Genomic DNA, 230,686 nt, shown 5'->3' on the forward strand with positions numbered 1-230,686 from the left:
CGACCATCTCGCCGTTGAGGAGGCCGGCCAGGTTGATCGGTAATGGCTTGTCCCCGGGTTCGCCGGTGAAGACGCGGCAGCAGTCGGTGATGTCACAATAAAGGACGGATAGCGGCCGATCGCCGAACTGGTCGTTGATGATATGCTGATCGATGCCACGAAGGACGCCGAGTTGATAGGCCCGGGCCTTGCCTTGGAACTCGACGCCGATCACCTCGGCCCCATCACGCAAGGACGCCTGGGCCGCCGGGACCTTGGGCGGGGTGACGACGCCCGGGCTCTCGTGCGGCCACCACGAATAGCCCGGGCCGAACGACTTCACGACCTCCGAGCCATGCTCATTGGCCTTGAGCGTGATTCGTTCGGATAGGTAAAAATAGGCGATGACGACGATCTCGATGCCGACGACTATGGCGACGACTCGAGCGGCGGGCGACCGAAACTTTCGGCCCAACGGGAGCGGAAGGGATTTCGCCAAGCGGAGGAAGTTCGGCACGGATGATCTCCGAAAGCTCTTACTTCAACCCGGCCCGGATGTAATTGAACGATTGAAAAAGCTTGGCCTGGAAGATTGATTCGTTCTTGATCGGACCCATCGGGCCAAGGGCGTGGTTTGAATGAATGGTTCTTTGTGGATTATATGATTTGGCTTGCTGTAATTGTTGGCCAATAGTATCGGTCTATTGTAATCATTGCCGAAGTTGAAGCTGGCTGTCATTCCGATGCTGCAGCTCAATGAAAACGGGGATGGCGATGGTTCGCCATCCCCGATCGATTCGGGCCGTCGGCCGTCTCGGGCGATGAAATTGCGGAGGTCGTCGCGGTGCCGCGAGGCACGCGACGGCCCCAACGCGATCAATCAATAGGCATCGGAGGAGATCGTCTCGGCCCCTTCCCTCGTGCCTAGCGACCACCAGGTGACCGGGTTGATCGAGTCCTTGATGAAGTGGACGCTGCCGTCGGCGAAGGCAACGTTGACGCCGCCCGAGTGGGAGCTGGTGGCGACCTGGTAATCGCTGAAGTCGACGCCGCAACCCGTGCAGTCGGTGCGGCAGGCGGACCAGGGGTACTTGGTCGAATTCGGGGTCACGACGCAGTTGAAGAGCGACAGGCCGGGCGAGCTCGCACCCCAACGCCAGCCGCGATTCCAGGTGGTGGTGCCGGCCGTGTAAGCCGCGTTGCACGCCTGGAGGGCCGTCACGGCAGCGGGCTGCAGGGTCATCTGACCGTTGATCACGGTGATCGGGTTGAGGGCTCGGGCACCGTTCTGGCCGGTGATGCTGACGCCGCTACGACTCTTGATCGTGGCGGGCTGGTCGTAGCCTACGAGGGCTTCGGCGAAGGCGATGGTGTTGGACGTACCATCTTTGATGTTCGCCATTTCATAGGCGATCTTGTTGGCGAAGATGCCCGTCGAGCTGGCTGCCCAGGGATCGGTCGAGACGCCGAGGCTGCCGTGGTAGTTGTTCAGCATTGGCTCGCCCCAGGAGCTCTGCTTGGTGCCGTCCGAGGGGCAGATGAAGACGTTGAGCTTGGTGCTGAACGCCGTCGAATTGGCATATCCGCCGTAGGCCCAACCCGTCCAGCAGGTCAGGCTGAAGTTCATCGCGTTGAAGACGGCATTCTGCTCGAGGTACGGGGTCATCATGGCCTGGGCGCTCCAGGTGCCCCAACTCGTCTGGCCTTGCGAGGGCGTGTCGGCGTTGTAGGCCGTGGCGCTGCCGAGCGGGAATGAGCCGGTCGCGCTATGGTAGTTCTGCGCGGCCAGGCCGAGCTGCTTGAGGTTGTTGACGCACTGCGAGCGGCGGGCCGCCTCACGCGCGGCCTGGACGGCCGGCAGGAGTAGGGCGATCAACACGGCGATGATGGCGATGACCACCAGCAGCTCGATCAGGGTGAAACCCCGACGCGGGGTGGCGGGACGCGCCTGCGAATCCTCAGGCTGAAGATAAGCTGAATGAAGACGAATCATGCAAACACTCCTTGTCGTGTGAGTGACAGGAAAGAACACGATGAGGCGATGGGAATAACCGACGAACAATCACTGGGAGGGAATGATTTCATCACCCTCGCATCGGCCGACCTCGGTCAGGAGATCGCATCGGGGAAGCTCGAAATCGTTAGGTCGTATACCAGGAAAGGCCCGCATCGCTCGACCGAAGCCGCGCTTCTTTCCGGGAGAGCTCGGGAATAATGTCGGGCCAAACAACCTATCAATCGACCTGGGATACGATGCACTGCAAATGCAGGAGAAAAATTACTTGTGCACGATAGGTGTCGATGCATGTCGGGCCTGACCGGGGTAGTTGATCCCCCACCCCTTGCAATAAGGCCGACCTTCGCACGAAGCCGATCACGATAGTAGCGATATTGCGGGGCGGCCGGGCCGTCTTGAGGACGACCATCGCGAAGTCGTCGCGATTATCGTTTCTTAGACTTCTTCTGCATGGAATCCATCATACCTTTACGCATCTCGTCGAGTTTCTGTTGGGAGACTTCCTTCGAAGCCTCCGTCTGGGGCGCCTCCGACGAGCATCCGGTCAGGAATACCGTGGTGCTGAGGATGAATGCGCAAATCAACAAATGCAAGATCGACACGCTTTGACGCATGGAATGCAGGGCTCCCGAGGGAATTGTCATAACACTATGAATTGCCGGCGTACAACGATCGTCCGCCCGAGGCCAGGCGGCCTCGTCGGTTCGATCCTCGCTTGTTATTGCACGCCCGCCGCGACCCAGACTTACGGTTCCTCAGTGGTAATGACTTCCGACCAAGAAGTCCGACCCACCACTGCCCTGACACATCTGATCCCTTCAGGTAAACTCCCCAACCCGAGGGAATTCTCCCAGGATCATTCCGTCATCCGACTGATTTCGGACGTTGAGAAATACGATTTTAATATTGGTTGGAATACGTGATTTTTTAGGGTGACATGGGTTTGGTCGAATGTCAAGAGACCTCAAAAGTAATTGCTCTCAGATATGGCTTGGACATGGATGACTCCTAATTCGAACGGGGTCGATCTTCGGGAGATATTGCGATCCGTCAGAGCTTTAGTCATCCCGTATTCGTTCGGGGACGGAAGAGTTGAAGCTCGAATCGCTTCAGGTTCATCGAGCCAAATAAAGATCCGCCCGAGAACGCATTCGCTTGCAAATATTTGAAGGGTATTTTGAGAATCTCGATTGGACAAACAGGGATTGGTCCGAGATATGTCATTTTTCGGTTTACGAAGTAGGCGACGCGAAGTTGCAGCAGTATGGCTTGCCCCGAGCTCCTTCATTGCTCGGGCTCGCGAGGATGCCTCGAAGATGGGCCTGACTTGCTTTGAACCGAGAATCGGGTAGGCTTGGTGCGGGTCGAATCTGGTGAATGAATTGTGAACTCGGGGACGCGACGTGTGTCGTTACGTCGCATCGCCGGAGTATACCCACGCTTCGTCTCGCAATAAACGGGCTATTCGGCGTCGTGGAAGATGACGCCGAGCGTAAAGCGGCGTCCGGAGCGGATAGTGCTCACGCCGTGGCGGACGTTGTTGCGCGCCCAGCCTTTGATTCGGGCGACGGGGCGATGGTGGGTGGCGAAGATGATGGCCTCGCCTTGCTCGAGTGTGATGGCTTCGCCCCGGGACTGGGCCCGGGGACGCTGCTCGACGAGGAGGAACTCGCCCCCCTTGAAGTCCTGACCGGGTCGGCTCAGCAGGAAGACCACCTGGAGTGGGAATGCCACGGCGCCGTAGAGGTCCTGGTGGAGGCAGTTGAAGCCCCCTTCGTCGTAGCGAAGGATCAGGGGGGTCGGCTTCCCCTGCCCTTGCTCGTGGCAGCGTTCGAGGTAGCCGGCGTGGTCGGGCGGGTAGGTCGTCGCCTCGCCGAGCCGCTCGGCCCAGCGGTTGGCGACGTCGGCCAGCGGGGCATAGAGACTCGTGCGGAGGTCGGTGACGAGGTCCGGGAGCGGGTGGTCGAAGTACTTGTACTCCCCTTCCCCGTAGCCGTGTCGCCCCATGTCGACCTTCTTGCGGAAGCGCTCATGGTCGTAAAGCCCGGCCAGTGCCTCGCATTCCTCCGCCGAGAGGATCGGAGGGGTCTGCGACCATCCTCGGTCGTCGAGATCCCGGCCGAGGCGGTCCCAGTCGAGCCCTTGAATGCGTTGGGGGACGGTCATTGGGGATCCCTCGAGGGGTTCTTGGTGGAGGCTCTTTGAGCGTGCGGATCGGGGCGATCCGCACGCAAGATACCCTCGGGTCGTCAACGTGGCGAGCTGGCGAGCCTCACGTCGGGACGCTCGGCCCGATCGAAGGGGGATCTCGTTGACTCTGAGACGACGTCGGCCCGTTCCAGGGCCAGGAGCGTCCGTTTACGCTCGAGGCCCCCGGCGAAGCCGGTGAGGCTGCCGGTCGAGCCGATGACACGATGGCAGGGGACGATGATTGAGATCGGGTTCCGGCCCACGGCCGCGCCCACGGCGCGCACCGCCTTCTCGGAGCCGATCTCCTTGGCGAGCTTGCCGTAGGTCGTCGTGCAGCCGTAGGGTATCTCCAGGAGAGCCCGCCAGACCCGCCGCTGGAAGTCGGTGCCTTGCAGGAGCAAGGGGAGGTCGAAAGCTTGGCTGGAGCCGTCGAAGTAGGCCGCGAGCTGATCGCGGGCCCGGGCGAGGCCGGAGTCGTCGCGCCGCCAAGTCGAGGTCGGCGTGGGGCCTCGCTTGTGCGCCTCCATGTAGAGGCCGGTCAGCGAGGGGCCCTCCCAGGTGAGGAGGAGGTCGCCGATGGGGCTCGAGACGGTCGAATAATGCGTGGTCATGCCAGGGGACTCCTCGGCTGGGGTTGGGGCTTGGTTTGCTGCGGTTGCGGTTCGGCGGTCGCGTGGGCCGGGTGGGCGTTCCAGGCGTACATCGCCGCGTAGGATCGCCAGGGGCGCCAGGCTTCGGCCAGGGCGCGGAGCCTGGCCGGCGAGGCGACGCCGAGGCTCTGGAGCAGGCCGAGGTCGGCGTCGGGGAAGGCGTCGGGCCAGGCCAGGGATCGCATGGCGATCACCTGGGCGGTCCACTCGCCGATCCCCTGGAACTCCTTGAGCCGGGCCATCGTCGCGTCGGGGTCGGCGCCCGGCTCGAGTCGGAGCTTGCCGTCGGCGATGGCACGCGCCAGGGCCTGGATGCTCCGGGCGCGGAGCGGGCCCATGCCGGTCGAGGCGAGCTGGTCGAGGCCGGCGTCGGCGAGCTGCTCGGGGCTGGGAGAGAGTCGGTCGAGCTCGGGGAACGGGGTCTCGATCGGCTCCCCGAAGAGGGTCGTGAGCCGTCGGGCCACGGTCGTCGCCGCGCGGACCGAGATCCGCTGGCCGAGGATCGCCCGCCAGGCCTGGTCGAAGCCGCTGAACGAGCCGGGGACGCGGAGCCCCGGATTCTTGAGCAACGAAGGGCCGAGCACGGGGTCGGATCCCAGGTGCTCGGCGATGACGTCGGGCCTGGCGTTGAGGTCGAAGAGGTGCCGCACCTTCGCCAGCAAGGGGGCGAGGGCCGGGGTCAGCGACTCCGAGAATTCGACCTCGAGCGCGTCCTTGCCGGAGATGGGAGCGACGGCGAACCAGCCTCGATGCGGGCCGATGGCGACCGTCCTGGCGTAGGAGTCTCCCGAAACTCGCTCCACGCCGTCGAGCGACCGCCCGGCGAAGAAGCGCATGAGGTGGTCCCACGCCAGGGGGGCGCGATAGCCGAGGCGGAGTCGGAGCGGCTCCCCCTCGGAGACCGGCTCCGCCTCGCGCCTGAACCGGGTGGGGGGCATCCGGTAATGCTCGAGGAAAAGCGCGTTGAAGCGTCGGAGGCTCTCGAAGCCGCTGGCGAAGGCGACCTTGATGATCGGCAGCCGCGTCTCGGTGAGGAGCTGCTTGGCGAGGAGCAAGCGGTGCGTCTGGGCCAATCGCACGGGGGAGACGCCGAGCTCGCTCTGCACGACCCGGCGCAGTTGCCTCGACGAGAGGCCGAACTCCTCGGCGAGGTCCTCGAGGCTCCCGCCTTGATTCAAGGCCCCGGCCTCGATGCGGGCGGCGGCGGCTCGCGCCACGCGGCCGACGGAGTCGATCGGCGAGTGGCCGGGGGCGAGCTCGGGCCGGCAGCGCAGGCAGGGGCGGAAGCCGGCGTGCTCGGCGGCGGCGGCGCTCGCGTAGAACTGACAGCGATCGCTCCGGGGCGTCCGCGCCGAACAGACGGGACGGCAGTAGATCCCCGTCGTGGTCACGCCGACGAAGAAGAGTCCGTCGAAGCGTGCGTCACGCGTGGAGAGGGCCCGGTAGCAGCGTTCATGATCAAGTTCCATGCCCGAATTGTAGCGGCCCGCGCGGGGGCTTCTCGCCGTTTTCGGACACGGGAGCCGGGAATCTTTTCGAAGGGATGAGGGGCTCTTTTCAGACGCGGAACGAGACGTAGATCAGGGTGATCAACTGCGAGAAGATCATCAGGGCCGCGGCCTTCGGGGCCCAGGCGAAGGCCAGGATGGCCATGAAGAGGTAGAGCATCGCCAGCGCCATGAAGGCGGGCAGGAGCATCGCGCCGAGCTTCCAGCGGCCCCCCTGGATGGGGAGCCACCAGAGCAGACCGCCGAGCAGGACCAGGGTCGCCGAGAACCCGAAGGTGGGGAGTGCATCGGTCGGCTGGGAACCCGCGAGCGGGAGGGCGGCGATCGCCACGAGGACCATGAGGTCCCCGATCTTCGGCGACGATCGCCGGGTCGTCAGGTCGGGAAAGGCCATGCGTCCATCCCTCCGGCCGCGAAGTCGATCCGATATCAGCCTATCCTAATCACTTGCCGCTGTGTGCCTTCTTCTCGACAAGCTCGCGGAACTGTTTCCAGGTGATGACCTCGATGCCGAGATTCTTGATCTCGGCGACGACTTCGGGGTCGGTGAAGACGCGGCGGTCGCTGTCGCGACGCTCGGCGCTGTTGGTGACGGCGCGGAGCTCGTCGCCGTCGACGCCGCAGTGGATGATGAGCTGGCTCACGCCCACCGGCAGCTTGCGCAGGGTCTTGAGGTAGTTTTCCCGGCGCTCCTCATGCGTGCCGCCGCTGTAGAACTGGATCAGGTTGTCGAGGACCGGGAGCTTCCTGGCGTCGAGGGCCGCGAGCCATTCCTTGCCGCGGACCTTCAGGGCCGGGTATTCCTCCCCCACGGGCCCATCGATCTGTCGGAGGAAGAGGACGGGCAGGTTGTACTTGAGCCCGACGTTGACATAGGCCTGGATCAGGTCGGGCCGGGTCACCACCGCGCCCATGTGGGTGTCGAGGTGGGTGAGGGGGATGCCGAGGGCCTTGGCCTTCTCGACCTGGGCCGTCAGCTCGACCTCGACCTCATCGGCCTTGGCGAACTTGGCGACCTTGTCGACGCCCGAGTAGAGGTAGCCGTCCCCATCGACGAGGCTGGGCACCTTGTCCTTGCCGGCGACCGGGCCCCAGCGGTAGACGGACCACTCCGAGTTGAGTGTGAGGTGGACGCCGTAGTCGCGCGTCGGGTTCGCCTTGGCGTATTCGGCGAACTCCTTCACCCAGGGGCAAGGGACCATGATGCTGCACGAGGAGACGATCCCCTTCTCCATCGACTCGACGGTCCCCTGATTCGCCGAGTGGCACATCCCCGCGTCGTCGGCGTGGATGATCAGGTACTTCTTCCCGGTCTCCGGCTCGGCCGCCCCGAGGCCGGGGGTGGCGAAGAGGCAGGCGGCGGCCAGGGCGGAGAGGATCGTGGCGCGGTCCATTGGCATGAATGTCGAATCCCAAAGTGTGAGTGGCTGGAGAGTCTGGTTCCGGTTCTTGTGTCGATCTCACGATGAGGTGCGGGGGCCGGATTCGCAAGCCCGGACTTCGGCCCTCGCCGATCATTCGTTGATGGGACGATCACCGTGGTACGGTTGTACCGGATCTTGGTGAAGGTTTCATGGGTTGCCGCCGCGGACATAGACCGGATTGGCGTAGATCCAGGGGCGCTTCTCGCCGTCGATCTCGACCCAGGCCTCGACCCGGTAGACGCCGGGCTCCGAGATCTCCTGATCGAGTTGATCGCCCGATGTCTCGGCGACGACCTTGCCGCCGTTCAGGACCCGGATCTGGCAAGGGATCGGGAACTGCGCGACCAGGCGCTTCCCGGGCGAGAAGGGAGCCTCGTCACCCATGAGGATTCCGGGGCCGGAGCCGGCTACGAGCTCGACGCGGAAGTTGGTCGGGTCGCAGATCCAGTCGTGGCTGACGAAGGCGTGCCCCGCGCGGAGGGCGTCTCGGATCGCCGGCTCGGTCAGCTCGGGGGCGAGGACGTGGGTGCTCACGCTCTGGAAGGAGCGGTGATAAGGGTCGAGGTCCACGGTGGCGAGCACGTCGCCCGGCTGGTGCCCTTTGGTGAGCTGGCGGATGCCGGGGAGGAGCTTGGCCGATAGCGAACGCATCCCGTCGTCTTTATCCACATTCGTGCCGACCTTGATGGTCTCGGCGTCGACCATCTTCACGACGAGGATGTTGTTGTGGTGGCAGTCATTGGCGGCGACGCCCGTCAGGCGTCTGGTCTTGGTCTCGGCGTCCCATTTGGCCAGGTAGTCGTCCGGGTACGTCATGTGGAAGGCGAAGGTCTCCTGGGGATAGAGCCGGACGCTCTCCTGCAACTCGGCGATCGTCGAGGGGCTGGCGAGCTTGAGCATCAAGGCCGCCATGCCGGCCTTGTCCTTCTTGGCGTCGGCGTGCCGGTTGTAGATCTCCAGGCCGTCGAGCCCGACCATCGAGTGCTCGGGCCGCTCCTCGATGTGCGAGAGGAAGATCAGGCCGCCGTCTTTGCGTACGGTCTCGATGAAGGCGGGCGTCGGCTCCTTCATCCGGTCCAGGATCGAGTGCGTCGGGTAGAGCAGGAACCCGCGATCCTCGGAGCCGGGGATGAAGAGGACACCATCGTGCAGGCCTCGCCAGCTCTGGGTGATGAAGTCCTTGGGGGGGCGGTGGTGGTCGGTGAGCAGGATCGCGGAGATGCCCGCCTTCTTGGCGTCGGCCAGCATCTCGGGGCGAGTCCCGCCGGTGTGGGCCGAGTCCTCGGCGTGGGCATGCAGGATGGCCCGATAGTCGTTGAGCCCCGGCAAGGCCGGCAGAGCCTTGCGGGCCTTCTGGATGCGCAGCACGTCTTCGTGCGCGGCCTTCAGGCGCTCCGGCGAAAGTCGCTGGACCGTCGACCACTTGGTCGCGGGGGCCTGGGGCTCCGCGGCCTTCGAGGCCCCTGCCCCTACGGCGATGGCCCCGAGGATGAGGGGCAATCGGCAGGATTTGATCATCAATGAGAGGACAGGCCGCATATTCCCCTCGCGCGTCATTCGAACCATGGCGTCTCTCGTTCGTGGTCCCTGGTGCGGAAAGCCCCGACATCATGAGAGGTCGGCGGCGTTGGTGCAAGGACGCTCGCAGGGTGCTTGGGATGGAGCATGGTCCCGGGGGATTGCCAAAAATCGACACCGACGCATGTGTATGGCGGGTCTCCCTTTGGGGTAGCCGTTCACAGCCTGGGATTGTTGTTTCCGAATGGCGTGACTATCTTTCCAGCATGGCCCCAACGCCTCCGCTTCCAGAATCGTTGTGGGAAACGGCTTCGCCAGAGGTCCAAGCGGCGGTCCTCGCGCTCGCCGCGTTCTATGACGAACGCCTCGCCCAACTGGAAGCGCGCGTCAAGGATCTTGAAAATCGGCTGAAGCTCAACTCGACCAATTCGTCCAAACCTCCCTCCTCTGATCCGATCGGGATGAAGCGCAAGCCTCCCACTCCCTCCACGGGGAAGAAACGGGGCGGCCAATCGGGACATCGCAAGGCTCACCGCGCGTTGGCCCCGCCCGAGCTGATTCGCGCGACGACTGAGTGCAAGCCGACCGTCTGCCGCCGATGCGGTGAAGGGCTCTCGGGCGATGACCCCGAGCCCCTGATTCATCAAGTCGCGGAATTACCCAAGATCGAGCCGCTCGTCGACGAGTATCGGCTCCATCGCTTGATCTGCCTCGGTTGCGGCGAGACGACGTGTGGCACCTTGCCCGCGGGGGTCCCTGCCGGTTGCTTCGGCCCCTACCTCCAAGCCGTGCTGGCCGTACTCGCCGGGGCCTATCGCCTCAGCAAGCGACAGATCCAGCAGATGGTCAGGGATCTGTTCACCCTGTCGATCTCCACCGGCATGATCTCCAAGCTGGAACGGCAGTCGACCGTGGCCCTGGAGGCCCCATACAACGAACTGGCGACTTCGGTCCACGATGCCGACGTGGTGAACATCGACGAGACGTCGTGGCGTCAGGGTCGTGTCAAGGTCTGGTTGTGGGCGACGGTGACCTCGTCCTGCACCGCCTTCACCATCGCCAAGAACCGCAGCGGCGAGGTCGCCCGTGCCCTCTTGGGGAGCCAGGGCGACAAGGCGGTCGGGAGCGACCGCTACAGCGCGTATGAATGGATCAAGGCATTCGGGCGACAGGCCTGCTGGGCCCATCTGCGGCGCGACTTCCAGGCCATGATCGACCGAGGCGGCGATGATGAGCGGATCGGGAGGCCGTTGCTCTCGTTGTCGGACCGGTTGTTTCACCATTGGCACCGAGTGCGCGATGGGACCGTGCCTTGGGGGCAATTCCATGAGCGAATGCGACGGTTGCGGCGCGAGGTCAAGGAGGCCCTTGAGAAGGGATCGCGGTGCTCGTGCGCGAAGACCGCGGCGACCTGCTTCGAGATCCTGAAGGTGGAAGAAGGCCTGTGGACGTTCGCGCGAGTCAGGGGAGTCGAGCCGACGAACAACGTGGTCGAGCGGGCGTTGCGACACGCGGTGATCTGGCGACGGATCAGTGGCGGGACCGACAGCGTAGACGGGAGTCGGTTCGTGGAGCGGATGCTGACGGTCGTGGCGACCTGTCGTCAGCAGGGTCGCAACGTGCTGGATTACCTGACGACCTGCTTTGAAGCGGACCGTCGCGGCCAAGCGCCCCCCTCCCTCTTGCCGATCCACACGCCTGAATCGAACGTCCCCTGATTTCACCTATCCCACCCTGTGAACGGCTACCCTTTGGGGGAAAATCCGTTGGCGCTGGAGATTTCCTGACACGGGCGAGTGCCCCTTTGCGGATTAAGAGCGTAGGATAATAAGAGTAAGGAGTATTCGGAGGCGTGGCGCGACAGTGCGAGCTCGGCTCCCCGCTCTCAACCGTCCTGTCGGAGCTCGATTGCGTACAAGGGAGGTCACGATGACTCGGCACCTCGGATTGGCAGCGGCACTCCTGATGTTGGCGAGCCCCTCGCTCCGCGCGGGTGAGCTCGACTCGGAATTCGGCTCGAAGGGCCAGCCCTCGCCCAAGGCGGCGGCCACGGCCGCTTCGAAAGAAAAGAAGGCTGATCGGACGAGCGTCGCCATGGCGAGCGAGCTCGACGCCGAGAAGCCCACCCAGGCCTGGCACGGTGGCGGCTTTCATGGCGGTGGATTCCATGGCGGCGGCTTCCACGGCGGTGGGTGGGGCGGCGGATTCCATCATGGCGGTTGGGGTGGCTATGGCGGCGGTTGGGGCCGTGGCTACGGCTGGGGTGGCTATGGCGGCGGTTGGGGCCGGGGCTATGGTTATGGCCTCGGTTACGGCGGCTTCGGCTACGGCCTCGGCCTCGGTTATGGCCTGGGCTACGGGCTCAGCTATGCCAGCCTCGGCTACGGCGGCCTCGGCTATGGCTATGGCGGTTACGGCGGCTATGGCTATGGCGGCTACGGTGGCTACGGCTACAGCGGCCTCGGGTATGGCTACGGCGGGTATGGGCTCGGCTACGGCGGGATCAGCTACGTCTCGTACGTGCCCAGCTACGGATACGGATACGGCTGCTACCGGGGCTACTGGTGAGCATCGAGTCGAGAGTCTTCGAAAGGAGTCCCGGGGCGTCGCCAAGCGACGGCCTGGGGCTCCTTCTTTTGTTTGCGAAGCCGTCCCCCGCATGGGGTAGGCGCCTTTGGCGGGAGGGGCTCATGCGGCGGGGAATGGTTGCCTTCTTGATCGCGCAGCTCATCATCCTCTTGATCGCCAGGGTCGGCGAGGCCCAGACGCCGAAGGCCGACCCGTTGCGGTCGCTCGCCAACTTCGGCCTTTCCCCACGCACGGGGGGAGCCGCCCGCCTGGCCGACGCCCAGGCGGTGAGGACTCGCCTCGGGCTCGACCCCGAGTATCGCGACGTCCCCGGCCTGGCCTCGATCAAGGTGGCCGTGCTCGACTACGGCTTCGATGGGATGGGACAGGGGCGTCCCTACCTGCCGCAGAACGCGGTGATGGTCGAGCACTACGACCCCGAATTCATCAAACGCTATGGGCTCGGAGATCCTTCCTATCGGAAGGGGTTCGAGCCGGGGAATCGCCACGGCCGGATCATGGCGCAGATTGCCTGGGCGGTGACCGGCTCTCGCCCCGAGGGTCCCCGGTTCTACCTGCTCAACGCCAACGGCCCGACGATGCTCCGGCGTGCAGTCCGCTTCGCGATCGACCAGAAGGTGGACGTGATCCTCTTCAGCGGCTCGTTCGAAGGGGGCGGCAACGGCGATGGCCGGGGCCCGATCAATCGGATTGTGGGAGAGGCCCTGAGCGCGGGGATCCTCTGGGTCAACGCCTCGGGCAACTACGGGCGCTCTGTCTATAACGGGCCGGTGAAGGTCCTCAAGGATGGATATCTCCGGCTCCGCGACGGCAAGGACGTGGCCTCGCTGCGGTTCCGTAACCGGCTCGACGAGAACAGCGTCACGATCACGCTCACCTGGAACGACTACCGCGAGGACGAGGACGCGGGGACGGACAAGGACCTCGACCTCTACGTCGAGGACTGGGCGGGTCGGCAGATCGGCGCCGGGGACAAGAAGCAGGTCTCCGGCCAGCGCCAGGCCGGGTCCGACGAGAGCCGCAACCCTCGCGAGCGCATCGTGCTCGCCAACCTCGCCGCGAACCCGGACGTCCCTTCCGACCCCGACTACACGTACCGGATCCGGGTCAAGTCCAGGCGAGGCCAGTTCCGCCCGAGCGACCGCATCCGTATCCTCCTGACCGCGAGTCGCGACGTCTACATCCCCCCCAACGGCGGGAGCCCCGAGCCGGCCGTCGAGTTCCTCGACGCCAGCAGCGAGGAGGAGATCTATCCCCCGGCCGACCACCCGCTCGTCCTGACGGTGGGTGACTCGTCCCCTGCTTCCTCGATCGGCCCCACGGCCGACCGCCGCATCAAGCCGGACGTGATCCTCGAGGACTCGCGGGCCTTCTTCACCGACGGCCAGGTCTCGGGAGGCTCGTCCGATGCGGCGGCGTACGTCGCCGGGGTCGTGGCGGTCCTGAAGGCCGCACAGCCCTCTCTCAGGCCGCAGGATCTGATCCGCATCGCCCAGCAAGGGCAGCTCGTCTCCGAGGTCATGAAGGGGCGTTCGCAACCTGCCGCGACGAGCACCGCGACGCCGACGAGGACGGTGGTTGCCTCGAACGGCACGATCCGGATCCCGACCACTCGCAGCAACGCGGGCGTCCCACAGCCTCCCCTGCCTCGCTTCCCCGGCACGGGCTCCACGCCAATCCCGAGGACGAACTCCACGGCCTCGACGAAAAGTGCGGTCCCCTCCCCTCCCCCTCCGAGCACGTTGAGCTTGCAGAGCCTCCGGATCTGGAAGACGCCGACGCGAGCCAAGCTCGCCGAAATCCTCCGCTCCGGGCGATGAAAAGGATGTCCGCCCCGCGCCTCCTCCGGGCAGTACAGTAGGAGAGAGGCGTTGAGGAAGGACATGCGCATGAGAGACGTGGGGGCGAGGACGAGTCCCGGTCCCGATTCCTGGCGAACCTTGATCGGGGCGGGGACGGTGGCGGGACTTTCGGATGGGATGCTGCTCGAGCGCTTCGCGGCTCGCCGCGACGACGCCTCGGAGGCCGCATTCGCCGCGCTCGTGGCGCGGCACGGGCCGATGGTCCGCAAGGTCTGTCGCCGGCTGCTCGACGCGTCGCCCGACGCGGACGATGCTTTCCAGGCGACCTTCCTCATCCTGGCGAGGAAGGCCGGGGCCATCCGGAGCCCGGAACGATTGGCGAACTGGCTCTACGGCACGGCGTATCAGGCCTCGCGAAAGCTCAGGGTCCGATCGGCGCGCCGGCGGAAGCACGAGGCCTCGGCCGCGCTGGCGGTCTCGGATGCTGTGCTCGAGCCATCATATGATCGCGACGGCGAGGTCATCCTCGAGGAGGTCTCGCGCCTCCCGGAGATCTGCCGCCTCGTCGTCGTGCTCTGCGCCTTCGAGGGGCTCTCGCAGGAGGACGCCGCGCAAAGGCTCGGCTGCTCCGACCGCACGCTCCGGCGTCACTGGGCAAGGGCTCGCGACCTGCTCCGGGAGCGGCTGACCCGTCGAGGGCTGGCTCCCGCGGTCGTCGCGTTTGGCGCATCGCTCGCGCCCGAGGCCGCCCCGGCGGCCTTGCCCGAGGCCCTCGTTGCGGCGGTCGCCCGCGCCGCGTTGACGTTCGCAACCGGCGGCTCTCTCCCCAGGGCCGGGGCCGTGTCGGCCTCGGCGATCGCCTTGGCGGAAGGAGTCATTCAGGCCATGCTGTGGACGAAGATCAAAGGGCTGATGATCGCGGCGACGGTGCTACTGACCCTGAGTGTGGGCGCCGGCCTTGGCGTCGGCGGCGTGCTTGCCTCTTCTTCCAGTGGAGAGGCCCGGACAACAACGAGCGAGGACGAGGATAAGGTGAGCCCCGAGGAATTGCCGCCGGCTGAGCAGTATCGCGCGTTGGTCAAGCGGTACGACGACGCGATCAAGGTTTACCAGGAGGCTGCGAGCAAGGCCAAGTCTCCAGAGGAAGTCTCCAAGCTCTATGAGCGCCTCGGGCCATTTCCCAAAGACTATACGCCGCTGTTCGTCGCCTTGGCGGAGCGATACCCTCGAGATCCGGTGGCGGCCGATTCCTTGTTCTGGGTCCTCGACAAGAGCCTGGGCGCCTGGGACTCCGAGGAACACCCCTTCGGCGATACCGTCAACCGGGCGCTTCTGGCGGTCCGCCGCGATCACGGGGACGACCCGAGGCTCGGGCCATTGTGCCTCCAATTCGTGCTGAGCCCATCGCTCCGCCGTGAAGCCCTCCTGCGGGAACTGGCCGCGGAAGGTTCCAACCGTGTCGTCAGGGGACAGGCAACCCTGGCCCTCGCCGAGTCGCTCCGGATGAAGGCCCTGATGGCGACGATGATCCAGAAGCCGCATGTCCCCCTCGACCTGGATGAACTCCCGCTCATGCCCGAGCCCTTCCGCCGCGAGTTCGCCAAGGTCAATCATGATGACTCCGGGACCTTCCGCCGCGACGTGGAAAAGAACTACGCCAAACGCTCGCCGAAGTATCTCGAGGAACTGCGGACGGTCGACGTCGCGAAGCTCCGGCAGGAGTCGCGACAGCTCGGGGACCGGATCCTCGCCGAGTATGCCGACGTCCCCTATGTGCGGATCGACAAGCAGCCGACGCGCGAGACCCTCCGCGACATCGTCCTCCAGGGGCGACGGCCGGGGCCCTTGAAGTTCGGCGCCGAGGGGCGTTTCAAGGAACTCTCCGAGGGCTTCCGCGCCCAGCAGAAGAAGGCGGACGCCGCCATGAGCGCGGTCGGCACGAACGCCGAGGGGTTCAAGGCCTACGTCGCCGCCGCGCCGAAATGGGCCGATTACGGGCCGGGCATGTGGGAGATCGCGGAGTCGGCGCCCAACAGCCCGGCGGGGATGGACGCCCTCTTCTGGCTGCTCCGCAACCACATACCCTTCTTCGACGCCCGCGAGGAGCGCGCGGAGATGGTCGGGAAAGTGGTTGATGTCTTGATCCAAGATCACCTCGACTGGATCGGCGAGAACCTCGCGTCGAGGAGGGTCGCCGAGGGGTTCGGCTCCGGCGGATCGATGCCCTCGCCCCACATCGACCGGCTCTTGCGAACCCTCTACGAGCGGGCGCAATCAAGGGAGGCTCGGGGTCGCTCGGGGCTCGCGCTGGCGCGTCACCTCAAGGCCCAGGCCGACCTCGCCGAGGGGTTCGCCGCGAGCGGGGCGGACCCGGCGAAGCGGCCCGAGGTGCTGATGTGGGCCCCCTCGTTTCTTGCCTGGCTCGAGCGGAAAGGGCCGCGTGAACTCGATCGAGAGGCCGAGGCGATCCTCGAGAAGGTCAAGGCGGAGTACGGTGACGTGAAGCAACTCAACGGCATGGTCGTGAGCGACGAGACGATCGCCACCGTGGCCGATCGAGAGCTTGAGGACATCCGCAGCCTCGGAGTCGGCGAGGTCGCCCCAGAGATCGAGGGGGAGGACGTCGAGGGCCGGCGCATGACCCTCTCGGAGTTCCGGGGCAAGGTCGTGCTGCTCGACTTCGGCAGCCACGAGCATTGCGGCGGATGCCGGGTCCTCTACCCTCGCCTGCGCGAGATCGTCGACCAGTATCGGGGGAGGCCGTTCGTGGTCCTCGGCGTGAACACGAGCGACAAACGCGATGTGCTCAAGGACCTGCACGCCAAGAGAGAAATCACCTGGCGTTCCTGGTGGGATGGCGACGACCCCGACGACGCCGGCCCGATCACCCTGCGCTGGAATATCCCGGGATATCCCACGTTCGTGGTCCTCGACCATCGCGGCCGGATCCGCTTCAAGGACCTCCATCCCCAGGACGGGCCGAGGTTCGCCGAGGCGATCGAGGGGCTCCTGAAGGAAGCCGATGGCGAGGCCGCCCGCCCCTGACACAATACGGCTCAACGCCCGAGGATCTGCCTTCGAAACGCGACACGCTCCCCCCGAAGATCTCGGGAAGGAGCGTGTCGTTGTTTCGTGACCGGAGAAGTCGGCGGTGTTGAGGCTCAGGACCCGCTGGGGGTGCTGGCCTTGGCGGCCTCGGCGGCGCTGGCCGTCTCGAGGTGCTTCTTGCCGGCCGTTGAGATCAGGTGGTGATATGTGCCTTTTTCTTTGTTCTTCGACCCCTTCTTGACGAGCTTGCGCTCGAGCAGGGCGTCGATGGTCTTCTGCTCGGCCTTCTTCTCGGCGACGTAGCCGGGCTCCGTGGTGCCGCCGATCTTCTTGAGGAGTTCGGTCTGGCTGGCGGACAGCTTGATCGGCTTGGGTGCCGCCTTCTTCACGGTCGCCTTGGGTGCGGCGGCGGCCTTGGGTGCCGCGGGGGCCTTCGGGGTTGCAGCGGCCTTGGGTGCCGCCTTCGGGGCGGCTGCCTTCGGGGCGGCTGCCGTGGTCGACTTCTTGGGCGCCGTCTCCTTCTTCGCCGCGCTCTTCACCGCGCCGGCCTTCGCCTTGGTCGCCGGCGCCTCCTGTTTCTTGCTCCCACCCGCAGCTTTCTTCACGGCCATGGTGTCAGACCCTTTGCCAAAAAGGAAACCTCGACGATCGGTCCAGGACTACCGATCTTGCGCGGTGTCTCCAGTCAATATATCAAACAACACGTGGCGAAAAAGAGGTATGCGTGTGCGATTCCTCGATTCGTCCGGCAGGACCCGTCGAAGCGTTTCATCCTGACTCCCCACGGCATCGAAATCGACGCGCGACTCCGATTGAAGCACATGAAGAAACGTTTCCACCCTAGAGCTTACCATACGAATGGGTGGGCATGCGTGATTCGCGGAGGGTCTCGCACCCCTTATTTCGTCGGGAAAACCGAGGCATGAGGGGGGACATTGCTTTCGTCGCCATGAGTCCCCTTGCTTCGTTGAAGCCTCGAACCAGGGAAAACCAAGGGATTTGAGGGTTCGAAGGGCGTTGCCCTTCAGTCCTTGAGGCGCCTCAGCGCACGCTCGATGTCGAGGCCCACGAGCTCGAAATAAGCCCTCGCGAGCCTTTCGCGTCGAGCCTTATCGGTCTCCTTCTCGTAGGCCCGCGCGATCTCCAACGAGTAGGGTTTGGCGATGAGTCTCCAGCGCTTCAGCCTTGTCGCTGCGGCCTGGACCGAGGCATCCGTCGTGCCTACGAGCACCTCGCGAATCCCGGCTCGAGCGACGACGATGCCCTTAGCCTGGATGATGCCCAGCGGCACGACGATCAGGGTCACGGGCCCGAGCATCGCGAGCAGGAGCCTTGCCCTTCGCATCCGCCGGCTCGCCGCCTGCCCTGCCAATCGCGCGTTCCTCAGATAAATGGACGCCGTGATGAAAGGATACAGGGCAACCACGGCCAGTTCCTGCGCGATGAACCCGGCCGAGCTCGTCTCGTGGCTCGGTCCCTCTTCGGGCCGAGTGTCTGCCGCCCGGACGAAGGTCCTGTTGATGAGCTTGCCAATCCAGTGAGTCGGCAGGTAAACGAGCAGCAACGGGGATGCGAGCACCGCGACGAAGAGGAAGAAAACGAGGAAGACGGGGACGGTGACGAGCGAGATCATGAACGCGGTCAGGGCCCCCGCATACATCATGCCGGAAACCGCGGCGCACCAGACGCCGAGGCCCTCGCGCTTCCAGAACCAGAGCCCGTAACTGCCCATCGCAATCGCGATCACGAGGTCGGAGGACGCGGCGTAGTGCCCCAGCAAGCCGGGCTCTACCCCGGACAAGGACTTGAAGATGATGGGGTCGAGCAAGAGGAAAAGGATCGGCATCACCGTCGCCAGCATGACCTCTTCGCCGACCGGCATCGGGCGCTCGGACGAGCCGAAGAGCCGAACACGGAAGCGGCCGAGCCACTCCATCCATCGCCTCGGGCGCGGGGCTTCGAGCGTGTCGGGCATCGTCGTCGACATGAGCGCACCCTCGCTTGAGGCCGGAGATCATGGAACCGGATGCGAAGGCCTCCTCTGCAAGCTTATCGGATCGGCTTAGTCGCCGAAAAGCGCCCGCGCGAGTCCCACGAATCCTATTCGCCAGGAATTCAAGATGTGAAGAAGACTGAGTATGGCATCTGGTGGCGAGAGGTTCGAACTCTGCGCCGCAGGGGTCATCTCTACATGCTGGGGAGTTCGGGCCCGGCCTCGTGAAAGGGCGGCGCGGTTGCTCGACGCCGCCGAGGGGGATACACTCGGCCCTCGCGTGAGTCGGTCCCGGCACTGTGGGTCGCCCTGTAAGGGTTCGGTCGGGGGCCGGCGAACGTGCCGATGCCGGGCGGGTTCGAGGCCCGTCGAGGTCGGTCGGGTCGAGGGGACGAGGCATCGGCGCCGGGGTTGAAGCCGGGCGGTCGCCGACGGACTTCGTCGAGGCACCGTCGCGGAAGTCGCCAACGTTGAGGCGTGGCCAAGAGGCCTCAATCAAGGAGTAGGGTCGATGAACGAGTCTCAGGCGTCGCGGAATTTCCGCGTGGCTCTCACCGCGGATTTCTACGGGCCCGACGGGGCGCCGCGGTATGAGGATCTGGGGCTGGGCGTCTTTCAGGCCGAGGGCCGCATCACGCACTCCCCCTTCGCCGAGCACCTGCCGGCCATCGCGCCCGAGCAGATCCAGGGGACGCAGGGGGTGATCGTGCTGACCCCCGCCGTGACGACGAAGACCGTCTCGAACGCCGCCGACCTGCTGGCGATCGGCCGGTTCGGCGTCGGGTACGACGCCGTCGACGTCGCGGCCTGCACCGAGGCCGACGTCCTCGTTTTCATCACCGCCGGGGCCGTCGACTACTCGGTCGCCGAGGCGACGATCACCTGGATGCTCGCGCTCTCGCATCGCGTGCGGGCCAAGGACATCCTCGTCCGCGAAGGGCGCTGGAACGACCGCTCGCAGTTCATGGGGAGCGAGCTGCGCGACCGGACCCTCGGCGTGATCGGCCTGGGGGGGATCGGCAAGAAGCTCGTGGAGCTGGTGGCGAGCTTCGGCATGGCGCGCCCGCTGGCCTTCGACCCTTTCCTCGACCCGGCTGTCGCGCAGAGGCTGGGGATCGAGCTCGTCGGGCTCGACGAGTTGCTCACGCGCTCCGACTTCGTCTCGGTCAACTGCCCCCTGACCGAGAAGACTCGCAACCTGATCGGCATCCGGGAACTCTCGCTGATGAAACCCGGAGCCTACTTGATCAACACGGCCCGAGGGGGCATCGTGGACGAAGTTGCCCTGATGGACGTCTTGCGGAGCGAGAAGATCGCCGGGGCCGGGATCGACGTCTTCGCCGAGGAGCCGGTGATCCGCCCGCATCCACTCGGCGAGTTCGACAACGTCCTGCTCGCGCCCCACTGCATCGCCTGGACCCAGGAGCTCTTCCGGGACATCGGCCTGGCCGCCTGCAGGGGGATGCTCGACCTCGCCCAGGGGCGGCTGCCCCGTGGCGTGGTCAACCCGCAGGTGCTCGAGCGCCCCGGGTTCCGCAGCAAGTGGGAGCGGCTCCGCCTCCCCGACCCCTCCTGACCGCGACCGGTCCCACGACGCGTTGCACCCCTTTGGTCGATTCGGAGATCCGTGAACGATGAAGAGCCCATCGCATCGGCGAGACTTCGGCAAGTCGACTCTGAAGGCGGCACTGGCGGGGGGCGCTCTGACGGCCGCCTCCCGCGAGAGCCGGGTCCTCGGCGCCAACGAGCGCGTGAGGGTCGGGTGCATCGGCGTGGGGAACCGGGGCTGTCAGGTCCTGCAAGGGTTCCGCGAGCAGAAGGATGCCGAGATCGTGGCCCTCTGCGACGTGTATGAGCCCTACCTCAACAACAGGTATGACCAGGTCGACCCACGCTTCAAGGCGCTCGGCGGCAGGATCCCCGCCAAGCAGCCCGACTGGGAACGCCCCCCTGCCCTCCACAAGGATTTCCGCGAGCTGCTCGACCGCAAGGACCTCGACGCGGTCATCGTCGCGACCCCCGACCACTGGCATGCCATCCAGACGATCATGGCCTGCGACGCCGGTAAAGATGTTTATGTCGAGAAGCCCTTGTCGATCGCGATCGCCGAGGGGCGCAGGATGATCGAGGCCGCGAGGCGGAACAACCGCGTGGTGCAGGTCGGGCTCCATCGGCGATCGTCGCGGAACTTTGCGCAGATCGCCGAGGTGGTGCGGTCGGGCAAGATCGGCAAGGTCACGGCCGCCCGCGCGTATCGGACCGTGAACATGGATCCGGACGGGATCGGCCTCGCCCCCGACTCGGCCCCGCCCGAGGGGCTCGACTGGCAGATGTGGCTCGGGCCTCGCCCCGACCGCCCGTTCAACCCGAACATCATGCCGTACAAGTTCCGCTGGTGGCACCTCTACTCATCGCAGATCGCGAACTGGGGGGTCCACTACTTCGACGCCATGCGTTGGGCGACGGGGGACCAGGCCCCGACGAGCCTCTCGGCCCACGGCGGCGTCTACGCCGTGCGCGACTCGAGGACGATCCCGGATACGGCCGAGGTCATCTTCGAGATGCCCTCGGGGATGCTCATGACCTTCAGCATCTACGAGGCCAGCGGCGTCCCCGCGTTGCGCCGCGGTGAGATCGAATTGCGAGGCACGCTCGGCACCCTCTACGCCGACGAGAAGGGGTACGAGATCGTGGGCGACCGCGGCGGCGGATTCCAGGGGTCGGGCCGCACGCCGAAGATGAAGTCGGCGACGGTCGCCTCCGACGACGGCAGCCTCGACGCCCAGCACGCCAGGAACTTCCTCGACTGCGTCAAGTCGCGGGCCCTGCCCAACTGCGATATCGAGGAAGGCCACCGCTCGACCACCTTCGCCCTTCTCGCCAACATCTCGCTGGCCACGAAGTCGAGGCTCGACTGGGACGCCAAGTCGGAGCGGATCACCAACAACGAGCAGGCCAACGAGCTACTCGACTACACCTACCGGAAGCCCTGGGGCCACGCCTGAGCCCGAGAGATGTGGATGAGATGCTGAGGAAACGAAACGGCCGCGGCGGGAGATGTATCCCGCCGCGGCCGTGTTGTTGCACCGCGCCTTTGATCACTTCGAGGCGGGGGCGATCCCGCGCATCTTGAGGGCGGCCTCGGTGATCCGGGACTCGTCCAGCTTGATGAGCTTGCGGTCGTAGGTCATGAGGCCGTTGACCTCGACCTCGACGTCGGTCGTCTGGGTGTAGATCGCCGCCGAGAGGCCGGGCGAGTCGATCAGGGGGGTGACCTTGGACAGGAGGTCGACGTAGGCGTCGGTCAGCTCCTTCGAGTTGCCGAAGCTCCGGTAGCCCCAGTTCCCCTTCTCGAGCCAGGTGTGGCCTTCGAGCGGCAGGCCGAGGCCGCCGAACTCGCCGAGGACCGCCGCACGCGTGGGCTCGGGTTGGGGCGAGCGCGGCCCTGGGTAGACGTGGATGTCATGCACGTCTCCAACCGGGAAGTCGTTGCCGCCGCTGGAGCAGTTGACCAGCCGGGTCGGGTCGTACTCCTTGGTCCATTTGGTGACGGCGACGGTGTCGAACTGCCCCCAGCCTTCGTTGAACGGGACCCACATGACGATCGACGGGAAGTGGCGGAGCGCGTCGATGATCGACCGCCACTCGCGGCGATAGTTGTCGGCCGAGGCCTGGTCGCGGGTCCCCTCGGTGCCGTCGAACTTGCCATTCGGATCCCAGCGGGCATCGGCGCCGCCGCTCGGCATGTCCTGCCAGACGAGCAGGCCGAGGCGGTCGCACCAGGCGTACCAGCGCGCGGGCTCGACCTTCACGTGCTTCCGCACCATGTTGAAGCCGAGCTTCTTGGTGATCTCGAGGTCGTACTTGAGGGCCTCATCCGTGGGCGCCGTGTAGAGGCCGTCGGGCCAGAACCCCTGATCGAGCGGGCCGTACTGGAAGACGAACGTGTTGTTGAGCAGGATCCGCGTCACCCCCTTCGCGTCCTTGCCCAGCGAGATCTTGCGCAGGCCGAAGTACGACTCGACCTCGTCGGCCAGGGCGCCGTCATCCCCCTCGAGCTTGAGTTTCACCGAGTAGAGGGCGGGAGAGTCGGGCGACCAGAGCTTCGGCTCCTTGATCGCGATCTCGGCCCCCTGCTTGAGGTCGACCGTGTGCGAGACGGCCTGGTGCGACTCGGGGTCGGTGATGGTGACGATCGCTCGCGCGTTGCTGGTCACGTCGCCCGAGATGCGGACGAGGCTGCGGTCGACGTCGGGCTTGAAGCTGAGCGACGCCACGTGGGCTTTTGCCACAGGCTCGAGCCAGACGGTCTGCCAGATGCCGGTGGTGGGGGTGTAATAAATCCCCCCCGGCTTGACCACCTGCTTGCCGCGAGGCTGGGGGCCGTCACTGCTCGGATCCCAGGCCGAGACGACCAGCTCTTGTTCGCCTCGACCGCCATCCTTGAGCGCGTCGGTGACGTCGAACCCGAAGGGGTCGTAACCCCCCTTGTGGCTGCCGATTTCCTTACCATTCACGGCGACGGTCGACTCCCAATCGACGGCCCCGAAGTGGAGCAGGACGCGCTTGTCCTTCCAGGCCTCGGGGATCGTGAACGTGCGGCGATACCAGAGCTTGTCGCTCGCCCCGATCCGCTTGCCGACGCCGGAGAGCGACGACTCGACCGGGAACGGCACGAGGATCTGGCCATCCACCTTCTTGAACTCCGAGGAGGTCTCGCTCTTGGGGCGGATCGCATACTCCCAGAGCCCGTTGAGGCTCGACCAGTCCTTGCGGACGAGCTGGGGCCTCGGGTAGTCGGGCAGCACCTTCTCGGGCGAGACGTCCTTGGCCCATCGCGTCGACAGCGGCGCGTTCGCCGGCTTCCAGGGCTCGGCCCCCCGGGCGTTCGGGGCGATCCCCAAAGTCATGATGGCGAGCGCGAGGGACGCGGCCTCGCGGCGACGGCAGACCCATGAAGAGGGCATTTCTTGACGACTCCTTTGAAATTCGGGGGAGTACTTCGCGACGAGTCTTTACCGATTCAGGCGGGCCCCGAGGCCTTATCCGCGGCTCCGGCCTTTTTGCGTCGGCCGAGGGCGAACATTACGCCGCCGAAGGCGAGCATGGCCAGGCCCCACCAGAGGTTGACGTTGATGTTGAGCGAGCGTTTGTAGATCGCCGGGTCGCTTGCCAGGCCGTAGCCCGTGAGCAGCACGCCGAGCACGAGGAAGAGGAGGCCGATCGGCAGGCGGATATCCAGGCTCATGATTGTCTTGGCCTCTCAACGGAAGAGGAGGTTGAGGACGACCGCACCGATCAGGACCGCCGCGCCCAGGACCGGCGGCCGCTGATACCAGGGGAGGTCTTCCTTGGCCGAGTGCGGCGTGAGGGAGTAGACGAGCCCGACCAGCTCCGATTCGGGGTGGGGCTTCGTTACCAGGCTGACGGCCAACGTCGCCACGAAGCAGGTCGACCAGGCGAAGATCGCCGCCCAGAAGTTCTGGGCCATCTCGCTCGGGTAGGTGTGGACCAGCGTGATCCACCCCCCTTTGATGCCGGCGACCGACCCGGCGGGGATCGTCAGGCCGTGGTGGATCGCCGCGGCGCCGATGCCCGAGAGCAGGCCGAAGAAGGCGCCGTCCCCCGTCGCCCGCTTCCAGAACATGCCGAGGAGGAACGTCGCGAAGAGGGGGGCGTTGACGAAGGCGAAGACGAGCTGGAGCAGGTCCATGATGTTGTTGAAGTGGGTCGCCAGATACGCCGCGGCGATCGAGACCGCCGTGCCGAAGAGCGTGGCGAACTGCCCCATCCACATATAGTGCCGGTCGCTGGCCTCGGGCTTGATGTAGGCCTGGTAGATGTCGAAGGTCCAGACGGTGTTGAAGGCCGTGATGTTGCCGGCCATCCCCGACATGAAGCTCGCCAGCAGCGCGGTGAGGCCGAGGCCGAGCATGCCGCTGGGGAAGTAGTGCAGGAGCATGTTCGGGATCGCGAGGTCGTAGTCGAGCTCGGGCTTGCCGTTGTGGTCCAGGACCGGCTTGCCGGTCTCGACATCGAGCTTGACCGGGATCAGCCCCTTGCCCGAGGAGGCGGCCTCCGGGCCCCCCGGCGCGACGGCCGGCAGGGCGATCGCGATGAGGCCGGGAAGGATCACCAGGAACGGGAAGAACATCTTGGGGATCGCGGCGATCAGCGGGGTCTTCCTCGCGGCGTGCATCGAGTCGGCCGCCATCGCGCGCTGGATTACGAGGAAGTCGGTGCACCAGTAGCCGAACGAGAGGACGAAGCCGAGCCCCATCGTCAGGCCGAACCACTCGACCCCCAGCGGGCTCGTCGACGCGTGGCTCATCCCCGCCCAGGCGTGCGTGAACTTGGGGTCGATCTTCGAGGAGAGGCCGCTCCATCCCCCCACGTCCTTGAGGCCGAGCAGCACCAGCGGGGTGAACCCCGCGACGATGAAGAAGAACTGGAGCACCTCATTATAGATGGCGCTCGTGAGGCCCCCGAGGTAGACGTACCCCAGCACGATCAGGGCCGAGACGATGATGCTGACGTCGAAGATCCGGGTGAGCGGGATCCCCATGCGGACGAAGAGGGCGTCGAAGATGTGCAGGGTCTGGATCAGCTTGGCCATCGCGTACATCGAGATGCCCGACGACATGATCGTCATGACCGCGAACGTGATCGCGTTCAGCCCTCGCGTCTTCTCGTCGAACCTGAGGCGGAGGTACTCGGGGACGGATCGCGCCTTCGAACCATAGTAGAAGGGCATCATGAAGATGCCGACGAAGACCATCGCGGGGATGGCGCCGATCCAGTAGAAGTGGCTGGTGGCGATGCCATACTTGGCCCCCGACGCCGCCATGCCGATCACCTCCTGGGCCCCGAGGTTGGCCGAGATGAACGCCAGGCCGCAGACCCAGGCGGGGATCGATCGGCCCGAGAGGAAGAAGTCCGAGCTGGTCTTCATAAAGCGCTTGAGCGCGAAGCCGATCCCCAGCACGAAGGCGAAGTAGATCAGCATGATCAGGTAGTCGACCCAGGCGAGCGTCGGGTGCATCATCGATCCGCCTTCCGTCCTCTCCCTTTGGTGGTCCGCCACGGCCCTCGGCCGAGGCGCGCGACGGCCCTCGCCGACAGGCAGGCCGCCCCGGGTCGTGCGGGAGGAGGGGCGCGCCCTCCCCCTCATTTTGAATGGGTTTCGATCGCCCCGAAGCTCATCGACGGCGAGGGTTGCCTGCCCGCCGTCGCACTTCGAGGGTTCGACCCGCCCGCCCTTACCGGCCGTCCGGCGACCCACCGGCATTCGCCGAGGGCGGGGAGGTCGTCATCGCTTCAGCTTCGCGGCGCCCGAAAGGCCGCGGCTCAGCTCAGCGCGCCAGGAACCGATAGACCGTCGTCTGCGTGTAGGTTTCTCCGGGCTTGAGGACCGTCGAGGGGAAGTTCGGCTGATTGATCGAGTCGGGGAAGTGCTGGGCCTCGAGGCAGAAGGCCTGATGCTTCTTGTAGACGACCCCGCCCTTGCCCTTGAGCGTCCCGTCGAGGAAGTTGCCCGTGTAGAACTGGATGCCAGGCTCGGTGGTCAGGACCTCGAGGATCCGGCCGCTCTCGGGGTCGTGGACGCGGGCGGCCAGGGTCGGCTCCTTGCCGCCGGCCGGCAGGACGTAGTTGAGGTCGTAGCCGATCGGGTCGTCCTTGAGCTGCGAGAAGCGGGCCCCGATGGGGGTCGACGACGTGAAGTCGAATGGCGTACCCTGCACCGGCTTGATCTCGCCGGTCGGGATCAAGTTGGCGTCGGCCGGGGTGTACTTGTCGGCCGTCAGGAAGAGCTCGTGCCCGAGGATGTTGCCCGACGCCGGCCCGCCGAGGTTGAAGTAGCTGTGGTTCGTAAGGTTGATCGGCGTCGCCTTGTCGGTGGTCGCCGAGTAGTCGATCCGGAGGGCGTCGTCCTCCGTCACGGTGTAGGTGACGGTCGCGGTGAGGTTGCCGGGGTAGCCTTCCTCGCCGTCCTTGCTGACGTACGTGAGCTTGAGCGAAGGCCCGGCCGGGTTGGCGACTTCCTCGGCCTTCCAGACGACCTTGTCGAAGCCCTTCAGGCCGCCGTGCAGGGAGTTCGCGCCGTTGTTGACGGCCAGCGAGTATTCCTTGCCGTCGAGGGTGAACTTCCCCTTGGCGACCCGGTTGGCCACGCGGCCGACCGCCGCGCCGAAGTAGGGGTGCCCGGCCAGGTAGCCCTCGAGGTGGTCGAAGCCGAGCACGACGTCCGTCGTCTTGCCCTTGGCGTCCGGCACATGGAGCTCGGTGATGATGGCGCCATAGGTGATCACCTTGGCGGTCATCTTGCCGTTCTTCAGCACGTATAACTCGACGGGAGTCCCGTCCGCCGTCTTCCCGAAATCCATCTTATCGATCCTCCGCGGTCCCTTGGCGTCCCCGTCCGCACCCTCGCTGTATCCGGCCGAGGCCCAGAGTAAGGGAACCACCATGGCGATCAACGCGACACGCTTAGGCATGAAGATCCTCTTGTAAGTAAGTCGCACATCGATGCTGGGGCCATCCCCGGAGACCGAAGGGGGGAGAGGATCCCATCGGTCGAGAGGCGAGGCACCGCTCCCGGCCCTTGCCTGGTCTCATCAAGTCGTCGAAACCAGCATGTGCGGCACGAGGGCATTGCACGACCGCTTGTCGCGTCCGTCGAAGGTTCGCACCCCTCTTAAGCACCCCTCGTGCCAAGTCCCACGCAATCGCCCGGCCGGGCCCGGCGCGGTTCCGATCGCCGCCTGAACATTTCCCAAAACCTCGAGGTGCCCGAGCGGACGGGATGTCGCCAAGCATATCCGCTCCTCGCGACGAAAGCCCGGAAAACCCGGAGGTTCCCGGCCCTTTCCCCTCCAGATCGGGGCTCGAACTGATCGGCCCATCCCCGCCGGAGACCGGCGCTCCAAACCACCCCGCCGGACCGTCTCGGCCCTGCCTCGAATCCGACGAGTTGACGGAATATTCTGTGGGCGACTGTAACCTGTTTGTGTCGCCGAGGAAACAAACTTGTAACGAAGAACCGGGGCAATATCATGGACCTTGCGACGGGCGAGGTGCCGGCGTGTCGACCTTGATAAGGTCGTCAGCCCTCGACGAATGACATCCTCGGTTTGGTACTTCCTTTCATCGTCGTTCGCATGTTGAAATAGGCGAACCTGGCCCACTCCCGTCGGATGGTGCCGCGTCCCCTTGGAGCCTTGCCAGAGAACCGCATGATCGTCTTGCATGGGGCATTCAGGGATGGCGAGCTGATCGTCTGGGGAGAGTCGGGGGATGGAGGTCCCCTCAATCGTCGCGAGAAGCCGGCCGGGTTCGGCCCGGCCGCCAGGGAGCACCCGTTCGCGACCAATGGCGCCGAACTGATCCGCATATTATCAAGTGCGACCTCCTTCGCGTTCCGGCCGGGCGACGCCTCGGCCTGGGTCGCCTGGGTGCCGGCGACCGATGCCGGACCGGTCCCGTCGAACCCGCTCGTGGGGGAACTCCCGCGTGACGTCGCCCGCGCCCGGATCGCCCCCTGGAAGGTCGAAGGGGTCGGGCTCGGTGTGGATCGCGCCATCGACTTTCTCGTCGCCTGCGCCGGCAGGGCCACGCTGGCGCCCGGGGTTGTCGTGGGGAGGGACCTGGAATTCTGGGTCAAGGTGCTCCGGTTCGCCGGGGCGCTCGTGACCCGGCAGCAGTTCCTGCCCGGCCTGATCCGCCAGGGAGCCTCGTATCGGGCCCTCTGGGAGCCGGTCCTCACCGGCCCCGACCCCAGGCGTTCGAGCGAGCTGGCCAGAGCGATGCCCTCGGCCTGTCGAGCCCTGAGCAAGGAGGCCTTCGGCGGGGCCCCGACGTCGGCCGCGGCCGTCGTCCTCTCCGAGTTCCTGGGCGAGGTCGTCGACCACCTGGTCAGGACCTCGACCGACGCCGGCCTCCAGGTCTCGGGCGGTTCGAAGGCCGGGGGGAGGCCCAAGACCCGGCCGAGGAAGGCTTCGCAGTTCCAGAGCCTGCACGACTACTGGCTCTACGCGCTCAAGGCCCGGGACGGCCTGATGGACGGGAACGAGGCGGAGATCGAGCGCCTGCTCGAACAGATCCGCCAGTGGCGTCGGCCGATCGACGTGGCGGCGGAGTCCCCCTTCCGCCTCGGCTTCCGGCTCGAGGAGCCCGACGCCGATGGCCGGCCCATTGACGACAAGGGGACCTGGCACGTCAGCTACCTCCTCCAGGCCATCAACGACCCGAGCCTGCTCGTGCCGGTCGGCGACGCCTGGAACCCGCGGGGGAAGCAGGCGGCCCTGCTCCGGAGCGCCGGGTTCCGCCCTCGCGAGTCATTGCTGACGGCCCTCGGCGGCGCTTCGAAGTTGAGCCCCCGGATCGAGGAGAGCTTACGCGAGCAGGCCCCCGATGGCTTCGACCTGGACGGGACCGGGGCCCATACCTTCCTGACCGAGACGGCCTGGCAGCTCGAGCAGGCCGGTTTCGGGGTCTTCCTGCCGGCCTGGTGGAGCCGCAAGGGGACGAAGCTCCGGCTCTCGGCGAAGGCGATGGTCAAGTCCCCCAAGATGAAGAGCAAGTCGGGCCTTTCGCTCGAGGAGCTCCTCAAGTTCGAGTGGAAGATTGCGCTGGGGGATCAGACGCTCACGCTCAAGGAGCTGCAGGCCCTGGCCAAGCTGAAGTCGCCGCTGGTGCGCATCAGGGGCCAGTGGGTCCAGCTCAGCGCGGAGGAGATCCAGGCGGCGATCGCCTTCTGGAAGTCGAAGGGGGAGACGATGTCCGCGCGCCAGGCGGTCCGCATGGCGCTCGGCCAGGCGGCTCCTGCCGGCGGTCTCGCGTTCGAAGGGGTCGAGGCCGAGGGCTGGTTCGCCGACCTGTTGGAGCAACTCGAAGGACGCGAGGGGTTCGAGACGCTCGAGGTCGCCGAGGGGTTCCGGGGCACCTTGCGGCCCTACCAGCATCGCGGGTTCTCATGGCTCGGCTTCCTGAGGCGCTGGGGCTTCGGCGCCTGCTTGGCCGACGATATGGGCCTGGGCAAGACGGTGCAGACCCTGGCGATGATAGGGCGTGAGTGGGAGTCGGCCAAGCCCGCCGAGCGCCGGCCGACGCTCCTGGTCTGCCCGATGTCGGTCGTCGGCAACTGGCAGAAGGAGGCCTCGAAGTTCATGCCGGGCCTGCCGGTGATGGTCCACCACGGGCAGTCGCGGGTGAAGGGGGCGACCTTCAAGAAGGAGGCGAGCAAGCACGCCCTGGTGCTTTCCAGCTATGCCCTGCTCCATCGCGACTTCGCGATGCTCGAGGGCGTCCCCTGGGGCGGGATCGTCCTGGACGAGGCGCAGAATATCAAGAACCCGCAGACGAAGCAGTCGCAGGCCGCCCGTGCGCTCCGCGGCGAGTTCCGGATCGCCCTGACCGGCACGCCGGTGGAGAACCACGTCGGCGACCTCTGGTCGATCATGGAGTTCCTGAACCCCGGGTTCCTCGGCACTCAGGCCGAGTTCAAGCGCAGCTTCCACATCCCGATCCAGGTGAACCGCGACCCGGAGGCCTCGAAACAACTCCAGCGCCTGACCGGCCCCTTCATCCTCCGTCGGCTCAAGACCGACAAGTCGATCATCTCCGACCTGCCGGACAAGCTCGAGATGAAGGTGTACAGCACCCTGACCAAGGAGCAGGCCTCGCTTTATGAGGCGGTCGTCCGCGAGGCCGCCGAGGATATCGAGTCTTCCGAAGGCATCCGGCGCAAGGGGGTCGTGCTGGCGACCCTCTCGAAGCTCAAGCAGGTCTGCAACCACCCCGCGCAGTTCCTCGGCGACAACTCGGCGGTCGCCGGCCGATCGGCCAAGCTCACGAGGCTCACCGAGATGCTCGAGGAGGCCCTCGAGGCCGGCGACCGCGCCCTCATCTTCACGCAGTTCTTCGAGATGGGCGCGATCATCCGTCGCCACCTCCAGGAGACGTTCGGCCGCGAGGTCCTCTTCCTCCACGGGGCGACGACCAAGAAGCAGCGCGACCTCATGGTCGAGCGGTTCCAGCAGCAAGGGGACGGCCCGGAGATCCCCCGCCTGTTCATCCTCTCCTTGAAGGCCGGCGGCACCGGCCTGAATCTCACCGCGGCCAACCACGTCTTCCACTTCGACCGCTGGTGGAACCCGGCCGTCGAGAACCAGGCGACCGACCGCGCCTTCCGGATCGGCCAGACCCGCAAGGTGCAGGTCCACAAGTTCGTCTGCGTCGGGACGCTCGAGGAGAGGATCGACGAGATGATCGAGCAGAAGCAGGAGATCGCCGGCTCCGTCGTCGGCAGCGGCGAGGACTGGCTCACCAAGCTCTCGACCTCCGAGCTCAAGGCCATCTTCGCGCTCCGGAGCGACGCCTTGGAAGGCTCATGATGACGCCTCGGTATCAGTGTCTCGGCTTGCTTCAGACCCGTAGAATTGGGCGGACTTCGGAAGGAGGGTGCGGTCGATGTGGGAACCCTGGGATAACAAGCCGTCGAGGCCGAGGGAAGCGAAGGGCGGGATCAAGTCCAGGTCCAAGCGCGGGGAGTTCGCCGAGAGCTGGTGGGCCAAGCGCTGGATCGAGGTGCTCGAAGGGTTCGACATCGGCTCCAGGCTCGGCCGGGGTCGTTCCTACGCCCGCAAGGGGCAGGTGCTGACGATCGACGTCGACCCGGGTTGGGTCCGCGCGACCGTCCAGGGTTCGCGGCCCAAGCCCTATGAGCTCGCGATCCAGTGCAAGACACTCTCGGCCGCCGACTGGTCGAAGCTGGCGGACGTTCTCTCGAAGCAGGCGCTCCACGTCGCCAAGCTCCTGGCTGGCGAGATGCCGCAAGACATCGAGGACGTCTTCCAGGAGGCCGGGCTCTCCCTCTTCCCGAGCCGGCTCGGCGACCTCTCGACCAAGTGCACCTGCCCCGACTGGTCGAACCCCTGCAAGCACATCGCGGCCGTCTACTATCTTTTAGGCGAGGAGTTCGACCGCGACCCGTTCCTGATCTTCGAACTCCGGGGCATGAAGCGCGATGCCTTCTTCACGCTCCTCGACAGCGTCGGCGGGGTCGAGGTGCCGAGCCAGCCCCTTGGGCTTCCTTCTCACACTGTTGCTCTCGCGGAACCGCTGGTCACCGATCTCGCCACCTTCTGGGGAGGCCGGCCGATCCCGGCCGACGAGGCCTCGGCCGCCGTGGAGGTCCCGCCGATGACGGCCCCCCTGCTCCATCGCCTGAGCGGGTTCCCCTTCTGGCGAGGCGAGTCGCCGTTGCTCGAACTCGTCGAGCCGACATATGCCCTCGCCTCCACCCGAGGCCTGGAGCTGGTCGTCAACCAGGACTCGTCCTCATCCGCCGCCCCCGCAGCGACCTCCGCCAAACCCCCCGCCTCGAGTTGAGCCCCCTTCCGCCGCTTTTTGAAGCCGCCGGATGACCCGCCATCGCTTTTTCTTGAAGAAGCGCGGGCGGGCCGTCAGATAAATAGGAAAGGCGTTCCCCTCTCGTCCCGCTGCCGATCCGTCGAGGTCGGCCCTCCCCGCGCGGGCCAAGTATCACGGCAAACCTGCGTCTCGTCGAACCATGACGACGTCGGACTCCCTTCGCAGCAAGACACGCGGTCGCGGCCGGACCTGGCTCTTTCGCGCGATCGCGGTGCTCCTGGGCCTATCCCCCCTTCCTGGCGGCCGAGGTTCTCCTCCGCGCCATCGACGTAGGGCGCCTCGACCCTTGCGACCACCCCTTCGTCGGCTTCAGCGAGGTCTGGCCCCTCTTCGTCCTCGACCCGACGGGGGCGAATTATGAGATCCTCCCGTCCCACTTCAAGTTCTTCCGCCCCGCCCCGCCTCGTTCCCGGCGGTCAAGCCCCCCGGCGAGTTCCGGGTCTTCTGCCTCGGCGGCTCGACCGTCCAGGGCAGCCCCATCGCCGCCGAGACCGCGTTTTCGAAAAGGCTCGAGATCAGTCTCAAGGCCCACGCCCCGGGCCGGCCCTGGCGGGTGATCAATTGTGGGGGAATCTCCTATGCGAGTTATCGGCTCGCGTCGGTCCTCAAAGAGCTTTTACATTATCAACCCGATCTGTTGATCATCTGCGAGGGGCACAACGAGTTCCTGGAGGATCGCAGTTACGCCGCAGTCAAGCAGATCCCCGGTTTCGTCAAGATGCCGCTCGAAATCGCCTCCCGGCTCCGGACCTATCAGGTCCTCCAGTCGAGCCTCCTCGGCGCCATGGGAGCAGCCCGCAAGACCACTCCGCCCCGGACGACCCTCGGCCCCGAGGTCCAGGCCTTCCTCGACTTTCGTGGGGGCCTCGAGGCCTATCACCGCGATGCAGGTTGGCGAGGGTCGTTGATCTCCCACTTCGACTACAACCTGCGCCGGATGGTCGGTATGGCGAGCGAGGCTGGCGTCCACGTCATGCTGGTGAGCCCGGTGGTGAACCTCGACATCCCGCCGTTCAAGTCGCAGCACCGGGCCGACCTCACCCCTGAGCAACTCGACCGCTGGACCTCGCTCTACGACGGGGCTCGCTCCCATTACGCAGGGAACCTACCGGCGGCGATCGACCTCCTCGAGCAGGCCCTTTGCATCGACGACCAGCACGCCGGTATCCACTACGGCCTCGCCAAGTGCTACCAACGCCTCGGCCTCTGGAATGAGGCGAAGCTCGCGTTCCTCCGAGCCAAGGATGAAGACGTCTGCCCCCTTCGGATCCTCGAGCCGATGCGCGGGATCATCCGTGACGTCGCCCGGGAGTCGGGAACTCCCCCACTCGACGCCGACGCCCTCTTCGCCTCCCGAAGCCCCGGCAACATCGTCGGCTCCGACTGGCTCGTCGACCACGTCCACCCCTCGATCGTCGGGCATCAGTTATTAGCCAACGCCCTGACCGAGAGCATGGCCTCGCAAGGCGTCCTCAACCTCAACCCGCACGCCGCCCCTGATCGCGATCGCATGTACCGCGAGCATTTCTCAACCCTGGATGACGCCTACTTCTTGATGGGCCAGAAACGCCTTGGCAACCAGCGTCTCTGGTCCGAAGGCCGCGGCAATCAAGTCTGGAATCCCTCCCCCCAAGCCGTCGAAGGCCCCATGTACAGCGTCCCCACCCAGGCCGAAGCTACTCCCCTCGGCGTGCCCGACCAGACTTCTCTCTGAAGTCAAAGTCGCCCCCGACCTCTCGGCAGCAGCCTCGACCACAGCCCACTCCCGGGCCATCGGTTCAACCTCCTCGTCATGGTTGAATTCGTTCATTCTCCCGCGGAGACGACACGGGCGACACTCCTGCGACATGTGTCGTCGTTCTGCCCTCGCATAGGTGGAGGTGATTGGTGTAGTCAATGCATGTTCGCGGTTGCGAGATCTCTATGGGGATCGTATGAATATTTGAGGGATGGGGCTAGTTTGAGAATCTTTGCTGGTTATACTGAGTGGCTGAATCGTTTAGATAAACGGATACGAGATGTGCTGATCGAATTGCATCCGGGATGCGGGGCATAGGACATACTCTGGATTGAACCGCCGCGCCGATGATGGCTACAACTTTGGAGGTTTCCAGATATGGGACGGTCGTCGAGGTTAAGTTCGTTCGCATTCCTGCTGCCGGTCCTGGTGGCCGGGGCGCTGGCCACGCCGGCGCTCGCCGGGCCGGCCCATTACGATAAAGATTCCAAGTCGTTCCGGTTCACATACACATTCGCCGTATTGCCGGGAGGCGGCGGAGACCCCCAACTCGGCCAGGTCCAGAAGCCTACCGCGGATCAGGAGAAGGTCGTCAACGATTTGGTCGGTCGGGTCAGCCTTCTCCTATCCACCGTCACGAATGGTCGGGCCAAGATCGGCACCCTCGATTACGTCGACAACATCAAGAATGCGGACCTCGTGGTCTCGCTCACGGGGGCACCCGCCAGCGCCGGCTTCGCCAATCTCAGGGCCATCGAAGGGCAACCGGGACAGATCGTCCTCTATTATCAGACCCTCGTCCCGATGATCTCGCAAGACGTGGTCCTGACGGCGACCCATGAACTTTGCCACTATATCTTCGGCCTGACCGACGAATATACCTTCCCTCGTGGTTGCCCCGTGCGTGCCGGCTCCGCCTGCCTCATGGACAACTACTTCTCGTCGGTGCGCGGATTCATGGGCCGATTCTGCACCTCCGCGGACCATGATTCCGAGCCCGCCCAGCAAGCTTCCTGCCAGGATATTGTCGACCAGTTCTTCAACAAGCTGGGAGTCGAGGCGGGGACGCCCGATACCACGACGGATGCGACGGCGGCGGCATCGGCTGCGACGGACCCGCGAACCGCGATCGTCGCCTCGGCGATCGGCAAGGTCCGAGCCCAGCATCTGGAGAACGTCAGCAACGGCAAGAAGATATCGAACCTCAAGTCTTTCGCCGAGAAGACGCTCAAGGCGCTCATCGAGCAGTTCAATCAGGATAATTCGAATCCGCTGATCCTGTCGAAAACCGGATTGGGACAAATCCTGGACTCGGTCGTCAGCGCGGGGCAGTTGATTCCGGTCCTCCAGCCCGAGTTGCTCGGGGCGAAGGCCTTCGCCCTGATCATGCAGGAGGCCAAGCGTCTCGGCGAATCCGTGAAGGACGTGAAAACCGAGGGGTCGCGGCTCTCGAAGATCAAGTCAGGGTTGAATTCATACGTTCAGGAGCTCGTGAAGGCCAAGCGAATCGATCCCAAGGCTTTCGCGCCCGCCCAGCAGAAAGCCCTGATCGATCAGGTCGCCCGCAATGCCGCCCGCGACCCGAGCCTCCAGACGCTCGATCGCCTGGTCGGTATCAATGAGATCTCGGCCCAGCTCGATGTGGCGATGGCGCAGGACATCATCACTGCGCTCGACGAGCTCAACGTACCCGGCACCCGCCAAAGGCTCGACTTCGTCCAATCCCTCCGGAGCAAGCTCGAATCCGCCTATTCAATCCCGGGTCGGACCTTCAGCCGATTCGGCACCAGGCGCACACGGATCATCACCCCGGACGCTAAGCCGGAATACGAGTATGTGCTGACGCAGAGCGGCGTGTATCCCTACAGGTCCATCCGCGACCGCTCGGTCGTCCAGTTCTCTCGCCTCGTCAACCGGTCGGGAAACCTTCAGCTCGTCAGCCCAGCGGCCCAGACAGGGGGATTCCAGCCCTTGACGGCGCGGATTAGCCGCCCGTTCAAGGATATCCCGTCCGAGGATGCATCGTCGAGCACGGGCGGGGTGAACATCCAGGAAGTTATCAGTGATACGATCGATCAGTTGCAACGTAATCGCCTGGAGAACCTCGCCGTCCTCATCCCGCCCGGCGGCCTGCCGATCGACCTGGGGGCTCAGGTCCCCAAGATTCGCGACCAACTTCCCAAGGATGCGGATGTTCGACTCGACCTGGTCTTGGTCGGCCCGGCGAAACTGGACACCGAGGTTCGCGACCTCGCCCTCTCGACCCGCGGTTCGGTCCTGACGGTCACCGATATCGACGAGATCGGCGCCATCGCCCAACGCCTCAAGAATGAGCAGTCGTCAGGCAATTGGGTCATCATCCCCCAGCAGGCAACCCTGGGGAAGCAGACCAATGGCAACGACGCGCATGATGCGAATCCAGGTCTAGACGTATGCAATGCGAATGTGAAAGCCATTCGGTTCGCCCCGCAGACGGGCGATGCGGCGAAAGATGCCGAGGCCCTGAAAAACTGGAAGGGGCCCAAAACCGTTGGCGACATTTCGAAACGGCTCGGAAGCGCTTTGGATAGGCTCAACTCCCTCCTTGATAAGGATGAAAAGACGAACGCAACTCAGCTTGAGGAGGGGAATCGGAGGGCCGCCCAGGATGCGTCGCGAGCGTTGCGGTGGCTCAGGGATGCAACCGCTCCCCGGAGCGTGAAGAATGCCGCTGATAGCAAGAAGGAAGGGAATCTCGAGAGCTCTTGGACATTCGACCTCGCCTCCTCGCCAATGGAGGACAAGAAAAAGATCGACAATAAGGCCTTTTTCGAATTCCTCGGGCGAGCTCGCGAGCAATTGAGCCGCTTGCGAAGCTCGGTCAATCAGATGCGCACGCCGTCGAGTGGATTCGCCAACCCCGAACTGATGGCGTTCGCCAAGCAGCTTACGCAGGAGTCGGAAGATAAGCCGCTCGGTGCAACAACGTCAGCGACCGGCGAGCCTGAGTCGCAACCCGAGGGCGATACGGCCAAGGGTTCGGTTTCAACCCTTGGCGTGAACCTGCGATATCTGGACGCCATCATGCGGGCCTATGAGCACCTCTTCGAGGCTTCGCTGATCGACCAGCAAGGCGAAGTGCCGATCTATAAGCGCATCGATCGGATCAACATGGAAAAGACGCGGCGGGCTGTTGAAGAGGCGAGACGACAGCAGACGCTCGGGCTGGCCGGCAACCCGCCCTCGCTGGAAGGAGAGAATCGGGCCAGGCTCGCCCGATTCTATGCCGAGGGGCAGGCCGAGTTCGAGTTGATCGTTGGCCTTACGCAAGAATTGCCCAATCGGCCTAGCGTGGAAGGTGATAAGCGATTTCGCATGGAATTAGTCTCGGACCTCGGTGTCCGCACCGCCGACGATGCCAAGGTCAAGTTCGATTCCAACGCTTCCACGCCCTCGCTGCTCGTCTTCCGGGCTTCGACTCCTCAACCGCTGCGGCCGGGTTGGTATACCCCGGTGCTCGTCTTCAAGGACCCGAGCGACTTTGCATTCCTGGCGGGAGCCGAGACGAACTTCACTTTCTCCGTCGGCTCGGACCGTCCGAACATCCAACTCATCACCGGGTTGATTCAGGAGCCAGGGACGAAGAGTAAAGGCACAGTAAGGCGGGCTGAAGAGTACGCCGCGGTCGAGGTCCAGGTCTCGGCCCCGAATTCGGTCCTCAATGCGCGTGTCATGGGCTATTACCAGATGATCACCGAGGGATTCGAGTCGATCGATCCTCGAGAGGTGGAGTTCCGGGACGACGGGACGGATGCCAAGGGGCTCTCGCAGGGCCAGGTGGGCTTCGATCAGGCGAAGTGCGACAGGTCCGCGAACGATGGGATTTACACCGCATTCTTCCCCCTGACCGACGTCGAAAAATCCACGGAGTTTCGCATCTTCATCCAGGCCGACACGACCGACGGCCAGGCTCGGTACATCGGGCTGGATAACCCCCATAGTGGCGGTGCCTCGGACGACGATGATGATTCCCCCACTGCCGGGACCAAGTCCAAGGACAAGAGGACCCTGGTTCGTCAGGCCGAGGCGACCAAGGCCGCCGAGGGTAGTGTGCTGAAGTTCCAGCGTGCCACCACGTTCCATTTCCACGCCGACCTTTGATTTCCGAAGCCGCTAGCCTCTATCGGGAGCCCGCCAGGTGTGGGGGCTCCCCTTTCACTCGCGATCGGCAACGTTGCCGATCGCAGGCGATACGAAGTCGTGCGCTAGCCGATCCCCCTCTTGGTTAGGAGAACCTTGATGCTGCCCCTCCGCAATTCATTTGCCAGCGTCGTCGGGCTCGGCCTGGTCGGTCTGGCCGCCCATGGGACTTGCGTACAGGCGACGGAGTCTAAGAGCCATGGCAAGGTCGTGATTAATGACCTGAGCCCCGTTGCCCCGTCCGAACGATTCGTAGGGCGATCGCCGTTGCATGAAGTTTATCGGATAAAAATGCACGTACCAGATGCGACGGGTCACGATTGGCTGTTGCTCGAAGATTGGGAGGGGAACGAACGAGGCTATGTTCCTTCTGAGTATCTTAAAACTTATGATGAAGCCTTTGATTTTTATACCCAAAAGATTCGCACAAATCCCAATCAGGCCGAACCTTATTTGAGACGAGGGTATTTGTGGTTTGATCGGAACGAGTACTCGATTGCCTTGATGGATTTCGAGAAAGCCCTCGAACTTCAGCCTGGTTACCCCGAAGCATATCAGGCGCGAGGGTATCTCCATTATCAACAAGGCAGCCCCAGGATTGCCGACGACGACTACGCGATGGCACTTCGATTCGGGGGGTCGAATGCGCGACTCCATGCGGGGATCGGTGATGCGCGGCTCGCCATCGCCAAGACATCGAAGGTCGCGAGTGATTTGGACCTGGCGATACAGCAATTCACCATTGCTCTTCAACTCGACTCGAACTTGACTCGGGCCTACCTCGGTCGAGCTAAGGCCTATCTCGAAAGAGATCACGTCGACGATGTCATGAAGGCGAAGGAAGATCTCGACAAGGCCATTCGCAGTAACGACAAATGGGCGCCGGCTTATGCCGCACGTGGCCTCTACTTTCTTCGCCTCAAGGATTATGCCCATGCTGAGGTGGATGCCTTGAAGGCGAAGGAGCTAAACCCTAAGAATTCATTGGCTCTCCGCCTCCTGGGGGCCGTTCAGGCCAAGAAGGATCATGCGTGGGCGCTGAAAAGCCTCGACGAAGCCGTCAAGCTCGATCCGAAGGATGCCGAAGCCTATCTCGATCGAGGTCGGGTCCATGCATCGCAGGGCAAGTTGGATCTGGCGGTGAAGGACTTTGAGAAAGCGGCCTATTATGATCGGTTGAACCCCGCCCCACTCGTAGAACTCGGTTCGGCGCATTTCCTCAAGGCCATGAGTCAGCAGAAGCCGCCGAAAAAGGATCCCGGCAATAACGCGAAATCTGATCCGAAGCCCGACTTTTCGTCCGTCGAGCTCCATTTTGCTCAGGCGCTTCGACTCGATCCGCAATTCGCCCCGGCTTTCGTTGGTCGTGGCAAGCTCCGCGAGGCCCAGGACCGTCCTGAAGAAGCATTGAACGACCTGACCACGGCGGTCTGGCTCGATCCTAAACTAGGGGAGGCCTATCTCGCTCGCGCCTTGTTGCTGGCCAATTGCTCGGAGGAAAAATTCCGCAATCCGAAGCTTGCACTGGCGATGGCCCAACGCGGCGAGGAGCTCATCGGCAAGGACGACCCGAGGGTCATGCAGACGCTGGCCGAGGCCTATTTCTCAGTCGACGACTACGCCAATGCCGTGAATTATCAGAAGGAATATATTGCGACGTCGGTCGGTGCGAAGGACCCCGGTGCGCAGGACCGTCTCAAGGTATTTGAGGCGAAGTTGCCCAAGTCATAATTGGCGCTACTGTTCCCACTAAGACTTCGAATCCAGCCACACCCGATGGCTTCCGAACGCTTTCTAACCCTTCCGACGAACCAGCGGGATCGTACGAACACGGGGCGATGTTGCCCCGGGCGTCCGCTCCCCGGCCTCTCGGCCTTCCGCGCGAAGGCCGGGAGGATTGACTCGCGAGTGGTCGCGCCCTCCGAAGGAAGATTCCATGGCCCATCTCTCGGCAGCGGAAGTTATCCTAAAAGAGCTTGTTGAGGTGCGACTGCGGCGTGAGCAGTTCATCAACCCTAAGGAGCCGTCGAAACTATCCGGGGTTCAGGACTACGACAAACTCGACGTTAAAGTCGAAGCGCGTCGCAAGGATCTCGAGAAAGACCAGGAGGAGCGTCGTAAGGAGCGCGAGAAGGACCTGAAGAAGCGTCTCAAGGAATACGAGGACAGGAAGGCGGAGCAACTCAGACTTTCCAACCCGCCAGGAACGCCATCTAACGCCGAGTCACCAGGAACGCCGCTCAACGCCGAGTCACCGGGAACGCCGCTCAACGCCGATTTTCAGCTGACGATTTCCAGGCTCGAGGCGCTCGAGCTACACACCGTGGGGCTCTCCATCTCAGGGGGTGGGATCCGTAGCGGCACGTTCGCCGTCGGATTTCTCCAAGGATTGGCACAACTCCGCCTGTTGAGCCGCATCGACTATCTCTCGACGGTCTCGGGTGGCGGCTATGCCGGAGCCTGGTTGGCCGCCTGGTTGAAGCGCGAGGGGAACGTCCTCGACGTCGAGCGGCAGCTCGATCCGAGTCGAGTCCGGAACGCCAAGGCCGATCGAGTCCTGCTTCAAGGATCTCAGGTCGTCGACGAAGAACCCGAGCCGTTGCATCACCTGAGGGAGTATAGCAGTTATCTCACGCCCAGGCCCGGGATCATGACGACCGACACCTGGACGATCCTCTCGATCTGGCTCAGGAATGTCGCCATCAACATGCTTGTCTTGTTGCCGATGGCGCTGATGCTTGTTCTCCTCGCCAGGATCGTCGTCAAGCTCTACATTTTGTTCAATCCTCCCTCGCTCGATGCCGACCCCATCTCCAACTGGTTCTCCATGGGGATGGCAGGGTTCGGGCTTCTGCTCGTTATCTGGGCCTTTATCGGGAGTAGCCGCGCCCTCTCGGAATTCCGAGAGGGGGAGAAGAACGCCGTCGGCACCCCGGAGGGCCATGCTCGTGATCGTCCCTCTTCGATCAAGAAGAAGGCCGTTCGGTGGGTGTTGTGTCTGATGTTCGGCATGCTCCTGGTGACGATACCGCTGAGGCATGTCATGTGGAGCATAGGCTCGTACTTCGAAGGGGCAACCGGCGGGGAGCGCTGGACGACGAACTTCCTGGTCAACTCGATTACGGATTACATCTCCGCGAACCTGGGCCTCTTGAGCCTCCCGACCGTCTTGGCGCACAGCCTGGTGTTCGGCGTGCTCATGGCCACAGTGGCCTGCCTTCGATATCACAAATGGATCACTCTCCTCGTGCTCGTGGGGGCGGCAGCCGTGGCGACGAGCCTGGCCCTGGCCCGCCCCGATGGCCTCCCTCCTGGTCTTGCGATCGCGGCCGTCTTCGTCGGGCTCCTCCTCCTGGTCACGCTCGCTATTTTCTTCACGTGTGTCGTCCTGAAGCTGAATCGGCCGTTTGGCGCCTACGTCCATGCGGCCTTCTGGGCCGGCCTCACGGGGGGAGCCTTGATCTGCTGCCTCGCGTATCTGCTCAGGATACTGGAGTCTCAGGCTTATCACGGTTTGACGGCGACGATCGTCCCTCCCCTGGGCGTATTGATCTACGTCGTTTCCATCATGGTCGAAGTCGCGTTGCTGAGCCGTTATGTCAACGAGGCCGAACGGGAGTGGTGGGCGAGACTGAGCGCCATGCTGATGATCGGCTCATTCTCCTGGCTCGGGGTGATGGCCGCGATCCTCTACGTGCCGGCCTTGTTCCTCTGGGCGGGGCCCGTCGTCAAGGCCCTGCTCGCCTCGGGATGGGTCGTGACCACGATCATCGGGGTCATCTCCGGCCGCAGGGCCACGTTGCAAAAGCCCGACGATAAGGGAGGCGTTAGCCTGACCTTGATCGCGTTGGTCATGCCGCCAATCTTCCTCGCCGGCCTCCTCGGCTTGATCTCGCTGGTGGTGGCCTATGTGGTCAACATGCCGCCGCTGGCGATGCCCGCCGAGGGCGACAATTGGTCCGCCCTCGATCGTTACATGGTGGGGGTCGCGGGGTCGTCCCTCTTCCTCATGGTCAGTTATCTTGTGGCGTCGGCGATCTTCTATTTGATCGCTAACGCCACGATCGACGTCAATCTATTCTCGCTCCATGCGATGTACGCCAACCGCTTGGTCCGTTGCTACATCGGTGCCTCTCGCCCGAAATCGCGTTGGCAGGCGAGGTGGGGTGGGAACCACACACCGGAGATGGGCGGAGGGGCCCCCGCCCTCCGGAAGAGTGAGGGATCTGCCGCGAAGGGGGGTAATCCCGACCCCTTGCAGAAGGAAAGCGACCCGCCCCCTGGCGAGACCGGATCGCATCGGCGACGTCGTGTGAGGGGTGAGATCGCAGATCTCCATGCGCGGCAAGTTCGCTTGACGAAGTCGATCAGTTCATTGAGGAAGAAGATCGAGGATCTCAATGAACAAAGGACGGCCACGCCGAGCTTGGATGCCACGCTCGGCCGGCAGGTCGAGGAGTCGGCGAGGCAACTCTACTGGCAGACGACCAATTTGCTGGAAGTCCTTGATCGGCTTTCGGCGAGGTTGGAACCCGGCCCCGAGCAAGATCGGGTCGAGTTCGAACGACGCAAGAGAGAGGCCGACCTCATCTCCTCTCAAGTCCAACAGCCGCCGAGTAACCCGAACCCCGTCACGGGTTTCGACCCCAGGGACGACATCTCCCTCTATGACCTCAGGATCGGCAGGCGTAGCAAGAATGCGTCGGTTTACTGGGGGCCGCATCTCTTGATCAATGGGGCCATGAATCTCGTGGCCGGTCAGGAATTGGCCTGGCAGGATCGCAAGTCCGAGTCGTTCGTCATGACGCCGCTGCACTGCGGGTCGAAGGGCGTCGGTTATGCCGACGTGACCGAGGCGACCACGAGCAACCTGACGCTGGGCCGGGCCATCACGATCTCGGGCGCGGCGATCGACCCGAATATGAGCTTCTACCAGTCCTCGGGCCTGACCGCCCTACTGACGATCTTCAACGCCAGGCTCGGCTACTGGATGCAGAACCCTCGATTCGCCGGCTGGACCGCCGAGGGCCCTCGATTCGGCGACAGGCTCTCCGCCGAACTCCTCGGGCAGACGAGCGACAGAGACCAGTATGTGCATCTTTCCGACGGGGGCCACTTCGAGAATCTGGGGATCTACGAGCTGATCCGCCGCCGATGCCGGTACATCATCGCGGTCGACTCCGGCGAGGACGTCGACGCGGCGAGCGACAACCTGGCGAACCTCGTCCGCCTCTGTCGCATCGACTTCGGGATCAGGGTCGAGCTTGACACCGACCCGCTCAAGGCCCAGGGGCCCGACAGGCTGAGCCGGACCCACCTCGTGATCGGCCGGGTCCATTACGAGGACGTCGACAACGGCCAGGTCCCCGGGATCATCGTCTATATCAAGATCTCGCTCACGGGGGATGAGCCCTCCGACGTCGAGAAATACGCGAGCAAGGCCCCGCGATTCCCCCACCAGCCGACCGACTTCCGGCAGTCGTTCACCGAGGAGCAATTCGAGAGCTATCGCGCCTTGGGCGACCACATCGCCCGCGACGTCTTCTCGGACGCCGTGGCCCGGCTCCGCGAGTCGGATGAGCCGGATTTCAAGACGGAGTGGTTGAAGCCAGAAGACGAGAACATGTACATAAGGGGTAATCAGCGTTTCTTCTCGGCCCTCCGCGGCCGCTGGGCGTCGCCCCCGGCCGATCATGGCGAGCTCTACCTCACATCGACCAGCGAATGGTCTCGACTCCAGACCCAGCTCCGCACGGAGCCGGACCTCGCCGGCTTGAGCCGGGACCTCTACCCGGAGCTGAACCTGGAAGCGGCCGTGGTGCCTCGGCCGCAAGCCGGCGACGGCGACCGGCTGCGGGCCGAGCTGCATGCCGTCGCGCAGATGCTCCAGATCATGGAGAACGCCTGGGTGGGCCTAGGCCTGAAGGGGCATTATGACATGCCGATCGACCGGGGCTGGATGAACGTCTTCCGGCGCTGGAGCGCGACGAAGGCGTTCCTCCGCTCATGGCCGATCCTCCGTCCCGAATTCAACCCCGACTTTGTAATCTTCTGCGAGTCCCAACTCCACCTCAGCACTGGTCGGTGGCCCTGGCTCATTAGCCTCGACCGGGAAACCGACAAGGACGCGATGAGCTTCAACACGAGATCCGTCGCCTGGCTCTCGGAAGAGTTCAGGAGGGAGTGGCCCGATGAGGCCTGGAACCAAGTGCGGAATGCCAGGCGAGATCTCCCGGCCTTGATCGATCGGACCCGCGACTCGCATGACAATCCGGTCGAATCGTCGGCCGACTTCATCTCGAGTTCGTTGATCGTCCAGGGGCCCGCGGGCGAGAAGCCGGCAATAGCCTCGGACGACAGATTCGCCTGCGGGATCGTCGTGGTCTGTCACTCGCCGGAAATCATCCCGACGCAGCTTCGGGGGCTCAACCCATCCGACCTCCTCGAGCTCTTCGTCTGGATCCGGCGCGCCCATCGTTCGATCGGCCTCGGGTCGAGGTGCATTCGTCAGATCCTGGGCAAACTCGACAAACTCGGCTCGACCAAGACGTTGATGGTCCGATATCCGAAGCCCGACCGGAAGACGGACCGCGACCTCGAGATGGCGATGTGGAAGAGCTTCTATTCGCTCTACGACTTCAAGCCCCTATCTCCCGCCAAGGATGAGACGAAAGTTCCCCCGGAGGAGGAGAATCAGACCATCCTGTACCGCAAGATCGGTGGCAAATCCCAAGGGGGGACGAAATGATCCTGACGCGTTGGCGGAAGACACTCCTCGGAATGGCCATCGTGGCTGCGGTGCTCGGCCTGGGCCTCTTTGCCCTTGCCAAGCTGGATGTCCTGAGCGGCGTCTCGCCCCCTCGCCCTCCCAAGGTCGAAGAGGGCAACTTCGTCAGGCTGGCAGAAAAACAAGGTTGGAAGACCAGCCAGGCAGATTGGTACCACCACGCCAGCCAGGGGACGCGAATCCTTCCCCTGGATTGGTTCATGAACCTCGAGCAACCTGCTCTCCTCTGGCCCGCCGGCAAACTCAGCGATTCGGATTATCTCGAGCGTTTCGGCTTCTTGCCGAGTAAGAAGCTTTCCGAACTGAATCCGGGAACGCTGCCGATAGGATTTGCGATCGAAGAGAATTTCGACGCTCCTTATGCGGTCCCGCCATCGAACGGGAAGGAGAAGGTCGTCGGCCTGACCTGTGCCGCCTGTCACACGGGCCTGATCAGTTACCAACAGGGGAGCACGATCAAGTCCGTCTTGATCGAGGGCGGTTCGGCCATGATCAATCTGGCGGCATTTCAGGAGGCTGTCGGTCGGTCACTTGATCTGACCCTGAGATCGAGCTCACGCTTCGAGCGCTTCGCCCGTGCTGTTTTGAAAGATAAGGCAGATCAGAAAGGCAAGGACGAACTGAGGGATAGTCTCCAACAGTACCTGGTCGTCGGGATGAACAACAGGGAGTATGCGCGGGTTCATAAGCTCAACGGGACGGAGGGAGGATTCGGGCGGACCGATGCATTGGGTTTGATCGGGAACCGCGTCTTCGGTACCACGAAGGTCGACAATCAAGTCGTGCCCGATGCGCCGGTCAATATCCCGCACATCTGGACGGCCCCTTGGTTCGACTGGGTGCAATACAACGGGTCGATCCGCATGCCCCTGGTCCGCAACATCGGCGAGGCCCTCGGCGTCGGGGCGCCCGTGAAGCTGGAATCGTTGAACCCCAAAGATAAATCACCTTTATACCAATCCACGATCAATCTGAAGAACCTCGCCGCCTTGGAGGATCAGCTCGGGGGCGAGACCGCATCGTGCGGCCTGCAAGCGCCGAAGTGGGCGGATACAGGGCTGAAACCCATCGATGAACCTCAGAGGGTTCGGGGTGCTGGGCTTTACCATCAGTACTGCAAGAGTTGCCATCTCCGCCCCATCAAGGAGATTCTAAAGGACTATGCCGCGGAGGAGTGGTGCAGCGATTCCGGCAAATCTATCCTCAAGCTCAAGAAAAGCGACCTCTTCGTGATCGGCACCGATCCGAATCAGGCGATGAATCTTTACCGTCGAGTTGCCGTCCTCGACGGGAAGACGATATCTGCCGCGAAGGGGCTCTTCGTGGTGACCGAACTCGCCCGAAGGCGTAAGCTTCAAGATTTCGAAGCTGCCAATGAGGACGTCAGCGAGATTAATTTCAATCGAGACAGGTCTTCGGGCGTTTGCGATTTGGATGAGAATGAGTTGCTGTCAACTGATTTGATCAATCAGGTGATCCTGCCCAATTTGTATTACAAGGCCCGCCCATTGAATGGCATCTGGGCGACTCCTCCGTATCTGCATAATGGCTCGGTGCCGAATCTCTACCAGTTGCTTGTCCCTTGGGACCGTCGAGATAAGGTTTTCTACACCGGATCAACCATGTTCGACGAGAAATACGTCGGATATGAGAAGGATGCAACCTCGGGCTCTTTTCGTTTCGATACGTCCTTGCCCGGCAATGGGAATGGAGGGCATGAGTTCCGTAACCTGTCCATGCAGGAATTGGAACTCAGTCAGAAACGCCAGGGTGAGGTCGCTAAATATGATCCTCAGGAACGTGAGGCCAAGGCTCTCGAAGTCTCTGTCGACGAGTTCAGGACTTTTACGCCCCAGAAGATCAGGGAAAGCTATCGGAAGGCTACCGAGAAGGTGCTAGGTACAAGCGAAGCACCGAAGGCCCATCCGTTCAAGGGGATCATTGGTCCAGAGTTCACGGACGATGAGCGTTGGGCACTTGTCGAGTATCTGAAGAGCCTTTGATCCAGACTTTGGTTGCTGGAGGCGAATCGCCGTCGCCATCGTCATGAGATGGGCGGCGATTCGCTGGCGCGAGGCCCGTACCAGGAGGAAGGCGGCGAGGGCGTGGGCGGCGGTGGCGGTTAGCATGATGGATAGGACGATGAGGGCCTTTGGGTCGTGGTGGATGGCCGAGACGAACTGATGGAACCGCATCGGCGAGACGGAGATTTCTTCGACGATGAGGGGCGTGCAGGTGGTCAGCATGCCGGCCATGGTGAAGCTCCCGAGATATGGGGAGAGGAGCGCGGCCGGGATGAGGTTGATCGCAAGGAGCGTCGTGACGGTGTAGGCGATGGCTCGCCAGACGTCGCTCACGCGGACGGAGACGTAGAGACCGAGCGCGACCCCGAACCATTGGTATGAGGCGATGGCGGCCAGGCCGAGGACGAAGCCGACGGGGTGCATCATCGTCGAGATGAGGGCCGCTACATACAGGAAGACGATCATGGCGAGGGGAGCGCGGACTGCCCAGATCGCGCCTTGCATCTTGGCCCGGAGGATTTCGGTAGGTTCGAGCGGTGTGCTGATCAGGCTCAGCCAGGTGCCTCGTGAGCGCTCGCCGGCGACGCTCGAGGCGGCCATGATCGACGAGGCGGCCAGCGCGGCGACGTAGAGGATCGAGGCCTTTTCGCAGAGGCGGTATTTGATGCCATTCCGGAAGGCCCCGTGGGATCCCCAGGGGCCGGGGTCGAGGCCGTGGCGGAAGAGTTCGTCGAAGGCGTGGTAGGCCCCCGTCGAGTCGTACCGGAGTTCCACAGCCGTCGAGTAGGTCACCAGGACGACGGCGCACAGGATCAGGAGCCGGGCCAGTCGCCTGGACTCGGGAGAGTGCCGCTCCTTCCATCGCAGGGCGTTGTCGCCGCATGGGGGGAGATACCCGGCCTCTCTCAGCCCGAGCCAGCGCAATGGTACGGAGAATCGCGTGCTTGTGCGGCGATCAGCTTGCTGGAGGTAGAGCGGCTTCAGCCTCAGGGCCGCGAGCAGGATTAGCAGAGAGCCCAGGATGATCTGTCGGACGATCAGGCCGAAGAGGATGTCCTGGAATCCCAGCGGTCTTCGTGCGGTAGAGCGCCAGAATGTCGGCTCGGAGAAGGTCGACTGAGGGCTCGACCTCGCCAACTCGTCGAGGCATGCCTGGATCAGACTCCAGGCCAGCGTCGGGGTCTGAGACCTGACGTAATCCGAGAGCCAGATCGGGACGAAGAGCCAGGCCCAGACCGCGAGCAACGATGCGATCACGGCCGTCGGCATCGACCTGGCATGGACGGAGACGAGCGCGGCGATCGATGCCGCCGTCCACCCGGCGGTCAATGTCTCAAGATAGAGCCCGGTGACACGCTCCGGCTCGATGCCGCCGAAGAGGCTGATGATCGCCAGGATCGGGAGGCCGGCCAGCATCGTGGTGAGCAGGACGAGCATCCGCGAGGCGAGCTTGCCCAGGATGATCTCGGCCGGCGAGAGCCGGGTCGTCAGGAGCAGGCCGAGCGTGCCCCTGGCCTTCTCCTCGGCGACGATCCCGGCGGTCCACAGCGGGGCCAGCAAGAGCATCGCGGCGCCCTGGGTGATGACGAAGCTGCCGAATGCGACCTTCCCCATCGTGGACAGTTCGCCGAGGGAGAGCGTGGCACCTCGCCAGGCCTCCGTCGTGGCCCCGACGCTCAGGCCGAGCGAGAGAGCGATCACCGTCGCCGTCACGACCCGGACGAGGAAGAGCCTCGGGTTCCGCGAGGCGCCCCGCCACTCCTTGACGATGAGGGAGCCGATCGCCATGGAGGGTCGTCCTTCCCCTGGATCGATGCCGCAAGGCCGCAATAACATCGAAGAGAAGCATCAAGGTGCGAAGTGATGCGTTCTTACGAATGTCAGATCTTGACGAATGAAAAAGCCTCGAGCCGTGAGGATCGAGGCGGTGGGCCGAGGGAGATTTCCCTCGGTCCTTGAACCAGCGTCGTCGAGCTTTCGCTCAGGCGATCGACTTGGGGACGGTGAAGGGCTCGCGGTACTCGCGGGTGAGGAGCTTGTCGGCCTCGGGGGCGTTGACGAACGACTCGGTCTTGGCATTTACCTGGAGCTTGGGGCCGACGCGGTAGGTCAGCTCGTCGAGCTTGAGGCCGTTGTCCTTCGAGAGGTGCTCTTCCATCCGGCCGAGGGTCTCGTACGCTTCCTTGTTGTCGCCGAACGACTTGGAGGCGGAGTTGAACGGGACGTTCTCACCGAGGCGGTACGAGATGTTGGCCAGGTGGCAGAGGGCGCTGGAGTAGTGGCCTTCGAGGATGTCGGCGTGGAGCTCCGACGACTTGCGGCTGCGGACGGCGTCGATGAAGTTGGCGAAGTGGTTCGTCTGGCCCTTGTCGGCGTTCTCGGGCTTGGGCAACGGCTCGCGGTCGCCCCCCTTCTTGGGATAGAAGAAGTTGCCGGCGATGGTGCCCTCTTCGAGGTGGGCGATGTTGCCGACCGACTGGTCGAAGTAGCCCTTGGTCTCGAGGCCGCGGACCTCGAAGATGAGCTGGGTGTCGCCGTAGTCGAAGACGGCGATCTGGGTGTTCGCGGTCTCCCCCTGGTCCTGGTAGCCGAACCGGCCGCCCAGGCTGATGACGCTCTTGGGTAGAGTTGCACCCGGGATCAGCCAGCGGGCCTTGTCGATCTCGTGGACCCCCTGGTTGCCGATGTCGCCGTTGCCGAAGTCCCAGAACCAGTGCCAGTTGTAATGCACGAGGTTGGTGTTGAAGGCGTGCTCGGCGGCCGGGCCGGTCCAGAGGTTGAAGTCGAGGCCCTCGGGCGTGGCCGTGGTCGGCTGGGTCCCGATGCTCTTGCGCCTCTTGTAGCAGAGGCCCCTGGAGACGAGCAGCTTGCCGTACTTGCCCGACTTGACGAGCTCGGCGACATTGATCCAGTAGGGGTTCGAGCGGTTCTGGGTGCCGTGCTGGACGATGCGGTCGAACTTGCGTGCGGCCTCGACGGCAACGCGGCCCTCGTGGACGTTGTGGCTGCAGGGCTTCTCGACGTAGACGTCCTTGCCGGCCTGGCAGCCCCAGATCGTGAGCAGGGAGTGCCAGTGATTGGGCGTGGCGACCGAGATCGCGTCGAGTTCCTTGTCGTCGAGGGCCTGCCTGACGTCCTGCACCGTCTTGGGCTTGGCCCCCTTCCCGAGGGTCTCGAGCGCGTAGAGGGCGGTGGCGGGGGCGTAGGTCCTGGTGTCGGGGTCGATCAGGTAGGTGATCTCGACCCCCTTCATCCGGGCGAACTCATGGATGTGCTCACGACCTCGGCCGTGGATGCCGGCGACGCCGATGCGGATCGTGTCGTTAGCGCCGATGACCCGGCCCGACGACTTGGTCCCGCCGATGGCGAACCCCGCCGAGATGCCCGCGGCGGCCATCGAACGACTCAGGAACCGACGGCGACTCAGGTGAGACATCGGCTTTCTCCGGACGGTGGGGATGAGCTTTGGGCCGGTCTCGGCCCGGTTCATCCCGGGATTATGGCCGATCCGGCGCGCGATTCCCAAGGAAATTTCGGGCCTTTTGCCGCGTGGATCGCTTCATGATGTCTTTTGATGAGGCTTCGAAAATGCGAATCGCCCCCCGAGGCCATGCTCGAGGGGCGATGATGTGTCAGATCGGACTACTTGGCGGGAGTCGCTCTAACCTTCTGATCTTCAGGTTCGAGGCGTATGGCCCTCGGGGTGATGATGATCAGCCGCTGGATGTCTTTGGTATTGGCATCCGCGACGCCCGCCTTGTCCCCAGCTTGCGGTTCGACCTTGATGACGACGCTGGAGCCGTCGGGGACCTCGCAGGAGAGATGGCCTTTGCTCACGACAAAGGGCGGCTCGGGCTTCTTGAGCACGATGGTCGTCGGCTTGGAGGTGTCGAAGTGATCGAAGGCTGAATAAGGAGGCAGCGATACGTTATGGTACTTGGCCTTGAAGCTCACCCCCTCGGGAGTGAAGGACCCAGAAGCCAATACAGTCGCCTGGGTCACGGCCTGGAATTTCTCTTGATTGGGTGGAGAAAGTTGATCGGTTAAGCGAACGGATAAATGACGAGAAGTCGAAATAAGGGCTTGCATGCCTTCGAACATTGTTACTTTGGGGGCTTGCACGACGGTTCTCTCAGGTCCGCTCGCGAGGACGGTTCGGAGGAGTTGGGCAAGGTCCTTTTGATCGAGGAGCCAGGAGGTTGCCTGTTCTCCTCCCGAGGTATTGGCCTGTCGCCCATTCAGGAATTCTTTCCAGGCTTTGGCGTCGATGGATGCAAATCGGACTTCTTGACTGACCTGATTGTCACTCATCGGCTTGGGGAACTCTAGAGGAGTTGCGACCTGTCCCCGTCGACCTTCCTGGAAGGCTTTCATCTGAGCCTTATTCCACTCCGGTTGCATATCCATATCCGGATCAGGAGCCAAGAGGATGACATCTTCAATGCCGTGAGTGCCGGGGAAAACAGGGGTGCTCTTGATCGTCACGCCGGGGCTGTCTGCCTTGGTTTCGCCGCTTGACGAGGCCTCGGGCTTGTCCTGCGGCTCCTGGCTCGCGCCGGCCGAGGCGGCGGTGATGGCGAACAGGGCGGCGAGGGGCAACGCGGCGAAGGGCCAGAGCGGGCGTCGGGCCTGGGGATTCGAGGGCGTCATGCCGATGAGCTCCTGAATGCGAGGGAGGAGGGACGGGGTTTCGCCGGCCAGGACCGCCCCGAGCGGGAGCGGTGCCGAGGGCCTCTGTCGAAGTCGGGCGACCGATTCCAGGGCCCTGGCCAGGGCCATCGGGTTGCGGGTGATCCGGATGGCCAGAGCATCGGCGCAATACTCGCGCTGATGCCGCAACGAGCGCGAGAGCCAGTGGACGGCCGGGTGGAAGAAGAAGGCGAGCTCCAGCAGGCGCTGGGCCAGGTTGATGACGTGGTCGCCCCGGCGGGCATGGGCCAGCTCGTGGGCGAGGACGGCCTCGACCTGCTCGCCCGAACTCGCGACGAGCCAGCGGTCGGGCAGGAAGATCAGCGGGCGGACGAGGCCGCAGAGGCAAGGCTCGGAGACCCTCGGGTGGACCAGCAGCAGCGGCGCCTTCCTGAGGTTGAGCCGGCGAGAGAGTCGACGAATCCTCGCCTGTTCATGTCCCGGTGCCGGGATCGACTCGCGCCGGAGCCGACGCAGCTCGCTCGCCCCGATCGCCGGGATGACGCCGAGCCCGATGATCCCCAGGATCCAGGCCACGAGGCCGATCGGCCGGACGGCTCGCAAGAGATTCACCGCATCGTTGATGTAGTTGCGGTTGATGGCATTCCACCATGAGGCGGCAGTTGGCGGCGTGGGCATCGGAGCCTTCAAAGGCTCCTCGAGCTTTCGCGTTGTAGGTGCGACGCCCGTCCCGATGACCACGGTCGAGACGCTCGTCGTCGCCACTCTCGGCCCGATCGCGGGGGACGCGACCTGCCAGCCGGCCAGGAGGATCGGCGCGATGGCGACGAAGGCCAGGGAGCCCAGCAGGATCGCGTGGCGGGTTCGGTGCGAGAGTCCCGCCCTACCCTGCACGATTAAGGCGACCGCCGAGGCGACGGCGGCTCCGATCCAGAGGCCGTGCAGGAGCGCGAGCCAGAGCAGTCGGGCGCTCAGCCCCTGGAACGCTTCGGGCGCGAGGGAGGGCATGGGCGGTCTCCTTCCTTGGGTTCGGCGGCCTGGCGGTCCTGGTACGCGTCGAGCAATGAGCGGATCTGGTCGAGCTCGGCCCCCGAGGGCTTCGACTGGTCGAGCAGGTGGGCGACGAGCAGGCTCGCCGAGCCGCTGTAGACGCGCTTGAGCGTCTCCCCCAGCAGCGAGCTCAGGGTCGTTTCCCGGGGCGCCGCGGGTTCATAGATGAACGCCCGCCCCTGCGGCTCGCGGCGCAGCAGGCCCTTGTCGGCCATGACGTTCATGAGGCTCATGACCGACGTGTAAGCCCGGGGCGACTCCGCCTCCCGGTTCACCACCTCCGCCACGTCGCGCACCGTCGCGGGCTCTCCCCGGTCCCAGAGGACCTTGAGGATCTCGAGCTCGGCGGGGGTCGGCTGTTCGTGTCGAGGACGCACCATGCCCGGCTGACCTCCTTGTCGTTCGATTCGTTCGTTGGGGATCTCTCGCCGTCGCAGAGGATCTTACGGGTTTTGCCGTAGATGTCAACGGGGTAACCCGTAGATGGGGCCGGGCTCTTCAGGGGGGAAAATCTCCGCGGGCCGGTTAAGTCGGGCGCGACCTTACGGTTCTCCACGTAGGCCTGAATGGGATCGGTTCATTGCAAGATGTCTGGTCGAGGGCAGATCGCGATGCATGACGTGGCGATTATCGGAGGCGGGATCGCGGGGATGGCCACGGCGGCGCGGCTCCAGGCGCGTGGGTTCTCGACGGTCGTCCTGGAGGCCCACGGGCAGCCCGGCGGCTGTGCGGGGTTCTATCGACGCAAGGGGTTCTCGTTCGACGTCGGGGCCACGACCCTGGTCGACTTCGGCCCCGGGGGCGTCGGCGGCGAACTGCTCGAGGCCATCGGAGCCGAGCCGCTCGACGGCGAGGCCCTGCCGGGTTACGTGGGCTGGCTCCCCGATCGAACTGTTGCGCTGCATCGCGACCCGGCGGAATGGGATCGGGAGCGGCTCCGTGCCTTCGGCGAAACCCCGGCCCATCGCGGGTTCTGGCAACTGCTCGACCGGCTATCGTCCGTTTTCTGGGGGGTGAGCCGACGCGGGGTCAAGCTGCCGATCCAGAGCCTCGGCGATGCGATCGGTGCGGCGCGGGCCCTCGGCTGGGAGGACGGCCTGCTCGCCAGATATGTGCGATGGACCGTCGCCGACGCCCTGCAGGCCTACGGACTATCCGGCGAGGATGCCCTCAAGGGGTTGCTCGCGATGATCGTGGAAGACACCGTGCATAGCTCCCTGGATAAGGCCCCTTTGATCGATGCGGCGCTCGGCGTCACGATCCGGGGGGCCGGGCTCCATCGGGCCCGCGGCGGCATGCGAGGGTTCTGGCGAGGGTTCGTGGATCATTACCGATCGCTGGGGGGCGAGCTTCGCGTCGGCTGCGCGGTGGATCGCATCGAGGGCCAGGCGGGGGCTTTTCGCGTCATCACGCGCCGAGGGGTCTTCGGTGCGGCGCGGGTGGTGTCGGCCTTGCCCGCGGGCCTGACGGCCAGGCTCGGGCCGGCCCCCGTGGCGAGGAAGCTGGAGCCGTATCTCCGTCGCGATGCCGCAGCCCAGGGAGGCGCGATCGTCGTCTTCCTCGGGGTGCCGGAGGATGAGGTCGACGGGCAGGCCTGGACCCACCATCAACTCTTGCAGGATTACGCCAGGCCGCTCGGCGATGGGAACAACATGTTCGTCTCCGTCTCGGCCGACAGCGACCTCGAGAGCGCCCCGCCCGGCCATCGCGCGGTCATGATCTCGACCCACTGCGAGCTTGGTCCCTGGGAGGGACTTGGTAACGAAGAGTACGAGGCCCGCAAGCGCGAGGCGGGCGAGCGTCTCCTCGGGTGCGCGAGGCGCGTCTACCCGGAACTGGGCCGTCGGGCGGTCATCTGCGAGGTCGCCACGCCCAGGACCTTCGAGCGGTTCACCAGGCGTCCTCGAGGCGCGGTGGGCGGGGTGAAGCAGAGCCTGAGCAATGCGAACCAGAACGCCCTGCCGCACGATGTCGGCATCCCCGGCTTCTGGCTCGTCGGCGACAGCACCTGGCCGGGCCTGGGGACCGTGGCCTGCTGCCTCGGCAGCCGGCTCGTCGCCGAGGGGATCCTAGCGAGCACGTCGCGACCGAAATGGATTTGCGGGCGTCGGGCACGTTCGCAGCCCGCGAATCATCCGGTCCCTGAATACAGCATGTGATGCCGTCGTCAGGTGATTGCGGGTTGCTTGCTCTGGAAGGAGGCTTCCAGGCGGCGCAGGCCCTCGTCGATGGAGACGGCCGGCTCGTAGCCGAGGTCGCGGCGGGCGGCGTCGATGTTGAACCAGTGGGCGGTCGAGAGCTGATGGGCGAGGAACCGCGTCATCGGCGGCTCGCCCGAGATCCCGAACGTGCGGTAGATGGTCTCGAGCAGGCTGCCGGCGGCGAGCGCGAAGCCCATCGGCACGGAGCGCGTGACGGGCGGGGCCCCTGCTGCGCGGAGGATCCGGTTGATCAGATCCCAGAGGGGCACCGGCTCCCCTTGCGAGAGGAAGTAGGCCTTGCCGGCGATGGGAGAGCCGGGGGCGAGGCGGTCGGCTGCGAGCAGATGGGCCTGGGCGGCGTTGTCGATGTAGATGGTGTCGACGAGATGATCCTCGCGGCCGATCTTGCGGAGCCGCCCGGCCTTGGCCTTGGCGATGACGCGGGGGATCAGGTGGTTGTCGCCGGGGCCCCAGATCAGGTGCGGGCGGAGCGCGACCGTCGCGAGCTTCTCGTCGTTCGCAGCCAGGACGAGGCGCTCGGCCTCGGCCTTCGTCGCCGAGTAGAACGACTCGTGGTGCGCGGGGTACGGGGCCGATTCGTCGACCCCCGCCATGTCCTTGCCGTCGAAGACGACGCTGGGGGAACTCGTGAAGACGAGCCGGCGGACTCCCAGGGCGCGGCAGGCGTCGATGATGTGGCGGGTCCCCTCGACGTTGGCGCGACGATACTCCTCGAAGGGGCCCCAGATGCCGGCCTTGGCCGCGACGTGGAAGACGACGTCGCAGCCTTCGACGGCCCGACGCACGGCGGTCGCGTCGGCGAGGTCGCCCCGGATCGTGGCCACGCCGCGTTCCTTGAGTCGGGGATATTCGCCCCGGGCCAGGGTGCGGACCGAGGCCCCCCGGGCGAGTAGGAGGTCGACGATGGCGCCGCCGAGGAAGCCGCCACCGCCCGTAACCAGCGCGTTCATTTCAGTTTCCTCGCCGCCCAGACGGCCAGCTTCTCGCGGAAGATCTTGGCGTTGTGGCGGATGTCGACGGGGAAGGCGGGATGATAGAGAATCATGTCGATATCACGAGTATGCGGATATTTTCGGCCGACCTCGAGTAGCTCGCGGCGGATCGAATCGAGGTCGATCCTGACGCGCTCGCCGTTGGCGGGACGGTTCAACTCGACGCAGAGGACGGGTCGCATCCGGCCGGGCACTCCGACGCCGACGAGCGCGGTGCGGAAGACGGCGGGATGCGTATTGAAGACGGCCTCGCAGGGGATGGTGAAGAGCGGGCCCCGCTCGGTCACGACCCGGTGGGCCTTGCGCCCGCAGAACCAGATCCGCCCCCGGTCGTCACGATAGCCGAGGTCCCCCATGCGGTGATAGAACCTCCCCGGCTCCGCCTCGATTTTGGCTAGGGCGGTCGACTCGGGGCGATGGAAATACTCGCGGGTGACGTTGGTCCCCTGCACCACGATCTCGCCGATCTCGCCGTCGGGCACGAGCAGCGAGTCGTCCCAACTTGCGATGGGCTCGTCGCTGATCTTGATGATTCGGACGGTCACGCCGTCGACGGGAGTCCCGACGCAGACCCCCGCCCCCTCGTCCGTGCGCTGACGCGTCTCCCCTAGTATCAGAGCGCTCGAGATCGAGCAGACGGGGAGGGCCTCGGTCGCGCCGTAGGGGGTGTGGATCAACGCGGAGGGCTCGAGGATGCCGGCGAAGGTCGCCAGGACCTCGGCCGGCACGGGGGCCCCGGCGGAGATCGCCCGGCGGAGCGTCGACAGGCGTGCGCCGTGGGCCGCGCCATACTCGCCCACGCGGCGGATCAGGGCCGGCGACCCGAACATATTGGTGACTTTAAACTCTTCGATGGCCCCGAGGATCCTGGTCGGGTCCACCTGCGCGGGGCGGGTCGCGTCCATCTCGGGGATGATCGAGGTCATCCCCAGCGCCGGGCCGAAGAGGGCGAAGAGTGGGAAGGTGCAGAGGTCGACCTCGCCCGGCTCGATCCCGTAGAGGCCGCGGAGCAACTCGACCTGGCGGTTGAAGATCGCGTGCGAGTAGACGACCCCCTTGGGGATCCCCGTGCTCCCGCTCGTGAACAGGATCGCGGCCGTCTCGCCGGTTTCCGGGCGGGCCATGACCGGCTCGTCACCCTTTTGCGATGCCCCCACGCGGGTGAGCTGGGCGAGGGTCGGCCCGCCCCCCGGCCAGCGTCGCCCGGCCGTCACGAGCTTCGTCAGCGTCTCCTTGCCCCAGCCCAGGACCTGCCGAGCCGCCTGGGCCTTGGGGATGCCGATGAAGGCCTCTGGGGCGGCCTCGCGGATGCACTGCTTCAGGTTCTTGAACCCCATGCCGGGGTCGATTAGGACGGGCACCGCGCCGAGCTTGAAGAGGGCGAAGGTCAGGGCGAAGAAGTCGACGCTCGGCTTGACCATCACGACCGTGCGGACTCCTCGATCGATCCCGATCGTCCTCAGGCCTCGCGCCATGCGGTCGCTGAGCGCATCGAGCTCGAGGAAGGTCAGGCGCTCGCCGCGCGCGGGCCAGATCACGGCCAGGGCGTCGCCGCGGCGGCGGGCCATGTCCGGCAGGCTCGCGGCGATGTTGCTGGAGCTGGAATCGGTGTCGATCAAGTTCGGGACATCCTGAGGCAAGGGTCGGAGTCAAATGCAGGGCGCAACCCCAAAGGAAAGAGCATACCGGATAACTCGCGATCGGACGAACGGTTCGAGGTCGTCGGATGGGTGGAGGCCCAGAAAATTCGGCGTCGGTTCGTCCGCTACGCCTCCGGAGCCTGATAACCCCGGCGGAGGAGGCCTGAGTAGTCCTCCTCATCACCCATGTCTATGGAGGAATGCGATGAGGCTCCTGGGGTTCATCGGGGTGGTCATGCTGGCCATCGCCGCCGTCACCCTCGTGCGGGTCGGCCTCGGTTGGGACCACTTCACCTCGAGGGATATGCCCTGGACGGTCCTGGCCGGCACGGTGGGCGGGTTCGCCTCCTGGCTCGTGGACCGCCGGAAGTCGAGGCGTCTGGCGGCCCGTTAATCGAGAAAAATGAAAAAGCGAAGGAATGTGAACTCGTAACGGATGGATTCGACTCATCGTCCCCAACGTATAGGCGACTCGTAACGAGTCAGGGTATGCCGATTCGGCGTGATGCCCTGCCAACGGGAGAATGCACAAACATGTTCTCGAAGCTATTGAAGTCGGATCATCGGCGCGTCTCATCCTCGTCACCGTCCCCGGCCCGCTCTCGCAAGCGTAAGCCGGCGCTGGAGTCGCTCGAGGGGCGACAGCTGATGTCGGTCGGCCCGGAGTTCTATGCCCCGGTGAATACGACGACCCGCAATGCGCAGTATGACAGTGATAATGCCACGTCGAACAACGGGACCTCGGTCGTCGTCTGGACCGATACTTATAGCAACACCGACCACGACATCCGGGCCCAGCGGATGGACCGCTACGGCAATAAGGTCGGGCCGGAGATCGTCGTCAGCTATAGCAGCCTCGACGAGGGGACGCCCTCGGTGGCGATCGACGCCTTCGGCGACTTCGTCGTGGCCTGGCGGCAGACCCAGACCAGCGGCGATACCAACGTCGTGGCGCAACGATTCAACGCGAACGGCGCGGCCGTCGGCGGCGTGATCCAGGTCGGGGCGGGGACGTTCAAGGAGTCCGACCCGGAGGTGGGGATGGATGCCTGGGGCGACTTCGTCGTCGCCTACACTCGGAATACCAACAATAATAACCCCGACATCTTCGCCAAGAGGTACGACAGCTACGGCAACCTGACCCAGGTGGTCAACGTCGCCACCACCGCCAAGGCCGAGACCAATGCGAGCGTATCCATGGCGGCCGACGGGCAGTTCGCCGTGGCCTGGGAGGAGGCGTACAGCTCGTCCGACCACGACATCAAGATGAACCGCTACAACGCCTACGGCGGGCTGGCCGGCTCGAGCTATATCGCGTCGAGCACCTCCTGGGATGAGCTGCCGAGCGTCGCGATCGACAGCTCGGGCAACACGGTGGTCGCCTGGGATCGCAACGGCACCGACATCAAGGCGAGGCGCGTCAGCAACACCGGCGTCATGGGCGCCGAGATCAACATCTCCAGTTCCTCGACCATCCAGGGCAGCGCGTCGGTTGCCTTGAAGCCGAGCGGCGGCGGGTTCGTGGTCGCCTACCAGAGCTTCTCCAACATCTTCCGCAACAAGGTCGCCGAGGTCTCGGCCTCCAACCAGGTCACGACGATCGACGCCGGCGCCGGCGGGCATGCGGTGGTCAGCATGAACATCTATGGCGATTACATCCTCACCTACACGTCCTCCGACGCGGGCGACGCCAACATCCGCGGCCGTCGCGGGCACCTGTCCTGATCCTCTCCCCTCTTCACGCCCCGAGTCCTTCCGCCGATTCGAGGCGTGAAAGGGCCCTCGCGATGAAAGTCGCGAGGGCCTTTTTTCTCGGCATTCATTCCTCGATATATCGGGTCGGCGTCGCCACAACCTTTGGATGTCGTTCGGTTATAATATGAAGTGATTTAAATTGGTATTGAATTTGTTTGATAAAATTAGTACACAATTGTATTTGGCGTAGGCGTGCTTTTCCGGGTTGAGTGCTCGATGAAGAGCCATAGGCGAGCCGCTCGATTTGGTCTTGACTCGGAGGATGTTTCGGGGGCGTTGCTTCATAATTGTATTGATAGTATTTTAGAAAATAAGGATAGCCCTTGAAGTGACCGATCGGGATGTGATAGGTTCGGGCCGAGTGTTCGTGAGGCCCGTTGCGCCACTCTGCAGATTGGCGGAGAGGGCAAGGCCGGATCTCGAGACCATCTCGGTGGATCCGCGACTCGGGCAATCATCGACGGAATTCCCGTCATGGCCTGGAGATGGCGGCGCAAGCGAGAGCCTCGCTCCATCGAGACGATGTCGCTTTCTCGCCGAGGTTGGGCCAGCCCGTTCCGGGCCCGATCCATTTGCATAAAGCCTTGCCCTGTGTGCCGTTTGGCGTGGAGATTGGCCGCGTCGTCAGGCCCCCCCTTTGCCTTCGATCGGAATCGTCTTGCGCCGCTGGCTCGTGACCTCGGAGTGCGAATATCATGCCCCGAGAGGGAACGTCACGCGAAGGACCGAGCGACGTTTCGACAGCACAAGGAGGTGCGGAGTGACCAACGAGTATCAAGGCGATTCCCCGGCGCCTCCGGGGCCCTCGCGAAACATTCGGAAATTCGCGTTCATCGATTCGTTGCGTGGCTGGGCCTTCCTCGGCGTCTTCCTCTGCCACGTCGGGCAAGAGGTCCGTCAGATCCCCGCGCCGATCGGCCGGGTGCTGACTCAGGGGGCGTTCGGCGTCCAGCTCTTCTTCATCCTGAGCGCCCTGACGCTTTTCCTCTCGCTCGAGTCACGTCGGGGGACCGAGGCCCGGCCGCTCCGGAATTTCTTCCTCCGGCGCTACTTCCGGATCGCCCCGCTCTTCTACGCGGCGGCCCTGTTCTATGCGTGCTGGCCGGTGACTCGAAGTTTCAACGCGGACCTCTATGGCGTGATCGACTGGCGAGGGCTCGTGGCGACCTTCACCTTCGTTCACGGCTGGAGCCCCTTCTGGATCAACCTGGTCGTGCCGGGGGGATGGTCGATCGCCGTCGAGATGACGTTCTACCTGTTTGTCCCCCTGCTCTTCCGCGTCGTCAGGCGCGCCGACCAGGCGGCCTGGGGCTGGTTCCTCAGCCTGCTGGCGGGCTCGATACTCTCGGTGGTGCTGGAGCGGTATCTGCACGCCGCATACGGCGGCCGATATCAGGCCAACGCGTACCTGTTCGGCCTCTGGTGGTTCCCCGCGCAGTTGCCCATCTTCTTCGTCGGGATCATGGCATACTTCCTGATGCGCGACACGCTCGACGCGACGAAGCCCGGGAATTACGGCGTCTCGCTGCTGATGCTGCTGGCGTCCTGCTACCTGTATGTCGCGCTCAGCGTGGGAGGGCCGCTCTCGTTCCGGGGGCTGCCGAATACGCTCTATGGCCTGGTCATCCTGCTCTTCGTCTGGTCGACGGCCATGCACCCGCATCGCCTGATCGTGAACCGGTTTCTCTCATACCTGGGGACGGTCAGCTTCAGCGCCTATATCACGCACTTCGCGGCACTGGCTGTGACCCGCGGCCTCCTCATTCGCGTCTGGCCCGGCCTGGAGGCGCAGCCCTGGCCGATCGTCCTGGCGACGTGGGGCGTGCTGGCGTTCGCGATGACCCTGGGGCTGTCGACCCTCACCTACCGCTATATCGAGATCCCCGGCCAGACCCTCGGCAAGCGAGTCATCGCCTGGCTCGAAGGCCAGAAGCGCGAGGAACGGGCGACCGCGGGTACGCCGCGCGGCCGCGACGGCTGGAACCCCGCCGAGGCCGTCTATTCGCGTTGAAGCGTCGGCGCCTCGATGTCAGGTGGCGACATCCTCGGTCCGGCTCGCGTCCGACACGGGATGCTTTTGCAGGAAGGCCTGCACGAGCGGCACGACCTCCGCGACCTCGTCCTCGAGGATGTAGTGGCCGGCCTCGGGGAACTTGTGGACCTCGGCCTTCGGGAACCGGCGGATCCACTCCGCGAGGAAGTGGCGGTCGAAGACGAAGTCCTTCATGCCCCAGGCAATGAACATGGGGACATGAGAGAGCATCTCGAGCCGGCCCTCGACCTCGCTGATCAGGTCGAACCCGCGGTCGCCGGGGCGGAGCGGGATGTCCTGGACGAAGCGATGGATGGCGATCCGGTTCGCCCAGGAATCATAAGGGGCGAGGTAGGCCTCGCGGACGACGGCGGGCATCTTGTAGTGCTTGCAGCCGATCGTGGCCGTCCCCCGGCAGAACGCGTTCAGGCCGCGGACCATCAGGGCCCCGACCGGCGAGTCGCGGCAGACCCAGAGGGCCCACGGGAACGACTTGGTCGGCGGCAGGTGGAAGGCGGCCGTGTTGAGGATGACGAGCCGGGCGATGCGCTCCGGGTGCCGGGCGGCATAGGTCATGCCGATCATCCCGCCCCAGTCGTGGACGACGAGCGTGATGTTGCGGTCGATCCCCAGGTGATCGAGCAGGGCCTCGAGGTCGTCGACCCGACGCGAGAGCGTGTACGTATATCTGGAGTCGTCGGGCTTGTCAGAGAGGCCGCAGCCGATGTGGTCGGGGACCACGGTGCGATACGAGCCGGAGAGCGCCTCGACGAGGTTCCGGTAGTAGTACGACCAGGAGGGGTTGCCGTGGACCATCACGACCGGATCCCCCTGCCCCTCGTCGAGGTAGTGGTAGCGCAGGCCGTTCAGGTCGAGGTCGCGACCGGGGTGGAGCCGCCGGAAATCGTCGAAGCTTTCGGTCATTGCGAGGAACCTGGGTCGTTGGCGAACGGGCGTGTGCGCTGCGATCGGGGGCGCCTCACCACTCGAGCCCGAGCATCAGGCAGTTGAGGCCGCTGCCGATGCCGAGGAAGGCCACGCGGTCGCCGGGGCGGAGGAAGTCGCGATCCTCGGCCAGCGCGGCGGTCAGCAGCAGGGAGACGGTGCCGATGTTGCCGAGATACGTGTATGTGGAGAAGTCTTTATCCAGGGAGATCCCCAGTGTCTGGAAGATCGTGTCGCGGTGGCCCGAGCCGACCTGGTGGCAGATCACCTTGTCGATCTGGTCTTTCATCCAGCCGAGCTTGCGGAGGAAGGCCGCCCAGGTGCGGGTGCCGAGCTCGACGCCGTGCTTGAGGACGGCGATCGAGTCGGTGGCCATGAACTGGGAGAAGCCGAAGGGGCGGATCGCCTCGATCCCCCAGCGGCAGAGGGCGTGGAACTGTGGCGCGGTCTGCGTGACGCCGCCGAGGAGCTTGCGCCGCTTCTCGGGCGAGAACGAGCCGTCCGTCAGCAGCACGGCGACGGCGCCCGAGCCTCCCGTGAGGGTCGCCAGCGACTCCTTGAACGTCTCCATCGTGCCGGAGGTGAGCATCCGGTCGATCATGATGTCGTTGATCTCGCGTGCGGTCTCGCACGAGACGACCATGCCCGCGCGGATCTGGCCGAGCTCGATCCGGTTGGCGATGTCGATCATGCCGTTGAGCACGCCGAGGCAGGCGTTGCTGATGTCGTAGACGGCCGCGTCGCCCGAGACCCCCACGCCCGCGGCGACCCGGCAGGCCGTGGCCGGCTCGAACAGCTCGCGGCAGACCCCCGCGTAGATCAGGACGTCGAGGTCCTCGGGCTCGACCTTCGAGTTCGCCAAGGCCTGCTTGGCTGCGGCGGTCGCCCCTTCGGAGACGGGATAGCCCTCGTCCCACCATCGCCTCTCGACGATCCCGGTCAGGGCCTCGATCTGTCCCGGGGGGATGCGCAAGGCGTCGTAGAACTGCTTGAGCCGCCCCTCGAGCTCCGCCGAGGTGACGACGATGGGGGGCAGTTCGTATCCGATCGCGTCGATATAAACCCGCGAGTATCTCATCGAGTCTCCGCTTCGAGGCCGTCGCCCGGCGTCTCGTCGTCGCAGGGCGATGCCCCTTGCTGCGAAGGGCCGAGTGCGCCCCGGCCCTCTCTCTGCTCAATCTTCGTCCCCGTCCGCGTCAATCCACCCCGAGCGTGAAGTCGTTCATCTGGAAGATCGTGCGCCCGTCCACCGTGAGGAACCCGTCGGCCTTGAGGCGGCGGGTCCGGTCGTCGATCTCGGTGATGGTCGCCTGGACGACCACGCGGCGGTCGGTCGGCAGCACCTGGCCGCGGTACATCCAGCGATGCGGCAGGCTGGACTCGAAGCGGAAGACCGACTCGGGGCCGACCCCCCAGCGCTCGGAGGCTTTGACTTTAAGCAGTTGCAGGAATGATTCCAACCCCAACGAGCCGGGGCAGACGGGATCCTGGTAGAAGTGGGCCTGGAAATACCAGGTCCCGGGGTCGACCGGCTGCGACCCCTCGATGAACCCGAGCCCGTGCGGCCCGCCGTCGGGGATGAACACGTCGACCTGGTCGATCATCCGCAGGCGGTCGTCGGGGAACGGCGCCTCGCGCGGGTAGGCGAACGACTGGGCCCGCGCCAGCTCTTCCGGATTCGGCCGATAGAGCGCCGCGTCCCTGATGCCGATCTGGTTGGCCAGGGCCTCGGCGAGGAAGAAGCCGAAATACGTGTCGCCCTTGTAGATCGTGCGCCCCTGGGCCTGAACTTCCATGTCGAAGTTCTGGATGATCATGCCCGCCGAGCGCGAGACCTTCGTGATCTTGATCTTCGTGACGAGGGTCCCGGTCTCCGGCGTCACCGGCTCGAGCGCGACGGCCGAGCCGCCGAGGTTGCGGAACTTCAGGTCGGCGTCGCTGGTCAGGGCCGAGCCGAGGTAGGCCGCGAGCCAGCCGCAAGGCTGCAGGGCGGCCTCGAGCAGCACGGCGAAGGGCATGTGCCGGTCCTGCTCGGCGGCGAAGTACCAGGCATCGGCCGGCACGTCGTAGCGGGCCTCGATCTCGCCCCCGGCTGCGAGCTTCCAGGGCTCGGCCTGGATCGCGGTGATGCGGTCGAGGAACTGGAACGGAGGCCCGGGGAGTCGAGCGATGACCCGCCCCGAGTCGAAGATCCGATAGGGCTCTCCGAAGGCGTCGGAGGGGTTGCCCACGGCGAAGGCCAGGATCCGGTTGAAGTCGTACAGCGCGGGGGGCTCGACGTCGCGAGTCGCGAGGGCCGAGCCGGCCTGAGGCTGGCGACCGGCCCAGGTCCTTTGCAGGGCCTCTCGAGAGAGCCCCGTCATGCGCAAGGACATGTCGCTGATTTCGACGACCGGCTTGCCGTCGGCGTACATCAGGGCGTCGACGATCGCGTAGGGCTCGGGGCCGTAGCCGAGCTCCTTGATCGTGACCTCGTACGTGACCTTCCGGGTCGACTCGATGACCTGCCCGCGGCACTTCAGGCGGCTGGCGACGCCCGGGATCGGCTCGCAGGCGATCTCGTCGTGCTCGCCGACCCAGCCGAGCCGCATGAGGTGGATCCGGAGCGTGTGCAGGCAGCACTCGAACATGAGCGTGCCGGGCATCACGCGGTCGTCGACGAAGTGGCAGGTCATGAACCAGGCTTCGGGGTCGATGTCCGCCTCGGCGCGGATCCGGCCGAGCCCGAACTTGCCGCCGTGCGGATCGAGTTCGAGGACCCGATGCACCAGTGTCATCAGGCCCCCCGGCAGTCGGACCGGGTCGCGGAGCGCGAGGCCGGCGAACTGCGGGCCGAAGGCGGCTTCCAGGTCCCCTCGGCGCAGGGCCTCGACCTGATGGTCGTCATACGACTCGACCCCCACGCTGACGAAGTCTTCCCAGTCGTCGGGCCTGCCGCCGGTGCGGGTCTGGCGTTCGAGGCGAGGCGCGACGATCCCCTGCCCGGCCGCGAGGGCCTCTGCGGTGAAGAACCCGGCGCAGCCGTCCTGCATCGACATCAGCGGCTCGCCGCCCACGGTCGCCTCGAAGTGGAACCGGAAGAGGTACGTCTCCCCCTGCCGGAAGAAGTGGTCGATGTGGATGTCGTAATGGATCACGTCGCCCGGGACCGGCAGCGAGCGGTGGAAGGTCACCACCGCGTCGAGCAGCCGATAGACGGCCAGCCCCTTGGTGATGAAGTCGATCCCGAGGTAGCCCGAGAGGAAGAGGTCGGCCTGCCCCGACTCCACCGCGATGCAGGTCGGGATCCGGCCCCCGTCGAGATACCAGGCCCCCCGCAGGACGTCGTGCTCGGTGACGACCCGGCCCCCTTGCATCGAGCGCGGCTCGCCCTCGATCGAGAGGATCCGGTCGACCAGCATCAAGGGCTCATCCGGCAGCCGGACCCGGGTCGGGTGGGCGTCGATCTCGGCGAACTCGGGACCGAGCACCGCGCCGATCGAGCCGATGGCGAACTCGAGGCACTGGTTCCGATCGAGCGCGACGGGGACGGCGGGCGCCTCGAGAGCGGGGACGGGTGCTTCGAGAGTCGGCTCAGGTGCGTGTTCCTCGACCTGGATCGGCGTCGCGTGGGCATGGGCCGAGGCGACGCCAGCCGGGTCGTCGAGCAGGGCCTCGATGAGCGCCATCTGGAAGGCGAGCTGGTTGGCCAGCGTCTGGCTCAGGTCGCTCGAGATCTTCAGGAACGCCTCGTGCGCCTCGGCCCGGGCGCTCTCGGAGTCGGCGACTTGCCGGTTCAGGGGTTGGCTGTCGGTCGTCGGGAGCATGGCGAGGTTCGGCACTTGAGGAGGCACCTGTCCGCTGTTCCGGCTGATGTCCGGCGTCTCGGTTGGTTGGACAAAGCGAGGCTCGCTCGCGACGTGTGGGATGGCGGGCGGCCTCGGGGGCGCGATCGGCTCCGCGTCGAAGCGGCTCACGGGCTCGTGCGACGGCGGCAGGCTCGGCGGGCGAGTCGGGCGACGCCCTTGCGTCGGCGGCTTGGGTATCCGATAGGGCTGCCCGCCGACCTCGACCTTGATGACTCGGGACGGCTTGCCGCCCCCCTGACTGGGGGTCTTCGCGGCCAACTCCTTCGGGCCGTAGAGCGGGGTCAGGTCGACCGGCACACGCTCGGCGATGAGCCGGGCGAGGAGGTCGAGGACCGTCGTCAGCTGGTCGTGGCCGGGGAGGCAGGCCGAGAGCGCCACGTGCGGCCGCCCTTCGAGGATCTTGCCGATCATCCGCGTGCAGGAGCCGCCGGGGCCCGCCTCGATGAAGAAGCGCACGCCGTCGGCGTAGGCCCGCTCGATCACCGCCGGGTAGTCGATGCCGTGGATCGCCTGGGCGAGCACGGCGTCGGCGGCCGACTCCCGATCGGGGATGAACGGCAGGGACGAGGCCCCGCTATAGAACCGGATGCCCGGCGGGGGCGTCGTCTCCAGCAGATGCAACTCCCGGTACGCGGGCTCCACCTCGCGGGCGACCTCGCAATGGATCGTGCTGACGAGCGGGAGTGGGAAGAACCGGCCCCCGAGGGCCTGGACCGCACGCTCGACCGCCCGGCGATCGCCGCCGATGACCGTCTCGCTCGCCGTGTTCACGATCAGGATGTAGACAAGCTCTTGCCCCGCGATTGCCTTGCGGACCGCCTCGGCCGGGTACGGCAGGATCCCCGCCACCCACTCGACCGGCTCCCCTTGCGGGATCCCCCAGGCGCGTCGGGCGGCATCGCAGGGGCCGGCGAGTTCGGTTCGGAAGAGTGGCGATTCGTTGATCCGATGGAGCATCGCGTCGCGCTCGGTCCAGGCCCGGAGCGCGAACAATGCGGCCGACTCGCCGAGGCTGTACCCGATTGCTGCGCACGGCTTGAGGCCGAAGGCGAGCAGCATGTCGGAGACGAGGCAGCCGAGCGTGACCTGGCCGAGGATCGGCGGCCGGTGGTCGGCGAACCCGTCCGTCGGATCCTCGTTCCAGAAAGTCCCGGGGGCGAGCTGGCCCCGGAGTCGGCCGTTCTCGGCGTCTTGCGCACGGAAGACCTCGGGCCAGAGCGACGACAGCGCCCGCCCCATGCCGCTGAACTGGTTGCCCAGGCCGGGGAAGACGAAGGCGACCTCGGAGCCCGGCGGGAACTGCCCGCTGGTGAGGAAGGCGCGGTCGTCGGTGCGCCTCCTGGCGTGGCGGTTGGCATCGGTCGTGCCCAGGCGTTGCCGGGCCTCGGCCGTCAGCTCGAAGAGGGCGTCGGTGACCGATCGGCCGGCGGCCAGGATCGGCCGGAACTTCGCCTCGTGCGCGACGAGGGCCAGGCCCAGCCGCTTCGAAGGGTCGACCCCGTGGAGCTGCCACCAGCGCCTGGCCAGGGCTTCGAGGCTCGAGAACGACTCGCGGACCACTAGGGCGTCCAGCTCGTCGAGCCCGCGTCGCAGACCCTCATCGTCGTCGGCCTCGATCGCGAAGAGCACCGAGCCCCGATGCCCGAGGGGCTGGAACCGGTCGGGGTAGGCGATGCTCGCCTGGGGTTCGTAGGCCTCGAGCAGGGCGTGGAGGATGTTGCCGTCGCTGCCGAGCGAGCTGACCGCCGCGCGTCTCGGGCCGCTGGCGCGGTCGCGGAGCCAGTATTGCGGCCCTCTCGGCGCGATGAACGGCGAGCGCTCGGGGCCCAGCTCGGCCAGGACCTCGTCGTCCCCGCGCAAGGGGGGGATCATCTGCTGATACAGGCAGAGCGAGGCCTTGATGAGCGAGGCGAGCCCGGAGGCCGCGCCGGCGTGGCCGACGTCCCCCTTGGCCGATCCCAACGCGCACTTAGACGACGATGGCCAGAGGCGGCCGAACTCGGCGAGCGCCGAGGCCTCGAGCAGGTCCTCGGCCGGTCGCCCGCTGCCGTTGGCCTCGAGGTATTCCACGCTGGCCGGCTCGACGTCGGCCTCGTTGTAGCAGCGGTCGAGGGCGGAAAGGTAGGCCGAGGGGTCGACCCCCGTCGCCGCGCCCAGCCCCTTGACCACGGCGTAGATCCGGTCGCCGTCGCGCTCGGCGTCCTCGAGCCGCTTGAGGATGACCGCCCCCGCGCCGTCGCCGGGGACCGTGCCGTCGGCCCCGCGGCCCAGCGGCCGGACTGTCCCCGAGTTCGAGAAGGGCTGGATCTGCTGGGTGCAGAGCACCGCGCGGAAGTCGCAGGCGAGGTCGACGGCGCCGACGATCGCCTCGTCGATCTCCCGGTTCTCGAGCAGGCGCATGGCGACCTCGAGGGCCCGGAGCCCCGACGTCTCCTCGCCCGAGACCGTGAAGCTCGGCCCGCCGATGCGGAACTCGCGGGCGATCCGGCTCGCGACGAGGCCCCCCAGGGCGCCCATCGTGCGGTTCGCCGAGAGCGCGGGGCCGGAGGCGTCGCGGAGGGCGGCGACCCACTCCGCCAGTTGCTCCTCGGTGAGGCCCCAGCCCTCGTCGCGGTTCCAGGCCCTGGCCTTCTCGAGCAAGGACCAGCGATGGTTGAAGTTCGTCGTATTCAGGTCGAGCCCGATCCCGACGAAGACGCCGGCCTCGAGCCTTGGCCGATCGTCCCAGCCGGCGTCGGCGATCGCTTCGGCCGCCGCCAGCAAGGCCAGCGACTGCTGCGGCAGCATCTCCTCGAGCTCGCGCGGAGGGATCCGGAACCGATCGGACTGGAGCGTGAGGTCCTTGATGGCGTAGCCGAGCGGCTTGAGCTGGCCGAAACCCTCGTTGCGGAACCAGGAGCTTTGCGAGAGCCCCCAACAGTTCCGGAGCACGGCCGGGCCGCCCGGGATGTCGCCGCCCAGCACCCGTTCCTGGAAGGCACACAGCCCTCGGAATGGGCCGAAGTGGGCCGACATCCCCACGATGGCGAACGAGCCGCCGCCGGGGCTGGACCGGGTATGCAAGGCGGGAGCTTGCTCGCCCCGCGCCGGGGCCGTTGGCGGGATCCATTCTTCGATCAAGGCATGAGCATTGATGCCGCCGAAGCCGAAGCCGCTGATCGCCGCGCGTCGGGCCTGCCCGGCTTTGCGGGGCGACCACGGGCGGGACTCGCTCAGGACCCGGAAGGGGCCGGGCTCGTAGTCGAGTTTGGGCGACGGGCTCTCGAAGTTTGCGGTCGGGGGCAAGGTGTCGTGCTTGAGCGCGAGCAGGAGCTTGAGCAGGCCCGCCGAGCCTGCGGCCGTCAGGGCGTGGCCGATGTTCGACTTCACCGAGCCGATCACACACTGACCCGCCGACCAGCCCTCGCCGCCCCAGAGGTCGCGGAGGCTCTTGAACTCGACGGCGTCCCCGACGGGTGTGCCGGTCGCGTGGCACTCGATGAGGTCGATCTCGCGCGGATCCCAGCCGGCCTGCTTGTAGGCCGAGGTCATCGCGCGGAGCTGCCCCTCGGAGCTCGGGGCGAGCAACCCGCCGTCAACGTCGTTCGAGAGGCCGACCGCCGCGATGACGCCGTAGATCTTATCTCCCTGGCGGACGGCGTCCCCGAGCCGCTTGAGGACGAAGACGCCCGCCCCCTCGCCGACGACCAGTCCGTCGCCCCGCTCGTCGAACGGGCTCGGCTTGCCCGAGGCCGCGAGGGCCCGCAGTTGCGAGAACCCCATCTGCGTGTAGAGGGGATCCGGCCTGGAGAGCCCCCCGGCGAGCATCGCGTCGGCCCTGCCAGCGAGCAGCGTGTCACACGCGAGCTTCAGGGCGTATAGCGACGAAGCGCAGGCGGCGTCGAGCGTATAGCTCCCCCCGCCGAGCCCGAGCGCCTGGGCGAGCAGCCCGGCCGGGAGCCCCGCGACGTACGCGTTCCAGGGGTCGGTCGAGTCCCCCCGCCGGCTCGTGGTCCCGACGCCGACGAGCTCCTCGAAGGTCCGCCCGAGCGTGTCGCGGGCGATCGCCGAGGCCGACTCGGTGGGCAAGACGATGTGCCCGAGGACGACGCCGACGCGACTGCGGTCGAGCGACGCGATCTTGGCGTCGCGCCAGGCCTGGTGGCCGGCGTGGAGCCCCAGGAGCACGGAGGGGTCGAGCCGGTCGAGGAAGTCCGGGTCGATGTCGAGCCCATCGGCGTCGAACGCGAAGTCCTCGATGAAGCCGCCCCGCGTCGAGTAGACGTGGTCGGCGAGGCCGACGCGCGGGTCGTAGGCGTCGTCCGCGTCGAGCAGCCAGCGCCCGGCCGGCACCTCTCGCGTGGAGTCGACCCCGCCCGCGACGTTGGACCAAAACCGCTCGAGGTCGGGGGCGCCGGGGAAGATCCCCCCGATCCCGATGATCGCCACCCGCTCGGCCTGTTGCATGATCTTGTTGGTGATGGAGGGCCGATCCGCAGATCAAGTCGATGGTACGAAGGTCGATAGACGCAGGAACAAACCATCCGAAGGAATGGGTGTCGGTCGACGCCCGGTGGATGGCGTCCACGACGGATCAGACCGGCTCCGGACCCCTGTGCGGGCCGATCCGCATCATCATTATCATTGCGAGGCCATCGTGATCCGGTTGCGCCGGAAGGCCTGATTGAGCGAGGCGTCGACCACGCATTCGTAGTCGTTCATCTGAGCGATCAGGGTGCCGTCGAGGTCGAGGATCTCGACATCGGCCCGGGCACGATGGGGGCCGGTCTGGGTGATCCTGGCGACGATCCGGACCTCGGTCTGGGGGAACTGGCTGCGGAACTGGCGGTACTGGCCGACGAAGGTCGGCAGCGAGGCGGCACCCAGGTGCTCGACGCTCCAGACGATCAGCATCTGGAAGGCACAGTCGACCGACAGCGGGTCGGACAGCCAGCTCTGGCGGAGCGGCCGGTCGATCCAGTGCGAGGGGGCCGGCGTCGTCGCCGCCAGGGCGATGATCCCCGACTCGTCGCAGCCCTCGATCTGGTCGAGCCCTTGGAGGTCGGGCCCGTGGAAGAGGACGTCGCGATAGATCTCGGCCGTCCCCGAGGCCAGCGGGGGCAGGTCGCGATCCTCGATGGCCCTCTGGCCGGGGACCAGGCGATCGGCCAGGAGGATCTCGGCGCGGGCGTGAAGCGTGTCACGATCCGAGCCCTCGAGCTTGCCGCGGAGCTCGACCGGCACGCGGTAGACGCCATTCTCGCGGACGGCCTTCGCCGCCAGGATCCGGATCGTCTCCGGACGGTCGGCGCGGAGCACGACCCCCTTGTAGAGTCGCAGCTCATCGACGCCCCCGAAGGCGAGGCCGGGGTGGCGTTGCAGGGCCCCCTGCGCGAGCCATTCCATGATCAGGGCCATCGGTAGGACGGGTCGGCCGTCGATGATGTGCGACCGCAGGATCGGGGTCGAGGCCACGTCCAGGGTCCGCTCGAAGACGGTCGTCAGCGTCGGGTTCGCCGCGGCGGCGGGCTGGGTCTCGGTCGTCGGCTTCGGCTCGGGCGGGGTCGTCCCGTCGGCTCCCAGGATCACGATCTCGGCGGGGCGGTCCCTCTGCGTCGCGAGTTCCTCGACGAGGTAGCGGGCACCGTCGCGGAGCGGGATCAAGGGGATCCCTTCCGACTCGAAGAGGGGGCGGAGGGACGGCGTGACCATGCCGCCGGCCCAGGGGCCCCAGTTGACGGCCACGACCCGGCAGTTGGGGCGGGACTTGGCCTCGCGCTGGGCGTACTTGTTCATGACCTCATTGGCCGCCGCGTAGGCGACCTGCCCCTTGCGGCCGAACCTCGCGGTCGACGAGGAGAAGAGGACGAGGATCCGCAGGTCGTCGCCGGCCGTCGCGTCGAGCAGGCCGCGGAGCCCGAGGACCTTGGTCTCGTACACCGAAGTGAACTGGTCGTCGCTCTGGTCGACGATCAGGCGGTCGGCGAGCACCCCCGCGCCGTGGACGAGGCCGGCGATCGGCCCGACCTCGGCTCGGATCGCGGCGAGGGCCTGCCGCATGGCGGCCGGGTCGCGGACGTCGACCGAGCGGTAGATCGCCTTGGCCCCGGCCGACTCGATACGCCCGAGGGTCGAGAGGATCTCGCGGTTGGCCGAGAGGTCGCGGTACTGGTTGCCGATCACCTGGGGCGTCGCGTGGCCGTTGGCCCGTGCCACCAGCGCCCGCTTGATCTCGCTCTCCTGCTCGAGCGGCGCGAGCCAGGCCGGCTCGGGCGTCGGCTCGGGGCTGCGGCCGAGCAGCACGATCGTGGGCTGCGATGCTTCGGCGAGCGCGACGGCGACTTCCGCCGTGACCCCGCGGGCTCCGCCCGTGATCACGACGACATCGCCTCGTCCGATGGGCAGGGTCGAGTTGTGGCCGTCGAGCGGGATCGAGCCGATCTCGAGCGTCGAGCGCCCCTCGCGAGTCAGGCCGACTTCACCCGGCCCCTGGCGGAGGATTTCAGTCGCCAGGCGCTCGGCGGCCATCGCCGGATCGCGGAACTGCGAGTCGAGGTCGATCGCCTTGCAGGCGACCCCCTTCCACTCGTGGCCGGCGGTCTTGGCCAGGCCGGCGAGTCCTCCCGCCGTGGGGTCGACCCCTTCGGCCATCGCATGAAAACCGAAATACCCGTCGATCCGGCTCACGGTGGCGAGCAGCGCGGAGCCGGCACCCTGCTCTGCGGCCTTATTGAGTCCCGCGCCGCAGGCCCGCATCAGGCGGAAACTGTCGAGGATCAGTGCATCTCGATCCGTCTGGCCGCCGTCGAGGATGACGAGGCCGTCCAGGTTCGCTGGGGCCGTCAGCTTGCCCGCGTCGGCCCAGGAAATCAGGCGAGCCTTGTATCCCTGGCCTTCGAGCCGCCCGGCCAGGGCCTTCGCCACGCCCGCGGTGTCCTCGGTGATCCAGATCTCGCCCCCCTTGCGGATGGCGAGCGGAGTGCCTTTGCCCGAGTCGTCGAGGGCCACGCTCTTCACCACGAGCCGCTGCACGGCGGGCCGGGCCGACGGGGTCGGCGTGGCTTCGCGAGCCACCGGGGCCTTCGTCGTCGCATGGCCGTTCAGGGCCGGTGCCACTTCGACGGGTTTGGCCGGGGCTTCATCCGACGAGCCGCAGAGGAACTCGACGATCTGGCCGAGGGTTCGGAGCGTGCCGAGGTGCTCCGGCTTCACAACCGGGGCTTCGGGGAGTCGTTCCTGGATGGCGGAGAGGATCTCGACGCGCTTGATGGAGTCGATCCCAAGATCCGCGTCGAGGAGCATATCCGGCTCGAGCATCTCCGACGGGTAGCCGGTCTTATCGGCGACCACCTCGACGAGCACGGAGTTGATGAGCGACGCGGAGGCCGCGGCGGGTGCCGCCGGGGCTGCGGCTGTTGCTGCAGCGACGGGAGCCGCGTCGGCCTGGCCCTGTGCGAGGAAGTCGACGATCTGGCCGAGCGTCCTCAAAGTGCCCAGGTGCTCGGGCTTGACGACGGGCGCGTCTGGCAATCGTTCCTGGATAGCGGAGAGGATCTCGACGCGCTTGATGGAGTCGATGCCGAGGTCGGCGTCGAGCTGCATCTCGGGCTCGAGCATCTCGGCCGGATAGCCCGTCTTGTCAGCCACGACTTCGACGAGCACCGAGTGAATCACCGAGACCGAAGCGGCAGGCGCTGCGGCAGCAACCGGAGCGGCGACGGCAACCGGAGCCGCGTCGGCCTGGCCTTGTGCGAGGAAGTCGACGATATGGCCGAGGGTTCGGAGCGTGCCCAGGTGCTCGGGCTTGACGACGGGCGCGTCTGGCAGTCGTTCCTGGATGGCGGAGAGGATCTCGACGCGCTTGATGGAGTCGATGCCGAGGTCGGCGTCAAGCTGCATCTCTGGCTCGAGCATCTCGGCCGGATACCCGGTCTTGTCGGCGACCACTTCAATCAGGGCCGTCTGCACGGCCGAACGGCCGGGAGTCGCTGCGGCGGGAGCCGGAGCCTGAACCACCACGGGAGCCGGGGCCGCGACGGGCTCGGGGCGAGCGGGTGCGACCGGCTTGGGGGCCTCGCGACGAGCGGCCGGCTGAGGCTGGGGCTGAGCCTGCGGCCGTGGCGCCTGGAACCGGGGCGCCGCGGGGGCCGCGAGCGGTGCCGGGGCCGGTGCGGGCCGCTGCACGACCTGCTCGGGCTCGGCGAGCCTCGCGGAATACTCGGGGCGAGGAGCGGCGGGCGTGTGCGAAGGGGCCGGGGCGTGGGTGCCGAGGCCGAGCGAGGCGAGCGTCAATCGTTGCTGCTGCTCGAGCAGGCTCTGAAAGTTGCGCTGGGCCTTGTCCTGCCCTTCGAGGTACTGGCGATGGAGCTGCGAGGTCTGCTCCCCCATCTTCTGGAGGGCGACGAAGTTCGCCTGGGCGTCTCGGAGCGCCTGCGTCACCAGGGTCGGGTCGCTCGACCCGAGGGACGGAATGGGCTGCGGCTGGCTCGCTGCGGCGGTCGGCTGGGCCTTGTCTCGCGTCGCGGAGGGGACCATCGCGTGGGTGCCGTTCGTTGGTTTCATGGGTTGACCGGGGTGCGTTCCATTGCGTCCATGATGTGCGGTCCCTTCGCCGTTCTGCGCGGAGGCCATCGGCGACGGGGCTGGCGAAGGACGGAGCCTGGCAGGTGCCGCGGGAGAAGGAGGAGCAGGAAGGGCGTGCGTCTCGGCCGCCGTCGGTGCCGTGGTGGCGACGGGCGTCTTCTTCAACGCCTCGGGCTTCGGCGCGGCCGGCTTCTGGGGCTTCGCCTTGGGCTTGGCCGCGAAGTTCGCCCCCGAGACCTTCACCGTCAGCGTCGGCTTGCGGCCTTCCTTGGGGCGAGGGACGTGCGTGCCGTCCCAGGCGCCCAGGGCGACCGGATACCCGAGCGCGGCGAGCCGGGCGAGGGCCCTGGCGAGGTCATGCAACTCGCCGTCACGCCCTCGCGAGGCGTCGACGGAGAAGGCCGAGTGCTCCCGCCCTTCCAGGATCGCACCCACCAGGCCGCTCAGTTTGTTGTCCGGCCCGACCTCGAGGAAGGTGCGGATGCCGGAGGCATACATCGCCTCGATCTGCGCGACGAACTCGACGGGATTCGCGAGCTGGCCACCCAGGAGTTCCCTCGCGGCGTTGGGGTCGTCGGGATAGGTCGAGGCCGTCGTGTTGGCGAAGACCGGGATCTTCGCCGGGGCGAACGGCACGTCGCGGAGGGCTTCCAGGAACGGCACGCGCGCCTTGGCGACGAACCGGCTGTGGAAGGCCGCGGAGACGGGCAGGGTCCGCGTCGTGATCTTGCGGGCCTCGAACATCGCGGCCGCCTTCGCGATCTCGCCGCTCGGGCCCGAGACCACCGCCTGCTTCGGGGCGTTCTTGTTGGCGACGACGAGGTCGATCCCCTCCGAGCGGAGCAGCGACTCGACCTGCTCGATCGGCGCGAAGACCGCCATCATCGAGCCCCGCTCGCCCGTCGACGAGCCGGCACCATTGGCCATCAACTCGCCGCGCTTCCTGGCCAGGCGGTCGAACGCGTGTGCGTCGATGCGACCCGAGGCACAGAGCGCCGTCAGCTCGCCGAAGCTATGCCCCGCCGCGGCGTCGGGCTTGACGCCGAAGTGCTCGAGGATGCGATGGAGCCCGAGGCTCACCGCGCCAAGCGCCGGCTGGGCCACGTCCGTGGATCGGAGCGCCGTGTCCTGCTCGCCCCTGGCGTTGTCGTCGAAGGCGGGGTGGGGATAGATCAGGTCGCCCAGCCGCCGACCCCCCTTGAGCGGCGAATCGTCGGCCGCGGCGAGGGCGTCGTGCATCTGGGGGAATCGGCATGCGAGTGACCGCAACATGCCGACATATTGGGATCCTTGCCCCGGGAAGAGGGCCGCCAGGCCCCCCTTCGGTGCGCCGGTCTCGAGGAAGATGCCGTCGCGATTCGCGCCGGGCTTGCTCTTCCCCGTGCCGTTGCGGCCTTCCTGGAGGTGGGCGACGGCCGCCTTGGCCTTCTCGAGCTTCGCCGCGAGGTCGTCGGCCGCGCGGTCGACGACGAGGGTGAGCCGATAGGTCGCCGCCGGCCGGAACTTCGCCCGGGAGCGGGACGCCTCGTCACGCAACTCCGACCACGAGGCCGTCGCCGGCAGGGCGTCGAGGGCCTCGCGGAGGTCGGCGAGGCGGTCGGCCGAGAAGGCCAGGATCTGTGTGTCGCCGTCCCAGTCGATCTCCGCCTTGGGGGCGTCGAACTCCTCGAGGACGCAGTGGAAGTTGCTGCCGCCGAAGCCGAAGGCGCTCACCGCCGCGCGTCGGGGTGAGCCGGTCCTGGGGAGCCAGGGGCGGGCGTCAGTGTTGACGTAGAAGGGGGACTTGCCCGGGGCGACGCCGTCGAGCGGCCGGGTCACCTTGGCCGTGGGGGGCAGCACCTTGTGGTGCAAGGCCAGCGCCGCCTTCATCAGGCCGGCGGCCCCCGCCGCGGCCTTCGTGTGGCCGATCTGCGATTTCACCGAGCCGAGGGCGCACCAGGTCCCGTCGGCCTTGGCACCGCGGTAGACCGCGTTGAGCGCGTCGAGTTCGGTCGCGTCCCCGACCTTCGTCCCGGTGCCGTGGGCCTCGACCAGCTCGATCGAGTCGGGGGTGACGCCGGCCAGGTCGTACGCCTGCTTCAGGGCCTTCATCTGCCCGGGGGCGCTCGGGGCGTAGACGGCGTTGCCCTTGCCGTCGCTCGACGAGCCGACCGAGCGGATCACCGCGTAGATCCGGTCGCCGTCGCGCTCGGCGTCGTCGAGCCGCTTCAGGGCCAGGACCCCGAGCCCCTCGCCGAGGATCGTGCCGTCGCAGCCGGCGTCGAACGGCCGGGCGTCGCCGGTCGGCGACAGCGCGGGGGTCTTGCTGAAGCACATGTACATGAAAATATCATTGAACGTATCGAGCCCGCCGGTCAGGACCATGTCGCTGCGGCGGCTGGAGAGCTCGAGCACGGCGAGATGCACGGCGCCGAGCGAGCTGGCGCAGGCGGCGTCGATCACGCAGTTGGTGCCGCCGAGGTCGAGGCGGTTGGCGATCCGCCCCGCGGCGACGTTGCCGAGCAGGCCGGGGAACGAGTTCTCCTGCCAGCCGACGTAGGAGTCGGAGATCCCCTGCACCACCTCTTCGGCCTTGGCGTCGTCGATCCCGGCTTCCTTGAGGGCCTTGCGCCAGATCGGGTGGCCGAGCCGGGCGCCGAGGGGGATGACGAGCTCGAGGGCCCCGGTCACTCCGAGGATGACGCTGGTCTTGTCGCGGTTGAACTCGCGCCCCTGCCCGGCTCCATAGCCGGCGTCGTCGAGGGCCGCGCGGGCGACCATCAGGCCGAGGAGCTGGGTCGTATCCGTCGCCTCGAGGTTGTTGGGGGCGATGCCGAATTCGAGCGAGGGGAAGTCGACGGGGTCGAGGAAGCCCCCGCGCCTGGCGTACGTGCGGTCGGGGGACTTGGGGTCGCCGTCGAAGTAGTCGTCGGGGCGCCAGTGCGTGGAGGGGACCTCCGCGATGGCATCGACCCGGTCGCGGATGTTGGCCCAGTAGCGGGCGATGCCATCCGCCTTGGGAAACAGGCAGCCCATTCCGATGATCGCCACCGGCACCGGGTGGGTTGAATCGACCGACGAATTCAAGTGACGTCCCCTTTGCAGCGCCGAGTCTTATTGTCGGGTCGGAGGTTCGTGGCGAGGTCCGACCGCTCAGCCTCATCCATTCGGTTGCGAAGCGAAAACCGCGGGTATCGGGCCGGCTCGTCGCGAGCAGGCCGGTCGATCCGACGCCCATCCCCTGGACCATCATCCTGGGCGGGAAAGGCCCCGCCGCGACGGCCGGCCGGGAGGGGCGGGGCGTCGTCGGCGGCCTCCCCCGCGGCGGGCGCGGGAGCGTGAGTCACGCCTTCTCTCGTACGTGGGTCATGTTCAAGCGATCTGCGAGCTCCGCGGGTTCGAGGGGGGCGAGTCGGGGGATGCCTGGAGGGAGGGGCACGCCCTGGGCCGCGAGGCCGCGGGCCCTCGCCAGCACGGCCGAACCCAGGAGGATGTTCCCGGCGACCGTCACCACGCGACGCTCCTCGGGCCGTTCCAGGTAGGAGCCGCGGACCCATTCGTTGAAGGCGGCCATGGCCGGCCCGCACCAGATCTGGTAGTCGACCGCGCGGGTCGGCTCGCCCGCGTTCGCCCAGTGCGATGACTGTCCCAGATACCAGCGGAAGATCAAGGCCATCTTATGCTTGGCGTCGCGCGAGGCCCGGTCGATCTGCCCGGGGTCTCGCGACTGGAAGTAGCTCCGGGTCTGGTCCCAGATCGTCTCGAGCGGGGCGCGGAAGAAGTTCTTCTCGAGCATCGCACGCTCGGCGGCGGGGATCTGCTCGACGGAATCGTAGGCGCGGTAGGTCTCGAAGAGCTTGCCGGCCCGCATGGCGAACATCGTGCCCCGCTTGAGCACCTGGACCTTGACCCCCATCTCGAACATGTCGGCGGCGGGGGCCATGGCGATATCCGCCTGCCTGGCGTCGGCGAGCATCTTGCGGACGGTGTCGGAGGTCCCCGCCTCGACGCACCCCTGGTTCACCGAGCCGGTGACGATGTAGGCCGCCCCCATCGCGAACGCCGCCGCCGCCGCCCACGGGGTCGAGATCCCCCCCGCCGCGCCGATCCTGAGCGGCCGCTCGTATCCGTACTCCGCCTGGAGCCGGTCGCGCAGGGCCAGGAGCGTCGGCAGGAGCACGATCGCCGGCTGGTTATCGGTATGCCCGCCCGAGTCGGCCTCGGCCGTCACGTCGTCGGCCATCGGGATCTTCGAGGCCAGGGTCGCCTGATCGCCCGTGATCTCGCCCAGGGCCACCAGCTCTCGCAAGAACTTCGCCGGCGGGGGCGCGAGGAACTTCGAGGCGACCTCGACCCGCGACACCTTGGCGATGATCCGATTGGGGACGACGATGTTCCCTTCGCCATCGACCCGGATCCCATGGACCCGGTAGCACACCACCGGCAGCGTCAGGTCGAGATAGGCGGAGGCCTCGACCAGCTTGATCCCCCGGCGCAGGTACAGGTCCGCCACCGCCGCCTCGAGCTCCGGCTCGTTCGGGCTGTGGATCAGGTTGAACCCGTACGGCACCGACGGGCCGAGCGTCCGGCCGAGGCGGTCGATCGCGGCCTCGACCGCCTTCAGGGGCAGTCCCGCCGCGCCGAACATCCCGAGCATCCCGGCGCGGCCCATCTCCTCGACGATCTCGGCCGAGGCGATCCCGTTGGCCATCGCACCCGCGACGTACGGGAACTGCAGACGATGCTCCCTGCAAAACGAGCGGTCCCCCTGCTGCTCGGGCCGGCAAGGGGGCAAGACGCCGATGATCCGTTCCCCGTCGATGGGCTCGGAGGCCGAGGGCTCCCACTCCAACAGCGCAGGCCCACCCTCCCGTTCCACAATCAGGAACGAGTCGTGGACCCGTTGGATCGCGCGCTCGAAAGTCTCTTCGTAGGTTGTGGGAACCACCACGATGCCGCTCCGCCCCCCTCTTTAGAAAACGAAAGTGACGATCTTACCAAGCATGATCGTCGGGCGACGACCCTTTTCCGGAAACACCCGATCTCGTTCGGAAAGTGGAGGTTACGAGACGCTAGCGAGGCGTTGTGTCATTTCGTCAACATGCGGATTCCGACTTCCGGGGCAAATTGGAAGTCCGGACTCGTCAATAGACGGCGAAACGAGGTCGTCTCGCCTCGATGCTGGAAAATCTTGCCAGGCGCAATTCTGTGCATCAAGTTCTCGCCGTGGCAGCAAGGATTGAGCCACGGGAGTCCTGAAATCACTCCTTTTTACAAAAAATCTTGCGTGGAGAAAACTCCCTGGTCTTTCACAGCCAGCGATTCACTCGAATCGTCGAGTGTTTAACAACTCGTCGCATTCGATCGGGAATGTTCACAATGCGGCGGATGGCGACGGAACTTCGATACCGCAGGTCCTCTCGGGTTTGGGGCAGAGCCGACCAGGCGGGCTGAGCCTTTGTCTTAATGCATGGCTGATGGCAAGCTTGGATGGCACTGCTCCTAGCACGGCCGAGTCCACGACCGGTCTCTTGAAAGTGCGAGGTGGCTCACTCGGGTCGAGGCGGAGCCGTGTCATGCCTCGTTCAAAGGGACGTAGAAATCCCGAAGGTCCTGGAGATCGGGATCGAAAGGAGTTGCAGACCCAGTTGTTCGGTATCTTGGCTTGGATTGTCACGTTTTGCAGATTGTGCGTTGATGAAATTAAGAAATTTCACGAAACTTGATTCGATTTGATTGTCTCTGTCGACATCCGCTCCCTCAGGTCAAGCGTTCTCGGCGTTGATCCCGCCTCGATTTCATGAACGCCGTCTTGACCGAAAATTCATCAAATCATTACGTGTCACGCCCCATCCATTAAGTCTTCCGTGCGGCACGAATGGCCCGCGTTCGTGGGCGTCGGCGTGATGCTGCGCCGCGTGTCCGTGCCTGGGAATTCGATATAAAGCCACGCCATCGCGACGCCTTCGATGGGTTGTTCACAAGGGCTGAGCAACATTCAAGAAGGCTTCATGGAACGCTAATCGTCTCTACGATGCGAGGTCGTATAGTACGAATCGCGAGGCTCCCAAGGGGTTGACGGTAGCCTCCAGCGGCCATGACGGCCGGGGTCATCGAAGCCGCTTCCCCGGCGGCGTGTGCAGATATATCAGTCGGGCGGGGCCACCCGGCCCCCGGTCTCGAGGTCCGGCCCCTAGGGACGAAGGGAACCGAAGTGTTCAAGGTTTCGCTACTGGATTCGAAGCGTGTGTTCGCGGTTGCATTCTTTGTATCGGCCCTTGTGTTGCCGGCCTGCCAGGACTCGGCCCCGCAGCAGGAGCCGCCGCGCAAGGTCGACACGGCGGCCGTGGACTCGAACCCCGACCTCTTCCTGAAGATCAAGGGGGATTTCGACCGCATCATCGCCGAGGCCTCGGAGCACTATCATCCCCTCGTCTACCACTTCGACGAGGACCTCCTCAACAAGATGGACCGGGAGGAGAAGAAGCTCCAGGGGGGCACCGTCGAGGCCGCGCGCCTGATCCCCGAGATCGAAGCCAAGGAAGAGGATGACCACTTCCGCGAGACGATCCGCCGCTGGGCCGAGAAGTCGGGCAAGGACTTCCGGGCGTCGCTGGACGGGCTGGCCAAGGCCCGGGCCCAGGTCGACCCCAAGAAGCCGTTCCACCCCGAGTTCCACAAGGAATTCGCCGAAGTCTTCGACGACTTCATCGCCATCGAAGTGGCCGAGATGCGGGAGCGTCGGAACCGCGTGATCCACGACCGGCTCCGCGAGACGCTCGACCCGCATCGGGCCCGGTATCCCAAGATCGCCGAGCACTTCGAGTCGCTCGTGGCGGTCCCGCCCTACCAGCTTCCCGAGGCCGCGACCGCGAAGGCCGAACGCTGAGATCGAGGACGAGAGCTCGAGGTCGCGTCCGGCTTTCAAAAGAGAATCAACCGTCGATGGCGGCTCCGCGAGCGAGTCGACCAAGCCTGGGCATCGTGGCGGCAAGGCCCGCCCCGGCGCCTACCACTCCCCTCCCGAGAAGTGAGAACATGAAAGGTCTGTCCATGAGCACCATGCCCGGCCGGCTCCGACGAGGGTTCACCCTCATCGAGCTCCTGGTGGTCATCTCGATCATCGCCGTCCTCATCGCCCTGCTCTTGCCCGCCGTCCAGTCCGCCCGCGAGGCGGCCCGCCGCGCCCAGTGCGTCAACAACCTGAAGCAGTTCGGCATCGCGCTGCACAACTACCATGACGTCGTCGGTGCGTTCCCCAGCTCGTTCTGGCGGAATTCCAAGGGGGCCAATGGCGTCGAGCGTCATAGCTGGATGACCATGCTCCTGCCCTACCTCGAGCAGAGCACGACCTACAACGCCGTCAACTTCATGGTCGGCATCCGCGCCGCGGGGGGCCAGACGCTCGCGCCCGGCGACCCGAACGTCGTCGGCCGGATCAACGCCACGGCCCTGATGACGGCCATCAACGTGTTTATGTGCCCCTCCGACCCGGGCCCGATCTACTCGGACATCCCCCGCCAGGACGCGGGCGTCGGCGTCACGGGCAACTCCGGGCCGAAGCTCAGCTACCAGGGGAGCTGGGGCGACAACTACTACACCGACGAGAACACCAACGCCTTCTCGTGGCCGAACCAGCCCTACCTCCGCGGCGCCAACTACGGCAGCGGCGGAACGCTGACCGGCTTCATGAACCGCTACGGCGACACCACCTCGATCCGCGACGCCACCGACGGCCTCAGCAACTCGTTCATCGTCGGCGAGTCGCTCTACGAGTCGTGCGACTTCTTCACCTGGGCCAACCCGAACGGCACGGTCTCGGGCAGCATGGTCCCCATCAACTGGAAGATCACCGACCACAAGAGTGTCGACGACGGCACGGCGGTCGACCCCTCGTACTTCCACAGCAGCGGCAACTGGCTCGTCTGCTTCGGTTTCCGGAGCGCCCACCCCGGCATCGTGAACATGCTCTTCGCCGACGGCCACGTCGCGGGGATCAAGGACACGATCAATCGCGTGACCTGGCGTAACCTGAGCACGCGCAACCAGGGCGAAGTCATCAGCTCCGACGCGTATTGATCCGCGAGGATACCCGTCCGACATCCTCCCCTTCGCGAAGGTCGCCCGCCTCCCCATTCATCGGGGGGCGGTCGGCCTCGGGGGGGCCTTCTCCATTGAGCGAGGTTCGAGTTTCGATGCCTAAAGTCTATCCCCCCTCGCCGCGACTCCGCGTCGTGGCCATCCTGGCCCTGGTCACGCTCGGCGGTTGCGGCGGCCGCGACAACCTCCCGCCGATGGGCCAGGTCTCCGGCAAGGTGACGTACAAGGGGAAGCCCCTGGCCACCGGGATGGTCGTCTTCAGCCCGCTGATGGGCTCCGAAGGGCAGACCGGCCAGCTCGCGACCGGCATGCTCGGCAAGGACGGCTCGTATGAGCTGTCGACCTTCGACGACGGCGACGGCGCCGTGCTCGGCGAGCACCTCATCACGGTCAAGGCCGTCGAGAAAGTCAGGACGGAGAAGCCGAATCCCAAGGATACCGAGCAGATCCGCACCCCGGGCCCCGACGGGAAACTGTCTTATGTGTTCATGAAGTCCCTCGTCCCGAACAAGTACGCCAACCCGAATATGAGCCCGCTCCGCTTCAAGGTCGCGCCCGGGCAGAACCAGCACGACATCGAACTGACGGACTGAGCCGATGCCGTTGAGCCGCCGCCGACCCTTGATGTTGATCGCCATCGCTTCCCCCCTGCTGCTCGGCGCGGTCGGCTGGTGGTGGCGGTCGCGGACGGCCCCCGAGCGGCATCTGGCCGAGGCCCTTCGCCTGCTCGATACCGACGCACCCGGCGAAGCCGAGGCCTGGCTCCCCCTGCCCGAATCCGACCCATCCACGCGGGATCGGGCGATGATTGGTCGCGCGAGGCTCGCCCTGGCGCGGCAGAGACCCGAGCAGGCCATCGCCCCGCTCGATGCGGTCTCGGCCGATGGGGCTTCGTCCATTGATGCTGCCTACTGGAAGGGGCGGACCCTCATCGCCCTGAAAAGCGCGAAGCTGGCGATCGCCTGGTTCCATCGCGTCCTCGAACAACGCCCCGACGACCTGGAAGCCCGCCGATGGCTGGCGGCCGCTTCCTACGACCTCGGTGATTGGCCCGCCGCGGTCAACGCGATCGAGGGGCTCCTCCGCCGGAAGCCGGACGATGCGCGGGCCTGGCGGACGCTGGGAGCCCTCTTCAAGGAAGAAGGGGAACTCGCGCGGTCGGTGGACGCGTACAGGACTACGCTTCGCCATGACGGTCGGCAGTTCGAGGCCCGGTTCGAACTGGCCCAGGTCCTACTCAAGCTGGGGCGGTACGACGAGGCCAAGCAGGAACTCGACCAATGCCGGGGGCACGTCGCCGAGGCCGACCGCCTCGATTTGCTGGTCCAGTGCCTCCGGGCCCGAGGGGAACGAGACGAGGCCAAAGCCCTGCTCGACAAGGCATTGCCCGTCTTCCCTGGCCATCACGGCCTGCTCGCCCAGGCTGCTTTGCTCGACCAGGCCGATGGGGATTACGCCCGGGCGCTCGACTCCTTCAATCAGGCGCTCGAGGTCGAGCCCGACAATCCCCAGTACCTCTACCAGCGAGGGCGCCTGCTGCGACTGCTCGATCGCGGCGAGGAATCGGAGCGTGACCTGGCTCGCGCCTCATCGTTGAATCGGGACATGGCCAGGATGGCGGAGTTGAACTCGAAGGCGATCGAACATCCGGACGACCCCGAGGTCCGCTGCCGCCTGGGGGAACTTTGCGTCCGCCTCTGCATGCCGGAACTGGCCGGCTACTGGTATCGCGCGGCCCTGGCCTGCGACCCCGACTCGAAGGCCGCCCGCGAGGGATTGCAGGGGTTGAGGCTCCGCTGAGTCGTCCTGCCTGTAGAGCCCGTCTGATCGTCCTTTCCGGTCTTCAGTGCCTATCCGTTTCAATGAGTCGAGGTGCGGCACGCATTATGCTTCCTGAAATCAGCGATACGTGGAATTGGTCGACCCCAATCCGCTGATCCTGAATTAAGAGGAAGACACGATGCGCGGACGCGATAAGGTGCTGCTCGGGGCTTTGGCGGGCGCCGGGGCGATCTGGGGGACGCGAGCCTACCTGCGGTACCGTCGCCGGATCGGCCTGGCGGATCGCGTCGTAATCATCACCGGGGCGTCGAGCGGGCACGGGCTGCTCGTGGCGAGGGAGGCGGCCGAGAAGGGCGCTCACCTGGTCCTGGCAGCTCGCAAGGCCGAGGATTTGAAGCAGGCGGAAGCGGAACTGCTGCGACTCGGGGCCCGAAGCGTCCTGTCCGTCCCCACGGACGTCACCAAGCCCGACGAGGCGAAGAACCTCATCGACCGCGCGATCGAGCGTCACGGCCGGATCGACATCCTGATCAATAACGCGGGGATCATCACGGTTGGGCCCGTGGAGTCGATGACCCTCGACGACTTCCATCAGGCAATGGCCACGAATTTCTGGGGCGTCGTCCACACCACGATGGCCGTCCTGCCGCAGATGAAGGCCCAGCAGTTCGGCCGGATCGGCAACGTCGTGTCGGTCGGCGGCCTGCGGGCGGTCCCGCACATGCTCCCCTACACCGCCAGCAAGTTCGCGCTGAGCGGGTTCACCGATGGCCTGCGGTCGGAACTGGCCCGCGACAACATCCTCGTCACCGGGATCTATCCGAGCACGATGCGCACCGGCGGGCACACGCACGCCTGGTTCAAGGGGAAACAGGAAGACGAATTCACCTGGTTCGCGCTCGGGGACTCGCTCCCTTTGCTGTCGACCTCGGCCGAGCAGGTGGCGCACCGGCTCTGGCAGGCGGTCTGCGACGGAGAGCCCTCGGTCGTCGTCGGTTGGCCGGCCCGCGCGCTCGTCCTGCTTCAGAACCTCCTGCCCAACGAGATCGCCGAGGTTATTGCACTCGCGGACCGGTACGTGCTTCCGGCCTCCGAGAACCTCGACGCCCCCGCGAAGCAAGGGCAGGACCTCGAAGGGACCGTCCCCAACCTCCTCAACCGCGCCGTGCCGGCCAAGGCTCGTCCCGGCACGGCCTGATCCAGGCGAACACGCGTCGGGGCGAGCGCTGATCTCGCCCCGGGGTTCCGGTTCAGGACCTGGGCTCGAACGACAGGACCTCGCCGAAGAACCGCAGGAAGTTGCCGTGCATGATCGCCCGGATATCCGCCTCGGAGTAGCCGCGCTTGAGCAGGAGTTCGGGAAACTTCTGGAGGTCGGCGATCGTGTCGAGGTTGGCGGGGGTCTGCTCCTTGCCGTAGCCTCCGTCGAGGTCGCTGCCGATCCCGACGTTGCGGGCGCTGCCGGCGAGCTGGCAGATGTAATCGATGTTGTCGACGGCCCGCTCGAGCGTGACCTCCGGCTTGGAGAGCCCGCGCACCCAGCCCGGCTGGAGCATCACCGCGTCGAGCGCGATCCCGAGGACGCCGTCGCGCTCGATCACGAACTTGATCTGGGCGTCGCTGAACTGGCGCTGCCAGTCGCAGAAGGCGCGGGCGTTCTGGTGGCTCGCCAGGACCCGGCCGCCGAAGATGCCGGTCACCTGATCGAAGGCCCGGTCAGAGAGGTGCGTCATGTCGAGCGCGATGCCAAGGGCCTCGATGTTCTTGAGGAGCGGCAGGGCCTCGGCCGCGAGGCCGGCCTCGGAGCGGGTGCCGCCGCCGTAGCGGTTCGGGCCGTAGTGCGTGATGCCGATCGCCCGCAGGCCGTCCGCGTGCCACTCGAAGATCTGCTCGGGGTCGAGGACCGGGTCGGCGCACTCCATGCTCAGGATGTAGCCGAACGGGACCGACGCGGGATTGGCTTTGTACGCCTCGACGTGGGCGTCGAGCTGCCCCTTCGTCTTGATCATCTTCATCGCCCCGGCCCGCTCCATGCCCTTGTAGTAGGCGAGGTGGGCCATGGCGTAAGCGTAGCAGGCCTCTGGCGTGGTGTGGCCAAACGGGTGGTTGATCGGGGTCTCGATGCGGGCGAGGACCGTGGCCACGCCGACGCCGACGCCCGCCTTGCGCAGCTCGGGGAAGGAGACGGTGTTCGTCGTCCGCCCGGGGTCGGTCATCCCCAGGGCCTTCTCTTGCGCCCGGATCTCGGCGACGTCCATCCTCAGGTCGCGGTTCCAGTCGACGCCGTTGAGGCCGAGGTCGAGGTGGGCGTCGAAGATCAGCATGGGAGGCTTGTTCATGGATAGGGTCGTCCCGATGCGGGCTGAGGGATCGGCTTGAGGGGTGGGCGAGACGGGCATCTGACGGCGATGCGCGGCGCCTCGGGCCTAGCGAGAGGTTCGCGGACCATCTTAACGACCCAACGCCGGGCTTTGAACAGGTTGGATGCGAACGAGGCCGGTGCGCATCGGAATTCCAGTCAGTTCTGGCGACTTGGCGGTGACATCCGCATCGGTTACTCTGGCCCGATCGTTGATCCATTCTCTCCAGGTATATCAGCCGACCATGCCGACCGTCTTGATCAGCCCCGAGCCGTTGCGTCATCAACCCGGTCCATTCCGCGAGGTCCTGGAGGCGGCCGGGTTCGAGTGTATCGAAGTCCCGCCCGGTCCGACGACGACCGAGGCCCAGCTCCGCGAGTTCCTGCCCAGGGTCGACGCGATGCTCGCCGGCAGCGAGCTGCTCACGGCCGAGCTGTTCGACCTGGCCCCCCGGCTCAGGGTGATCGCGAGGACCGGCGTCGGTTATGACGCGGTGGATGTCGCCGCGGCCTCGGCCCGGCGGATCGCCGTGACCATCACTCCGGGCGCGAACCAGGAGAGCGTCGCCGAGCAGATGTTCTCGCTGCTCCTCGCCCTCTCTCGCAACATCGTCAACAACGACCGCACGGTCCGCGAAGGCGGCTGGAACCGCATCATGGTGCAGCCGCTCCGCGGCAAGACATTGGGGCTCGTCGGTTTAGGGCGGATCGGGCGGGCCGTCGCCACCCGCGCGGTGGCCTTCGGCATGCACGTCATCGCCTATGACCCGGTCTTCTCCCCCGAGCTCGACACCCAGCTTGGCATTAGCCGACGCGGCTTCGATGAGCTGCTGGCCGAGTCGGATGTCGTCAGCCTGCACCTGCCGCTCGTCCCCGATACGAAGGGCCTTATCAACCGCGCGACCCTCGCGAAGATGAAGCCGGGGGCTTACCTGATCAACACCTCGCGCGGAGGGCTCGTGGTCGAGGCCGACCTCGCCGAGAGCCTGGCCTCGGGGCACCTCGGAGGCGCGGGACTCGACGTCTTCAACGTGGAGCCGCCCGAGCCGGGGAACCCACTGCTCTCGCTGCCCAATGCCGTCTTCAGCCCGCACCTCGGCGGAATCGACCTCAAGGGGATGGCGGATATGGGGGAGATGGCCGCGCGCTGCATCGTCACCCTGTATCAAGGGAGCTGGCCCGAGGGGTGCGTCGTCAACCAGGAGATCGCCGCCGGCTGGGCCTGGTGAGATCGATCCGATCGGTCGAAGGATGCGTAAAAAAACGAAGGCCCGGGTCTCCTGTTCTGGGAGACCCGGGCCTTCGATGTTCGGAGCGAATAGGCGAGGGTGGATCGCTCCACGCTCGTCTCGGCGATCAGACCTGGAACGAGCTGCCGCAGCCGCAGGACTTGACCACGTTCGGGTTGTTGAAGACGAACCCGCGCTTCTCGAGGCCGTCGTAGAAGTCGACGACGGTACCGTCGAGGTACGGGTCGAACTTCTTGTCGACGGCGAGCTTGACGCCGTGCAGCTCGATGATGCGGTCGCGCTCGGAGGTCGCGGTGTCGAAGTTCAGGCTGTACGAGAAGCCGCTGCAACCGCCGCCCTGGACACCAACGCGGAGAACCGTCTCTTCGGGCAGGTTCTGCTCGGTGATGATCTTCTTGACTTCGGTGGCGGCCTTTTCACTCAGGGTCACACCCATGGACGTGCTCTCCTATTCGCTGGCGGTAGGTCCCGGGACGACTAAGTCGCCGGAGATAATCTTATCATAACGCCCTGTCAATTCCCAAGTCATCTCAGACGTTGGAATTCCAGGCGGCGCTGAGCGGTCGAAGTTTGGCGACGGCCTTCGAGACGACCTCGATGGTGAAGTCGATCTCCTCGATCGTCGTGAATCGGCCCAGGCCGAACCGGAGGCTGGCCCGGGCCATATCTTCGTCGATGCCCATCGCTATTAATACGTGGCTCGGTTCGGGGTCGGCGGCGGTACACGCGGATCCGGAACTCACGGCGACGTCTCGCATCGCCATCATCAGGGCCTCGCCGTCGACGTAAGCGAAGCTCAGGTTGAGATTTGCGGGGAGGCGAAGGCTGGGATGCCCGTTGAGCTGGATGGCCGGGACCTTCTCGGAAATTCCGGTGTAGAGGCGTTCCCTGAGCGCGAGCAGTCGCGCCGACTCCTCAACGCGTTCGCTCTCCGCCAGTTCGGCCGCGTATCCCATACCGACGACGAGGGGCACGGCGATCGTCCCGCTGCGGAACCCACGCTCATGTCCTCCCCCGTCGAAGAGGGGAGACAGCCGCACCTGGGGATCGCGGCGGCGGACGTAGAGGGCCCCGACCCCCTTGGGGCCATAGAACTTGTGGGCGGAGAGGCTGAGGAGGTCGATGTGGTCGTCGATGACGTTAAGGGGGATCTTGCCGAAGGCCTGCGTGGCGTCGGTGTGGAAGAGGATCCCCCGATCGTGGCAGAGCTTGCCGATCTCGCGGATCGGATTCAGGGTCCCCACCTCATTATTCGCGGCCATGACCGAGACGAGGACCGTCTGCTCCGTCAGCGCCGCCTCGATCGCCTCGACGCTCACGAGGCCATGAGGGTCGGAGTTGACGATGGAGAGGTCCCACCCTTCGCGCGCCAGCCGCTTCAGAGGGTCCAGCACCGCCTTGTGCTCGGTGGCGGCCGTGACGAGGTGGTTGCCCTTGCGTTTGAGATAGGAAAGGGGTCCTTTGAGGGCCAGATTGTTCGATTCGGTCGCGCCCGAAGTGACGATAATCTCTCGGGGCTCGGCGCCGATGACGGCGGCGACCTGCTCCCGTCCCCTGTCGACGGCCTCCGACGCATCCCAGCCGAACTTGTGGGAGATGCTCGCCGCGTTCCCGTAAATCGTCGTGAAATATGGCAGCATCGCCTCGACAACCCGTGGATCGACGCGAGTCGTGGCGTGGTTGTCCAGGTAGACGGGGATATTGAGCACGGCTGGATAGGTCTCGCGGTGGCAAGGTGGAGGATCTGGGGAGTCGCTTGTCCCACGATTCCCGGTCGAACCGCCACTTTTTTATCGTAGTTGGAATTCCCTAAGGTGGCAACCCAGGGCACAATGACGCCGAGCTGCGCCCCGGATCAATAATCCAAGGGGGCGTGACCTCGGGAAAGTCGAAGCCCGGCTCTCCGGCAACGAGGCTTGAGAGCGATCGCGTGAGGCGGAAGGAGCGGGGGACAGGATTCCCCCCGGACACATAACTCGACCGACAACGGCAGGGAGGCTCCATGGCGTACGAGCGCGACCAGGCGACGCACGAATTCATCCGCTGGAGCGAGAGCTACGATCGTTCGATACTCCAGTGGCTCTTGTTCGGCCCCTCGCACCGGGCCCTGATCAGGCGCATCGGCGCCGTCATCGGCGACCGCCCCGCACGAATCCTCGACGTGGGATGCGGCACGGGGGTCTTCGCCGGCCGGATCCGAGAATCCTTGCCCCAGGCCCAGGTCTGGGGGATTGACCTCGTCTCCGACATGCTGACCAAGGGCGAGGAACGCTGGCGTCGCCACGCCGGGAACGTCCAGCCAGTGCAGGGGGACAGCGAACGCCTGCCGTTCGCCTCCGGCAGCTTCGACATCGTCACCTGCGCCAACAGCTTCCACCACTATCCCCACCAGGATCGTGCGGTCGCCGAGATGCATCGTGTGCTCCGCCCCGGCGGCCGCCTGATGATCATCGACGGCTATCGCGACGGCCTCTGGGGCTGGTTCATCTATGATGTTTGCGTCGCCGGGGTCGAGGGCGAAGTGCACCACGCCTCGTCGCTCCGCTTCCGAGAGCTCTTCACCCAGTCCGGCCTCCGCGCCGTGGCCCAGACCGTCCACCGGGGAGCCGCCCCCTTCCTGCTCACCGAGGCGGTCGCCACCGAGGCCTACTCGGCCCTGAACCCCCCGCACTTCCACTCAACCGCGACCTCGCGGACTCGCGATGCGGCCCGGACGAGCGGCGCCTGATCCCGCCTTCGGCACGAAGCCAGAACCTCGGGCGAGCCGGGCGGTCCTCCACCGTTTTGCGTTCGCCCGGGTGACTTCGATCAACCTCGACGATGGGGAGGAGCCTCGGGTTCTTCCCCGCCTTCTCCGCTTCCCGCCCGAACGCCTGCCCCTCCTCATCCCGGCTCCGCTTGGCTGTAAAGCCCTCTCCATCCGGGGGCCTGGCGAATTCCTTGCGCTTATCGCATGATCGGATACCGAGATCGTTCGACGATCCTCAGTCCGGTTGCGTCGGTTGCTGTCTCACGTCCTGCACCGATGCGCCCGCGGATGGTTCGACATGGCGGTTGCCGCCCCCACGAGTGGGCTCCCTTTTCTTTTTCGGATTTCTGTATCCGAACTCCGTCTTCCCTGTAGTACCTCGCTGAGCAGGCAACGATCGGAGGGGGCAATCCATGGCGGCAGTGCAGGTCAGCGGCGTCGTTCGGCAACTCGAGCGGCTCTTCGGCGCAGGCTCCGTCACGGGGATGAACGAGGGACAGTTGCTCGATCGGTTCGTGGCCAGGCGTGACGAGGCCGCCTTCGAGGCGCTCGTGGCGCGGCACGGGCCGATGGTGATGGGCGTCTGCCGCCAGTTCCTGCGCGACCCCAACGACGTGGAAGACGCGTTCCAGGCCACGTTCCTGGTCCTGGTCCGCAAGGCGGGCACGCTCCGCGACACCAACTTGCTGGGCAACTGGCTCTACGGCGTTGCCTACAAGGTGGCCGTCCGTGCGCGTGCCGCAGCGGCTCGCCGCCATGCCAAGGAGACGTCGGGGGTCGAGGACCTCGCCCTCGACCGCGAGATGACGAGCCAGGAGCGCCAACCCTGGCTCCACGAGGAGATCCAGCGGCTGCCGGACAAGTACCGGGTTCCGCTGGTCCTCTGCTACCTCGAAGGGCTGACCCACGAAGAGGCCGCCGACCACCTCCAATGGCCGGTCGGCACCGTCAAGGGGCGGCTTTCTCGGGCGAGGGATCTCCTCCGTTCTCGCCTGACCCGCAAGGGGTTGGCCCTCCCGGTCGGCGTCCTGCTCATCTCTGGCCAGGTCGGGACTGCTTCTGTGGTCGCATCGGCGGTCCCGGTTCCACTCGTCGCATCCACCATCAAGGCCGCGATCGCCGTCGCGGCGGGCCGGCCAGGCGCCGCGGTTTTGATCTCGGCGCAGGCCGTGGCCCTCTCGGAAGGGGTCTTATTCGCCATGTCGATGACCAAGTTGAAGGGAATCGCCGCGACTCTCACCCTCGCCCTGGCGTTCGTCGCCACCGGCGCGGGGGTCTACGCCCGCCAGGCACCCGCCGAAAAGAATGCCGAAGCCCCGGCCGCGAAGCCGGCGGAGGTTGCTGAGGAAGGTCCTGAGCCTCCAAAACCGGCCCCGGTCGCGACCCCGGCCTCCAAGCCGGCGCCTGCCGCTCCCTCCGCCCCTGCGCCAGGGCCGGCGCCCGGTGCCGTGAAGTCGGATGCCCCGTCACATAGGCGCGCCTTGAAGAAAGACGAGGCAAGGCTCTCCAATCCGCCGGCGATGATGGGGATGGGTGGGGGTATGCGGATGGGGCAAAACAACGCTGCGATCCTGGCTGCCCGAGAGCACGAAACACGGGTCGATATCGCAAAGATGATGGCTCAGTTAGAGGCTGATGATGCGTCGCCGAAAACGGCCGCAGTCCTGAAGAAGCTGGAACAGCCCATTAGTATGACCTTCCCGAACGAGACACCCCTCGAGGACGTGCTGAAGTACCTGAAGTCGGCGACGATGAGCGGCAATGAACCCGGAGTCGCGGTCTATGTCGATCCCATCGGATTGAAGGAGGTCGACGCTTCGATGACGAGCGTCGTCACCCTGGATCTCGAAGGCATCCCGGTGAAGACCTCCTTGAGGCTCCTGCTCAAGCAACTCAGGCTGGCCTACTGCGTCAAGGACGGGGTCCTCATCATCAGCTCCGTCAATGGAATCATGCAAGAGCTCGAGGAAGCCGGGATCGATGTACCCGTGAAGAACGGCGGATTTCAATGATTGGCTTATAAGCACGGGTCAATTGAAAAGGGGTCGGAGACACCGCTCGCGCCTCCAACCCCTTTGTTATTGAGATGGAATCACTTCTTGTCGATGCTCGCGGTGGGATTGGCGAAGACCTTGACGTTGGGATGCATGGTGTAGAGCCGATTGCCCTTCGGCGTGGGGACGAGCACGGCGCTCGAGCAGTTGTTCTGGATGATCGGGTTGCCCGGATACTTCTCCCAGTGGACGAGATCCTTGGACCGGGCGATGTTCGTGGTCCAGTCCTTCCAGGGGCGGTTGGCGTTGGCGTGGTAGAGGGCGTAATAGACGCCGTCACGCTTGAAGATCTGGTTGATGGCGACGGCCGTCTTGTCGTAGGCCTCGGGGCCCATCGCGAGCACCGGGGTATCCTGGACGTTGGTCCAGACCTTGCGGTCCTTCGAGGTCGCGAGCCAGACCCCCTGATCGCCCCGCTCATAATAGAGGTACCAGGTGCCGTCCTCGAACCAGACGGCGGGGGTGCCGTAGGAACCCTTGCTGATTGGCGTGCCGTCGACCTTGCGAATGTCGAGCGAGCCGAGGTCATCCCACTTGACCCCATCGCGCGAGGTCAACTGGTGGGCGATGTCGTTCTTCCCCTCCGCGAACATGATGTATTCGCCGTCCTTGGGGATCACGCAGACGTCCTCGACCCAGTCCTTGGAGAAGATGGGATTGGCCGGGTCGCGGTCCCAGTGGATCCCGTCGGCCGACGTCGCATGCCCGAGGAACCGCGTCGGCGAGAGGTCGTCGTTATAGCCGGTGTACCAGAGGTGGTACGTCCCGTCCTTCATCAAGATATACCCGCGCTCGCGGATCTTGCGGTCCCACGAGCTGCCCCCCGTCCCGTCGAAGACCGGCTTGTCGGCCAGCGGCGACCACGCCACCAGATCCTTGGGGAACTCGTCCGCGAGGGAAACGCCGGCCCCATTGAAGGCGGAGCCGATGAGCAGCAAGGCCGAGCCGGCGAAGTGACGGAATCGCATGGCGATGGATCTCTCGAGTGTCGAGGCAAGTCTCTCGGACCGGAGTCGGCCCCGGTCCGGCTACTATGATAGCGAAGATATCAAGTGGGACCGCCCACGCCTGTACCTTCCGAGATATTGATGCAGATCAAGAGTGGAAGGTATGTGCGCGCGATGAAGTTGAGGCTCCGCTGTGATCGTTGGAAGCTTTCGCATGGAACCATCATCGCCGAAGGATCGTCTGGAGTCGGCCATCGCGACGACGACGCCCGGGGAGGCCTTGCTGGAACTCGCCGAGGAGTCGCGGGACGGCGGGATGCCCCGGGAGGAACTTCTGGCATTCTTTCGATGCCGCCCGCGATCGCCATGGCCGCGACACCGACGAGGTCGGCCATAACGCCATACTGGACGTGATGGATCTCAGCGTCGGGTATTGCTCACCGTCGCGGGCCCTCTACCCCAGGTCTGACTGAATCAAGTCAAAGACTGATGGATCTTGATGACCAATCGATTGTTTAAATGTTCATTAAGTCTCGGGGTTAAGTGAGCTTGTGACCTGGTCGAGCACCGGGATCAGGTCCGCGACGGATTCGACGACGAAGTGGGCACCGGCGCGTTTCAGATCAGCGGTCGCGGCGGCAAGGCGCTCTGCACGTTCGCGGGGGGCGAGGCGCTCGACCTCCTCAAGCGACAGGCCCAGGCCGTTGCCGGTGCGAGTCACCCCCACGGCCCAGGCGCCGGCGTTGCGGGCGGCCTCGACGCCGACCGGGGTGTCGTCGACGGCGACGACCCGCGACATCGGGTAGACGCCGAGCCGCTCGGAGGCGCGGAAGAGCATCCAGGGAGCCGGGCGGCCCGCAGGGACGTCGTCGGAGCAAATCGACGCGTCGGGTGCATATCCGTTGGCGCGAGCGATCGGCTCGAGCACGCCCATCAAGGCGCGGGTGTAGCCCGTCGTGCCCCCGATCTTGAGGCCGCGGCGTCGGCACTCGGCGACCACCTCGGGCACGCCCGGGATCACGTCGGCGTGATCCGCCAAAACGCCCGACTGCACGGGCAGGAAGTCCTCGTACAGACGGTCGATGTCGGCCTCGCCGGGCCGATTGCCGTGTCGATCTTCCCAGGCGGCCGAGACCCTGGGCAGGGCGAGGACCGAGGCGATATGCTCGCGCTTGGCCTTCCCCATCGGGCCGCGGGCCTCGGCCTCGGTGATCGGGACGTCGGCCCGCTCGAAGATCTCGACGAAGACCCGGACCGGGGCGCGACTGCCGTGGTCGACGGTCGTCCCGGCCCAGTCGAAGATGACGGCCCGCAGGCGATCCTGTTGGGCGCTCATGACTCGCTCTCCCGAGGGGGATGATCCCCGCCGTCGCCGAGAATCCGCGTCGAGCCTCGGCGATATCGTAGCATCCACATCAGTTCTTCACGCCGGCGGGGTAGAGTCGGCCGACCAGGGTTTCACTCGGATCGCGGCCGCCACGAGATTCTTGCATGACCCGGACCTTGCAGCAACCGATGACCTCGGCATTCCTCGCCCGCTCGCCGCTCGCTTCCTCGTGCTGGGCGGTTGTCGCGGCCTTCGGCGCCTATTTCTGCACGTACGCCTTCCGCAAGCCCTGGACGGCGGCAGTCTTCGTCGATGGGACCGTCTGGGGCGTCGCCGAGAAGAACATGCTGGTGGCGTCGCAGATCCTCGGCTACATGCTGGCGAAGTTCGCCGGCATCCGCGTGGTCGCCGAGATGCCACCGGAACGCCGGGCCCTCTGGATCGTGGCGCTCCTCGCCGCTGCTGAGGTTGCGCTCGTCCTGTTCGGCGCGGCTCCGTCGCCCTTGCATGTCGCGGCGCTGTTCTTCAACGGGCTCGCGCTGGGGATCGTCTTCGGCCTCGTGGTCGGGTTCCTCGAAGGGCGTCGCCACACCGAGGCCCTCACCGCCGGTCTCTGCGCCAGCTTCATCCTGGCCGACGGCCTCTGCAAGTCGGTCGGGACCTGGCTGCTCGGCCTGGGAGTCTCCGAGCGTTGGATGCCCGCCGCCGCGGGCCTGATCTTCGCGTTTCCGAGCCTTCTGTTCGTGTGGATGCTCGGCAAGATCCCGCCTCCCGACGAGGCGGACCTCGCTCATCGCAGCGAACGCCTGCCGATGACCCGTGCCGATCGCCTGGCGATGCTGCGTCGGCACGGATTCGGGATCATGGCGGTCGTCGCGGCCTATCTCTGGGTTACGATCGCCAGGGGCATCCGGGCCGATTTCGCGCCCGAGATCTGGAAGGCGATGAGGGTGCACGTGGTGCCCGCGACCTTCGCGAAATCCGAGATCTTCGTGGCCCTCGGCGTCCTGCTCGCCAACGGCCTGAGCATCCTGATCGTCGACAACCGCCGCGCGTTCTTCGGCGCGATCGGCGTGGGGCTGGCGGGGAGCCTCCTGATGATCGCCGCCCTCGCGGGTCGGCAGGCGGGCCTGATCGCCCCGTTCCCGTTCATGGTATTGCTCGGCCTCGGGTTATATTTGCCTTACGTGGCCATCCACACGACCATCTTCGAGCGGCTGATCGCCATGACTCGCGACCGCAGCAACCTGGGCTTTTTGCTCTACGTCGCCGATGCCGCCGGTTACATGGCGTATGCCTCGCTCGTGCTGGCGAAGGGCTGGCTGCCGGTGCGGGCGAATCCTCTGCATTTCTTCATGAACGCCTGGTGGGTGATCGGACTGATGACGCTCCTTAGCCTAATCGTCGGCTGGGCCTACTTCGCCTCGCCCTCGCGTCGGCCAGCCGCAGAGGAGGCGTTGGCATGAACGCCAGGGGCGCGGTCTTCCGGGGCGTGGGTCGGCCTTTTGACTTCGTGGAATGGCCCCTGCCCTCCCCTCGAGAGACGGAGATCCTCGTCGAGGTGATCGCCTGCACGCTCTGCGGCAGCGACCTCCACAGCATCCACGGGCGACGCTCTGTGCCCGTCCCCACGATCCTCGGGCATGAGATCCTCGGCCGGGTCATCGCCTTCGGGCCGGAGGCTTCGCGCATCGACGAGGCCGGCCTGCCTCTCCGTGAAGGCGACCGCGTCACCTGGGCCATCGTCGCGAGCTGCGGCGACTGCTACTATTGCCATCGCGACCTGCCCCAGAAATGCGAGCGTGGCTTCAAGTACGGCCACGAGCCGCTCCGCCCCGGCAGGGAACTGGCGGGGGGACTCGCCGACCACTGCCTGCTCGCGCCCGGCACGGCCATCTATCGCGTCCCCGACGAGATCCCCGACGAGGTCGCCTGCCCTTCGAGCTGCGCCACCGCGACGATCGCCGCCGCGCTCGAGGCCGCGGGGCCGATCGCCGGCCGGACCGTGCTGGTGCTCGGCGCAGGCATGCTCGGCGTGACCGCCTCCGCCTGGTCGCGCGAGTCGGGGGCTCGCGAGACGATCGTCTGCGACCGGGACGAAGCGAGGCTGGCCGTCGCCGTTGGGTTTGGTGCGACGCGGACCTGCACGCCCACGCAATTTGCCTTGACCATCGCCGAGGCCACCGGCCGTCGAGGCATCGACGTCGTCCTCGAACTCTCGGGCGACCCGCGGGCGATCGAGGGGGCCCTACCCTTGCTCGCGACCGGGGGCACTCTCGTGCTGGTCGGCTCGGTCTTCCCGACGGATCCGGTCCCTATCCACCCCGAGAAGCTCGTCCGCGGCTGTCTCACATTAAGGGGCGTTCACAACTACGCGCCGAGGCATCTGCACGCGGCGCTCAACTTCCTCGCGGCGAATCATCGCAAGTATCCGCTCGCCAGCCTCGTCTCGGCCTGGCAGCCGCTCGACGCACTCGATGCCCTCGTCGCCTCGCCCGCCGGAGCCCTCCGCTACGGAATCCGGCCGTGAGCCGTCCCGCCTGATCGCGTGGAATGCCTTCATATCTCAACCCGCCGATCGTGCAGGGTGCGAGTCCCATCGGGCAACTTGCATGGGGAACCATCCCCAGACCTCTTTCGCCCCTTGCGCGTTAATCCCGTAGTGCAAGGGTCTTAGGACGTCCCGCGCCCCGCTGGCATTCTCAGTGCATTGTCCTCGCCTCAACGAGAGCGAGCCCGGTCCTCCATCGGCGTCGTCCTTCATGAGGGGCGACGCCGAGGGCCGGTCGGTCTGCGAACTCACGAGGCGCTCTCGACGGCCAAGGCCCTCGCATTCGGCAAGGAAAGACGATGCACGCCCGCGACCTCCTCTTCGCGATCCCCACGTACCGCCTCCGCGACGTGGGCGAGACGGTCACCGAGTACGACGAGCATTTCTGGCGGAACGGGCACACGCCCGACATCATCATCTTCGACGACTCGAGCCCCGCGGCGCAGGAGAAGTATTTCCCCCTGCTCGAACAGACCAAGACCCACTCCGAACTCTTCTACGTCGGCCCGAGTGAGAAGGAGCAATTCCTCGGCTATCTGAACCAACGCCTGCGCGACAAGCGGCTCGAATCCCTCGTGAAGAACCTCTTCCGCCCGAGCTACGGCGGGAACCGCAACTTCACCCTGATGTACACGCTCGGCTCGTTCATGGTCAGCTCCGACGACGACATGCGGCCTTATGCCTTGATGGAGCACAGCCTCGAGTCCTTGGCCGAGGGCGAGGTCTGCCGGGGCCGCCTGCATCGGTCGGGGCAGAACGGCTACGGGCGCAAGTCGTTCGACATCCTCGGCTCGTTCCTCGACGTCCTCGGCAAGCGCGTGGCCGACGTGCCCGATTACTACGAGAAGGGGGAGATGCTCGTCGACACCGCCATGGAGCTGGAGACGAATGTCTCCAAGGGGCTCGCCAGGGAGAACTCGGTCCTCGTCGAACGCGGGGCCGTCGCCGACGACGAGGTCATCAAGATGGCCCAGACGTTCCGCTCGGGCACGAACGACATCGACGCCCTCGACTTCGCCGAGCTCTTCCTCTCCAACGACGAGCAACTCGACCCCGACGACCTCAACGAGCTTTACGTCCTGGTGAACTTCCGCCCGGCGGTCACGAGCAAGAACTGGCGGATGGATTGCGGCGTCGCCGCGTATGACAACACGTTCGGCCTGCCGCCGTTCTTCCCCACCCGGCTTCGATTTGAAGATTACATCTATCGACTCTGGATCCAGCAGCCGGGGATCGCCGCCGCGCACGTCGATGCCGCCCAGAACCACACAAAAAGTAATTACATGCGGAATCCGGTGGCCTCCGAGATCTTCAACGAGGAGGTCTCGAACCTCCTCAAGCGCAAGATCAAGGGGTCGCTGACGCGCGTGGACGAGTTGGGGATCGCCTTCGACTACGACGGCACCGTCACGGCCGACGACGCCAACGAGATCCTCGACAAGGTCGCGACCATGCACCGGCGGGCCCTCGAGGCCGCCCAGACCGCGACCACCTCCGAACGGGCCGAGGCCCTCCGGGTCTTCGCCGCCAACCTCCAGAAGTCGTTCTACGGCTTCGAGCCCGACTTCTTCCATCAGAACCTGCTGCGGATCGTCGACGATGTCGTGACCGTCATCAAGGGCTCGATCGAGCTCTGGCCGACCCTCGTCGAGATCTGCTACTTCCAGAAGGACCGCGCCGGCCTGCCGAGGACACGTGTCCGCAACCCCCGCAAGTCTTGAGCTGATTGGGATAGTGCTAGTTGTGTTGATGAAATCATTGAGCGGCACCGAGGTCGATGCACCCTCCTTGATCGGGCCCCGAGAGGCCGAGGAGATCGCATGAGGATTGCCCAGGTGGCCCCGCTCTTCGAGAGCGTCCCCCCGACCCTGTATGGCGGGACGGAGCGGGTGATTTCGTACTTGATCGAGGAACTGGTCCAGCAAGGGCACGAGGTCACGCTGTTCGGCAGCGGCGACTCGCAGACGAGCGCCCGGCTCGTCCCCGGCTGCCCGCGGGCCCTTTGGGGCGAACCGTCCTGCCGCGAGACCCTGCCGCATCACGTGCGGCTCCTGGAGCTGGTGGCGCGCGAATCTTCGAGGTTCGACGTGATCCACTTCCACCTCGACTACCTCCACTTTCCGATCGTGGGCCGGCTCTCGTGCCCCACTGTGACGACGCTGCATGGCCGCCTCCACGAGCCGGATCAGCGGCCCTTGTTCGAGGCCTATCCCGAGGTCCCGCTCGTCTCGATCTCCGACGACCAGCGGCGGCCTATCCCGGGGGCGAACTGGCAAGGCACCGTCTACCACGGCCTGCCCCGCGACCTCTTCACGTTCCGCGAAACCCCGGGCGACTACCTCGCGTTCCTCGGCCGGCTCTCGCCCGAGAAGGGGGTCGAGCAGGCCGTCGAGATCGCCGAACGCGCCGGCATGCCCTTGCGCGTGGCCGCGAAGATCTACCCCGAGGAACGCCCCTACTTCGAGCAGGTCCTCGAGCCTCTTTTTCGGGCCTCGCCCTGGGTCGAGTTCGTCGGCGAGGTCGGCGGCCGGACCAAGGACGACTTCCTCGGGAACGCCCGGGCCCTGCTCTTCCCGATCCGCTGGGACGAACCCTTCGGCCTGGTGATGATCGAGGCGATGGCCTGCGGCACCCCCGTCGTCGCCTTCCGCCGTGGCTCGGTCCCCGAGGTGATGTCGGACGGCCTGACGGGCTTCGTCGTCGACGACGCAGACCAGGCGGTGAATGCGTTGGAGCGGGTCGATAGCCTGGATCGTCGAGCCTGCCGCGAGGTCTTCCTCCAACGATTCGAGGCCGCGCGGATGGCCCGCGACTACCTCGAGATCTATCGCCGGGGGATCGCCGGCGCTGAGGTCGAAGGGCATGTCGCGCGCCCATCGTTGCGACTCGTCCCGACCCCCTCGGATCATCGCTCGTTCGGCCTGCTCGGGCCGGTCACCCGGAGGCAGAACGCCCGTGGCCGATAACTTCAAGGGATTGACACCTCCGCAGGCGACGCATCCTTCCCAGGGGGATCCGCACCACGTCCTCGCCGCCTCGGGCGCGGCAGACGAGCGGACGAGAGTCCTCAAACATGCCGATACGTTCGCCGTCTTCGACCACTTCGGCCAGATCAAGCCGGCCGGTCTGGGCGAGGAGGGCCTCTACCACGAAGGCACGCGTTATCTCTCGCGCCTGGAGCTCGAACTCGATGGCCGCCGCCCGTTCTGCCTGGGGTCGACCGTTCGCGACGAGAACGACCTGCTGTCCGTCTCGCTCACGAACCCGGATGAGGTCCGCGACGGCCGGATCGAGGTGCCGCTCGGCACGCTCTACCTGGGGCTCAAGGTCTTCCTGTGGAATGGGAGCGGTTTCTGGCGGCTCTGGGTCAAGAACCACGGGCTCGAGCCGGTGGTGGCGACCCTGCAATGGCGGTTCCTCGCCGACTTCGCCGACATCTTCGAGGTCCGCGGCATGGCCCGCAAGGCCCGAGGCCGCGACCTGCCCCCCGAGGTCCTCGACGACTCGGTAATCCTCGGCTACGAGGGGCTCGACGGCGTCGAGCGTCGAACCCTGATACGGTTCGCCCCTCGCTCCGTCCGGGTCACGGCCGACTCCGCCCGCATGGACCTGGAACTCGACTCGGGGAGCGAGACCACCGTCGAACTGACCGTCGCCTGCTGGCGAGGCTCCGACCGCCCCGAGCCCCCCAGCTTCAACGAGGCTCGCAAGGCCGCCGAGGCGAGCCTCATGACCCAGAAGCTCGGAGCCTGTCGCCTGAAATCCTCCGACGGCCGGTTCGACGCCTGGGTGAGTCGCGCCGACTCCGACCTCCAGATGCTCACGACCGAGATGCCCACGGGCCCTTATCCGTACGCAGGGGTCCCTTGGTTCAACACGCCCTTCGGGCGCGACGGGATCATCACGGCGTTGGAATGTCTCTGGTGGCGCCCGGAGTTTGCCCGGGGCGTCCTCGCCTACCTCGCCGCCACGCAGGCGACCGAGCGGATCCCCGATCAGGACGCCGAGCCCGGCAAGATCCTCCACGAGACCCGCAACGGCGAGATGGCCGTGCTCAAGGAGATGCCCTTCGGGCGCTACTACGGCAGCGTCGACGCCACGCCCCTGTTCATCCTCCTGGCCGGAGCCTACTACGAGCGGAGCGGCGACCTCCCGTTCATCAAAACTCTCTGGCCTCACGTCGAGGCCGCCCTGAATTGGATCGACGCCCATGGCGACCTCGACGGCGATGGCTTCGTCGAGTACCAGCGAGCCGCCGTCGACGGCCTGATCCACCAGGGCTGGAAGGACTCGGACGACGCGATCTGCCACGACGACGGCAGCCTCGCCCTGGGCCCGATCGCCCTCTGCGAGGTCCAGGGCTACGTCTACTCCGCCAAACGCGCGGGCTCCGTCCTCGCCGAGGCCCTCGGCCAGCAGGATCGGGCCTCCCTGCTCTTCCAGCAGGCGGAGCTGCTCCAGCACCGCTTCGAGGAGCAGTTCTGGTGCGAGGACCTCGGCACCTACGCGCTCGCCCTCGACGGCGACAAGCGGCCGTGCCGGGTCCGCTCATCGAACGTCGGCCACTGCCTCTTCGCCGGCATCGTCGACCCCGACCGAGCCTTGCGCGTGGCGTCCGGCCTGATGGCCCCCGACCTCTTCTCCGGCTGGGGCATCCGAACGCTCTCATCCCGCGAGGTGCGCTACAACCCGATGGCCTACCACACGGGCTCGATCTGGCCGCACGACAACGCCCTGATCGCTTATGGCTTCTCGCGTTACGGCCTGCAAGACCTGGCCGTCCGCGTCCTGACCGCCCAGTTCGAGGCCGGCACCTACTTCGACCTGAACCGGATGCCCGAGCTCTTCTGCGGCTTCCCCCGCGTCCCGATGGAAGGCCCGACCCCCTACCCCGTCGCCTGCGCCCCGCAAGCCTGGTCGGCCGGCTCGATCTTCCTGCTCCTGCAAGCCTGCCTCGGCCTCCGCATCCAGGCCGGTGAGTCCCAAGTCTGGTTCACCCAGCCGCAGCTCCCGACCTTCCTGAGCCGGGTCGAGATCCGCAACCTCTCCGTCGCGGGCACGTCGGTCGACCTCCGCCTTGACCGCCGCTCCGACGACGTGAGCGTGAGCGTCCTCCGCCGCGAAGGCCCCGTCGACATCCTCGTCACCAAGTAGTTGCGCCCGAAATCGTCGAGAAAGCTGCCACATCACCTTGCGTCACGACGCATGGGAAGTTAATCTGTGACCATTCGAACGAAAGGGGCGGTAGCTCAATTGGGAGAGCGTCGCGTTCGCAATGCGAAGGTTGCCGGTTCGATCCCGGTCCGCTCCACTGACGCATTGGCCTCGCAAACCGATGTGTCGCCCTGCTTTACGATCATTGACCTACCCTCCGGGGCATGGTATAATGCTGTTCAGTAGGGATCGCACCGCTGATCTTTGGCCGGCCGTCGGGAGCTTTGGTAGAGACCCCGACGGCCGGTTTTTTCATGCGCGTCGCATGCTCGTTCACGAATGACGTGAACACGGCCCCCGGCTTCTCGCACGTCCCGCTCATGGCCCGCTTCAACGCCGATATGAGCGTCTTCGGCTTCAACTCACCGCTCGCGGCCCGCGAGCAAAAACCTCGATAGAGCCCCAGCGAATGCTCGTCATCGAGCTTCGTCGCGAGGCGACGCGCGGCCTCCTCCACCGCCTCCGGCCCGGTCGGCGAGTCCAGGCGCCGGAGCAGGTCCACCGTCTCGACGTGTCGCGGCGCCACGGACGGCCGCGCGACCGGCGCGGGGCCACGACCCTGCGGGGCGGCGGGGGCGTCATCGGCTCCGCGAGCATCTTGAGGTGCCAGCTCGCGATCCTGCCATCCCGCCCGCCCCGTTTGACCGCGGCCTCGAGCGCGGCGACCTCCTCGGGCGTCGGGCCGGGGGCCGGCTCCGGCGCCGCCGGGGGGTCCGCCTCGGGCGTCCGAATGTCTTCGGTTTTCACGGGCGGAGCCAACGTTAACGTTTCTCCTTCTGAATTCATTGAATTGAATTCAGACGCGCGCCCGCCCGTGCGCTCAATAGGAGGCGATGGGTGAAAGTCATCTTCACCCATGGGTGAAGATGACTTGCGCCCATGGGTGAAAGTCACCTTCACCCATGGGTGAAAGTCACCTTCACCCTTTTCTGACTCTTGTAGCAGGGTGGCGTGAGTCGTTTCCGACTCCTGTACGAGGAAAGGGAATCGGATGCGTCGGCGGCTCTTGGTCGACTTGTGTTTCACCCGCTCGATGAGCCCGAACTTGGCCTCGAGCTGGTCGAGGTGGAGGTAGAGCGAACGCTCGGTGCCCCCCACCTCCAGGAGGATCATCGCGTTGGTCGCGAGGGTGCTTTGTTGTCCCCGGGAGAGAACGGCAAGGGCCTTCATGATCGCCAGCTTCGCAGGGTGGCGTCGCAGGACCTCGAACGCCTCCGGCCAGCTTCGCGGCGGCGAAGCGTCCTCGAGCCCCGGGAGGTATGGGGCGATGGTCGTCACCGCTTGCCCCCTTCCGGCCGGTCGATGCGGAAGACGCGACGGCGTCGGTCCCCGAGCTCGAGAGGGGTTTCGGTCCGGACCGTGACGAGCCCGGAGCGAACGAGGGCGCCCATGATCGCGGCCTTCTGGTCGCCGGTGAACCGGCCGAGCACATAGCCGTGGAGCTCGCCGGCCGTGACCTCCCGGCCGCACTCGATCATGTAATCGAGCACCTGCATCTGGGCGGCGATGAACCGCTTGACCGTCAACGGGGGTAGCTTGCGATACGAGGGGAGCGCGAGTTCCGCCTCGGTGGGTTCGCACGGCTTGAAGGGGATTTGAGGCGCCGTCGGCTTGACGTGCGGGCCAAGATCTGGGTAGGATTGGCGACGTGGTGAACGCCCGTTCGCAGGCGTATCTTCCACGCCAGAGCCAGAGGCCCTTGACGCTGGTCGGGTTGTCATGGACATTCTGATCTTTGGTTCGGCCGATCGCGGGCAGCTTTTGGTAGAGACACCCGTGAAAGGCAATCAGTAGGGTTGTAAATCTCGGGTCGCGTGATTCGCGGTCGCGCTTCCCGAACCTCTCGAAAGATACACTTCCGCCATCTTCGGCACAAGTCCACGGGCTTTCCCCACCCGATTCCCTCCCTCACGCCGGGCGGCTTTCGAAGAACACAAAACCGGCTCAACCCTCGCCTTGCGACCTGGGCTCGTGCCGGCCCAGCGTGCGCAACTGCTTTCCATGCAACCTAGTTCCTCTCGGATTCAAGACGCCGGAAAACCCTCTGGGCATCCCTCGCCAACTGGCGGCGGGTCAGGCCCGGGGCGTCCTCCGCGGATCCCCCGAGCTGCTCGCTGGTGGAGCCGACCGCCAGGCGGATGGCACATTCGATGTGGAGGCCGATCGGGCGGAGGTCCGCCCTGCGGGCCCGGATCAAGTCGCCCCGTGTGATCGGCTCCCCGCAGTGCAGGCAGTTTGGGTAAGCTGTCCTAGATTCTGGGCCAGTGTCGCGGCTCAATTTCGGAGTGCCTCTTCATAGGGTGACTCTTGGGACTCGGGATGCTCAAGCCGGTACACGGCCTTGTAATACGCCTCCTCGACCTGGGCGTAATTCCAGTCGATCATGCGGCCCGGGTACCGCATACCCTTGGCCCACTGGTTCAGGAACTTGAGTAGCCCGAGGTTGAACTTCTTGTCCTGGTCGCAGACCCAGGCGTAAAGCGCCTTGCCGTCGGGCGGGCAATTGCCGTTCGGCTGAGGTTGGGGCGGCTGCTGGGGTTGCGGCGGGCGGGGGCCGGGATGCTGACCTCGAGGTTTCCCGCCCTGGTGGCCGTTGGGGTTGCGTTCGACCTGCGCCGGCCTTGGCGGAGTGCTCGGGGCCGGCCCGTAGACGGTGACGCCGTCGCCGTAGAGATGGCGACCGATCCCGAACTTCACGGCGGCGCGCTTGAAGGCGTCGCTCATGCCGGACTTCTCGTCGTCGCCGGCGTCGGACATGCCCGCGTACCCCCCGGCGTCCGACTTCGTGATGGTCGACCCGTCCGGCAGGCGGATCGTCAGCTCGCAAATGACCGAGTTCTGGCCGGGGCGGTAGGCATCCCACCAATTCTCGGGCCCGAGCACGGCATCTAGCCGGTTCATGACCGTGCGAGCCGTGATATATGAGAGCGTGCGGCTGCCTTGTTTGGACTGGGGACGTTCCTTCACTTCCTTGCCGACGAACGGGACGGTCAAGGCGGCGAACAGCTCGGCGAATTGCGTGGGCATCGTGATCTCCTATCAGGCAGTGAGGACGGCTTCGAGTGTCCGGACGGCCCGGGCCCGGGCGGCACGCCGCTCGAGCTCGGCCGTGTACATGCGGATGACGGTCAGGAGCCAGGCGTCGTCGGCCCGATGGAACTCGGGCGCGACGTCGGCGAGCTGGGTCATGAGAGCGGCCCGGAGCTGGGCGAGGTGGTCGACCAGGTCGTGGTCCGCGAGCAGGGCAACCGCCGCCGGGTTCGTGTTCATGCGGTCCCGATCTTCATGGCCTCCCAGGCCTTGACCCGCAGGGCCTCGGCCCGGGCCTTGGCGGTCCGTTCTTCCTTCAACGCCTTCCGATAAGCGGCGTGGGCCAGGGCCCGGGCCTGGCTCTTGACGTGGACATCCGAGTCCGCGTTGAGGTAGTCGGCCAGGAGCGACGTCGGCTTGGTTTCCGGGAAGGGACGCACGGGATCTCTCCTCTCAGAACCAGGGCGTCATGGAGCACTCGGCCGAGTAGTACCCTTCCGCCCGCAGCTCGTCCGCCGTCCACTCCTCGAGCTGGAGCTGGCGGTCGTCGAACTCCGCCGGGCACGACGCCGAGAGCCTGCGGGCCTCGTCCGCCAGCTCGTCGATCCGGCCGGCGAGCCATTCGGAAGCGGACCCGCCGCGGTTGCGGATGCGGCCGGCCTCGATCCGGAGCCACTCCTGGAATGTGATGAGGCCCTCGACGGGCGGGTCGCCGTCGTGGCCCGAATGGTTGATGCTCGACCAGGGCTCGTCGAGCCCGGCCTCTCCGTCGTCTTTGACCTCGTCGAGAAATGCTGTTAAAGTGGACACTGCTTGCAATCTCCGGTTAGATCACTGGCCCCGTGGGTGTTTGGCGACACCCACGGGGTTTTTCATTGGCTGGCCGAGAAGATGTCGTCCAGTGAGTTTCAGTTTAACCAAAACTAACTTCAATGTCAAACTTGATTTTCAAGTTAACCGGGAATATCCTGAATGGTGAACAATGTGTCTCTTCTTTAGCCGGTGACTTCAGCCGTTATACTTGGGTCTCACGAAGGTCCAGAAGGAGGTGGGGATGCTGTCGACAATGACCGAGCCCAAGAGACGCAGGGGAGCCGGCGGTAGGCCCAAGAGTACAGGACCGCTGAAAGAAATGATCGCTGCCTTCAAGGCAACGCCAGCATTCTCACAGTGGTTCTTGGGGCTGGTCGATCATTGCCGTCGGAAGTTCGGATTCCCTGGCATCTCAAAAACGGATGTCATCATCCGGGCCCTGAAGGCGTTCGCTAAAGAGGTGGACTATCGGGAGGAGCCGCCAGAGGAGTGACGAGACAGCCTGGTACTACGTTGCCCGCGCCTTGTTGAGCGGATACCGTATCCACGCGGTATCCAACTTGACATAAGGTGAGGTGCGTGATGCGAATACGTTTGTACGCATGCCTGGGCATCTGCACGCTGGCAATCCTATCGTCTGGCTTCGATGGTAAAGCAAAGAAGGGTGGGGAAGAAAAGGACAAGACTGCGACCAAAGAATCGTTCCTGTCAGACGAGGAGAGACTCAAGCTCAAACAGTTAAAGATTTGGCATGACCTCATGGTTGCCGACCAACTCTCGCTTTGGCAAACGAAACACGTCTTCGACCTGCGTTCTAAAACGGAAGCGGCAGCGAGCATCGTCTATCGACTTAAGACTTTAGAAGAGCTTGAACAAACCATAGCCAGGGACCATAAGACTTCGCTCCAAGAGGTGAAGGTTGTCTTCGCGAAGGGCTTGGCCGAGAAGTGGGCAGAGCCAAAGTATCCCGCCTTCGACGAGAAGAAGGCAGCTAAGAATCTCGATTGCACGGTCTATGCTAGGTTGGGCGGGCGGATGTATCACCGGGCCAAATGCGAACTGCTCGAGGGCGACGACGACGATGACGAGGATATCCCTGTCGTCTCTGTTACGTTGTACAAAGCCTTGACGACGAAGGGCAGTCGTGCATGTGCGACCTGCAAGCCGTGAGGCGGCGGAAACGCCCCGAGCTCGATCACCTGTGGGATTTCTGCCCCCGGCACGACGAGTATGCGACGGGCCGGGAATATAACTTCGGCCGGGCCAAGTTGATGACCTACGTCTGCGGCTGCGCCATCGTGCTCCGCCCCGGCGTCGAGCCGATGATCTTCCGCAGCTACTTCGCTGCCGCATACTACCTCCGCAGGATCGATGCCCCGCCGGCCAGGCCTGGGCTATGGTCGAGACTGATCGCCGTTTTACGATCTGGTCACAAGTGGAATTGACACGGGTGAACACTACTGATAGAGTGTCCCCGCTTCAGGAATATCGATAGCCGTTGATGGCCCCGCAGGTCGATCGTCAGCCCGGTCTGCGGGGCCATTTCAAGCGCAGTGGAAGCCGGATCATGAAGTGCCTGATCGAGCTCGTGCGCGGGCCGGCCGATGGGATGCTGATCGACCTGGTCGACGAGGTTGAATGGCCGGAACGCTTCAAGTACGTCATGGCGGTCGATGAGCCCGGGACGGGCGCGGGTGAGCCGGCTGCGAATTTGAGGTTTCGCGGCTACGTGTATCGAATGACCACCCGGCCCGGAGCCCGGGGCCGTCGCCTCTACGAATGGGACGGCATTCCGCCTACCCCGCTGACATCTTGAGGCAGGCCTCGTCTACCTCCTTGACCAGCTCGGGTTCCGATTCGTAGCGGGCCTCGAACTCGCGGGCCAGGGCCATCGCGCACGCCGGCGGGAGCGAACCGTCATGGGTCGATAGCTCGTGCTCGATCGCCCCGTCGGAGCCGAGCAGCCGGACGCCGAGAACGCGGAGGATCTCCAGCGAGGTCACCGCACCCCCCTCCGCCGGCGAGCTGCGGTCGGGCGATACGTGCCTCCGGGCAGGTTCGGGCGGGTCGGCTTCGAACTCCAGCTCCAGGTGGAGCGACCGCCGCGCGGCCGGGTCATGGTGGGTGTACATGCTTCTCATCGCGGGATCCCGTTACGTGTGCATAATGGCAGTGACGGATGAATTGTAGGACAAAAGGCCTGGACGAAGGATCCGAGCTTCGCTAGAACACGGCCGTTCGCCCGATCAGTGCGGGATATCCTCGGAAAGCCGGCCCCTCGGAGGGGCCGGCTTTTCCATGCGCCGTGGTGGTAAGGGTTGTCGATTTGTCGGATTTGCGCGAACGGTTAAACCTCCGGGATCCCCGGTCCGATGAAAGGTGTACCCCCACCCACCAGGGCTTGTTTGAACAGTGAGGTGTCCCGTGCGCGCAGTCGTCCTCAACGTCCTCTTGGCTCTCGGGGTCGTGGCCCCGGCCGCATCGGCGCAGTCCCCCCCGACGCCGAGCCCGCAAGCCCCGACCGAGGCCGATACCGCGGCGCCGCCGCCGCCTGCCTTGCCCCTCGTCGCGAAGCCGGTCGAGCAGACCGTGACGCTCAAGGTGACCCCCCAGCAGCCGGTTGCCCCCCAGCCGGTCCAGCTCAAGGTCCAGGCGGTGGCCGAGCCCGTCGCCCCCCAGCCCCAGACGATCACCCTGCAGGTGACCCCGACCGTGGCGGCGACTCCGGTCGCGGCGGCACCCGCCGCCGACCCGACCCCGGCCGCGACGACGGTCACCGCGAAGGTGCATCACCCGGGCCTGTTCCGCCGGGCCATCGGCCGGGCCGGCGATGCGATCAGCCTGCTCGGTCAGGATCGCATCTACATCCCCCGGCCGCAGGTCGCGACGACCCAGGCTGTGGTGGCGATCGCCCCGGCCGTGCAGCAGGTGCAGTACGTTGTGCAGCAGCCGGCCGCCGCAGTCGTCGCGGCCCCGGTGAAGGTCCAGCCAGCCGCAGTCTATGCGACCCCGCAGACCAGTGCCCCCCGGCTCAAGCTGGGGATCTTCGGCAACCGGTGAGTGGTGGGGTTTGGCGACGCTTCTCAGTTTCTCGATTGCGAGCTAGGTGGCCCGGGGTTCTGACCCCCGGGCCGGGTTTTTGCTTTTGTTCGCCCCTCGTACTCGCCGTGGAATAATCAACCCGTGAGATGTCCCGCCGGATCCCGCTAGCCCGGGTTCGGCGGGATCGGGCGATTGTCGAGATTGTCGGGCGAGCTATCTCTCATGAATTGAATGATCTGCAAGGTTAGCTGTTCTACGCGAGCGAAGTCCCCGGTCGATGGCATCTCTTTATTGACCGCCGCCATGGCGAAGAACCTGGCCAGCGATTCCAGAAATTCCGGATATAGCCCGCACCATCTTTTGATCAGTGCAAATGTCACGCGACTTTCCTCTTGCACTATCTGATTAAGTACGTTTTCGAGATCGTTCATTTTCCTCATCCTCTCCTGGGTGACTTACTTTGAGGCCAAACGTCAAGTTGCATCCCCAACTCACTTCTGAACTTATCGACTTCTATGCTGGGGTGTTCGTCGAGAGAATCTCGGCAGGTCGTCCGACTAAGGGACTGAGTCCATCCGGGCCCTACTACGTTCGGACTACCTCCCCGTTCCCGGCGGCGGCTGAGATTCCGGAATTTCGGAATTCTTAGTTCCGCCTAGCCGGATAGCTGAGCTTGAGCCCCAGGTGGGGGGCCAGCTTGTCGATGGTGTCGAGCGTGAGACTCCTCTCGCCCTCGACGAAGTCGCAGACGACCGAGCGGCTGACGCCGGCGAGCTGGCCGAGCGCGTACCCGCTCAACCCGCTGGCCTCGATCGCCGCGCGGACCTGTTCACTGACCGACGCTTGCCGTGGTTGCTTGGGCTTGGGTTTCCTGACCTTGGCTGACATGGGCTCTCCAGTGGTCGGCGGATCGGATGATCGAGTCGACCGAGCTATGGGTCCATCGACCCGACCAGCGCTCGCCACTGCGGCCGCGCTTCGTAGGAATATTTAGGACATTCAATTCGGTCGCGATCTTCCGGAGCGACCATCCTTCCGCCCGCCAGGTCTCGATCCGCTCGAGGATGGCTTGTTCTTCGGGGTTCTTGCGCACGAAGAGGGGCCGGCCTTTCTCGTTCATGGGGCCGGCCTCGTTGGGATCCCAGCCGTAGGGGGCCTGGCCCACGCAACGGCCGCGGGCCCGCTTGGAAGCATGCGCCTGCTTCGTGCGCACCGACGCCAGCGCCTTCTCGTACTCGGCGAACGCGTCGACGATCCGCCGCATGAGGACGTCGGCCGGCCCGTCCTCCTCGGTACCCTCGCCGGCGGCGGAGACGATGCGGACCTTCTTCTTCTTGCACACCGCCTCGATCATCGCCATGACCAGGGGGTCGCGTGCCAGGCGGTCGCGTTTGGCGACCAGGAGCACGCCGCCGGCCTTCAGGCTGGAGATCGCCTCGATGAGCTTGGGGCGTCGGTCGAGCCCCATCCCGCCCGACACACCCTCGTCTTCGAAGAACGTCCCGACGACCTTCCACCCGTTCTTCTCGGCGTGTCGCATGCATGCATCGAGTTGTGCCGCCTCGCCGGCCCCGCTCTCCTTCTGGTGGTTCGTGGAGACGCGTCCCGCTATCGAGCATTCGATCATGAGATCCCTTCCCGGACGCTGGATCCTGGAGAACCGTGCGCAAGATTGGACGTCCTATTCTGCGCTCGGGACGTGCGCAAGTGCGCACGAAATCGGGCCCGACCATAAACATCGGCGGGCAAGCTGTCCACCACCGAACGGTGCCGTACGGATTCGGCCCCTAATTTCGGTGCATTGGCGTACACTGCATTCACATCCCCATGATACATTAGGTAGGATAGGACGCCTGCACGCATTGCCCCGGTCCTGGGGACTTCCACCATGATTCGCACCCTCGACGACACACCCGTGTTCCGCGCGCTGGTCGACTCTCGCGCCCCGTGGCAATCCCCCGCGGAGCTGGCGGCGGCGATCGGCGTTGACGTGTGTATAATCATGGATGAGTTGAAGGCCCTGGAATCGGAAGAGTATCTTGATATCTGGTTGAATAGTGCGGCGGGCCCGATCGTCACGTTCTCGGCCTGGGGCTCCGACCGCCTCGGGCTATCGCTCGCCGAAGCCGGCGGGGGGGACGCATTCAGATGGGTTGAAACGAGTTCGACCCCGAACCCGAAGTGTCGCCGGCGACCGAAGGAAGGCAAGGAAGGATCGATCATCGACAACGCAGTCGATCAGCGACCGGGCCCGGCCGACCAGGCCGAGCAGAACGAGCTGGACGAGATCCGCACCGAGCAACGTCGCCGGCGACGGGAACAGAGGGGCCTTGCACTCCGACCGCAGGACGTCCCGCGTCCTACAATCCAGTATGCACGCGTCTCCCCCTGGGCGGAAGCCCGGGCGAAACGCGAGGAGCGACCGGCGCGAACGTGCGCCCACTGCAGCAAAGGTAACGGCCGGAGGAAGGTGCTTAAGATTCGATGCCAGCATTGCGGGCGGGGCTGCAGGCCCCGGCCCGAATCGCAACGACGCGAGTGCTGCCCGAATCGTCCGCTGACGACCAGCGAGATCTGCCTATCCTGCGGGCGTTGGGGTTGGGACGAACACTTCGCCGCCAAACATTCACAGGTATCCGCCGATGACGACGGGTCAGATGCGACGAGATCGCCGCAACGAGAGGTTGCTCACGTTTCGTAAGGCCGGCCTATCGGTCCGGTCGATTGCCGATATCTCGGGCCTATCGCCCTCGCGTGTCCAGGAACTCCTGAAAGACATGGGTGCGCCAGTGCCCCGAAAAACCGAGCGCAAAAAGATTTCCCGAAGTCCCAAGCCGTCATTGAATTAGACGCATTCACATCCCTAAAAACCGAGCGCTTCATGCAGCCTGCCTTTCAGAGGCAGTAATTGCGGAGCGCTCATCATGACCGCCAAGTCGGCCCGCCCCAGGCCGGACCGGGCCCTCGTACCCCACCCGTGCAACACGGACCGGGCATATGAGGACGACGAACGCGAGTTCATCGCCGCGATGGCGGATTACCAGGCTCGGACCGGCAAGCGATTCCCGACCTTGTCGGAGACGCTCGCCGTCCTCAAGTCGCTGGGATACCGGCGATGAGGCGGCACGCGTACGCCCTGGTCATGTGCCCGTATCCGTGGATCGCGCTCGTGATCTATGCATTTGTGCTGCTGTATCGAAACGTCGAACCCTGGGGAGACTGACCATGGACGGATGCATTCGCTGCAATCAACCCGACACTTTGGCCCTTTCGGCCAGCGAAGCGAAATGGGGCAATGCCTCACTCTCGTACTTCCTCAACATCGTGTATCCGGGCGTTGATTCAAGCCGAATCGCATTCAACTACCGCAAGGCAGCCTCGCAACTCGAGGCTGTCTGCGGGGTCAGGTTCACCGAGGTTGCTTCGTCGGCGCAGGCCAACATCGTCGCCGTCAGCGGCATGATCGACGGGCCCTGGAACGTGCTCGCCCTCTCGCAGCTGCCGAACAGCTCGAGCTACGCCGGCGTGTTGAACCAGACCTTCGACCAGGCCGAGCAGCTGAGCGACGACCTGATGGTCGCGATGATGTGCCACGAGCTGGGCCACATCCTGGGGCTGGGGCACCTCGGTACCGGCAACCTGATGGCCCCGATCCTCGACGCGAGGATCACCAAGCCGCAGGCCGGCGACATCGCCGAGCTGGTGTCACGCTACGGCCTCCCGTTGCCCCAGACGACGCCGGTCGTTAGCACCGCGTCGTTCACCGCCGCGAACACCGGGGTCATCAGCCTGACCATCTCCGGACTCCCCGTGCAAGCTGGCGTCACGTACGACGTCAGCATCACCCCCGCTTCGCAGTAGAGGGAACCATGCTATCGATCATCGCGTCTCTCGCCCCCAAGGCCGCCACGTACCTGCCCGCCGTAGGGCTGCTCGGGCTCGCCGCCTATCAAGCCATCAACCAACACAACTTCACCGAGGCTTGGCAGTCCGTGATGGGTGCCGCCGCGGTCGTCGGCATCGGCCACGTCGCGACCCAGGCAGCCGCGTCGAAGTAACCCGCCACCATAGTACTACCGCCTGGTACTACCACTCTCCGAAGGGAGGCCGTCGCAATGGAAGCGACCTCGCACCACGTCACAGGATCGTTCGCCACCGTCGGCGGTGTCTCCCTTTGGACTGCCTTCAACCTGCTCCAGCAGTATGGCCCGAGCTGGTCCGTCGTTCCCCCATTGCTCGCCGCCCTGGCCAGCCTCTACGGGGTCCTCAACGAACGCAAGCGGCTCCGCATCCGCGAGGCCGAGCTGAAGCCACCGGCCTGGTTCCACAAGATGGTCGAATCCGATGGCAAGCCACCCGGCTGGTTCCAGCAGTACACCGAGAACGCGGGGAAAGGTTGATGGGCGTATTTGATGTTTTCGAGTGGATTGACAGCATGCCGGAAGTGCTCCGCAACGATTGTGTTTTGCATCCCCTCCCGTTACTTAACGAATTGGAACCCATGGCGAACAGCACGCAAAACTCAGCCTGTGCCGCTCCGACCGAGGATTCAAAAAAGCCCCTCCGCTACGGCACCTGCGACCTGCGAGAGAAGCCGGCGGAGATCCTCGATCGCGTCACGTTCGATGATCGCACGGTGCTCGTGCATTCGGGCCGGCGCTATGACGGTTACGTCCCCGGGCCTCCGGTCGCTGTCATCCTCCCGTACGCCGAGTACGCGAAGCTGAAGGAGTTCAAGGCCTTCGTGTCGAAGCTCCTCGAAGAGATTGCAACGGCCGCTCAGTCCTGAGAAGGAGGGCATGATGCCGAGCTCTCGTGACCGGGCCTCGAACTGGTACTCCCCCATCGTCAGCGGCATGGTCTGCGGGGCGGTGTTCGAGACCGTTCGAGAAATCTTGGTTCTACTTCTAAGCTAGTAGGGGTGATTGATGCTACCGCAGCTCGTGTTGCTCGTCTTGCTGGCACTCCGGGTGGGAGCATTGGCCGGCATCCACGGCAAGTCGTTCGAGGCCGGCAAGGTCAACGTCAGGCCGAGCATCGGCCGGTACGCGATCTTCATCGGGCTCCTCTACTGGGGCGGATTCTTCTCGAACGTGCTCGAACAGCTATACAAGTAAGCGCCTGAAAAATGCGTGAATGGACCACGGACTTCCTGGCTTCGCTCGAGAGCACGCCCAACGTGAGCGAGGCGTGCCGCGTCGCGCTCATCACCCGGAAGACCGCGTACGACCTCCGCAAGTCCGACCCCGAGTTCCGCCAGGCTTGGGATGACGCACTCGCCACGTCGGTCGACGACCTGGTCGGCGAGTGCTACAAACGCGCGAAGGCGGGCAGCGACACGCTGGCGATCTTCCTGCTCAAGTCACACCGACGCGAGGTCTACGGCGACAAGGTGCAGACGGACCTGACCACGGACGGCAAGCCGCTCGCCGTCCAGATCTACATCCCCTCCAATGGCCGAGACGACCGCAGTAAAGACGATCCGGCCCAACTCGATCCCCCAAGAGACCTTCCTCAGCTCGGCGGCTGACATCGCCATATACGGCGGGTCGGCCGGCGGCGGGAAGACATGGGCGGAGCTGATCGAGTGCGTGCGTCACATCGACAACCCCGAGTTTGGGGCGGTCGTGTTCCGGCGCGTCTCGCCGCAGATCACGAACGAGGGCGGGCTCTGGGACGAGGCGGGCAAGATCTACCCGCTGATCGGCGGCGTGCCCCGGATCGGCGACCTGCAGTGGGTGTTCCCTTCTGGCGCTCGCGTCAGCTTCCACCACCTTCAGCACGAGGCGACGAAGTACGCCTGGCAGGGGTCGCAGATCCCGCTGATCTGCTTCGACGAGCTGACCCACTTCAGCGAGTCGCAGTTCTGGTACCTGGCCAGCCGCAACCGATCGACGTGCGGCGTCCGGCCCTACATCCGGGGCACCTGCAACGCGGACGGCTCGAGCTGGGTCAAGCGGCTGTGTGCCCCGTGGGTCGATCGCAAGTTCCCGGACCCGGCCGCGAGCGGCGAGATCCGTTGGCTCGTCCGCAAGGACGGCCTGTACCACTGGGCCCGCACCCGCCAGGAGCTCGAGCAGCAGTACCCGGGCGTTGTCCCGAAGTCGGTGACGTTCGTCCGTGCGACCCTGTACGACAACGTCGACCTGATGCGGAAAGACCCCGATTACCTGGGGAACCTTCAGGCCCAGTCGCCCGTCGAGCAGGCCCGGTTGCTCCACGGCGATTGGGACGTCGTCAACGACGGCCTGGTGTACCCCGAGTTCGGCTCGTGCGTCGTCGAGCCGGAGGACTGGCCGAGCGGCCTGGACGGCGAGCAGAGCGGCGGCATCGACTGGGGTTTCAACAACCCCTTCGCCGCCCTGAACGGCGTCTTCGACGGCGACGACGTGCTGTGGATCTGGGGCGAGCGGTACGGCAGCAAGGTCACGCTGGGGGAGCACTCGAAGGCGATGCCTCGGATCCCGGGCCGCTGGTGGGGCGACCCGGCCGGGGCGGACCAGATCGCCGAGGTGCGTGCCGCAGGACACGACGTCGTGCCCTGCGTGCATCTCGGCCAGAACTCCCTCGAGAACGGCATCGGCATGGTCACGGAGCGCATCCGGACCGGCCGGCTCAAGGTTCTCGGAACCTGCGGCAACACGATCGAAGAGGCGGGAAAGTACCGCTACGACCCGAAGACCGGGAAGCCGATCGACAAGGACAACCACGCCCTCGCCGCCCTGCGGTACCTGATCGTCGGGCACGACCGTGGCCGCTCGATCGACCCCGGCGGCAAGCAGGCCTTGGAACGCGAACGCGACCGCGTCGCCCTGCAGGGCGGCAAGCGAGCCCAGGAGCGCGAACGCCTCGCACTCGAGCTGCAGCGGACCCAGGAGCGGGAGCGGGAGGAAGCCGCCGAGCGCGAGAGACGACTCGCCGAGTGGCTCGACCCTGAAAACGATTTCTTCTTCGGAGGTTGACTTGTATGTCGCCGGATCACTCGCAACCCACCCATGCCCAGGCCTCTACACGCCGGTCGTCGTCGTCGACGCGGATGGGAATGCTCATCTCCGCCCTCACGCTGGGTGCCATACCCCTTGCCTCGTCTCGGGGCCCGGTAGCAGTGACGAGGCGGAGGGTGAACGGCCAGTGGATCGAAGTCCAGCGGTACAACCGCCCGGAAGCGGGCCCGCCCCGCGAGAAGATGACCGCCGACCTCCCGCCGATCCCGGCCTGAAAGTAAGTAGCGACTCACCGCGTCCCCGGACCGAGGCGAGGGCCCGTTCGCCCCCGCCGCCACCTGTCGGGCCCAAGGCCCACGGGCCCGATCGCTCTTGACCCGCATCGGGTAAGACCGAGAGGGCCCGACGTCCTCCACCTCTCGAAAGGCACCCATGCCCGAACCCAAGAAATCCAAGGCCGAATTGCTCCTCGAAGCGGCCCCCGATCTCTACCCGGAGCTGTCCGACTTCAAGCACAACGGGTCGGAGATCGTCGCGAAGAACGGCGCAGGCCAGACCGTGTTCATCCACGAAGACATCGTCATGGCGGCCGTCCAGAACGTCCGCGTCAACGCCACTCCCAAGCCGTGAGATTGAACCTTGGGCATCCGCGACACGGAACATGCTGAGGTGTACAAGTTCCTAGCCGCCATTGAGGACGGCTTGGGTCGCGCTGCGCCTACAGGCGTCGGCATGGGGGCGATGGGCGGGTACTCGGGCGGGCCGGCGTGGCTCGACGTGAACCACACCAAGCGGCCCCCGCTCTCCCTGGAGCTGATCGACGCGTACAAGTCCGTGGCGTATGCCTGCATACGGCTCAACTCGACGGGCGGGGCCCGCGTGCCGCTGCGGCTGTTCGTGAAGACGGGCCCGAAGGATCGCCGGCCACGCCGCGCGGTCCGGTCCATCTCCCGCTCGATGGAGCGGCGACTGCGGTTCGACCCGGGCCTGGAGTACGTCAGCCGGAACCTCGGTGCGGACGACACGGTCGAGGAGGTCATGGAGCACCAGCTGCTCGAGACCCTCAACCGGCCGAACCCGTACTTCTCCGGGCACCTGTTCAAGCTGTTCCTGTTCGTCAGCCTCGACGTCATCGGGATGACGTACATCTACCCGACTCGGGTCGACCCGTCGTACGCCGCCACCGAGCTCTGGCCCCTGCAGAGCCAGTACGTCCTGCCGATCAAGGGGACCGGCGCGAACGTCATCGACGGGTATTCGTACTTCACCGACCGGTACCGATTCGACGAGCTGGTCCGCATCCGGGACCTGTCGCTGCGAGACCCCTACACGTCGGGGTATCCTCCGCTTCACGCTTGCTTCGAGCAGGTGGGGCTGGGCGATTACTACGTCGCTTCGTGCGAGTCGATCCTCAAGAACGGGGCCAAGCCGGCCGCGATCCTGAGCCCGAAGGATCCCATCTTCAAGCCGGGCGAGCCCGAGCGTCGCCGGCTCGAGACCGACATCAACCACCAGTTCGCCCGGGCCGGCCAGGGCCGCATCTGGGTGACCGACGGCCAGTTCGAGCTGAGCTCGCTGAACGGCTCCCCGATCGACCTGGGGACGCTCGAGATCACGAAGAACATGCGGCTGCAGATCGCCAACTGCTTCGACGTGCCCATCTCGCTCCTGCAGTCGGAGGACTCGAACCGGGCGGTCGCGAGCGAGGGGACGCACCAGCACCAGTACTACGCGATCGAGCCCCGATGCTGCCTGATCGGCGAAGACCTGACCCACTCCCTCGCCGCCCCCGTCAACCCCCGCATGTTCTTCGCGTTCGACAACGCGGTCATCCGGGACGAGGAGAAGCGGGCGACGATCTTCGACATGAAGTTGAAGAACGGCTCGATGGTCATCAACGACGTCCTGGCCGAAGACGGTCTGGACCCCGTGCCCTGGGGATACGAGCCCTGGTTGCCCAGCACGCTCACTCAGCCTTCCATCGCCGCGCAGCAACGCGAGCAGGCCCAGGCCAACGCGGAGGCGGCGGCCAAGCAGCTCGGCCAGGCCAAGCCCGGGCAGCAGGACGACGACCAGGAAGATGACGAGGACGACGATGAAGGGGAAGCCAAGCGGTCGCTCTACAGCCGGCTCGGTCGCGTCCTCGAGCAGCTCGAGCGGAGTGCTGGAGCTGGGGATCGCGGTGGCGACCCTTGGGCTCACTATCCTGCGGTCCCAGCCGTCGGACGACGGGACGAGCCAGCACGAGGACAACACGTTCGGGCTTCCGGCTGGGGAGCCGATGCGGCGGACCCTGCAGGAGTGGTTCCAGCTTCAGGGCAAGGAGATCCTGGGGTCGATCCCGCAGGGGGAGCCGATCCCGGAGAAGCTGCCGGACCTGTCGACGTACGACGGTCGGATGACGGAAGCGATGACCCCGCTTTTGTCACTCTACTGGGACGAGGCGGGGAAGACGACCCGGGCGAACCTGGGGCTGGATCCGGACGAGTGGAGGGTGACGGACCCGAACACGAAGAAGGCGATCAATGAAGCCGCCTTCGCGTTCTGCGCCTCGACCAACGCCTCGACGAACCAGACGCTGGACCGGGCCCTCGCCGACCTGCGGGCCCAGCTCGTCGCCGGCATCGTCGACGAGGGGGAGGCGTACGGCAAGCTGACGGCCCGGGTGAAGTCCGTGTTCGGCGGGCTCGAGGACTGGAAGGCGAGGATGATCGCCGAGACCGAGACGTCTCGGGCGGTCCACGCTGCGAGCCTCATGTCCGCGAAGGAATCGGGGGTCGTCGCCGGCAAGCGTTGGCTCCTCAGCTCCGACGCCTGCATGCGGTGCCACGGGGTCGCCGGCAACGATCGCGTCCTGGACCTGGACGCCGCCTTCGACCACCGGGAGGGGGGCAACCCGGCGTACTCCACGACGCCCAATCCGCCGCTCCACCCGCATTGCCAGTGCTCGATCACATACGAGCTGACCCACGAGTACAAGAAGCTGCTCGAGGAGGAAGGCCCGCCGGTACCCGACACGTTCAAGCCGGGCCCTATGGGGCCGGACGACAGCACGACGCCGAAGCCGAAGCCCCGGCCCCCGAAGCCGCCGGTACCGCCGCCCGTGGTCAAACCGCCGGTGTTACCGCCTCCGCCTCCCCCGGCCCCGAAGCCGCCGCCGCCGATCGTGTTACCGCCGCCTCCGCCTCCGCCTCCCGTTCCGCCGGCCCCGAAGCCCGTGGCTCCGCCTCCGCCTCCGCCTCCGAAGCCCGTGCCCGTGATCCCGCCTCAGACGGTCCTGCCTCCGCCGCCTCCGCCGAAGCCGACCCACCCGCCCGGCACCCCGATCATGCCGGGCAAGCCGATCGCCGATCGGATCAAGGGGTACAAGGAAGGCGATGCGAAGCTCAAGGCGATCACCGATCAGTTGGCGGGCCACGCGGAGGAAAGTCGGAGGCTCGAGGCCAGGGTCAGGGACCTCGACAATCAGATGTCCGGCACGCTGAGCAAGTTCGAGGCCATCCTCAAGCGGAACGGCGGGGTGCCGACCGACCCGGACGAACGCCGGAACATGCTCATCCTGAAGGCGGAGTTCGACCAGCGACAGCTGGCCCTGGACGCCGCCAAGGCGGACGTCAAGGCCTTCGAACGCCGGACGGCCTCGAAGCTGCACGACATCCTGAAGGTCAAGGACGGGGTCAGTTTCAGCACGCCCCCGGCCGGGAGGGTCGGCGGACATCGCGTGGTCGGCCTCGACAAGGACAACGCCGACGGCGTCAATCACATCAGCAATTGGCTGGGCGGGGTCTACGCCCGCGGCCCGGGACGCGGCCCGGGCGAGGCCATCGAGATCGGGCAGATCGCCCCGACGAACGAGCAGCGCAGCTACGCGTCGGCCGGGAAGATCGCGATCAAGAAGGGGTGCGAGGAGAAGGTCATCCTGCACGAGATGGGGCACATCATCGAAGACCGGCACGCCAAATCCGTGGCCTTCGAATTCCTCCGCCATCGCGTCGGGAAGGAGCCACTCGCCGGCCTCGACAAGCTGTTCCCGGGTCTCGGCTACGACGCCGCCGAGACCGGCCGCAAGGATCGCTTCGACCAGGCCTGGGGCCCCGGGGTGGAAGCCTACTACGTGGGCAAGCACTACTCGCATGCCACCGAGATCATTTCGATGGGCATGGAGAAGCTCTATAATGACCCGCTCACCTTCGCGACCAAAGACCCGGAGTTCTGCAAGTTCATCCTGGGGATCCTCGACGGGAGTTTAAGGTGACGATCAGCCTTGGCACGGTGACCCTGAACCTCGACGGCGACGTCGCGATCGCCGACTTCTCGGTCGACGGGACGTGGACATTCCACGGCGAGGAGTGGGTTGCCGACCTGCTCAAGATGCACGCCGCCCTGGTCGACACCCGGGACCGATCCCCCTCGCTCGGGCCCTACGGCCCTTCGATCCTGAACGAGCTGGCCCGCAGGTGCGGCGGCACGGCCCACCACGCGAAGCTCCCCGGGCCTCCCCCGGGCACCGTCTACTAAGCCCCTCCCCGGACCATCCCCCGAACCTCGCTACGACGCCGCTGGCCGTCGCCGGGACCGTTGCATCATGGACCAACCCTTCGACCCCCACATCTCGCGGGCCTACACGGCCAAGATCGACGACGTGAAGCCGGGCGAGCGCTCGGTGGTCGCCGTCATCAACACGAACGCGGTCGATCGGTTCAAGACCGTCATCGACCCCTTCGGCGTGAAGACGGCCAACTTCGACAAGTCCCGCCTCGTCCTGTGGGAGCACGGCAAGGATCCGCGAAGGGGCAAGCTGCCCGTCGCCCGGTGTGCCTGGCTGAAGGTCGACCGTGGCACGAAGTCGATCATCGCCAAGTCCATCTTCCGACAGGACGAATTCGCCGATCAACTCTTCAGCATGTACCAGGACGAGACGCTGAGGGGCTTCAGCATCGACGGCCTGGCCGACCCGAAGACGTGCGGCCCGCCGACGATCGAGGAGATCAAGAAGCGGCCCGAGCTGGCCGAGTGCAAGTGCATCTATCGGACCCTCGAGCTGGTCGAGTACTCCGCCGTCGGGATCGGCGGCAACCCCGACGCCCTCGCCCTGGCCGTCTCTCGCGGGCTCTGGCTGCCCGACGAGCGGAAGGCCGTGCTGCCCCCGCTGACCCCGAAGACTCCAGTCCTGCCCCCGCTGCGGGGCCGCACGCTGGAAGACGTCACCGAAGCCGCGGTCCGGCGTGCGATGAACGCCGCCGGCCCCATGATCCGCGAAGCCCTCCAAGACGCCCGCGACCTCGCTCGCGGAGACATCTGAGCTCCTACCCCCGAGACGAGTAGCTAGGGACGCATGCGTGGAGCCTCCTGCGAGGACGGCAGCGCTACGCGCCTGGAAGTTCACCGCTCGTGGTTCGCCGGTTCCCTCCAATCAAACCACGGGATTCCTCAAATGTGGATTCAACTGACCAAAGACGTTGCCGAGCACAAGGCCGGCAAATACCTCGACGTCGAAGAGAGCGTCGCCCGATCGTACATCGCCGCGGACCTCGCGGTCGACGGCAAGGACGGCCCCGATACCGCCATCGTCCAGCGGGCGGTCGAGACCTTCCGCGCCGAGCTGGCCAAGTTCGTCACGGGCACCGCCGATGCGATGCAAGAGGTGACCAGGTCGCTCGCCGATCGTCGCCCCAACATCATCACCCCGGGCGAGCAGGAAGCCGACCGCACCAAGGGCATCGGCGACTTCACCAGGCAGGTCATCCTCAGCCGCTCCGGCGACATGGACACCATGCAGTCGGCCAGCGAGCGGCTGACGAAGGTCTATGAAGTCAAGCGCGTGATGACCGAGGGCAGCGGCGGGAGCTTCGGCTACACGACCCCGGTCGTGTACGAGAACCAGATCCTGCAGGTCGCCGGCGAGGACATGGTGTACCTCCGCGGCGCGACCGAGGTCCCCCTCTCCGCCCGCGAGACGGAGTGGGCCGCGCTCGACCAGTACCAGGCCCCGGTCGCCGGTCAGTCGGCGATGTACGGCGGCGTGAAGGTCTACCGCAAGGGCGAGACGGCCCAGCGGACGTCGAGCGAGCCGAAGTCGAAGAAGGTCCGCCTCGTCCCTACCGACCTGACCGCGTACTTCGAGCTGAGCCGGGACCTGATCCAGGACTCGACGGCCGCGCTCGACTCGATGATCCCCAAGCTGGGCGGCGACGCCATCGGCTGGCGGATCGACTGGGAAGGCCTGTTCGGCAACGGGGCCGGCCAGTTCCTCGGGATGCTCAACTCGCCGGCGACCCTCATGGTCACCCGGAACACGTCCGGTCGCGTCAAGTATCAGGACGTGTTCTCGATGCGCGTGAAGGCGATGCCGAGCGCGAAGAACCTGCGCTGGATCGCCCACCCGTACGTCTTCAGCGACATCATGCAGCTGCAGGATCCCAGCGGGCGGTTCATCTTCCTGCCCAACTGGCCCGCCTCGAAGGATGGCCCGATCGCGCAGGCCCCGGGCGGCTCGCTGCTCGGCATCCCGCTCGAGTTCAGCGAGAAGGCCCCGGCCCCCGGCAGCACGGGGGACCTGATGCTGATCGACAGCTCGAAGTACCTGCACGGCAAGCGGAGCGGGCTCGAGATCAGCCTGAGCGAGCACTTCCGCTTCGACCAGGACGAGCTGGCGATCCGGCTCAAGATCCGCAACGACGGCCAGCCCTGGCAGCGCGGCCCGATCTACCTCGCCGACGGTTCCCAGTCGAACCAGGTCAGCGCGTTCATCGCCCTGCAGTAATCGACCCGTCAGCCGCGTGAGGGGCCGGACCCGTCCGGCCCCGACCCTTCCCACGAACCACTCCCATCCCGCAAGGGGATCGACCCATGTTCAATGAGAATATGAGCGAGGGCCTGGCCGTCATGGGCTGGCTCGCTCCCGCCAGCCAGACGGTCGGCACGAAGACCGTCGGCCCGTTCAACACCCAGCTCATGCGGCGCGTGATCTTCTTCGTCGAGTGCGGCGCGCTCGGCGGGACCGTCGACTTCAAGGTCCAGGCGTCGGCCACCCAGGGCGGCACCTACGCCGACGTGAGCGGCACCACGGTCACCCAGGTCACGACCGGGGCGACCAACCTGCTCATCGTCGAGGTCTCCGAGACGGCGCTCATGAGCGTCGGCCAGGGCCCTTGGCTCAAGGGCGTTCTCACGATCGGCACGGGCGCGAGCCAGGGGAGCGTCCTCGCCCTGGGCGGGAGCCCGCGGTACTCGCCGGCGTCGGACTACAGCAACGTCGCCGCGACGCAAACCCTGGTCGCCAACTAAACCTCCCCCTCGCTCGCCGGCGTGCCTGCGAACACGCCGGCGAGTCCCGCCCCCCAACCGAGGCCGATCGACCCATGAAGACGCTCCGCCGCTTCCTGCCCGCGTTCCTCGTGGCCGGGTTCGCCATGGCCATGTCCTCGCTCGCGCCGCACCCGCGCACGGCGGAGGCCGGCGGACCTCCGATCCCCCCGGAGATCTCGAAGACCAAGGCGCAGGCGTCGACCTTCGTCATCGGGAAGAATTACACCGTCGTCGAGAGCGACACGGACCTGTCGCGAATCGGCGATGGTGTCACACCGGGCGGGCGTTACTACGGCTTGACGCCGAAGCGGATGCTCCTGGACCGTCTACGCCGGGCGGCATCGAGAGCGGCCAACAACAACGTCATCGACAATCTGCCCATGACGTCGCCGCCCACGGTGACGTCGGCCTCGGGCGATTCGCAGACGAACTCGTACTACCTGGCGAACGGCGGCGTCCTGCAGAACCAGGACAAGATCATCGTCGTCGGGGGCGTAGTCTTCGCCAACACCAGCGGCGCGTTGGCCGGCAACTACATCAACGTCAAGTCGGTCTCGACCACGTCGGGTTCCAACGTCGGCGGGGTCGTCGGCAATCAGAACGGCTGGTACATCGAGACGATGACGGACTCGCCGAACATCTCGTTCGGCTACTTCCGCACGGCCGAGGGCGGCGTGATGGTCGCGGTCTCCGAGAACGGGGGCCCGATGCAGTACGTCTCGACCACGCCGACGACGATGTACAACAACGGCAACCCGTGTGGGTCGAACCCCGGCTCGGTGACCGTCGCCTTCGGCTCGTCCAAGGTCCGCCGCGTCCGGCTCGAGCTGGGCAACCAGCAGACGGACGAGACCTGCGGCGGGGCCGGCGGCGTGGCTTTCCTCCGGCGGATCGCCGTCGACCCGAGCTACACGATCTGGAAGCCCAAGGACACGGACGTCATCAACGCCGCGTTCGTAGGCGACAGCTACACGGCCGGGTCGCCAAGGGACACCGGCATGCAGTCGGTGAACTGGGCGCGGACCGTCGCGGCCAAGCTCGGCTGGCGACCCACCTGCATGGCGCTCGGGAGCACGGGCTATTCCAAGGCCAGCGGCGCCTTGCCCCCCGCGAGCGACCCCGTTCGGATCGCCGACCTCTCGGCGCAGGCCTACGACGTGTACGTGTTCGCCCTGGGCACGAACGACGTGAACGGCAACGACAACACGGCGACGGCCCTCCCGGACCTCCAGGCCAAGGCCCTCACCTGCTTCCAGGCGGCCCGGGCGGCCAACCCCATCGCCCCGATCATCGTGGTGAGCCCTTGGCCCCGGACGACGTTCCCTCTCCAGACTCAAGCGGACCTCGCCGCGGCCGTCCAGGCTGCGTTCAACCAATTCGCCGACTCGAACAGCCTGTACATCCCGATCTATGACGACCCGTCCGGCAACTGGATGACCGGCACGTCCTACCAGGGCCAGCTCAACAACAGCAACGACATCTCGTTTCGGTATATCTGGACGGACCGCATCCATCCCGTCAAGACCGGCCACTACTACTACGGCGACCGCATCGCGCAGGCCATCCGCGATTGGCTGATGGCCACCAGCGTCACGATCCGCATGCCCGCGCGGAGGCCTGACGAGGGCCTGGTGTTCCGGATGCCGGAACGGCCCGTCGCCCCGCCACCTTACCGCTATCGGCTGGACAAGGCCGCTTAACACGGAGCCCGTTCCCCCATGCGTCGCTTCCTGACCTCCGCGTTCCTGCTCGTCGCCCTGGTCGCCGGCCAGCTCGCCGGCGCGGCGACGGTCACCAGGCCGTTCAACTTCACCCTGGGGTCCGCCTACTCGGGCCTCGCCTCGACGGTCAGCTATCAGATCGTCCTGGTCGACGGCTCGAGCCCGATCGGGCCGATCACGGGGACCGGCATCACCGAGGGCTCGTTCGGGGCGGTCACCGCGACCGGCTCGTACGACGTCAACATCGCCAACTTCGACACGAGCTGGGCCGGCCGCATCAAGTGGCTGGAGAGCACGAGCGGGCTCGTTTACGAGGAGACGTTCGGCGTCAGCCAGAGCGCGGACAACGCCGCCGGCATCGCCGCGGTGAAGGCGAAGACGGACAACCTGCCCGCCTCGTCCGTCATCCGCAGCGGCACGGCGCAGGGGGGCTCGGCCACGACGATCGTGCTCGACGCCGGGGCCAGCCCGGTGGACGGGACGTACGTCGGGCAGCTCGTCACGCTGACCGGCGGCACGGGTGCCCAGCAGTCGCAGATCATCTCGGGGTACGCCGGATCCACCCGGACCGCCACGATCACCCGGAGCTGGTCGACCACGCCGGACAACACGTCGACATTCGAGATCGCCCCGCAGGGGGCCGTCCTGGTCGGCCAGTTCGCCCCGGCCGCTCGCGTGGTCGACCAGACGTTCCTGGGCAAGGACTCGAACGGGGTCGGGAACCTCACCATCTACAGCCAGGCGGGCACGCCGCAGGCCGGCCTGTGGGTGACGTTCTATGCGGCCCTCCCGTTCTCGTCGAACCCCTCGACGGCGAACGCCGTGGCGCAGACCCAGACCGACGCGTCGGGGAACTGGTCGGTGTCCGTCTCCCCGGGCGACTACGTCGCCACGGTGACCAGCTCGTCGGCGAAACTCTCCCGGGCAATGTTCACCTTCAACCTCACGGTGCCCTGATGCCACTCATCGCCGGCGGGCCTCAAGTCGTCGCCGGTACCGGCGACCCGATCGACCTGGTGACCCTGCAGTACGCGACGGCCGCGCTGGCTTCGGCGGGGCTCTCCCCCGCCGAAGTGGCGCAGCTCCCGGCACAGATCACCGCCGCGAGCAGGCTGTTCTCGAAGACGCTCAACCGCACGTTCCAGCGTCAGATCTATGACGGCCTGTACACGGCGAGCCAGCCGGGCAATTCGATCCTGGCCCGGAACTTCCCGGTCAATCGCATCCTGAAGCTGGCGACCAACGCGACCACCGTCCTGTCCGTCTGCAACACGCAGACGTCGGCGAACCAAGATGCGACGATCGAGCTGGCCACCGAGGGATCGTTCACGTTGCCGGACCTCCCGCCGCGAGTGACCGGCCTGACCCTCGAGCGCGAGGCCTCGGGAGTGCTCAGCTCGGCCTTCCTGGACTTCGGCCTGTACGTCACTGTCCAGGCCCTGGCCGACGCGATCAACGCCCTGGGGAACGGCTGGACGGCCACGGTAGCCACGTCCTACGGGCAATGGGGCACGAGCCACTTCCGGGCCGTGCAGGGCGCGATCCCGGCCCTGGGCCGGGACTCGCCGGCGACCCTCAAGATCCACGTCGACCGGGTGCCGTTCACGCTCGAGCCCGAAGAGGGGGAGATCGCATTCGTCGACGAGGGGACCGACGCCTTCAATTCGATCCGCTTCGGCCCGTACCTGTCGACCTCGTACGGCGACCTGGACGTCGGCGGCGAGAGGAACGGGCTCCGGCTGATCTATGACGCCGGCTTCGACGTCATCCCCCAGGACGTGCAGCAGGCGGCGATCGAGCAGATCCTGTTCCAGTTCGCCACGCTGAAGAACGACCAGTCCCTCAAGTCGGAACGCATCGGCGGGCACTCGTACGAGCTGAACACCGAACAGTCGGAAATGCCCCGGTCGGTCATGGGCAAGATCTACAAATACATGAACAGGCGGGCCTGACATGCGAAGCCCATCCGCACGCCTCCGCACGGGGACCGTCGACCTGTACCGCTACAGGCCCGACTTCGACGCCGACTCCGGGGCGGTCGCCGACATCTCCAGCCTCATCGCCAAGGGGGTCGCCTGCTCGGTCCAGCCGATCAGCGTCGAGCAGGTCACCCAGAACAAGCGGACGACGCAGGTCACGAAATACGACCTGTGGTTCTTCGACGATCACCAGCTCGCGATCAAAGACCTGGTCGTGTGGGTCGACGCCGCCGGCGTGAGCCACAACCTTTTCGTCTTCGGCCAGCTCCCGCAGATCGGCTCGGGCCTCGTCCTGAAGGTGACCGCCCAAGAGGTGCGATGATGCGGAACGTGAAGTGGTACGGCGAGGCGGCGAAGTCGGCGATCAAGGCCCACGTCCGCCAGAACATCCGGGCCGCGTGCATCGCCCTGGTGAACCGCGTGAAGGAGAAGCTCTCGGTACCGGGCACGGGCCTGGCCCCCAAATCGAGGAAGGCGACCGCCAAGCGGAAGGCCGTCCGCAAGGGGCAACGCAGGTACAACGTCGCGCCGTCGGCCCCGGGCGAACCCCCGCGAAAGCAGAAGGGGCGGCTTCGAGGGTCGATCGCGTGGGAGCTGGTCGACCTGGCCGGGCGCGTCGGCACGAACCTGATCTACGGCCGGGCGCTCGAGAAGGGGAACAGGAAAGGCAACCTCAAGCCACGCCCCTTCCTGCTCAAGACCCTGTACGAGATGAAGTCGACGATCCGCAGGATCCTCTCCCGGCCCATGCCCTGACTCACCTCCTCGAGGGATGCACGGGGACGTTCCCCTCGTACCGCAGCCGCTCGGCACACTCCGCCGCCGCCTTCGCGATCTCCCTCGCACGCTCCGGGGTCATCTGCTGACGCGCCAGCGCCTGGGCCCTGCAGCACGGGCACATAGGGTCATGGTCGGGCGGGATGATCCTCGCGACCGCCGGCTTCAGGTCCGCCTTCTCCGACGGGCCGAGCAGCCACACCGCGAGCACGATCGCCGCCAGGATCGGCAGCACGGACAGCAGCGGGATTCGCCTCTCGATTCGCGACCATTCGGGGATCACGGCATCTCCAATGCAAACCAAAGATGTTCTAAAGTGAACATCAAAAATATACGCACATAGCACCTGTGCATTATATGGTGGGCCCCCCGCGTGGCAATCGACGGATTCTTGAATTTCGAGACGGGCGACCTGGCCGAGTGCTACGCGTCGGCGGGGGCGGTGTCCGCCAGCGCGACGGGCGCGCACTCCGGGGCGTACTGCCTCCGCGCGAACCCGGTCGGCTCCGGGGTCGCGTCCGTCACGCTCGGGCAGTACGCGATCACCTTCCCGGCGGCGAAGACGTGCGAGCTGGTGAAGGCCACGTTCTCGGCCGGGACCACGGTGAAGTTCCGTTTCTGGATCTACGTCGCGGCCCTCCCATCGGCGAAGGAGCGGGTCTTCACGACGCTGGCTTCCGGGACGCCCGTGTGGGCGATCTCGATCGACAGCTCCTCGAACCTCTCCCTCGAATACGGCGGGGTCTTCCAGTACCAGTTCGCCGGGGTCACGACCGGGGCCTGGCACCTCGTCGAGTTGAGCATCCTGAGCACTTCGAGCAGCGGGTCGGCCCCCTGGAACTTCACCCTCGACGGCGTGTCCCAGGGCAGCAGCTCGGCGCAGACGGCGATCGGCGCGATCGACCAGGTCGCGTTCGGGAAGTACTACGACTCGAGCGGCTCGGGCTATGACGTCCTCTTCGACGACATCGCCTGGTCGACCGGCACGGCCCCGGCGTCGGTCGGCTCCCAGGGTTGCGTGCTCGTGCCCGCGGGGGCCGGCTCGAACAGCCAGTGGACCGGGTCATACGCCGACGTCGACGAGGTCCCCTCCGACGGGGCGACCACCGCCATCGTGGCCACGAACCCGAATCGGGTCCAGGACTTCACGCTTACGGACCCGGCGACCGTCGGGATCACCCCGGGCAGCACGATCAACGCGGTGAAGCTCGTGATCTTCGCCGAGTCGGGCGCGACGAACACGGTCTATTTCGATTACCTGATATCCGGGACCGCTTACGGGAGAGGGAACCCGACGCTCCCGATCGGGAGCTATCCCCCCTTCGGCATCTTCGCCGCCACGAACCCGGCGACCGGCGTCGCGTGGACGACGAGCGACCTCGCATCGCTGCAGGTCCGCTGCCGGACCTCCGACTTCGGCGACACGCAGATCAGCACGGTGTACGTGCTGGTCGACTTCATCCCGGCAGCCCCGATCGTCACCCCGCTCCCTCGCGTCCTCTCCGTGCCCCGCGGGCCGGCGAGGAGGCTGCCCACGCCGGCGTTCCTCGCACGGAGCTGCAACCCTCCGAACGTCCGGCACGACCCGCTCTCGAGGACGGCGATCACCGTCGTCCCGATCCCCCCGTTCCACTACCTGAATCGCGACTGATTTCCTCTTCTCCTGGCCAGTCCAGAAAGGTGTTTCCCATGGCAGGTTTGATCGGCAGCTTCAAGGTCGGCCCCGTCGCCATCACCGGCGGAACCCCCCAGACCCTCTTGCAGATCGTCGCCCCGGCGAATCAGCGGCTGAAGGTGATCGGGTACGAGATCTCGTTCGACGGCACGAACAGCGCCAACACCCCGTGCGCCGTGCAGATCGTCCGGCAGACCACGGCCGGCACGGCGACCAACACGGCCGTCGCCCCGACCAAGATCAACGAGCCGGGCGGCGTGTCCGAGACGCTGCAGGCCAGCTCGCAGAACACGTACACGGTGGAGCCCACCGCCGGCGACCTCCTCGAGTCGTACACCGTCCCCGTGTTCGGCGGGCTGTACGCGTACAGCTTCCCCCCGGGCCAGGAGATCATGATCCCCGGCGGCACCCGGCTCGGCTTCAAGGTGAGCTGCCCGCAGGGCGTGAACGCTTACCTGACCGCCAAGTACGAGGAGTAATCGGCGGGCGGCGTTGGCGAAAGCGGCGCGAAATATACACGGTTCTATACAGGCCCTCCCGCCGTGAATATCCAGGTCATCAACCGGAAGCGACGGATCCAGATCGCGTCGACCCAGGTCGTCGTGGTCGTCTCCGCGACGGTGCCTTACCAGACGCCCGTCGTCTGCGAGGCACCGATCCGCGTCCTCGGTGCGCGCTGGCCCCGGCCCGTCGCCACCAGGACGCCGCTGCCGACGTCGGCGACCAACATGCGCTGCCCGCGTCCCGTCGTCAGCCCTCCGCCCCGGAGGCCCCGGCCCACGCCGCAGGCCTCCGCCATCCAGACGCCGACGGCGACCGGCCGGCCCTCCCGGATCGTGGTCCACACGCCGCCGATCCGGAAGCGGCTCGTCGTCAAGCCGGTCGTCACCCACCGCGCGATCTACCGCCCGCCGCCGATCCCCAAGGTCTACGTCGTCGGCACCGCGCCGATCCAGGGCGGAGGCCGGCAAGGCAGGCCGCTCGGCCGGCCGGCGGTCGTGCTGCGGACCCCGACCCAGATCATGCCGATCGTCCCGCCGAAGCCCCGCCACGCCGCGCTCACGCTGCGGCCCCGGGCCGGCCGGCCGGCGATCGTGCTGCGGACCCCCGGCCAGCTCGGGGCCCCCGCGAAACCGAACAGCCCCGTCATCGGGCGGCGTCAGCCGTCGAGGCCGCAGGCCCGGCCCGCCGTCGTCGTGAGGCCCCCCACGCTCCGCCCCGCGGGCCCGCGGGCCCCGGTCGTGTCCCAGGCGGTCCGGCAGCGGACGCCCGCCAGGAAGGCAACCAGGGCCCTCCATTCGCCCGTCTCTCAGTTCCCCAAGATCTTCCAGCCGGTGGTTTGTCGCTACGCGACCAGACGACGCAACCCGCCGGCGGCGATCGTCGGCATGAGCCGGGCCCAGCCCACGGCATTGCCTCCGAGGCCGATCATCGTCAGGCCCGCGGCCCGACGCCCGATCCCCCCCCGGTCGACCTGCCTTCGGACGCCGGCCCAGCTCCGGGCGATCACGCCGACGTTGCCGATCGTCCCCCCCAGGCCCGCAGCTCGCCGGCTGCCGCCGAAGCCGTCGATCCTGTCGTCGACCGGGTCGCTCCCGATCACCCGGCCGATCCCGACGGTCTTCCGCCCCGTGCAACCGAGACGCCTGCCCCCGCCGGCCCGGGTCGTGAAGGCCCCGTTCGTCCGGCCCTCGCGCGTGCAGCCCCCGATCGTGGCGGCGTGGCCACCCCGGGCGAAGCGGCCCCCGGTCCCGCCGGCGATCGTCCGCATGACGAGGCCCGCGGCGATCCGGCATCGGCCCCCGATCGTGGTCGCAGCCCCCAGGCTCCGCAGGCCTGCGACGATCCAGCTCGCGATCCGCCCCCAGATCAAGTCGGCGATCGTCACGACCCAGCCGCCCCGGCCGATCGTGGTCCGCCCCCCGCTCCGCAGGCTCCCGCCGGCCGCGAGATGGCACCTGGTGCGGACCCCCTGGACCGCCGCCGGCCTCCCGCCCGACATGCCCGCCGCCGCCATGCGATGGCTGCGGAACTACCCGGGCGTCGCGGCGGCGTTCGGCGACGACCCCGGCTCGCCGGCGACGACCAAGTTCCAGGCCGACCAGGCGGAGGGCCTGCCCGGGCTCCCCTACGCGGTCTACGAGGAGATCGCCGAAGACCTCGAGCGCGAGGGCGAGGACGCCGACGGCTCCTCCGTCTCGTACGGCGACGGCATGTTCCAGATCAGGATCGTCGCCGCCGGGAAGCGACAGGCCCGGGACCTCGGGCGGCTCGTGGCCAAGACCCTGAAGGATGCGCCGCTCACGTTCCAGGACGGCGTGCTCGAGTACCTCCGGCTCGGGAACCACTACTGGGATGACGAGGACGCCGGCGACATCGGGCCCGGCTCCGCGACCCAATATGAATACGTGCTTGAGTTCAAGTATATCGTCGTTCGCGTAGATTATTGAAAGGAGCGGACATGGCAAACCCCAACGGCAAGCTCACCGGCAAGGCGAGTTTCTTCATCCTCGCCGGCGACCGCGTCTATCTGACGAAGTACAGCCCCAGCGTCGACAAGACGCTCGCCGACACCACCGACGGCGCGGATTACGACCCGGCGTCGAGGCTCATCCACGCCACGCAGCAGGCGGTCAAGGTCGCCCAGACGCTGGACGTGGAGGGCGTCTTCGACGTCAACCGAGTCCCGCAGAAGGTCATAGCGCTGCTCTATTCCAACGTCGACGCGGTCCCCGTCCAGCTCGGCCTGGATGCGGGAATCCTGTTCGGCAGCGGCCTCTTCGACATCGAGAACTTCTCGTGCGACGTCCCCATCGACGACAAGGTCACCTGGAAGGCCTCGTTCAAATCCAACGGCATCTTCACCCCCGGCGGCACCCTCTAAGCCATGAACGACCTATCGAGCCTCACGGGCCAGGCCAAGCGCCTCACGGTCGGGGGGGAGGTCTTCGACCTCCACCCCCTGACGATCGACGACTTCGGCAAGCTGCAGGAGTGGGTCGACCGGCAGTACCCCGACCCGTTCGACCTGGTGAACAAGCAGATCTCCGCCGGCCGCGTCACCCTCGACGACGACGGGAAGGAGAAGCGCGAAGAGTACAACGTGACCCAGCAGCAGTTCCTGTTCAGGATCGCGATGGAGCAATCCTCGAACTGCAAGCACCTGATCGGCCGGCCCGACGCGGACGCGCTGCTGAGCACGCTCGAGGGGGTCAAGCAGCTCCTGCTCCTGAGCATCCGGAAGTCCCGCCCGGACTTCACGGACGAGGACGCCGACCGCCTCTATCGCAGGATGACCATCGGCGACGTGGCCCGGGTCTATCAGGCGACGAATGCCGACATGGTCATGGGCAGCGAACGCCCAAAAGCCCCGACGCCGAGTGGGAAACAGGACCGTCCGAAGCGAAGCCGAAAGACCAATGGGACTGGTGGGCGTTCATCCACTCGGCGTTGAAGCACAAGGAATGGGCCCCCGCCCAAGTCTTCTCCCTCACCATCCCGCAGATCCTCTGCCTCATCTCCGAGAAGCCCCCCGGGCGGCGCACCCTCGCCAACGTCGAGGAGTACCGGCGCATGCTCGAGGAGCGCGAACGCGCCGTCGCGGCGTGGCTGGAGTAGACCGTGGCCTTCAAACTCGCCGAACTCTTCGTCGACATCACGGGCAGGGACAAGCCCCTGCAGGGCACGCTGGGACGCGTGAAGAACGGGCTGCTCGGCATCGGCGGCATGGCCGCCGGCGCGACGCTCGGGCTCGGCGGCGTCACGGTGGCGCTGGCCGGGGTCGCCGCCGGCACCACCGCCGCCGTGAAGATGGGGGCGGACCTGGAGAAGCAGTACTCCGCGATCCGCAAGACGACCGGCCTGGCCGGCGAGGACTTCGAACGCCTCAAGCGCGGGCTGCAGTCCATCGGCACGACGATGGCCGGCGTGTCCAACGAGGAGATCAACGAAATCGCCGGCATGGCGGGCCGGCTCGGCATCCAGGGCGTCGAGGGGATCCTCGCCTACACCAAGGCGATCGCGCAAATCAAGATCGCCCTGGATGACATCCCGGCGGAGGAGGCGGCGACCTCGATCGCCCGCATTCTGAACCAATTCAAGCTGGGCCCGGAGTACGCGTTATCATTCGCCAGCGCCTTGAACAAGCTGGACGACAGCAGCACGGCCACGGGCCGCGACATCCTGGATGTGTCGAATCGGCTCGCGGGCACGGCGGCGACCCTGGGCCTCTCGCCGCAGAAACTCCTCGCGCTATCGTCCGCCGCCAAGGACGCGGGCCTCGAGAACGAGGTCGCCGGTTCGACGTTCAGCCAGATCTTCGGGAAGATGGCGTCCGAGGTCGATAAGTTCGCCAAGGTCGCCGGCGTGAGCACGAAGCAGTTCGCCGACGCCGTCAGGTCCGACCCCATCGAAGCCCTGAAGCTGCTGCTCAAGGGCGTCAACAGCCTGGAAAAGCTGGAGAAGTTCAAGGCCCTGAGTGGCCTGAAGATGGACGGCGTGAAAGCCTCCGGGGCGATCCTCCAGCTCAATCAGGTGGCCGAGAAACTGGACGAGGCGATCAAGACTTCCAACGACGAATGGAAGTCCCAGGCGTCCATCCAGAAAGAAGTGGAGATCCAGGGGCAGAACACGTGGGCCCAGCTCCAACTGCTCTGGAATCAGGTCCAGCTCACCGGGGCGGCGATCGGCGATTACCTCCTGCCCGTGGTCAAGGCCCTGTCCGGCGTCTTCGGCGAGGTGGCGCAGTCGATCCGCGGCACCGTCGAATCCGCGCGGGGCACCGTCGGCCCGTGGGTCCAGTGGATGGTCGACGTGATCGACGTCCTCTCTGTCACCTTCCGGAACTGGTCCGACATCGTCGCGCTCACGGTGCTCGATGTTGCCCAGTCGATCGACGGCGTGCAGAGCTACATGGGCCAGTTCGCGTCGTGGCTCAGCGGGCAGTTCGTGAACATATTCCTCGACTCGATCCAGTACATCGGGCTCGCCTTCTCGCAGCAGTTCCTCGACATCGGGAACATGGTGCTCAAGTTCTGGGAGGCGATCGGCATGGAGGTGCCCGAGTCGATGAAGGGCATCGCCGACGCGGTGAAGGTGAACCTGTTCGAGAAGGTCGGGTTCCGCACCGAGGGGTTCGAGTTCAAGGAGGACGAAGGCAAAGCGGCGGGATACGCCGCCGAGCGCCAGGCGATCATGGACCGCATGGCCGGCCGCGAGCAGAAGCGGCTGGACGACAAGGCCGCGCTCGCCGCCGACATGGCGAAGAAGCAGGAGCTGAAAGACCCCGAGAAGGCCAAGGAAGGGACGGGCGAGGCCCCCGACCTGGGTAAGAAGAAGAAGGGCAAGCAGGAGCAGGCCAAGCATCAGGACTTGGATTCTTACGTCAAAAACATCCAAGAGAGTTTCTTCGAGAAGAAGGACGACAAGCTGCTCAAGGTCAACCAGGAGCAGCTCAAGACCCAGAAGCAGCTGCTCGACGCCCAGAAGAACGCGAAACCCAACGCGGCCGTCGCCGCAGGACCGGCGTGATGTCGAACGGGTATTACTTCTACCTCAACGGCGTGGCCTGCTCGTACGACCTCACGAGCGCCGACGGGAGCGAGGCGTACGGCGAATCCGTGTCGCTGGAGTCGGGCGTGTCGGCGGAGGTCATCATCAAGTGCCCGTGGGCCTCCCGCTTCAAGCTGATACGCGGGCTCATGGGGGGCGTCACCCTGAACGGCACGTACATGACGTTCCTCAAGCCGGCGATGCTGCCGGACTACCCCAAGGCCCTCTGCACGGGGATCGGCGGGATCAAGGGGTTGCTGCCGGCCACCCGGCGCGACGGCTGGCCGACGTACAAGTTCGCCCTCGTCACGGCCCAGTTCACCGTTCCCCCCTGGATCCAGGACGAGTCGTACCCGCCCTTCACGACGCTCAACATCACGACGGCCCCGGAGGTGTTCACGCCGCCCGGGGGGGCCTTCTACATGCCCGCCCTCAGCGGCGCGCCGGTGGCGGAGAACTCGCTGGGGATCATCCGGGCCCACTCGGAGGTGACGATCACCAGGGAGTTCATCCCCTATCCCCCGGTCGCCGCCTGCATGAAGCTCGCGGGCACCATCAACTCCGACGACATCACCATCAGCGACAGGACGTTCCCGCGCGGCTGCCTGATGTTCGTCGGCATGGGCGAGGCGACCCCGATGGCCGACCCCATGACGGGCTATCAGGCGTACAAGGTCTCTTACAAGTTCATGGGCAACGACGACACCGAGTTCAACAAGTTCCTGGGACGCGACGGGGAATACCACACGGTCAACAGCCAGAAGGACGGATCGGGCCGGGCCCCGTTCGAATACGCGAGCCACAGCTGGTTCTTCGGCAATGACCTCGCGTCCCCCTGACGAACCGAGGTGAGGCATGCTGGGCGGCGGCAAGGATCTCGGGAGGCAGCGGCCGGGCCATGTGATCCGGGCCCGGACCATCAACCGGCCGAACGAGCAGATCGAGCGCCTGACGCGGCGGACGGTCGGCCCCGGCCTGGCCGGCGGCACGGCGGCGGGCGTCCCCTTCGAATACGCGACGACCAGGCTCGGCTTCCACGCGAAGCTCACGGGCGGGGGACGCTACGGCAAGTACGACTGGCAGGCCGTCTACATGGACAAGGATGACCCGACCCAGTACCTGGACATCGAAGGCTGGTCGGGCACGGCGGACGCCGACCCGGCGATCGAGCAGAACTTCGGCGACAAGCTGCCGACGGACGGGACGACGGTCGTCTGGCTCGAGCGGGATTACTACTCGGGCTTCCTGATCTTCCAGACGGACAACTGCGGATGAAGCCAATCGACGTCGGTAGGCAGCGGCCGGGCCGGGCGATCCAGACCCGGCTCCTCAACGATCGGGCCCGCGCGGCGGAGCTGCTCTCCCGGGGGCAGACGCTCGACGCGTTCGGCCCGTCGATGGACTCGCGGGCCCTCCGCGAGCTGCCGTTCTACGCACGGCTCTCGAGCGACGAGGACGGGGGCGGCGTGCCCTACAGCTTCACCGAGGTGTACGCGCAGCCCGGCGAATCCAACCACGAGCCGATCACCTGGGCGGAGCTGCCGGGCGGGCGGACGGGCACCAAGGCGTACCCTCTCCGCCAGACGGCCGACATGAGCGGCCGGGTCGTGAAGCTCCGCAAGTCCGCCGACGACGACTCGTATTGGTTCGATTACAAGCGGCTCGGGAGGAAGACGCCGGAAGGCGGAGGCCCCTGCAGCGGATGCGGCACGGTCCCCAGCCAAATTGATGTGCTGCAGGCGGGCCGGCCCTGGCGGACGTTCACGTATCAGCGGACTCCGGCCGACCTGGACGGGAAGACGGTGTGCATCTACCAGGGCGTCCAGGACGTCGGACCGAATCCGGCCTACTTCAAGTTCGCCGACTTCGGTTGGTTCTCGGGGCCGACCCCCATCCGGGTGGGGGATGCGATCCGGCTGAACTACGATTACGCCTACGTGGCGCAGTGCCGGCTGATCATCGCCCTCAACGTCATCGTGGCACCGAGCGGCAATTACTTCGGCATCAACGATTGCCAGGTCGCGTTCCCGACCTCCTATTCGGTGTCCTCGTTCCTGTCCCAGCCATTCCCTCCCCCGCCGAAGGAAGACGGTCCCCCGCCCGATCCCGACGCGGACACCTGCGACCCCTTCGTCATCCGCCACTGGTTCATCCAGCTCCCGGGCGTCGGCGTGCTCGAGGAGCTTCCCCTGGGCTCGTACCTCGCGAGCGGGAGCGGCGAACGCATCACGCTCGATCAGTCCGGCAGCGCCGGGGGGTTGAAGCTGAGATGAGCCGTCCCCCCTTCTGCCCGGGCTGCCCGCACTACCCGACGTTCTGCGCGGGCATCGTCGCGCCCGCCCTTTGCAAGGCGAACTGCGGGGCCGAGCGCGTGAGCGACCCGGCCCCGAGCGAGGCGGAGAAGCTCCTGGTCGTCGCCGGCTGCGAGCACGCGAGGTTGCCCGGCTGCGGATGCGGCGGGATCGAGTGCGCGGGCGGGGCCCGCGACGGGCAGCGGGTCTCGATCAAGACATGCAAAGCATGCCCGTTGTTTTTGCGCAACATAGGTTGACGTGTAGCGGTCGTGCCGGTTAGGCTGTGTCCACTGACTCGCGAGTAGGCCCCCTCCCACGAAGGATTGTGGGAGGGGGTTTTTTCATGCGCTCTTCTTCTGCTTCTTCGGGAGCATCTCCCCCATCGTCTGGCGGGCGGTGTCCGTCATCGTCTCCCACCGCTCGTCGCCCTCGCGACACCAGTACACCGCGTTCTCCATGTCGCTCGCCTTGCACTCGCTGGCGAGGCGGGGCTTATTCCCCTCGAGCATCACCCAGAGGGGACGAGTCGAGGGGAGCGTCATGAGGCCACCTTGACGCCGGCGGCGATCGACTTCACGCGGCAGCGCAAGGCGTCCGCGTGGGTGGCGTGGTGGAAATGGCCGTCGACCCCGCAGAGCCAGGGCGGGGCCAGCTCCCCCTCGACGAACCTGAACCGCATGCCCGGCTCGCTTTCCGAGTCGGGCAAGGTTTCGCGCTGCGACCAGGTCGTCAGCTTCGGATAGGTACTCATGAGTTGGACTCCGGGAACTTTCCTTCGGCCGGGATTATCGCGTGGCTGCAGAAGTGATCGCGGCCGGGGCGGGCCACGGACCAAGACTGATCGCCGACGAGCGGCATTAGGAAGGCGTCTCTCGGCACGATCGCGCGGACCAGTTCCAGCCATTCGATGTGCAGGTCGATCGCGATTTTGTAATTCTTCGGCCCCTTCACCTTGACCAAGCAACGGCACCTCATGCAGCTCGCCACTCCCTCGAGCACGACGGCAACCCTGACGAGGATCTGATTTTCGAGAGGCGGGATCGGCTCGGGCTCGGCGATCTTCGCGAGTGCTTTCTGGATCTTCGGTCGCTTCTCGCTCATGACCTCCCCCTCGCCGGCGCGGCCGGTTCGTCGCGGTCGACGGTGCGGAATCGGAAGTTCGTGCCGTCCTTGACGCACTTGAAGACCGTGTCCCCCTGCTGGTGGGCCTCCCAGATCTTCGCGATCAGGCTAGCCAGGTCGGGATGGCCGTGGGACAGGCAGCGGTGACTCAGCTCGCGGAAGTGGCGGCCGAGTCGGTGTTCTTCGAGGCGATGCCGGTATACGGCCTGCACGCCGCGGATGAAGTGATAGATGTTGCGCATGCTGATCTCCGCCGGTTAGAACGCGAATGCCGCTTGGACGGTCGCCGGCCTGGCGGGCCTTTCGGCCTGGCGTTCGCCGGCCGGCGACTTGGACGTCAGCTCGAACTGGATCCCGTACCGCAGCTCGTCCGCGTCGGCGGGGATCAAGGCGGCATACGCCTTCATCCCCAGGCCGACGGTGATATGCTCCGGGTCCAGGCCCGACGCCCGGATCCAGTCCTCGGGCCCGCTCCGATCGGGCCAGCTCTCGATCTCGTCGAGGGCTATGGTCGATCTGACGCGCCGGCCCCCGCGCGCCAGGAAGCTCATGAAGCGGCCGGGGCTGAAGCTGAAGGCGACCCCCCACCGCTCGGCCGGGTCTGCCGGTGCCGTCGGCTCCTCGACTCGGCCGACGACCTGGTCGACGACAACGGGCGGCTCCGCGCGTTCGATCGCCGGCGAGGCGTCGACGAAACCGAACAGCCGCTCGCCCTTCTCGGCGAGGTGGTAGCAGCTCGTCGCGTCGAGGCCCCACGGGCTGAAGTGGGTCCGCAGGAATAGCCCGTCGTCCGTCAGCTTCGATCCGTGCGGGACCTTGAGCGTGAGGGGGTGCGACCCGTTGCGGACCATCGCGAACGCGCCGGTGTGCGACGTCCTCGACGCCCAGGTCGGGTGGAAGGAGTACTCCTTCCACCCGGCGATCTGGACGCCGCTCCGAAGCTGGACGATCGAGACGTGGGTGATGTGGACGACGATCGTCACTCGGAAACCCCCGCCTGCTCGGCCCACGCCTTCGCCTTGCGGAGCTTCCTCTGGCAATCCTCGAGCTCGGCGTTCGCGAACTCGACCGAGACCTCGAGCACGTCGATCAGCCACTTGATGGCCTCGACACGGGTGCGGAAGTAGGACGAGCGTTCCCCGAACTTGTGCTGGAAGTGCTCCCCGTCAAGAGTGACGATCATCAGGATGTGATCGTTGTGTTCGATGGCATCGACGGTATCGATCATCAGCGGGCTGAGCATCGCCCGGTGCCAGGTCGTCATCTCCCTCATGACGCAACCTCCGCCAGTTCGCCGGCGTCTTCGGTCTCGGGAGAGTCGTCGGGTTCGGACGGGCCCATCTCGACCCTGAACTGGGCCCGGCGATCGTCGTCGTCGAGGAGCCTCGCCAGCTCGCGATCGCCCTTCGCCTTCGATGCCTCAAGCTTCGAGGCCTTCTCCGCGTCGGTCAGCTTCCGGGCGGGTTGCTTGCTGGTGACAACTGTCAACTCCTGGGACTTGTGCCCCATGACGTATTCATGGCTCTTGTAATTCAGCACGATCCCGTACCATCCGGCCTCCGGGGTCGGATGCCTCTCCTTGCTCAGCGGGCCTCCCCATGTCATGCGGTGTTGGACGGGGACGAGCTTGAACGTCCTTCCCTTCTCCGATCGGGAGACCGACGTGACGGCATAGCGACGCAGGCCGACGTCGACGAACCCTGAGACGTGCGGGGGAGCGCCGTTCATGATCCGGATGAGCTTGCGTTCCATCGCGTCAGGGGTCACGAGCGACGGGATCGAGCTCGCTTCGTACGTGCCAGACTCCTGGCAGTTCGGGAGGAGATAAACATCGTCGGTCGGGGCGACCGGCGGGGCCGGCTCGTCATCGGGGGACGAACCGCCCTCCTGGCTCGTCTCCGGGGCGTCCGTCTCCGACCCGGACGATTTGTCATCCGACTCCGACGACGCGTCCTGTGGCGGTATAGGGCCTCCCGTGTGCAGGGCGTGGATGACCTTGGCCGCTGGGGAGCCCGGGGCGATCGCAGGGGCTTTGCTCCGCCTGCCTTTCTTGTCGGGCTTGCCGTTCGTCCGGGGCGTGCCGTCCGGCTTCTCGTACAGCGGGTAGCGGTCCCGGCCGGCGGCATCGTCGCGGCCGGCGACGATCTTTATCTCGCCGATCAGGATCTTCCCCCGGATCTTCCCGAGGTTAGCCAGGTCGGACGTCATGCCCGTTACCGTGGTATCGAGGCTCGCGTGATCGACGTAGGCGGCGACCCCCTGGACGCGGGCGATGAGCTTGGCCAGCTCGCCCGTGATCGACAGGACTTCATTGGCCAGACGCCGGGGCGTCATGAGCGCGGGTTCGCACGTATCGTCGGGAGGGATCCCCTCCCCTTTCGTCGGGCGCATGCTGGGTCTCTCCGGTGTCAGGCGGGGGGCCGTCGCAGGCGCAGCCCCCTCGCCCGTGGCGATTCGGATTCGACTGGACGAATTGACAGATGAACGAAAGGTCGATCAGTCGGCGGACCGATCAGGGTGGGGAGTGGCAAGCCGACGCGCGGTTGCGTCGACTCGTCGACTCATTCAACGGGAGGACGATGGGATGGAGCCTGCCAAGAAGACAGGTCGAAGGGGCCCCGAGCAGGAGGGCGTTCAGGAAGAACAGCCGACGGTTCAACCCGTCAACGATTCCATTGATAAGCCGGCGGAGAAGGTGACGAGGGGGCAGAAGGAAGCCAAGGTCAAGGTGACCTATAGCCTGCCCGTCTGGATGGTCAGCCTGATCGACGTCTGCGCCTCGGAGCTGCGTATGGAGTCGTGCGACCTCGTCGTCGCGCTGCTGGGTCCGAAGCTCAGGGGTTGCCGCCGCCCCACCGTCTCCGACGAGGTGCGGAGCGCCGTCGCTCAGAATGGTAGATCGGCAGCCTAGGCAAGCGTGATAAGAAATTCCGGCGAGAGTTTTCCGGTTGGCGAAACCTCGCACCCCTTCCCGCGAAATCGCGAGGGGGCCCCGACCGGGGGAGGGGAGTGGGAACCCCCACGAATCCCCTCCCCCGCACCCGGGGCGGTTGGCTACCTGGCGATGCGATAGTTGATCACGCTGGCCCGCTCGATCAGCGGCTCGGGCGAGTCGATCCGCAGGTAACGCTGCGTCGTCCGCGAATCCGTGTGCCGCATGAACCGCTGGACGGCCCAGAGCTCGATCTTGAAGTGCACCAGGGCGTGCGTCCCGAAAGTGTGACGCAGGCCGTGCATCGTCAGCTTCTCGATGCCCGCCTCCCTGGCCGCCGACTGCAGCTGGTCGAGCGCCTTGTTGCCCGCCTGCCCGTCGGTCCAAGGGCCCTTGCGGCGCACGCCCGGGAACAGCCATTTCGACTTCGAGCGCGGCATCCACTCGCGCAAGATCTCCCCGAGCAGCGGCGGGATGGGCACCCACTTCTCCGACTCGACCGTCTTGAAGCGGGCGTCCCGCACGACCAGGTCGAGCTTGGATTCGCCCAGCTTCACGTCCCGGATGTGGGCCCGGAGCGCCTCCTGTCGCCGCACGCCGGTCATCAGCAGCACGGCGTAGAGGGCGAAGAGCCGATGCCCCTCCCAGTCGATCGATCGCCGATACAGCAGGTCGAACAGCCGCTCCGCCTGCTCGACGGAGATGGGGACGTTGATCTTCGTCGGCTCCTCGCGGATCCGCATCCGCCGCCAGGCCGGCGCGCGGTCCAGGTAGCCCTGCTCGATGGCGTAGGTGCAGATCGTCTTGAGGTAGGCGATGTCCCCCCGGACCGTGTTCCGGGCCAGCCCCGCGCCCAGCCGCCGCTTGATGAACCTCGCCATGTTCGCCGTCGTCAGGTCCCGCGTCGACGAGGGCCTCGGGTGCCCGTCCTCCTCGGGCAACTCCCCGAGCAGCCTGAGCATCTGGCGCACCTTCGTGAGCGTCTTCTTGGCGTGATTCCCGGTGGAATAGATCGTCTCTAACTCTTCGTATAAATCCGCAAGATCGACAGGAGTCATGCAAATCAATCCGTTTACGTGCAGTGACGGGGAGATCAGGGATCCCGAGTGTAGGATCCGACGCCCCGCCACGATGCCGGAAAAACCCCGAAAAAAGTCTGCGGGCCGGCGCGAATCCGAGGGTCCGGGAAAGGCGGCAAACGAAGCAAATGCGGAAAACTAGATGAAATATGAAAGAATTTTGACCCTCGCTTCGCAATGCGAAGGTTGCCGGTTCGATCCCGGTCCGCTCCACTCTTTCGTAAGTCCTTGGAAGAACTGAGTTTGTCTGAATAAACCCTTCTTATCAAAGACAGCCGACTCTTTGACGCGGTTCCGACCATGAAGGACAGGCCTTGGCCTGTCCTTTTGCATTTCGAACGGGATATCATGAAGAAAGTGGTCCCGGCGGTCGCCGGAATTTTGGTGACTCCGAGTCTTGAGTCCCAGGTATCTTGGTCGGATTTTGTTGGCTGTGGCGAATTGGTGGATTGACGGCATCGCGGAAACCCCGCAGACGATACCCTTTGGTGGAGTGGAAGCGATTAGCCTTATGATGCGGCAAGGGCTGGCGACCACAGTTTCATTTGAAGGGTAGTCGCGGTTGGGATGACCGGAATCGCCCAACGGCATGCGCCCAATTGCGGTTTGCTCGGCCGATTCGCGGTCGCCCGTATCCCAAATTACTCGAGATCGCGACGGCCTTCGCAACCGATCGAGGCTCGTGGCCCAGTCCGCTCACGTCCATTCGATGCGATTGCGATAACATCCGCCTCACCCACCTCGTCGCCTTTCCCCGCGATGTGCGGTGACGACTTTCTACTCACCAGGTCCTTGGAATAGAACGCTCTCCCTGGCCTTCAACTCGGCCGGGACGGCCGCGGTCTGCAGCACCTCGACGTGAAATCTTAGATGGATCAGATGGAGCAGATCTTTGTGATGGCCGTCGCGAGAAGCGAATGACCCATGAGGTCGTAAGAGCGAGGGCCGAGGTACCAGTCTGTGAGGGGGAGTAGCCACACCAGTTTTTGGCCTGTCACGTCGGGATTGAAAAGGTTACAAAGCCGATCGGCGGATGCCTGGATATTGAGGTTACGGCTTCGAAGGATTTACCGATGTCTCGCATACGATTTGCGATTTTAGCCTCTCTAATCGCATTCTGCCCTGGATGCATCCTCTTCTCTGTCGAGCCATTGGCGACTCCTGGAAACTCCGCTGAAGATACCAGGCTCCTCGGAACGTGGGAAAAGATCAGTGGGAAATTTGCTGATAACGGTCGTTTTGTATATGATGTAGCTTTTGCCAACGAGGTATGGACTATTTCCAAGCAAGGTAAGGAGCCCGGCTCACCTCTCAACATAAAAACTGGTAGTAGCAGTAGTGCGAAGTTGGAGACCGCAAGGCTATCATTTATCGGTGATTGGCTCTATCTGGATTTCATGGTTGAAATCGAAGAGGGGGTTAAGAAACGTAAGCTCTACCTCTTCGCCCGTGCGGAATTCCATGGAAATTATGTGATCTTGCAGCATCTGGATTCTGAGAAACTGCAGAAGTTGTTGAAGGAGAAACCAAATGTCTTGAAAGGATACGATCAGCATGAGACTTCTGACGGAACGCTGAAATCAAGCACGAAAGATCTCCGAGAGTTCTTCCGCGAGTATGGTGATTCCGTTTTCATCCGAAGCGTGGTGCTAAAACGAGTCGTATACGGGTCGCCTCAACAACCATGAACTGTTGTAGTACTACATGGTTTTAGATTTTGATTAAATGATCTCGGGTTGCCTGGGAAAGCCGATCCCGTTGCAGGGATCCGGTTCGAGACGGCCGTGGATTAGTCTTCCGATAGGATTAGCTAGCATATCTCAAGAAGTTCCCGAGTGTTGCCGTTACGAATGCTTCTCATTCCATCCCTCAATTCAGCGGCGAGTGGTCTCCAGAAGCCCGAACCAACACTGAATGACACGGGCGGCGGTGGGTACCATCGTGGCGCTTGTGATTCTTGCGCAAGCACCCATTCCGCGATCAGGCCAATCTCATTCTCGGTCATTCGATCAGGACGCAGGCGCATTGCTAGAATTAGCAATGCCAGTGAGTAGAAGACCGGATCGTAGAGTTGGATGCACCTGGCGTCATCACCTTCCTCAAGAGAAGAGAGTTGCCACGTCAGGAAACGTGCGAGCGCCTCGCCCAACTCATTGCCGAGAACCTTGGCACTGACGAGACACTTTCCCAACGTGGACTTGTCATTAGAGTCAAGGAACCCGTGCTGCGGATCTGCGTGCATGCGAAGGAGTAGTGCGCACGCGAACAGTCGGGCTTGATGACCAGACTGTACTTTCCGTGAGAATGTATATGTCATGCTGCCAGGCTGAGCAGCCTGGCAGCGACGGCCTGAATCTCCTCCTCGGTGGCCCCCGGGCGTAGAACCGCGCGGATTTCCTCGCCCAGCAGCGCATGACGCCACGCCCGGCGGCTTATCCGCGTGGCTCGGGCGACGCGACGGGCTGTCCCACGGCGAGGCCGAGCGGTCTACCAACTCCCCATCCTCCCTCGACCACGCCCACGCCTCGGTCAGGGTGAACGTCCACAGGCAGATGTGGAACGACCCGACGTTCGCACGGATCAACCGCACCTGCTGTTGCCCGGCCCCGACGACCTGCTTGCAGTCGCGGAAGGCGATCTCCAGGCTGAAGCGATCGGCCACCATCCCCAGGATCTCCGCCACGCTCGCCCGCGTGTCGGTGCAGAAGTACGCCCTCCATCCCTTCGGCTCGTCCACCAGGACCACCCGGATCGCGCCCCCGGCCGGCCTCCAGGTCGCCGTGAACGTCTTGTAGCGCTTGACCACATCTTCCCCGTAGAGCTCGAACGTGCCGGTGGACCAGCCACGACGCTGGCCGGCCCGCTTGGCCAGGTCGATCGCATCCGGGCCGTAGGTCGGGGCCGGGCCGCGTCGGCCCGGCGGCTTCGGCCCGGGCAGGGTCCGCAGGGCCGCATCCCTGCGGAGCCGGCTCACGACCGTCATACCCAGGGACTTCGCCGGCTTGAGGAACCCCCTCTTGGCATAGGCTCCGTCGGCAACCACCCAGATCGGCAGGCCCAGCAGGTCGAGCCAGGACTGGGCCCATCGGAGCAGCTCGACGGCCATCTGCAGCTTGGTGCGGAACTCGGGCCGGTGCCGGGGGTCGATGGCCGGCAGGTCCGCCTTGCGGACGTAGAGTCGGGACAGCAGGGGCAGGGCCACGACGCCCCTGGCCGGGTGCGTCGCCAGGAGCCCGAGTACGACGAAGACGTGGCCGTAGACGTAGGGGGAGCCGGCCGGGCCGGGGTGGGGTTGTGATGGACGCCGGCCCCCTGGACGTGCGGGCCGTGCCGCTTCGTCGGGGTGTCATCCAGGGCGAGGACCAGCCGGGTGGACCCCCGGAGCAGCGGCCTGACCGCCGCGATGAGCAGGCGTGCGGCGATGCGATCGGCCTCCTTGCCGGCGGCGGCCGCGGCGGTGTAGCAGGAGCGGAACTCGTCGCCGAGGCCGGCGGCGCGGATCCAGGCGGTGACGGTGCGTCGGCCGCGGGCGAGGACGGCGCCGAGGAGCAGGAGCGCGAGCCTCGGTGCGGTCCGGCGATCGAGGACGTCGGCGAGCCATGCGAACCACTGGCAAGGGGCGGGCGTCGGATGCGAGGATGTCATGGGGGCCGGCTCCGCTCGGGGTGTCAGGCAGTGTGGTAACCGCCATCGTCCCGCCCGGGCCGGCCCCCGTCTACTCGCCACATCTCAACCCTACGCATACTTCAAGTCGCGGAAAGTACAGGACCAGAGTAACCGTGAGGGGCGTAAGCGTAAGGATCAGGCTTGCTAAAGGGGGTGTGATCGTCGGGCTCCGAATATCGAGTTAGCGTAAGGACCTCGAACAATTGACCGCTGACCTCGGCAGTAACAGATCCATTGTCGCGAATGATTCGAAGCTCCTGCATCGTTGACTTGGCTTTCATCCCATAGTCTGCCTCGGCGATAACCATGAGCACCGCATCGTCGGTTTGCTGACTCGCCCGACCGAGCACGAAGTCCCGCGAGGGAGGGAAGCAAGCAACAGAGGAGGGAGTCCAATCATGGCTCTATGTCCGAGGAGTTCCAGAGCCTGTGCCACCGGAATTCAAGAAGCGATGGCGGATACTTTGGAGTTAAAGACCGACTTCGTGCCAGTCTTCAATGACATCCTCGCATCCGAAGCGGTTCGAAACGAGTTTTGAGCGAACCTCAGGCCGGCTCCGGGTCCCCGCCGCGATCCGGCTCGAGACGTCCCCGAGTTAGTGCGGCTCGACCAGCCTCAACCCCAGGGCATCGCGTGCATCTCCGCTCGCGGGGAACCCGGCCAGGAGGCGATCGACGATTAACCAGTTCAAGCCTGCGTGTTGAGCGGGGGCGTCGCTGGAGCCGCACATTCTTGACTTTTGCGAGGGTGTCCTCATAAAATAGATTTGTGAGTCGCCCCTCATGTTTCGGGGCCTACGAGGCTCGCGGCGATTGCCTTGATAGCAAGGAGGTTCCGGCGATGAAACTCGATCCTCGCACGACGGCGCTGGTGATGATCGATCTGCAGAAGGGGGTGCTGAGGCGGGACGTGGCGCCGTATTCGGGGGCGGAGGTTCTTGGGAGGGCGACCGAACTGGCGGGGCGTTTTCGGGATGCGGGGGCGATGGTGGTCTGGGTCCGGGCCTGCTGGTCGAGGGATCTCGGCGATGCGCTGCGGCCGCCGGCGGATAAGCCGATGCCGATACCTGAGGGCGGATTCCCGGAGGATTTCGCGACGCTGCCCGAAGGGCTGCAGCAGCCGGGCGACTTCCTCATCACCAAGCGACAATGGGGGGCGTTCTACGGCACGGAGCTTGATTTGCAACTCCGACGCAGGGGCGTGCAAACGATTGTCCTGGGGGGGATCGCGACGAACCTGGGCGTCGAGTCGACGGCCCGGGCTGCGTGGGAACACGGGTATCGGCTCGTCATCGTCGAGGATACGACCTCGAGCTTCACCGCCGAGATGCATGATTTTGCGATCCAGCAGATCATGCCCCGAATCGCGATCGTCACGACCTCGGCCGCTCTCTCATTCAAGGATGAATAGATGCGAGACACGACCATCGCGGAGGCGAAGGCGAGGGGGCGAGAGAGCCTCTCGGCCGCGGTCGCGTTGCGACAATGGGGGCTCCTTGTCGTAGGGTCGGCGGGGCTCATCCTGATCATGCTCCGCGCGGGGCTCCCGGGGGCGTGGCTGCTCGGGCCGATGGTGGCCGGGATCGTCGTGGGCATGAACGGGGGTTCGATCCGGGTTTCGCCCCGGTTGCTGGTCGGGGCCCAGGCGATCATGGGGTGCATGGTCGCCGGCCTGGTCACAAGGTCGGTCCTGGCGATGTTCGCCCGGCAATGGCCGATGTTTTTGGCCGTGACGTTCTCGACGCTCCTTGCCAGTAGCGCGATCGGCTGGCTCCTGCACCGTCGTCGGCTCTTGCCGGGGACGACGGCGATCTGGGGGCTCTCGCCCGGGGCGTCATCCGCGATGATGCTCATGGCTGAATCTCACGGTGGCGACCCCCGGCTCGTCGCCTTCATGCAATATATCCGGGTCATCTGCGTGGCGTTCCTGGCCTCGTTGATCGCACGCTTCTGGATCGGGAGCACCGGGGCCATCCGGCACGAGCCGGTCTATTTCCCGGCCTTGCGACTGATCCCGTTCGTCGAGACCCTGGCGATCGGCGGGGGCGGAGTGTTGCTCGCGCGTTGGCTCAAGATCCCCTCGGGCGTCCTGATCGTGCCGATGGTGGGCGGGGCGATCCTCCATGGGGCGGGCGCCGTGGAGATCGAACTGCCCCCTTGGCTCCTGCTGGGGACGTTCGCGTTGCTGGGCTGGAGCGTCGGCCTCCAGTTCACGAGGAGCGGCCTAGTCCACGCTGTCCGATCCCTCCCGACGATGCTCGTCGCGATCGCCGCTCTCATCGCCTTCTGCGGCGGGTCCGCCCTGCTCTTGCACCGAGTCGCCGGCACCGAACTCCTCACCGCGTACCTCGCCACGAGCCCCGGCGGCGTCGACGCCGCGGCCGTGATCGCGGCCTCCACCGACGTCGACCTTCCGTTCGTCATGGGATTGCAGACCGTCCGACTGATCGTCGTCCTTTGCTTTGGACCAACGCTTGCGAAGTTTGTCGCCGCACGTTCGATGATCGACGATGTCGGATCATGATGCTGGTTATGCCATAATATAGATTGGCATTTGGTGTATACGCCGGTTACTTATCATCCATGATGCCGTGAGCTGCTTCGCGTTATCTCAGAGAGCGGCCGAACCCGCACTCTCTTGACTCCACGGTCCGAGCCGCGGAACATGCGGTTTCGTCGCAGCACCGGGACTCAAGAGAGAGTGGGATGACGATGATCGGATTCGCGAGGGCTTGCCTGCTGGCGTTGGGTATCGCCGGGGCGTTCGTATCGGGTGCGAGGGCGGACGACGGCTTCCGGGTCGGGGCCGGCGAGCGGGACATCACGCCGCCGAGCGGGGTGCCGATGTGGGGGTACAGCGCCCGGCACGACTCCCCCGCCGAAGGGGCGCTCGACCCGCTGAGGGCCAAGGCGATCGTCATCGCGGCGGGGGCCGACAAGGTGGCCCTCGTGGGGATCGACCTCGGGCGCGGGCCGACCGCCGCCATGATGAAGGAGATCCGCAAGGAGATCGCCGGGAAGGCCGGGATCCGCCACGTCCTGATCTCGGGGAGCCACACCCACCACGGCCCCGTCCTCGAACTCACCGACGAGGAAGGCCTCGGCAAGGGCAAGTTCGACGTGGCCTTGGCGTATACCAGGAAACTCCCGGGCCTGCTGGTCGAGGCGATCCTCGAGGCCGACGCGCATCTGAAACCGGCGAAGATCGGCGTGGGTTCGGAGTCCCTGAATCTGAACCGGAACCGCCAGAGCAAGCGAGAGCCCAAGCCCACCGACCCCAATCTCGGCGTCATCCGGTTCGACGACCTCGAGGGCAAGCCGATCGCGGTCCTCGTAAACTTCGCCGCGCACCCGGTCATGACGGATACGAAAATCCTCAAGTATTCGGCCGATTATCCCGGGTTCCTCAAGGATAAGGTGGAGGCGGAACTCGCCGCGAAGTGCGTCTTCATGCAAGGGGCGGCGGGTGACATGAGCACGAACGTCGGCGACGGGCCAACCGGTCCCAAGGGCTTCGGCGAGACGCTGGCCGGCCACGTCATTTCCCTGGCCCGCTCGATCAAGACCGAGATCCCCAAGACTCCCTCGTTGAAGGGTATGGTCGACGAGTTCAAGTTCGCCACGCGAATCGACCTTCACGATCCGAAGGTCTCCGGCACCTATGAACGGGCCTTCTTCCCCGAGCTCAGCCGCAACTATGTCAAGCAATTCGGCGAAGGCCTCACGGCCGAACTCGATACGGTTCTCATCAACGGCGACCTCGCCCTCGTGGGCGCTTCGGGCGAGTTCTTCTGCAACCACGCGAATCGGCTGAAGGCCCGTTCGTACGTGAAGAACACCTTGTTCTTCGGCTACTGCAACGGCCACAGCATGTACTTCCCGACCATCGAGGCCGCGTCGGAAGGAGGCTACGGCGCCGATCCGGGTGTCTCCTTCGCCGAGGTCGGGGCGGGCGAGCAGATGATGGATCGGGCGCTCATCAACCTCTACAAACTCCAGGGGAAGTTCGCCGGCGAGTCGCGTTGAGCCGGTTACTCCCGGAAAAGGAAATTGATCCGTCATGGAAGGAACGTCTATGATTGTGTCGATCCCTTTGACTGTACTTTCCGTGAGAATGTATATGTCATGCTGCCAGGCTGAGCAGCCTGGCAGCGACGGCCTGAATCTCCTCCTCGGTGGCCCCCGGGCGTAGAACCGCGCGGATTTCCTCGCCCAGCAGCGCATGACGCCACGCCCGGCGCTTATCCGCGTGGCTCGGGCGACGCGACGGGCTGTCCCACGGCGAGGCCGAGCGGTCTACCAACTCCCCATCCTCCCTCGACCACGCCCACGCCTCGGTCAGGGTGAACGTCCACAGGCAGATGTGGAACGACCCGACGTTCGCACGGATCAACCGCACCTGCTGTTGCCCGGCCCCGACGACCTGCTTGCAGTCGCGGAAGGCGATCTCCAGGCTGAAGCGATCGGCCACCATCCCCAGGATCTCCGCCACGCTCGCCCGCGTGTCGGTGCAGAAGTACGCCCTCCATCCCTTCGGCTCGTCCACCAGGACCACCCGGATCGCGCCCCGGCCGGCCTCCAGGTCGCCGTGAACGTCTTGTAGCGGCTTGACCACATCTTCCCCGTAGAGCTCGAACGTGCCGGTGGACCAGCCACGACGCTGGCCGGCCCGCTTGGCCAGGTCGATCGCATCCGGGCCGTAGGTCGGGGCCGGGCCGCGTCGGCCCGGCGGCTTCGGCCCGGGCAGGGTCCGCAGGGCCGCATCCCTGCGGAGCCGGCTCACGACCGTCATACCCAGGGACTTCGCCGGCTTGAGGAACCCCTCTTGGCATAGGCTCCGTCGGCAACCACCCAGATCGGCAGGCCCAGCAGGTCGAGCCAGGACTGGGCCCATCGGAGCAGCTCGACGGCCATCTGCAGCTTGGTGCGGAACTCGGGCCGGTGCCGGGGGTCGATGGCCGGCAGGTCCGCCTTGCGGACGTAGAGTCGGGACAGCAGGGGCAGGGCCACGACGCCCCTGGCCGGGTGCGTCGCCAGGAGCCCGAGTACGACGAAGACGTGGCCGTAGACGTAGGGGAGCCGGCCGGGCCGGGGGTGGGGTTGTGATGGACGCCGGCCCCCTGGACGTGCGGGCCGTGCCGCTTCGTCGGGGTGTCATCCAGGGCGAGGACCAGCCGGGTGGACCCCGGAGCAGCGGCCTGACCGCCGCGATGAGCAGGCGTGCGGCGATGCGATCGGCCTCCTTGCCGGCGGCGGCCGCGGCGGTGTAGCAGGAGCGGAACTCGTCGCCGAGGCCGGCGGCGCGGATCCAGGCGGTGACGGTGCGTCGGCCGCGGGCGAGGACGGCGCCGAGGAGCAGGAGCGCGAGCCTCGGTGCGGTCCGGCGATCGAGGACGTCGGCGAGCCATGCGAACCACTGGCAAGGGGCGGGCGTCGGATGCGAGGATGTCATGGGGGCCGGCTCCGCTCGGGGTGTCAGGCAGTGTGGTAACCGCCATCGTCCCGCCCGGGCCGGCCCCCGTCTACTCGCCACATCTCAACCCTACGCATACTTCAAGTCGCGGAAAGTACAGCTTTGAGCATCTCCGGGAGGATCGGCCATGTCTTCATTGGCTCGCGGACTCTCGACGGCGCGACGATCGACCTGGGCCCTGGCGCTCTGCCTGACCGCTGGGGCGTTCGCGTCCGGGGCTGAACCCGAACCACAAACCGGGCCTCAGGATCCGGTCGGGGAGATCCTCCGGCGGGCCACCGAGTCGGTCCAGCGAATCACGACACCGGTCGAACAGGCCGACGCCTGGTTGCGGATTGGCCAGGCTCGGGCGAGGCGGCGTGAGAAGCAGGCCGCGAGCGAGGCCTTCGCCGCCGCGGCCGATGCCGCGGCGCAGGTCAAGGTCCGGGACATCGTCCTGAGCCGGAAGCCTCATCCGATCATCCAGGTCGCCGAGGCCCAGGCCGCGGCGGGCGAGCGTGAGGCCGCACACAAAACCTTCCTCCGCGGGGTCGACCTGCTCGCCGCCCCCGACTTCGGCCAGAGGCCCTGGGATTGGGGGAAGATCGTCCTGGCCCAGATCCGCACCCAGGGGCTTGATGCTTCGGCCTCGACGATCTGGCGATATCGCAAGTACGCCGAGGAAGGCCGCGCCAAGGATCGCGAGATCCTCAGGAGCCAGGTCCTCCAGGCCCGCGGCGACTTCTTCCAGATTACGTATCTCATGGCCTGGTGCGGCGACTATAAGGGAGCCGTCCATGACGTCCTGACCAGCGAGGACTTTCAAGGCCCCCTCACCGATCCCGAGGCCGTGCGCAGGGGATTCCTGGTCGAGCTGCTCAAGACCGTCCCGCGAAAGGACGGCGAGGCCGCGCGACCCCTCTTCGACGCCGCCCGCAAGGCCGTCGACGACGCGGGACTGCCCGGTCGCCCCGTGACGGGTGAGACGTACTGGTCGCGAGCCGATGATTACGGCACGATCGCCGAGGCCCTTGCGAGGATGGGCCGCTTCAAGGAAGCCCTCGAGACAATCTCCCAGGCTCCCAAGATCAAGGATCCGCCTCATCCCTTGGGAACGAGACGTGCGACGATCGCCCTCGCCTACATCCACATCGCCGACCTCCAGCGCGAGGCGGGCGACCTCGCCGGCGCGATCGCCTCGGTCGACATGGCCGTCCCCTTCTGCAGTGAGCGAGGCGGGCGAGTGCAGCCCTGGCCGGCTCATCTCGGTGTCGACGTCCTGGTGCGGGCGAAGGCTCTCGACAAGGCTCGAGACCTCACCGAGGTCATCTTCCCCGCCGACAAATCACCCGAAGTCGCCGATGTCATGAAGGCCGACCTCCTCGAGGAGATGGCTATAGCCGAGGCCGTCCCACATGGTCCCCAGGCCTCCCGCGTGACCTTCGACGCCGCCTTCCGCGAGGCCAACGCCTGCCTGGCCGCGGCCTTGCGCATCCCCGAGGAGCGTCGCCGCTACTGGACCAAGCCCGAGCCCGCCACGCACTCGGCGACGACCGCCGCCCGCATCCGGACACGCCTCGGCGACAAGGACGGGGCCCTTCGCGTCATCGAATCCCTGCCCAACGCCGAGATGCGCGACGAAGTGCGAAGAGGCCTCGCCATCGCCCGCGCCGAGGCAGGTCAATGGAACGAGGCCTTCGCGATCATCGGTTCCATCGAGGCCGACGCGATCCGGGATCGAGCCTGGATTGACGTCGGCGCCGAAGTTCCGGTCAGGGGCCCGGATGGTGGATCAAGATAGACGGGAGTGCCCCGGGATCACTTGCGGAGGTTGATCCGATAGGTGAGGCCGAGCTTGGCGATGCCGTTCGGCGGCGGGCTGAACAGGATCGAGGCCTCGGCGGTCTGGCGATAATCGAACTTACGTCCCGTGATCGGATCATTGGGGAGTGGGACGACGTCGACCTCGTCGAGCGACTTCGGCAGTCGCCCCGCGACGGCCCCGTGCAGGCGGAGGGCCTCCACCACGCGGAGAGCGGCGATTCTTCGGTCGGCGATGGCCTCGGAGGAGTGCCCGGTCTCCACGTTGGCGATGAGGCTGGAGAACAGCCGGAGCGGTCCCTGTTTCACGGCACGGAGCTGGCTCTTGCCCTGAGTGTAGACTTTCTGGGCCTCATGAATGGGGAGATATGTGGCCTTATACACCTCGTCATAAAGGTCGCGATATCTCATTCCATAGAACATCAGGATCATCTGATCGTCGTGGAGCCCGTCGAGCTTGCCGAGCTTCGACTTGAGGTCGTCGCGGGACTCGGGCAAGACCCACTCGCGGAACTTGTCCAGTTCCTTGGGGGTCGCATCGTCCTCGATCTGATACGCGGCGACCGTCTTGAGGATCCGCCCGTGGAACCTGGCCAGCCGCGCCGTCCACTCCGCCCCGGTGCGGGGCCGGTCGAGGTCGGTCATCTCGGGGAGAAGCCATTCGCACATCTTGTATTCATAGGTGACGGCCCGGCGTATGGGGATCAGGGGGGACGGCAAGGCGGTCAGGGTCCAGTAGAGGTTCGGTGCCCCGGGGCGCTCGACCAGCTCCTCGATCCGGTCGAGCATCATCGAGGCGGACGCGATGCCGACCAGGGTGTTGATCAGGAAGGGGCCTTCGCCGAGGTGTCGGCTGAGGGCCAGGCCGGTTTGGATCGTCCGCAATGCTTCGTCATGCTTTCCTTCGGCGATCTCCACGCGGGCCTTCAGGGCGACGAGGCGGGCCCAGTTCCGCAGGCTTTGTGCATCAGGGAGGAGGATGTCGATGACATGTTCACGCTCTTCGGGAATGGTGTAATTCCAGTTGCAGGTCTGCCGATGTGCGCCATATTCGATCTGCGCGAGCCTGACTCGCCATTGGTCGACGAGCTTCCGGGCCTCGGTCGTCGGGAATTGATCGAACGGTAAGGCGAGCAAGGCGTGGGGCTTCTCCGCCAGGATCTTGAGGCCCTCGGGGGAGTTCTCGGCGTTCAGCCGCAGGTAAATCGGGGCGGCATCGCCGGGGTTCAACTCGGCTTCGAGCGGCAGGAGCCGATGGCGGAGCGCCGGGACCGGGGCCGGCGAAGGGCTGAGGGCCAGAGACTTGACGGGCACCTCGTCGGCCGGCGCTCGGGACCCAACAAATAGCACGGCCAGGGCCTGGAAGCAGGCGAGGCGGATTCGGAGCGATAGTTGCATGGGTGATTCCTTGTTTATTCGTCTCTGGGACCATGACGGACGGGGGACGTCCATGCCTCGCCGCATGCGCTACGCCCCCGGCTTCCTGCGGGGAAAATCAGGTTTCGCGGCGGTCGAGGTTCAGAACTCGAAGGGGGCTTGCGCGTCCCTCACGCGGATAGGGATCGTCGGAGTCGATCCGGCCGTGCGCTCCGCACCGAGGATCTCTGCCAGGGGGCTCGGGTCATCCAGTCCCTCGGGGCGGACGTGGCGGCTCAGGGCGAGGTAGCTGGTCGTGGAGGCTTCGAAGGTCGGGCTGGGATCCGGCAAGGTCGGCGTCGGGCTGCGTTCTTGCTCGCGATCTCGGGCCGTCAGGCCAATCTCCAGGGCCTGGCGTCGGGACCGTTCATTGACGAAAAGCCCGGCCAGCCCAATCACCCCGACCAGTAGCAAGGCCGACGCCGCGAGGAGGAGCCGCTGGAGGCCCTCGCCCCGCGCCGAGGCCCTGCCCGCCTCGAAGAGCATCCGCTCGCGGTCGAGCGTGCCCGCGACGGGTTGGAGCCCCAGGAGTGGCCGTTCCAGGTCGTTCAACGCTCGCTCGGGGCCGGGGCCTGCTGTATCCATTGCCTTTCCAGCCTTTCGTTCAATCGGGCCAGCCCGGCCTGGTATCGCCGGTGGGCCGTCGTGACGGAGCAGTTCTGCAGCTTTGCGATTTCCTCGAACTTCAGCCCGCCCCAGAATCGCGCCACGATGACCTCACGCGTCTCCAGGTCGAGCTCGGCCAGGGATCGCGATGCGTCGAGGGCGTCGATGCGTTCGTCATCCGAGGTGAACCAGGCCCGATCTCCCGCCGGCGAGGAGGCCTCATGCTTCTGCCTGCGCCGGCGGTCCCTCGACGCGTTGATGGCCGTATTCCGCACCACGCGAAAGAGCCAGGGCACGACCCGATCGGGCGAAAGCCGCTGCCGGGCCAGCTTCACGAATGCGTCCTGGACCACGTCCTCGGGCGTATCGCACCACTGCCTGGCATAGAGCACGAGCGCGGGGCCATGCTCGTCAAACAGCCTCCCCAACCTCCCAGGCTCGATCCCTGCCATGCCCCCTCCGCCGTTACTCCCGCCGTCGAATCACATTCTCCGCCTTAACGACACCGCCGCCGCCGATTTTTTCCGCGGGCTCGAGGTTTCTCCCGCTCGTGGGGAATTCCGTGACGCCAGATTGGCATCAACCTGGGGGGGAAGGCTATATGGCCCGCCTTGACGCGAGCCAGGATGCCCTGGCGAAGTCAACGGCGAACGACTTCGGCTTCCCGATCCGCCACCAAGGGGTATGTGAAAACCTGGATTTTTGCCATTGCCCGAAGGGTGTGCCTTGCTATTGCAGCCTCTGGATTTCATGCATGCACTGGATTCGCGAGATATTCGATGAATGGGTATTAACTGGTAAGAATCCTTTCGGGAACGTGCCGGTGCCGATGGTGGAGCGGGGCCGAGATCATGGCGGGATGATACATCTGACATTCAGCGGATGAGTTGATAGTGATGGTTCTTGTCAGATGGTTTCCCGCAAGTGTTTCGCGGGACGGAGGACATATGGCGCGATTCTGGCGACGTTTTGGGGCCAATGCCCTTTTCATTTCGTGAAGTTCTCAAGTTTAGGATATCGCTGGTCGAATTAGGCCATTGCCCGAGGTACGGTCGCCGCTGACTGTGATCCCATTGGAGGGGAAATAATATGCAGTCAAACTCCAAGAGACGCAGGATTTATGCGCTGAGCGCCGCACTCTGCGTCGGCTCCGCATGGGCCGGCTATGCATGGGCGATTCAGGATGAAGTCGCTCCTGGGGAATTGCAGAAGTCCGACCTGGTCCCCGCGAGCCTCGCCCTCGACTCGAGTGGCAAATTAAGTCCCACGACACCAACAGGTTCACGCCTCCTCGAGGCGCCGCCGACCACGCCCGTCCCCCTTGAGGGCTCGTCCCTGAGGGCGGTGGCGCGGTTTGAAGGTAGCCCTAATCCCGGGCAGACGATCTGGCTCAAGGCCGATCGCTCGGAGGGAAATTGCGCGGGCTTTCGCTGGATACAGACCGCAGGTAAGAAAGTAAAACTGTCGAAGCCAGACCAAATGGCGGCCTCGTTCGTGATGCCGCACGACGAGCCCAGCCTCAGATTCCTCCTCGTGGTCTCGGGCCCCCAGGGGTCGGATACCACCGAGGTGGTCGTCGCCTCGGTGGGGGCGACGGCACCGAGTGGGCTGCATGCCGACGCCGGGGATGACCAACTCGCGCTCGTGGGCCGACAGGTCACACTGAATGGGTCGCGGAGCGAGTCGGACGGGCAGATCGGCTATCGATGGATTCAGACGGGTGGGCCGACGGTCCGATTCAAGCTGGAGGAGCAGTCGATCTTCGCCTTCACGCCGACCGTGCCCGGTATCTATCGCTTCGCCCTCGTCGTCGCCTCGGGCTCCGAGATTTCTCAGCCTGACGAGGTGATCGTGACGGTCGGCGCCGGGAACAGGATCGGTTCCTCGGCCGTCGATGCCGTCGCCGGGGAGCCGCAGGCGCAGGAACCGATGCCGACGCAAGAGATTGCGAGGTCGGCCCTCCTGTCGCTCCGAGGTGGCACCGAGGCCGCCGACCCGCTCGCCAGCATCTTCGAGGCGAGCGCGGACCGGATGAACCTCTATCGGTCGTATAGCGACGCGTTCAGCGAGATGTCACGCCGGCTGGATGACGTTTTGCCGAGCGACCCGTCGCACAAGAATCTCTGGATTGAGCGAGTCTTCAATCCGTTGACCGCGCAGACCGTCGAGGTCATGCGGGCCGAGGGGATCGACCTGCGGATGCCGGATTCCCGGAGCATGCCGCTGAGCCCCTCGCAGAAAGCCGCGCTCGCCGAGGAGTTCCGTCTCATCGCCGAAGGATTTCGGTCGTCAAATCGCGCTCGCTGAGCCTGAATTTCGACACGCATCGTCAGCCAGAGGGGTGACGATCCTCCCACCTAATATTCCGTGATGGAAAGGTTTGTCGATGCGATTCTTATGGCGCATGAGTTCAACGAGTTGGGCGATAGCCGCGGCGTGCGGGATGGCGTTGTCGGCCATCTCGGCCACGAACGCTCTCGCTCAGGCGTCGCAGGGTCAGGCCCCCGGCATCTGGACTCCCACCGCCCAAGCGATCCGGGAGACCGTGGATCGGGGTATTCCGACCATTTTGATCGTCACCTCTCGCACGTCGGCTAATTCCGTAGCGTTCTGCCGGCTCCTGGAGAAGACTCCCGAGGTCGCCGGCGTACTGCGATCGGTGCGCTTCGCGATAATGCCGGCCGAGACGTACGCGAGCCAGATAACGAAGCTCGGTATCAAGACCTTCCCGACGGTTATCGTTTATGCCAAGGGCAAGCAAGGCGCCCAGATCGCGGGGATGAAGGGGGGCTTCGCCGACGTTCGCGGGCTCTTCGAGTGGTTGGGCACCGTGAATATGGGAGGGACGCCCCCGAGCGCCCCCGCCGCCACGGCGGCAGACGCCGGGCGCGACCCGTCGGTCACGCGGACGGCCCACGATTATGACGGGCCATCGGCCCAGTCGTACCCGTCAGAGCAGGGATACAACCCTCCCTACGCGCCGCCGAAGCAGCCCCCGATGGCCCCGCCGGTGGCGCCTCCGCAACCGCCGCCCTATGTGCCGCCCCCCCAGCAGCCCGTTTATCAGGCCCAACCCCCGTCTCAATATGTCCCGGCCCCGGCGCCGTATTATGTGCAAACTCAGACGCCTGCCATGGTCGTCCAGCAGGCTCCTCAGCAGATCGTGTTGGCCCCGCCGCCGCCTCCGCAAGTGACGTTCGCGATGGCCCCGGCGCCCGTCTCTTATGCCCCCGCTCCCGCGCCCGCCCCGGCGCCCAATCTCTTCACCCAGCCGGCGCAAGCCCCGGCTCCGGCCCCTGCACCAGCGCCTGCTCCGGCCCCGGCGCCCGCCCCGGCTCCCATGTTCGCCCCTGCTCCGGCCTTCGCCCCAGCCCCAGCCCCGTCGTTCGCTCCCGCGCCGCAACCGATGCAAGCACCGGTTGCACAGGCCCCTGTCGCTCAGGCACCGGCCCCGACGGCGATGGTTCTGCAGGCACCCGGGTTGGTCGACAGCGTGCTGGGCTCGATCGGTGAGCACCTGGCCAGGCGGAAGAATCCCCGCCTGCAGATGGCTCCGGTGCCGATGCTCGCCCAGGCCTCCGTCGCGAATGCTCCGATTGGGCTGGCTCCCGCGGGATACGGCCAGGCTCCTGGCGCCTATGCCCAGGTGACGGGTTATGCTCCTTATGGCCCGCCGATCCCCGTCACGCCCGAGGGCACGTCATTCGCCCCGTGCAATACATTCCGGGCCCCGTGCAAGTATCACGGCGGGCCGTGCCCCGGGGCGAACGGATATACCCCGCCACCGCCCGACTATCCGACCGGATCTCCGCAGGATGCGCCCAGCCAGGGGCATGGGCAGAACCCTTTCCACTGGTTCCGCCGGAAGTGAGCCTGCAGGACACTCGGGCCTTCGCCGCAGGCCGCTCTCGGGTCATGGTTCGGGAGCGGCCTGATGTCGGTAAGGTTTGAACTGGCCTGAAGGCTGCTGAGCCTGCGGCATGCGACGCCGTGGGACTCGCGGCACGATCTTGGCGACGGTATCCATCAAATGCGTGTTGGAATTTGGGGAAATAAGTTGGGAAAATTTGAAGATAAATAAGTTTGTGGATGTTGATTTTTAACGTATGTTCTTCTGGCAGTCGTCTTACGTAAATTGATTAATTGACGTCGATGGTTTTGGATATCGTGAGTTCGAGTCTCCGCCCATATCCTACGAATCGAGGCGCAATCGAACGTGGGAGCGGGTATAATATCTGCGTTCCGTCGAAAGATCGGAACCCCGCTTTGAGTGTATAGGGACGACTTCAAACAACGGGGCTGGATTGGCTTCGCAAAAATAGACCGAACGGATTCAAGTCGGCAGCCGCGGAGGTCAATTCGATGGCGATGCATTCTCGATCGGTTGCAGTGAAGTCCTTATCTAGCCTCTTTGCCGTGTCTCTCGGGTTTGTCGGCTCGCCCGCTCTTGCTGGTGGTAAGCATAAGGCCCAGGGCGTGATTTACCTCGCGCCGCAAGCTCCCGTTGCGGGCACCTACGCCGCCGCCCCGGCCGCGGTCTACGCCGCCCCGGCCGTTGCAACCTACGCCCAGGCCCCGGTGGCCTATTCCGGCTACGCCCAGGCCCCGGTGGCCTATCCCGGCTACGCCCCGACCTACGCGGCCCCCACCTATACGGCCGTGAGCACGACGTCGGTCGCGACGGTTGCCAGTGCGCCTGTTGCTGGTAGTACTGTTGCAGCCGGAAATGCCCCGGCGGCTGTCGCCGGCTCCCGTCTCAAGGCGGTGGACCGTAGCGATATCGTGGAGGAGCTAAGGACCGAAATGAAGGAGAATGGCACTGGATCTACCCGGGATCGTCGCAAGTCTCTGCGGGATAGTGCCAGGACCAAATTTGCCGATTCGATCGGCGTCGAAGAGAATGAGTTGAATACGTTTGAAGAGCAAGATCTCGATGCAGTCACGAATTCGTTGATCGACTCATGGAATGTTGGTTCCGCTCCGGGATACTACATGCAGTCGGCCCCCGTCGCGGCCGCGTATCCCGTGAGCTATGCTCCCGCCCCGGCTCCGGTCTACTATCAGCAGGCCCCGACGGCCTACATCCAGCCTGTCGTCCCCGTCCCTCTCTTCGTGCCGGTCCAGCCGAAGCATCACCTCTTCAAGTGAGCTGACCGCCGGAAAGACACCAGGGCTCGTGGGCGATCGCCGGATCGTCCGCGAGCCTTTTTTGTTGGCCGGCAACCTGGACGCTTTGTGGGTTCGCGTCGACTGCTGCAACTCTTGGGACGACCTATCTTCGATTCCGGTAAGAAGTGGACTTGGGGCGTCTTGCGGCTATTTTGGATGGTCGAAAAGACGCGGCTCGGGGTCGCGGACGTGGATAGACCCTGGGCCGACGCTTCGGCGGATTCCCCCCATTGTTGACTTCCGGCGCCAGGCCAGGCCAGGCGCGGAGCGGAGCGTTTTTGATGAAGCTGAACTGGTTGCTGGTGTTCATGCCCATCGGGCTCGGTCTGGACTGGTTCGGCGCCAATCCCATCGTGGTGTTCCTGACGTCGGCCCTGGCGATTGTGCCGATGGCCAAGTTGATGGGAGATGCGACCGAGGTGCTCGCCGAGTACCTCGGGCCGACGATCGGGAGCCTGCTCAACGCCACGCTCGGGAATGCCCCCGAGATCATCATCGCTTCGTTCGCCCTCCGCGCGGGGCTCGTGGACATCGTGAAGTCGTCGCTCACGGGGTCGATCCTCGGGAACCTGCTGCTGGGGCTCGGGATCTCGTTCTTCCTGGGCGGGGTCAAGCACCGCAGGAATCAGGTGTTCGACTCCAAGGCGGCTCGGATGAGCACTGCCTTGATGACCTTGGCCTCGTTCGGCCTGATCATCCCGGCCGAGTCGCAATTCAACCCGGCGGCAACCCGGTCGATCAGCTTCGAGAGCGCGATCGTCCTGTTCGTGGTCTACCTGGCGAGCCTCGTCGCGATCTTCTGGAGCCAGAGGCCGCTGATCGGCAAGGACGGGGTCAAGGCGAACCTCAAGGAGGAGGCCGTCCGGCCGGATGAGGTGGCCGAGCATCCCGAGGTCGGCTGGAGCCGGAACCAGGCCATCGGGGTTCTTGCTGCCGTGACAATCGGCCTGGCAATCATGAGTGAGGTGTTGACCGGGGCCATCGAGCCCGCTTCGGAGAGCCTCAGGCTCAACCCGAGGTTCACCGGCGTCTTCATGCTCGCGCTCGTCGGCAACGCGGCCGAGCTCTTCAACGCCATCCGGTTCGCCCGCAAGGATCAGATGGACCTCTGCATCGGCATCACCGTCGGGGCGAGCGTCCAGGTGGGCCTGCTCGTGGCCCCGGTGCTCGTCTTCATGGGGGCGATCATGGGGAAGGACATGGACCTCGTCTTCTCCCCGCTCGAGCTGATCGCCATCGTCATGAGCGTCTACGTGACGCGGATCATGATCAACGACGGCGAGTCGACCTGGCTCGAAGGGCTGATCCTCATCGGCGTCTATCTCCTCTTCGCGATCGCCTTCCTGAACCACCCGTTCACCGAGACCCCCCACCCGAGCACCTTCCCCGCCGGGCCGCCCTCGGCCTCGGCGGAACCCGCAGCCTTCTTGCAAGATGAGGGAGCTTCCTGGGATCTCTCGAGGCCGGTTTTCGCCGACGCGTCATGGGCCCGCGACCCTCTGGCGGTCGGGCTGGGCTGAGTCCGAGACTGGTCCCGCCGGGCGGAGGGGCGTATGATGGATTCAAGAGACAATCGATCCCTCAAGTCCCTCCGAGCCCGGTACGTGCCATGTCGAGCGAGACGAGCGAGCCCCCGATCTGCAAGGTCTACCATTGCGGGCTGGAGGCCGCCCTCGCCGTGATCGGGGGCAAGTGGAAGCCCTTGATCCTCTGGGCCCTCAGCTCCGGCCCGCGCCGCTTCGGCGAGCTCCGCCGGCTCGTGGTCGGGATCAGCGAGAAGATGCTCATCCAGCAACTCCGCGAGCTGGAGATGGATGGGATCGTCCTGCGAAAGGACTTCCAGGAAGTCCCTCCGAAGGTGGAATACTCGCTGACGAACTTCGGCGTCACCCTCCTCCGCGCCCTCGGCCCACTCTGCGAGTGGGGATCCGAGCACATGACCCGGATCGGCCAGTTGAAGGCCGAGACCCTCAGCGGTTGAGTTCCTGCCAGCGCCGGTAGACCTCGATGGCCTCCGGATCCGGCTCGTGGGCCATCGGCATGGACCGCTCCTGCCAGGGCTTGCAGACCTCGCCGTAGAGGCTGGCGAGGCTGAAGTACTTGCGGTCGTCGACGTAGAACTGCGAGTAGTCCTCGCGCGTCGTGATGAAGACGACGCGGTCGGGGCTGCAGTAATACATCGCGCTCAGGCACATCGGGCAAGGGTGGGCGAGGATGTAAAACTCGCACCCGGTGAAGTGCTCGGTCTCGAGCTTGGCCGAGGCCTCGCGGATCGCGCAGATCTCGGCATGCGCCGTCGGGTCGTGCGTCTGCGCGACGAGATTGACGGCCTCGGCGATGATCTCGCCGTCCCTCGCGATGATACACGCAAAGGGACGCCCCCCCTGCTCGACATTCTTCCTGGCGAGTTCGATCGTGCGCCGGATGAGATCCATGGAGCCCCCTCTGGCCTCGTGACCCTGACGCCGCGTTATTGGGTAGAATGTCCCCAATCTAACCCGGGTTGGGCCCCCTTCTCCGCTCTTTCCCGACCCGCCATCCCGAGAAAATCTCGATCATCCGGGAATCAAACGCCCCCGACCGGGCAATATCAGGGCGGATTCCGGGTTCGAGGGATTGCGAATGGCTGCCATGCGAACTGGATCGACACGCGAGGTCTCGGGGCACCTGCAAGAACTCCTCGATCGCGGGGCAAGCGGCAACCTCACCGACGCCCAACTGCTCGCCCGCTTCAACGCGCGTCGGGACGAGGCGGCCTTCGCGGTCCTGGTCGATCGCCACGGCGGGATGGTCCTGCGCGTCTGTCGGTCGGTCCTCAGGGACGAGCACGACGCCCAGGACGCTTTCCAGGCCACGTTCCTGGTTTTGGCCAGGAGGTCGCATGCCGTTGCCGGGGCCGTCTCGGTGGGGCCATGGCTGTTCGGAGTCTGCCAGCGGATCGCCGTCAGGGCCAGGGCCGACGCCCTGAGACGTCGGGCACGCGAGCAGGAGCATGCCGAGACAACCCGTCGTGACGAGGCCCAGGAGTATCCGCCGGAGCCCGAGGCCTGGCCCGAAGTCTATGCCGAACTCGCCCGGCTTCCCGAGAAGTTCCGGGCTCCCGTCGTGCTCTGCTACCTGGAAGGCCAGACGGCCGAGCAGGTCGCCGAACGTCTGGGATGTGCCCGGGGCACCGTCCTCTCCCGGCTGGCTCGGGCACGCGAGCGGTTGCGATCGCGTCTCGCCTCGCGAGCCTTGATCCTGCCTCTTGGTGTGCTCGGTGCTTCGACCACGACGCAAGCGGCAAGGACCACCATCCCGACGCGACTCGCCGGCGCCGCCGTCCGGCAGGCGATTGATGTTGTGGCGTCCGGCTCCATTCCCACGAACGTCGCCAATTTGGCGGGAAGGATGATGCGTTCCATGAGGATCGCTCAATTGAAGCCCGTGGCCTCGGGCATGCTGACCATCGGATTGGCCACGGGTGCGATTGTCCTGGCCCAGCAAGACACACCGGCGCCGAAGCAGGAACCGGCGCAAGCAGCCTCTCCCTCTCCCGCACCAACCGGTCATGATCGCATTCAGCCGGGGACCATCTGGACCCCCATGCGGAGTGACAACCTGATCTTGAAGGGGCATACTCAGGCGGCCTTCTGCGTCGCGTACTCGCCCGATGGCGACCTCGTGGCCTCGGGCGGGGCCGATCGCGATGTGAGGATCTGGGATGCGATCACCGGCAAGGAGCGTGGGACGATCCACATCGCCCCTCATACCGGGAAGCACGCCGCGGTCATGAGCGTCTCGTTCAGCCCTGATGGCTCTCGCCTGGCGACGGCCACCGATGACATGACGATCCGGATTTACGAAGTGGCGTCGGGCGTCGAGCATCTGAAGATCCCGGTCCGCTGCTTCGCCAACGTCGTGGCCTTGTGCCCTGACGGTAAGACGCTGGCCTGGGGAGGGACGAACCCCGCCGCCGATGGCGAAGCGGGTGGCTGGAAGACGATCACCCTCTGGGATCTGGAGGCGGGGAAAGAACGGGCCGTCTTGCGCGGGCATTCGGAAGGGATCAGCTCCCTTTCCTGCACCGCCGATGGGTCGAGGCTAGCATCAGGGAGTTACGATCAGACGGTCAGGCTCTGGAATGTTGCGTCGGGCGAGCCGCGAAAGGTCTTCCAGTCGGAGCAGCCGGTTCACGGCGTGGCCCTTTCCCCGGATGGGAGCAAGCTGGCGGCGGCCTCGGGCCAGCGATACTCCAGCGACGATGACAAGACGACGGCCGAGCCCGGGTATGTTCAGGTCTGGGATGTCGCCGTGGGTAAGGCCCGCAACCCTATCGTGGCCCATGCGAGCGCGGCCCGAACTGTCGCCTTCCATCGGGACGGTGAATTTCTCATCTCCGGAGGCCAGGATGGCCAGATCAAGCTTTGGGATGTCGCAACACTGGAACTGAAGGCGATGATCACCGGCCACAAGGGCTATGTCTTTTCCCTGGCCTTCGCACCGAAGCAATATGCGGTCGCCTCCGCAGGCATGGATCACACCGTCAGGATTTGGGAATTGAGAAGTGTGATCCCAATCAGTCTTGAACCCATAAGGCCATCGAATTTGCAGGCTCCAGAGGATATGTAAGGCGACAAATATTCTAATTTAAGAAGATAAATAATAATTTATATAAGCAATAAATGAAAGGGCGTCGACCTCTTTGGTCATGGCGGCCTCACGTGCGGGAAGCTCGGCGAGCCGTCCCCCATGAGAATTTATAACGGCCCCGGCCTTCGCGTGTTGCGAAGGCCGGGGCCGTGTCGCATGGAGCAACGGCCTTGGAGCACGAGGCTCAGCCTCGAGCCTGCTTGACCAGCGGCATGACCTCTCTCATAAGGAAACGCAGGCTGTCGCAGATCATGTCGTGCGAGAGCCCCGCCCAGCGCAGTTCGAGGTTGGCGACGTCGAAGGGGGCCTGTTCGTGCAGCTCGAGCAGGCGGTTCGCCACCGTCTCGGGGCCGCCGACGATGAAGTTGATCGGGTGGTCGCAGAGGTCCTCGGGGCGCGTGGGCTCGGGGGTCGCGGCGGGGATCTTTCCCTCGTCGCGGAAGCGTCTCCAGAGGGTCCGCAAGGCGGCCTCGGCGAGCTCGAATGCGGACCGGTCGTCCTTGCCGATGAAGACCGGGCGATTGGCGGCGACGAGGCCCGTGCCGCCGACCTCGCGATAGGCGGCGCGATATTGCCGGTACTGCTCCGGGGTCCGGAGATGCGAGAACATCATGTTGAACCCCATCAGGCCCGCGATCCTTGCCGAGCCGACGCTGTTGACGGCGACCCAGCAGCGGTCGGCGAGGTCGGCCGCTGGGACCGGCAGCGAGCGATGCGGCGGGACGGCGAAGGAGCGAGGGGCAACCCCAGGCCAGTTGCCGCTCCAGGCCGATCGGATGACGCCGAGCGCCTCTTCGAACCGGGCCTGACGGCCGCGGTCGTCCATCATGGGTGAGCCGAAAAGCTCGGATTCCTCGGGCGTGCTCCCGCTGCCGAAGCCGACCGCCATGCGACCCTGCGTCAGCACGTCCGCCACCGCGACCTGCTCGGCCACGTCGAGCGGGTGATGCAGGTTCAGGCAGATGATCGCCGTCCCCAGCGCGATCTGCCGGGTCTGGCCGGCGAGATGCAATGCGAGCAGCAAAGGGGTGGGCAGGTGCCCCTTGTGGGCGTGGGCGTGGTGCTCGGAGAACCAGGCATAGCGCACGCCGAGCTCGTCGCCGAGGCGGACGAGGTCGGAGACCTCGTCGAAGATGATCGACGAGGGCTGGTCCGGCGGCCCTTCGAGATGGTCGGTCAGCCCGATCGTGAACATGCGCCGGCGTCTCCTCGAAGGTGTTTGGGGGTCGGGCGGTTCGATGCCGATCCTCGGTCGATCATGCGAGCTCCTCCGTCGTCGAGGAGGTCGCGAGCTTGTCCTTGGGCGGGTGGAAGAAGATCGCGAGCAGGATCGCCGTGAAGAGCGAGATGCCGAACGGGACGAGGAAGAGTCGGTGGTAGTCGATGACCTTCACCACGCGCCCGCCGACGGTCGCGGTCGTCCCGAAGAGATCCCCCACCCAGCTCCAGAGGAACCCGGAGGCGAACTGCGCGATCCCCAGGATCATGAGGTTGAAGAGGCTCTGGGCGCTCGTGCGGATGTCCTTGGGGAAATGCTCGTCCACGTAGATGAACAGCGTGGCGAAGAAGCAGGCATAGGCAAACCCGTGCACGACATTCACGAGGATCACCGGCCAGAGCAGGTCGCGGTCCCCCATCGCGTAGACGCCGAATCGGATCGACTGGCTGAGGACGCCGAAGATCAGGGTCTTGCGCCAGCCGAGCCGCTTGATGATGGAGCCGAGCATCGCCATGGCGATCACCTCCATCGTCTGCCCGATGCTCATCGCGGGCGCGATCCAGTTCTCCGGCAGCCCGATCGACTGCAGGAAGCGGCTGGTCCAGAAGTAATAGGCGTTGTGGATCAAGGAGTCGAAGAAGGTCGCGATGAAGAGGACGAGGATGCTCGGCTTGGCGAGCAGCTTGATCGCCTCGAACGGGGCGAAGGGCTTCCCCTGGCGCGAGGCCGGCGGCGTGTGCGGCAGCCTGAGGCAGAAGGCCGCCAGGATCAGCGAGGCGATGGCCGAGACGTAATACGTGCCGGTCAGGGCCGCCTCCATCGGTGCGCCGGTCTTCGGCGTCGAGAGGGCCTTCCCCAGCCAGGCGAAGAACCCGCCCGCCTCCGCCATCGAGGGGACCCTTGCCCAGTCGATCGGGATGAAGACGAGCGGCCATGCGGCGGTCACCCAGCCGACGCTGCCCCAGAGCCTCAGCAGCCCGAAATCCTTGCGAGGGTCCTTGGCATGGGCGAACGCGATGGCGTTGGCGATCGAGAGCGACGGCACGTAGAAGAGGCAGTGGACCAGGATCAGGCCGAAGAAGGGCCAGAAGGTCTTGACCTGCGCGAGCCCCAGCATCGTCAGGGCGCCGACGAGGTGGCTGAAGGCCAGGAGCCGCTCCTGCGAGACGAGGCGGTCGGCGAGCTGCCCGCCGAGGAACATCCCCGTCACCGAGGCGATGGCGAAGGAGTTGAAGATCCACGCTTGCTGGATGCTGCTGAAGTTGAGATAACGGCTCCCCATGTAGAGCCCGAGCAGCGGGAACCAGGCCCCCTTGATGAAATATTCAAGGAAGAACATCAGGCAGAACTTGGATCGGTCGGCCACCAGCATCGGCAGGGCTCTCCATTCGTGGGGGCGAAGGCGTGGGCGAGTGCGGCCGCCTGGCTTTTGGCATGGCCCCGAACGGACGACCCCCGGCCCGCACGCGGTTCGATTCCGCGGGCGGATGGAGAGCCGGGTCATCCGCGGTGACTGCCGGGCCAACGACGGCGAGGGCTCGGGAGGATCATCGTCGCGTGCCGGGCAGAGACGGCGGCCGGTCCACGCTCGACGACGCTCCGAGCCAGCCATCTTACCGGACCGGTCGGCATAAGGAAGCTCACAGCCGCCCGGCTATCCTCCCAACCGCCAGCGAGCTAGAATTTCTTCATGCGAAAAATCACCCCTCTCCTGCTCTCGTGCGTGCTGCTTCCGCCCGGCTGCGGGCCCGTGTCGCCCCCCATCGAGGTCCCCGTGACCAAGGTGGAGGAGCGTGACGATCCGGCTGTCGAGGAACTCCTCGGCCTCATGCGGAAGCGGCTCGACGTCATGCACGACGTGGCCCGCTGGAAGTGGGCCGCCAAGGCCCCGATCGAGGATCCGAAGCGCGAGGCCGCCTCGCTCGATGACGTCGCCGAGCGTGCCAAGGGCCTCGGCCTCGATCCGGCCGTCGCCCGCACCTTCTTCGCCGCGCAGATCGAGGCGGCGAAGGTCGTCCAGCGTGCCGACTTCCGCCGCTGGGAGGCCGACAAGCATGGGCCCGAAGGGAAGGCGCCCGACCTCGCCGGGGTCTTGCGGCCGAAGATCGACGGCCTGAACCGTGATCTCCTCGCCGCCCTGCCGGGCGTGCTGTCTCTCCTCCGCGACGACGATGGCTTCAGGCTCTGGATCACGATCCGGGCCGAAACCATCCTCGCCGGGGAGGGGATCGATGACGATGCACGTTCCGCGGCGATCCGGCCGCTTGTCGAGGCCCCCGCTCCCGGCGCCCGGATAAGGAGCCAATCAACCCCGGCCAAGCCGAAGTGACGCGAGCCCTATTCAAAGAAGCCCCCGATGGCTCTCACTCCAATCCATCGGAGGGAGCCCTCGGGGGCACTTTGCGTTTCAAAAGGGTGGCGGTCGCTCAGGGGACGGCGACGTTGATCGGCTTGTCGCCATCCTCGACGAAGACTTCCATCACGTTGGCCTTGAGCGAACCCTTGGGGCCGGCCTTGGGCGCCGAGGTTGTGCCTCGGGCGAACTGCGGGGGGACCGCTTTGGTCCTCGGGGCCGACTTCGTGACCTGGGGCTTGGGCGGGGCGACGTCGGGCTTGAGGTCGGGGGCCCAGACCGAGACCTTATTCTCGCCGTAGAGGGTCGTGAGCGTGTACGAGCCGTCGGCGCCGATCGCGGCCGACTTGCTGCTGACGAACTTGCGGTAGACGTTCGACGGGTCGAAGATCACCTCGCCCGAGGTGGCCGGCTTGCCGTTGATGGTCACGGTCCCCTTCACCGTGACCTCCTGGGTCGACGAGGAGACATTCGGGGCCCCCGAGCCGCAGCCCGCGACGGGGACGATGGAGGCGGCGGCCAGCAGGATGGCCGCCCGGCTCAGACGCGTCATGGTTCTCGTTCGCTCCGCGACGGCCCGACCTGGGCAGGAGCCGTCGTTTCGAAGGTAGATCATGTTCTCAGGTTGAGAGCATGTGTTGAGCTTTGAATCGTCTTCGGATCTCTGGGCGCCCGAGGGCCGTGTGCGGCGACCCCACGATCGTCGCAAACGGCGAACTCGGGCAGATCGGCTCAGTAGGCGTCGGCCGAGACGACCTCGCCGGCGGCCTTCGAGGCGATGGCCCACCAGACGGACGTATTCACGGAGTTCTTGACGCTGCGGGTCGAGCCGTCGGCGAAGAGCACGTTCACCACGCCCGGGTGGCGGCTGCTGGCCGTGGCGGCGAAGCCGTTGTTGGCATAGACGCAGCTCCAGGTGTTCGGCGGCATGACGTGGCAGTAGGAGCCGACCATCTCGGCTCCGGCGTACCACTGGTAGCCGTGGCTCCAGATCTGCGGGGTCGAGGTGGCCGAGGGTTTGCTCTTGAGGCAAGCCTGGTAGTCGGCATTGGGGTTCGGCGGGAAGGCCGGGTAGGTGCTCGAGGCGTCGCCGTTGGCCGAGGTGGGGAGGACCGGATCCCAGGGGGCCGTGTCGTCATTGCCGATCCCCTTGACCATCTCGCTGAAGGCGGCCGTGTTCGATGTGCCGTCGGTGATCGAGCTCAGCTTCACGGGCGGGTAGCTCTGCGGCATGTAATAGCTCGCATAAGAGATCCCGACGCCGGTCAGGGCCTGGGGCACGTTGGCGTTGTTCGTGTTGTAGTAGTAGAACTCGTCGGCGGTGGCCCCCGCACACATCATGTAGTTCGAGTGGCCGTCGGCGTTGGCCAGGCGGTCCATGTCGGACGGGCACTGGAAGACGTTCATGGAGATCCGCATCATCGTCGTGTTGACGGGGTTGCCGCTCCACATCGCCGCCCCTGTGTTGGCGAAGTTGGTGGCGTTGAAGACGGCCTGTTGCTCGATGTAGGGGAGCAGCATCACGTGCGCCGACCAGCCGTTGTAGGGCCCGGGGCCCTGCGCCCAGGGGAAGGCCTCGGTGTTGACCGAGGCGTAGTTGTGCAGCCCGAGGCCGAGTTGCTTGAAGTTGTTGGTGCACTGGGCGCGCCTGGCCGCTTCGCGGGCGGCCTGCACGGCGGGCAAGAGCAGGCCGATGAGTACGGCGATGATGGCGATGACGACCAGGAGTTCGATGAGCGTGAAACCGCGGCGAGTTCGGCGATCAGGCATGGCTGGCTCCTTTGTGGCGAGAATGCGGGGCCCGGTCCGGACCGTCCTGAGACTTCCGATGAGGGACCGATCGATGACGTGAGATGACGGCGTGGGTGGGCAGTTTCGGTCGCACCGAACCTCGCGGGGTATTGGGGAGAGGAGCCCCCCGCGGCCGTTCGAGACGTCCCCCGTGATCGGCTCACGCGGCCGAGGAGGGAGTGAGTGCGCCGAGGCGAGGCGAGGAGCCTCGCATCCAAACGCCCTGGCGTCAGTTCATCAAACCTTCTCGACGACGATCCCACAATCGGTAGTTCTACCGACGTCGTCCTACCGACTACCGACGCCCCGCCTTGGCCACCGCCTGGGCCCTCGATCGCACATGGAGCTTCTTGTAGATGCGCTCGACGTGCGTGCGCACGGTCGCGTAGCTGATATCCAAGGCGGCCGCGATCTCCTTGTAGAGGCTACCGCCGGCGAGGAGGCCGAGGATCTCCAGCTCCCTGGGCGTGAGCTGAGAGGCCTCCGGCTTGACGCTCGGGCTGGCGGGGGCCTTGAACGACTCGACGACCTTGCGGGCGATGTGGCTCGACATCGGCGAGCCCCCTTGCTTGATCTCGAGGATCGCCTCCATGATCCTCGCGGGCGTCGCCCGCTTGAGCAGGTAGCCGGTCGCCCCCGCCTGCAGGGCCTTGAAGATGGTCTCGGTGTCCTCGTAGACGGTCAGCATCAGGATCTGCACGTCGGGCAGGACCTCCTTGATCCTCGACGCGCACTCGATCCCCGAGGCGTTGGGCAGGTTGATGTCCATGAGGATGACCTCGGGCGTCTCGGCCGGGATGCCGTCGAGTGCGCCCTCCGCGCTCTTATATGATCCGGTGACCACGAACCGGGTCCCGTCGTCGAGGAACTTGACGAGCTCCTGGCGAAACGACGCGTTGTCCTCGACGATCGCGATCCTGGTGGCGATGGGGGGCGGGGTCGTCATCGCGGGTCCTCCTGCCGACGGCCGGCGGTTCCGATCGGGAGCCTGAGCGCGACGCGGGTGCCGGTCCCCGGGCCGCCGGTAATCTCGCAGGTGCCGCCGACGTCGGCCATCCGGCGCCTCATGTTCTCGAGCCCGTTCCCCTGCTCCGCGAGGCCCGGGTCGCAGCCCCGGCCCTGATCCTCGATCACGACCACGAGCATCCCCTCTCCTTCGCCCTTGGCCCGGAGCCAGACCTCCTCGGTGCCGGAGTGTTTCACGACGTTGTTGAGCGCCTCCTTGGCGGCGAGGAAGAGGTGGTGCCGGCGGTCGGCCGACAGCCAGGCCTCGGGCAGCTCGGCGGCGATATCCTTGCGGCAGACGATCGGCGTATCCGCCAGGAATTCGTCGGCGTACTGGCTGAGGTAGGTCACGAGCGAGCCGACCGTGTCGTTCCTGGGGTTGATGGCCCAGACCGTCGCGTCGAGCGATCGCACGAGCTCCAGAGAGTGATTGTGGATCTTGACCGCCTGCTCGCGGATCTCGCCCGGAGAGGCCGCCTCCTCGGCCGCCAGGGCGCTCCAGAAGCCGATCTGGGTCAGGCTCGCGCCGAGGTCGTCGTGGATGTCCCTCGCGATCCTGGCCCGCTCCCGCTCAAGGTCGCGCTGATGCTCGATCTCGGCGAGTTGCTGCATGTATCGACGCCGGAGGATGAACCGGATCAGGGCCATGAGACCCAGCGTGCCGATGAGGAGCATCCCGCCGCTGAAGGCCCAGGTCTCCCAGAAATGGGGCTCGACGCGGAGCGTCAGCGAGGCCGCGTCCTCGGTCCAGAGGCCCACGCGGTTGCAGGCGGTCACGTCGAACTGATAACGCCCGGCCGGCAGATAGCTGTAGATCGCCGAGCGCTGGGTGCCGACGTCGACCCAGTCCTGATCGAGGCCGTTGAGCTTCACGCGGAACTGCGACTTCTCGGAGGACGGACCGAGGAGGTTCGAGTAGCGGAACTCGATCCGGCGCTCGTTGGGCGAGAGCGAAAAGACGGCTCCTCGATCCGACGGCGAGGTGGAGAGTTCTCGCGAGCGGCCGTTGACCAGCACCTCCTCGATCACCACGCGCGGAGGCTTATCCGGAGGGAAGGCGACGGCTGGATCGACCAGCGCCAGGCCGCTGAGCGTCGCGAAGGCGAGCTCCCCCGAATGGAGCCGGACGGGAGGCCCTTCGGAGCATTCATCGGACGGGAGTCCGTCGATCCGATCCAGGATCAGGGGGTAGACCTTGGACCGTTGCCGGGCGGCCAGGTCCTCGAGGTCGACCTTCGACAGCCGGGCGATCCCCCGGTTCGTGCCGATCCAGATATGGCCGTTGCCGTCGTCGAGGATCTGTCTCACGGTGTCGTCGGGCATCCCTTCCTGGCGGGTGAAGAAGGCGAGCTTCCCCTGCTTGAGCCGGCCCAGGCCGCCGCCGACCGAGCCGATCCAGAGGGTGTCCTCGGGGTCGACGAGCAAGGCCCCGACCTCCTCGCTGGCGAACTGCTCGCTGCCGTAATACCGCTCGGTCGTCCCCTTGCGGAACCGGAGGAGGCCCCCTCCCCTCGTCCCGACCCAGATCATGCCATCCCTGGTCTGCGCCAGGCTGAGCACGGCATGGCCGCTCGTGCTGATCCCCGAGTCGCGGAATCTCCCATCGAGATATCGCCAGATCTTCCCCGACGACATTCCCACCCAGAGGCCCGCCTGCCGGTCCTCGATCATCGCGAGCACGGAGTCCCCCTCGAAGATCGAGACGAACTCGTCCCCGGCGATGCGCTCGCCGCCCCGGAACTGGTGGAGGCCGTTGCCCATGCCAACCCAGCAGGTGCCGTCCCTTACGGGTAAAATGGTGTTGATGTAGGTCGTATCCGGCGACAGCTTGAGCGGCAGGACGTTGCGGAACCGCCCGGCGTCGAGCTGATACAACCCCGCGCCTCGCGTCCCGACCCAGAGGACGCCGGGAGACGGCTCCCCCACGGTCTGCACCGAGAGGGCCGCGAGCCCCTCATCCTGGCCCAAGCTCGTGATCCTCGGAGGCGAGAGCCGGTAGAGGCCCGTGCTCTGCGTGCCGACCCAGACGCCCCCCTCGGGGTCGGGGAGGACGCAGGTGACGAGAGGAGTCCCCTCCATCAGCTTGTACGTCTCGGCCTCGCGGCGATCGCCCCGGAAGTAGTTCAACTCGCCGTGGGGGAGGACGCACCAGACGAGGCCGGCGGAGTCCTCGGCGATGCGCTGGACGAACGTCAGCGAGGCCTCGAGCTGGACCTTGCATTCGGCCCAGCCGTCCTCGTCGCGGCGCAGGACGGTCTCGTGGTCGGTTGCCACCCAGAGCCGGCCCTCGTGGTCTTCCATCAGGGCCTGGCTCGTCCTCTGGAGCCCGAGCCGGCTCGCGTCGATGGGCGCGGTCCACTTGCCCTTGTCGAAGGTCAGGACGCCCGCGAAGTACGAGGCGACGGAGACGGAGCCGTCGCGCGAGACGAGGATCGCGTCGATCCCCCGCCCCTGGAACTGGTCGACGCCGTCCCCTTGCGAGATCCGGCCGTCGTCCCAGATCGCCAGCCCCTTGTTTGTGCCGACCCAGAGACGCCCGCGGTGGTCCTCGGCGAGTGCGGTCACGGTGTCGGACGGGAGCCCGTCGCGCATCCCGAGGCTGACGAATCGGCCTTGCTCGAAGCGAGCGAGTCCGCCCCCTGCCAGCCCTGCCCAGAGCCTCCCGCGGCTGTCCTCATAGATGACGTGGACGCGCCCCGTGCGGAGGCCGTCGCCGAGGCCGAACGTCCGGAACCGCATGCCGTCGAATCGGGCGAGGCCCACGCTGGTGCCGACCCAGAGATACCCCTGGCGGCTCCTGGCCATGCAGGTCACGTGGTTCTGCGGCAGGCCGTCTTCCGATCGCCAGTTCCGGATCACGAACCGAGGCCCCTTCTCTTCCACGATCGGACCGAGCAGCAGCGGGATGAGGCAGGCCAGGGAATGGAGCATCACCCCCGTCCCTCCCGCGGGCGGAATCCGCCCTTTGATGATCGGCCATCAGCGAGGTCTCGAGCGGAGGTCAACCTGTCCGCCATCGTTGGAGCACTCCCGAGAAAGCGTCGCACGTCGCGATTCACCCCGAAGATCGCGACGCCCCGACTCTCGACACCTCAATCATACGGGAGCTTCTCCAAGAAACGGCAGGACGGCCGTAGCCCCGGCGCGAAGTCCGATCGGTACCTCGATGTATGCTTGTTATTTTCTAAGGAATTCGCTGCCGGAGAAACAGTCGGTAGTTCTACCGACCGCTTTCGTTCACATCGCGGTTGGGCCGATGGAATGCCTTGAAGGGGCGAGATGTCTGAAAGAGTTGAGAGGGCTCAATCAACGCAAAGATCCGGGCCGACGCCATGCGTCGGCCCGGATCCTGGGATGTTTTGATGGAGGTCGAGGGGACGCGTTACTTCGAGTCCTCGCACGCCGCGCATTCGGCGTCCTCGACCTTGGTGGCGCCGGTCTTCTCCACCTTCTTGGCCTCGCCCTTGGGGAGGTTGGGCACGAGGTTGGGGTCGTAGGTCGAGCCGGCCGAGACCTGGATCATGGTGATCCGCATCTTGGTGGGGAAGTATTTCTCGTGGTCGGCGCGACGATGGGCGTGGCCCCGGCCGCCGCTGTCATCCTTGATCACGAGGTCCATCTGCTTGATGCCTTCCGACCAGATGATCGAGTCGTTCTCCCAGAACGACTTCATGGAGACGTCCTTCTCGTAGACGCCCTTCTCGCGATAGATGATCGTGCCGGTGCAGCCGTAGCCGTTGCCCTTCCCCTTGTTCGGGATGTAGCAGAGGGTCCAGGTCGTCGGGGCGCCTCCTGCGGGCTTCTCGATGACCTCGGCGCGGATATGCACGGTGCCGTTGCGGTAGTCGACCGGCGCCGTCCAGTCCTTGGGGCGGTCCGGGTTGATGTCCTTGCCCTTGACGTAATAGTGCGACTTGCTCGGCTTGGAATTGTCCGCGTCGGCCTTCGTGTAGTCGAAGGTGACGTCGAAGAGGACGAACTGCTCCGCGTGGCCCGTCGCGGGGGCGAGGAGCCAAGACCAGGCCCCCACCAGCAACGAGATGCCACCAACCCTGAACGCTCGGAGAACACCGATCTGCATCATGGCCTGTCGACTCCAGAAATGGCCGCCTTGAGCGAGGCTGACGAGGGATTCGGATGTGCGGAATCCGTCGTTCTCTCCGGCTCGGTGCGTCTCTGGAAGACGGTAAAAGGGCCCGATGGCAGCGTCAATGACCTTCTCCGAAGGAATCTTCGCGACGTCGATCGGACGAGACGAACCTCCCGCCGATCGGGCGTGTCACCGGAGTCGGAGCGGAGACGATTCGGCCCGCGTCACTTCGCCGATGCCCGTCGAAGGAGCGACTCATGTCTCATCCGATGGGATCACGCAGGCCGACCATCCTCGCCCATCACGAAGATCGGCACGAATCGAGTCCTGGGGGCGATGGCCCTGACGCCCAGCCCGCCGCTCACGGCGCCGATGAGCAGGGTGATGGAATCGTTCCGAGGGAACCCCATCAAGCTGTATACGGACCCCGCCACGAAAAGGGCGGCGATATGCAGGAAGATCAGGGGCCGGATATTCATGACGTCATTCCTGGAGGTTCGGAAGAATCGGGCGGGGCCGGCGTTTGGCCCTGCACACCGACTTATCCGAAAGGATGGGTCGAACGGACACCGGCCGGATCCGTTTCCACTCCCACCCTTGACGGCGGAAATCGTGTCGCCGTCGAGCCTTCGTCACCGACTAATCTATTACCTGTCACGTCGGAAATCGAACCCTTCGCAATCGGCAAGAGGATGCCCTTCACCTCCTGATCAAGGAGTCTCACATGTCATTCGACAACAACTACCCGCATCGCAAGGATTGGCGAAAGCCGTATCTGAAGTCGAAGCGATTCGACCGCTCGTGCCGACCCCACGGCAACTGCGGCTACTGCGAGCAAGACCGGCTCTTCACGAACATGCAGCGAGTGCCCCTCCTCGACGAGGACGCCGAGGCCAGGCTGACGGACCATATACGCAGTCGCATCGCGTCCTGACCGTTGAATGACGGACCGCGGCGATGATTCGCGTCGAGGGCTTCTACGCTGAAACGGCGTGACAGGCGGCATCTTCCGGTGATGGCTCGGACGTCATCCCCTCACGCGAACCGCCGCGGTCCAGATCGTTTTACTTTGTATCGAGATAATAACGTGTATTTAGTGTAAATGTGTGGTATTTTGTTTTTTTGTAAAAATGGCCGCGAACTCGCCCGTCAATCCAACCCTTCATTCCTCGGTCCGATCAGCGGCGGTGATCCCGCTCCTGCACCCTCGTCGCAGACGACATCATCTCGCACCTGATGAACGTTCTGGACCCCGGGTTCGATGATCCTCTGCATCGCCACGAAGCCATTGCCCGTACCACCGCTCGGCTTCTTGTGGATGTAGTAGATATGTCCGCGCTCTTCCAATCGCAGCGCGAGCCGATGCAGGCCATACAGGGCCGCAATCCCTCCGATGGCCGTCAGCAGGTAGAGAATGGCTCCATCGCTCATGGCGATCCCCTTGCCTCGCGTGTCGAACTCTTTCACGAGGACAGGACGAGTCGGTGGGCGGCGATCGCTCAGATTCTTCGAGCGTCAGGCGTTGCCGGGTCCCCGGGACTCACGAGCGAGTCTTGAGCCGGCGGCATTCGTCGGCGAGGATTCCACCAAGGATCCGAGGCGCCGGCTTCCAACCACCCAGCGCATCCGAGGTCAGGATCGGCAACGCGGAGGTCACGCCGCCGATCATCGGGGTCTCGATGCCGTAGACGACCATGGCGATTCCCGACTGCCGGATCACGTAGGAGCACATCAGGCAGGGTTCGGCCGTGCTGTAGAGCACCGCGTCGGCCAGGTGGCGAGTGCCCAGCGCCTTGATGGCCTCCTGGCAGGCGATGATCTCCGCGTGCCCCGTCGGGTCGTTGCCTGCGGGAAGCCGCTCGGCCCCTTCGCCGATGATCTTGCCGGCGAGCACGACGACGCTGCCGACGGGCGTGTTGCCCTGCCCTCGCGCCTGGATGGCGAGCTCGAGACAGCGATGCATGTAGATGTGATGCGTCTTGGCGCTTTCCGTCATGAAGGGCTCGGGCATTCCTGCGGTCGCCGAGGTTCGAGAATATTGCGGCGAGGGGTTTCGGTTCGATGTCGAATGCGTGTGATTCTATGACGACGAGGCAAGACGCTGGAACCCCCGAGTGTCTCTTCGGGCGAATCCGCGTCTTGGCCTCGGCTCGGTCGGAGTTGTCTCGCGTGAGTTTATCGCATGGAGATCCCGACCCCGAGTTAGGATCATCCTCGGCCCTTGAGTCGGGCCGATTTTGAGTGGTAAGGCCGGTTGTCAGGATCATTGCCCGAGCGAAGCAACCGCCCCGGGCAAGGAAGGAAGAATGAGGGTCGACATCAGGTAAGCCGCAGGGACGGGGCGGGCGTGGCCGGATCTCGGCCCGTCCGCCGGTGTGCGAGGGCATCAGCGACGAGCCGAGCGGAAGGCCCCGCCGTACCCGCCACCATAGCCGCCGCCGTATCCCCCTCCGTAGCCACCACCATACCCGCCGCCGTAGCCACCTCCGTATCCCCCGCCATACCCGCCGCCGTAACCCCCACCATACCCACCACCGTATCCCCCGCCGTACCCGCCGCAGTTACCGCCGGGATAGGGGTAAGGACGCGGCCAGCACCCGCCACCGTAGGGAGGAGTCCAGCACCCGCGGCCCCCGCCGTACCCGCCGCCATATCCCCCGCCGTATCCTCCGCCGTGCCCGCCACGTCCGCCGTTCGCATGGGCGGGGGCCGCGGCGATCATCAGCCCGGCCAGGGCCAGGGCCCCGGTGAAGAACAGGCTCTTCAGCACGCTTCGCTTCGACTTCAATCCCGACGCCACCTTCTGGATGCTCAGCTTCATCGGAACTCTCCTTAACTTCTCAGGCCGTCTTTCGTTGGGTGTAAGGCACGTTTCCGAACGTCCCTTCACGAGAGTTATCAACATCCGGCGGCCGGGCGGACAAAGTGCGTGACGTCTTTGGTGCGATTTCATCGCATGAAGTGGTAGAGGCGATTTGGGCCCAAGGAATCAGCACGTTGAAACGTCATACCTCCCGCAGGGCATGGCGCAGGATGGGTTGCATGTTTGACGGATGTCTGTTCTTCTTGGCCGGGATGAGTGCCTCGGTCCGAACCTCGATTCGAAGGCGGGAGTCAGGGGTGGATGACGACTCATAGCGGGCACGCCAGACTCCGAGCCGCGCCGGTCGGGAATCTCGAAAGGGGCCTGGCCGGGTTCGCGGGCGTTTCGCGATCGTTATCTTAAAGAGAGAAGATTTTGAGAGGTTGCGCGCGGACGGAGCCCCGCGCCTGTCAAAGGCCCTTGCGATTCATGTCGGTTTTGGGCGAGTATGGGCCTCGTACGGCGAAAGCCGGTTCAGTCGCGGAAGGAACCACTCACGAGGAACTGAGAAGGCCAATGGCATCGGCATGGAGAAATCTCTTCGAGCGTGCCTCGAAGGGCCACGATGTCGTATCGCGGTCCTCACCGCGCCGACGGCTCCTGAAACTGGAGTCGCTGGAGCCGCGCCTCCTCCTCGCCGCCGACGAGGTGACCCTCGACGACCCGACCGTGGTCGTGCCGACCGAGTTCTCGCTGGTCCTGCCGCCGTCGAGCGCGACGGCCCTCACCGTCCCCTTGCCGGAGTTCTCGGATCCGACCGAGGTCTCTCAGGTCGACCTGCCGCTCGGCAAGTTGGGGCTCGTCGACCTCGCCACCCAGTCCGATATCTCGGGCCTCTTGCCGGCGGAAGGCTCCGCGATTCTCTACAGGACGACGGTCCCCGACCCTGCGATTGCCTCGTCGATCCAGATCTCCTTGACCTGGGATAACGCCAATCCGCCGGCCGACGCCAGGCTCTGGCTGCTCGACGAGAACGGCCAGGTCCTCGCCTCGATCTCCGCGGCGAGGGACCTCATCTGGCAGATCGACGGCTTCACACTCGCGCCGGGTTCGGATCTGTACGTCGGGGTCTCGGGCAGCTCGAATGAGGCGAGCCCCTATCATCTCGAGTATCTCGAGCCCTCCGACCTGGGCGGCCTGGGCGGGGGCACCCCCGCGGCACCCGACACGGGGGGAGGCGGTTTCGCCGACGACCGCGAGATCGTCATGACGACTCTCGTTGGCGGCGACGACGATGCCGCCAAGGGCGAGCCTACGCTCTCCAATAACTTCACGCCCGCGCCACTGCCCTCGCCCGCCCTCGCGATGGGGAGGCAGGTCGGCCCGATGTCCGGGACCCCTGCCCCGAGCCTCTATGCGCTCCCGACGGCCTCTCTGCCGCCGGTCGCGGGCAAGCTCGCCCATCCCGTGCAGGTTGCGCCCGCCGGGTCGCGCGAGGGAGTGAACGTCGACCTGAACATGGTTGCCAGATCCATGGTCCCGCAGTCATCCACGACGTCGGCCTCGCTGATCGGGTCGAGTGCCACGTCGTCACTGGCGAATTCGGTCGGGGCCTCGCAGTCCTCGTCCCTCGGCCAGGGGGGGAGCCTCTGGCTGCCCCGGGTCGAGATCCCGAACGGTGCGACCCCGACGTTCTCCGCCCGATTCGCAGGCCTGCCGCATCTGGGCGCGGGGCGAGGCGAGCCGGTGGACGCCCTGAAGGATCGCCGAGGGCGATCCAGCCTGGCGGTCCTGCCTCCGCTCCTGGCGATGGAGCCGAGCCAGTCGGGCCGCGGCGAGATCCCCGAGGCCCTCGCGGCGGCCGATGCCAAGCGGCTCGAGGACGGCCCGGGCTCAAGAGAGACGGGACGCACCCTGGCGAGGAGCACCGGCACGCTCGCCGCGCTCAGCGTCTCCGCCCACCTGCTGATCGGGGTCTTCTACCCCGATCTCATCGAATTCCGGCGACGGGCCCGGGACCTGGGAAGGGTGAAGCGGCGAAGATCGCGTTGATCCAGGGGGGGCACAGGCGGCGCGCCAGGCCGAGGAGCCTGGGCGATCGCTCGGGCCTGTGGCCGACGCAGTCGGCATAGACGATCGCGATCCGACCGATCAGGCCGGGGCGGTCGTCGGCCCAGTCGGCCGCTCGTTCCAGATCGGCGAGGGCGTGGTCCCAGAGCCCCAATCCTGCGAAGGACCGGGCTCGTTCGAGGAAGGCCGGGGCCTCTTCGGGGTCACGGTTCACCACCTGCGTCCAGGCCTCCACCGACTCCTGGTAGCGGTCGAGCGCGAAGAGGGCGCGGGCCCGCAAGGCCGAGGCTTCCTCGGAGGCCCCAGCCTGAGCGGCGAGGTCCCCGTCGTTGAGCGCCGAGGCGGGGTTCCCCTCCTCCATCGCCAGGTTCCCGCGGAGGATCAGCAAGGCCTGGTCATCAGGCTCGAGCTGGAGCCCTCGTTCAAGGTCGGCGCGGGCCCCGACACGATCCCCCTTGCGATAACGCACGCGGGCCCGGAGCAAGTAGGCGGAGGCCGAGAACGGCGCGGCGGCCAGGGCGCGATCGGCCTCGGCCTCGGCGGCATCGTGGCGATCCAGGGCGCTCAGCAGGACCACCCGGCTCCGCAGGGCGATGAACGCGGCGACGTCGTGGCCGCGAGACTGCCCGTCGAGGCGGTCGGCGGCGGCGAGTCCCTTGCGCATGACCTTGCCGGGGGCCGGCCATCGGGTCAGCTCGTCGGGTGAGATGGTCGAGAGGTCGATCTCTCGGCCCGACGCGAGCCTGGCCCCGGAGACGAGCCTCTGGCGGCTCGGGCGCGGGTCGAGCTGGTACGCCGCCTCGGCGTCATCGGCCGCCGCGGCGAATTGCCCGAGGGCGAGCCGGGCGAGGGCGCGATAGGAGAGGTAGAGGGCCTGTTCGCTCGCGTCGCGACCATCGCCGATCAGGACGTTGAGGTCGGCCTCGGCGAGATCCAGGCGCTGGGCCCGGAAGGCGAGCAAGGCACGGCCGAGCCGCGCGAGGCCGTCGCTTGGATCCTCGGTGAGCAGCAGGTTGTATTCGGACCAGGCCCTTCCCGAGGCTCCGGCGTCGGCGTCGAGCTTGGCCCGGTTGAGCCGGGCGACCCGCCCCGCCTGGGTGTTCGGGCCCAGCGCCAGCACGCGGCCGTAGTCGCGGTAGGCCCCGATGTGATCCCCTACACGCTGGAGGACGTGGCCGCGCTCCAGGAGGATCGCGGTCATATCCCCTTCGGAGGCGAGGGCCATCGCCTCCTCGAGATCGCGCAAGGCCCGGTCCCAGGCGCCCCGCTGCGACCAGTAGAGATGGGCCCGGTTCAGCAGAACCCAGGGGTTCCGGGGCCGGAGCGCCAGCGCCGCGCCGTAATGCACCAATGCCGATTCGACCCGGCCGCCCAGCTCGTGGTGATAGGCCAGGTAGAACTCATACCAGTAATCGTCCGGCTGAAGTTCCACCGCGCGTTCGAGCCAGCCGAGGGATGTCGCCGGCTCGTTGCGGAGCTGCGAGAGCAGGCTCCACTGGAAGCAGGCCCGTGCGGAGGTCTCGCGTGCCGGGTTTTGCGGGAATCGGGTGGTGAACTGGACGGGGTTGTTCCCGACTCCCCGGCAATGGTCTCTGAGCGCCAACCAGGGATCCTTGGGCTCGACGAAGCCGAGGGCCCGGTCGCAATAAGCCAAGGCCCTCGCGGCCATCTCGGTGTCGTCGGGCCAGTCGGAGACGACGATCTTGATCCAGAGGAAGAGCAGCTCGTTCACCTCGTTCAAGAGCCGCTTCTGACGCTCGGGATCGAGGTCGCGGAGGCCCGCCCGGCTCGTCCAGGACGGATCCTGGAGGACGCCGAAGGGCTCGAGCTCGGCCTGGAGCTGTCGCGAGGCCTCCCTCAGGTCGACGCCCAGGCCGATGAGGGCGAACCGAAGGGCCTCGCCCCGGAGCAGGAAGCGGTCGACGAGGTCCCGGTGCTCCTGGATCTCGAGGGCCCGCCGCCGTCTTTCTCGCACCTGATCGCGAAGGGCCTGGAGCCCGCGACGGTCGCGGATCTCGTCGCTCGCGCGGGCGTATTGCTCGGCGGCCAGGGTAAATTCGCCATTGGCCTCGGAGCGCTCGGCCTGTTGGAAGTGGTCGTTGTATCGGGCGTCCTCGCGGCCCCGTTCCGCCTGGGCCCGCCCCCAGGCCACGATCATCAGCACGAGCAGGAGCACCATCGGCGCGGCCAGGGCGATCCGCCAGCGGTTCCTCCGGAGCGAGCGGACCATGCGGCTGGCCCAGGGCTCGCGAGCGTGGCGGAGCGGCTCGTCCTCGGCGACGGCCCGGAGGTCCACGGCCAGGTCCCCGGCGCTCTCATATCGGTCATCGGGGTCGGGGGCGAGACAGCGCCGGATCACCGTCTCGAAGGCCGGCGAGACGCCGAACTCGGTCGACTTGAGCCGGGGGGGGCCCGAGCGTCGGCTGGCGAGCGCGTTGCGAAGCCGCTCGGAGAGGTTCGCGCCATCGACCGTGAAGGGGTCGCCGCCGAGGGCTTCGTACAGGACGACGCCGAGGGCGAAGATATCCGCGCGGCAGTCGACGGCCGCGACTCCTCCCGATATCAGAGCTTCCAGATGCTCGGGGGCCATGTAGGCCATCGTCCCGCCGAACCGGCTGGGCTTGTCCTCGTCGCCGTCGGGGGGGGAGTTGGCGAGGTTGAAGTCCAGGAGCAAGGGCATCCCGTCGCTGGTGACGAGGATGTTGCTCGGCTTGATGTCGAGGTGGAGGATCCCGCGTTCATGGGCGAACTGCAGGGCCTCGGCCAGGTTGGCCCCCCACCCCGCCATCGCCCTTGCGTACGACCGCCCTGCCAGGATGGCGCGCCCCGGCGTCGCCGCGACGGCGGCCTCGGGCGGGTCGAGCTCGTCGAGGGCCGAGACCAGGGCCGAGCCCGTCCTCGGAGCCGAGGCATCGAGCGCGGAGAGAAGGTGGGCCAGGGTCACGTGCCCGAGATAAGGCATGCAGAGCAGGTGCAGTCCGGTCGCAGGGTCGGTCCGGTACGAGTGGATCGGGACGATGTTCGTATGCTGGAGCCTGGCGAGGGTCTGGGGCTCGCGCGACCCCGTCCTCGCGATCTTGAGGGCCACCGGCCGGTCGGCCAGTTGCCGCTCCTCGGCGCGGAAGACCCTGGCGAACGAGCCCCGGCCCAGCTCCTCGACGAGGAAGAAGCCGGCGATGGTCTGCCCGGCCTCCGGGAACCGCACCGCGGGGGAGAGCGTCGCGCCGGTGAAGTCCACCGACATCGTCGCGCCGGCTTCCTCGACCACGAACCGATGGATGTCCAGCGTCTCGCGGATCATCGTCGCGATCTCGGGGAACCGAAGCTCGCAGGCGGCCGGGTCGGGCTGGGTGCCGGCCTCTTCGCGGAGGCAGAATTCCTCGTAAACGAGGGCCACCTTGGCTTCGGAGGAGAGCTCGGGATAGCGCCTGAAGTAATCCTCGATCGCCGAGGGCTCCCCCGCGCGCAGGCGGAGGGCCAGGTCGACGCGGAGGAGTGAGAGGAGCGCCGAGGGGCGGTCGGAGGCTCGGCCGGGGAGGTAGTGCTCGGGGTCGGGCCGGGTGGTTTCCTTGGCGGCTTGCCAGTCGGCCTCGAAGCAGCGCGCGCGGTGCTCGGCCTCGGTGTTGGAGCCGAGATCCCAGGTTGGACTCAGTCCGGAGGGACTCATCCCGGAACTTCCCCTTCGTCGATCGCCTGGCGTTGGAGCAACTCGAGCACCCGCCGGACGGTCCGCTCGCTGATCCCGAGCCGCTCGGCGATGATCGGGGTCGTGTGCCCCTCGGCGCGGAGCTCGAGGATCGCGCGACGCCCCTCGGGCAGCAGTTCGCGGAGCCTGCCGAACATCTCCCTGGCCTCGGCCACCTGGCTCGCCGTGTCGTCCTTGGCGATCACGTCGCGGGGCCGCGTCCCTTCGAGGCAGAGCGGCTCTTCCCGCCGCACGTCCGCCTTGCGGCTGGCCGCCCGGCGATGCTTGTCGATGACCTTGTTCCGCGCCGTCTTCGCCAGGAAGACGATGAGATGCCGGGGATCCTCGAACTCGGCCGTCCCCGCGCGGATCCTCTGGAAGAAGCTCCCCCAGACGCTCTGCAGGAAGTCGAGCGAGTCGAACCTCGAGCGCAGGAGCCTGGGCAACTGGCGGCGGACCACCATCCGCACCTGCGACTCGTACTTCGTGAGCAGCTCGCGCGCAGCATCCTCGTCCCCGTCCCGGATCCGATCCAGGACGGACCTCAGGCTGCTACTCCCCTGCCCGTCAGCAGATGGCTCGCTCATGGTCATCGGCGAGAATCCAACACCCTGGCAATGGCTGTATCCCCTCGGTTCCATTGTCATCGTTGTGAACGCCCTTGGGAAGGCAACGCCGGATCGGCTCTACCCTCCTCGTCAGGCTCGACACGCATCCTCGGGCCCTATTCTTTTAATCGAAAATCGCGGTTTCGACGGCCAGGAGCTCCGGCCCCTCCCCTACTCGTCCAGTCCCGGGAGGGGCCGGGAGCCTGGCGATCTAGCTTCATTTCTTGGAAGTTGCCCCCGGCCCCGCCTTGATCGAGGAGGCCACCTGGGCGACGGCCGTCAGGCGGTCCTCGGTCGATTTGATGGTCTCGGCGAGGGCCAGGGCCTCGAGGATCCGACCCCGTTCGGCAACTCCCATCGCGAGGCCCCTCAGGGCGTCCTCTCGCCGCTCTCGGGGCAGGTTCTGCACCGAGGCGACAGCCCCCGGGGCATCTCCGAGCCTCGCATGGAGGCTCATCGACATGCTGGTCAAAATCTGCTGGTAGATTTTTTCGTCGAATTCCATATCGGGGTCGATGAACGTATCCGCCGTGATCGTCGCGGGTACGACTTTCGGACGATCCGCGGCGGTTCGGGAGCCCTTGGCTTCGAGGCAGGCCAGCGACTGGCGGAAGAACGACCGCGCGGCTTCAGGGTCGCCGGCCTTCTCATGCCAGTCGGCCAGGGCTTCCAGGAGGCCCAGTTTCTCGAGGCAAGGGAAGGCTCGCAGGGCCTCGGCTGTTTTCGAGGCGCCTTTGATCTCGTCGGCCTGGATCTGGATCCTGGCGAGAGTTGCCAGGGACCTCGAACGCCGGGGCTCGGGCTGCCCGAGGGCGAGCGCGATCGCGTCGTCGATGATCGGCCGGGCGTCCGCCTTCTCGCCGGCCTCGACCCGCTCTTTCGCGATGACGATCCGGGCGATGATCCGCTCGAAGTCGTCGGTGACCCCCCTGGTGAGTGCGAGGGCACGCTCGAACGTCACGCCCGCCTCGGCCTTCTCGCCGGCCTGGGATCGGAGCCGGGCGATCAGCGCGAAGGTCGCTGGCCTGATCGCGTCATAGAAGCCGTCGCTCGGGCCGGGATAGTCCGCCCGACTCAGGGCAGGGATGGTCTCGGCCGTTGCGAGCGCCCCGGCAAAGTCGCCGGCCTTCGCCTGGAGGTGCGAGAGGGCCGAGAGGAACCTCGCCTGGTCGAGGGGGCCCAGCGTCTTGCGGGCGGCCTCGGCGATTTTGGGCAGCCCGAACCTCGCCCCGGCGACGGACTCGGCCTTGATCTCCAGGGAATCGGCGCCGATGGTGATCTTGATGCCGCCCAGGCTCACCATCGGGCGATTCGACGCCTCATCGGCGAAGGCCCTGAGCACCTTGTGGAAGCCCTGGGCCCGGGCGTCTTCGCCCGGGAGAGACCGGACCAGTTCGATGGCCCCGTCCAGGTCGCCGAGCTCGGTCAACTCGCTCGCGACGTAGCCGAGGCACCGGTGACGATCCTGCAGGTCGTCGAGTTTGAGCGCGGACTGACGAGCCAGCTCGATGACCTGCCGGGCCCGGGGGGCGTCGCCGCTCCTGGCGATGAGGAGCCCGATCGGGCCGAGAAGGAACGGCTTGAGGGAGCTACGCTCGCCCTCGAGCTCGATGACCGCGCGGTCGCAGAGGCGGCGGGCCTCCTGGATGTCCTTCAGGGCGATACGCTCCATGGCGATGCCGAGGAGCAGGGCCGCCCTGCCGGCCATGCCGCTCCACTCTCGGATCCGGCTCAGGTCCTTATGGGGGTGGTCGACCTTCGACGGCGCCTCGGGATCGACGGGGATCGACTCGACCCGTTTCGCGAGGCGGTCGAGCGTCGAGCGGGCGCCGTCGAGGTCGCCGGTTGCCTCCCGCTGGGTCTGCGCGACCCGGACGAGGTATTCCAGGTCCTCGAGCCCTGCCCTGGGGTCGAACTCGATGGTGTCGATGCCGGAGCAGGCGAGCTTGAGGGTGGAGCGTGCCGAGTCCCGGTCCTCGATCTTGATCTGGGCCTCGGCGATGGCGGCGAGGGTTGCACCTTTCAACCAACGGTGATCCGGGGCGTCCTCCTTCAGGCCCGAAACCTCCGTGACGGCCTTCCGCAAGGCGGCCCGGAGCGCGTCTCGCGACTCCTGGCCACCTCGGGGCGCGGCGGCGTGGCCGCTGAGGATCAGGCCCAGGCCGACGATCGCGGCACCGAGCACGCCGAGTCCTTCCGGCAGTGTCCATCTCATGGAACGGTCCTCGAGGTTAAGGATGCGACGGATGCGGGTCATGACCTGGCGGTCGGCCATCGCGAGCGCGGGCCGGCCCCTCTCGTGGCCCGACCCGGAAAGGGCCACGAGCATCTCCACATAAGCACACGGTCGGCCCGTCCGCGCCACGACCAGGCGATCGCAGCAGCTCTCCCGTTCGAGCCGGATCCAGGCCGAAAGCCACCAGACCGCGGGATGGAAAAACAGGAACGATTCGATCAGCCTCTGCACGAGGTTCACGACGTTATCCCGCCGTCGGAGGTGGGCCAGCTCGTGGAGCAGGACCATCTCGAGTTGCTCGACGCTCCACCGCGTCGCGGCGTCGGGCGGCAGCAGGATCAGGGGGCGGAAGATCCCGATCAGCAGCGGGACGGCCAGCCGATCGCACACCCCGACGCCGATCGATCCCGCCAGGTCGAGCGCCTGGGCCAAGGCTCTGCAACGCTCGGCGATCGGCCCCGAGTCGATGGGCCGGCTCGAGCGTCGCAGCCCGCCCAGGCCGATCAGGCCCGTGCCGAGCAGCGAGAGCGACAGCGTCGAGCCGACGAGCCAAATCCAGGGTAGCGTCCGCAGCAGCAGATTGAGCCTCCCGGTCGACCCGGGTACTGGCAATGGGCTGCCGCTGGAAGCGTTGAGTTTGAGCCGATCGGTCGATTCGAGTCGCGTTCGTGCGGCCTCCGCCCGGAAGGCGCCCGTCGGTGAGCCGTTGTCGAGCGCCATCGTCGACAGGGCTATGGCCCGAGGCGGAGGCTCGAAGACCTGGGCGAAAATCGGGACGGGCGAGGCGGCGAGCGCGAACAGGCATGCCAGGGCGAATCCATAACGCGTCTCGGGGGACGCGGATCGTAACCGCTTTCGACCCAGCAAGGCGATCACGCCGACCAGGGCCCCGACCCAGGCCAGATGCAGCATCGTCCAGCCGAGGGCCGTCCATACGGCGGAGATCCATGCAGCCGTCGGGCTCATCGATCACCTCCTTCGGTTTCCCTCTGCTGGGATGGAGCGGGCGAATCCCCGGCGGGCTGGGCCTTGAGCATCTCGAGGATCTCGGCCCGTTCGCGGTCGTCGAGCTGGCCATCCTGGATGAGGTGGGCGACCAACCTCCGCGCCGAGCCGTCGAAGACGTGCTGGACGACCTTGCCGATCAGCCCCGAAGCGGCGGCCTGCCGGCTCACCTTCGCCGACCAGAGCTGGCCGCGCGTGCCCTCTTCCCGCACCACCAGTTCCTTCCCGAGCATCATCTTGAGCATCGTCGCCACCGTCGTCAGGGCCACGGGCCGCTTCTCCTGAAGCGCCCCATGGACCTTCCCCAGGCCGGTCGGGCCGATATCCCAGAGGATCTTGAGGATCTCCAACTCGCCATCCGTCGGTTGCTTGCTCGCCGTCCGCGCCATCGCTGCATCTCTCCGGGGAGGGTGAACGAGGAGTTATGTAATGATAAAATGTTGATATGTGGACAATCAGGCATGCCGGGCGCCTCTCGGGCATCCCGGTATGCCAGCTGATCCGCCAAGGCCAAACCTGAGCGACATGTTGTTTCTATAGAAATAGAATGATCTCGTCTACTGCACTTTTCCTTAGTTTTGGTCGCTGAGGCACTCGGGGCTTCACGTGAAACTGCAAAAGGTGGGGTATTTAAACGTGAAGTCCCAGCTTGATTGCGATTGTCAGCGTTGATGTGGGCTGATGTCATGAGGTGTCTGATTCGACACAACTCACCGAGCACCAGTCATTTGGTAAGTGTATCCAGAATCGCTGCCCGGTTTTTGTGCGGCCTTGCTTTTTTGTTGCGCGATCGTCAGAATCTTTGTCGCCGGATCAAAAAACGTCGAGATCGTAAATCCTTGGTAATTTGAAATTTGTATCGAAAATCGATTTATAAATATTTGTATATGGAATAGATTTTGCTCTTTAGCTCGCTCCATACCTTGATCGATTGCCAATGATGCGGGTGAGGACCCTTTGACGAGGGCCTGCCGGCAAATATTGGCGGATCGGTCCCTTCCTCAGGTACGCCGGTGGTCGTCCGGCGATTCCCAACTCAGCGAACGAAGAGAGGACAGCGATGCGGATTCGATTGCGCGCATGGCTTTTCGGGGCGTTGGCGGCAGCGCTGACGTTCACGGCCATCCCGGCGGTTGTATGGGCCGAGGAACCGGCCGCGGCCGCGGCGACCCCCGCCGCGACTCCGGCGCCGACGGTGAATCCGGCCGATACGGCGTTCATGCTGGTCTGCGCGGCGCTCGTGATGCTGATGACCCCGGGCCTCGGCCTCTTCTATGCCGGCATGGTCCGCCGCAAGAACGTGCTGGGGACCTTCCAGCAGAGCTTCATCATGCTGGGCGTGATCTCGCTCCAGTGGGTGCTCTTCGGCTACAGCCTGGCCTTCGGCCCGAACAAGCTCTACGGCTTCATCGGCGGGCTCGAGTGGTTCGGCCTCCGGGGCGTCGGCTTCGAGCCGAATGCCGACTATGCGGCGACGATCCCGCATCAGTTGTTCATGGTCTACCAGCTCATGTTCGCGATCATCACGCCGGCCCTGATCTCGGGCGCCTTCGCCGAGCGGATGAAGTTCTCGGCCTACCTCGTCTTCTCTCTCCTCTGGGCCACGTTCGTCTATGACCCCGTCGCCCACTGGGTCTGGGGGACCGGCGGCCTCATCAAGCAGAACCTCGGCGCCCTCGACTTCGCCGGCGGCCTCGTCGTCCACCTGATCTCGGGCGTCGCCGCCCTCTGCTGCGTGCTCGTGATGGGCAAGCGTAAGGGGCTCGGCCAGGAAGAGATGCACCCCCACAACCTGATGATGACCGCCCTGGGCACCGGCCTCCTCTGGTTCGGCTGGTTCGGCTTCAACGCCGGCAGCGCCCTCGCGGCGAACGGCTCGGCCGTCGCGGCCTTCGTGAACACGAACACGGCCGCGGGCGTCGCCACCCTGACCTGGATGGTGATCGAGTGGATCCACAAGGGCAAGGGGACGGTCCTGGGCGCCTGCACGGGTGCCGTCGCGGGCCTCGTGGCGATCACGCCGGCCGCCGGCTTCGTCACGCCGATGGGCTCGATCGCGATGGGCGTGGGCGTCTGCGTGATCTGCTACGGTGCGGTCCTGCTCAAGGGCAAGCTCGGCTATGACGACTCGCTCGACGTCTTCGGCGTCCACGGCGTCGGCGGTGCCTTCGGCGCGCTGGCCGTCGGGATCCTCGCCAAGGCCGGAATCAGCGGCGACGTCAACGGCCTGCTCTACGGCAACGCCATGCAGCTCGGCTACCAGGCCCTCTCGCTGGTGATCGCGGGCACGTACAGCTTCGTCGTCACCTTCATCCTGCTCAAGATCGTGGACGTGCTCATCGGCCTCCGCGTGACCACCGACGAGGAAGAAGTCGGCCTCGACCTGGCGCAGCACGGCGAGCGTGGCTATATCATGGGAGTGGGCGAGTTGATGGGGGGACACGCCTCCGAGGCCCCCTCGAACGGCCACTACTATCCGTCCGCCTCGCCCGAGCCGATCGAGGAAGCGGAAGTCGAGCGGGTCGGCTACTGAGGCCGGTGCGTCTCGGGGTGAAGAGTGCGATCGGTGGATAAGTCCTTGGATAACCGATGATCGGGGTCGTCATGCACCGAGAGACCGTCGTCCTTTGCTCGAAGCCCGGTTGTGGTGCTCACGCGACGCACAAGATCGCCTCCCCCTGGAGCGACGGGCGATTCTCGGAGCTGAAGACCTACGGCTTCGCCTGTCCCGACCACGTCGGTGACGTCCTCCGGAGTGCCGAGACCCGCTGGCTCAACTACGAGCCCGTCCCCGGCGAAGCCGTCCACGACATAGGCATCTACCGGGCGAGCACCGGCAAGCAGGCCCCGCGCTGGGAGCGCGACCCGGACATGGAGGAAACCTACCTCCTCTGATCGCGACGATCCCAGCGGATCGGAACCATCCCAAGGCCCCGAGGACCCACCAGTCCTCGGGGCCTTTTTCTGTCCCAAGGCCCTGTACTCACGTCGCGCCGGCGTTCAATCCCGATCGAGCAATCCCGAGAGCCAGTGCATGATGTTCAGCGCGAACTGGCGATTTTCGGTGCCGGGGACGTTCATGCCCATCTGTTGGACCGCCGGCGCTGCGCCGAAGATCTGGGCGGAGAGCTGGGCCGCCTCGCCGAGCACGACCACGCGCCCCTTGCCCAACCTCAGCGCAAGCCCCTGGCATCTCCCCGCGGCGGAAACGGCCTGGCCGCTCCTCGACTGATCCTGCGCCGAGTCGGAGAGCTTGAGCAGCGGGACGCTCCCTTCCGGGCCCTTGAGCGACTGCCCGGTGAAGGTCATCACCTTGCTGATCCGCTCCGAATCGTCGCGTCCTTTCATGATCGCGTGATCGCCCACGAGCCCCTTCTCGCGGGCGAAGATGAGGCATGACGGGCTGCGCTTTTCCGAGTTCAGGCGATCGATCGCCGTATTCTTGCCCATCTCCACGCCGAACTGCTTCGCCAGGGCCTCGGCGGCAGGACCCATCGGCCGGTGGTCGGTGATGAGGAGCAGCGAGCCCCCCGCCTCCACCCACTTGCGGACCGCCTGGCATTCGTCGTCGCTGAAGGCCGACCGATCGGCCCCCTCCTGCCCCATCCCCTCCGCGCCCAATGCATTGGCGATGACGAGGACGTCCCCACCCTTGAGGACCTCCTCCGAGAACTTCGACTGGTTGGGTATGACGCGGTAGCCGTCATGGGTGATCAGGTCTGCAAACGGCTTGTATCGGCCCCCCGCCGTGTGGAAGTTGTGGTGGGCCTCGTCGAACAGGACCCTGGGATGGGAGTCGGCGTAGGCTGGCTTCGCGACGCTCGTGTCGAAATCGGGATCCGACCGCTGGCCCGTCTGAGCCTGTTTCGGCGTCGCCTGCTGCGCGATGAGCCGAGGGGCCTTCGTCGGTCGGGAAGGTTGCCCGTCCCCGTCGAACGGCGATGAACCCACCGCCTGCGACCCCGCCGCGGTCGCCGCCAACACCCCGAGCGTGATACTCCGCACGATCTTGCGAATCCTGGCCATGAGGAACCTCCTACGAGGGAGAGTCGGGAGCGGGCCTCCGATGACTCGGGCGCGGCCGAGGGGGAGTCGCGTATTTCATCGAAGGGTGACGAAAAGGTTGAGACCATGTCGAGCCCGGCATTTTGCCGGTTCGAGACAAATGTCAGAGTGTATCGCGGGCCATCTCGCTTTCAATGCATGGCTTCGGAGATATGCGAGAGGGAGGCCGGTTGCCAGGCGTCATGGCCCTACTTCCAAGGCGGGGCGGGGTGACTATACTAGGGGTGAGATTTCCCTGGCCTCGAAGGGTGGAACCTTGTCGACCGAAGAAGAACCGTCGTCGCAACCGCAGCCGGAAACGCCGCTCGGCATCGACCCCGTCGCATCGCGTCGGATATTCCTGGGGATGCTGGGGCTCCTGGTGGGGGGCGTGATCGCTTACAACGTCTTCAAGACGCCGCCGGCCCCTCCGCCCGTGGATATCGCCAAGGATCCGCTCCTCGTCCAGGGGCGCGAGATCTACCAGGCCCGCTGCGCGAGCTGTCACGGCCCCGAGGGCAAGGGCGACGGCGCGATCGCCAAGAACCTTCCGGGGCCTAAGGTGCGGAACTTCGCCGCCGAGCCCTGGAAGTACGGCGAGAAGCCCGACGACGTCATCGGCGTGATCGCCAAGGGATCCAAGGACACGGCGATGTCGGCCTGGGGCGGCGTGCTCGATCCCCCCGAGATCAAGGCCGTCGCGGCCTATGTCTATCACCTCGGCGGCAAGCCGGTGCCGGAAGACCTGCGCAAGCCCTGAGCGAGCCCGTCTCGAGAGTGAAACAAGCAGAGGCTAACCCGGGATATGCCCTGGCCAACCTCTGTTGATTTCCTGATTTGAGCAGGCGTGCCGAAGGCTTTGCGTTGCCGGCTCAGCCGCGGAGGACGATCGCGTCGGCCTCGACCTCGACGAGGGCAGCATCGTCGATGAGGCGGGTGATCTCGACCATCGTGGTGGCCGGCCGGATCTCGGCGAAGACCTCGCCGTGGGCCTCGCCGACTTCCTTCCAGCGCGAGATGTCGGTGACGTAGATCCTCGTGCGGATGACGTCGCTCATCTCGCCGCCGAGGGCCTCGATCGCCGCCTTGATGATCGCCAGGGCGCGAGAGGTCTGGGCCTTCAGGGTGGTGGCGAAGGTCCCGTCCGGCTCGATCCCCACGGTGCCGGTGACGGAGATCGTGTCGCCCGTGCGCACGGCGCGGGAGTAGCCGATCACGGGCTCCCAGGCCGAGCCGGTCGAGGCGTACTTGCGGCCGTTGCGCTCCGTCACGGTGACGTTGATGGATTTGGACATGAGTCTATTCCTTTCGATGTATGGATCGAGGAAGGTCTTCCCATCGACGAATGTCGAGGTCGACCCTGGGCGGTTTCGATGGCCCTCGACGATGAGGGCCCAGGGTAGCCATCGGGCGGGGACTTGGCAATCAGGCGGCCCCTCGGGAATCGGCTCCGGGTTGATCGGCCCTGGATTTGAGGGGTAACATGTGGGGGAGTTGCCGGGGCGGGGTCGTGACTTTGCAGGCAAGCCCCCGGCGTTATCCTCGTTCCCCACCGCAGAACCTCCGAGAAGGAAGGGTTACTCCCAATGGCCGACTTCACCACGCAGATCAAGGAACTGAAAGTCGGCGAAGGCGTCGAGGCCAAGGCGGGCGACACCGTCTCCGTCCACTACACCGGCAAGCTCACCGACGGCACCAAGTTCGACAGCTCGGTCGACCGCGGCCAGCCGTTCACGTTCGGCCTGGGCCAGGGCCGGGTCATCCGCGGCTGGGATGTCGGCGTCGCCGGCATGAAGGTCGGCGGCCGTCGCGAACTGACCATCCCGCCCGAAGAAGGCTATGGCGCCCGCGGTGCCGGCGGGGTCATCCCCCCCAACGCGACGCTCGTCTTCGAGGTCGAGATGATCAAGATCGGCTGAGCTTCAGCGTGCCGAGCGAATCTCATGGACGATTGGCGGGCGGCGAAATCGTCGCCCACCGTCGCGCCTGGGGTGGATTCGGACATGAGAATGCGCGGGCCTCGATGATCCCTGGATCGGAACCGATCGACATGATGACGGCGGGATCCTCGCAAGACGACGCCAAGGGGAGGCTCCGGGCCCTCCTGCTCGGCGTCGGCGCCCGCGCGGCGGGGTACTGGTGGCTCGACGGGGATCGGCTCGTGCAAAGGGCCTTCGTGGGATGCGACTCGCTCCCCGAGGAGGTCGCCACCGGCTTCGCGGCCGCCACGAAGTCGGTGCCGCTCGATCGCCACGATCTGGGGATCGTCAAGGCGGCTTATGCGGAGGCCTTCGCCGCCTCCTACGCGAAGGGACTCCCGCCCGAGGCCGGCTCCGGATACTGGCTGCGAGCCTTCGGCGCCGATCGTTCGATTGCCGTGCCGATCCGCGATGACGAGGGGGTCGTCCGCGCAGTCGTCTCGCTCGCCCTGGCGGATGGCCCGCTGAGCGATGCCGAGGTCTCCGAGCGTATCGTCGCCGCCGCACGCCCCTGGATCTCCGCATCAACGGCATAGACCCATCCGCCTGGACGCGGCGGATCCCGCCGATAATGCCGGCCCGATCGGACAACTTTCCGAGAGCCAGGCCGCCGTTTCGCTGGACTCCGGGCGGAACCGCCGCGAAAATAGTTCCAGAGGCTCGTGAACATTCGCGACGAGACGAGGGGATACGCGGCGGACGATGGTTGCCGACTATTATGCGATGCTCAACGTCGACCCGTCGTCAGGACGGGAGGCGCTCGAAGCAGCCCTGGCCCGTTGCCAACCGGCGTGGTCGTCAGGGACGCGTAACCCCAAGAACAAGCATACGTTCCAGTCCTACCTCGACCAGATCCCCGCGATCCGCCAGGCGCTCCTGGGGACCTCCGAGGCCCGCGCCGCGTATGACGCTGAACTCGCCGCCGTCCGCCGCGTCGAGCGCGATCGCAAGCTCGACGCCCTGCAACGCCTGCTCAGGCTCCGCGCGGCCAAGGGGGGCCTGACGGTTGCAGATAGAACCCTGCTCCGCGAACAGGCGGTGAAGCTCGGCCTGACGCATGAGGACCTCGACCGGCTCGCCGAATCGATACCTCCCAAGGTCGAACTCGCGGGCGAGGAAGACAGGCCGGATCCCCCCGTCGACGTCCTCGACCCGGCCATGCGGCGCCAGATCTCCGTGGCCCTCGAGCACCTCAGGCGACGCAATCTCTACGACGTGCTCGGCCTCGAGCGCGACGCCCCCACCGCCGAGATCGTGACCAGGGCCGACGCCGAGCGTCGCCGATGGATGCAGAAGGCTCAGGTGACGGCCGAGAAGACGGCCTGGCTCGAGCTGATCTCTCACGCGCAGTCGCACCTGACCAATCCGGCCGCCAGGGCTCGCTACGACCGGACCCTCGTGATCGAGGCCGAGGAGAACCTGGGCGAGTCGATCACGTTCGCACTCAAGGGGGTCTTGCAACTCGACCCGGGCACGCGCTCGGCGCTGGTCGACGAGGCCGCGACACTGGGGATCGCCCCCGACAGGGCCGAGCGCCTGATCCTCCGCGCCTGCCGTGCGCAAGGAGTGGCCCGCGACACCGGCGCGTCGTTCGCCTCTCTGGCGAAGGCGGCTCGCCTCTTGCGCTGCCGGGCCTGCTCGGGGGTGACTGACTTTAGCGAGGTGGCCCGCCAGCCGAGGCCCGAGTGCCGCCATTGCCACGAGCCCTTGCGCTGGGATTGCCCGGTCTGCCAGAAGACGCGATGGGTCGACGAGCCGAAGTGTGTCTGCGGGTTCCGGCTCGAGTGGAAGGAGCCCCTGCACCACCACTTCGAGGCCGCGCGGTTGGCCTTCCGAGAACGCCAGGTCGAGATCTCGAAGCTGCACCTCCAGCGGATCCTCGAGTTCGCCCCGACGCACGCCAGCACGCTCAAGGCGCTGGAGAAGCTGAGCGAGCGGCAGGAGCAGATCGAGCGGGCCCGCGCCGCCTGGGAATCCGCGAGGGCCGCCGGCCAGTGGTTCGCCGCGCGCAAGGCGGCGGATGCCTGGTCGATCCTGGTCCCCGTCGACCATCCGGGGGCCCGCGCCGCACGTGACAAGGCGGATCAGGTGGTCCGCCAGGCGAAGGCCCTCGCCGCTCGAGCCAAGGCCATCGCCCAGGCCGACCCCAAGGCCGCGCGTGAGCTCTATCGCCAGAGCCTTGGCCTCGCCTCCGACCTGCCCGAGGCGATCAGCGGCCTGCTCCGCTGCCCCCCCGAGCATCCCACGAACCTGACGGCGGACTATGAACGCGGGCGCGTGCGGCTCCGCTGGGTCGCCCCCAACCCCGACGGCCACGGCTCGTTCTCGTACGTGATCGTCCGCAAGTCGGGGGCGCCAATCATCAACCTGGCCGACGGGACGAGGATCGCCGAGGTCCAGGCGACCGAATACGAGGATCTCGACGTCGTCGCCGGCGAGTCGGTCAGCTACGCCATCCTGACCCGCCGAGGCGCCTCGGAGTCGATCGCCGCGACGGCCATCGGGCCGGTCCTCCTGCTCGGCGAGGTCGTCGACGTGCGGGTCGAGGAGGGGGATCGTGAAGTCACGCTCTCGTGGTCGCTGCCCGAGCGGGCCTCGGGGGTCCGCGTCATGCGCAAGCTCGGCTCGCCCCCCAGCAACCCGCAGGACGGCGAGCGGGTCGAGACCCTCCGCGACCGGGTGCAGGACAGGAACCTCATCAACGACCGGGTCTATCACTATGGCCTCTTCGCCGCCTACAAGACGGCCGACGGCCCCATGCTCGCGGCCCGGGGGGTCTTCGTCTCGGCCCAGCCCCATCCGCCGACCGAGATCCTCGAAGCCCCGACGATCGCGCAGGAGGCCGACGGCCGGATCAGGCTCGACTGGATCGAGCCGGCCCGCGGTCGGGTCCGCTTCCTGAGGACGCTGGCCCCCCTGTCCCGAGGCCCGGGCTCGCGGCTCACGCTCGCCGAGGCCGACCTCCTCGGCGGGATCTGGATCGATCCCATCTCCTCCAACCGGGCCTATGACCCGGAACCGCTCGCCTTCGGGGTCTGCCACTACACGCCACTCTTGAGCGCGGCGGGGATGCTGACGGTCGGGCACGCCTCGACGTTCTCCTGCGTGCGAGACCCGTCCGAGCTCCGGGCCAATCGCGTGGCGGGGGGCAAGATCCTGCTCCGCTGGCGCTGGAGCGCCCAGGGGCACGAGTGCTGGGTCATCGCGAAGGCCGGGAGTCTGCCCACCGGCCCGAACGACCCCGACGCCATCCGCACGACGGTCCACGAGGTCGAATACAGCCGGGTCGGGCATCACGCCCTGCTCCTGCCGACCGGGCGGGACGGGCCCTGGCACATCCAGGTCTTCACCGTGGCGAAGATCGGCGACGAGGTCGTGGTCTCTCCCGGCCTCGAGCCCAGCGCCCGGATCGTCGTCACCGGGCCTCACCCCGAGATCACGATCTCGTACGACCTTCGCAAGCCGAGCTTCCCGGGGCGTGCCTGGTCCTTGACGTTCCGGACCGAGCCGGCCGGCTCCGAGGTCCCCCCCACCGCGCTCGTGGCCCATCCCCGCACGGTGCCCCTCTCCGTCGACGACGGCGAGATCGTGGCCCAGTTCCCGGCCGCCCGCGACGGCACGACCTTCTCGATCCCTAACAAGCTCAACCTCGCCAAGGGCCGCGCACGCGTCTTCGCCGACCCCCACGCCGATCCCGACTCGCTCCCCCCGATCCGCCTCCGACATCCCGAGACGGGGGTGGCTAGGGTCTGACCCTCGCATCGGAGGTCTGTTCGATCTTCATAAGTCGAGGTTTTGGCATCCTCTTTGCTTTGAGCTATAGTGCTGTTCTCCTTGGCCGGAATCCCGTCGCGTGGGGCCAAGCCACGCGACGGGATTTTTTCATGCGCCGGGGCATCCACCACGCCTCTCGCCGTTTCCCCACGCTTGAAAAAAACGGAAAACCTGGGCTCAGTTTGAGTCGAGGTTTACAAGCCTCGCGGCGGCCTGCCCGGCCACTGGCTCCATCTTTTCGGGCCGATGTTCCGTCGAGATGGGGATGATGGGTCGTATCATCCGCACGGCCTATAGCGAGATGCGGAGAGGGCGTGGGCCGTATCAATGTGAGGCGATATGCGGACGTTTCCGTCAGGCGTTTTGCTTCAGGGCGAGCCGGCCCGTTTCCCTCGCGATCATGAGTTCCTCGCGCGTGTGCAGGATCAAAACGCGGATCGACGCTCCGGGCTGGGCGATGTCCGCGTCGGGACGGGCCTCGGCGTTGAGCTGCGGGTCGAGCTCGATCCCGAGGAACCGCAGGCCTTCGCAGACCGAGGTCCGCAGGCGGGCGGAATTCTCGCCCACGCCCGCGGTGAAGACGAGCGCGTCGAGGCCTCCGAGCGTGGCGGAGAGGGCGCCGATGGCCGACCTGATGCGTGCGGCGTAGATCTCCAGGGCGAGCCGGGCCCGGTCGTTCCCCTCCAGGCTGGCGGCCTCGACCTTGCGGAAGTCGGACGAAACGCCGGAGACTCCCAGGAGCCCCGACTGGTGGTTCAGCGCGTGGTCGAGCTCCTGCGCGGTGAACCCCTCGCGCTGCTGGAGGTGGAGCAGGATCCCGGGGTCGACGGCCCCTGCCCTCGTCCCCATCATCAGGCCGTCGAGCGGGGTGTAGCCCATCGTCGTGTCGACGGCCCGGCCGTCTCGCACGGCCGCCGCCGAGCAGCCGTTGCCCAGGTGGCAGATCACCAGACGCAGGCCTTCGGGAGTACGCCCCAGCACCTCGGCGGCGCGCCCCGCGCAGTACGAGTGGCTGATGCCGTGGAAGCCGAACCGGCGGATCCCCCGCTCCTTGTACCACTCGAACGGGACCGGGAAGACGGCCGAGGAACGCGGCAATCCGGCGAAGAACGAGGTGTCGAAGACGGCGACGTGCGGCAGGCCCGGCAGCGACGCCGTGGCCGTCTCGAGCACCGCCACGGCCTGCGGGTTGTGCAGGGGGGCGAGGTCCGACAGGCTCGCGATCGCCTTCGCCACATCGGGGGTGACGAGCACGCTTTCCACGAAGGCCTGGCCGCCGTGGACGATCCGATGTCCCACCGCCCTGATTGGCGAAGATCCCCTGCCCGGCTCGGACAGGGCCTTGATGACGAGGCTCGCGGCCGACCGATGGTCGGTGGCCTCGCAAGGCTGGCGACGCTCGGGCTCGCCCAGCGATCGGACGATCAACTCGGCGGACTGGGCCGGGCCGTCCCAATCGACGTTCCCGGCGACCTGGGGCTCGCGGGCTCCCGGTTCGAAGAGCCCGAACTTCAGGGTACTGGACCCGGCGTTTAGAACGAGGATGCTCAAGGTGCCTCTCCCTGCTAGCCAGCTTTGGCGGCGCCGGGGCCCGTCCTCGGGCCGGCCCGCGAGACCTTTAGCAGAAAGGCTTTCTCGGCGGACTGCAAGCCCGAGGTGTTCGGTTCCGAGGAGAAGGGGGCCTCGAAGGCCGGCGTCAGTGGCGTTCCTTTGAGGGCCCGGCACTGACGCGGTCGATCGGCTCGAGCGCGGCGCGGAAGCTGTCGAGATCCGGCTGCGCCTCGGGCTTGCCGGCGAGGTTGTTCAACTCGCCCGAGTCGCGGTCGAGGTCGAACAGCTCCTCATGGCCGTCGCGGGCCCTGATATACAGCTTCTCGTCGATCACGAGCGAGCGAGGCAGGTACTTGTCGGTCTTCGACCCCACCTCGCGCTCGAGGATCTCGGTGAGGACCGGCTCCTCCGGCTCGTCGTCCGCCGCCGATTCCGGGCCCGACGGGGACCAGCAGCGTGAGAGCGACTGCCCCGGGAAGGGGGATTCCTTCTCCATGTCCAGGATGTCGACGACCGTGGCGGGGAGGTCGCGGAGGCTGACCGACTGGTTGACGACCTGGTTCGCGGGGATCTTCGCGGGCGCCGAGATGACCAGCGGTACGCGGATCACCTCGCCGTGGAGGGTCTGCCCGTGGCCGTAGCCGCCGTGCTCCCGGAACTCCTCGCCGTGGTCGGAGGTCACGATCACGACGGTGTTATCCAGCAGCCCCCGCTGGTCGAGCGAGTTGAAGAGACGGCCGAGGTGCCCGTCGAGCTCCGCGATGCAGTCGTCGTAGCAGTCGCGGGCGAGCGCGACCTCGCGATCGGACCGCTTGCTGACGTCCGAGCGATGCCAGTCCCGCAAGACGGCCTGGTCGGCCGTCGAGGCCGGCCGCATCCCGCAGGGGTGATCGGGCTCGTCGGAGGTCATGTAGGGATCGTGGGCGTCGTAGTAGTTCAGGAAGAGGAAGAACGGCTGGTCCTTCGGGCGCTGGTCGAGCCAGGCCAGGGTCTCGCGATTAATCGCCGCGCCGTCCTTCCGTCCGAAGCGTGCGGTGGGGCGGTCGTGCGAGTTCGGGGCCAACTGCTGGGCGAGGCGCCTGCCGATCGTCGTGCTCCGCAGGACCTCGAGCGGCGTGACCGCGACGTCCTCGTAGTGGGTGAAGCCCCGGTTCAGGCCGTACCAGGCGTTGCAGAAGAACGTGTTGGCCACGAACCCGGCCGTGGCGTATCCGCGGTCACGGAGGTACTCGGCGAGCGTCGGGAAGGCCCCGTCCAGCGGCTGGTCGAGCCTCGTCGAGAGCTCGTGCGGCCATCGGCCCGTGAACATGCTCGCGTGCGAGGGGAGCGTCCACGAGGCGCTGGCGCGGGCGCGATCGAAGCGGACGCCCGAGCTGGCGAGCTTCGCCAGCTCGGGGGACGTGTTCCGGGAGTAGCCGTAGGCACTGAGGCTCTGGGCCCTGACCGTGTCGAGCACGATGAGGAGGACGTTGGGGGCGCCCGCCTTGACGGGGGCCTGCCCGGCGATGGCCCGATGCTCGCTCCAGAGCTCGTGGGCCGTCTCCAGGCTGATGAGGCCCGTCAGGGCGATGCCGAGCCCCCCCAGGCTGAGCAGCACCGAACGTCGGAAGCTCCCCCAGTGCGCCAGGATCCAACGCGCCGAGCCGGCCGCGAGGCCGCCTGAGAGCGCGAGGTAGGCGACCGTCGCGAGCCCCTGGAAGTTCGAGAGCACGGCCAGGGCCGCGAGCAAACAGCAGGTATACGTCGCGACCCTGGCGGCGAAGGCCGGCAGCCGCCAGGCGACGAGCGCGAGGAGGATGCCGAAGAGCGTGAAGACCGTGACCTCCGAGACCGGGATCATCCAGATCGCGTGGCGATTCATCTGGAGCATCCCGAGCGCGGCCGCGTTGGTGAACTGCTTGCGGAAGAAGAGGATCGCCACCTCGAGCAGGCCCGTGCTGATCCCGAACCAGGACGCGAAGGCGAGCGCCTCGAACGGCCCGATCCGGGGCGCGACCGGCCCCGTCTCCTGGCTAGCGGGCAGCCATCGGCGAAGGCGAGGCCGCTTGGCTCCGCGCGTGTCGTTCGGCGTGATCAGTCGAGGCTTCACGTGTCGATGCTCCCGCCCTGTCGCTCCATCGAGCGGCCCGCGACCCGGTAAGAGGCGCCCGCACCCTTGCGTCCCTTCGCGTCGAAGTGCGGCCGGCCCACGGCGACCATCCGCCTCGAGCGGAGGAACGCGACCTTGCCGCAACGCATGGCGAAGCGGATCGAGTTCTTGCCGCACATCAGGGCGACGCCCGCCACCGTGGCGATCACCGACGTGATCGGCAGGATGGTCTCCGGCCCGAAATAGGCGAACAAGATTGTATGAGTGAGCATTTTTGTGAAACTTTCTTTTTATGCTGAAAACAACGAGCTGAGGCCGGGTGTCCGCACCGCGATCGGCCGGCGGCTTGCGGCGTCTCGTCGTCGTTTATCAGGGAACCGAAGGGCCGAGGTCTCTTGGGGGAACGTGCGAGCCAACCACCTTCGGAGTGCGAGACTCGGACGATGGCCGGCCGATACGCGGCTTTCGCCTCGATCGATCGGACGAGGATCCGAAGGGCCCGACTCGCCGCGAAAACATGCGGGATCGACGAGATGCGTGGCGCGAGCGACGGAGGCCAAGGGGGAGCTTCGGATCAAGCTCACGTTGCGGCCAACGAACCCGGTGGCGTGACCCAGGACCGGGGCGAGTGGCTCGACAACGTCGGGACAATGCGGGACGGGAACTTCGATTGGAAGGGGCGCCAACGTCAGCAGATCAACCGGCAGAGAGATAAGGGCGTTCGATGTTCGGGCTCGGACTGGGCGAGGGCCTGCTCCCTGGAGTCGGGGCAAGGCTGCCGGGCCGCGTCGCTCGCCCCGCGCCGGGGCGGTGCGGGGCGGTGCCGGGGAGGCCCTCCCGGGTGCCGATACTGGAGCGAGGACGAGCCCGATCGGCAGAGGATGCAGGTCTCGTCGATCGGGTCCTCCTCCACATCCTCGGCGGGGGGGAGGGAGATCCGTGAGCACTCGGCCTCGTCCCCGATGTGAAGGGCCCGCTTGCCCCGTAGCAGGCCGACGACCCTGGGCGATGACCCGTCATCCTGGTTCAGGAGCTGCGAGAAAGCGGCCGGCGAGAAGTCCGTGCTGTCGGGCGTCACCACCTGGGTCGCGAGCACGACCAGGAGGAGCTTGCAGCCGATCGACCTGGGCTTCCGTCCCTGGCCCGAATTCATTCGCATCATCCTTAGATATCACGGGATAAGGTCCCGACGCTGCTCGGGGTTATCAGGATTATCGGCAAACTCGGCGATTGTCAGGAGGCGATCTCATGGCGATTCGCCTGGAAATTAAGGGAAGTTTACATTGCGACGCTCACAAACCAGGGGGTATCTTCGCGTCGAGGATACGCTGATTGGCCTCGTCGTCGGCGATGACCTGGACGTGGCAGCCGAGCATCTCGTCGGTGCTCCCCTCGCCGAAGAGCACCCGGCGCGGGGGATGGTTGGGGTTGGCCGGGTTCTCGGCCGAGTTGTCGTAATAGGCGACAACGTCGAGCCGCGTCCCTTTGGGCAGGGCCATCGGCCTGGCGAAGTGGTACTGCCCCTGCCAGTTGAAGTCCCAGTCGTTGACCCAGAGCATCGGGACGACCTGGCCCGACGGCAGGATCGCCGTGAGGCTGATCTCCCGCATCAAGAAGTGACCGTGGGGCATCACCGAGTACGCGTGGGAGTCGGCCGGGAGCTTCGTCGTCAGCGCGATCCTGTGCCGCTTCTCACCCGGGGGGATGTCGATCTTGGCGGTCGTCAGCGAGATGTGCGTGATCGACCGCTTCGGGGGCGTCTTGCAGAAGAAGATACCGAGGCTCGACCGGTCGACCTCTTTCTTGCCGGTCCCGTGGTAGTGGATCATGAGGATGAGGTCGGACCCCTTGCGGACGATCTTGCCCACGTCAGGCGGCGGCAGTTGCGGGGTCGCTCCGGGAACCCAGGCGCCCAGCCCCGGCTTGGCGATGTCGGCGCCGCCCAGGGTCGGGAATCCGGGCAAGGGGTCGGCCTCGTCGCGGCGTCGGCAGTCGTTGGCAGGGTCGGAGTAGAACCGGGCGTGATGGACGACCTTGTGGTTGTCGGGCCGGAACTCCATCGCGGCGATGGCCACATCCTGGTCGAACGGCGATGGGATGACGAAGGCCCGGTAATAGTCGCCCGCGTCGGCCGGCACCTCGAAGGGCTCCGGCATCGTTACGACGAGGTCGGGTGCGCCGAGCTGCCAGCCCTCGGGGAATTTCGGCGGGGCCTTCGCCAGGCTCGGCTCCCCCTCCGGCGCCCCCTGCTCCGCCCAACGCGCGAGGGTGGCGAGCTCTCGACGGCTGAGCCGCCCCTCATCCAGGAAGCTGCCGTATCCGTGCTGGGCTTTCCACGGGGGCATCCGGCGCTCGGCGGCGATCTCGCTCAGGAAGGCCGCACGCTTGGCGGCATCCTTGTACGTCAGCAGGGGAAACGGGCCGACCTCGCCGGGGCGGTGGCAGGACGCACAATGTTTCCAGACGATCGGCGCCACATGCTCGTGGTACGTGATCTTCGCATCAGCGGCGAGGATCGGGGCGGCAGCAGGCAGGGGGCGGCCTTGCGTCTGCGTATCGGGCGCCTTCGAAACCGGGTCGCCTTTGACGGCCGCGACGATTGCCCCCTCGGCGTGGCCATCCGTATTGAGGGCCCCTCGATAGAGGACGTGTCCCTGGTTGTCGAGCACCGCGACGGCCGGCGTCGTCTTCACGCCGAGGTCCCCCGTCAGTTCCTGCGCCGGGTCCAGCAGCGTCGGGAAAGCAAACCCCTTGGCGAATCCGGCGTCCGTTTCCGGGTTCAGGGCGAAGAAGAAGGCCCCTCCCTTGCTGTGTCGCTGGTGGAGCCGCTGCATCTCGGCGTTCTGCGCCTCAGAGGTCGAGCCCTCGCGGCCGACCACGAACAGGACGATCGCCTTCGCCCCGGCCCAGTCGGAGAGGGCGTGTTCCTTGCCTGTCGCATCCTTGAGCACGAACGGCTCGACCGTCGCGGGGAGGACGGGGTCCTTCGGCTTGTGCTTCGAGAAGAGCCCGCCCGCGTAGGCGCCGATGCCGAGGGCGACCAGGGCGAGGGCCACGACGAGGCCTCGACGCCGCCGCCTGCGGGGCGTTGCCGGGACATCCGCCGATTGGAAGCGCTGCGAGAGTCGCTCGTTGTCGGCGGTCTTCGGCTCGACGTGTGGCTCGCTCATCCCTGAACTCTCCTCAGCCTCAAGCCCTCCGGGGGCCAGGTCGCGTCCCGCCTACCTCATTTGGGTTTCGCGGTCGCCAGCGCGTTTGCTCGGGCCGGTTCCGTCGCCTTGGGCCCTCGAGCATCGTACATGAATCGATCCTTGAGCCGCAGGCAAGGTTCCTCGATCCATCGCCAGGAGGCGACCGCCATGACGTACGAGAGACCCATGAGCGCCAGGTCGGTCATCGGCGATCGGCCTCGGCCGCGGACGATCGTCAAGATGTCGGCGCCGAGCATCAGGGCGATGAAGTGGTAGAGATATAACCCGTAGCTGATCGTCCCGATGCCCACGAGCCTCGGGCGCCTCAGCCAGGCGAGCGCGGGCCTGCCGGCGTGGGCGACGATCAGGCCGACGACCCCCAGGAAGGCCACGTTGATGGCGAGCACCGAGAAGGCGGCCCCCTTGGGAGGCTTGCCGAAGGTCGGGAGCCAGCCCCGGGCGACCACGTACGCGACGAATGCCAGGGAGCACGCGATCGCGACCGAGAAGCCCCGGCGATAGGCCGGCCGATTTTCGGCCGTCACCGGCCGGTCGGCGAGGATCGCGGCGAGCAGACCGCCCATCGCGAAGCCGTCGGCCCTCGCCAGCAGGAGCCAGCTATCGTAGTTCCGGGACCGGGCCCAGACCGAGACGCCCGCCAGGGCCAGCGACAGGGGAATCACCGACCGCTTGCCCAGCGCACAAACGAGCAAGGGCCAGATGATGTAGAACTGCTCCTCGTTGGCCAGGGTCCACAGGTGGGCGGCGTACGGGCTGAACTTCGGCAGCGCGCCCGACCAGTAGAGGGGCGTGTTCTGCGTGTAGGTCAGGTAGTAGAGCAAGCCATCCCAGCTTGTGACGGCGGGGAGGAACGGGCCCAGGGCAACCAGCGCCAGGACCGTCAGGTAATAGATGGGCCAGATGCGCAGACCTCTCCGGATGTAGAAATTCCGGAGCAGGTGGGTACTCCCTTGATACCGGATCAGGATCGATGTGATCAGGTAGCCGGAGAGGACGAAGAAGAGGTCCACCGACGCCCAGCCGAACGGCACGATCGTCGTCTTCGCGTGATAGACCAGGATCGTCAGGCAGGCGAGCCCGCGGAGGGCATCGAGTTCGGGGATGCGTGCCTGCGGCGCCTGGGATGCGCCCGGCTGTCCGGGGTCGACGCGGTAAGGGCGTTCGGTCCCCGCCTGGAGGCTCGACGCGCTCGCCTCGTTGCGGGATCTCCGGCGCCTGAGTCGGCCGAAGACCCCTTCGCTCTGGTGCGGGTCGCCCATCCCCTACCCTCCTTGGTCTCGCGACGCCCCGCCATCCTTGGCACGAGCGGCTCGATTCGTACGGCTTTGCTCACAATGACTTCAAACTTATCGACGGTTGGAGAAAAGTCCTTCAGGAGTCCGTGAGCCGCTTCGCCGGATGTCGACCCGGGGAGCCCGGGGTCGCCGCCGCCTCTCGCGGTCGTCACCCCATGCAATCCCTACTCGGTCGTTAGCGATTTCGATGCGTTATCTGTGCCCGGAAACTCGCGGCTGGCTCCTCGATTCCTCCCCAATTCCTCGCACAATATCTACCAGGTCAAGTCTGTTAATTGTTAAATCGTAATGGTTTGCGGCAAGGTCGGTCGCGGTGATTTGGTCCTAGGGAAATCGTTGGAAAAATCCTCGGTTTTTTTATGTAATTAAGAATGTGAACAGATTTGTTGTCGAGCTGGGCATCATTCCGACAGCCCAGATCATTGAAATGCAACGGCTGAGCCCGCCTTTGGTTCCGGGCCACGAATCGCGAAATCAACGTCCTCCCTTCCCTCCGTTCACAGATTTCGTTCGAGAATTTGCCTATCTAACCTGGCTTTCGCCAACACGGCGCAGCATCCACGCATGGGGGATGGGTGCCCGAAATGTTGAAAGAGATGAGCTCGGGACGGCGGAGAGGACTTAACCTGAAAGCTCGCCAGTTATTGCGTCGATCTTGAGTGGCCCGGTGAGGGGCCGGGAACGTCCCCGGAATCGGTTTGAGGATCGCTAATTTGACGGATGCGTCAAGGCGACTTGCATAGCTTTCATTCCGCCTTAAGTCGAGGTCTGGTAAAATCATCGTTTCGGGCCGATCAGGACCAACGCTTCCTCCCACTCCCACGGCCCGGGGGGTCAGGTGGAGGGAGGAGCCTCCAGGATCAGACGGATGAATCGTTACATCTGCGATGCGGATGATTTTTATATTAATATGCATCTCAATACCGAGATGGAGCTCCCGACGAGCCGGGATACGGTCCTGCACTACTTCGAGCAGATGAAGAAGGCCTTCCCCGACATGCGGAACTTCTACACCAGGGAGAGCGGGGACCTGGTGCTGGAGGGGGACAAGGAGCAGGACTCCTACCGCTGGCTGGCGATCGAGTCGAAGCGGCTCTGCTCGGGGCACGTCAACCCCGAGAACTCGGAGGACGCCTACCGCCAGCACGAGCTGGTGCTCGAGGTCGCCCCGCATCTGCTGACGATCAGCCTCCTCGACTGCGAGGCGCTCGACATCATGTATGGCTTCGACTTCACCTTCGAGGGGAACCACGACGAGGTCGTGGTCGAGGCCCTGGGGCTCGGCCAGGGGCTGGAAGGCCTGCTCGAGGTCCCCGGCGGGCGCGTGCTCAACTACGAGCCGTCGGTCACCATGGCGCTCGACGAGAACTGCCGGCTCCAGTGCCGCCTCTCGATCGAGACCCGGACCGACCCGTACCAGGTCCGCACGGGGGATTTTTCGGACGATCAGATCAGCATCTATTTCACCGTCAGGCAATACTGGGGGACGGGCCCCGACTCGAGCTATCTCGAGTCGTTCCGCCGCCAGCGCGAGATCGGCGAGGAGATCATCCAGAGCAAGATCCTACCCAGGATCGTCCGGCCGCTCGCCCAGGCGATCGCGTCGCGCTGAGCCCGGCTCGAGGGCGCCCGCACGGGCCGGCGGATCCCCTCGGTGTTGAATCCTGACGGGGCGTGGCTAGGGATGACAGGCCTTCACGGATCCACTCTTATAAGGTTCGTCCATCAGCAACCTCCGCTCCGTGTCAAGACGGGGCGGAGGCCTGTCGGACGCTCCGTTCGATCGGTCCGCAAGGAATCAGAAGACCCCATCGGCTCCTACGTCCGCCGCAATCGCGGTCTATCGTCGAGGAAATCAATGATCAGGCTCAGCTCGCTGGCTCGCAACCTGACGGCGGAGACGGCGTTCACCGTCCTGGCCCTGGCACGCTCGTACAAGGCAAAGGGCAAGGATGTCGTCGAGCTCGAGATCGGCGACAGCCCGTTCCCGAGCCCTCCCCACGCCAAGGCGGCCGGCATCAAGGCGATCGAGGAGAACCAGACGGGCTACGGCCCCAGCCTCGGCCTGCTCGACTTCCGCGAGGCGGCCGCCCGCTTCGTGAACGCCGAGTTCGGGTTCGACGTCACGGCCAACCACGTCGTCGTCGCCTCGGGGGCGAAGCCGTTCGAGCAGTACTTCGCCGAGGCCCTGCTCGATCCCGGCGACGGCGTCCTGATCTTCAGCCCCCATTTCCCGACCTACATCCCCAACCTCGAGCGACGAGGGGCCCGCGCGGTCCTGACTCCCTTGCGAGCTGAGGACCAGTTCCGGCCGCGAGCGAGCGCCGTCGCCGAGTTCCTGGCCAATGACCCGAAGCCCCGCGCGATCTTCCTGAACTCGCCGCACAACCCGACCGGCGGCGTCGCCACGCGCGACGACCTCAAGGCCATCGCCGACGTCGTGCGCGGGACCGACGTGATGGTCTTCTCCGACGAGCCGTACTGCCACATGGTCTGGCAGGGGCGCCACGAGTCGATCGGCTCCCTGCCGGGGATGCTCGACCACACGGTCGCCGCCTACACGTTCAGCAAGTCGTACAGCATGAGCGGCTGGCGGATGGGCTTTGCCGTGGCGCATCCGGACGTCGTCGACGCCATGGGCAAGCTCATCAACACCACGGCCTCGTGTAGCCCGGCCTTCGTCCAGCGCGGGGCGCTCGCGGCGCTCGAGCAGGACGAGGCCACGCGGACCGACTATATGGAGCGGTTCCGCCGCAAGGTGGAGAGCCTCGCGTCGGGCCTGGCGAAGATCGAAGGGTTCCACGTCGCCCCGCCGGTCGGCACCTTCTACGTCTTCCCCGACGTCCGCCAGCTCTGCAACATGCACGGGATCACCTCGCACGGCCTGGCCCTCTACCTGCTGGAAGGGGCCGACGACGACTTCGGCGTGGCCTGCCTCGGCGGCGAATGCTTCGGCCAGGCGGGCCAGGGGTTCCTCCGCTTCAGTTGCGCCGAGGCCGACGAGCGGATCGACCAGGCCCTCGCCTTCCTCCCCAAGGCCCTCTCCAGGCCCGAGCCGATCGCGAAGTTCCTCGAGCGAAATCCGCAATTTTTGTTGACCACCCCCTACCCTCTGCAGTCTAACTCGTAAGGCGGCTCGATCGTCGCCGCCGACGGGCCAGAGAGCCCCGAGGTGGCGACCCCACCGCCCGTATCGCCGATGGCAAGTCCGTTCAGACCTGAGGGTTGAGCGGACCTCCATCGGCCCACGCGCCTTGCAACCCCTTGGCGCCGAGACAACCCCCACCCCACAACGCCCGCGACGGCAAGCGAGCCCGCATTGAACTTCGACCTGATCATCAAGAACGGCTGGGTCATCGATGGAACGGGCGGGCCGGCTTACCGGGCCGAGATTGGGCTCCTGGACTCGATGATCGCCGACATGGGGCGGCTCGACGGGGCGACGGCCACGCGGGAGCTCGACGCCGAAGGCAAGTACGTGATCCCCGGGTTCATCGACACCCACGTCCACGGCGACCTGATGCTCCTGACCGACCCGATCCACCTGCCGGCCCTCCGGCAAGGGGTGACGACCTACATCATCGGCCAGGATGGCAGCTCGTTCGCGCCGGCGTCCCCGGCCACGCTCGACTACATGAGGCGCTACACGGCCGGGTTCAACGGCAACCCGCCCGACCTCGAGTACTTCTGGTCGACGATCCCCGAGTACCTCGCCCGGTTCGATCGCACCACGGCGCTCAACGTGGCCTACCTGATCCCCAACGGCAACGTCCGGATGGAGGTGATGGGCCTCGACCCTCGCCCCGCGACCGACGCCGAGATCAAGGCGATGCAGGCCATCGTCCGCGAGGGGATGGAGGCCGGGGCCGTCGGGCTCTCGACGGGGCTCGAGTACATCCCGAGCCGCTACGCCGACACCCGCGAGATCAGCGCCCTCTGCGAGGCCATCGCGCCGATGGACGGCGTCTATGTCACGCACATGCGGGCGTACGGGCTCGATGCGGCCGTCGGCATGCACGAGGTCTACGAGATCTCCAAGGCCACGGGGGTCGCCTCGCACATCTCGCACTACAACGGCCCGGCCAACCTGCTGCTCCCCCTGATCGACGAGGGGCGGGCGCTCGGGCTCGACCTGACGTACGACACCTACCCTTACCTGAAGGGGAGCACGATCCTGGGGATGATCGCCCTGCCCCCCTGGGTGCAGGAAGGGGGGATCGAGGCGACGGTCGAGCGGCTCTCGGATAAGGCGGTCCGCTCTCGTCTGAACCAGGAGTGGTTCTCGAAGCCCACCCCCTACCCGCTCGAGACCACCACGATCACGATGACCGCGAACCCCGACTGGCGCTGGGCCGAGGGGATGACGGTCACGGACGCCGCCAGGCGAGCCGGCATGGCCCCGGGCGACTTCGTGTGTGAGAGCCTGATCGCCTCGGGCATGGCCGTCGGCATCTTCGGCTTCCGCGCCGGGGTCCGGACGGACGAGGACGTCCGGGCCATCCTGCGGCACCCCGCCCACATGGCCGGCTCCGACGGGATCTTCTGTGGCTCGTCCCCCCACCCGCGTGGCTGGGGCGCCTACGCCCGGTTCCTGGGCCACCACACGCGCGAGCTCGGCGACTACAACTGGCCCGAGGCGATCACCCACCTCGCCACCCACGCCGCCAGGCGCTATCGGCTGACGGACCGAGGCATCCTCCGCCCCGGCTTCGTCGCCGACATCGCCATCTTCGACCCCGCCACCGTCATCGATAAATCCACGTATGCCCACGGCCGGACCCTGGCCGAGGGCGTCGACCACGTCCTCGTCAACGGTACCCTCGTCCTCCACAACGGCGAGCCCACCGGCGCCACCCCGGGCCGGGCCCTGCGACGGGGTTGAGCCCGAGCAGGCATTATCGAGGGGTCCCTCGAGATTCGATGCGCCTTGGCACGAGATCCGCTTGCCCTGATGACCTCAGGCGCAGGCGGTTCGCGGCCATGCGCGCCTCGACGGTCAGGATCCGCCACAAAATTGCGGTTGCTCAGGCCAAAAACATCTTGAGGTCTGGTGCAATCTGCATCGAGCATTCATCTTGCAAGGGGCCTGAACGTGCGCAGTGGGCATCCTCGGGATATTCGTGTGGGATGTGCGGGGTGGTCGATCCCGAAGGAGCACGCCGCCGCATTCGACAAGGAAGGGAGCCATCTCGAGCGATACGCCCGGATGCTCCCGGCTGTGGAGATCAACTCGTCGTTCTACCGCCCGCATCGACCTTCGACCTACGCGAAGTGGGCGGAGGAGACGCCCGCCGATTTCCGGTTTTCAGCCAAGGTGCCGAGGGAAGTCACGCATACGCGACGCCTCGTCGACGCAGACGAACCGCTCGGGCTATTCCTGGACGAGACCGCCGAGCTCGGCGAGAAGCGAGGCCCGCTCCTGGTGCAGTTGCCGCCGAGCCTGCGGTTTGAGCCGAAGGTCGTCGACACCTTCTTCGCCTCCTTGCGAGGGCGGTTCGACGGTCTCCTCGCTTGCGAGCCGAGGCATAAGACCTGGTTCTCGCCCGAGGCCGAGGAATTGCTCGCGAGCTACGAGGTGGCGAGGGTGGCGGCGGACCCCGCCGTCGTCCCCTCCGCCGCGGAGCCCGGTGGCTGGCCCGGCCTGCTCTATTTTCGGCTCCACGGTTCGCCCGAGATGTACTACTCGCCCTACGAGCCCGAGGCGCTCGAAGCGATGTCGAAGCGGCTCGCCGAGGCGTCCACCTCGACTCCATGCTGGTGCATCTTCGACAACACGGCCCTTGGCGCCGCAACGGTCGACGCGTTGACCGTCTGGGATCGCCTGCAGGCCTCGGGTCGGCGGGCCCGTTCCTGACGAATGAAGTTCCAGGTTTGGAGGATCGCGACGAATTCGCGGAAATGGTCGAGAGGGTTTGCGGGTTGGCTCCCTTATTCTTGGTAGACACTCCGCAACCCGAGGGGCGAGGACCATGGCGAATTCGGCGCTGGGCGTGACCTTGCGGCAGATTCAGCGGCTCTATGACGGCGAGGCCGTCGCGAGCCTCCCCGACGCTCGCCTGCTGGAGCGGTTCGCCGCCTCCTGCGACGAGGCGTCGTTCGAGGCCCTCGTCGCCCGGCACGGGCCGATGGTGCTGGGCGTCTGCCGCTCGGTACTGAAGGACGAGCACGACGCCGAAGATGCCTTCCAGGCCACCTTCCTGACGCTCGCCCGCAAGGCCCGGTCGATCCGGGTCGAGAACTCGCTGGGGGGCTGGCTCTACCGGGTCGCCTATCGCGTCGCCGTCCAGGCGAATCTCGAGTCGGACCGCCGTCGGCTCCGCGAGATCAAGGCCGGCTCGAGGGTTGCCGAGGCCTTTGACTTTGGGCACGAGTCTCGCCGCAGCGACGACCTCGCCACGCTGCACGAGGAGATCGAGCGCCTCCCCGATCAGCAGCGGGCCCCGGTCGTCCTCTGCTACCTCGAAGGCACGACTTACGAGGAGGCCGCCCGATCCCTCTGCTGGACCGAGCCGACCCTGCGCAGCCGCCTCACCAAGGCCCGCGAGCGGCTTAAAAGCGGCCTGACCCGCCGTGGTATCACCGGCGCCGTCGCGATCGTCGGCGCCTTCTCCTCCTCCGAGCCCGCGGCCCTCGCGGCCGCTTCGCCTGCCCTTTTGCGCGTAGCCGTGGAAGTCGCCTCTCGGCGTGCGACCGCCTCGGCCAGTGCGATGCTTCTGGCCGGCCGGCTACGCTGGGCCTGGAACCTGTCGAGGCTCAAACTCGCCTTCCCCGCCCTCGCCCTGGCCTGCGCCGTGTCGTTCGCGATCGCTAATGGCGGCGACAAGCCCCCTGCCGAATCGCCCGAGGCTGCGCCGAAGCCGGCTCGTGTTTCGGCTCCTGCCCAGCCCACTGCCGAGAAGCCGGCAGAGACTGTTGAACTCCGCGGCGGTGTCCTGGCCCCCGACGGCAAGCCCGTTGTCGGGGCCACGATCCGCCTGGCTCACTTCATGGGGTACATCGTCAAGCGTGATGATGAGCCGATATCCACGAGCGGGGCCGATGGCCGATTCTCCTTGCGGGCACCCCGGGATCTGGTCGAACAACTTTCCAGCGGGAGAAACCGATTCGCTCCCGAACTCATCGCGATGGCCCCAGGTTTCGGCCCGGGGAGGGCTGCGGTCGGGAATTACTCCGGCGCGATCCGGGATGTCGTCGTCCGGTTGGTCAAGGATGATCTTCCGATCGAGGGACGAATCATCGACCTCGAAGGGAAGCCGGTCGAAGGAGCGGTGATCCGCACATCCGATATTTTCGACGCTCCCGCGGGGGATCTGACCCCCTGGATCGAGGGTATGAAGGCGGATCCCACAGGACCACATCAGGGCGGCCTTCACGAAATGCCCTTCAAGCAAGAACGAACGACCGGGCCCGATGGTCGATTTCGCCTCGACGGGGTCGGCCGTGAACGGGTCGTTATGTTTGTGGTCTCCGGACAGACGATCGTCACGACGCGGACCTTTGCGATGACCAAGGATGTACCGCCGCTATGGTCGGCGCGAACGCAAATCATCGGCCCAGAAACGATGATTTTCAACGGACCTCGGTTCGATTTCGCCGTCGCCCCTTGCAAGCCAGTGACAGGGGTTATCCGGGACCTTGATTCAGGAGAGCCCCTGTCCGGAATACGTATCAACGGAAATGAATCTGGAGGTCGCAGCGGCCTTTACTACGATGAAAACAGCGTGACTACCGACGAGAATGGTCGTTACCATCTGACGGGATTGGCCCGTGGCGATCGCTACCAGATCTTTGTCTTCAACGGGAAAGATCAACCCTATTTTGCAGGGTCATTCGTCGAGGCGTCGAACTCGCCTGGACTGGCCCCCGCGAGGATCGACCTTCGACTCAAGCGAGGCGTCCTGGTCCGGGGCCGCGTGGTGGATAAACGTTCGGGCTCGCCGCTCAAGTCTGTCAGGATCGAGTCATATGCCCTGAGCAATAATCCCCACATCAAGGATTATCCCGGGTTTCGAGATAGTACGTATCCGACATATACATTTTCTGATGAGTCGGGGCGATTCGCCATCGCCGCCGTGCCGGGCCAGGGATTCCTCGGGGTGCGTGCCAACTCGGATCAGTACCTCCTGGGCGTTGGCAAGGAACTGATCCAGCCCAAGGATACCAACACATCCTTGCCGGCTTACCCTGCCTTTCCGTTTGCCGACAATTTCCACCTGCTCGTCCCTTATGATCTCCAGGTCGGGGCCTCGCAGGCTCCGCTGGAACTCCAACTTGATCCGGGGCGAACGGCCTCGGCCTCGATCGTCGAATCCGACGGCAAGCCCGTCGTCGGTTGCGTCGTCTTTGGCAGGGAACCGTACAGGCTTTGGGCGAGGAGCCCGCTGGATTCCGCGACATTCGAGATTGTGGGACTCGACCCGCGCACGCCTCGCCTCGTGATGGCCTTGCACGAGGGTCGAAAGCTCTCGGGGTGGGCCCTGATCACCGCGGACGCCACCGGCCCGGCGACCCTGACCCTCCGCCCTTCGGCCAGCATTACCGGCCGGATTGTTGATGAAGAGGGAAACCCCAGGACGAGGCTTGAAATCGCCAGCTATGGATCTTCGGAGAAGCCTGATCCCCTGGCCGGTTCGTTCCAAACCCCGTGTGCCGTCGACCAGCATGGGCGGTTCCGGATCGACCTTGTTCCCGGGGCCATTTTTTCGGCCTCTGCCCTAGGGAGAAACGGCGGTACTCAAGGCGAACTCTTCGCAAATATCAAGCTCGAACCGGGCGAGGTCCGCGACCTGGGCGATATCGTGGTGAAGTCGCCAAAATGAGGTTGTGCTGATGTCAGAAAGTAAATCCGGGACAGCTCCTCGTTCTCGCTGAGCGTGGTTGTTTCGAATCAATAATGTCTGATGTATTGATTGCAGTAAGCCAGTCGCGTTACGTCGGGGCGTCTCTCTATCATCCACCTCTCCTCACCCGAGCCTCCCCGCTTCGATAAAATTGCCAGACGCCGGGAGGGATCACGCCGCCCGGGGTGTTCCCCCGGTCCATCGCGGATCGAAAAAAGTCGCAACCCTCGCCGATTGCCGTCACATTACTGGTGTCGACGCGCCCGAAGGCAAGACGGACCGAGGATCAGACTCGTGGCGATACACAGGGAAAACGCCTGCCGGCGTGAGTTGAATACGCTGTTTCTCGTCGGGGCGACCCGCGAACTCACCGACGGCCAGTTGCTGGAGCGGTTCGCGACCGGACATGGCAAGGTGGCCGAGCTCGCGTTCGCGGCCCTGGTCGATCGCCACGGGGCGATGGTCGAGCGCGTCTGTCGGGCTCAACTCGGCGACTCGCACGACGCGCAGGATGCGTTTCAGGCGACGTTCCTGATCCTGGTCAGGAAGGCCCGCACGCTCTGGGTCCGCGACTCGCTGGGCCCCTGGCTGCATCAGGTGGCGTATCGGACCTCGTCCTGTGCGCGGGCGAATCACCTGAGACGCCAGAGGCACGAGCGTCGGGTCGCCGAGAGGTTCAACGAGGCCGTCGAGCACGAGATCGAGGCCGACCCGGAATGGGGCCGGGTGCTGCACGCGGAGATCCTGCGTTTGCCCGACCGCTTTCGGATCCCCATCGTGCTGTGCGACCTCGAAGGGCGGACCTCCGAGGAGGCCGCACGCGAGATGAACTGCCCCGTCGGGACGGTCAAGAGCTGGCGGTCGCGGGGCCGGGCCCGACTACGCCAGCGCCTGATCCGTGCGGGGCTGTCGTCGACGGCCGCGGCTCGAGGTCGCCCTCATGGCCGACGCGGCCAGGGCGGGGATCGTCGAGCGGGCCGCGGAAATCACCGTCAGGGCGGCGGTACGGAGCCTGTCCCCCGGGACGGCGGCCGTCGAGGTTTCGGAGAGCGTACGCAGACTCATCCAGGGAGGATTGAGGCCGATGCTTCTGAATTCGTTGAGGAATGTGGCGACCGTGGGCCTGGCCGTCGCGCTGGTCGCGGCCGGCGTCGTTGCCGTCGCCCGCGTCGAACCCACCGACCCGGGCCCGAAGGCCGAAGCCCCTCGCCCCGAGCCCGTGGCCGTTGCTGCCCCCAAGGCCTCGCCGGCCCCGGCTCCCAGGGGGGAGATCTGGAAGTTGACGCTCCGCGATGCGATCGGGATCGCGCTGGATAACAATGAAACCGTACGCGTGCTGGCCGTTAACAGGCTGAACTCCTCAGTTGGGCGCCCGAATGGGGGGCTCGCCCCGGAACCCTCTCACGCCACGCGGCGACCGGTCGGTCCCATCTACAGGATAGGCCCTAGCGAATCGGCTACTCTCTCTCCTCGATTCAAAGCCGAGGTCATGGGCTACCTCTTCTCCGTCGAGCAACAGTATTGGGAACTGGCACAGGTCATTGAAATGTGTTCGGCCAGCGAGAAAGCCATCGCGTTGGCGGAAGAGATTCATCGCGCCACCGAGGCTGATCTGGCAACGGGGAGCGGCACCGTTGCTGACGTCGCGGAGACCCGGCAGAGACTCGAGCAGTTTCGGCTCGACCTTATCACTAAGACTTCAGACCGAATCACGGTCGAACGACAGCTTCGCAAGGTCCTTGGGCTACCCCAGAGCGATAACCGCCGGATCGTCGCAGTCACCCCGCCGGTCGAAGCCAAGGTGTCACCAGACTGGGACAAATCCCTGTCGAAAATGCTGGCCAATCACCCCATGCTCGTGTCGGAGGTGAGCATCGAGGAAGTGCGGAATGCCCTCCTCGCGTTACGAATCAACGAGTCTCCATCGGATCTTCCACCAGCCGTTCGAACCGGCTTCGATGCGCTGACATCCGATCAGAAGGAGTTGATCGATCAGTCGACGCATATACTGGCGCGTTGCTTCCTCGAAGTCGATGCGGGCTACAAGCAACTCGAGGCGGCCAAGAATCTCCGATCTGCGGCCGACGATCGTCTCAAATCTCAGCACACGTTATATGATCAAAGAAAAGTTTCGATCGACCGCTATCATGACGCCGTGAGTCAGTACGCCAACGCCCTTGCGACGGAAGCCAGGTTCAAGGCGACCTACACGCTCTCCCTCGCCGCCCTGGAAGAGGCCCAGGGGACTTTGCTCGAATATGACGGGATCGAGGTGATCACGGGCCGACTGGGTCGCAGGGGCATGGCAACGATGCCGCCGACTGGAGATCAAACAGGATTGCCCGCACCTGCGGCCCCGCCGGAACTGCAGAAGACCCCGGCCGCGAATCCGCTCCCCCAGACGAAAGAGATCGAGAGGGTGTCTGATATGAGGGGAGGCAAAGGCTACTCGTTCCAACTCTCCATCAAGATCGGCTCTCTGCCGATCGAGATCCGCGGGTCGCTGAAGCCGGATCGCAATAATGATCCGGTCGTGATGCCGCCAATCAGAGAAGGCGAGGCCACCGGCGTTCAGGCACCGCCGCCCCTCGCGGCGCCGAGCAGGAACTGATCGGCGATCCAGTCGGCGAGGTCGTCGGGCCAGGGGCGAGGGGTCGAGATCATCACCCGGTGCATCATCCCCAGGAGGGCCAACGCCGACCGGCCCGGGTGGGGTGCGGCGAACTCGCCCGAGGCGTGGCCCTCACGCAAGAGGCCCTCGATCAGGTCGAAGAGACGCTCCCGCCGGCTGCGGATGGCCGAGTCCTCCCCGCGCGGCGGGTTGCCGTCCAGATGATGGATCGTCTCGAGGTAGTGGGGATACTCGCCCGAGAACCGCACCGCGTCCTGGATCAAAGCCCGCAACTGCTCGCCAGAGCCCGAGACTCCCGCCATCCTGGCCTGGACCTCGTCGAGCCGACGGCCCGAGACCTCCGCCACCATCGCGCGGAAGAGGGCCTCCTTGTCCTTGAAATGCAGGTAGAGCGTCCCCTTGGCCACCCCCGCCCCCTCGGCGATGTCCCCCATGCGGACCTCGGCGAAAGGACGCTCCGCGAAGAGCCTGGCGGCGGCGGCGAGGATGCGAGGCAGCTTCTCGGGGTCGGCGATTCGCACGGATGTCCCTCGGGTTCGACGGCGCCCGGCCAATGCCCGAGACGCCCGGCTGCATGCTAAGTCCTGCCCGCCCCCGACCACAACCCCATGCCCCAACCCTTGACTTCCTACTCCCGCGACACAATGATCTTTATTAATGACCCTCGGTCAGTTATGGGCCGATCGGGCCCGGGTTGAGGGGGAGGGATTCGCGGCGCTCGCGGGATTCCGGGGCGTGGAGACATGGAACGCAGCGATATTTCGGCCCTGGAACTCCTCAAGGGGCGTTTGCGTGGGGCCTCCGGCAAGCTCGGCTCGAAGAAGGCGCCGACGTCTGCGGGGTCGCCCCTGTCGGCCCGGCGGCTCGACGAGGCCCCGCCGTTCTCCGCCCACCATGCCAAAGGGTTGGATCGGCTCTACGAGTCGTCCGAATTCGGGCTCCTGCCCCCCTTCACCGGCCTCGCCCGGCCGATCCTCCGCGAGGTCTTCGGCAGGACGGGCGTCGAACTCATGTTCATCCGGGTCGATCCCGGCGATGCGACTCCCTTCGCGATGCGACACCGCAAGGACGAGGTCGTCTACATCGTCACCTCGGGGCGTGGTCAGTTCCTGATGGACGGCCAGGCAGTCGAGGTCGCCGAAGGATCCGTTCTGCGCGTGAGTCCGGCCACGGTGCGAGCCTGGCGGAACACGGCGTCGGAGGATCTCTGCCTGCTCGTCATCCAGGCGAGGGCCAGGCGCTTCGGCTTGAGGATGAGGTCGGACGCCGTCGGATTGCCGGGACGCATCGCGTGGCCGACCTCGATTGTTTGATGCGTCGGTTCGAATCGTGGCGAGGTGATGCGTTGTACAAGAACCAACGGGACTGGTCCCGAGGCGATGGGCCTCGGGACCAGTCCCGATTTGCGTTCGCGAAAGGGCCGGCGTTCGAGCCTCAGTTGAGGATCTCGAGCTTGGGCATCTTGGGCGTCTTGATGTTCTGGATGCTGATCTGCGCGGCGAGCTGTTCGACGACGCCGAGGAGGTAGGGACGCGAAGGCGAACCGGGGGCCAGGGCCTCCTTGAAGTTACCCTCGTCGCCGCGCTCGCGGACGTTGATGTTGAGGGGAACTTCGCCGAGGAACGGGACGCCGAGGTACTCGGCCTTGCGGCGAGCCCCGCCCTTGCCGAAGAGGTAGGCCCGCTCGTCGCCGGGGTTCTCGAAGAGCCCCTGGCTCTGGAGCAAGGCCTGGGCCTTGGGGCCGCCGCGCTCCTGGAGGTAGGCCTGGACGTCGAAGAAGCTCATGTTCTCGATCATGCCCAGGATGGGAACCTTGAGCTGGCGGAACATCGAGACCGCGCGGACGGCGTCGAGCAGGGCCACCTCCTGCGGCGTGCAGACGACGACGGCCCCGGTCAGCGGCAAGGCCTGGGAGAGCGTCAGGGGGATGTCCCCCGTGCCCGGCGGCAGGTCGATGACGAGGTAGTCGAGCGTCCCCCAGTCCACCTGGTGGAGGAACTGAGTCATGATCCCGTGGAGCATCGGCCCGCGCATGATCACGGCGCGTTCGGGCTCGAGCAGGAAGCCCATCGACATCAGGCGGAGGCCGCCGGCCTCGATCGGCTGGATCCGCTCCCCCTTGGCCATCGGGCGGCCGGTCGCCCCGACGAGGTGCGGGATGGACGGGCCGTAGACGTCGGCATCCATCAGGCCGACTTTGGCGCCGAAGGCCTGGAGCCCGAAGGCGATGGCCGTGGCCATCGTCGACTTGCCCACCCCTCCCTTGCCCGAGCCGACGGCGATGACGTTCTTGACGCCCGGGATGTCCCCCTTCTCGGCGACCCCCTTGCCCCGGACCTCGGCCGTCATCGTCACGTTGAAGGTCCAGTCGCTCCCCAGGCGCGAGGTGAGGGCCTGGCGGACGTCGGCCTCGATCTTGGCCTTCATCGGGCAGGCGGGGGTCGTCAGCTTGACCGTCAGGCCGAGCGTGCCCTCGCCGATGACGATGTCCTTGATCATGCCGAGGTCGACGAGGTCGCGATGAAGGTCGGGATCCTTCACCCCTTTCAAGGCGCCGAGAACGTCCTGCTCGGTGAGGGTCGGGGTTTTCTTGCCGAACATCGAATGAATATCCTCTCTAAGCGTTTCTGGGCCTTACCTTGCGGGGTGGGATGGACCGACGGACCTTCGGCAACGATTCGATCGCGGGGGTCTGATGATTCGGGCGGAGCCACCTGGGCATGGGCCGGTCAGGGCCGCGGGTTACGGGCCGCGGTGGGCGTGAGGTAAGGGGCCAGCCAGTTCCAGGGTTCCGGTTCGGGTGAGGGCTTGCGGGCGCTCGACCAGCCGTCTTGCTCGGTGCGACGCAGGGCGATCGGGATCCAACGTTCGATCAAGCGGGCGACGGCCGGGGGGGTGAACGGGCCGGAGAGCACGTGGGTCGCGCCCAGTTCCCGGGCCAGGATCTCGACCCCGTCGTGGGCCTCGGCGTCGAGCACGAGCACCATGGCCTGGGAGGAGGCCTGGAGGGCGTGGTCGAGGGCCTCGAGGCCGGGCTTCAACTGCCTGGCCAGGTCGATCACGACGATCGGGCAGGCCGTGCCGCCGAGCACATCGAGCAGGTCGGCCGTCGACCGCGACTCGACGAGGCGGACCGGCCAGGCGGCGAGCCGGGGGCGAAGCTGCCGGGCCCAGTTCCCCAACCGCTCGTGTACGACCAGCGGTAGATTCACCACGAGGTTGCGACCGTCCCCGTTATCGTTCGCCCGGCCGAAAGACCCACCTCGAAGCCGCGACCGGTGCCGTCCTTTGCGTCCCGCCCGCTCATTCGAGCCCACTCGATTCTATCAGTTCGGGCTAGAGTCGGCGAGTGGCGCATCGGTATCGTCGGGATCGATGGGGCGGGAAGGGCGCTCCAGGAGCTTGCGGAGGTCGTTCAGGTCGACCGGCTTGACGAGGTGCACGTCGAAGCCGGCGTCTCTGGAGCGGCGCTGGTCGTCGTCCTGCCCGTAGCCGGTGAGGGCGACCAGGGTGAGCGGGCCTACTCCGGGATCGTCTCGCAGGTGCTCGGCCACCTGGTATCCGTCCATGCCGGGCAGGCCGATGTCGAGCAGTACGATGTCGAATCGATCGGCCGCCGCCGCGTCCAGGGCGGCTGGGCCGTCGTGGGCGACTGTCACCTTGTGGCCCCAGAGCCGCAGGACCCGGGCGAGGCTCATCGCCGCGTCGTGGTGGTCGTCGACCAGGAGGAGGTTCTTGGTCGAGGCTCGAGGCTTGGGGGGCGGGGTCGCCTCGGCCCTGGCCGAGGGCTCGGCCGTCGTCAGGATGGGGAGCCGGACGACGAACTGGCTGCCGTGGCCCAACCCCTGGCTCCGGGCGACCACGGTCCCCCCGTGCAGTTCCACCAGGCTATGCACGAGCGTCAGGCCGATGCCGAGCCCCCCTTGCGAGCGGTCGAGCGAGAGGTCTGCCTGCGAGAAGAGGTCGAAGACGCGCGGGAGCATTTCGGGAGAGAGCCCGATCCCCTGGTCCTCGACTTGGATCGCCACCTCGTCCCCTTCGCGTCCGACGGAGAGGGTGATCCTGCCCCCGGCCTCGCTATACTTCGCCGCGTTGTTCAGGAGGTTGGACAGCACCTGCTCGAGCCTGGTAGCGTCGCCGTCCACCCATATCGCCTCGGCGGGCTGGTGTACGACCAGCTGGTGCTGGCTCGACACGATGATCGGCCCGGAAGTCTCCAGGGCATGGGCCACGATGTCGCCGAGCTGGACCGGCGCCTTGCGGAGCTGGACCTTCCCGCTGGTGATCCTGGAGACGTCGAGCAGGTCTTCGAGCAGGCGGGACATGTGGCGGACCTGCCGCCCCGCCACGTCCACCGCCTGTTCGATGGCCGGATCTCCCGCCGAGTTGAGCTGGATCTCCTCGAGCGAGTTCCGGATCGGTGCCAGGGGATTGCGCAGCTCATGCGCGAGCATCGCCAGGAATTCGTTCTTGCGACGGTCGGCCGCGGCGAGCTCCTCGGCGCGTTGCCGGAGCTCCTCCTCCATCAGGCGCCTGTCGGTGATGTCGGAGATGATGCAGAGGGCCCCCTTGACGGTCCCCTCGGCGGTCCGGATCGGGTCGATGGCCAGGCTGATCCAGCGCGAGCCCCTGCGGATCTCGGCCGCCTCGCGGCGGCGCGAGTCGAGCATGCGGAGGAACGGCGAGTCGTCGGGGTTCTCGGCGATGGAGAGGAAGCCGTGGACGTCCTTGCCGACGACGTGGTTCCAGGAGATGCTCAGGATCCGCTCGACCGACTTGTTGATCTGGACGACCTTGGCGTCCTGGTCGAGCAGGAGGACGCCATCGCCGATCGCGTCGAAGGTGACCTGCCACTGCTTGGCGGTGAGCTGCGCGGCCTCCTCGGCCTTGCGCGCCCGCAGCAGGGCGTTCACCGTGGCGAGCAGTTCGAGGGGCTCGAGGACGTCGGTGAGGTAGCCGTCGGCGCCCCCTTCGAGCCCCTGGACCTTGTCCTCGATGTCCACGAACGTCGTCGAGATGTGGAGCACGGGGATGGTGGCCATGACCGGGTCGGACTTGATCCGGCGGCAGACCTCGAACCCGCTCATGTCCGGCAGCTTGACGTCGAGGATCACGAGCTCGGGCTTCAGGTCCGCGGCGAGCTGCAGGGCCTCGGCGCCGGTGGTCGCCTCGCGAGTCTGGTAGTTCGCGCGGCCGAGGATCTTGGCGATGGAGTAGCGCTTGCCGTCGTCGTCGTCGACGAGCAGGATCGTTGCGGATCTGGGCGAATCAGCCATGGGCAAAGCCCTCTCGAGGGGCCGCGGGTTCGAGGCCGGCCTTGATGAGCACTTCGCGTACCCGGACGGCCCCTTCCTCGCGGGTCTCGGCCCGTTTGGGGAGGATCGCCGCCGTATTCGGGGTGAGACGCCCCAGGTCATCATCGTCGATCAGCTTGGACGTGTTGACGATGACCGGGATCGCCTTCGTCGCGGGGTCGGCCTTGAGGTGCTCGAGCACTTCGAATCCGGACATCCCCTTCATCATCAGGTCGAGGAAGATCACGCTGGGCCGGGTGTCCCGGGCCCGTTCGAGCCCTTCTTCGCCGTCTTCCGCCTCGATGAAGGCGAAACGCCCCTGGAGCGAGAGGATCTCCTTGAGAAGGTAGCGATAGCTCTCCTCGTTGTCGATGATCAGGACCTTCTCGATCTCCCCCGCATGCTTCAGCGACCTCAACGTCTCCTGGAGCCACGACTGGTTGATTGGCTTGACCTGGAACTCGTGGGCCCCGAACGCCATGGCCTGCTCCCGGTCCTTGACGACCGTGAGCACGAGCACGGGGATGTCCCTCGTGGCGTCGTCCTTCTTGAGCTCGTCGAGGAGCGTCCAGCCGCTCTCCGACTCGATGACGATGTCGAGGATCACGGCGACCGGCCTGACCTTGCGCAGGGCCCGACGCGCCTCGAAGAGGTTGCGCGCGGGGAGGATCTGGAACTCCGACCCCTCGAGGAATTTCTCGTAGAGCAGGAGGTCCATCGGGTCGTCCTCGACCACGAGCACCGGGAACCTCGGGCCCGAGGGCTTCGACCGCCCATCGGCGTTCGCCTGCTGCTCGTCCTTCGCGACGTAGCGCGTGGGTATCATGGCGAAGAAGGTCGAGCCGACGCCCAGCTCGCTCCGGACCGAGACGGTCCCTCCCAGGAGCTCGGCGAGCTTCCTCGACAGCGGCAGGCCCAGGCCCGTCCCCTTTACCTTGGCCTGGACGGGGCTCTCGACCTGGCCGAACTCTTCGAAGATCCGGCCGCGGTCCTTCATGGCGATCCCGATGCCCGTGTCGGTCACCGAGAAGATGATCATCCCGCCGGGGCCGGCCGAGGCGAAGACGCGGATCTCCCCCTGCTCCGTGAACTTGATGGCGTTCGACATGAAGTTGCGGAGGATCTGCAGGACCTTCCCCTCATCGGTGTAGAGGTTGGGGAGGCCGGTCGGGGCCTCGAACACCAGCTCGACCGCCTTCTGGCCGAGCAGGGGCTTCGTCGATTCCTGCAAGGTCTCGAAGAGGTCGGCGATCGAGAACGACTGCGCCCGGACGACCGCCTTGCCCGCCTCGACCTTGGCGAGGTCGAGCAGGTCGTTGACCAGGCCCGAGAGCCCCTCGGCCGCCTTGCGGATGAAGTTGACCTGCTTCTCCTGCTCGGGCGTGATCTCGCCGTCGGTGCGCTCGAGGAGGAAGCCGGAGAGGGTCAGGATCGTGTTCAGCGGCGAGCGGAACTCGTGGCTCATATTCGAGAGGAAGCGCGACTTCAGGTCCGAGATCCGCTGGATGGCGTTGGCGTTCTCCTCGAGCTCGGCATAGAGGGCCACGACCCCTCGGTTCGTCTCCTCCAGCTCCCTCGTGTGCAACTGCGCGATCTCGGCCTGGCGATCGCGCAGCTCCTGGAGCGTCTGGAGCAGCTCCTGGTTCTGCTGCTGGATCTCCTCGATCAGGTTCCTGGGCGCCTGCCGGGCCAGCTCATAGGTGAGCTTGGAGATCTCCTGCATGCTGAAAGGGGTCTTGCGTTTGGGCAGGACCTTGACCATCGAAACGATCACGCCGGGGCCGGGGCCGGGCTCGACCTGGAACTGGTCCATGATCGGGCTGGTGCCGAGGCTGCTGAGCGGCCGGCCGCCGGGCGAGGCGGGCTGCCCCTCGAGGAGGGCCCGGAATTCGGGCAGCCCGGTGCCGCGCTCGTGGATCCGGATGCGCAGGCCGGGCAAGTCCTGGCTCTCGATCAGGAACTCGACCTTCCCCCCCCCGCCGTGCTCGAGCGCATTGCGGGCGACCTCGGAGGTGACCGTGGCGATCCGCGTCTGGTCGAGGGGGGGGAATCCCAGCAACCCCGCGATCTGGCGGGCACGCTGGCGGGCCAGGACGATGTCCAGCTCCAGGCGGATTTGCAGGGAGAGTAAGGGCGTGTTCATGGGCGGCTCGCGCTGATCTCTCGGGCCACCAGGACGGTGACGTCGTCACGGCCCCGCTTGTAATCTCGGTAGAGGAGTCCCGCGATGAGGCTCGGCGATTTCGCCGAGGCCCCCGGATACCGGTCGAGGCTCCACTGCGAGCCGAGGCCGTCGGAGTGCATGACCAAGAGGTCGACGCCGTTCCAGGGATAGGTATATTCCCGGACCTTGCGGACCGTGTGCCCGACGATCCCGTTCTGCGAGACCATGCCGACGCGCCTCGACTCGGCGGCCGAGCTGACGAAGCCGCCGATGTTGCCCACGCCCGCGAAGCGGACTTCGCCCCGTTCGCGATCCATCTGGGCGACCGCCATCGCGGCGCCCCTGGTGCTCTTCAATGCGGCGTGGGCGGCCTCGAGGATGCCGACGGGGCCCAGGCGGATCTGCTCATGGAAGGCCGCGACCGCCGCGCGGGCGGCCTCGGCGGCGAGCGGCCCATGCCCCAGGCCGTCGGCGATCATGGCGAGGCTCGTGTTCGAATCCTCATGCCTGGCCAGGCCCCAGGCGTCTCCGCAGACCTCTTCCCCGACGGCGGGAGAGGCCACCACGCCGTAGTCGACCGGGGGGGACTCTGGCCGTTCGCGGCGGAGGCGCCAGAGTCGGGCCATGAGCACGGTCCCCTCGCCGGGGATCGAGTAGATGTCGAATTCGGTCGCGAGGCGTCTCAACGCGCCCAGGCCGTTGCCGGGCGTGCCGGTGGTGGAGAAGCCGTCGTCGAGGCAGCGGGACACGTCGCTCATCCCGGGGCCGCGGTCGAGCGCCAGGACCTCGAGCCCGACGCCGTCCTCGCGGTCGAGGATGTTGAAGATCAGGTCCCCCCGCCCCGCGTGCTTGAGCAGGTTGGAGGCGGCCTCGGAGGCGATGAGCGCGGCCTTGCCCTGCTCCGTCTCGTCGAAGCCGAGGGCCCTCGTCAAGGTCGTGGCGCTCCTCCGGGCCTCCCCGATCTTCGAGGGGTCGTCGATCTCGAAGCGGATGGGCTGGTCGGGGAGGTTGGTCACTTCCACCTCGTGATGGTGACGCGGGTCCCTTCGCCCACGCGCGATTCGATCTCGAATTCATTGACGAGGCGCTTCGAGCCGCTCAGCCCCATCCCGAGTCCCGAGCCGCTGGTATAGCCGTCGGTGAGCGCCAGCTCCATGTCGGCAATTCCCGGGCCATGATCTTCGAAGCAGAGCCGGAGCCCCTTGCGGATGCCATTGGTCAGCATCTCCATCCGCATGGTCCCCCCCTTGCCGTAGTCGATCGTGTTCCTCGCGAGCTCGCTGGCGGCGGTGACCATCTTGGTCTGGTCGACCAGGCTGAAGCCGAGCTCGATCGCCCAGGTGCGGACGGCCTGCCGGGCGAGGACGACGTCGGTGGAGGAGCGGATCTCGAGCGTGTCAGTCTTCGACACGACCATCGTCATCACCCTCCGTCAGTCGCCCCTTCACCGCCGAGCGCAGGAGGGCCATCCCCTTGTCGATATCGAGCGCCGTGCGCACGCCCGAGAGGGTGAGGCCGAGCTCGACCAGTGTGATCGCGACCGCCGGCTGCATGCCCACGACCACGGTCTCGGCGTCGAGCACGCGCGACATGCCGGCGATGTTGCTGATCATGCGGCCGATGAAGGAGTCGACCATGTCGAGCGTCGAGATGTCGATGAGGACCCCGTGGGCGCCCGTCTCCGAGATCCGGTTCGTCAGGTCGTCCTGGAGGGACATGGCGAGGCGGTCGTGCATGTCAACCTGGATGCTCACGACCAGGAATTCGCCCATCCTGAGTATAGGGATGCGTTCCAAGGCAGGGTCCTTCTTAGGCTTGGGCGCGATTCTGGATGCGGGTGACCATCCGGCCCGAGCGGTGCAGAGCCATGGCGAAGGCGTCGGCCAGGGTCGCCTTCGTGGCCACGTCCCCGAGGTCGACGCCGAGGTGGACGATCGTCTGGGCGATCTGGGGGCGGATCCCGCTGATGATGCACTCGGCCCCCATCAGGCGGGCGGCCGTGACCGTCTTGAGCAGGTGCTGCGCGGTGAGGGTGTCGACCATCGGGACGCCGGTGATGTCGATGATCGCGATGGCCGATCCGGTCTCGACGATCTTCTGGAGCAGGCTCTCCATCACCACCTGCGTCCGGCTGCTGTCGAGCGTGCCGATCATGGGGAGGGCGAGGATCCCCTCCCAGAGCTTGACGACGGGCGTCGACAGTTCCAGCATCTCTTGCTGCTGCCGGATGATGACCTCTTCCCGGGTCTTCTGGTAGGCCTCGGTCGTGAAGAGGCCGAGCTTGTCCAGGAGGTCCGAAGACCACTGGGTCTCGTCGGCGATCGCCTGCGGCTCCTTGGCCAGCTCCTTGCGGAGGAGCGTGAAGATGGGCTTCTTGGCCGAGAAGATGAACGAGGCCGTCTCGCTAGGGCTGTAGCCCTGGAGGCCCCAGGACCTCGAGAGGTCGTTGAGGAATCCGCGGACCGAGGCCCAGGCCGCTGCCTGGATGTCGTCGGACTCGGCGGACTGCATCGCCTCGAGCAGGAGGTTGAGGAACTCCTTGCACTGGCCGCGGAGCTCGGACTCCTTCAAGACCGACATCCCCTTGCGGACCAGTTGCGCCTTTTGCTCGCTCTGCCAGTTGGCCAGGAGATCCGTTTCGTTCCTGATCAGGATCTCGGAGAGTCGGCTCTTCCCAGATTGGCTCATCGCTCTCAACTCCTCTTTGACTCTCGGCGCGCCAAGGTTGGCTTGTCGGTAGGCTCGAACTGGTGGCGCTGGGAAACCTGGAATCGGGGCGTGGCGGAATCCGACGCGTCGGGCCGATCTCGATCGCTCGGCGGGCGGCGTCGTCGTCGGCAAGCCGTCGCCCCGTCGAGGGGCGACGCACCGCCGTCGAAGGGCGGGACTGGCCGTTGAAAACGCGCGTGGTAACCACTTCGGCGGATCTTGCACGAACGCTTTCGAAAGCCTTCCATTCGGGATACCCACGACTGGGCCGCATCGCCTGCCGCCCCCGGTCTTGTCATAAACCGTCGAAGTTTGGCAGTTACGGGGGCCTTGGTGTCTTGAGAACGCACACGGCTTCTTGATTCAAGAAGGTGATGTCCCGCATCCAAGGGTGGGCACGCAATTGTAATAGATCAGGGGAGTTCATACCAGGCAATCAGGCAGAATCCATTGTTCCTACGCCTGGAATCCATGGCTTTTGCGAATCCTCGCGAGCCGCCACCGGCGGCGGACCGGAAGGTTGATTAAATGTTGGATCTCCGCGGGCCGCCGGGGGCGACCTCTCGCCGCCGGGCCGGCGGACGCATCCGGGAGGAGTCCGGGCTTTCGATTCGCTTGAATCGCGGGGTCATCCGGTTAAAATTGAGTTCGTCCCCGCGTGATTCCGGTTTTCGTCTATCGGCGATCCCCGCTTCGTCTGCTCGAGAGGCCCATCGCGCCCATGGCCCAGCGTGACTATTACGAGACACTCGGCGTGGCCCGCGATGCGACGGCCGACGCGATCAAGAAGGCCTATCGCGGGCTGGCGCGGAAGCATCACCCGGACGTGAACCCCGGCGACAAGAAGGCCGAGGCCAAGTTCAAGGAAGTGCAGCAGGCCTACGACATCCTGTCCGACCCCGAGAAACGCGCCCTGTTCGACAAGTACGGGATGGCGGCCTTCGAGGGGATGGCGGCCGCCGGCCCTCGCGCCGGGGCCTCGGAATGGTCGGCGAGGCAGGCCGGTCCCACGGGCTACGAGAACATCGACTTCAGCGAGTTCTTCGGGAAAGGTGCCTCGCCGGGGGGCTCGGCCGAGGAGGCCGACCTCGGCGGCGGGATCTTCGAGGAACTTCTCGGGCGGATGCGCGGGGGCAAGACCCGGCAGCAACGGCCGAGCGGCCCCAGGCCTGGCGCGAACACCGAGGCCAGCCTGACCATCCCGTTCCTCACGGCGATCAAGGGGGGCGAGACCAAGATCGACCTCGAGCGGGGGGGCCAGCAGCACGAGTCGCTCGTCGTGAAGATCCCGCCGGGGATCGAGTCGGGGGCCAAGCTCCGGCTCCGCGGCCAGGGAGAGCCGAGCCATCAGCCGGGCGGGCCTCGCGGCGACCTGACCATCGTCGTCGACGTCGAGCCCCATCCCTATTTCACCAGGGACGGCCGGAACCTCTCCGTCGAGATCCCGATCTCGGTCTCCGAGGCGATCCTCGGCGCCAAGGTCGACGTGCCCACCCTCGACGGCTCGAAGCGATCGCTGCCGATCCCGGCGGGGACGTCGTCGGGCCAGAAGCTCCGGCTCCGGGGCCAGGGGGTGCCCGCCTCGGGGGACAAGCCGGAGGGGGACCTCTTCCTCGTGATCAAGATCGTGGCGCCCAAGTCGGTCGACGAGGCCAGCCGCAAGCTCATCGCCGACTTCGCGGAGCGGAACCCGCAGAGCCCGCGCGATGGGCTCTGGTGAGGCCCCGGGCCTCGACGCCCGGGGTCGCAAGGGGCCGTCCGCCCGCGTCGGCGAGCGTCCTTCGATAACAAAGAGAACAGATCGTCGAGATGAGGCAACCGAGGTCGTTGTCCCACAATGAGCGAATCGATCATTTCTCGAGATGAGGTCGCCGCAAAGCTGCGGGTCACCCCACAGGTCCTCATCCGATACGAGGCCCGTGGCCTCGTGCAGGTGGTCCGCGAAGGCCGGATCGAAGGCTACGCGCCCGCCGAGATCCGCCGGATCTGGACCATCGTGAGCTGTCAGCGCGACCTTGGGATCAACCTTGCGGGCGTCGAAGCGATCCTCAAACTGCGCGATCACATGGGAGAGGTCCACCGCCAGCTCGACGGACTCGCCAGGGAACTGCGCGAGCTCACCGAGGCCGGAGGAGCGGATCCGGATCACGATGCCTGAACGCGAACCCCCCCCGACCGGCCTGCGTCAGATCCTGCAACGCCCGGGCGCACGCAAGCGGGTGGGGTCGGCCGTCGCCAGCCTGATGGGCGCCGGCCTGGTCGCGATCCTGGCGATCGGCGTGCTGGTCATCTGGCATGCGATTCGCCGAGCCAACCTCGTACGCG

The 230,686-nt window shown here is 66.0% G+C and carries 183 protein-coding genes, 1 tRNA gene and 2 pseudogenes (2 of these 186 cut by a window edge); 99 read left to right on the forward strand and 87 right to left on the reverse strand.

Annotation, left to right across the window (positions count from 1 at the left end; genetic code table 11):
• The 8 genes from ACOYYX_RS23710 to ACOYYX_RS23745 form a co-directional block, all read right to left on the reverse strand.
• On the reverse strand, nucleotides 1-496 hold the 5' portion of the coding sequence (locus tag ACOYYX_RS23710; RefSeq protein ID WP_422924325.1) for a DUF3179 domain-containing (seleno)protein. It extends 224 nt beyond the left edge of the window; 496 of the gene's 720 nt are visible here — the first part of the coding sequence; the start codon lies at nucleotides 494-496; the stop codon falls past the left edge of the window.
• A 363-nt stretch (nucleotides 497-859) separates the two neighbouring features.
• Nucleotides 860-1,972, reverse strand: coding sequence for a DUF1559 domain-containing protein (locus tag ACOYYX_RS23715; protein WP_422924327.1), 1,113 nt, complete (start codon nucleotides 1,970-1,972; stop codon nucleotides 860-862).
• A gap of 1,485 nt (nucleotides 1,973-3,457) precedes the next feature.
• Nucleotides 3,458-4,162, reverse strand: coding sequence for a 2OG-Fe(II) oxygenase (locus ACOYYX_RS23720; RefSeq protein ID WP_422924329.1), 705 nt, complete (start codon nucleotides 4,160-4,162; stop codon nucleotides 3,458-3,460).
• 83 nt (nucleotides 4,163-4,245) lie between these two features.
• The gene (locus ACOYYX_RS23725) at nucleotides 4,246-4,797 is read right to left on the reverse strand and encodes a methylated-DNA--[protein]-cysteine S-methyltransferase (RefSeq protein WP_422924330.1); all 552 of its coding nucleotides are present in this window, start codon (nucleotides 4,795-4,797) and stop codon (nucleotides 4,246-4,248) included.
• A complete protein-coding gene (locus ACOYYX_RS23730) occupies nucleotides 4,794-6,305 on the reverse strand; it encodes an AlkA N-terminal domain-containing protein (protein WP_422924332.1) in 1,512 nt (503 codons plus the stop codon). Before ACOYYX_RS23730 ends, ACOYYX_RS23725 begins: the two co-directional genes overlap by 4 nt.
• A gap of 88 nt (nucleotides 6,306-6,393) precedes the next feature.
• Entirely contained in the window at nucleotides 6,394-6,738 is a 345-nt protein-coding gene (locus tag ACOYYX_RS23735; protein ID WP_422924334.1) for a hypothetical protein, read from the reverse strand.
• Nucleotides 6,739-6,787: 49 nt separating this feature from the next.
• Complete coding sequence (locus tag ACOYYX_RS23740; RefSeq protein WP_422924336.1) at nucleotides 6,788-7,744, reverse strand: polysaccharide deacetylase family protein; 957 nt, start codon at nucleotides 7,742-7,744, stop codon at nucleotides 6,788-6,790.
• A gap of 171 nt (nucleotides 7,745-7,915) precedes the next feature.
• Entirely contained in the window at nucleotides 7,916-9,334 is a 1,419-nt protein-coding gene (locus ACOYYX_RS23745) for a histidinol phosphatase (protein WP_422924338.1), read from the reverse strand.
• A 218-nt stretch (nucleotides 9,335-9,552) separates the two neighbouring features.
• Here ACOYYX_RS23745 and tnpC point away from each other — a divergent pair, with 218 nt between their 5' ends.
• The 4 genes from tnpC (at nucleotide 9,553) to ACOYYX_RS23765 (ending at nucleotide 16,722) form a co-directional block, all read left to right on the forward strand.
• Nucleotides 9,553-11,004, forward strand: coding sequence for an IS66 family transposase (gene tnpC / locus ACOYYX_RS23750; RefSeq protein WP_422924340.1), 1,452 nt, complete (start codon nucleotides 9,553-9,555; stop codon nucleotides 11,002-11,004).
• Between the two features lie 211 nt (nucleotides 11,005-11,215).
• Complete coding sequence (locus tag ACOYYX_RS23755; RefSeq protein WP_422924342.1) at nucleotides 11,216-11,854, forward strand: hypothetical protein; 639 nt, start codon at nucleotides 11,216-11,218, stop codon at nucleotides 11,852-11,854.
• Nucleotides 11,855-11,976: 122 nt separating this feature from the next.
• Nucleotides 11,977-13,695, forward strand: a complete 1,719-nt coding sequence (locus ACOYYX_RS23760) for a S8 family serine peptidase (protein WP_422924344.1) — start codon at nucleotides 11,977-11,979, stop codon at nucleotides 13,693-13,695.
• 69 nt (nucleotides 13,696-13,764) lie between these two features.
• Nucleotides 13,765-16,722, forward strand: coding sequence for a sigma-70 family RNA polymerase sigma factor (locus tag ACOYYX_RS23765; RefSeq protein WP_422924346.1), 2,958 nt, complete (start codon nucleotides 13,765-13,767; stop codon nucleotides 16,720-16,722).
• Nucleotides 16,723-16,838: 116 nt separating this feature from the next.
• Here ACOYYX_RS23765 and ACOYYX_RS23770 read toward each other — a convergent pair whose 3' ends face one another.
• Both ACOYYX_RS23770 and ACOYYX_RS23775 read right to left on the reverse strand, forming a co-directional pair.
• Nucleotides 16,839-17,336 carry a hypothetical protein gene (locus ACOYYX_RS23770; protein WP_422924347.1) on the reverse strand — a complete coding sequence of 166 codons (498 nt, stop codon included), beginning with the start codon at nucleotides 17,334-17,336 and terminating at the stop codon, nucleotides 16,839-16,841.
• 413 nt (nucleotides 17,337-17,749) lie between these two features.
• Nucleotides 17,750-18,712 (reverse strand): hypothetical protein, encoded by a 963-nt coding sequence (locus tag ACOYYX_RS23775; RefSeq protein ID WP_422924349.1) that lies wholly within the window; start codon nucleotides 18,710-18,712, stop codon nucleotides 17,750-17,752.
• A 517-nt stretch (nucleotides 18,713-19,229) separates the two neighbouring features.
• Here ACOYYX_RS23775 and ACOYYX_RS23780 point away from each other — a divergent pair.
• Together ACOYYX_RS23780 and ACOYYX_RS23785 are read left to right on the forward strand one after the other, a co-directional pair.
• A complete protein-coding gene (locus ACOYYX_RS23780) occupies nucleotides 19,230-20,294 on the forward strand; it encodes an NAD(P)-dependent oxidoreductase (protein WP_422924351.1) in 1,065 nt (354 codons plus the stop codon).
• 58 nt (nucleotides 20,295-20,352) lie between these two features.
• Nucleotides 20,353-21,723, forward strand: coding sequence for a Gfo/Idh/MocA family protein (locus ACOYYX_RS23785; RefSeq protein WP_422924353.1), 1,371 nt, complete (start codon nucleotides 20,353-20,355; stop codon nucleotides 21,721-21,723).
• A gap of 93 nt (nucleotides 21,724-21,816) precedes the next feature.
• Here the strand turns inward: ACOYYX_RS23785 and ACOYYX_RS23790 are convergent, their stop codons facing one another.
• From ACOYYX_RS23790 to ACOYYX_RS23805, 4 genes are all read right to left on the reverse strand, one after another.
• Nucleotides 21,817-23,685, reverse strand: a complete 1,869-nt coding sequence (locus tag ACOYYX_RS23790) for a glycoside hydrolase family 2 protein (RefSeq protein ID WP_422924355.1) — start codon at nucleotides 23,683-23,685, stop codon at nucleotides 21,817-21,819.
• Nucleotides 23,686-23,741: 56 nt separating this feature from the next.
• Nucleotides 23,742-23,966 (reverse strand): hypothetical protein, encoded by a 225-nt coding sequence (locus tag ACOYYX_RS23795; protein WP_422924357.1) that lies wholly within the window; start codon nucleotides 23,964-23,966, stop codon nucleotides 23,742-23,744.
• A gap of 15 nt (nucleotides 23,967-23,981) precedes the next feature.
• Nucleotides 23,982-25,760, reverse strand: a complete 1,779-nt coding sequence (locus ACOYYX_RS23800) for a sodium:solute symporter family protein (protein WP_422931659.1) — start codon at nucleotides 25,758-25,760, stop codon at nucleotides 23,982-23,984.
• Nucleotides 25,761-26,070: 310 nt separating this feature from the next.
• Nucleotides 26,071-27,213 carry an aldose epimerase family protein gene (locus tag ACOYYX_RS23805; protein WP_422924359.1) on the reverse strand — a complete coding sequence of 381 codons (1,143 nt, stop codon included), beginning with the start codon at nucleotides 27,211-27,213 and terminating at the stop codon, nucleotides 26,071-26,073.
• Between the two features lie 738 nt (nucleotides 27,214-27,951).
• Between ACOYYX_RS23805 and ACOYYX_RS23810 the strand changes: the two genes are divergently transcribed.
• The 7 genes from ACOYYX_RS23810 to ACOYYX_RS23840 all read left to right on the forward strand — a co-directional run bounded on the left by ACOYYX_RS23810 (nucleotide 27,952) and on the right by ACOYYX_RS23840 (nucleotide 46,856).
• A complete protein-coding gene (locus ACOYYX_RS23810) occupies nucleotides 27,952-31,110 on the forward strand; it encodes a DEAD/DEAH box helicase (protein WP_422924361.1) in 3,159 nt (1,052 codons plus the stop codon).
• Nucleotides 31,111-31,186: 76 nt separating this feature from the next.
• Complete coding sequence (locus tag ACOYYX_RS23815; RefSeq protein WP_422924362.1) at nucleotides 31,187-32,107, forward strand: SWIM zinc finger family protein; 921 nt, start codon at nucleotides 31,187-31,189, stop codon at nucleotides 32,105-32,107.
• 679 nt (nucleotides 32,108-32,786) lie between these two features.
• The gene (locus tag ACOYYX_RS23820; protein ID WP_422924364.1) at nucleotides 32,787-33,863 is read left to right on the forward strand and encodes a tetratricopeptide repeat protein; all 1,077 of its coding nucleotides are present in this window, start codon (nucleotides 32,787-32,789) and stop codon (nucleotides 33,861-33,863) included.
• Nucleotides 33,864-34,265: 402 nt separating this feature from the next.
• A complete protein-coding gene (locus tag ACOYYX_RS23825; protein ID WP_422924365.1) occupies nucleotides 34,266-38,027 on the forward strand; it encodes a hypothetical protein in 3,762 nt (1,253 codons plus the stop codon).
• Nucleotides 38,028-38,165: 138 nt separating this feature from the next.
• Entirely contained in the window at nucleotides 38,166-39,797 is a 1,632-nt protein-coding gene (locus ACOYYX_RS23830; RefSeq protein WP_422924367.1) for a tetratricopeptide repeat protein, read from the forward strand.
• Between the two features lie 253 nt (nucleotides 39,798-40,050).
• Entirely contained in the window at nucleotides 40,051-44,814 is a 4,764-nt protein-coding gene (locus ACOYYX_RS23835) for a patatin-like phospholipase family protein (protein WP_422924369.1), read from the forward strand.
• Nucleotides 44,811-46,856, forward strand: a complete 2,046-nt coding sequence (locus tag ACOYYX_RS23840; RefSeq protein WP_422924371.1) for a di-heme-cytochrome C peroxidase — start codon at nucleotides 44,811-44,813, stop codon at nucleotides 46,854-46,856. Before ACOYYX_RS23835 ends, ACOYYX_RS23840 begins: the two co-directional genes overlap by 4 nt.
• Here ACOYYX_RS23840 and ACOYYX_RS23845 read toward each other — a convergent pair.
• The 4 genes from ACOYYX_RS23845 to ACOYYX_RS23860 form a co-directional block, all read right to left on the reverse strand.
• A complete protein-coding gene (locus ACOYYX_RS23845; RefSeq protein WP_422924372.1) occupies nucleotides 46,749-48,665 on the reverse strand; it encodes an ABC transporter permease in 1,917 nt (638 codons plus the stop codon). The genes ACOYYX_RS23840 and ACOYYX_RS23845 overlap by 108 nt on opposite strands.
• Nucleotides 48,666-48,858: 193 nt before the next feature.
• Nucleotides 48,859-50,313: a Gfo/Idh/MocA family protein gene (locus ACOYYX_RS23850; RefSeq protein WP_422924374.1), complete on the reverse strand. Its 1,455-nt coding sequence runs from the start codon at nucleotides 50,311-50,313 to the stop codon at nucleotides 48,859-48,861.
• Between the two features lie 206 nt (nucleotides 50,314-50,519).
• A complete protein-coding gene (locus ACOYYX_RS23855) occupies nucleotides 50,520-52,535 on the reverse strand; it encodes a M56 family metallopeptidase (protein WP_422924376.1) in 2,016 nt (671 codons plus the stop codon).
• Nucleotides 52,499-52,957 carry a BlaI/MecI/CopY family transcriptional regulator gene (locus ACOYYX_RS23860; RefSeq protein WP_422924378.1) on the reverse strand — a complete coding sequence of 153 codons (459 nt, stop codon included), beginning with the start codon at nucleotides 52,955-52,957 and terminating at the stop codon, nucleotides 52,499-52,501. The genes ACOYYX_RS23855 and ACOYYX_RS23860 overlap by 37 nt, the downstream gene beginning before the upstream one ends.
• Before the next feature lie 231 nt (nucleotides 52,958-53,188).
• On the opposite strand from ACOYYX_RS23860, the gene ACOYYX_RS23865 reads away from it, so the two are divergent.
• Complete coding sequence (locus ACOYYX_RS23865; RefSeq protein WP_422924380.1) at nucleotides 53,189-54,736, forward strand: phytoene desaturase family protein; 1,548 nt, start codon at nucleotides 53,189-53,191, stop codon at nucleotides 54,734-54,736.
• 8 nt (nucleotides 54,737-54,744) lie between these two features.
• Here the strand turns inward: ACOYYX_RS23865 and ACOYYX_RS23870 are convergent, their stop codons facing one another.
• Entirely contained in the window at nucleotides 54,745-55,749 is a 1,005-nt protein-coding gene (locus ACOYYX_RS23870; RefSeq protein ID WP_422924382.1) for an NAD-dependent epimerase/dehydratase family protein, read from the reverse strand.
• Nucleotides 55,746-57,359: a fatty acid CoA ligase family protein gene (locus ACOYYX_RS23875; RefSeq protein WP_422931660.1), complete on the reverse strand. Its 1,614-nt coding sequence runs from the start codon at nucleotides 57,357-57,359 to the stop codon at nucleotides 55,746-55,748. The genes ACOYYX_RS23870 and ACOYYX_RS23875 overlap by 4 nt, the downstream gene beginning before the upstream one ends.
• 277 nt (nucleotides 57,360-57,636) lie before the next feature.
• On the opposite strand from ACOYYX_RS23875, the gene ACOYYX_RS23880 reads away from it, so the two are divergent.
• From ACOYYX_RS23880 to ACOYYX_RS23890, 3 genes are all read left to right on the forward strand, one after another.
• The gene (locus ACOYYX_RS23880) at nucleotides 57,637-57,825 is read left to right on the forward strand and encodes a hypothetical protein (protein ID WP_422924384.1); all 189 of its coding nucleotides are present in this window, start codon (nucleotides 57,637-57,639) and stop codon (nucleotides 57,823-57,825) included.
• 140 nt (nucleotides 57,826-57,965) lie between these two features.
• A complete protein-coding gene (locus ACOYYX_RS23885) occupies nucleotides 57,966-59,156 on the forward strand; it encodes a hypothetical protein (protein WP_422924386.1) in 1,191 nt (396 codons plus the stop codon).
• Nucleotides 59,157-59,946: 790 nt separating this feature from the next.
• Nucleotides 59,947-61,197, forward strand: a complete 1,251-nt coding sequence (locus ACOYYX_RS23890) for an acyltransferase family protein (RefSeq protein WP_422924388.1) — start codon at nucleotides 59,947-59,949, stop codon at nucleotides 61,195-61,197.
• Nucleotides 61,198-61,215: 18 nt separating this feature from the next.
• On the opposite strand, the gene ACOYYX_RS23895 is transcribed toward ACOYYX_RS23890, so the two are convergent.
• The 5 genes from ACOYYX_RS23895 to ACOYYX_RS23915 all read right to left on the reverse strand — a co-directional run bounded on the left by ACOYYX_RS23895 (nucleotide 61,216) and on the right by ACOYYX_RS23915 (nucleotide 79,503).
• A complete protein-coding gene (locus tag ACOYYX_RS23895) occupies nucleotides 61,216-62,142 on the reverse strand; it encodes an alpha/beta fold hydrolase (protein WP_422924389.1) in 927 nt (308 codons plus the stop codon).
• A 55-nt stretch (nucleotides 62,143-62,197) separates the two neighbouring features.
• Nucleotides 62,198-63,241 carry a 3-oxoacyl-ACP synthase III gene (locus ACOYYX_RS23900; RefSeq protein ID WP_422924391.1) on the reverse strand — a complete coding sequence of 348 codons (1,044 nt, stop codon included), beginning with the start codon at nucleotides 63,239-63,241 and terminating at the stop codon, nucleotides 62,198-62,200.
• Between the two features lie 118 nt (nucleotides 63,242-63,359).
• Entirely contained in the window at nucleotides 63,360-70,457 is a 7,098-nt protein-coding gene (locus ACOYYX_RS23905) for a beta-ketoacyl synthase N-terminal-like domain-containing protein (protein WP_422924393.1), read from the reverse strand.
• A gap of 174 nt (nucleotides 70,458-70,631) precedes the next feature.
• The gene (locus tag ACOYYX_RS23910; RefSeq protein ID WP_422924394.1) at nucleotides 70,632-77,639 is read right to left on the reverse strand and encodes an SDR family NAD(P)-dependent oxidoreductase; all 7,008 of its coding nucleotides are present in this window, start codon (nucleotides 77,637-77,639) and stop codon (nucleotides 70,632-70,634) included.
• Between the two features lie 256 nt (nucleotides 77,640-77,895).
• The gene (locus ACOYYX_RS23915) at nucleotides 77,896-79,503 is read right to left on the reverse strand and encodes a PfaD family polyunsaturated fatty acid/polyketide biosynthesis protein (protein ID WP_422924396.1); all 1,608 of its coding nucleotides are present in this window, start codon (nucleotides 79,501-79,503) and stop codon (nucleotides 77,896-77,898) included.
• A gap of 1,263 nt (nucleotides 79,504-80,766) precedes the next feature.
• Between ACOYYX_RS23915 and ACOYYX_RS23920 the strand changes: the two genes are divergently transcribed.
• From ACOYYX_RS23920 to ACOYYX_RS23940, 5 genes are all read left to right on the forward strand, one after another.
• Nucleotides 80,767-81,441, forward strand: coding sequence for a hypothetical protein (locus ACOYYX_RS23920; protein WP_422924398.1), 675 nt, complete (start codon nucleotides 80,767-80,769; stop codon nucleotides 81,439-81,441).
• Between the two features lie 149 nt (nucleotides 81,442-81,590).
• Nucleotides 81,591-82,631 carry a DUF1559 domain-containing protein gene (locus ACOYYX_RS23925; RefSeq protein WP_422924400.1) on the forward strand — a complete coding sequence of 347 codons (1,041 nt, stop codon included), beginning with the start codon at nucleotides 81,591-81,593 and terminating at the stop codon, nucleotides 82,629-82,631.
• A 116-nt stretch (nucleotides 82,632-82,747) separates the two neighbouring features.
• Nucleotides 82,748-83,245, forward strand: coding sequence for a hypothetical protein (locus tag ACOYYX_RS23930; RefSeq protein WP_422924401.1), 498 nt, complete (start codon nucleotides 82,748-82,750; stop codon nucleotides 83,243-83,245).
• A gap of 4 nt (nucleotides 83,246-83,249) precedes the next feature.
• Entirely contained in the window at nucleotides 83,250-84,452 is a 1,203-nt protein-coding gene (locus ACOYYX_RS23935; protein ID WP_422924403.1) for a tetratricopeptide repeat protein, read from the forward strand.
• 160 nt (nucleotides 84,453-84,612) lie between these two features.
• Nucleotides 84,613-85,632 carry an SDR family NAD(P)-dependent oxidoreductase gene (locus ACOYYX_RS23940; protein ID WP_422924405.1) on the forward strand — a complete coding sequence of 340 codons (1,020 nt, stop codon included), beginning with the start codon at nucleotides 84,613-84,615 and terminating at the stop codon, nucleotides 85,630-85,632.
• Between the two features lie 52 nt (nucleotides 85,633-85,684).
• Here the strand turns inward: ACOYYX_RS23940 and ACOYYX_RS23945 are convergent, their stop codons facing one another.
• Nucleotides 85,685-86,773, reverse strand: a complete 1,089-nt coding sequence (locus ACOYYX_RS23945; RefSeq protein ID WP_422924407.1) for a dipeptidase — start codon at nucleotides 86,771-86,773, stop codon at nucleotides 85,685-85,687.
• Nucleotides 86,774-87,038: 265 nt separating this feature from the next.
• Here ACOYYX_RS23945 and ACOYYX_RS23950 point away from each other — a divergent pair, with 265 nt between their 5' ends.
• Nucleotides 87,039-88,022 carry a phosphoglycerate dehydrogenase gene (locus ACOYYX_RS23950; protein WP_422924409.1) on the forward strand — a complete coding sequence of 328 codons (984 nt, stop codon included), beginning with the start codon at nucleotides 87,039-87,041 and terminating at the stop codon, nucleotides 88,020-88,022.
• A gap of 127 nt (nucleotides 88,023-88,149) precedes the next feature.
• Here ACOYYX_RS23950 and ACOYYX_RS23955 read toward each other — a convergent pair whose 3' ends face one another.
• Nucleotides 88,150-88,479 (reverse strand): HesB/IscA family protein, encoded by a 330-nt coding sequence (locus tag ACOYYX_RS23955; RefSeq protein WP_422924411.1) that lies wholly within the window; start codon nucleotides 88,477-88,479, stop codon nucleotides 88,150-88,152.
• A 94-nt stretch (nucleotides 88,480-88,573) separates the two neighbouring features.
• Complete coding sequence (locus ACOYYX_RS23960; RefSeq protein ID WP_422924413.1) at nucleotides 88,574-89,752, reverse strand: IscS subfamily cysteine desulfurase; 1,179 nt, start codon at nucleotides 89,750-89,752, stop codon at nucleotides 88,574-88,576.
• A 293-nt stretch (nucleotides 89,753-90,045) separates the two neighbouring features.
• On the opposite strand from ACOYYX_RS23960, the gene ACOYYX_RS23965 reads away from it, so the two are divergent.
• Together ACOYYX_RS23965 and ACOYYX_RS23970 are read left to right on the forward strand one after the other, a co-directional pair.
• Complete coding sequence (locus ACOYYX_RS23965; protein ID WP_422924415.1) at nucleotides 90,046-90,771, forward strand: class I SAM-dependent methyltransferase; 726 nt, start codon at nucleotides 90,046-90,048, stop codon at nucleotides 90,769-90,771.
• A gap of 434 nt (nucleotides 90,772-91,205) precedes the next feature.
• Nucleotides 91,206-92,804, forward strand: a complete 1,599-nt coding sequence (locus ACOYYX_RS23970; RefSeq protein WP_422924417.1) for an RNA polymerase sigma factor — start codon at nucleotides 91,206-91,208, stop codon at nucleotides 92,802-92,804.
• 80 nt (nucleotides 92,805-92,884) lie between these two features.
• Here the strand turns inward: ACOYYX_RS23970 and ACOYYX_RS23975 are convergent, their stop codons facing one another.
• Together ACOYYX_RS23975 and phnX are read right to left on the reverse strand one after the other, a co-directional pair.
• Nucleotides 92,885-93,814 carry a glycosylase gene (locus ACOYYX_RS23975; protein WP_422924419.1) on the reverse strand — a complete coding sequence of 310 codons (930 nt, stop codon included), beginning with the start codon at nucleotides 93,812-93,814 and terminating at the stop codon, nucleotides 92,885-92,887.
• Nucleotides 93,815-94,319: 505 nt separating this feature from the next.
• A complete protein-coding gene (gene phnX, locus ACOYYX_RS23980) occupies nucleotides 94,320-95,129 on the reverse strand; it encodes a phosphonoacetaldehyde hydrolase (RefSeq protein WP_422924421.1) in 810 nt (269 codons plus the stop codon).
• 155 nt (nucleotides 95,130-95,284) lie between these two features.
• Between phnX and ACOYYX_RS23985 the strand changes: the two genes are divergently transcribed.
• The 6 genes from ACOYYX_RS23985 to ACOYYX_RS24010 all read left to right on the forward strand — a co-directional run bounded on the left by ACOYYX_RS23985 (nucleotide 95,285) and on the right by ACOYYX_RS24010 (nucleotide 102,982).
• Nucleotides 95,285-96,586 (forward strand): DUF5690 family protein, encoded by a 1,302-nt coding sequence (locus tag ACOYYX_RS23985; protein ID WP_422924423.1) that lies wholly within the window; start codon nucleotides 95,285-95,287, stop codon nucleotides 96,584-96,586.
• The gene (locus ACOYYX_RS23990) at nucleotides 96,583-97,650 is read left to right on the forward strand and encodes a zinc-binding dehydrogenase (protein WP_422924425.1); all 1,068 of its coding nucleotides are present in this window, start codon (nucleotides 96,583-96,585) and stop codon (nucleotides 97,648-97,650) included. Before ACOYYX_RS23985 ends, ACOYYX_RS23990 begins: the two co-directional genes overlap by 4 nt.
• A gap of 320 nt (nucleotides 97,651-97,970) precedes the next feature.
• Nucleotides 97,971-99,392, forward strand: coding sequence for a hypothetical protein (locus tag ACOYYX_RS23995; RefSeq protein ID WP_422924427.1), 1,422 nt, complete (start codon nucleotides 97,971-97,973; stop codon nucleotides 99,390-99,392).
• 99 nt (nucleotides 99,393-99,491) lie between these two features.
• Nucleotides 99,492-100,637, forward strand: coding sequence for a glycosyltransferase family 4 protein (locus tag ACOYYX_RS24000; RefSeq protein WP_422924429.1), 1,146 nt, complete (start codon nucleotides 99,492-99,494; stop codon nucleotides 100,635-100,637).
• Entirely contained in the window at nucleotides 100,627-102,825 is a 2,199-nt protein-coding gene (locus tag ACOYYX_RS24005) for a glycogen debranching N-terminal domain-containing protein (RefSeq protein WP_422924431.1), read from the forward strand. The genes ACOYYX_RS24000 and ACOYYX_RS24005 overlap by 11 nt, the downstream gene beginning before the upstream one ends.
• Before the next feature lie 84 nt (nucleotides 102,826-102,909).
• Nucleotides 102,910-102,982: transfer RNA gene (locus tag ACOYYX_RS24010), tRNA-Ala, on the forward strand.
• 45 nt (nucleotides 102,983-103,027) lie between these two features.
• Here ACOYYX_RS24010 and ACOYYX_RS24015 read toward each other — a convergent pair.
• From ACOYYX_RS24015 to ACOYYX_RS24040, 6 genes are all read right to left on the reverse strand, one after another.
• Nucleotides 103,028-103,411, reverse strand: coding sequence for a hypothetical protein (locus ACOYYX_RS24015; RefSeq protein ID WP_422924433.1), 384 nt, complete (start codon nucleotides 103,409-103,411; stop codon nucleotides 103,028-103,030).
• Between the two features lie 748 nt (nucleotides 103,412-104,159).
• A complete protein-coding gene (locus ACOYYX_RS24020; protein WP_422924435.1) occupies nucleotides 104,160-104,606 on the reverse strand; it encodes a hypothetical protein in 447 nt (148 codons plus the stop codon).
• Between the two features lie 553 nt (nucleotides 104,607-105,159).
• Nucleotides 105,160-105,912 (reverse strand): Rad52/Rad22 family DNA repair protein, encoded by a 753-nt coding sequence (locus tag ACOYYX_RS24025; RefSeq protein ID WP_422924436.1) that lies wholly within the window; start codon nucleotides 105,910-105,912, stop codon nucleotides 105,160-105,162.
• Nucleotides 105,913-105,924: 12 nt separating this feature from the next.
• Nucleotides 105,925-106,155, reverse strand: coding sequence for a hypothetical protein (locus ACOYYX_RS24030; protein ID WP_422924438.1), 231 nt, complete (start codon nucleotides 106,153-106,155; stop codon nucleotides 105,925-105,927).
• The gene (locus ACOYYX_RS24035; RefSeq protein ID WP_422924440.1) at nucleotides 106,152-106,355 is read right to left on the reverse strand and encodes a hypothetical protein; all 204 of its coding nucleotides are present in this window, start codon (nucleotides 106,353-106,355) and stop codon (nucleotides 106,152-106,154) included. The genes ACOYYX_RS24030 and ACOYYX_RS24035 overlap by 4 nt, the downstream gene beginning before the upstream one ends.
• A gap of 13 nt (nucleotides 106,356-106,368) precedes the next feature.
• A complete protein-coding gene (locus ACOYYX_RS24040) occupies nucleotides 106,369-106,725 on the reverse strand; it encodes a hypothetical protein (RefSeq protein WP_422924441.1) in 357 nt (118 codons plus the stop codon).
• 244 nt (nucleotides 106,726-106,969) lie between these two features.
• Here ACOYYX_RS24040 and ACOYYX_RS24045 point away from each other — a divergent pair, with 244 nt between their 5' ends.
• From ACOYYX_RS24045 to ACOYYX_RS24060, 4 genes are all read left to right on the forward strand, one after another.
• On the forward strand, nucleotides 106,970-107,221 hold the full coding sequence (locus tag ACOYYX_RS24045; protein ID WP_422924443.1) for a hypothetical protein: 252 nt from the start codon (nucleotides 106,970-106,972) through the stop codon (nucleotides 107,219-107,221).
• Nucleotides 107,222-107,310: 89 nt separating this feature from the next.
• A complete protein-coding gene (locus tag ACOYYX_RS24050) occupies nucleotides 107,311-107,898 on the forward strand; it encodes a hypothetical protein (RefSeq protein ID WP_422924444.1) in 588 nt (195 codons plus the stop codon).
• Nucleotides 107,877-108,173, forward strand: coding sequence for a hypothetical protein (locus tag ACOYYX_RS24055; protein WP_422924446.1), 297 nt, complete (start codon nucleotides 107,877-107,879; stop codon nucleotides 108,171-108,173). The genes ACOYYX_RS24050 and ACOYYX_RS24055 overlap by 22 nt, the downstream gene beginning before the upstream one ends.
• A gap of 56 nt (nucleotides 108,174-108,229) precedes the next feature.
• Nucleotides 108,230-108,544, forward strand: coding sequence for a hypothetical protein (locus ACOYYX_RS24060; RefSeq protein WP_422924448.1), 315 nt, complete (start codon nucleotides 108,230-108,232; stop codon nucleotides 108,542-108,544).
• Here the strand turns inward: ACOYYX_RS24060 and ACOYYX_RS24065 are convergent.
• Nucleotides 108,525-108,869 (reverse strand): hypothetical protein, encoded by a 345-nt coding sequence (locus ACOYYX_RS24065; RefSeq protein ID WP_422924450.1) that lies wholly within the window; start codon nucleotides 108,867-108,869, stop codon nucleotides 108,525-108,527. The genes ACOYYX_RS24060 and ACOYYX_RS24065 overlap by 20 nt on opposite strands.
• 283 nt (nucleotides 108,870-109,152) lie before the next feature.
• On the opposite strand from ACOYYX_RS24065, the gene ACOYYX_RS24070 reads away from it, so the two are divergent.
• Nucleotides 109,153-109,788 carry a hypothetical protein gene (locus ACOYYX_RS24070; protein WP_422924452.1) on the forward strand — a complete coding sequence of 212 codons (636 nt, stop codon included), beginning with the start codon at nucleotides 109,153-109,155 and terminating at the stop codon, nucleotides 109,786-109,788.
• Nucleotides 109,789-109,934: 146 nt separating this feature from the next.
• Here ACOYYX_RS24070 and ACOYYX_RS24075 read toward each other — a convergent pair whose 3' ends face one another.
• From ACOYYX_RS24075 to ACOYYX_RS24085, 3 genes are all read right to left on the reverse strand, one after another.
• Nucleotides 109,935-110,201 carry a hypothetical protein gene (locus ACOYYX_RS24075; RefSeq protein WP_422924454.1) on the reverse strand — a complete coding sequence of 89 codons (267 nt, stop codon included), beginning with the start codon at nucleotides 110,199-110,201 and terminating at the stop codon, nucleotides 109,935-109,937.
• Nucleotides 110,202-110,415: 214 nt separating this feature from the next.
• Complete coding sequence (locus ACOYYX_RS24080) at nucleotides 110,416-110,568, reverse strand: helix-turn-helix domain-containing protein (protein WP_422924456.1); 153 nt, start codon at nucleotides 110,566-110,568, stop codon at nucleotides 110,416-110,418.
• Nucleotides 110,569-110,599: 31 nt separating this feature from the next.
• Nucleotides 110,600-111,397 (reverse strand): recombinase family protein, encoded by a 798-nt coding sequence (locus ACOYYX_RS24085; protein WP_422924458.1) that lies wholly within the window; start codon nucleotides 111,395-111,397, stop codon nucleotides 110,600-110,602.
• A 1,297-nt stretch (nucleotides 111,398-112,694) separates the two neighbouring features.
• Between ACOYYX_RS24085 and ACOYYX_RS24090 the strand changes: the two genes are divergently transcribed.
• The 19 genes from ACOYYX_RS24090 (at nucleotide 112,695) to ACOYYX_RS24180 (ending at nucleotide 128,478) form a co-directional block, all read left to right on the forward strand.
• Nucleotides 112,695-112,889, forward strand: a complete 195-nt coding sequence (locus ACOYYX_RS24090) for a hypothetical protein (protein WP_422924460.1) — start codon at nucleotides 112,695-112,697, stop codon at nucleotides 112,887-112,889.
• Between the two features lie 106 nt (nucleotides 112,890-112,995).
• Entirely contained in the window at nucleotides 112,996-113,631 is a 636-nt protein-coding gene (locus ACOYYX_RS24095; RefSeq protein WP_422924462.1) for a matrixin family metalloprotease, read from the forward strand.
• Between the two features lie 8 nt (nucleotides 113,632-113,639).
• Nucleotides 113,640-113,828, forward strand: coding sequence for a hypothetical protein (locus ACOYYX_RS24100; RefSeq protein WP_422924463.1), 189 nt, complete (start codon nucleotides 113,640-113,642; stop codon nucleotides 113,826-113,828).
• 57 nt (nucleotides 113,829-113,885) lie between these two features.
• The gene (locus tag ACOYYX_RS24105) at nucleotides 113,886-114,170 is read left to right on the forward strand and encodes a hypothetical protein (RefSeq protein ID WP_422924465.1); all 285 of its coding nucleotides are present in this window, start codon (nucleotides 113,886-113,888) and stop codon (nucleotides 114,168-114,170) included.
• A gap of 101 nt (nucleotides 114,171-114,271) precedes the next feature.
• Complete coding sequence (locus ACOYYX_RS24110; protein ID WP_422924467.1) at nucleotides 114,272-114,559, forward strand: hypothetical protein; 288 nt, start codon at nucleotides 114,272-114,274, stop codon at nucleotides 114,557-114,559.
• A gap of 139 nt (nucleotides 114,560-114,698) precedes the next feature.
• Nucleotides 114,699-114,887: a hypothetical protein gene (locus ACOYYX_RS24115; protein WP_422924469.1), complete on the forward strand. Its 189-nt coding sequence runs from the start codon at nucleotides 114,699-114,701 to the stop codon at nucleotides 114,885-114,887.
• An 11-nt stretch (nucleotides 114,888-114,898) separates the two neighbouring features.
• Nucleotides 114,899-115,300 (forward strand): hypothetical protein, encoded by a 402-nt coding sequence (locus ACOYYX_RS24120; protein ID WP_422924471.1) that lies wholly within the window; start codon nucleotides 114,899-114,901, stop codon nucleotides 115,298-115,300.
• A gap of 61 nt (nucleotides 115,301-115,361) precedes the next feature.
• Entirely contained in the window at nucleotides 115,362-116,732 is a 1,371-nt protein-coding gene (locus tag ACOYYX_RS24125) for a terminase large subunit domain-containing protein (protein WP_422924473.1), read from the forward strand.
• 414 nt (nucleotides 116,733-117,146) lie between these two features.
• Entirely contained in the window at nucleotides 117,147-117,344 is a 198-nt protein-coding gene (locus ACOYYX_RS24130) for a hypothetical protein (RefSeq protein ID WP_422924475.1), read from the forward strand.
• A 39-nt stretch (nucleotides 117,345-117,383) separates the two neighbouring features.
• Nucleotides 117,384-119,243 (forward strand): phage portal protein, encoded by a 1,860-nt coding sequence (locus ACOYYX_RS24135; RefSeq protein ID WP_422924477.1) that lies wholly within the window; start codon nucleotides 117,384-117,386, stop codon nucleotides 119,241-119,243.
• A 1,722-nt stretch (nucleotides 119,244-120,965) separates the two neighbouring features.
• Entirely contained in the window at nucleotides 120,966-121,232 is a 267-nt protein-coding gene (locus ACOYYX_RS24140) for a hypothetical protein (protein ID WP_422924478.1), read from the forward strand.
• Nucleotides 121,233-121,299: 67 nt separating this feature from the next.
• Nucleotides 121,300-122,016: a hypothetical protein gene (locus ACOYYX_RS24145; protein WP_422924480.1), complete on the forward strand. Its 717-nt coding sequence runs from the start codon at nucleotides 121,300-121,302 to the stop codon at nucleotides 122,014-122,016.
• Between the two features lie 132 nt (nucleotides 122,017-122,148).
• The gene (locus tag ACOYYX_RS24150) at nucleotides 122,149-123,477 is read left to right on the forward strand and encodes a phage major capsid protein (protein ID WP_422924482.1); all 1,329 of its coding nucleotides are present in this window, start codon (nucleotides 122,149-122,151) and stop codon (nucleotides 123,475-123,477) included.
• Between the two features lie 86 nt (nucleotides 123,478-123,563).
• Nucleotides 123,564-124,001 carry a hypothetical protein gene (locus ACOYYX_RS24155; protein WP_422924484.1) on the forward strand — a complete coding sequence of 146 codons (438 nt, stop codon included), beginning with the start codon at nucleotides 123,564-123,566 and terminating at the stop codon, nucleotides 123,999-124,001.
• Nucleotides 124,002-124,075: 74 nt separating this feature from the next.
• The gene (locus ACOYYX_RS24160; RefSeq protein WP_422924486.1) at nucleotides 124,076-125,722 is read left to right on the forward strand and encodes an SGNH/GDSL hydrolase family protein; all 1,647 of its coding nucleotides are present in this window, start codon (nucleotides 124,076-124,078) and stop codon (nucleotides 125,720-125,722) included.
• Nucleotides 125,723-125,740: 18 nt separating this feature from the next.
• The gene (locus tag ACOYYX_RS24165) at nucleotides 125,741-126,700 is read left to right on the forward strand and encodes a hypothetical protein (protein ID WP_422924488.1); all 960 of its coding nucleotides are present in this window, start codon (nucleotides 125,741-125,743) and stop codon (nucleotides 126,698-126,700) included.
• Nucleotides 126,700-127,695 (forward strand): hypothetical protein, encoded by a 996-nt coding sequence (locus ACOYYX_RS24170; protein ID WP_422924490.1) that lies wholly within the window; start codon nucleotides 126,700-126,702, stop codon nucleotides 127,693-127,695. The genes ACOYYX_RS24165 and ACOYYX_RS24170 overlap by 1 nt, the downstream gene beginning before the upstream one ends.
• A gap of 1 nt (nucleotide 127,696) precedes the next feature.
• Complete coding sequence (locus tag ACOYYX_RS24175; RefSeq protein WP_422924492.1) at nucleotides 127,697-128,044, forward strand: hypothetical protein; 348 nt, start codon at nucleotides 127,697-127,699, stop codon at nucleotides 128,042-128,044.
• Nucleotides 128,041-128,478, forward strand: coding sequence for a hypothetical protein (locus ACOYYX_RS24180; protein ID WP_422924493.1), 438 nt, complete (start codon nucleotides 128,041-128,043; stop codon nucleotides 128,476-128,478). The genes ACOYYX_RS24175 and ACOYYX_RS24180 overlap by 4 nt, the downstream gene beginning before the upstream one ends.
• Before the next feature lies 1 nt (nucleotide 128,479).
• Here ACOYYX_RS24180 and ACOYYX_RS24185 read toward each other — a convergent pair whose 3' ends face one another.
• Nucleotides 128,480-128,782 carry a hypothetical protein gene (locus ACOYYX_RS24185; protein WP_422924495.1) on the reverse strand — a complete coding sequence of 101 codons (303 nt, stop codon included), beginning with the start codon at nucleotides 128,780-128,782 and terminating at the stop codon, nucleotides 128,480-128,482.
• 90 nt (nucleotides 128,783-128,872) lie between these two features.
• Between ACOYYX_RS24185 and ACOYYX_RS24190 the strand changes: the two genes are divergently transcribed.
• From ACOYYX_RS24190 to ACOYYX_RS24240, 11 genes are all read left to right on the forward strand, one after another.
• Nucleotides 128,873-130,150 (forward strand): hypothetical protein, encoded by a 1,278-nt coding sequence (locus ACOYYX_RS24190; protein ID WP_422924497.1) that lies wholly within the window; start codon nucleotides 128,873-128,875, stop codon nucleotides 130,148-130,150.
• 38 nt (nucleotides 130,151-130,188) lie between these two features.
• Nucleotides 130,189-130,653, forward strand: coding sequence for a hypothetical protein (locus ACOYYX_RS24195; protein ID WP_422924498.1), 465 nt, complete (start codon nucleotides 130,189-130,191; stop codon nucleotides 130,651-130,653).
• A 63-nt stretch (nucleotides 130,654-130,716) separates the two neighbouring features.
• Nucleotides 130,717-132,624, forward strand: a complete 1,908-nt coding sequence (locus tag ACOYYX_RS24200) for a hypothetical protein (protein ID WP_422924500.1) — start codon at nucleotides 130,717-130,719, stop codon at nucleotides 132,622-132,624.
• A gap of 11 nt (nucleotides 132,625-132,635) precedes the next feature.
• Nucleotides 132,636-133,058: a hypothetical protein gene (locus tag ACOYYX_RS24205; RefSeq protein ID WP_422924502.1), complete on the forward strand. Its 423-nt coding sequence runs from the start codon at nucleotides 132,636-132,638 to the stop codon at nucleotides 133,056-133,058.
• A 3-nt stretch (nucleotides 133,059-133,061) separates the two neighbouring features.
• Nucleotides 133,062-133,628: a hypothetical protein gene (locus ACOYYX_RS24210; protein WP_422924504.1), complete on the forward strand. Its 567-nt coding sequence runs from the start codon at nucleotides 133,062-133,064 to the stop codon at nucleotides 133,626-133,628.
• Entirely contained in the window at nucleotides 133,625-133,792 is a 168-nt protein-coding gene (locus ACOYYX_RS24215) for a hypothetical protein (protein WP_422924505.1), read from the forward strand. Before ACOYYX_RS24210 ends, ACOYYX_RS24215 begins: the two co-directional genes overlap by 4 nt.
• A gap of 3 nt (nucleotides 133,793-133,795) precedes the next feature.
• Nucleotides 133,796-135,703: a phage tail tape measure protein gene (locus ACOYYX_RS24220; protein WP_422924507.1), complete on the forward strand. Its 1,908-nt coding sequence runs from the start codon at nucleotides 133,796-133,798 to the stop codon at nucleotides 135,701-135,703.
• Entirely contained in the window at nucleotides 135,703-136,563 is an 861-nt protein-coding gene (locus tag ACOYYX_RS24225) for a hypothetical protein (protein WP_422924508.1), read from the forward strand. The genes ACOYYX_RS24220 and ACOYYX_RS24225 overlap by 1 nt, the downstream gene beginning before the upstream one ends.
• Nucleotides 136,564-136,579: 16 nt before the next feature.
• On the forward strand, nucleotides 136,580-136,999 hold the full coding sequence (locus ACOYYX_RS24230; RefSeq protein ID WP_422924510.1) for a DUF3303 domain-containing protein: 420 nt from the start codon (nucleotides 136,580-136,582) through the stop codon (nucleotides 136,997-136,999).
• Entirely contained in the window at nucleotides 136,996-137,997 is a 1,002-nt protein-coding gene (locus ACOYYX_RS24235) for a hypothetical protein (protein WP_422924512.1), read from the forward strand. Before ACOYYX_RS24230 ends, ACOYYX_RS24235 begins: the two co-directional genes overlap by 4 nt.
• Nucleotides 137,994-138,275, forward strand: a complete 282-nt coding sequence (locus ACOYYX_RS24240; protein WP_422924514.1) for a hypothetical protein — start codon at nucleotides 137,994-137,996, stop codon at nucleotides 138,273-138,275. Before ACOYYX_RS24235 ends, ACOYYX_RS24240 begins: the two co-directional genes overlap by 4 nt.
• An 84-nt stretch (nucleotides 138,276-138,359) precedes the next feature.
• On the opposite strand, the gene ACOYYX_RS24245 is transcribed toward ACOYYX_RS24240, so the two are convergent.
• From ACOYYX_RS24245 to ACOYYX_RS24275, 7 genes are read right to left on the reverse strand one after another with little or no spacing between them, the layout of a single operon-like run.
• Nucleotides 138,360-138,560 carry a hypothetical protein gene (locus ACOYYX_RS24245; protein WP_422924516.1) on the reverse strand — a complete coding sequence of 67 codons (201 nt, stop codon included), beginning with the start codon at nucleotides 138,558-138,560 and terminating at the stop codon, nucleotides 138,360-138,362.
• The gene (locus ACOYYX_RS24250) at nucleotides 138,557-138,769 is read right to left on the reverse strand and encodes a hypothetical protein (protein WP_422924518.1); all 213 of its coding nucleotides are present in this window, start codon (nucleotides 138,767-138,769) and stop codon (nucleotides 138,557-138,559) included. The genes ACOYYX_RS24245 and ACOYYX_RS24250 overlap by 4 nt, the downstream gene beginning before the upstream one ends.
• A complete protein-coding gene (locus tag ACOYYX_RS24255) occupies nucleotides 138,766-139,119 on the reverse strand; it encodes a hypothetical protein (RefSeq protein ID WP_422924520.1) in 354 nt (117 codons plus the stop codon). Before ACOYYX_RS24255 ends, ACOYYX_RS24250 begins: the two co-directional genes overlap by 4 nt.
• The gene (locus ACOYYX_RS24260) at nucleotides 139,116-139,382 is read right to left on the reverse strand and encodes a hypothetical protein (protein WP_422924521.1); all 267 of its coding nucleotides are present in this window, start codon (nucleotides 139,380-139,382) and stop codon (nucleotides 139,116-139,118) included. Before ACOYYX_RS24260 ends, ACOYYX_RS24255 begins: the two co-directional genes overlap by 4 nt.
• A 15-nt stretch (nucleotides 139,383-139,397) precedes the next feature.
• On the reverse strand, nucleotides 139,398-140,123 hold the full coding sequence (locus ACOYYX_RS24265; RefSeq protein WP_422924522.1) for a hypothetical protein: 726 nt from the start codon (nucleotides 140,121-140,123) through the stop codon (nucleotides 139,398-139,400).
• Nucleotides 140,120-140,413, reverse strand: a complete 294-nt coding sequence (locus ACOYYX_RS24270) for a hypothetical protein (protein ID WP_422924524.1) — start codon at nucleotides 140,411-140,413, stop codon at nucleotides 140,120-140,122. The genes ACOYYX_RS24265 and ACOYYX_RS24270 overlap by 4 nt, the downstream gene beginning before the upstream one ends.
• Nucleotides 140,410-141,531 carry a hypothetical protein gene (locus tag ACOYYX_RS24275; protein ID WP_422924526.1) on the reverse strand — a complete coding sequence of 374 codons (1,122 nt, stop codon included), beginning with the start codon at nucleotides 141,529-141,531 and terminating at the stop codon, nucleotides 140,410-140,412. Before ACOYYX_RS24275 ends, ACOYYX_RS24270 begins: the two co-directional genes overlap by 4 nt.
• Before the next feature lie 193 nt (nucleotides 141,532-141,724).
• On the opposite strand from ACOYYX_RS24275, the gene ACOYYX_RS24280 reads away from it, so the two are divergent.
• Entirely contained in the window at nucleotides 141,725-142,051 is a 327-nt protein-coding gene (locus ACOYYX_RS24280; RefSeq protein ID WP_422924528.1) for a hypothetical protein, read from the forward strand.
• Nucleotides 142,052-142,194: 143 nt separating this feature from the next.
• On the opposite strand, the gene ACOYYX_RS24285 is transcribed toward ACOYYX_RS24280, so the two are convergent.
• Entirely contained in the window at nucleotides 142,195-143,130 is a 936-nt protein-coding gene (locus ACOYYX_RS24285; RefSeq protein WP_422924530.1) for a tyrosine-type recombinase/integrase, read from the reverse strand.
• A gap of 1,094 nt (nucleotides 143,131-144,224) precedes the next feature.
• Between ACOYYX_RS24285 and ACOYYX_RS24290 the strand changes: the two genes are divergently transcribed.
• The gene (locus tag ACOYYX_RS24290; protein WP_422924532.1) at nucleotides 144,225-144,839 is read left to right on the forward strand and encodes a hypothetical protein; all 615 of its coding nucleotides are present in this window, start codon (nucleotides 144,225-144,227) and stop codon (nucleotides 144,837-144,839) included.
• Between the two features lie 625 nt (nucleotides 144,840-145,464).
• On the opposite strand, the pseudogene ACOYYX_RS24295 reads toward ACOYYX_RS24290, so the two are convergent.
• Nucleotides 145,465-146,796: pseudogene (locus tag ACOYYX_RS24295) on the reverse strand (IS701 family transposase).
• 862 nt (nucleotides 146,797-147,658) lie between these two features.
• Here ACOYYX_RS24295 and ACOYYX_RS24300 point away from each other — a divergent pair.
• The 3 genes from ACOYYX_RS24300 (at nucleotide 147,659) to ACOYYX_RS24310 (ending at nucleotide 150,843) form a co-directional block, all read left to right on the forward strand.
• Nucleotides 147,659-148,228 (forward strand): hydrolase, encoded by a 570-nt coding sequence (locus ACOYYX_RS24300; protein WP_422924534.1) that lies wholly within the window; start codon nucleotides 147,659-147,661, stop codon nucleotides 148,226-148,228.
• Entirely contained in the window at nucleotides 148,229-149,341 is a 1,113-nt protein-coding gene (locus ACOYYX_RS24305; RefSeq protein WP_422924535.1) for an AbrB family transcriptional regulator, read from the forward strand.
• Nucleotides 149,342-149,523: 182 nt separating this feature from the next.
• Entirely contained in the window at nucleotides 149,524-150,843 is a 1,320-nt protein-coding gene (locus tag ACOYYX_RS24310) for a neutral/alkaline non-lysosomal ceramidase N-terminal domain-containing protein (protein ID WP_422924536.1), read from the forward strand.
• Nucleotides 150,844-150,940: 97 nt separating this feature from the next.
• Here ACOYYX_RS24310 and ACOYYX_RS24315 read toward each other — a convergent pair.
• Nucleotides 150,941-152,269: pseudogene (locus ACOYYX_RS24315) on the reverse strand (IS701 family transposase).
• A 148-nt stretch (nucleotides 152,270-152,417) separates the two neighbouring features.
• On the opposite strand from ACOYYX_RS24315, the gene ACOYYX_RS24320 reads away from it, so the two are divergent.
• Complete coding sequence (locus ACOYYX_RS24320) at nucleotides 152,418-154,070, forward strand: hypothetical protein (protein ID WP_422924537.1); 1,653 nt, start codon at nucleotides 152,418-152,420, stop codon at nucleotides 154,068-154,070.
• A 17-nt stretch (nucleotides 154,071-154,087) separates the two neighbouring features.
• Here ACOYYX_RS24320 and ACOYYX_RS24325 read toward each other — a convergent pair whose 3' ends face one another.
• From ACOYYX_RS24325 to ACOYYX_RS24335, 3 genes are all read right to left on the reverse strand, one after another.
• Nucleotides 154,088-155,488: a hypothetical protein gene (locus ACOYYX_RS24325; protein WP_422924538.1), complete on the reverse strand. Its 1,401-nt coding sequence runs from the start codon at nucleotides 155,486-155,488 to the stop codon at nucleotides 154,088-154,090.
• Between the two features lie 120 nt (nucleotides 155,489-155,608).
• Nucleotides 155,609-156,058 (reverse strand): hypothetical protein, encoded by a 450-nt coding sequence (locus ACOYYX_RS24330; protein WP_422924539.1) that lies wholly within the window; start codon nucleotides 156,056-156,058, stop codon nucleotides 155,609-155,611.
• The gene (locus tag ACOYYX_RS24335; RefSeq protein ID WP_422924540.1) at nucleotides 156,055-156,540 is read right to left on the reverse strand and encodes an RNA polymerase sigma factor; all 486 of its coding nucleotides are present in this window, start codon (nucleotides 156,538-156,540) and stop codon (nucleotides 156,055-156,057) included. Before ACOYYX_RS24335 ends, ACOYYX_RS24330 begins: the two co-directional genes overlap by 4 nt.
• A 173-nt stretch (nucleotides 156,541-156,713) precedes the next feature.
• Here ACOYYX_RS24335 and ACOYYX_RS24340 point away from each other — a divergent pair, with 173 nt between their 5' ends.
• From ACOYYX_RS24340 to ACOYYX_RS24365, 6 genes are all read left to right on the forward strand, one after another.
• The gene (locus ACOYYX_RS24340) at nucleotides 156,714-156,998 is read left to right on the forward strand and encodes a hypothetical protein (RefSeq protein ID WP_422924541.1); all 285 of its coding nucleotides are present in this window, start codon (nucleotides 156,714-156,716) and stop codon (nucleotides 156,996-156,998) included.
• 593 nt (nucleotides 156,999-157,591) lie between these two features.
• Nucleotides 157,592-158,419: a PKD domain-containing protein gene (locus ACOYYX_RS24345; RefSeq protein WP_422924542.1), complete on the forward strand. Its 828-nt coding sequence runs from the start codon at nucleotides 157,592-157,594 to the stop codon at nucleotides 158,417-158,419.
• Between the two features lie 97 nt (nucleotides 158,420-158,516).
• Nucleotides 158,517-159,983 (forward strand): hypothetical protein, encoded by a 1,467-nt coding sequence (locus ACOYYX_RS24350; protein ID WP_422924543.1) that lies wholly within the window; start codon nucleotides 158,517-158,519, stop codon nucleotides 159,981-159,983.
• 491 nt (nucleotides 159,984-160,474) lie between these two features.
• Nucleotides 160,475-161,260: a hypothetical protein gene (locus ACOYYX_RS24355; RefSeq protein ID WP_422924544.1), complete on the forward strand. Its 786-nt coding sequence runs from the start codon at nucleotides 160,475-160,477 to the stop codon at nucleotides 161,258-161,260.
• A 302-nt stretch (nucleotides 161,261-161,562) separates the two neighbouring features.
• Nucleotides 161,563-162,801 carry a calcium/proton exchanger gene (gene cax / locus ACOYYX_RS24360; protein ID WP_422924546.1) on the forward strand — a complete coding sequence of 413 codons (1,239 nt, stop codon included), beginning with the start codon at nucleotides 161,563-161,565 and terminating at the stop codon, nucleotides 162,799-162,801.
• Nucleotides 162,802-162,890: 89 nt separating this feature from the next.
• Nucleotides 162,891-163,262: a winged helix-turn-helix transcriptional regulator gene (locus ACOYYX_RS24365; RefSeq protein ID WP_422924548.1), complete on the forward strand. Its 372-nt coding sequence runs from the start codon at nucleotides 162,891-162,893 to the stop codon at nucleotides 163,260-163,262.
• Here ACOYYX_RS24365 and ACOYYX_RS24370 read toward each other — a convergent pair.
• Complete coding sequence (locus ACOYYX_RS24370; RefSeq protein ID WP_422924550.1) at nucleotides 163,252-163,716, reverse strand: nucleoside deaminase; 465 nt, start codon at nucleotides 163,714-163,716, stop codon at nucleotides 163,252-163,254. The genes ACOYYX_RS24365 and ACOYYX_RS24370 overlap by 11 nt on opposite strands.
• 187 nt (nucleotides 163,717-163,903) lie before the next feature.
• Here ACOYYX_RS24370 and ACOYYX_RS24375 point away from each other — a divergent pair, with 187 nt between their 5' ends.
• Nucleotides 163,904-165,892, forward strand: coding sequence for a sigma-70 family RNA polymerase sigma factor (locus ACOYYX_RS24375; protein ID WP_422924552.1), 1,989 nt, complete (start codon nucleotides 163,904-163,906; stop codon nucleotides 165,890-165,892).
• Nucleotides 165,893-166,097: 205 nt separating this feature from the next.
• Here the strand turns inward: ACOYYX_RS24375 and ACOYYX_RS24380 are convergent, their stop codons facing one another.
• Together ACOYYX_RS24380 and ACOYYX_RS24385 are read right to left on the reverse strand one after the other, a co-directional pair.
• Nucleotides 166,098-167,108, reverse strand: a complete 1,011-nt coding sequence (locus ACOYYX_RS24380) for an LLM class flavin-dependent oxidoreductase (RefSeq protein WP_422924554.1) — start codon at nucleotides 167,106-167,108, stop codon at nucleotides 166,098-166,100.
• Between the two features lie 61 nt (nucleotides 167,109-167,169).
• Nucleotides 167,170-168,504: an MFS transporter gene (locus ACOYYX_RS24385; protein ID WP_422924556.1), complete on the reverse strand. Its 1,335-nt coding sequence runs from the start codon at nucleotides 168,502-168,504 to the stop codon at nucleotides 167,170-167,172.
• Nucleotides 168,505-168,822: 318 nt separating this feature from the next.
• Between ACOYYX_RS24385 and aroQ the strand changes: the two genes are divergently transcribed.
• Nucleotides 168,823-169,461, forward strand: coding sequence for a gamma subclass chorismate mutase AroQ (gene aroQ / locus ACOYYX_RS24390; RefSeq protein WP_422924558.1), 639 nt, complete (start codon nucleotides 168,823-168,825; stop codon nucleotides 169,459-169,461).
• A 97-nt stretch (nucleotides 169,462-169,558) separates the two neighbouring features.
• Here aroQ and ACOYYX_RS24395 read toward each other — a convergent pair whose 3' ends face one another.
• From ACOYYX_RS24395 to ACOYYX_RS24420, 6 genes are all read right to left on the reverse strand, one after another.
• Nucleotides 169,559-170,038: a hypothetical protein gene (locus ACOYYX_RS24395; RefSeq protein ID WP_422924559.1), complete on the reverse strand. Its 480-nt coding sequence runs from the start codon at nucleotides 170,036-170,038 to the stop codon at nucleotides 169,559-169,561.
• 179 nt (nucleotides 170,039-170,217) lie between these two features.
• Nucleotides 170,218-171,255, reverse strand: a complete 1,038-nt coding sequence (locus ACOYYX_RS24400) for a DUF1559 domain-containing protein (protein WP_422924560.1) — start codon at nucleotides 171,253-171,255, stop codon at nucleotides 170,218-170,220.
• A gap of 316 nt (nucleotides 171,256-171,571) precedes the next feature.
• On the reverse strand, nucleotides 171,572-172,222 hold the full coding sequence (locus ACOYYX_RS24405) for a response regulator (protein ID WP_422924562.1): 651 nt from the start codon (nucleotides 172,220-172,222) through the stop codon (nucleotides 171,572-171,574).
• Nucleotides 172,219-175,212: a two-component regulator propeller domain-containing protein gene (locus ACOYYX_RS24410; RefSeq protein WP_422924564.1), complete on the reverse strand. Its 2,994-nt coding sequence runs from the start codon at nucleotides 175,210-175,212 to the stop codon at nucleotides 172,219-172,221. The genes ACOYYX_RS24405 and ACOYYX_RS24410 overlap by 4 nt, the downstream gene beginning before the upstream one ends.
• Nucleotides 175,213-175,663: 451 nt before the next feature.
• Nucleotides 175,664-176,365 (reverse strand): hypothetical protein, encoded by a 702-nt coding sequence (locus tag ACOYYX_RS24415; RefSeq protein ID WP_422924566.1) that lies wholly within the window; start codon nucleotides 176,363-176,365, stop codon nucleotides 175,664-175,666.
• Between the two features lie 281 nt (nucleotides 176,366-176,646).
• Nucleotides 176,647-176,850, reverse strand: a complete 204-nt coding sequence (locus tag ACOYYX_RS24420; protein ID WP_422924568.1) for a hypothetical protein — start codon at nucleotides 176,848-176,850, stop codon at nucleotides 176,647-176,649.
• Nucleotides 176,851-177,095: 245 nt separating this feature from the next.
• Here ACOYYX_RS24420 and ACOYYX_RS24425 point away from each other — a divergent pair, with 245 nt between their 5' ends.
• Nucleotides 177,096-177,305, forward strand: a complete 210-nt coding sequence (locus ACOYYX_RS24425; RefSeq protein WP_422924569.1) for a hypothetical protein — start codon at nucleotides 177,096-177,098, stop codon at nucleotides 177,303-177,305.
• A 215-nt stretch (nucleotides 177,306-177,520) separates the two neighbouring features.
• Here ACOYYX_RS24425 and ACOYYX_RS24430 read toward each other — a convergent pair whose 3' ends face one another.
• The 3 genes from ACOYYX_RS24430 to ACOYYX_RS24440 form a co-directional block, all read right to left on the reverse strand.
• Entirely contained in the window at nucleotides 177,521-177,802 is a 282-nt protein-coding gene (locus ACOYYX_RS24430; RefSeq protein WP_422924571.1) for a hypothetical protein, read from the reverse strand.
• A 109-nt stretch (nucleotides 177,803-177,911) separates the two neighbouring features.
• Complete coding sequence (locus ACOYYX_RS24435; RefSeq protein ID WP_422924572.1) at nucleotides 177,912-178,382, reverse strand: nucleoside deaminase; 471 nt, start codon at nucleotides 178,380-178,382, stop codon at nucleotides 177,912-177,914.
• 375 nt (nucleotides 178,383-178,757) lie between these two features.
• Nucleotides 178,758-179,192, reverse strand: a complete 435-nt coding sequence (locus ACOYYX_RS24440) for a hypothetical protein (RefSeq protein ID WP_422924574.1) — start codon at nucleotides 179,190-179,192, stop codon at nucleotides 178,758-178,760.
• A gap of 558 nt (nucleotides 179,193-179,750) precedes the next feature.
• Here ACOYYX_RS24440 and ACOYYX_RS24445 point away from each other — a divergent pair.
• On the forward strand, nucleotides 179,751-181,226 hold the full coding sequence (locus ACOYYX_RS24445) for an LEPR-XLL domain-containing protein (protein WP_422924576.1): 1,476 nt from the start codon (nucleotides 179,751-179,753) through the stop codon (nucleotides 181,224-181,226).
• Here ACOYYX_RS24445 and ACOYYX_RS24450 read toward each other — a convergent pair.
• The 4 genes from ACOYYX_RS24450 to ACOYYX_RS24465 all read right to left on the reverse strand — a co-directional run bounded on the left by ACOYYX_RS24450 (nucleotide 181,165) and on the right by ACOYYX_RS24465 (nucleotide 189,167).
• The gene (locus ACOYYX_RS24450) at nucleotides 181,165-184,911 is read right to left on the reverse strand and encodes a protein kinase domain-containing protein (RefSeq protein ID WP_422924578.1); all 3,747 of its coding nucleotides are present in this window, start codon (nucleotides 184,909-184,911) and stop codon (nucleotides 181,165-181,167) included. The two genes, ACOYYX_RS24445 and ACOYYX_RS24450, sit on opposite strands and share 62 nt — an antisense overlap.
• The gene (locus ACOYYX_RS24455; RefSeq protein WP_422924579.1) at nucleotides 184,908-185,522 is read right to left on the reverse strand and encodes an RNA polymerase sigma factor; all 615 of its coding nucleotides are present in this window, start codon (nucleotides 185,520-185,522) and stop codon (nucleotides 184,908-184,910) included. Before ACOYYX_RS24455 ends, ACOYYX_RS24450 begins: the two co-directional genes overlap by 4 nt.
• A 232-nt stretch (nucleotides 185,523-185,754) precedes the next feature.
• Nucleotides 185,755-188,739 carry a M56 family metallopeptidase gene (locus ACOYYX_RS24460; RefSeq protein ID WP_422924581.1) on the reverse strand — a complete coding sequence of 995 codons (2,985 nt, stop codon included), beginning with the start codon at nucleotides 188,737-188,739 and terminating at the stop codon, nucleotides 185,755-185,757.
• Nucleotides 188,736-189,167, reverse strand: a complete 432-nt coding sequence (locus ACOYYX_RS24465; protein WP_422924582.1) for a BlaI/MecI/CopY family transcriptional regulator — start codon at nucleotides 189,165-189,167, stop codon at nucleotides 188,736-188,738. The genes ACOYYX_RS24460 and ACOYYX_RS24465 overlap by 4 nt, the downstream gene beginning before the upstream one ends.
• Before the next feature lie 671 nt (nucleotides 189,168-189,838).
• On the opposite strand from ACOYYX_RS24465, the gene ACOYYX_RS24470 reads away from it, so the two are divergent.
• Both ACOYYX_RS24470 and ACOYYX_RS24475 read left to right on the forward strand, forming a co-directional pair.
• On the forward strand, nucleotides 189,839-191,311 hold the full coding sequence (locus tag ACOYYX_RS24470; RefSeq protein WP_422924584.1) for an ammonium transporter: 1,473 nt from the start codon (nucleotides 189,839-189,841) through the stop codon (nucleotides 191,309-191,311).
• A gap of 71 nt (nucleotides 191,312-191,382) precedes the next feature.
• On the forward strand, nucleotides 191,383-191,673 hold the full coding sequence (locus tag ACOYYX_RS24475) for a hypothetical protein (protein ID WP_422924586.1): 291 nt from the start codon (nucleotides 191,383-191,385) through the stop codon (nucleotides 191,671-191,673).
• 105 nt (nucleotides 191,674-191,778) lie between these two features.
• On the opposite strand, the gene ACOYYX_RS24480 is transcribed toward ACOYYX_RS24475, so the two are convergent.
• Entirely contained in the window at nucleotides 191,779-192,804 is a 1,026-nt protein-coding gene (locus tag ACOYYX_RS24480) for a DUF4350 domain-containing protein (protein WP_422924588.1), read from the reverse strand.
• Nucleotides 192,805-193,099: 295 nt separating this feature from the next.
• On the opposite strand from ACOYYX_RS24480, the gene ACOYYX_RS24485 reads away from it, so the two are divergent.
• Entirely contained in the window at nucleotides 193,100-193,582 is a 483-nt protein-coding gene (locus ACOYYX_RS24485; protein ID WP_422924589.1) for a c-type cytochrome, read from the forward strand.
• Between the two features lie 112 nt (nucleotides 193,583-193,694).
• Here ACOYYX_RS24485 and ACOYYX_RS24490 read toward each other — a convergent pair whose 3' ends face one another.
• Entirely contained in the window at nucleotides 193,695-194,117 is a 423-nt protein-coding gene (locus tag ACOYYX_RS24490; protein ID WP_422924591.1) for a RidA family protein, read from the reverse strand.
• Between the two features lie 291 nt (nucleotides 194,118-194,408).
• Here ACOYYX_RS24490 and ACOYYX_RS24495 point away from each other — a divergent pair, with 291 nt between their 5' ends.
• From ACOYYX_RS24495 to ACOYYX_RS24505, 3 genes are all read left to right on the forward strand, one after another.
• Nucleotides 194,409-194,741, forward strand: coding sequence for an FKBP-type peptidyl-prolyl cis-trans isomerase (locus ACOYYX_RS24495; protein WP_422924593.1), 333 nt, complete (start codon nucleotides 194,409-194,411; stop codon nucleotides 194,739-194,741).
• Nucleotides 194,742-194,872: 131 nt separating this feature from the next.
• Nucleotides 194,873-195,337 carry a hypothetical protein gene (locus tag ACOYYX_RS24500; protein WP_422924595.1) on the forward strand — a complete coding sequence of 155 codons (465 nt, stop codon included), beginning with the start codon at nucleotides 194,873-194,875 and terminating at the stop codon, nucleotides 195,335-195,337.
• Between the two features lie 166 nt (nucleotides 195,338-195,503).
• On the forward strand, nucleotides 195,504-198,554 hold the full coding sequence (locus tag ACOYYX_RS24505) for a hypothetical protein (RefSeq protein WP_422924596.1): 3,051 nt from the start codon (nucleotides 195,504-195,506) through the stop codon (nucleotides 198,552-198,554).
• 375 nt (nucleotides 198,555-198,929) lie between these two features.
• Here ACOYYX_RS24505 and ACOYYX_RS24510 read toward each other — a convergent pair whose 3' ends face one another.
• From ACOYYX_RS24510 to ACOYYX_RS24535, 6 genes are all read right to left on the reverse strand, one after another.
• Nucleotides 198,930-200,126 (reverse strand): acetate/propionate family kinase, encoded by a 1,197-nt coding sequence (locus ACOYYX_RS24510; protein ID WP_422924598.1) that lies wholly within the window; start codon nucleotides 200,124-200,126, stop codon nucleotides 198,930-198,932.
• A gap of 145 nt (nucleotides 200,127-200,271) precedes the next feature.
• Nucleotides 200,272-202,215 carry a sulfatase-like hydrolase/transferase gene (locus ACOYYX_RS24515; RefSeq protein ID WP_422924600.1) on the reverse strand — a complete coding sequence of 648 codons (1,944 nt, stop codon included), beginning with the start codon at nucleotides 202,213-202,215 and terminating at the stop codon, nucleotides 200,272-200,274.
• Complete coding sequence (locus ACOYYX_RS24520; RefSeq protein WP_422924601.1) at nucleotides 202,212-202,487, reverse strand: hypothetical protein; 276 nt, start codon at nucleotides 202,485-202,487, stop codon at nucleotides 202,212-202,214. The genes ACOYYX_RS24515 and ACOYYX_RS24520 overlap by 4 nt, the downstream gene beginning before the upstream one ends.
• A gap of 416 nt (nucleotides 202,488-202,903) precedes the next feature.
• The gene (locus tag ACOYYX_RS24525) at nucleotides 202,904-203,368 is read right to left on the reverse strand and encodes a hypothetical protein (protein WP_422924603.1); all 465 of its coding nucleotides are present in this window, start codon (nucleotides 203,366-203,368) and stop codon (nucleotides 202,904-202,906) included.
• A 139-nt stretch (nucleotides 203,369-203,507) separates the two neighbouring features.
• A complete protein-coding gene (locus ACOYYX_RS24530) occupies nucleotides 203,508-205,385 on the reverse strand; it encodes a peroxiredoxin family protein (protein WP_422924605.1) in 1,878 nt (625 codons plus the stop codon).
• A 56-nt stretch (nucleotides 205,386-205,441) separates the two neighbouring features.
• Complete coding sequence (locus ACOYYX_RS24535) at nucleotides 205,442-206,686, reverse strand: acyltransferase family protein (RefSeq protein WP_422924606.1); 1,245 nt, start codon at nucleotides 206,684-206,686, stop codon at nucleotides 205,442-205,444.
• A 904-nt stretch (nucleotides 206,687-207,590) separates the two neighbouring features.
• Here ACOYYX_RS24535 and ACOYYX_RS24540 point away from each other — a divergent pair.
• From ACOYYX_RS24540 to ACOYYX_RS24570, 7 genes are all read left to right on the forward strand, one after another.
• On the forward strand, nucleotides 207,591-208,334 hold the full coding sequence (locus ACOYYX_RS24540) for a hypothetical protein (protein WP_422924608.1): 744 nt from the start codon (nucleotides 207,591-207,593) through the stop codon (nucleotides 208,332-208,334).
• 246 nt (nucleotides 208,335-208,580) lie between these two features.
• Entirely contained in the window at nucleotides 208,581-209,852 is a 1,272-nt protein-coding gene (locus tag ACOYYX_RS24545) for a pyridoxal phosphate-dependent aminotransferase (protein ID WP_422924609.1), read from the forward strand.
• A gap of 189 nt (nucleotides 209,853-210,041) precedes the next feature.
• A complete protein-coding gene (locus tag ACOYYX_RS24550; RefSeq protein WP_422924611.1) occupies nucleotides 210,042-211,604 on the forward strand; it encodes an N-acyl-D-amino-acid deacylase family protein in 1,563 nt (520 codons plus the stop codon).
• A gap of 240 nt (nucleotides 211,605-211,844) precedes the next feature.
• Nucleotides 211,845-212,576, forward strand: coding sequence for a DUF72 domain-containing protein (locus ACOYYX_RS24555; protein ID WP_422924612.1), 732 nt, complete (start codon nucleotides 211,845-211,847; stop codon nucleotides 212,574-212,576).
• A gap of 115 nt (nucleotides 212,577-212,691) precedes the next feature.
• Entirely contained in the window at nucleotides 212,692-215,541 is a 2,850-nt protein-coding gene (locus ACOYYX_RS24560) for a sigma-70 family RNA polymerase sigma factor (protein ID WP_422924614.1), read from the forward strand.
• A gap of 315 nt (nucleotides 215,542-215,856) precedes the next feature.
• Nucleotides 215,857-216,879: an RNA polymerase sigma factor gene (locus tag ACOYYX_RS24565; protein WP_422924616.1), complete on the forward strand. Its 1,023-nt coding sequence runs from the start codon at nucleotides 215,857-215,859 to the stop codon at nucleotides 216,877-216,879.
• The gene (locus ACOYYX_RS24570; protein ID WP_422924618.1) at nucleotides 216,842-218,173 is read left to right on the forward strand and encodes a TolC family protein; all 1,332 of its coding nucleotides are present in this window, start codon (nucleotides 216,842-216,844) and stop codon (nucleotides 218,171-218,173) included. Before ACOYYX_RS24565 ends, ACOYYX_RS24570 begins: the two co-directional genes overlap by 38 nt.
• On the opposite strand, the gene ACOYYX_RS24575 is transcribed toward ACOYYX_RS24570, so the two are convergent.
• Nucleotides 218,134-218,715 (reverse strand): TetR/AcrR family transcriptional regulator, encoded by a 582-nt coding sequence (locus tag ACOYYX_RS24575; protein WP_422924620.1) that lies wholly within the window; start codon nucleotides 218,713-218,715, stop codon nucleotides 218,134-218,136. The two genes, ACOYYX_RS24570 and ACOYYX_RS24575, sit on opposite strands and share 40 nt — an antisense overlap.
• Before the next feature lie 222 nt (nucleotides 218,716-218,937).
• Here ACOYYX_RS24575 and ACOYYX_RS24580 point away from each other — a divergent pair, with 222 nt between their 5' ends.
• The gene (locus ACOYYX_RS24580; protein ID WP_422924621.1) at nucleotides 218,938-219,507 is read left to right on the forward strand and encodes a cupin domain-containing protein; all 570 of its coding nucleotides are present in this window, start codon (nucleotides 218,938-218,940) and stop codon (nucleotides 219,505-219,507) included.
• 121 nt (nucleotides 219,508-219,628) lie between these two features.
• Here ACOYYX_RS24580 and ACOYYX_RS24585 read toward each other — a convergent pair whose 3' ends face one another.
• The 8 genes from ACOYYX_RS24585 to ACOYYX_RS24620 all read right to left on the reverse strand — a co-directional run bounded on the left by ACOYYX_RS24585 (nucleotide 219,629) and on the right by ACOYYX_RS24620 (nucleotide 228,340).
• Nucleotides 219,629-220,795 (reverse strand): Mrp/NBP35 family ATP-binding protein, encoded by a 1,167-nt coding sequence (locus ACOYYX_RS24585; RefSeq protein WP_422924623.1) that lies wholly within the window; start codon nucleotides 220,793-220,795, stop codon nucleotides 219,629-219,631.
• A gap of 128 nt (nucleotides 220,796-220,923) precedes the next feature.
• Entirely contained in the window at nucleotides 220,924-221,409 is a 486-nt protein-coding gene (locus ACOYYX_RS24590; protein ID WP_422924624.1) for a hypothetical protein, read from the reverse strand.
• Nucleotides 221,410-221,520: 111 nt separating this feature from the next.
• Nucleotides 221,521-223,470, reverse strand: coding sequence for a response regulator (locus ACOYYX_RS24595; protein ID WP_422924626.1), 1,950 nt, complete (start codon nucleotides 223,468-223,470; stop codon nucleotides 221,521-221,523).
• A complete protein-coding gene (locus ACOYYX_RS24600) occupies nucleotides 223,463-225,631 on the reverse strand; it encodes a response regulator (RefSeq protein ID WP_422924628.1) in 2,169 nt (722 codons plus the stop codon). Before ACOYYX_RS24600 ends, ACOYYX_RS24595 begins: the two co-directional genes overlap by 8 nt.
• A complete protein-coding gene (locus ACOYYX_RS24605) occupies nucleotides 225,628-226,668 on the reverse strand; it encodes a SpoIIE family protein phosphatase (RefSeq protein WP_422924630.1) in 1,041 nt (346 codons plus the stop codon). Before ACOYYX_RS24605 ends, ACOYYX_RS24600 begins: the two co-directional genes overlap by 4 nt.
• Nucleotides 226,665-227,069, reverse strand: a complete 405-nt coding sequence (locus ACOYYX_RS24610; RefSeq protein ID WP_422924632.1) for an anti-sigma regulatory factor — start codon at nucleotides 227,067-227,069, stop codon at nucleotides 226,665-226,667. The genes ACOYYX_RS24605 and ACOYYX_RS24610 overlap by 4 nt, the downstream gene beginning before the upstream one ends.
• Nucleotides 227,050-227,448: an STAS domain-containing protein gene (locus tag ACOYYX_RS24615; protein WP_422924634.1), complete on the reverse strand. Its 399-nt coding sequence runs from the start codon at nucleotides 227,446-227,448 to the stop codon at nucleotides 227,050-227,052. The genes ACOYYX_RS24610 and ACOYYX_RS24615 overlap by 20 nt, the downstream gene beginning before the upstream one ends.
• Nucleotides 227,449-227,461: 13 nt before the next feature.
• Nucleotides 227,462-228,340: an STAS domain-containing protein gene (locus ACOYYX_RS24620; RefSeq protein WP_422924636.1), complete on the reverse strand. Its 879-nt coding sequence runs from the start codon at nucleotides 228,338-228,340 to the stop codon at nucleotides 227,462-227,464.
• 742 nt (nucleotides 228,341-229,082) lie between these two features.
• On the opposite strand from ACOYYX_RS24620, the gene ACOYYX_RS24625 reads away from it, so the two are divergent.
• From ACOYYX_RS24625 to ACOYYX_RS24635, 3 genes are all read left to right on the forward strand, one after another.
• Nucleotides 229,083-230,081 carry a DnaJ C-terminal domain-containing protein gene (locus ACOYYX_RS24625; protein ID WP_422924638.1) on the forward strand — a complete coding sequence of 333 codons (999 nt, stop codon included), beginning with the start codon at nucleotides 229,083-229,085 and terminating at the stop codon, nucleotides 230,079-230,081.
• Between the two features lie 117 nt (nucleotides 230,082-230,198).
• On the forward strand, nucleotides 230,199-230,519 hold the full coding sequence (locus ACOYYX_RS24630) for a chaperone modulator CbpM (RefSeq protein WP_422924640.1): 321 nt from the start codon (nucleotides 230,199-230,201) through the stop codon (nucleotides 230,517-230,519).
• Nucleotides 230,512-230,686, forward strand: the 5' portion of a protein-coding gene (locus ACOYYX_RS24635; protein WP_422924642.1) for a hypothetical protein. 110 nt of this gene lie beyond the right edge of the window; 175 of the gene's 285 nt are visible here — the first part of the coding sequence; its start codon is at nucleotides 230,512-230,514; the stop codon falls past the right edge of the window. The genes ACOYYX_RS24630 and ACOYYX_RS24635 overlap by 8 nt, the downstream gene beginning before the upstream one ends.

This window comes from Singulisphaera chitinilytica (assembly GCF_049331405.1).
GTDB lineage: Bacteria > Planctomycetota > Planctomycetia > Isosphaerales > Isosphaeraceae > PoT.

Bases quoted from the DNA above. Each gene is read 5' to 3' on its own strand.
- ACOYYX_RS24250 (WP_422924518.1), bottom strand. From the start codon at position 138,769: ATGAGTACCTATCCGAAGCTGACGACCTGGTCGCAGCGCGAAACCTTG.
- ACOYYX_RS23840 (WP_422924371.1), top strand. From the start codon at position 44,811: ATGATCCTGACGCGTTGGCGGAAGACACTCCTCGGAATGGCCATCGTG.
- phnX (WP_422924421.1), bottom strand. From the start codon at position 95,129: ATGAGCGCCCAACAGGATCGCCTGCGGGCCGTCATCTTCGACTGGGCC.
- ACOYYX_RS24395 (WP_422924559.1), bottom strand. From the start codon at position 170,038: ATGACGCGTCTGAGCCGGGCGGCCATCCTGCTGGCCGCCGCCTCCATC.
- ACOYYX_RS23850 (WP_422924374.1), bottom strand. From the start codon at position 50,313: ATGTCTCACCTGAGTCGCCGTCGGTTCCTGAGTCGTTCGATGGCCGCC.
- ACOYYX_RS24525 (WP_422924603.1), bottom strand. From the start codon at position 203,368: ATGAATTCGGGCCAGGGACGGAAGCCCAGGTCGATCGGCTGCAAGCTC.
- ACOYYX_RS23975 (WP_422924419.1), bottom strand. From the start codon at position 93,814: ATGCGATTCCGTCACTTCGCCGGCTCGGCCTTGCTGCTCATCGGCTCC.
- ACOYYX_RS24100 (WP_422924463.1), top strand. From the start codon at position 113,640: ATGCTATCGATCATCGCGTCTCTCGCCCCCAAGGCCGCCACGTACCTG.
- ACOYYX_RS24110 (WP_422924467.1), top strand. From the start codon at position 114,272: ATGGCGAACAGCACGCAAAACTCAGCCTGTGCCGCTCCGACCGAGGAT.
- ACOYYX_RS24630 (WP_422924640.1), top strand. From the start codon at position 230,199: ATGAGCGAATCGATCATTTCTCGAGATGAGGTCGCCGCAAAGCTGCGG.
- ACOYYX_RS24625 (WP_422924638.1), top strand. From the start codon at position 229,083: ATGGCCCAGCGTGACTATTACGAGACACTCGGCGTGGCCCGCGATGCG.
- ACOYYX_RS24270 (WP_422924524.1), bottom strand. From the start codon at position 140,413: ATGAGGGAGATGACGACCTGGCACCGGGCGATGCTCAGCCCGCTGATG.
- ACOYYX_RS24400 (WP_422924560.1), bottom strand. From the start codon at position 171,255: ATGCCTGATCGCCGAACTCGCCGCGGTTTCACGCTCATCGAACTCCTG.
- ACOYYX_RS24610 (WP_422924632.1), bottom strand. From the start codon at position 227,069: ATGGTCGTGTCGAAGACTGACACGCTCGAGATCCGCTCCTCCACCGAC.
- ACOYYX_RS24000 (WP_422924429.1), top strand. From the start codon at position 99,492: ATGAGGATTGCCCAGGTGGCCCCGCTCTTCGAGAGCGTCCCCCCGACC.
- ACOYYX_RS24150 (WP_422924482.1), top strand. From the start codon at position 122,149: ATGTGGATTCAACTGACCAAAGACGTTGCCGAGCACAAGGCCGGCAAA.
- ACOYYX_RS24055 (WP_422924446.1), top strand. From the start codon at position 107,877: ATGTGCGACCTGCAAGCCGTGAGGCGGCGGAAACGCCCCGAGCTCGAT.
- ACOYYX_RS24620 (WP_422924636.1), bottom strand. From the start codon at position 228,340: ATGAGCCAATCTGGGAAGAGCCGACTCTCCGAGATCCTGATCAGGAAC.
- ACOYYX_RS23940 (WP_422924405.1), top strand. From the start codon at position 84,613: ATGCGCGGACGCGATAAGGTGCTGCTCGGGGCTTTGGCGGGCGCCGGG.
- ACOYYX_RS24155 (WP_422924484.1), top strand. From the start codon at position 123,564: ATGTTCAATGAGAATATGAGCGAGGGCCTGGCCGTCATGGGCTGGCTC.
- ACOYYX_RS24095 (WP_422924462.1), top strand. From the start codon at position 112,996: ATGGACGGATGCATTCGCTGCAATCAACCCGACACTTTGGCCCTTTCG.
- ACOYYX_RS23985 (WP_422924423.1), top strand. From the start codon at position 95,285: ATGACCCGGACCTTGCAGCAACCGATGACCTCGGCATTCCTCGCCCGC.
- ACOYYX_RS23735 (WP_422924334.1), bottom strand. From the start codon at position 6,738: ATGGCCTTTCCCGACCTGACGACCCGGCGATCGTCGCCGAAGATCGGG.
- ACOYYX_RS23775 (WP_422924349.1), bottom strand. From the start codon at position 18,712: ATGTCGACGACGATGCCCGACACGCTCGAAGCCCCGCGCCCGAGGCGA.
- ACOYYX_RS24455 (WP_422924579.1), bottom strand. From the start codon at position 185,522: ATGACCATGAGCGAGCCATCTGCTGACGGGCAGGGGAGTAGCAGCCTG.
- ACOYYX_RS24380 (WP_422924554.1), bottom strand. From the start codon at position 167,108: ATGTTCACGATCGGGCTGACCGACCATCTCGAAGGGCCGCCGGACCAG.
- ACOYYX_RS24345 (WP_422924542.1), top strand. From the start codon at position 157,592: ATGGCGGCCTCGTTCGTGATGCCGCACGACGAGCCCAGCCTCAGATTC.
- ACOYYX_RS24275 (WP_422924526.1), bottom strand. From the start codon at position 141,531: ATGCGCCCGACGAAAGGGGAGGGGATCCCTCCCGACGATACGTGCGAA.
- ACOYYX_RS23715 (WP_422924327.1), bottom strand. From the start codon at position 1,972: ATGATTCGTCTTCATTCAGCTTATCTTCAGCCTGAGGATTCGCAGGCG.
- ACOYYX_RS23720 (WP_422924329.1), bottom strand. From the start codon at position 4,162: ATGACCGTCCCCCAACGCATTCAAGGGCTCGACTGGGACCGCCTCGGC.
- ACOYYX_RS24370 (WP_422924550.1), bottom strand. From the start codon at position 163,716: ATGGATCTCATCCGGCGCACGATCGAACTCGCCAGGAAGAATGTCGAG.
- ACOYYX_RS24120 (WP_422924471.1), top strand. From the start codon at position 114,899: ATGCGTGAATGGACCACGGACTTCCTGGCTTCGCTCGAGAGCACGCCC.
- ACOYYX_RS23825 (WP_422924365.1), top strand. From the start codon at position 34,266: ATGGGACGGTCGTCGAGGTTAAGTTCGTTCGCATTCCTGCTGCCGGTC.
- ACOYYX_RS24440 (WP_422924574.1), bottom strand. From the start codon at position 179,192: ATGAAGCTGAGCATCCAGAAGGTGGCGTCGGGATTGAAGTCGAAGCGA.
- ACOYYX_RS24285 (WP_422924530.1), bottom strand. From the start codon at position 143,130: ATGACTCCTGTCGATCTTGCGGATTTATACGAAGAGTTAGAGACGATC.
- ACOYYX_RS24050 (WP_422924444.1), top strand. From the start codon at position 107,311: ATGCGAATACGTTTGTACGCATGCCTGGGCATCTGCACGCTGGCAATC.
- ACOYYX_RS24595 (WP_422924626.1), bottom strand. From the start codon at position 223,470: ATGGCTGATTCGCCCAGATCCGCAACGATCCTGCTCGTCGACGACGAC.
- ACOYYX_RS24020 (WP_422924435.1), bottom strand. From the start codon at position 104,606: ATGACAACCCGACCAGCGTCAAGGGCCTCTGGCTCTGGCGTGGAAGAT.
- ACOYYX_RS23800 (WP_422931659.1), bottom strand. From the start codon at position 25,760: ATGCACCCGACGCTCGCCTGGGTCGACTACCTGATCATGCTGATCTAC.
- ACOYYX_RS23905 (WP_422924393.1), bottom strand. From the start codon at position 70,457: ATGCAACAGGCCGAGCGGGTGGCGATCATCGGGATCGGGGGGATCTTC.
- ACOYYX_RS24385 (WP_422924556.1), bottom strand. From the start codon at position 168,504: ATGCTGGTGGCCGACCGATCCAAGTTCTGCCTGATGTTCTTCCTTGAA.
- ACOYYX_RS24445 (WP_422924576.1), top strand. From the start codon at position 179,751: ATGGCATCGGCATGGAGAAATCTCTTCGAGCGTGCCTCGAAGGGCCAC.
- ACOYYX_RS24520 (WP_422924601.1), bottom strand. From the start codon at position 202,487: ATGCTCACTCATACAATCTTGTTCGCCTATTTCGGGCCGGAGACCATC.
- ACOYYX_RS24260 (WP_422924521.1), bottom strand. From the start codon at position 139,382: ATGCGCAACATCTATCACTTCATCCGCGGCGTGCAGGCCGTATACCGG.
- ACOYYX_RS24425 (WP_422924569.1), top strand. From the start codon at position 177,096: ATGTCATTCGACAACAACTACCCGCATCGCAAGGATTGGCGAAAGCCG.
- ACOYYX_RS24225 (WP_422924508.1), top strand. From the start codon at position 135,703: ATGTCGAACGGGTATTACTTCTACCTCAACGGCGTGGCCTGCTCGTAC.
- ACOYYX_RS23875 (WP_422931660.1), bottom strand. From the start codon at position 57,359: ATGGCCCGCCGCCGCGGCGACGCCCTGGCCGTGATCTGGCCCGCGCGC.
- ACOYYX_RS23955 (WP_422924411.1), bottom strand. From the start codon at position 88,479: ATGGGTGTGACCCTGAGTGAAAAGGCCGCCACCGAAGTCAAGAAGATC.
- ACOYYX_RS23745 (WP_422924338.1), bottom strand. From the start codon at position 9,334: ATGGTTCGAATGACGCGCGAGGGGAATATGCGGCCTGTCCTCTCATTG.
- ACOYYX_RS24085 (WP_422924458.1), bottom strand. From the start codon at position 111,397: ATGATCGAATGCTCGATAGCGGGACGCGTCTCCACGAACCACCAGAAG.
- ACOYYX_RS24235 (WP_422924512.1), top strand. From the start codon at position 136,996: ATGAAGCCAATCGACGTCGGTAGGCAGCGGCCGGGCCGGGCGATCCAG.
- ACOYYX_RS23755 (WP_422924342.1), top strand. From the start codon at position 11,216: ATGACTCGGCACCTCGGATTGGCAGCGGCACTCCTGATGTTGGCGAGC.
- ACOYYX_RS24540 (WP_422924608.1), top strand. From the start codon at position 207,591: ATGAATCGTTACATCTGCGATGCGGATGATTTTTATATTAATATGCAT.
- ACOYYX_RS24180 (WP_422924493.1), top strand. From the start codon at position 128,041: ATGATGCGGAACGTGAAGTGGTACGGCGAGGCGGCGAAGTCGGCGATC.
- ACOYYX_RS23810 (WP_422924361.1), top strand. From the start codon at position 27,952: ATGATCGTCTTGCATGGGGCATTCAGGGATGGCGAGCTGATCGTCTGG.
- ACOYYX_RS23760 (WP_422924344.1), top strand. From the start codon at position 11,977: ATGCGGCGGGGAATGGTTGCCTTCTTGATCGCGCAGCTCATCATCCTC.
- ACOYYX_RS23995 (WP_422924427.1), top strand. From the start codon at position 97,971: ATGCACGCCCGCGACCTCCTCTTCGCGATCCCCACGTACCGCCTCCGC.
- ACOYYX_RS24350 (WP_422924543.1), top strand. From the start codon at position 158,517: ATGAGTTCAACGAGTTGGGCGATAGCCGCGGCGTGCGGGATGGCGTTG.
- ACOYYX_RS23895 (WP_422924389.1), bottom strand. From the start codon at position 62,142: ATGACCGAAAGCTTCGACGATTTCCGGCGGCTCCACCCCGGTCGCGAC.
- ACOYYX_RS24305 (WP_422924535.1), top strand. From the start codon at position 148,229: ATGCGAGACACGACCATCGCGGAGGCGAAGGCGAGGGGGCGAGAGAGC.
- ACOYYX_RS24500 (WP_422924595.1), top strand. From the start codon at position 194,873: ATGATGACGGCGGGATCCTCGCAAGACGACGCCAAGGGGAGGCTCCGG.
- ACOYYX_RS24160 (WP_422924486.1), top strand. From the start codon at position 124,076: ATGAAGACGCTCCGCCGCTTCCTGCCCGCGTTCCTCGTGGCCGGGTTC.
- ACOYYX_RS23770 (WP_422924347.1), bottom strand. From the start codon at position 17,336: ATGGCCGTGAAGAAAGCTGCGGGTGGGAGCAAGAAACAGGAGGCGCCG.
- ACOYYX_RS24340 (WP_422924541.1), top strand. From the start codon at position 156,714: ATGGCCCGCCTTGACGCGAGCCAGGATGCCCTGGCGAAGTCAACGGCG.
- ACOYYX_RS24490 (WP_422924591.1), bottom strand. From the start codon at position 194,117: ATGTCCAAATCCATCAACGTCACCGTGACGGAGCGCAACGGCCGCAAG.
- ACOYYX_RS23945 (WP_422924407.1), bottom strand. From the start codon at position 86,773: ATGAACAAGCCTCCCATGCTGATCTTCGACGCCCACCTCGACCTCGGC.
- ACOYYX_RS24420 (WP_422924568.1), bottom strand. From the start codon at position 176,850: ATGAATATCCGGCCCCTGATCTTCCTGCATATCGCCGCCCTTTTCGTG.
- ACOYYX_RS24060 (WP_422924448.1), top strand. From the start codon at position 108,230: ATGGCCCCGCAGGTCGATCGTCAGCCCGGTCTGCGGGGCCATTTCAAG.
- ACOYYX_RS23900 (WP_422924391.1), bottom strand. From the start codon at position 63,241: ATGAGATACTCGCGGGTTTATATCGACGCGATCGGATACGAACTGCCC.
- ACOYYX_RS23965 (WP_422924415.1), top strand. From the start codon at position 90,046: ATGGCGTACGAGCGCGACCAGGCGACGCACGAATTCATCCGCTGGAGC.
- ACOYYX_RS23845 (WP_422924372.1), bottom strand. From the start codon at position 48,665: ATGGCGATCGGCTCCCTCATCGTCAAGGAGTGGCGGGGCGCCTCGCGG.
- ACOYYX_RS23865 (WP_422924380.1), top strand. From the start codon at position 53,189: ATGCATGACGTGGCGATTATCGGAGGCGGGATCGCGGGGATGGCCACG.
- ACOYYX_RS24580 (WP_422924621.1), top strand. From the start codon at position 218,938: ATGGAACGCAGCGATATTTCGGCCCTGGAACTCCTCAAGGGGCGTTTG.
- aroQ (WP_422924558.1), top strand. From the start codon at position 168,823: ATGCGAAAAATCACCCCTCTCCTGCTCTCGTGCGTGCTGCTTCCGCCC.
- ACOYYX_RS23880 (WP_422924384.1), top strand. From the start codon at position 57,637: ATGAGGCTCCTGGGGTTCATCGGGGTGGTCATGCTGGCCATCGCCGCC.
- ACOYYX_RS23795 (WP_422924357.1), bottom strand. From the start codon at position 23,966: ATGAGCCTGGATATCCGCCTGCCGATCGGCCTCCTCTTCCTCGTGCTC.
- ACOYYX_RS23805 (WP_422924359.1), bottom strand. From the start codon at position 27,213: ATGCCTAAGCGTGTCGCGTTGATCGCCATGGTGGTTCCCTTACTCTGG.
- ACOYYX_RS24560 (WP_422924614.1), top strand. From the start codon at position 212,692: ATGGCGAATTCGGCGCTGGGCGTGACCTTGCGGCAGATTCAGCGGCTC.
- ACOYYX_RS24240 (WP_422924514.1), top strand. From the start codon at position 137,994: ATGAGCCGTCCCCCCTTCTGCCCGGGCTGCCCGCACTACCCGACGTTC.
- ACOYYX_RS24325 (WP_422924538.1), bottom strand. From the start codon at position 155,488: ATGCAACTATCGCTCCGAATCCGCCTCGCCTGCTTCCAGGCCCTGGCC.
- ACOYYX_RS24255 (WP_422924520.1), bottom strand. From the start codon at position 139,119: ATGAGCGAGAAGCGACCGAAGATCCAGAAAGCACTCGCGAAGATCGCC.
- ACOYYX_RS24415 (WP_422924566.1), bottom strand. From the start codon at position 176,365: ATGATGCAGATCGGTGTTCTCCGAGCGTTCAGGGTTGGTGGCATCTCG.
- ACOYYX_RS24535 (WP_422924606.1), bottom strand. From the start codon at position 206,686: ATGGGCGACCCGCACCAGAGCGAAGGGGTCTTCGGCCGACTCAGGCGC.
- ACOYYX_RS24530 (WP_422924605.1), bottom strand. From the start codon at position 205,385: ATGAGCGAGCCACACGTCGAGCCGAAGACCGCCGACAACGAGCGACTC.
- ACOYYX_RS24355 (WP_422924544.1), top strand. From the start codon at position 160,475: ATGGCGATGCATTCTCGATCGGTTGCAGTGAAGTCCTTATCTAGCCTC.
- ACOYYX_RS24045 (WP_422924443.1), top strand. From the start codon at position 106,970: ATGCTGTCGACAATGACCGAGCCCAAGAGACGCAGGGGAGCCGGCGGT.
- ACOYYX_RS24290 (WP_422924532.1), top strand. From the start codon at position 144,225: ATGTCTCGCATACGATTTGCGATTTTAGCCTCTCTAATCGCATTCTGC.
- ACOYYX_RS23870 (WP_422924382.1), bottom strand. From the start codon at position 55,749: ATGAACGCGCTGGTTACGGGCGGTGGCGGCTTCCTCGGCGGCGCCATC.
- ACOYYX_RS24130 (WP_422924475.1), top strand. From the start codon at position 117,147: ATGCCCGAACCCAAGAAATCCAAGGCCGAATTGCTCCTCGAAGCGGCC.
- ACOYYX_RS23925 (WP_422924400.1), top strand. From the start codon at position 81,591: ATGAAAGGTCTGTCCATGAGCACCATGCCCGGCCGGCTCCGACGAGGG.
- ACOYYX_RS24450 (WP_422924578.1), bottom strand. From the start codon at position 184,911: ATGAGTCCCTCCGGACTGAGTCCAACCTGGGATCTCGGCTCCAACACC.
- ACOYYX_RS24435 (WP_422924572.1), bottom strand. From the start codon at position 178,382: ATGCCCGAGCCCTTCATGACGGAAAGCGCCAAGACGCATCACATCTAC.
- ACOYYX_RS24175 (WP_422924492.1), top strand. From the start codon at position 127,697: ATGCGAAGCCCATCCGCACGCCTCCGCACGGGGACCGTCGACCTGTAC.
- ACOYYX_RS23860 (WP_422924378.1), bottom strand. From the start codon at position 52,957: ATGGTGCGTCCTCGACACGAACAGCCGACCCCCGCCGAGCTCGAGATC.
- ACOYYX_RS24030 (WP_422924438.1), bottom strand. From the start codon at position 106,155: ATGAACACGAACCCGGCGGCGGTTGCCCTGCTCGCGGACCACGACCTG.
- ACOYYX_RS24205 (WP_422924502.1), top strand. From the start codon at position 132,636: ATGGCAAACCCCAACGGCAAGCTCACCGGCAAGGCGAGTTTCTTCATC.
- ACOYYX_RS24465 (WP_422924582.1), bottom strand. From the start codon at position 189,167: ATGGCGCGGACGGCGAGCAAGCAACCGACGGATGGCGAGTTGGAGATC.
- ACOYYX_RS24065 (WP_422924450.1), bottom strand. From the start codon at position 108,869: ATGAGAAGCATGTACACCCACCATGACCCGGCCGCGCGGCGGTCGCTC.
- ACOYYX_RS23815 (WP_422924362.1), top strand. From the start codon at position 31,187: ATGTGGGAACCCTGGGATAACAAGCCGTCGAGGCCGAGGGAAGCGAAG.
- ACOYYX_RS24090 (WP_422924460.1), top strand. From the start codon at position 112,695: ATGACCGCCAAGTCGGCCCGCCCCAGGCCGGACCGGGCCCTCGTACCC.
- ACOYYX_RS24230 (WP_422924510.1), top strand. From the start codon at position 136,580: ATGCTGGGCGGCGGCAAGGATCTCGGGAGGCAGCGGCCGGGCCATGTG.
- ACOYYX_RS24105 (WP_422924465.1), top strand. From the start codon at position 113,886: ATGGAAGCGACCTCGCACCACGTCACAGGATCGTTCGCCACCGTCGGC.
- ACOYYX_RS24410 (WP_422924564.1), bottom strand. From the start codon at position 175,212: ATGCTCCATTCCCTGGCCTGCCTCATCCCGCTGCTGCTCGGTCCGATC.
- ACOYYX_RS24460 (WP_422924581.1), bottom strand. From the start codon at position 188,739: ATGAGCCCGACGGCTGCATGGATCTCCGCCGTATGGACGGCCCTCGGC.
- ACOYYX_RS24245 (WP_422924516.1), bottom strand. From the start codon at position 138,560: ATGACGCTCCCCTCGACTCGTCCCCTCTGGGTGATGCTCGAGGGGAAT.
- ACOYYX_RS23765 (WP_422924346.1), top strand. From the start codon at position 13,765: ATGAGAGACGTGGGGGCGAGGACGAGTCCCGGTCCCGATTCCTGGCGA.
- ACOYYX_RS24170 (WP_422924490.1), top strand. From the start codon at position 126,700: ATGCCACTCATCGCCGGCGGGCCTCAAGTCGTCGCCGGTACCGGCGAC.
- ACOYYX_RS24145 (WP_422924480.1), top strand. From the start codon at position 121,300: ATGGACCAACCCTTCGACCCCCACATCTCGCGGGCCTACACGGCCAAG.
- ACOYYX_RS24375 (WP_422924552.1), top strand. From the start codon at position 163,904: ATGGCTGCCATGCGAACTGGATCGACACGCGAGGTCTCGGGGCACCTG.
- ACOYYX_RS24495 (WP_422924593.1), top strand. From the start codon at position 194,409: ATGGCCGACTTCACCACGCAGATCAAGGAACTGAAAGTCGGCGAAGGC.
- ACOYYX_RS23885 (WP_422924386.1), top strand. From the start codon at position 57,966: ATGTTCTCGAAGCTATTGAAGTCGGATCATCGGCGCGTCTCATCCTCG.
- ACOYYX_RS24405 (WP_422924562.1), bottom strand. From the start codon at position 172,222: ATGACGACCCCGCCCCCCATCGCCACCAGGATCGCGATCGTCGAGGAC.
- ACOYYX_RS24505 (WP_422924596.1), top strand. From the start codon at position 195,504: ATGGTTGCCGACTATTATGCGATGCTCAACGTCGACCCGTCGTCAGGA.
- ACOYYX_RS23855 (WP_422924376.1), bottom strand. From the start codon at position 52,535: ATGCCCTCCCTCGCGCCCGAAGCGTTCCAGGGGCTGAGCGCCCGACTG.
- ACOYYX_RS24430 (WP_422924571.1), bottom strand. From the start codon at position 177,802: ATGAGCGATGGAGCCATTCTCTACCTGCTGACGGCCATCGGAGGGATT.
- ACOYYX_RS24365 (WP_422924548.1), top strand. From the start codon at position 162,891: ATGTCGAGCGAGACGAGCGAGCCCCCGATCTGCAAGGTCTACCATTGC.
- ACOYYX_RS24075 (WP_422924454.1), bottom strand. From the start codon at position 110,201: ATGAACGATCTCGAAAACGTACTTAATCAGATAGTGCAAGAGGAAAGT.
- ACOYYX_RS24475 (WP_422924586.1), top strand. From the start codon at position 191,383: ATGCACCGAGAGACCGTCGTCCTTTGCTCGAAGCCCGGTTGTGGTGCT.
- ACOYYX_RS24210 (WP_422924504.1), top strand. From the start codon at position 133,062: ATGAACGACCTATCGAGCCTCACGGGCCAGGCCAAGCGCCTCACGGTC.
- ACOYYX_RS23780 (WP_422924351.1), top strand. From the start codon at position 19,230: ATGAACGAGTCTCAGGCGTCGCGGAATTTCCGCGTGGCTCTCACCGCG.
- ACOYYX_RS23730 (WP_422924332.1), bottom strand. From the start codon at position 6,305: ATGGAACTTGATCATGAACGCTGCTACCGGGCCCTCTCCACGCGTGAC.
- ACOYYX_RS24195 (WP_422924498.1), top strand. From the start codon at position 130,189: ATGGCAGGTTTGATCGGCAGCTTCAAGGTCGGCCCCGTCGCCATCACC.
- ACOYYX_RS23950 (WP_422924409.1), top strand. From the start codon at position 87,039: ATGCCGACCGTCTTGATCAGCCCCGAGCCGTTGCGTCATCAACCCGGT.
- ACOYYX_RS23930 (WP_422924401.1), top strand. From the start codon at position 82,748: ATGCCTAAAGTCTATCCCCCCTCGCCGCGACTCCGCGTCGTGGCCATC.
- ACOYYX_RS23725 (WP_422924330.1), bottom strand. From the start codon at position 4,797: ATGACCACGCATTATTCGACCGTCTCGAGCCCCATCGGCGACCTCCTC.
- tnpC (WP_422924340.1), top strand. From the start codon at position 9,553: ATGGCCCCAACGCCTCCGCTTCCAGAATCGTTGTGGGAAACGGCTTCG.
- cax (WP_422924546.1), top strand. From the start codon at position 161,563: ATGAAGCTGAACTGGTTGCTGGTGTTCATGCCCATCGGGCTCGGTCTG.
- ACOYYX_RS23740 (WP_422924336.1), bottom strand. From the start codon at position 7,744: ATGCCAATGGACCGCGCCACGATCCTCTCCGCCCTGGCCGCCGCCTGC.
- ACOYYX_RS23785 (WP_422924353.1), top strand. From the start codon at position 20,353: ATGAAGAGCCCATCGCATCGGCGAGACTTCGGCAAGTCGACTCTGAAG.
- ACOYYX_RS24585 (WP_422924623.1), bottom strand. From the start codon at position 220,795: ATGTTCGGCAAGAAAACCCCGACCCTCACCGAGCAGGACGTTCTCGGC.
- ACOYYX_RS24480 (WP_422924588.1), bottom strand. From the start codon at position 192,804: ATGGCCAGGATTCGCAAGATCGTGCGGAGTATCACGCTCGGGGTGTTG.
- ACOYYX_RS23830 (WP_422924367.1), top strand. From the start codon at position 38,166: ATGCTGCCCCTCCGCAATTCATTTGCCAGCGTCGTCGGGCTCGGCCTG.
- ACOYYX_RS24470 (WP_422924584.1), top strand. From the start codon at position 189,839: ATGCGGATTCGATTGCGCGCATGGCTTTTCGGGGCGTTGGCGGCAGCG.
- ACOYYX_RS24600 (WP_422924628.1), bottom strand. From the start codon at position 225,631: ATGAACACGCCCTTACTCTCCCTGCAAATCCGCCTGGAGCTGGACATC.
- ACOYYX_RS24300 (WP_422924534.1), top strand. From the start codon at position 147,659: ATGAAACTCGATCCTCGCACGACGGCGCTGGTGATGATCGATCTGCAG.
- ACOYYX_RS24115 (WP_422924469.1), top strand. From the start codon at position 114,699: ATGCTACCGCAGCTCGTGTTGCTCGTCTTGCTGGCACTCCGGGTGGGA.
- ACOYYX_RS23990 (WP_422924425.1), top strand. From the start codon at position 96,583: ATGAACGCCAGGGGCGCGGTCTTCCGGGGCGTGGGTCGGCCTTTTGAC.
- ACOYYX_RS23935 (WP_422924403.1), top strand. From the start codon at position 83,250: ATGCCGTTGAGCCGCCGCCGACCCTTGATGTTGATCGCCATCGCTTCC.
- ACOYYX_RS24545 (WP_422924609.1), top strand. From the start codon at position 208,581: ATGATCAGGCTCAGCTCGCTGGCTCGCAACCTGACGGCGGAGACGGCG.
- ACOYYX_RS24025 (WP_422924436.1), bottom strand. From the start codon at position 105,912: ATGCCCACGCAATTCGCCGAGCTGTTCGCCGCCTTGACCGTCCCGTTC.
- ACOYYX_RS24165 (WP_422924488.1), top strand. From the start codon at position 125,741: ATGCGTCGCTTCCTGACCTCCGCGTTCCTGCTCGTCGCCCTGGTCGCC.
- ACOYYX_RS24280 (WP_422924528.1), top strand. From the start codon at position 141,725: ATGGAGCCTGCCAAGAAGACAGGTCGAAGGGGCCCCGAGCAGGAGGGC.
- ACOYYX_RS23970 (WP_422924417.1), top strand. From the start codon at position 91,206: ATGGCGGCAGTGCAGGTCAGCGGCGTCGTTCGGCAACTCGAGCGGCTC.
- ACOYYX_RS24320 (WP_422924537.1), top strand. From the start codon at position 152,418: ATGTCTTCATTGGCTCGCGGACTCTCGACGGCGCGACGATCGACCTGG.
- ACOYYX_RS24310 (WP_422924536.1), top strand. From the start codon at position 149,524: ATGACGATGATCGGATTCGCGAGGGCTTGCCTGCTGGCGTTGGGTATC.
- ACOYYX_RS23790 (WP_422924355.1), bottom strand. From the start codon at position 23,685: ATGCCCTCTTCATGGGTCTGCCGTCGCCGCGAGGCCGCGTCCCTCGCG.